Source organism: Paenibacillus sp. JNUCC 34 (assembly GCF_058269055.1).
This window is the reverse complement of sequence record NZ_CM177770.1, coordinates 887,501-1,118,186: the sequence shown is the minus strand read 5'-3', so window position 1 is coordinate 1,118,186 and position 230,686 is coordinate 887,501. Positions and strand designations below refer to the sequence as shown.

Below are 230,686 nucleotides of genomic sequence, written 5' to 3'. Positions count from 1 at the left end.
GGATCTGTTCCTCATTCACTTCCACGACAGCTTCTAATTCAGACAATGTTTATCCCTCTCTCTTCAAAAAAACTATACAACCATTATCCCAAATCTTCGCCTGCATTTCCAGCTTACCCAATTTGCCCCCTCTTTTAAGTAAACCTTAATCTGCTTTTCATCTGTTTTTAAGATTCTATATATACAATTATTAAACAAGCATTAAATTAGATTATTCTGTCATACCATTATTTTGGAGGTAATACGGATGAACAACAAGAAGGCATGGGCGTGGTCGGTAGTTTGTTTTGCTACTTTTATTGCAATCACAACTACTGCCTACGTCTTAATACCCGATGGCAGTACCCTTCAACATACAGATTCTAGCAATCCCCCATATCACATGTCCGTAACTGACGATCAATAACCCACCGGGATACTACCCGGCGGGTTATTGTGCCCTATAGGGCTACTATGTTTAAACGTTAACACACTAGAAATCAATCAAACCCAAACTGATCTGCAGGGAATCATCCACCTTGCTCATCGTTTCCTCGTCCAGATGGGTGATCTTATCGGTTAACCGCTGCTTATCAATCGTTCGGATCTGCTCCAGCAAAATTACGGAATCTCGGTCAAATCCATGGGCCGCCGCGTCTATTTCAACGTGGGTCGGAAGTTTGGCTTTCTGAATTTGTGCGGTGATAGCCGCAACAATTACCGTAGGACTGAACCGGTTGCCGATATCGTTCTGAATGACGAGGACCGGTCTTACACCGCCCTGCTCGGAACCGACAACGGGTGAAAGATCCGCAAAAAATACGTCGCCGCGTTTTACGATCACTGTCTACACCCCGCTTACTAAGCGGTCCAGAGTGCTGTCTGCATCTTCCTCCGCGTGAAACGCTTCAGATGCCATAGTCAGGTTGATCTTAGCCATCTCCATGTAACCCCGCTGCATGGATTCACGAATGTAACGCTTCTTGCGTTCATTCAAATACAGCTTCATGGCCTGCCTGATAAGCTCACTACGGTTGGAATTTTCCAGCTGAGCAATCCCGTCCACTTCCTGCAAAAGATGATCCGGTAAACTGATCATGATTCGTTTGGTGTTCTGCATGTTGGCCACCTTCTATTCCACCCCCACAACCTTCTTGCCCTGTGCACCAGTATTACGTTATTCAAGGAAATTTATACAAAAGAATATATATGCCGAAGGTATATCAAGTATGCTGCATCTCATTATAAACTACAATCGGCACTTTCGTACAGACTAACTGTATATTCATAGTTCGTGAAAGTCTGTACTTATTCCTTCTTCCCCGAATAAAATAATGAATAATGCTATCAAAAAAGAAGTGCTACCAAAGGGGGTTCACCCTTTTAACGGATATGCCTCCGCGTATATACGCACGCGGCACCCGACGGGCGATCATGCAGACCAATTCATAGTGGATGGTACCCAGCGTAGACGCCAGCTCATCTGCCGTTATACACGATCCAGACTGCTGGCCGATGAGTACAACCTCTTCACCGACTTTGATTTGTTCCGCCTCCTCGGCGAAAGATTTCAACGATACCATACACTGGTCCATACAAATAGTACCGACAACAGGAACGCGGCGGCCGCGTATTAGCACTTCCGCTTTACCGCTCAGCATACGGGAATATCCGTCAGCATAACCGATGGGGAGAGTTCCTATCACTTCTTCCTCTTCGGTTACATACTTGCTGCCATAGCTGATACAATAGTTCTGCGGAAGCTTTTTGACATAGACGAGTTGCGTCTTTAACGTCATGACCGGGCTCAAGCTTACCGTTGTTCGATTCACCTCATCCGATGGGTACAATCCATACAAACTGATGCCTATCCGCACCATATTATAGGATAGATCAGGAGTATCAATGGCGGCGGCACTATTGCCCGTATGTATAATCGGGATCGTGTAACCCAAATCCCGCAGGGCGTCCGCCACGCTTTTGAATCGCCGGTACTGTTCCAGTGTATAGTCTTTATTTTCTTCATCTGCTCTTGCAAAATGGGTATACATACCTTCGACAATTACCTGCGGCAGCGAAAAAACCTCTTCCATAAAAGATATGGCGACTTCGCCCGGAAACAGACCCAGTCGGCCCATTCCACTGTCAATTTTGATATGCACTTTCAACCGACGCTCTCCCTCTTCAGGCAGGGCCTTGATCGCTTCAAGTACTTCTGGACTGAACAGAGTCACGGTAACATCATGCTTCCATGCTGTCTCGATCCCTTCTGGAGGCGTGTATCCCAGCACAAGAATCGGCATGTGTATCCCCGCCTGACGAAGCTCCAACGCTTCATCCAAAAAGGCGACACTTAAATAGTCCGCGCCCAGTTCCTCCATCTCTCGTGAAACCTCTACTGCCCCATGTCCGTATGCATTCGCTTTGACACAAGCCAGCAACTTCATTTGTTCTGGAAGAGATCTTCGGAAGCTGTTGTAATTGTCACGCAGATGGTCCAAATTGATTTCCGCTTGGGTAGGTCGATATATCACTTGCAATTTCAGTCACCTTCTTACCATTTTGAAAAACATCATGTTCTGCAATAGACTAATGGTAATGTTCCTTAAGGCAACTGTCAATTCAGCCGGTGCCGCCAGATTAGTTCAATAGCTTCCTCGGCCCCGCGGGCATACAGAAATGGATCGTTTCTGCTTGAAATATAAGGAAAGTTTGAAGAAAGAGGCGAATGGCCTTTATTGCAGAGATTTAACCCTTCTACAATACTCGGTATCCGCCTTCATCGTATTATTTACCCGATTGTTCCTTCATGGAAGCAGCGATTTCAACCATTTCAGAAGTTGGAAGGTTTGCACTCGTGATCCGGAATTCAATCCCTTCTGTCATCCAGGTCAGTGTTTTTTGCTCATCGCCTGTCAGCAGGCCCATAGTAAAGCCTAAATCTATTGCGCTGCCTGGTGCCAGGGACACAGCTCGATCCAGCGGGCGGGACTCCATAATCGTGTACTGGTATACACCATCATAACGGAGAACAACCGCATGGTCCTTGCTGTCCGGAATTTCCTGTGTATCTTTGATCATGACCCCGGCCGGAGTGTATTCAGGCTCAATGATTCCGAATGATCCGAGCTGCTGGGCTGCAGTAGGTTCTGCTTCAGGCCCTTGGGCTTCTCCCGTTTCGTCGATAGAGGCTACAGGCACTCCATTCTCATCCACTTCAGCCATCGTTTGTTTCTCAGGCTGATTCATCGTGCTGAGGTTACGATTCGTGTCGAATGATTCTTTTGTCAGATTCGTATCAAAAGTAAAGGAGTTGAATTTTACATCCACAACCACTTTAGCCTCTGAGTCAGATACTTGCACTTGCTTTGGGGTGTAGTTGTCCTTGGCAAGCCAAATCTTTTGACGTACGAGGGAATGGCTGTGATAATTGGCGGCAACATCAAATACGTAGCTGTCTTTATCCTCCGCGAACTGACGAGTGTTATCACTTAAAATGCTGCCAAGCATCGTCTGGTACAGGTACACCTGTCCTTGATTCTCTGGCCAGTCGCTCTTGAAGCGGAAGCTCTTGTTAAGACTTGGCGTCAATACAAACACCCCGTCATCATTGCGCAGTACAATTTGAGTAATGTCCTTCTGTCCGTTGGTCAAGCTGATCCGGTAATAGTTCGGGGATTGATACCACACCTCCACCTGATACTGCTGAGGAGTCGAACCTGTATGTATGGTCATCACTCCAGCACCCTGATAAGCTCCTTTAGCACTCTCCAGCTGATCAGCGACCTTGCCCAGATCCTTTATAACTCCGTCGGCATCCTTCTTCCCACATCCCGATAACACCAAGGTGAAGCTTAATACAGCAGCGAGCAGCACCCATGAAATCCGGCGCATGTCATCATCCCCTTCAGCACATGTTTTGAATTGATTGATACATGTCTATGAGGGACTTGGTCACATTATGCAGACGGGCATGACAAGCCGGGAGTTGTCTAACAAAAAAACGGCATCACATCAACGATGCAGGGCCGTTTTGTAAAAGAAGTTATTTTGTGAATCTGCCATTGATATGGCTTAATCTTAGCTGACTTCATGGACCGTTCCAGGCTTGGGCGGGTTGGCATCGCCATTGAAATAACTAAACAATGATCCGTGTATCTGCTCCGAAGCCGGAAGACGCCGGGTGACAGGGTCAAGCCTCCAGTACAGACTGACCATAAGAATCGCAATCCCGCACCACACGATTACGCCGCTTCCGCCTATCCATATGCCGAGCGTTCCGCCGATCAGACTGCCTACAGGCATAGCAATTCCGCTCATTCCCGAAGCAGATGCGAATACAGAACCTAGATTTTGGGGCGGTATCCCTTTTTGAATGACGGTGTTAATCAACACATTCGTCACTCCTCCCGGAACCCAAGCCAATCCGTAAACGATAACCGTAAGCCAAGTCCAAGGAATAAATATGCACAGGCTCCAGGCCAAACCGCAAATCATAAACGCACCCGAATACAAATTCCCCAAGGTGATCCGTTCCAGCTTCAAATATGGAGCAGCGATCGCACCGGCTAAACTGCCGAGCGCCTGGGCCATCAACAGCACGCCATATATTCCGGCCCCTCCGAGGCTGTCGCTAAATGCAGGCAATACAGTAAATGTCGCTCCCCCTGATCCATGTTTTCCCTTTTGTAAATAGACAGTATTAAATTGGCACAGTAAAACTTTATTTAAATGGCTCTTAATAACCCCTATTGATCATGTTAGGATAACAGCTAGATTGTATGTTCTGATATATGTTGAAGAAAGAAGATGAAACTAAGATGAAAATATTTGTGGCTGGGGCAACCGGAGTTATTGGACGTCTGCTGCTTCCTACATTGGTACAAGCAGGTCATGAGGTTATTGGAATGACACATAACAAAGATCGCATTGACTCGATTCAAAGCTTGGGGGCACAAGCTGTTATTGCGGATGCGTTAGATCGGGATTCAATCATTTCAACCGTAGCAAGTGTACAGCCCGAGGTGATCATACATCAATTGACTTCTTTGAATAATTGGAATGTATCAGACAATGCCAGAATAAGAGAACTTGGAACCCGAAATCTGGTTGATGCTGGTAAAGCGGCAAATGTTTCTCGTTTTATCGCACAAAGTATTTCGTGGGCTTATGAACCTGGTGAGGGTTACGCTTCAGAAGAGATTCCTTTAGATTTGAACGCTCCGTACCCGCGGAAAACAACCGTTGACGGAATAATATCGCTGGAACGTGCAGTTGCTGAGATATCTAATCATGTCATTCTCAGGTACGGTATGCTCTATGGTCGTGATACTTGGTACGACCATAAAGGAGTTATAGCTGAAAAAGTAATCACTAAACAAATGCAGGCAACCGAAGGGATCACTTCCTTCCTTCATGTGGAGGATGCGGCTAATACAGCCTTGCTCGCTCTGGATTGGCCATCAGGCCCGATTAACATTGTTGATGATGAACCCGCAGCCGGAACCGAATGGATTCCTTTATACGCAGAGGCATTAGGTGCGCCTAAGCCCATTCACAACGAGGGCAGCAACCGTGGCGAGCGCGGAGCATCGAATGCCAAAGCCCGAATCGAATACGGTTGGAAACCACTTTACCCAACATGGAGAACTGGGTTCCATCAAAGTTTGTCATCCGAATAGCAGAAAGCACAAAAAAGAAACCGGCCTGAAAAAAATCAGGTCGGCTTCTTGCTGTTTAATAAGCATGCGCTAGTGTCCCAGTTGGCAACCTCTTAGAGATGTTTAACCATATGGTAATAAACATGATGATTAATGATGATTTCTTTATCGACCTCATAGCCGCTTCTAAGATATAAGGAATACGCTCTTTTATTGTTCGTTACTACGGCTAGCGCGATCTTTTTATAACCTCGTTCCTTTGCCCGCTCCTCTGCCGCATGCATCAGAGCAGAACCTATACCCTTCCCTTTATACTGAGGGGAAACGGATAAAGTATCAATATAGAATTCATCTTCATCCGCTTCTTTATCGAGCGAAATGGATGGATCATTCTTCAGTTTCCGTAGCCGATCCACAATCGGACGGTCCAACCGTTCTGCTTCGTCACCGGCATAAGTGACAATAATTCCGGCTGTCTTGCCTTCGACCTCGCTTACTAATGACTGATGATAACTAAGACGCCCTTCCTCATCTTTCAAAAACTGCTCTAGAACTGTAACTGCGTCTTCTTCGCTTTCCTGCCCAGTTAACTGATGGGCAACATCATGCAACGCATCATAAAGCAGCCGAGCTGCCGCAACTGCATCTTCTTTTACTGCTGGTCTGATGTTCATATGTTCCTCCAAATTTCTTCATGATGGATTATGTTACACACTTAAGTATATGCCTAACATGCCGGAGGAACAAATCAGCAGTCAGTCTTCCCACGCCTGTACGCTATAATAAAGATCCAGGTCCTTAAGAGCCGTAAAAGATCTGCTTCTCATAGGACTGCCGTCTTTATTTTTTTCATGCTGACCGAAGCCTCTTGCGATTTTGAAAGTAAACGTAAGTCCCCGGGGAATCTGCGCACTGCCTTTATACGTATATTCACCTGTTCTAAGCAGTTCTATCCCGGCATAAATGCTCCGGTAAGAAGGCGTATCATCCGGCACATCCACTCGTATAGACACTTTTACGTACTCTTGTACCTTCTCCATAATGGTTATTTCTTTATGAGCCTTTACCCCGTTATACTCAAAAATAATCGTTGTTACCCCGGGTGCTTTAGCCTTCAACGTTCCATCCGGCAAAACGTCAAGCAGCTCGGGATGTTTCACCGTATACTCCCCTGTCATAGGGGTGTGTATATAACCGCTATCGTAATGAACGACCGGGTAAAGAGTAACGACTGGGCCCTGAATCCCTATCACCTCATCCCCATAAATGATAGCCGTCACAGCTTTTCCTAGTGTGCCAAAAAAATAAAGAAGCGGTGCATGAATTCTTGCGGCCCAATCCTCTTGACTATGACCCGCATCGTGATGTATCAGCAGCATCAGATCATCATCCGGGACAAAACCATCCTGAATTAGTGCCGAGGCTTCTTTTAAAGCATATTTGGGCATAAATAATCCTTCGGCATCCCCCATGTCGATCCATACCTTAAGATTTGGATGTGAGTCATATCGTTGATAAAATGGCTGTTCTTTTAAAGTCCCTTCCTCAAAAGCCGTATGTACAAAATAAGGTGATAACACGGCTATTTTCCCGAATATTTGCGGATTGCGAAACCCAATGTTATACGTAACAATTCCCCCGGCCGAAGACCCCATCATTGCTGTATGCTCTGGGCCGGTTAATGTCCGGAACTTTTCATTTATATACGGCACGATCTCTTGAATTACACATTTTTCATAAAGGCTACCTGAAAAGGGTGGATCAAAAACTTGGCGAATCCCCGGACCATCGTGGAAATATTCATTAAGCCTTTGATGCGGAGCAATTGCAATGCCGACTACAATAATCTCCTCCATCTTACCTTCCAGAGCAAGGCGATCGGTCGTTTGATGCATTTCCCAAGACGCTCCTGCCGCATCCGCCTGAAATACATGCTGTCCATCATGCATATACAGAACCGGATATCTTCGATCCTTGTTATGTCGATAACTTGGAGGCAGATAAATATACAGCTCCCTTTTATTATCCAGCCACGATGACTCAAAGTCAGTTACAACGACCAGCCGATCCAAAGATTTACCCATTTCGAAAACCTCCCCATTATTATTCAGACAACAAAAAAGGCACAACCTGCTATAACAGGTTGTACCTCTTAAGGTAAGCATTGCCTTTAATGTTAGTATAAGAAGTTACAATCTCATTTTCAATATGTTTATTCATTAGTTGGTGGCTCTTTAGGTACCAGATTGAAAATTTCCCCGCTAACAAACGTATCAATTAACCGGTCAAGCCATTTGTAGTATGCGACGGCTTCTTTCATCTTGGCTTGATCTTCCAGCAGCACGGCGGTTATGATTTCATCATCTTCATGCTGTTTCAGCAGCTTACTGGTTTCATCCAGTGCTTTTCGAAAAATCAAAATATTGCTCTCCACCGATTTTCTCCACTTAATATCAAAAAAATCAGCAAACGTCTGATACCAGTCATATTCGACCTCATACAGATCTTTTCGGGAACCTTTTTCCCATACCTTATTAACCATCTTGTAATCAAGCAAAGTCCGCACACCTGTACTCATGCTGGTCTTGCTCATTTTCATTTCCTGTCCCATCTCATCGAGGTTCATCGGCTTGTCCGCAAAAAATAACAGACCGTATAAATGTCCCGTCGATATCGAAATTCCATATAAATCCATATTGCGTCCGATATTTTCAATCACACGTTTACGGATTTTATGCACGGCGGCCTGCCGTTCTTCATCTAAATGGTACAAGCCCATGCTTGCAGCCTCCTCTTTCTGTGAACATCCCCGCTTTGTGCCAAGTTTACTCAAAACAAGCGGAAATAAATATCATGCTGCTTCAGGAAAAAAACCGCTTAGGTTAATCCTTCACACATTCTCTCGTCTATTGTAGGGAAAGCTATTTTAAAAGTAAAGAACCTCACTCCGAAGTATTATGGAGCATCTGGGAGCATACAGCAGAATAACTTTGTACAGTTTTTACTGTACGTTCTATACGTACGGATATAACGTTTGATACAATACGTATAATATTGTTACAATGTTACACATGGGTTTAAACATCTAACCACTGTGCGCTCGGCGAATTTATCTTCACTTCTACTATATAAGGAGGAATATCTTTGAGCATTATGCAAGTCAACAACGTAAGCAAATTGTTCGGTCCTTATGCTGAGCAAGGCATTGAGCTCCTTCAACAGGGATGGAGCAAAGAACGTATCGCCAAAGAAAAAAATACTACGGTTGGCGTCAACCGTGCCACCTTTGACATTCGCCAAGGCGAAATCTTTGTCATTATGGGGTTGTCAGGCAGCGGCAAGTCCACGCTTGTACGCTTGCTAAATCGGTTGATTGAGCCGACGTCGGGAGAAATTCTGATTCACGGTCAGGATTTAAGAAAAATGAATAAGGAGCAGCTTCGTAATGTGCGCCGTAAAACAATCAGCATGGTGTTCCAAAAGTTCGCACTATTCCCACACCGCACGGTTGTCGAGAATGCCGAATACGGTCTGGAAATCCAAAACGCTGATAAGAAAAAACGCCGGGAAGCTGCATTACAAGCTCTGGAGCTTGTTGGTTTAAAGGGCTGGGAAAACAAAATGCCAGACCAACTGAGCGGCGGTATGCAGCAGCGTGTCGGTCTGGCCCGTGCGCTCGCAAACGATCCCGAAATCCTGCTCATGGATGAAGCCTTCAGCGCACTTGATCCTCTGATTCGCCGTGATATGCAGGACGAATTGATTGAGCTGCAGGACAAAATGAAAAAAACGATCGTGTTTATTACTCACGATCTGGATGAAGCGCTCCGTATCGGGGACCGCATCGCACTAATGAAAGACGGCTCAATTGTGCAGATCGGCACACCGGAGGAAATTTTAACACAGCCTGCCAATGACTACGTTGAACGTTTCGTGGAGGATGTGGACTTGTCCAAGGTATTAACCGCTGCACATGTCATGCGTCGTCCCGAGGCCATTACAACAGACCGGGGACCACGGGTTGCGCTGGAACTTATGCGCGAACGCGGCATTTCCAATCTGTTTGTTATTGACCGTACCAAACGACTGCTTGGTGTCATAACGGCGGAGGATGCCATTAACGCCCTTCGCAATAACCAAAAATTGGAAGATATTATCATTGAGGATGGTCCTCGTGTAGGTCCTGATACACTTCTTAATGAGTTGTTTGAAATTACAAGTTTATCGAAGGTCCCGCTCGCCGTCGTTGATGATGCTGGTAAATTGCTCGGTGTAATCGTTCGTGGAGCAGTTTTGGGTGCACTCGCTGGAGAAAACAAAGGCGAGGGGGTGAAGACAGATGCCTAAAATCCCACTCGCCGAATGGATTGAATCTTTGGTTAGCTGGATGGAGGACTATTTGTCAGGCTTCTTTGATGTAATCGCAACCGTTATCGAAGGTATCGTAAATGCGTTTAGCGATCTGTTCATGTTGCCCCATCCACTCATTTTCATCGTTATTCTGGGAATACTCGCTTTCCTGGCAGGGCGTTTATCACTGACCCTGTTCACAGTTATCGGATTCCTCATTATCGATAATCTGGGCTACTGGGCACAAACGATGAACACATTGAGCCTCGTTCTAACTTCGGCGCTCATTTCTGTCTTGCTCGGTGTACCGATCGGTATATGGTGTGCATACAGCAAAACCGCTTCGCGGATTATTATTCCACTGCTCGACTTCATGCAGACGATGCCCGCGTTCGTTTACCTGCTTCCTGCCGTCACTTTCTTTAGTCTGGGTGTGGTTCCGGGCGTTATCGCATCGGTTATCTTTGCTATTCCGCCGACGATTCGCCTAACTCTGCTCGGCATCAAACAGGTGTCCGGTGAACTGACGGAAGCTGCAGATGCTTTCGGTTCTACCTCTGCTCAGAAGCTGATTAAAGTACAGCTTCCGCTCGCTATGCCTACATTGATGGCTGGTATAAACCAGACGATTATGCTGTCACTTTCCATGGTCGTCATCGCTTCCATGATCGGGGCTCAGGGCATCGGAGCTGAAGTGTACCGTGCAGTAACACAGCTGCAGATTGGTAAAGGGTTTGAAGCTGGTCTTGCTGTCGTCATCTTGGCGATTGTACTCGACCGCTTCACACAAAATATTTTCAAGTCGAAAAAAAGGGGTGCATAACATGAAGAAAACAAAACTATGGGCAACGCTTAGTTTGGCTACTGTACTTGTCTTGTCTGCCTGCGGTAACACTGGTGGAGACGGTAAGAATGGTGAGGCCGCAGCAAAAACGGTCGGTGAGCAAGTGAAGTATGAAATCATCGGTATCGATCCGGGTGCCGGAATTATGAAAGCTGCTGCGGCAGCTATTGAGGATTATGGCTTGACGGATTGGAAACTGGTTGAAGGTTCCGGTGCCGCTATGACCGCCACCTTGGCTAAAGCAATTAAGAAGGAAGAACCGATCATTATTACGGGCTGGACTCCGCACTGGATGTTCTCCAAATATGATCTTAAATATTTGGAAGACCCGAAAAAAACATTCGGTGAAGCAGAAGAAATTCATACAATAGCTAGAAAAGGCCTAAAAGACGATTACCCTGAGGCATATCAGTTCCTGCAAAATTTCAAATGGACCTCTGATGAGATGGGTGAAATCATGACGGCAATCCAGGATGGTAAATCACCTGTAGATGCGGCTAAAGAATGGGCTGACAGCCACCCTGACCGTGTCGATGAGTGGACAAAGGACATCGAACCAGTCAGCAGCAAAGACATTAAGCTGGGTTATGTAGCCTGGGATTCTGAAATCGCAAGTACTCACTTGGTGATGCACATTCTCGAGAGCAAACTCGGTTATAAAGTCACTGCGCTTCAAGTTGAGGCCGGTCCAATGTGGACAGGTGTTGCCAACGGTGATGTTGATGCTACGGTAGCCGCTTGGCTTCCACTGACTCATGCAGACTACTGGAATAAGTTCAAAGATCAGGTAGATGATCTGGGAGCGAACATGGAAGGTGTTAAAACCGGACTGGTCGTTCCATCTTATATGAACATTAATTCGATTGAGGATTTAAAGACTAAATAATGATCTACTATTCTATAGATGTGATGAAGCCGCCCATGTGGGCGGCTTTTTTGCGTAACATAAGTAAGTTGCATGGTTTCTGCATGTCGCTAAAAAAAACATATTGATCAAACGCGGCCCGCTTGAATTGTTGATGCGTAGATTGAGTTTAGTCATATACACAAAAAACCGCCTTTTCCTGACGTAGCTTAAACGTCTAAAAGGCGGTTTTATACATTGAATACAGGAACTCTATTCCTTAATTGTTACCGTCACCGGTGAATACTCCGCAATTACGGTCTGACCGTGAACAGACACGCTGCCTTCCGGTGTTAGGTCTTTCTCGGTCATGATGCCAAGAGCAATCGTGAACTGGTTGAATTTGATAGGAACGTTTTTCTCACGACGAATTTCTTCTCCATTTACATAGAAGATCGCTTCATCATTACCACGGTTGTACGTAATTTTGTAAGTGTTGAATTCACGCGGTTTGAAGTTCGTGTCTTCCTTGAAGATGCAGAAATAACGGGTCTTGTCCGACTCCGGAACCTCTACGCCCGGGAATGGAAGCACGGCATAAACACTTGCGTACTTGTCATTGGAAGCGAAGAAATCCAGTGCTGCGCCGGTAGAAAAATCAAGCAGGTTCAATGACACATAGCCGTCGTACAAGTCACCAGGCACCGTCCCCTGTGACCGTGCGCGGATTTGAAGCTCAAAGCTGACTTCACCCGCTTCCGGCACCTTCACATCTTCAACGGAGTAATACATATGTTTGGCATTATCAAGGATTTGCACCTGGTTGTTCTGACGGCTGAGCGGAGCGCGTACATACAGAATTCCGTTACGAACAATGACAACAGCATTCGGTTCACGATATTCCCAGAACGTGCCGTCCGGCAGCGGGAATCCTCCGATTTTCCAAACTTCGCCCTCCGATAAAATGGTATGAAAATCGCCAAAAATACGTTCCTGTTCCATACTAGTACCTTCTTTCTTACATAGTTTGAATTAAGCCCTGTATGATAAGGGATAAGATTAGAACTCCGCCGCAGCGCAAAGTTGTTTTCATGGAAGCCCCCATAAGTGGCAGATAAGCCTCGGAACGATTGCTGTCCTGCAAACGTCCATACACCATGTAGAGCGGAATAACCGTTATTACTGCTAGAAGTGCGTAAAGCGGCAACGCCCCTGCAGCCACACAAGCAATGAGAGACAAGCAAGCTAACAACAGCAGCACCCGCGAGAAGCGAAGCGCTCTTTTCTCCCCCCACACGACAACAAGTGTCTTTTTCCCGGCCAAACGGTCCGCCTGCCAGTGCAAAAAGTGATGGTTAAACAAAATTAATGTGGTCAAAAGACCGATAGGCAAGGATAACATCAATGCGCGAACGTCCATGTGAGAAGTCTGCACATAGTATGCACCCATGACCGGCAGAATACCGAAGGAGAGCAATATCGCCACTTCGCTGTACCCTTTGCCTCGGTATCCGAATCGGATCGGCGGAGCCACATAGAAATAAGCGATCAATCCACCCAGTGCGCCAAATATGAAAGCCCACCAGCCGCTGAACAGGCTGAGAACAACGCCGCACAGCGTAGCAATCGTGAATAGCAGCCAGGTGACGGTCTCAAATTTACGAATTGACCATTTTTCCTGGGTCAAAAAACCGGAGTTCGTGGATATGGCATCGATGTTATTTTTCGCCTCGTCATCGGTTCCATTTTTATAGTCCCACAGATCATTGACCATATTGGAAAATAAATGGGCCGCCCCTGCTCCGATCAATGTTAATATGAAAAGCCACGGATGAAATTCGCCAGTCCACACATATGCACCGACCGCACCAAGGACTACTGGAATCAACATAATCGGAATGACCTGCATTCGTGAAGCTTTTTTAAATTGTTTCCATAAACTCACCAAGCCTGCTCCTTTCCGTCATACTAAAGATAACGCCTGCAATAGCCATTGCAGACGTGAGTTGTGAAACAATGAACTTGTATATTAAGAATATCACACTTGTCGAAGTTTGTAATCCATTTGTTAAAGTTCCTCCACATAACTTCAAACCGATGATCGCTCGATCAGCTCAAAGCCAAGCTCCCTTTGAACAGACTCCTGATTGGGCTCTTGAATGTGGCTATATAGGATCCGGAACGCCTCCGCACCCATTTCGTACAGCCGGTTATCGATGGTTGTTAGCCCGAGCATTTTGCCGATCGGCTGGTTATCAAAACCGATAACTGCCAATTCCTCCGGAATAGAAACACCGCGTCTGCCTGCTTCCCATACTAATCCTGCTGCGACATGATCACCTGTAACAAGCATCCCGCTCGGTCTTTCGGGCATATCCCAAAGCCGTTGCATGATGGCTGCCCCCTCTTCCATACCTAGGCATCCGTCTAGTATCCACTCTTCCCGCAGTGGTTCACCCAGCTCAGTCAATATTTTTCGGTATACATCGATACGGGCTCTCGTACTTGGGCTATCCATTCGGCCTACCGTAAAGCCAATATGACGGTGACCTTTGGCAATAAGACACTCCATGGCAGAGCGGAACGCACGTGAATGATCTATATAAACGGATGAAAAAGCCCTCTTCCCCGCTTCCTGACAACAGACAATCGGTCCATAACTACAGTATTCCTCAATCTTTTCTACCGGTGTCGCCGTGGACAGGACGATAATACCGTCAATCTCCCTGTTTCGCAGCATTTCCAGCACTTCACGTTCCTTATCCGGCTCGTATCCGGTCTGACATAGAACCAGCCGGTAATGATTGGCAAGAGCTTCCCCACCGATTCCTTCCATCAAGAGAGAGAAATAGGCATGGTTTATAAAAGGCAGCATGATTGCAATGCTTTTGGTTTTACCTGTTATAAGATGAACGGCATTCATATTGCGGGCGTATTTCAACTGCTTCATCGTTTCGATTACTCTAGCTCTTTTATCCTCACTTACATAGGGATGATCGTTCAGTACACGGGATACCGTGGACACCGACACCCCAGCAAGCTTGGCTATTTCTTTAATGTTCGCCATGTTCCATGCTCCCCTATCTGAGATATTGTCCCTATGTTGAATAGTAGCATGTTTTGTGTCGGGAATCATCTTCAGTGACGGAATGAATCATATGTAAGAAAGAGCTTGCTCTGGTATGCTTTTCATACTTTATAATGATATTGGAAGAGCAGAACCAAGGCCGGCGTGACCGAAAGGGCGTGACGGGGTGTTCGGCTCTTTTGTTTCCCTCACGCATTAACTTCTGCCATCAGAGCTTTTAATTGCCCCGGGTGATCAGTAATAATGCCATCCACACCTGCTTCTATTGCAAATCGCATTTGCTCTTCGTTATTGATGGTCCATATATAAACAAGCAGATTGGCCGCCTGTATGCGGTGGATATCATGCGAATCCAGCTTTTCACCATTGGGATGAAGTGAGTATACGTTCGTTCCAGCGGCTTCCGGAAGTTTATCATGGTAATCCAAACACAGGTTATAAAGAAGGCCTACCTTTATTTGCGGCTCAAGTTCTTTAAGATAACACAGACTTTTCCAATCAAAAGAGGAGATGACAACGGTATCCATTCGATTTTTCTTTTTCAGCAATTCGATAAGGGCAGGCTCCAGCTGTTGGTTGTAAGAGTCTTTGACTTCAATATTGATCATGATATGAGCAGGGGTGTGATCAAGCACCTCTTCAAGAAGAGGGATCCGCTCTCCTGTATACTCCTTCTTAAACCATGAGCCAGCGTCAAATGATTTCAACTCATCTACCGTTAGCTCGTTAATGGCCCCACTTCCGTCCGTTGTACGGTCAATTGTCCCATCGTGAATGACAACAAGTTGGCCGTCTTTTGATAAATGAACGTCAAGCTCGAAAGCATCGCAACCCTGCTCCAATCCCAGCTTGAAAGCGGCCATAGTATTCTCAGGCGCTTCTCCAGAAGCACCGCGATGTGAAATAATAAGAGGCTGTTTGATTTGAGACATGACAATACACTCCTTAATGAGGTTTTTAGATGCCGCTTAAACTAGTAACCACTGAGCATGTGGAATGCGCCACGGCTTAAAGCCGTCAATCCAGAATTCCAGACTAACGGCTCCATCGAAACAAAATATATCATTACTTAAATGTCGAGTTGGACATAGCGGTAATGATATGTTTTTGGGCAAAGATGAAGACAAGAACAATCGGTAGAATGATCATAACACTCGCCGCCATAATCAGATGGAAATTAAGTGCTTCATCCCCTGCTACAGAGTCCCTCATCATGGCAATACCTACGGTAAGTACACGCATGTCATTCGAGTTGGTCATAATGAGCGGCCAGAAGTACGAGTTCCAGCTGCTGATAAAGCTTAGAATACCCATCGTTGCAATTGTAGGAAAAGCCATAGGAGTCAGAATACGGTACAACACCTGGAAGCGGTTTGCCCCATCGACTTTGCCGGCTTCAACGACATCATTGTTGATAGATTTAAATGTCTGGCGCAGCAGGAAAATGGTATAGGCTGATACCGCATGTGGAACGATCAAAGCGTAGAACGAGTCGATCCATCCCACACCCGACATCATTACATACACGGGCACGAATGTAACCTGGTCCGGCACGATCAGTGCAGCAAGGACCAGGAGGAAAAGCTTATCTCTCCCCGGAAAGTTCCCCTTGGCAAAAGCATAAGCCGCCATGATACCGAGGTTAATCTGAAGAAAGAGAATGCCGACAGTCTGAATGACAGTATTGATGGCATAACGCCCAAAGGGCGCAGCATTAAATGCCTCGATATAGTTACCCCACATAAATTTATCCGGCCAAAACGTTGGGATTGCAAGCCGCAACTCGTTCGACGTTTTCAACGATGTAATGAACATCCAGTACACCGGAAAAACCATGATGAGGGTTACTAGGATCGCAGCTATGAGTCTAATGGTTTTCCAAACCGGTTTTGACATCAAACGAACCTACCCTTCATAATGAACTTTCTTCTTGGATACCAGCATCTGTACTGCAGTCAGAATGATGATAATAAAGAAGAAGATAATAACTAGTGCGGAAGCACGGCCTGTCCTGAAGTTTACAAATGCCATTTCGTAAATCCAGTACACAATCGCTTTCGTTGAGTCGAGCGGGCCGCCGTTCGTCATAATATCAACGGATTGGAATACCTGCATCGAAGAAATAAAGTTGGTAATGACAAGAAACAATGTCGTTGGCGATAGCAGTGGAAGCGTAATATGTAGGAACTGCCAGAACTTGTTCGCCCCGTCAAGACTAGAAGCCTCGTAATATTCAAGTGGAATACCGCGCAGACCAGCCATGAAGATGAGCATCGTAAAGCCGACACCCTTCCAGATGGATACAGCCAGTAGCGTCCAAAGCGCTGTATCCGGATTCTGGAGCCAGTTTATAGGCTCCAAGCCAAATATCCCGATAATTTTGTTCAGTAAGCCATACTGATTGTTGAAAATCCACAAAAAAATCATGGATGCGATAACCATCGAAATGTAATACGGCATAAAGATGCCTGAACGCATAAAATTGTAGACTCTGTTAGATACATTCAACAGAAGAGCAAGTCCAAGTCCCAAAGCGAGCGTAAGTAAAACATCAAGAATCGTATAGGTGAACGTAATACGCAGCACCTTGTAGAATAAATCGTCGCTTAACAGCTTATCGTAGTTCTCCAAGCCGATGAATTTCTTCAACGGCTTGGTCATATTCCAATTCGTAAAACTAATATAGAAAGAAAAAAGAAGCGGATAGTAGATAAATATACCAAGAACCAGTAAGGCTGGGGCTGCGAATGCAAAATCCTTCAGACTTTCCATTCCGCGGCGCAGACCTTTATTCTTAGGCGTTTTAGGTTCTGAGACGACTATGGGTGCCTGATTCATTCTCGTTCCTCACTTCCGTTATCATTAATAATCAGACAGAATGTCGTTCATTTTCTGAATGTTCTCTTGGATCAGTGGAACCGGGTCTTTTCCATTCAGAGCCATTTCGCCGACAATATCTTTATACACGTTGCTCATTTCCGGATAAGCCGGGTGCTGCGGACGAGGTCCCACGTTATCGAAGTTATCAAATACAGCTTTATATTGAGGCCATTTCTCAAAATATTGTTTGCCTTCCTCCGTATCGGTCACGGATTTGTGTGTTGGCAGGTAGCCTGTTTCGTCTGCCCATCTGATATTGTTCTCCGCAGAGGTCATGAACTGAATGAATTTCCAAGCTGCTTCTTTCTGGTCATCCTTCGCGCCTTTCATCATGACGATACCTGCGCCGCCGATATGAGACTTACGCTCTTTATCACCAGGGATAAAAGATACACCGACTTCAAACTTAGCATTTTCAACATAGGTTTTTATAATTGCTGAGGAGTGCTGCACCATACCAATCTTTTCTTCTAAAAACATCTGACGCATCGTGTCGGAAGCACCTTTGCCAAAGCCGACCATTAATGAACCGTCATCGAACCATTTTTTGAAATTTTCTGCCCAACGCTGGCTTTCCGGCGTGTCCAATGAAGTTTTCGTTCCGTCTTCATTCAGGATCGATCCGCCACCGTTGGAAACCCATGGATCGTAGTACCACGTATCCCAGCCGGGAACAGAGAATGCGTAACGGCTCGTTTTACCACCTTCTTTAACCGTAACCTTTTTGTTAAACTCCTCAATTTCGTCCCACTTTTGCGGAGCCTGTACACCAAGTTTGTCAAACATCGTTTTGTTGTACACCATTACGCTTGTGCTAACGATCAGCGGAAATCCATACTGTTTATCTTTATATGCGTAAGCTTGAAGCATACCTTTAGAGAAGTCTTCCATGTCTACTTTATCGCGCTTGATATAAGGCGTCAGTTCTTCAAATAATCCGCCATCGGCAAAGTTTGCTACAACCGAAACTTCCACGTTAGTAACTGCAGGAACATCATTAGCTGCTACAGCCGCGCTAAGTTTCTTCTGAAGGTCTGTGTAACCGCCCTGGAAGACCGGCTCTACTGTAATGTGCGGATATTTCTTCTGGAATTCCGAAATCATGTAATTCACGCCGCCCATCTGAGCTTCAGCATGGGAATGCCAATACTGAATCGTAACCGGAGTGGTATCATTTGGATCACCTTTAGGCATTTCCTCAGATCCACCGCTTTTGGAGCAGCCGACAAGGGATGCAGCCGTAAATAAAGCGACCATTGCCGTGCTAAGCCATTTTTTCTTAATCATTAGTAATTCCCCTTTCATAATTGAAAAAGCATTTTTAGACAACAAAAAATGGAGACTGCGAGATACAGCATGTCCAATGTTTAATACATCGCATAGCGAAATAAACATAGTACATGGGTATTCTCGTCATCTCCACCCAATGTAAGCATTAAATTAAGCGCTTTCAGGTGTTTATTATGACATTCATCACATTCAGTGTCAACTACCGCTAACAATTAAAAAAAAGAGTTTTTTTTGAAAAAATTTAAAATGTGGATTATTCTGTGCACCCAAAGCCTTGATCAAGCTTCTTCAATTTAAACGATGAAGGATATAACCAATGGTTGTCGAAAATATGTAACATGATGACGAAAAGAAAAGTATTTATCACCTTAGCATTGTTTCTAGTATCTCTCACATTGTTGCGTATTGGTTGGCTTCACTTCTATAACGCGCCGGAACATCCGAAGGCGGTTCAGGGCAAGCTGGATTTACGAGACTGGGATATTTCGTCAAACCGTCCGATCTCATTGGATGGAGAGTGGGAGTTCTATCCGAATAGATTTCTCCTACATGAGGAGACAAACCACAACACATCCCATCAAGGTACAGATTTCATCCAGGTTCCAGGAAACTGGAGAACCGATCTTCCAACGGATCATACAACCGCCGAAGGTTATGGGTCATATCGTTTGCGTATTTTGGTTAATCCAGACAAGTACCAAACCTATAGTCTCCATCTGTCGAATATTCAAACCTCAAACGAACTGTTTGCAAACGGCCATTCATTACAAAAATCAGGTCATCCAGCTTCGATAAGAGAACAATACACAGCTAGGATTGCTCCATACACTGTAACATTCTCAACAGATCAGAGTGAAATCGAACTTGTTATACATGTGGCTAACTTTGATAATATCCTTGAAGGCGGTGTGCTTAATCCAATCCGATTCGGAACTGGATCATCCATAGGTAGTGAACAATCCTTTACGATAAGTCTGCAAATCATGATGGTGGTTATTCTTCTGTTACACGCCATTTATGCAGGTATTTTATATATCATTGGATACCGCCAGAAATCGTTGATCTTTTTGTCTCTCTCCCTGATATTTGGTGTTGTTTGTATACTCATCGACGACAGTCAACTGCTGCTTTCCTGGCTACCTTTGAACTACGAATGGAATTTAAAAATATTTTTACTCTCGTATATGGGTACCGCCCTATTTTTGCTTCATTGTGTTAGATTTACGTTGCATGAATTCACAGCTGTCAGATCTTTTCGTTGGCTCACCATATTGAACCTGATGTATATGATGTTCATTTTGCTGGCACCAGCGAAATATATACTGTTTTCGATACCGCTTTTTTATCTCTTATATTTTCCAAGCTATCTTGTTATGCCAGTACTCGCTGTGAGAATAGCTTTAAGATCCAGTAAAGACGCGTTGTTGTTAGTGCTGGTTGCCTCCGCACTCACCACCAATGTCTTATGGGGCATTGTTAAGAATCTCGGTTTTATTGATATGATGTATTATCCTTTTGATTTGATTATTACTTTAATTACGTTAGCTTCATTCTGGTTTAAACGTTTTATTCAAACTGCCAATCAAACCAAACAACTTGCGAAAAAACTCCAGATGGCTGACAAGCTAAAGGATGACTTCTTAGCAAATACCTCTCATGAATTGCGAACGCCTCTTCATGGAATGATTAATATTGCTCAACATGTATTAGATGAAGAAAAAGAATCTTTGAACAAACAAAACGCTCAAAATTTAGAATTGCTCCTAACGGTTGGTCAACGCATGTCGCACACGCTTAATGACTTGCTCGATTTATCACAGCTTAAAGAGGGCCGAATTCATCTGGAACTCGATAGCATTCGAGTACAATCGGCTGCTTCTGGCGTTGTTGATATGCTCAAATTTATGACCGAGGGCAAGATGATCACCTTGTCCATGGACATACCTGATTCCTTCCCTCGTGTCATTGCTGATGAGAAAAGACTCGTTCAGATTCTATACAATCTTGTTCATAACGCGATTAAATTTACGTACGAAGGAACGATATCCATTAACGCTGAATTACGTAATGGGCAGGCATTTATTCATGTTTCAGACACAGGAGTCGGAATGGATGAAGAATTAAAGAACAGGGCTTTTCAGGCGTATGAGCAAGGAGATACAGGCACTTCAACAACCATTGGTGGAATAGGACTCGGGCTCAGCATTTGCCAGCAGATCATCAAGCTACATGGCGGAACATTAACCGTAAGCTCTACACCCGGTCAGGGCTCCGTATTCACCTTCACGCTCCGACTGTCAGACCGTGAAGAGATGGATTCTAATGCGATGATAGAGACTTCAGCCCCGTATGTAGCAGCCAGCAACAACGACATAATGATACCGCCCGCAGAAAACACTTCAACGTCAGACAGACCCAAAATACTGGCAGTTGATGATGATACGGTGAACTTAAAAATCCTTGGAGACATTCTGTCAGCAGATCAATATGATGTTGTGAAAGTAACGAACGGCAAGGACGCCATTCTCAAACTTGATTCAGGTCAGTGGGATTTGATCATTGCCGACGTCATGATGCCGCAAATGTCAGGATATGAATTAACAAGGTATATTCGTGAGCGGTATACTATCTCTGAACTTCCGATTCTGCTACTGACCGCACGCAGTCAGCCGGAAGATATTAATTCCGGATTTTTATCAGGAGCGAATGATTATATAACAAAACCGATTAATACGTTTGAATTGAAGCCAAGAGTTAAAGCTTTAACCGATTTAAAACGTTCGATAGGCCAACGTATGCGTCTAGAGGCCGCTTACTTGCAAGCCCAAATAAAACCCCACTTCTTATTTAATACATTGAATTCCATCACTGCGTTAAGTGAATTTGACCTGCCAAAGATGAATGATCTGATTGATGCGTTTAGTTCTTACCTAAGAATTAGCTATGATTTCTGGAATTCTCAACAATTAGTCCCGATTAGGCATGAGCTTGAGCTCGTTCATTCCTATCTGTACATAGAGAAACAGCGTTTTGAGAACAGATTGAATTTCATATGGGATGTACAGCCCGATATCCATGTCATGTTACCGCCGCTAAGCATTCAGCCTCTTGTCGAAAATGCGGTAAGACACGGAGTTCTCAGTCTATCTAAAGGCGGAACTGTTCAACTTCGGGTGGAACGGCGAGATCATTGTATTGAAATATCAGTTGAGGATAATGGTGTGGGTATAAAAGAAGATAAGTTAACTCCACTGCTTCACTTCCAAGCTCAGGGAAAAAGTGGGATTGGATTGCTTAATACAGACAGACGCTTGAAACAATTGTATGGCGAGGGCCTCAAAATTTGGAGTCAACCGGGTCAGGGCACAAAGGTTTCTTTTAAAATTCCATTGGATTGATATGGGGTGTCACTAATCGAAATAAAAAAATGGCGGCGCAGTAATAACCTTGCGCCGCCATTTTTTAATGTTCTATATAATATTTTATTTATGAAGTACTTGTTTCTTTCTGAGAATCAGCAATGCAAGTCCTAACACGATGGAGCCGAACCCAGCCAATTGTAACGGAAGTGGGCTATCTTCTCCTGTCTTTGGCAGTAGATCGCCTGGTTTTTGCGGCTTTGTACTTTCAATCGGATTTTTTCCATTACCGCCGTTTGTCGGCTTGGTGCCTTGATTCGAGTTATTACCTGAATTGTCTGAACCACCCGAATCAGTCCCTCCATCGACAGGAGGATTTGTGTCTGTACCGTCACCTGGATCTGTTGGATCAGTTGGATTAGTAGGTTCAACCGGATCAACCGTTTCACCCGGTTCAGTTGGATCTACAGGTTTTTCAGGATCAGGTTTGACCGGCTTTTCCGGATCAGGATTAACGGGAGGATTTGGACCGACAGGAGGATTCGGGTTGTTTTCTCCGCCACCACCAGTAACCGGTATACGGGTATTTTCCACGGTTACTACTGTCTCTTTCCCGCCAATTACTTCGATCTCAGTCAGTTTGTCCTTTATGCTGTAACCGTATGGCGCTCTGGTCTCTTCAACATAATATTTACCTGGTCGGAGATCTGGAATCTGCAGTTCTCCTTTACTATCCGTAGTAAGGCCTGCAATTTCCTTTCCCTCATTGTTCTTGACTGGAACCTTATTGGCGTCCAGAATTCGGAACTCTGCGCCGGATAATTTGATTGCTGGTCGGCCTAGTTCGATTTTGGTCAGCTTCACCCAACCCGTCTCTAGCTTGTTCTTGAACACAACCTGAACTTTAGTATCATCAATAATTTCAAACTTTAATGATTCAAGATTCAGTACATAGCCTTCAGGAGCCTTCATTTCAACAAACTGATAGCTGCCTGCTTTCAGTTGGTCTATGAACAGTTTACCGTCTTGATCTGTAATCAAGGCGCTCTTCAAAACATGCCCTTCTGCATCCCGAAGTTCAAACTCAACACCTGCAAGAGTGCTTTTTGTGTCCGCATCCACTTTCAACAATTCAACAGAACCAACATAAATTTCATTCAGTACAACCAACACTTTAGGTGCTGTTTGGTTAGGCTCGATTGTAAAAGGAATCGGAGTTGCATTCAGCTTGTAGCCTTTTGGCGCTTTAATCTCAATGAACTGATAGCTGCCTGGATCCAGTTTGGTGAGTTGGATCTTTCCGTTTGCATCGGTCGTGAGTTCTGTTTTTCCAGGCACATCACTGTATTTTCCGCCTTCAAGAAACTGAAGTTTAAAGACAGCACCCTCTAATGATCTAGTCTCATCGTCTTTATCGACTTTCGTTAATTCTACAGACCAGTTGCCTTTTACATTTTCAACCGTATACTCCACCGTAGAATCTGGTTCGTCAGCTTTAAACTTAATAATGCTTCCATTCTTATACTCTTCTGCGATCAGATAACCGTGTGGGGCGGATAATTCTTTAAGCATGTAATCTTTATATTTGTAATCCTCGAATACCGCTTCCCCATTCTCATCTGTCACAAGCTCTTCCAGAAGATTGCTTCCTGATTTGTCATAGAGTCCGAACTTAGCTCCTGCTAACGGCGTCTTGCTATCCGCGTCTACCTTAATCACTTTCAAATTGCCTTTACCTGGGGAATTCGCTCCGCCCCCTGCTCCAGAAAACTTCACTATGACTTGATTTTCATTTTTCTCATCAACAGTACCAGAGGATTGTCCCTGAAAGTTAACGTTATTGGTTATGGTCTCACCATTATCAGCATTAATGAACGACTGATATTCTAACACGAACGAGGTCTCAATCTTATTTATAAACACGAGCTTGAAAGAATTGCCCTGAATATCCAAAGTATATTCTGACTCGTCTACCAGGCCACCCTTTCTCAAATTACCATTTGAATCAGTTATATTTTCATACAACTTAAAGGAATCCTTAACGAGTATCTGATTAGGGGACAATGTGTCCGTTAATGTAGCACCCTTATCGATATGAGACAAGCTGCGATTAATGTTTACTGCCCAGTAAGCAAAATCCTGCTCCGCCCCTGTTCCTTGTGTGCCTGTTTTGAATACATATTCTCCACCAAAATTAGGCTTAACCGAAGTCCCTTTTTCGAATATCACTTTATTTGGTGTTTGTGAGTCATACAATGTAGCATTGTTGCTGTATACAGCCGCTACAGGATGACCTTTCAGACTTGTTTTATATGTTATTCGATAAGCAGAGTCGATCTTGCCGAGCTTCAATTCAAAGCCGTTTTTGCCATTTTCCGTTTTCGTTTCAAAGCTATACTTGTCAGCCGGTACCTCTGCCCCAACATCTACTCCATTGGAGCCCCCGTTGAGGGTTAATTGATGTACGGTCAATGAATCCGAAAGGAAAGTCTGCTCACCTGTATAGAAATCGCGGACCACTGCATCTTCAATCTTGTGAAGATTGTAGTTTATATCGATGGTCCAGGTGATTTCCTTCGTTTCCGCGTTATAAATGCCCATTTTATTACCGTTATCTTTCGTGTAGTTATCCGGATCTACTGTGGCCCATTTGGTAATGGATGGCTGAGCTTTGCCGTTCTCCTCCCAATTCAGCACAGCCTCATTTTTATAGGGCTTAGCATTGACACGTGTAGAGTCAAAATAAGTACTATAAGTGATAACTTGCTTGGTCGTTATGGGCTTATTAAACGTCAGTACAAAACCCTCGAATGTCGGATCTGTCTCTATAGTGTAATCTCCAGCTTCTAAGCCGCTGATCTTCAATGTCTCCGGAAGAAATTTCAAGCCTTGATCAGCAAAGCTATCTCTGATGACAACTTCTTTCATTTCTTTTTCGTCCTCATTCAGAGTTAGTTTCCATTGAATCGTTTTTGCCGCGTAATTCACTCCATCTGCAGATTTCGCGAAGATTACTTGGTTAATGTCACGGCCAATCTCTTTAGACGTGCCATCTGCGATTTCAACTTTATTATTAACTTTAACGCTATCCTCATGGACACGATCAATAGCCTTGGTTTGGTACTTGATTTCATAGGCAGAGCTGATGTCTTTGGAGAAATTCAGCTTAAATCCATAATCAGTTTCTTCAACTGTGTAGTCCGTTCCATAAGTAAGCTCTGTTGCCGTTTTAGCAGCACCGTTATCGTCAATCGTCATTTCGTATACATTGAATGAATCTTTAACCAGTTCCTGGTGTTTTGTATCAAAAGTATCCTTAATCCATGCTTTCGATTGCTCGATCACCTGTTCATTATAATTGTACTGAATGGCCCAGGTAATCGTTTGAGTGGCGGAATCATAATGCGTCGATTTTTTATCCAGCGGTTTGCTGAATTTCACATTAACACTGGCTGATTCCTTCATGATTTCCCCGGTGCTTCCGGAAAGCGTCGCTTTGTTAGTGTATATTTCGTCGGAAGTACCAGTGATCTCAGTTATGTATTCCACTCGATAGGCGCTGTCTATATTCCCAAGCTTTAGCTCAAACCCGTTTCCATTGAGCTGGGGCGTAACAGTAGTAAGTTGTGAACCCGGAATTACACTTCCATTTAATTGGACCTCTAATGGATACACCTTAATGGAATCCTTAACGATTTTCAGCCCGTCTGGTAGTTCATCTTTAAAGACTGCTTCTTCAATCTTTTTCTCACCAATGTTGAAATCAACTACCCAGCTGATCTCACTAGGGTTCATACCTTTATTCGCTTTCCCACTCTTCATTATTTCACGGTCATTCTTACTTTTGAAATGGACAGGAATAGTTTCACTATCCTTTTCTGTGAACTCAAAGACAACCTCTTGTTGAGTTCCTCCCTCGAATTTGCTTTCTTCAAATTCTCTCCATACAAAAAAGTATCCTGTTAGCTCTTCATTATCCTCAATCGAATCATTAAATGTGAAAGTGACTTTGCCTTCCGGAGTCACTTCATACTCCCCTACTCCACCGTCCAGATTGCCAGTCAATACTCTGTCTACTTTAAATTTATCTGGCAGATTGAAAGTAAAGGTCGCACCGTCCTTATATCCGTGATTTTCAGGAAGCCTCCAGTCAAAATAAATCGTAACACGCGACCCTTGCTCTGGACGAATTTCCTCAATATTATTTGCGTTATCCCCTTCACCATCTTTCATTACCACTTTGGTAATAAGATTTTCGGTTATAATGATAGGGGTTTTCGTATCTTTCGCAGCTTTATAAACACTTTCTGTGACAGTCTTGTCTGTGGTACTCTCATCTGTCACATTCTCCTCAGTGACACTTTCGTCTGTGACAATCTCATCCGTGACAGTCTCGTCAGTAACAATCTGCCCTTCTTCACTAACTACCGGGTTTACTAATTCATCAGTCGCGTTGGCAAATGAAGTAGGGATCAAGAGATTGATCATTAAAGCTGCAATTAAGAATAAATAAATTGTTTTACTAAATTTCCTCATAACTACAAAACTTCACCTCGTATTTCATACAAATTTAATTAACTGCCCTAAGGTGCATAACATATTGACATTGGCCGACTTCAAACAATGTCTAGGCCTGTCACTGATCGCCTCCTTATGATTTTTCATTCCATTTTCAAATTCCTTCAACCACTGGCTTAAGCAGGATGTATAAAAAGCTAATTAATTGCTACCATTGATGTAGGCCAAGGCAATGACAATTTACATAGACTATACAGCATCATGTTGAATAATTTCTGAATATGATGAAAATTTGTGAAAAACCATGAAAAACTATGATAACACAAAAAATAAAACATCGCTCTCCTTAGAGAGACGATGTTGTCCGTTCATCCATCTATTTTTCCTTTAACAATAATGCGATGTGTAGGGTTAACCATAGGGTGACAAGTGATCAACGTTATTTCTTTATCTTCACCATTGGGATCCAGCACCCACACTTCCTCAGGCTTAACATATAACTTTTCCGTAACGGTATATTCAAATAATTTCTCTCCGTTGTTAACCTGAATTTTATCCCCTTTTTCGATTTCATCGAGCCTGTTGAAATTTCTTCCGTATGTACGATTCCTGTGACCTGCCACGGCATAGTTACCGATTTCGCCAGCTCTCCCCGTATTCTCAACACTTGCTACAGTCGTATTCAAATTCTTTTGTGTCGCCCCGTGAAGTATAGGCTGCTGCAAATCAATCTTTTCTATCATTAGAATACCTTCTGCATTGGGATAACTGCCTAATTTTGAACTTGCATTTTCTTTGGGCTCTGAATCATCCACCGAGCTTTCGCTCTCATCCGTCGTACTTGTGTTGTTAACGGAAATTCGTGAATGCTGACTCTCTCCTACAGCTTCATCACCATTACTAATGTTTTGCATACTGTTTTGCCATTCTCTCACAATCTTTTGCTGCTGATTATCATGATACTTTTCTGCAAGAGTTGGATAAAAAAGAATACCAATTCCAAATACAATAAGCAGAACAGCTATTATTTTTATTTTCATGTTACTTTCGTCCTATCTTCAGGTTTAATGTTTGCATGTTATTGTTCCAATGTTCGTACCAGTCCGTTAACTCTTTACTGGGAGGGACGTCAAATTCCTCTTTAAATTTGTTCGAGATGAGTTGGAATTGTTTCCGGACTTCGGCCTGATGGTTCAATGATGCATGTACCTTCATTAATCCAAAATAGCCCTCTTCCATATCAGGTACTTTTTCCTTCATTTCTTGATACAGCAGTATTGCTTCCGTATATTGACCTTGCGATGTGTAGCATTCTGCAATTTGCTTCACATGGTCCAGCCAAATCAAACGGATTCGGTCTTGCTCGTACTCCGCCCACAAATAGCGGTGCTCTTCCAGAAAATCTCCTGTGTAACGTGCTTTTATGGATAAGTGATTGTCAAGCGTAGCAGGAGTAACCTCAGCAGCTTGACGCACTTCGTTCTCCCAATCATCCACATCCAGCCTCAACGATCCCCAGACCATTCGGTAGCCTTCATCTTTATATTTAATCTCCAGATCAAGTCCGGCAGCCTTAATAATTTTCCGAATTTGGTAAATCGCTGTATACAACTGAGCTGTTGCTCTTTCAGCATCGTACCCTGGCCACAACAAATCAATCAGCATTTGCTTGCTCACCGTTTTATTTCGATAATACACAAGGTACGCAAATAATTCGGGGGCCTTTAATGTTTTCCAGGGAAAAAATCGGGCATTTCCTAATGTATCGATATAATGCAGGCTTTGCAAACAACAGAGTGTGAGCGGAGCTGCATCCTTCGGTATTGGCTTACTTGTCACGTTGGATTCAACAGCGCGCTTCAATGTCGTTGCCAGTCTGGTCTGGTGTACCGGTTTTAGCAAATAATCGAGTGCGTTCATCTCAAAAGCTTTTACAGCGTATTCTTGATAAGCCGTAACGAAAATAATCCGAATATGCGGTTGAATCTGCTGAAACCTTTCAGCCAGTTCAAATCCGTCAATCTCCGGCATCTGCACATCCAGAAATGCAATATCCACCTTTTCCTGCTGAGCCAATTCTAAAGCTTGGTATGGATCATTAAAAATCCCGACCAACTCAACCTTAACATCCAATTCGGATTGCTCTACTAACAGCTTTTCCATCTTTTTCAGAGCCAGCCACTCATCGTCTACAACGATCGCCTTCAGGTCCATTTTCCCTCGTTGGCCTCCGTTTCTTCTATGGTTTAATTCTATATTACCAAGAAAAGGGGCCCAAATGTTCCGAAGTTTGAACATAGGGATCATTGTTGTTTCACTTGCCCTCCTTACGGTTTCGAGTGTCATGACACTATCAATCCTTTATCAATGAGCAGCTATCAAAATTGTCCATAGTCATACAACCCCGGCGTACCAAAGCGAAGATCGTATTTGTTGTACAATACCATTCTGGGGTGACTTGCCCGTGCCAATTCTCTCCTATGGATGACGCCCCTTCAAATGTCCAAAGGCCACCCTTACATCTAATAAGCCGTCCACCATTATGTTCTGCATGCTCAAGAGCTTCCTGTTGTTTAATAGATAACTTCATATTCATATTGTAAGTCTCACCACTCAAATCTTTTGTAAAATGTCTATGCGAGAAAGCATATCATTTCAATTAAATCATACGCTTCTGAATATTTTTTGAATATTCTGAGATATTCATGGAAAACACACGAAACCCCTCCAACCGAAGTTAGAGGGGCTTCACTATATAAAGAAAATGTATAAGGGGTACTTTTATAATAAGTTGCGAATCTTAATGGAGGATTAAATTTATATTAAGGGCACATAAATCTTTTGCGTTATTGCGCAGCTGTCTTCATTGAAGGCTTTATGGTACCGTAGTAAAATAAGTATTTATAGAAATAGACTGTTTATTCATGATTACGAGGAATATTTATATAATCTGTAAGGTGGTTGAGTATGGAATATAAAACAAATGTAATGAGAATTTTAGATAAAATGATAGTGAAATACAAAAGTCATAGCTACGTAAATACAGATGCCATTAGCGGCATTGATGTGGCCGATGCTTTAAATCAGAATCCTGATCAGGTGTTTAAAACACTTGTAACGATAGGGAAATCTAAGAAATATTATGTTTTTCTTATTCCTGTTGCCAATGAACTGGATTTGAAAAGAGCGGCTAATAGTGTTAACGAAAAATCAATTGAAATGTTAAAAACGAAAGATCTATTAGCTATTACAGGATATATACACGGAGGATGTTCACCCATTGGCATGAAAAAAAATTTTATTACTACAATTGATGATTCAGCAACTAATTTTGAAACAATCATATTTAGTGCTGGAAAGATTGGATACCAGGTCGAGATGAATCTTGAAGAATTGAAAAAAGTTATCCCGTTTAATTTATCAAATATTGTTATTTAATCCGTTTTTAAAAGTTATAGGAATAAGTATGCTTCAAATTAAATAGGCGACAGTTCGTTCGATTTTGAACGAAAGGTCGCCTTCACTTGATACTTTTCACTTCGATTCTTTTATCACATATGATTGTGTAACAGCACTAGCATAAGCAAAGCTACCACTTCAAGTAACTCATTAAGAGCTCCGTAGGTATCCCCGGTTAATCCTCCTAATGTAGCATTCAATCTCCGTGCCAGCCACGTCCCTGCACCCCAAGCTGCCAGAGGAAGCGTAATGAAACCAAGCAGCGCTATCATCAACGAATGGTTGTCCATATAGATCAACGGTGCTATTAATGCGGCAACTCCTGACAACACGATCGCAATTAGTAACGCTGCCCTTATCTGCCCTTTATCTAAACCATGAAACTTCCCAGCCAATCCATCCTTACCACGAGCCATCGGCCATGTAGCCATCGCATGAACCATGAACCAGCGACTCCAAATCAAAGGAAGGAGTAAGAGACCTAAGTCGTTGAGGCCATTCATTAGCAGTGAATAGATTAAAGAGAGCTTCAACATAAGAAGCAGCGTGCTTGCTAACACACCCATAGCTCCTACGCGGCTATCCTTCATGATGTCTAACATCTGTTCACGTGAACGGTAGCTCAAAATGCCATCCGCCGTATCCATCCAACCATCCAAATGAAGTCCTCCTGTGAGCCCAACCCATAAGATGAGGGTCAACACTGCTGCTGGTAGTGGTGGTAGTAAATACGCAAATCCTGCAGCACCTCCCCATACAACCAGTCCAATAGCAGCTCCTACAAACGGATAAAACTTCACACTTTGACGAAACAGTGTTGGCGAGTAATCAATATTGGCATTCACAGGAAAGCGTGATAGAAATTGAAAAGCGGCCGCAGCCGCTTGTCCCCATTTCGTCATAGTTTGTACTCCATACTCTTCAACTCAACAGGAATGCCTGCGGTGACCAGGAAAACCTCAGAACTGCTTCTGGAGACTGCCTGATTCATATACCCAGCCAAATCGCGATACATTCTGCCAAGAGGATATTCTGGTACAATACCACTGCCAACCTCATTAGTTACCATGATTAAATATCCAGGGTATTGCTGTGCTTGCTCTACAAGACAAAGAATTTCAGCTTTTACCTTCTCTTGCATATCCTCCTGTCCTTCATAGGATAGAAGAATATTAGATAGCCATATCGTAAGGCAGTCCACTAGAACCGTAGGAGCATCATCACCCTGACTGTTCTCACGCATATCACTCAGGAGCTTCACGAGTTGAAACGGTTCTTCTACATTTCGCCAGGAATAGTTCGCTTGACTGCGCTGAAGCTTATGAAGAGCAATTCGCTCCTTCATCTCATCATCGAAAGCTTGAGCCGTAGCGACATATATGGCTTCCTGTGACTTCGACATACATAACCTCTCAGCAAAGCTGCTTTTCCCGCTTCTTGCCCCGCCTGTGACGAGTATGATCATTTCGTCTGCTCCTTGGTTTCACCTGAGACACCCGCACTTTCGAAGGTTGCCATTTCACTGACAATCCGACACGCTGCATCCACAAGATGTAGACACAATACCCCACCTGTACCTTCACCAATACGAAGGTCTAATTCCAATGCAGGACGAAGATTCAATTCTTGTAATAGCTGCCGATGTCCTTGTTCATGAGAAACATGCGACACAATCATGTAATCAGCAGATGTTGGACAGATCGCTTTGGCAAGCAACGCCGCTGCGCTAGAAATAAATCCATCGATTATAACCGGACAACCGTTTACTGCTGATCCAAGAATTACACCTACTAAACCACCAATTTCAAGACCGCCTACCTTAGCTAGTACATCTATAGGATCAAGCGCGTCAGGAGCATTGACCTTCAACGCTTGTTCAACAACGGCAATCTTATGCTGTAGACGAGAATCGTCAATTCCTGTCCCTCTTCCAACCGCATCGCTGACCTGAATATTAGAGAGTGCACAGGTCACCGCTGAGCTTGCCGTCGTGTTTCCAATCCCCATTTCGCCAGTTATAAATAGTTGAACGCCACGTTTGACAGCATCTTCAACTACCTTCACACCAACAAGAATGGACTGAATCGCTTCTTCATGAGTCATTGCAGGACCTTGTGCCATATTAGCTGTACCATACCGAATTTTACGCGATAGGAGATCGGGATGGGACAATTCACTATTCACTCCGATATCCACACATACAACTTCTGCACCTGCCTGTCTGGCAAGAACGTTAACAGCTGCACCACCCGCAAGAAAATTATGAATCATTTGAGGTGTAACTTCTTGTGGAAAAGCACTTACGCCCTCTTCACATACACCATGATCGCCTGCCATAACAATAACTTCTCTACGGTCAAAAGAAGGCTTTACTACTCCAGTAATCCCAGCAAGCTGTAGTGCCATTGCCTCCAATTTACCCAAGCTTCCCGGAGGGATAGTAAGGTTACTTATATGTGATTTTGCAGCCTGAATCGCAGCTTGATCAAGACCGCGAATTTCTCCGATACGTTCCATGATTCCTTGTTTCATACATCATTTCTCCTTTAGTTGCTCTTAGTTGTGACTACTTATGGCTTCAACAGCTCAGGATAGATCGCTTTTGCTATTTCTTTGAGACCTTCTGTCACACGTGGACCGGGACGACTAACCAGGTTATCGTCTAATCCATAGACAGCATCATTCTTAACAGCTGTTATTTGATCCCACCCACTACGTGCTTTAATCATTTGGTCTAACGTTTTCTGTGTTTTGTCATCAATAACATTCTTTGAGAACAGAATCACATCAGGATTATCTTTAATGATTTTCTCTTCACTGATTTCATACCATCCCGCTGTATCAGCAGCAACGTTAACTCCACCAGCTAGAGTGATTAATTCATCCATAAACTCACCACTACCTACCGTCCAACCAGGGGAAAACTCGATATATATTTTCTTTTTCTGTTCAGGTGTAAGTGATTTAACCGCTTCTGTTACTTCATTCTGCTCTTGTTTCATTTTGTCTATAACCGTTTTTGCTTCTTCTTGGTGATCCGTTATTTGTCCAAACAATTCAATATTTGCAATAACATCATTCACCGTTTTCGGATCTGTCTTGAAGATAGTGATACCTAGATCACGCAAATGCTGTGCAGCTTCTGCACTCATAGAGATACCTGTTACTACGAGGTCAGGTTGTGCTGCGATAATTGCTTCCTCGTTAGGATTGTACAAACCACCCATTTTCGGCTTGGTTGTTGCTGCTTCCGGATAATCATCATAGTCAGAAACACCGATAATCTGCTCATCTAACCCTAGCGAAAACAAGCTTTCTGTCTCTGCAGGCGAGATGGATATAATCTTCTTTGGCGCCTCTTTAAATGTAAGAGTCTCACCTGTAGCATCCTTTACAGTTAGAGGATACTCTGTTTTCAGTACACTTGTCTCTTCAGCGGGGGGATTCACTTGTTCTGTTGCTGCCGGTGCTGGTTCTGTCTCTTGTTTCGGTTCATTATTGCTTCCGCAAGCTGCGAGCGCTAGTACCAGAATGATCGTTATAGCACCCGTAGTCCAACTCTTCCACATTTGTTTCATTGTGATTTCTCTCCTCTATCTTCGTTTTCATGTTCTGCGAGATGCTCCCCTTGTTATTTCAATAAATGATCTCAACGATAGTCTGTGCAACAAAAAAAACCTGATCTTCTTTTACAAGAAAGAATCAGGGATTACGTCATACGGGGTTCATAGTAATTGCCATGAGTCCCGCGGCTATGTACCGGGTTAAAATCGCAGTACTTCCACAAGCCAAACGTAATCCTTTCCTCGAAGGACCGTCGTACTACTCATAAGGCAGGTCTCCTGACTCACAGGTTCGCTAATATTCTCACCTTCCCATTCTGCTTGTTGCAAAACAGTGGTAAATCGAGAACATCCCTGTTCACAGTGGCGGGACCGTGCCGGAATTGCACCGGCTTCCCCATTAACTAGGCAATAAAAGCACATATTTGTGCTTCTAATCTAGACCTCACAAGTTTTTATATTCATTTAGATACAAGTATTACCTCTCAATTTAAAATTATAAGTTAGATAAGGACACCTTACAACCCCTTAAAAACAGTGCTCTAATGGCTCACTCACAAGTGTCCAATCCATTTGCCCTTATCACATGTCAACTTCAACGTTAACAAGCTCCCCGGATCTGCAGAGAAATCCCAGAACGTCGAACCTGGAATGGTCATAGTCGCTAGTTGTCTTATCACTCCACCATGAGTCACCATTAGCACCTGGTTATCCTTACTTCCATCTTTCACCCAATAGGTCAGGCTGTTCATAAAGTCTGCCAGCCTCCCCTGAAAATGCTCCCAGGCTTCACCTCCTGGAGGAGTCACGGATTGAGGATTGTCCAGCCATTCCCGGTAGATCCTAGAATGCTTTAACTGATCGTATGTCTTCCCCTCCCAATCTCCAAAATCCATTTCTCGTAAACGGTTATCGAAGACTACGCTATCTGTTGAAGCAGAATAAATCCAATCGAGCGTTTCCCTGCATCTCTTTAAGTCACTACAGAATACCTTATGAAACGTTCTTCCTTCAAGGGCATTTTTCACAGGCAAAAGCTCCTTCAATGACTCTTGGAGAATTCCTATATCTGTATGACCTAAATATCGTTTATCCTTATTCCACTGCGTTTTCCCATGACGAATACATATGAGCTTTAACTCCATAATGTACCACCTATACTCCATATGGCAAGTATGCTCAGGAGCAGAAATAATAACGATGCAGCCAGCATTAATCTAATGGTTGACTGAATATCCCCCTTATCCATCGGACGGGAATATTCGCCCATATATGCACGAAAAGATACCACACCGTTATAGGCGTTCTCACCTCCGAGCCGAATTCCTAAAGCTCCAGCTACAGCTGATTCAGGAAATCCACTGTTGGGACTTGGATGGAGATGGGCATCGTGTCTTATGGTACGATAAGATTTTTTGTAATCCAGACGCATGATCCAACTGCTAACGATCAGTAATAGAGCTGTTATTCGTGCTGGAATGAAGTTAGCAATATCATCCAAACGGGCCGAAGCCCACCCCAGGTTAATATATTTATCATTCTTGTACCCAACCATAGAATCTAGGGTATTCACAGCCCGATAAGCCATTGCAAGTGGAGCTCCTCCAATAAGTGCGTAGAATAGCGGAGACACTATGGCATCAACAATATTTTCTGCGACCGTCTCAACCGTACCACGAACAACCTCAGGCTCGTCTAAGTGCGCTGTATCACGTCCAACAATCATTCCTAGTGCTTGCCGAGCAGCAGGTAAATCCCCACGGTTAAGATGATTGTACACTTCCATACCCGCATCCTTAAGCCCTTTCGTAGCAATGGTCGTAGCGATTAATATGACCTCCGCTCCCGTTGCAAGCCATGGATGAATCATATAAAGTCCTCTCAACAATACCCAGGTTATAAGCAGCGAACCTCCCACGATAATAACCGGGAGTAGAATTCCGGCCTTTTTCAGTTGGTCCGGTTGAATGACATGACTACGAATCCTCTTCTCTAACCGTTTGATCGAATTTCCCATACTTATCACAGGGTGAGGAAGCCAGCGCGGGTCTCCAATGATGAGATCCAATAGGTATGCAGCGCATATTATGAATATTGTTGCCCACTCCATCATGATGGATTCACTCCCGCAGCCTTCAAGCTTTCTTTTACCGTTCCATAAACCACCCGCCCAATCGCAGCTCCCAGATCCGTTGCCGTTCCACAATATCGATGTTCAGTAGAATAGGAAGCGGATTGACTGACTCCTAACACGATAGCATCCGTTGTGGTTCCTGTAGCGATCAATCCATTCTCTGCATCACGAATTCCCAGATCAGCCAGAGCAGCTACCTTCGCTTCTACAGCGGTTGTAACAGCATTCACCATCGCTGCTTGAGTCATTCTAGCATCAATGATGAGCATGATATTAATCGTACCCGGTTGATAAACTGGATATGTAGTCCGCTCAGATCCAGCACGTGCGCCGTTCGATACTCCCGCCGTAGTACAACAGAATAGGGAAGCGTCTTCCCCGGTTTCTTCAAGAACAGCAGCATGTTTGAGCCGAACAGCTGTCAATAATCCTGCCGTAGATTGCTGTGTATAGCCCCACTCTTGGAACAGCTTCTCCACATCTTTTTCCGGATGATTGCAATCATAGAACCGATCTACATAAATATTGGCTACCCGATCGATCCTCCCCATACCTCCGCCGTATATAGCGCTGCTAAGACAATCCATATGGACAGGGGATTGGAGCAGCAAATGACATTCATGCCGTGTAAGCGTTAGACCGGGCCAAGCCTTAGATTTATAAAGCGTACTGTCTCCATTTAAAAAAGGTGTTGTCATCTTTAAACTCCTATTCTCATCCTAAACTCTCTATCACACTCTGTATCTCCGTTAGAAATACTTGATTTGCTTCCGAGCCTTTAACTGCGATCCGAATATGTCCTTGTCCCAGTCCAGGATACATCGCACAACTTCGAATTAATATCCCCCGGATTCCAAGTTCCCGCTGCATATCTATCGCACGCCATGGATCAGGAAGTCTTACTAATAAGAAATTCGCTTCCCCCGGACTTACCTCACATCCTAATCTTCGAAGCCCTTGGACCAGCACTTCACGCTCCTTCGTTATTAGTTCCATGGTGTTTCGCTCGAATTCTTTATCACAATCAAGTGCCGCCTCACCCGCTAACAATGCCAATCCATTCACACTCCAAGTTACCTGCTTTCTTGTCATGGATTTGATGACATCTGGATGTGCCAAGGTGTAGCCCAATCGCAGACCTGGTATGGCATAAAACTTCGTCATAGACCGTACTAGCAGCGTACGGGGATACTTTTCGAGCTGCGTCAATAATGACGCTTGCTGTTGTTCTGGAATGAAATCAATAAAAGCTTCATCTACAACGAGATAGGTCTGCGATTGCTCAGCCAACTCAGCTAATATATGCAGCTCTTGAAGAGTATACTGTACACCATTCGGATTGTTCGGCTGTCCAATAAACACCAGGTTCACCTGTTGTATCAATTCGCCAATGTCCTCGATCGTTGCTTTCCAATCCTTGTTTTGTCTACCGCGTACCGAATGCACTTCTATATCAAATTGTTCTGATAACTGGCGGTACTCCGAGAAACAGGGTTCAATAATGCCTACCTTCTGTGGGTGAAGCCCGAGTAGAATAAGGGACATACACTCTGCCGCACCATTCCCTACACAGATGTTATCTTCGTTAACTCTCAGCTTACGACCAAGGATATGTTTAAATTGCCGATGGCCTGGATCAGGATAACGAATGATTGACGATAGAGCCAGCTCCAATTGCTTTAGTACTTGCCCAGGTGGACCAAGAGGATTTATGTTAGCACTGAAATCTAGAAATACACTCTCTTCAATTCCATATGCCTTTGCAGCACTTTCCAAATCTCCTCCATGTCCGTAACGCTCTAACATACCGATTACTCCTCTGCCTAAAATTATTCAATGGTTCCATTATTGCGTGGATTCTTCGAATGCGTCAATTCATAAGTATATTTTGTTGCATAAAAAAGGCTTCTAAATTGTCCATTTTAACGATCGCCCATAAGCGATGTTAAATCATCAAATGTCGATTTTGAATAATAACCCACGGAATGCTCTGTTAATCGCTTCATTGCCCCTATTTACAATACTTATTTTGGTAGCCCAATTTATCTAGGTCAAGTGTCACTAATCAATCGCAGACATAATATGAATTAGCTCAAGACGAAAGGAGAAAATCAATGAGTCAAGAAAACTATAGCGTTCAAGAAACTCAACAAAGGGATCCCCAATCCCATCAACATTACGGACATGAGGGTATGCATCATCATCATCCTCATCACCATCCCCATATTCATCCATATAGTCACCCACAAGGTGCCCATTATATCCATCATCATCACCACCATCATTATCACCACATGATGAGAGAACAATCACAATAATATTAGAATAGGATAACAAAAATGTAAGGCGAGAATGACACCCACAGTCATATGTTGCATGAATGCAGCCGTGGGTATCATTCTCGCCTTTTCTATGCTTACATCCTATCACAAATCACCTATAACAGAAGAAGCACCCGAATCTGAGACATTTGGTTGCTTTTTTCACGGATCTTTCCTAGTTACGCTTCTGCCTTGGTCTCCATATAAACTTTTAAGAAAACTTTAGATTTATTTTCGAAATACTTAAACACTATGTCCTATATTTACACTATCAGTTCAAAAGTCTAAATAAATTTATCGAAAGTTAGGAGAATCACCATGAAGTTCATTCTGAAATCGATCGTTAGTAAACGTAGCTGCGTTATACTGCTATCAGCTAGCCTAGCTCTGTCAGCTTCAACTTCTGCCTTGGCAGCAGTTAATGAAGGAGCACCAAATGCTGTTTCTGCGGCAGTAGCTCCATCTACTCCGACATTTGACCATACAATTGCAGGAATTAATGTAACCAAGTATGGCTTTACACTTGTGAAGAAACAGCAGCTAAGTGATAGACAGCAAACAGCGTATTTATTAAAGCATAGCTCAGGTGCACAGGTGCTTTATTTAGATAACAACAGCAAGGACATGTCCTTTGCCATCGGATTCAAAACACCGGCCAAGGATGACAAGGGAGCGAACCACGTACTAGAGCATGCGCTTCTTTGCGGCTCAGAGAAGTACCCATCGCGCAATATCCAGAACTACCTCCGTGGCAATTCAGTTGCCAGCTTGCTAAATGCCATTACGTCAGATGATTACACGATGTATCCTATAACGACGAGAAATCAGAAGGATTTTGAGAATCTGACCGATGTGTATTTGAATGCTGTAATGAAACCTATGCTTCTGCATGAGAAGAACATTTTTCTTCAGCAAGGCGTACGCAAAGAAATCAAGAATGGACAGGTTCAATATAACGGAATCGTTTACAACGAGATGAAAGGAAAAATCAATGGGGGTGGTGACACAGGCCAATTCCTGATGGAACAGCTTTATGACAGCCTTTATGGCGGAAACTCCCTCAACTTTACGAGCGGAGGAACGATTGAAGGATTAGAGCAGCTCACTTATAACGATGTGCTTGAGGTCTATCGCCAATACTATAAGCCTTCTAATTCGCTCATTTACCTTTCAGGCAACCAGGATCTGAATTGGTCACTTGGCACCATTCACTCTTATCTGTCCAAATATAAACCAGAGTCAGAGTTCAAAAAAGATATCCGCTCTAACGCCGTACCAAATACACCTTCAGGAACGGTCTATATAGCCCTGCCGGGAGAGAAGAAATCTGATACATACGGTGTCGGTCTGCTGTTTGCTGGACCTTCCATGAAAGATCCAAAGGAAGTCGCTGCAATGGATATTATATCAAGTTTAGCTAATAAGAAAGTATCGAAAGCCTATCCAAGCCTGCTAACCGTCAGTGGGAATGAGGGTGGAATATTTACACAGGGAATTCTTTTTCCAGATGTAGTGGCTGCTGAGAAGGAGCAAGTCATCACGAATTATATGCAGACGCTGAAAAGCTTCACTGAGCACGGCTTTAACCGTGAAGAGCTCAATGCGCAAATCGACCAAAGTATTGAATATTTAAGTTATAGCGGAGATTTAGGCAATATCAGCAATGCAATGGATGGCTTTACATATGCCGATAATCCATTACTTTATCTGGACAAAGCTGCTTACTATACCGAGCTTATGAAACCAGAGGCAGAAAGCTATCTGCAAAATATCGTCAAACGCTATTTCCTTGATAATCCGCATAAAAGTACAGTTATAGCCGGAGACAACAACCAGAACAAGCCTTCTGCTAAGAAGCCTGCCCCTGAGAAACAATACAGTAAAGCTGAGCTGGCAGCCATTCAGCAGCAATCGGAGGCTTTTGAGAAATGGTTGGCTACGCCTGAATCTACCGAAGTCTTACAAGCAAATCCCAAACTCGAGCTCGAGGATTTCAAGCAGTCTTCACTCGACTTCAATGTTACGAAAGAGGTCATCGATCAAATTGTTTATACACATACCAACTTGGATATGAATGGGGAGTTCACTATCTCCTTAGGATTTGATCAATCTATTCTGGATGCTTCACAGGCGATGGAAGCCAAATTGCTGACAGATGTCTATAATCAGGTTCTTCAGGAACGAAACATCAACGGAATCAGCTTCTTCACCATCACCTATGGCAAGTATAATGATAACTCACAGTATCATCCTACACTAAATGTCATGATTCATGGCAAGGAAGCTGAACTCGGAGCTCTATTGAAACAATTAGCAGCGGTCTTAAGCGATTCAAGCATTCTTGACTCGAGCAAGCTGGGAGATCACCTGACAGAAATTGAGCAAAATGTACACTACAATGTGGTAGATGAAGCCTTCATATATGATTACGCCATATCTGACCAATCTGCAGCCAATCGGTATAACACCTTGGCCAACGGTCCCACTGGCAATGGCTCCTTGTCTTATTTGCGCTATCTGCAAGAAATCAACTCAAGCAAAGACAAGCAAAAAGCAGCCATGAAGAAACTCTCTACAATCCGAGACATGGTATTCAATCGCAATGGTTTAGTAATGGATGTGAATGGCAGCAATGCCTTCTACAAGCAAGCGAAAGAAGCGATACTGCCCGTACTAACTGAGTTAAGCAACAAAATTTATCCTAAGCCAGCAATCAAGCTGCCTACGGCTAATAATTCAACAGCTCTTGTCGACTCAAGCCGTACAGAGAATGTGGCAACTGTGATGCAGGCAGGCAATCTCTCGAACTCCAAGATTCCTTACTCAGGCAAGCTGAGAGTTCTGGCCAAATACTTGGAAACGTATTATGTGATGCCAGCAATGCGTGATATAGGCGCATACGGTGGAACAATGCTAATCGGTCAAGATAAAAGTGTGACGCTCACTGCTGCCCGAACCCCGGATATCGCAGCATCCATCCAAGTGTTTAACGGGCTCGGTAAATTTCTGCGTGAATCGAATCTGACCCAGCAGGAGCTAGATAGCATCATCATCAACACTGTGAATGAATTCGATTTATACAATAGTACAGAAGATGGCGGTATGCAAGGAATCGGTGCACAAATGTATTACGAGCAGTTTTCTAAAGCAGATCTAGAGCGGGAACGTCAGGAAATCCTCTCAACGACGTTAGAGGATTTGAAGGCTTATGCTCAACCCCTTGAACAATTGATCTCTGAGAAGAAGATTTTTATTCAGGGAAATCAAACTATGGTCGATCAGTCAGGTATCAAGTTCGAGAGCATAATCGATTTGGATAAAATGAAATAAGACAATACCAGGCTACTAAAGAATCGCTTCTTTTGCGTCCCTCCTCATTTTAAGATGCAACATTCGTCAGTGGTTTCACTCCTATATGCACATAACAAAACCAATGAAAAAAGAAGCTTCTCATAAGTTCAATGAACTTATGAGAAGCTTCTTATTAATGTGAGCATTTCATGAGCATTCGTTTTGAATGGCCATAGATTCATAACTGAGGCCCTTCCCAGTTCCACAAACCTTGCATACCCTTTGCTGGGATCGGCTTCAGCAGTTCTTGAATGTCTGTAAGCTCCCACGCGAAACGCCCGTCACGATAATCACCAAAGTAATATTCATGATCTCGACTAGCCCACATTCTAAACGTTCCATTTGTAGCTTTCAGCTCTATAGTCCTGTAATCAGGATTGTTATTTACCTTGTAACACTCTTCCAAATAACCAACTGCCACCACCACCCCAGTAGGAAGGGTATCCGCTGAGTATCCGTGCTTAGCTAATATTGAGCGGATGGGTTCTTTCAAGCAGGCTTCTCGATCAACCTTCTTGCCAGCATGGATCGCGAGTTCCCCGCGGTATTTTGTAGCCCAGCTGCGAGTTTCGAATTTCTTTTCACCGAGTGCGATCAGAGTCGCCCAGGGCTGATGAATAGTAATGCAGCGCATGAATTTCTCCTCCTTGTGTACGATACAACAAATGGTGAGTTATAGTTATGATTCACCTCCCATATGTTGGAACTATTTATTAGGTCTCTCGAATTTATTGCTAAAGGAGTCGATACGAATGTTTACGATACTATTTGGTGTTCCATTGATTGCTCTCAGCCTACATGTTATCAAAAATCCAGATTCCGACTGGTTGAGAATGTTATTCAGAATACCTGATGATGTTGAACAAAGTGATATCGACTTATCATTAATGAAATTACGCGGATTAATAGTGTTAATTGGTGGTGTAATAATTACCATGTTGGGAGTACAACAACTTTTTATTTAATAATATTATATTTTCAGCAAGACTACGATTCTTAGGGCTGGCTGTCGGCCATGTTGCCCAATATTTAGATATGCTTATTTTTGATTACTGAAGTCATGAATTATTAGCTTTTGGACAAACTGAATGTTGGCAACGCTAAAATTGCCATTTGTGTTTTTTAACAAAAGGAGGAATCAACGATGTCTAGTGCTAATGATCTTTCTATACAAAAGAAGATGGAGAATATTTTTAATAACACTTGTGGAACTTGGCAAAACTGTACGGAGTCAAACATCCAATCATTCTTAGAACAGTGCCAAGAACATAGTATAGACTCGCAATATTGTATGAGCTGGGTGGAACAACATAAATCACAAATACCTGACTGGCAAGTTGTTTCAAAAGTCTCTCTTGACTGGGTTAATCAGCATACTTCAACTGGATCTCCCATTTCGTTTACTGAATAGTATCTTCCTATATCAGTGGAGAGAATTTCTAGCTCTCCACTTCCATTACATATTTGTATCTACTGGCGTTCCGTAAAATGCCTGTAGTTAGTCAACCCCGGTCTACGTCGACCGGGGTGACTGCTTTATTGTAGGGATAGCTTACGCTCTCCGTCACCTTTTATTTGCTACTCAGCCACTTCCTTACATTTGAAAATTTTGCTGCTGAGCTTGCCCGATGTCATGACGATGCTGTTTGCAATCTCACAGCAGGTCACATCCCTGATCACGTTTTCGTTTAAACAATTCTGGGAAGTCGAGAGGCAGGTCTAGGAAAGAAGGACGCTCTAAAATATTGTATTGTTCCAGCTTGTCCCTACTGAATTTCAGCTACGTCCTCACTAGCATGTGCAGAGCCCTTTATCGGCAAGCGTTCTTACAAGAAAATCACGAATCTTGATTTCTATATACCGTTGAACCAATTTTAATTTCTTCAGGTGAAATCGCCTTACCTACACATATTCCGATATTCTTTTTATCAGCCATTGAAGTTGAAATCTGTATTGAACTTACTTGGAGTGGAATTTCACGATTATCCGTTCGTTTAACAAGTATTTTCTCACCTATCATTTTTTTTATCTCTGGATGAGTTAGTTGATCTAGTTCTTTGTCTGTACCGACCATAACAGTACCTTCCTCTTTTGATTCAAATACTAAACTGATAGTCATAATCTTCTCCATTAATTATCCCCCACTATCTTTCGTTAATATATAGTTCATCTCTGACATCACGTATTCGTAAATCAGCATTTTTCAGCCTTGCAATAGCATCTCGTAATAACGTCATTCTCTCCGTTGTTGTTAGATCAGGAGCAAATCTCGCAGCTCTTATACTAGCTTGAGCTTCATCTAAAGCATAATTCTTTTTAAAGGTTTCTGCATTAACATCATATAATTCAAAAGCCCTTCCTGCCTTGTAGGCTTCATAATGGCCAACAATTTCATGGGCAATAGTAGCTTTTCCTGTAACACGAGAATTAGCAGTTAATGTACCAATTCCTGTTTGCTCTGCTGGGAGCACGTCCGTATTGATAATGAACCTGTCGTACATCATCCCTGTATTCCATTCATCATAAAAACCAGGCCTAGATACTATAATGTTCTCCTCTGGAAAATTCAACGATTTAGTGTAATCCACTATTTCAGCTTTCTGTGTATCAGTTAGAGGAAGTTCATTTCGTAATCCTCCAGAGGATATCTGTCTTAATTCACTTGCTCCTTCATATTTAACGGATGAGCTCAATACATTTTTCGGCTTAATGAGAGAACCTGTTACACCACCTGTAACAAGTCCTGCTGCTCCTATCATGCTAGCAACATGCTCTGTAGACCAAGCTTTTGTAGGAAGAACAGCTTCTCTGATTGTTCCGTGTACTCCAAAGGTCATTCCATTAGCAAAGTCATTTGGAGATTCAAATAGCTTATCAGCCCTCTCAACATACCCATGGTAAGCACCTTTGGGTATACCTGCTGTCCAGTAATCCAAAAAACTCCACACCGAACTATATCGGTTTTCATACCTCTCGTTAGAAGCATTCATTATTCCGCTACCTAGCTCTTTCAAACTGTCAACAGATTTCTCAAATCCATTACGCGAGTCAATAGGAGGGGCGGGACAAGTATCGGGTGGAGGAGGTAAACAACTAGGATCAATGTTTCCTGTATCCAAGTAGTCCGCTAGTTTGAACTTATTCGCAATTTGGCTTAATTCAAGAGAAATTGATGAAGACAACGATACAAAGAACTCCATATTTTTCTTTGCAGCATGAAAGTCATAATAGAACCGCTGTTTAGTTGTACCCTCCCATAAAGATTCCATAAGCAATATTTGCTTAACTAGTTGGTCATTCATTTGTTCAATAAACTTACTAGATTTATCAAATTGAGCTGAGACTGCAAAAACTTGTTCAGGAGTTATTTTAATTGTCGTCATAAGATACCTCATAAATAGTATTACATATTATTCTACTATTATTTACCATACCTGTAACTGTGTCTTTAACATAAAAAGAGTACTGTTTTTCATTTTTAGTAAATGAAATCTCCCCCAGAAGGATGAACAATGGAGGAAGATATTTTTCGATATATTCGACGCAACTTGCCCCCTATAAAAAAAAGGGGTGAAAAGATGCCTTGAAGAACGATTTACAAAAGTTTACTGAAATAAATCCTGATAAACAAATTTTAATAACGTAAAAAAGACTACCTCCTTGTTTTTAGGAAGTAGTCTTTTCTTTAGAAAAAAGTCATTTACGTGACCAGTTCTCAGTTTGGGCAAAAATGTACTTAACCATCTCTCAAGAATGAGTGATGATTTCCTTACATCATGCCGCCCATTCCACCCATGCCGCCCATATCAGGCATGCCTGGCTTTTCTGGTTCTGGCTTGTCAGCGATAACCGCTTCAGTTGTCAAGAACATAGCTGCAACGGAAGCTGCGTTTTGAAGAGCGGAACGTGTTACTTTCGCAGGGTCAACGATACCTGCTTCGAACATGTTCACCCACTGATCAGTAGCAGCATTGTAGCCGATGCCGATTTCTTCTTTTTTCAGACGCTCAACGATTACGGAACCTTCTTGGCCAGCGTTTGCTGCAATCGTGCGGATTGGCTCTTCCAGAGCGCGCAGAACGATGTTCACGCCTGTTTTCTCGTCGCCTTCTACTTTTACAGCAGAAACAGCGTTGTATACGTTAACGAGCGCAGTACCACCACCAGATACCATACCTTCTTCAACCGCAGCACGGGTTGCGTTCAGGGCATCTTCGATGCGCAGTTTGCGTTCTTTCAATTCAGTTTCAGTAGCCGCACCAACTTTGATTACTGCTACACCACCAGCCAGTTTAGCCAGACGCTCTTGCAGTTTCTCTTTGTCGAACTCGGAAGTAGTTTCTTCCAGTTGGTTACGGATTTGCTTAACGCGAGCTTCGATATCGTCTTTGTTGCCAGCGCCGTCAACGATGATTGTGTTTTCTTTAGTAACACGTACTTGACGAGCCGTGCCCAATTGATCGATGGAAGCGGATTTCAGGTCGAGACCAAGCTCTTCCGTAATCACTTGACCACCAGTCAATGCAGCGATATCTTGCAGCATTGCTTTACGACGATCACCAAAGCCTGGAGCTTTAACAGCAACTGCGTTAAATGTTCCACGCAACTTGTTCACGATCAGCATCGCTTGAGCTTCGCCTTCGATGTCTTCTGCGATCAGAACGAGCGGTTTGCCTTGTTGTACGATTTTCTCAAGGATTGGCAGGATTTCTTGAGTGTTAGTTACTTTTTTATCCGTGATCAGGATGTATGGATTTTCAAGAACAGCTTCCATTTTATCCGTATCAGTAATCATGTATGGGGAGATGTAGCCACGGTCAAACTGCATACCTTCTACAACTTCCAACTCAGTCAAGAAGCCACGGGATTCTTCAACGGTGATAACACCATCTTTACCCACTTTATCCATAGCTTCTGCAATCAGTTGACCTACTTCTTCATCGTCTGCGGATACGGAAGCAACCTGAGCGATTTCCTGATGGTTTTTAACTTCCTTCGCAATGTTTTGAAGCTCTTCTACAGCAGCTCTAACCGCTTTATCGATACCCTTGCGGATGATCATTGGGTTAGCGCCTGCAGTTACGTTTTTTAGACCTTCACGGATCATAGCTTGAGCAAGAACCGTTGCAGTTGTTGTACCGTCACCGGCAACATCGTTAGTTTTGGTAGCTACTTCTTTAACGAGCTGAGCACCCATGTTCTCGAATGCATCTTCCAACTCGATTTCTTTAGCAATCGTAACACCGTCATTTGTAATGAGCGGGCTTCCGAATTTCTTTTCCAAAACAACGTTACGGCCTTTCGGTCCGAGTGTTACTTTTACTGCGTTAGCCAATGCATCAACACCGCGGAGCATTGCGCGGCGGGCGTCTTCACTAAACTTAATATCTTTAGCCATGGTATTACATACCTCCCTAGTGGATTATGAATATTTCAGCACTCTTATATTCAGGTTGTGAATTAACCCAAGATCGCGTGGATGTCGCTTTCTTTCATAATCAAATATTCTTTACCTTCGTATTTGATTTCTGTTCCGGCATATTTGGAGAAAATGACACGGTCGCCTTCTTTAACTTCCAATGCTACACGAACACCATCTTTCAAAGAACCGCTTCCTACAGCGATAACTTTTCCTTCTTGCGGCTTTTCCTTGGCGGAGTCCGGAAGCACGATCCCGAATGCCGTGGTTTCTTCTTGTTCGATTGGTTCTACCAATACGCGTTCACCTAAAGGTCTGATCATGAAAAAATAGCCTCCTTTAAAAATATGTTGTGGTGCTCTGGTTCAAAACTTTATGTATTAGCACTCAACCATCGTCAGTGCTAACAACCAACTTTATGATACTTCAAGTTGCCTGAAGATTTCAAGTCCCTTGCGCTATTTTTTACTCACTTTTTACCTTTTAATGTCTTTCGCCGGGTTGTCCAATAAATCCCCTCTTCCATTCTATCCATGCCCCGCCAAAATATGCCTAGGTTTTTGGACGTCGGTCAACGATAACATGAAGCGAACATTTCAAATCACGGTAAGCAAAATAGCCCGAAAGACGGTCACTTTGATAACAAAGCGCCATGCTTTCGGGCTATTGACGAGAATCGCTGCAGGATCTAACCGCGCGTAGCTCCCAGAGCGCGGCGAGTCATCGCATGAGCGTCAGCCGACAATCAGATCATTTACACGACCGTTAGAGTCTAGGGTCGATTTCCTTTTCTTTTTCCATCTCAAAAAGAAGCTGCACCGCAATCTCTTTGTATTTCTCATTACTCGGGGAAATATCGTCATATTTTACACCAAGCATCTGGTTTCCAAGCTGATATTCAGTCATCGAAGTACGAAGCTTCTTATGAGTGTTTTTTTGCTTCAAAAGCTTAGCATATTTGTGTGGAAACCGGTAATCGTATCCGTAAATAATCGAGAGGTATTCCGGATTGCGCACCTTCAAATAAGGAGCCGCATGCCCCTGCACTTTTTCCGGTTTGATCACAATGCCTTCCATTCGATTCTGGGTCGTAAGTTTAGCAAAGAAAGCTGCTGCTTGTTCATAGCTGTCCTTTTCATTTAAATCAATCACCAAATATTCATCTTCATTCAATAAGTGGAACATCTCAGAGGTATTCATATCTGGAATTCGTTCCTCACCGTTCTCCCGAACCTCTTTCAGTATAGCGAACGGTTTGTAGCTCAGATCTGCATCGCCTGCATAAATATCCAGCTGCTTCTTGTACATTCGGTATGCTTCCTCGTGTTCTGCGAGTGGCACATAAGCTTTCTGAACATCCCGAATATTTTTATACGACTGATAATTACTCGAACCGTACTTATCCATTAGCGCAGATTTAGAAAGACGAAACTGCTCCTTTTCAAAGCCGCTCTCATCATAATCTGCTACCAGCTTAGCAAAAACCCCCTCAAATCCCGTCTCCCTCAAGAACTGTGTCTCGGTCTCAAGCGCACGGGCAATCGGCTGAAACTGTCTTTCGATCAAGCCTTCTCCAAGAGCCTTCCATGGCAGCAGCTCCCCATCAAGCAGCATCATTTCGAGCCCCTCGGTTTGCATGTAGGATTCAAACTTTAGCTGCAGCTGTTCGTAAACAGTCGACAAATCAATCCCGCTAATCTGGTAACCGTTACGACTGACCGCATAGCAGCGCCTTATGTCACGGTAAAGATATACACTGCATCTCGATCCCATGTATTTGGGCTCCAGCACAACGTTAAATATCCCTTGCTCCTTATAATAATCAAGCCCACGCGCCAGCGACTCTAGTTCTCCTGCTTCCATATCCTTATCCGCTGGTGACATCGTTCCCGAAATAAAGTTAATTTTATGATGAGAGCAATATTCAAGTCTTCTCAACGCTTCGCGGTCCAAATCCTGAAGGTGAACCTTGTTCTGTTCCGACCTCATAAACAGCTCAGGTAGCTCTTCTTGAAGGAGTTTCTGGTCAGCCCCCTGCAACGCCGATGGCGATTTATAACTTCTGTAAAACGGCTTATGCCCGATTACAACCGAGGTCAGCATATGCCCATGCACGCTTCCGGTATCGATATGAATTTTATTATTAATCCGAAACGGTCTCTTAGCAGCCACATGCCCAAACACATGATAAGGATGATTGCTAACGGCTTCCTCACTGAGAAAATAAAGCTGCTGCTCTGTCGTGACCTCAGGGTTGCTTCGATCCAGACGAAACGATCGCTGATGGCGGAGGGAATTGTTATCCAGTTTACCGATATATTTATTCCGGCAAGGAGCATGAGTAACATAATAAGATGGACCCCCTTGACCCATAAATCGATAGAATGGCTTAGCTTGACTCACCAGTTCATTAAACCTTTGGAGCAAACCTTCGTCCCTGCCGAGCGTTTCTGTAGAATCAAAATAACTACGCAGCAGCTCTGGATCAACGCCTTTGATCTCTCCTCTCATGTATTTGTAGACAAAATTCTCATGATTACCCATCAGGAGCAGGAAATGCTCACGATTATCATAAATAAAATCAATCATCGCCTTGGTCTGCTTGCCTTTATCGATCCAGTCCCCTGCCAAAATCACTCGGGTATTCTGCACCATATCCGTAACAACCAGCCTTCCTTCACTCAGCTCATACCCATAACTAAGCAAGAGACCTTGCAGCGCATCGATGCGCTCGTGTACGTCCCCTATTACAATGTATTTCTCATCTTGAAGAAGAATGGAGGATAGGTATTCCTCTTTGTTATCTACAACCACCTTATAAGCAGGCCTTGTACTCTCCCCCTCAGACGAGAGAAAATCCTTAGCACGCACCTTATGAACGGCATCGTAACCTTCGCGGGCGAGAACAGGAAGCACTTCCTTTTTCAATCGGCTAATATGTGTCGTTATCAGCTTTTTGGAACGATCCGAGGCGTAGTAATCTTCCCGCTTACGATAATCAAACAGGATCACTTCCACCCGGTAGTTATTATCATGTGCCACTGCAAGCACCTTGCTTCGAAAGTCTTCTGACAATGCGGTCGTATCAACCACAACAAAATCAGCCTGAATCGGAAAAGAAGTCGTTAGCTTAAGCCGCTCGAACAATAACTGAAACGCATGCGAGCTTGCCTCCAGCATTACCTGATCATATTTATCGTAACTAAACCCAAGCAGCTCCTGCCGGATTGCGTCTGAGGACAGGTACTGAACATTGCTTCTATAATGTCGTTCCGGGTATTCCCATTGCAGCGCCGGAATAAGGACTTCCTTCGCAAACGTCGTTTTGCCACATTCCGTTGGCCCTACCAGCAAAAAGATGGTATGCATCTTTGTATGAATTTCCATTCCTTATTCCCCCTTTCTCATCACGATCATGCCTTGTGTCGTATGCATGCCGTCCACGCCGTCGCCAATCATGACATACTCGTACCGAACTGCTAGATCCTGAACCATTTCGTTAAACCACGATTTAAACTCGTCCTGCCCCATTTCCCATTTATGATCCTCATGTCTAAACCCGGAAAGCTCATAATAACGGTTAAAATCTGCATTCGGTGTCGTAATGACCAGCTTATCGAACTGAACCGCCTGCATGATTTGGCGTATGAACTCCGCTGCTTCCTCCCTAGGCATATGCTCTATCACTTCTGTCAGGATGACATCCACCATCTCTTCATTGTAGGTTTCTAGAAAAGCTGACAGTGATGGAAAAGTCACCAGATTGTCCAGGCCCTTAGCTTCCGCTTTGCGCTCAACAGCTGCAAGTAAAGTTTCGTTAATATCTACTGCGTAGTAAGAATCCTCTATTTTTCCGGCAAAAGAAAAGGCATAAAACCCTTCTCCGCAGCCGATATCCAGTATCGGTTTATTAAATGAAAGGACGCTCGCAATATAGCTTCTACGCTGCATCGCCGTGTTTCCATAGGCAAACTCAATGCTGTACCTTTCGGTTTGCTCAAGCCCATGCTTATACTTTTTGAAACGTTCACGATTGTTAAGGAAATTACGTACAAAAAGACTGCGTATGTAATAAGGTGCATCCATAACGTTTAGACTCCGAATATACTTTTCAAGTACTGCATCCGAGGTATCGAGATACTCGCTGCCAAACATCGACAAGAACAGGCTTAGCACGCTTACCGTATGCAGGAGATGATACAGGCTTCTTCGTGTGGTCACCGTTAATGCATAGCTTTTATGAGCCTCATGCCGGAGAGTAAGAGAATATCCTTCAAGGTGTTTCTGGAAAAATTCGATATAATGGGCCTTCTCGATATGAATGAGGTTAAGATAAAAAGTATGTTCATAACCACTCATATCCCGGTCGTCCTGCTTCTTAAAGGGAGCCGAGAAAAATTCGCCGATAGCAGCCAGCGGAAATAATGGCGTGTTATACCTCGATACGTTTAAATATTCAAAACTTTCCCCTTGATGCTGTTTATAGGATATATCGTTATCCGCATCCTTAAAGTACACATTGAAAGCGGAAGGTTCAGAATACCAACCGTAGGCCATTCCTTGACGGAGACTCCGAATCTGCATCCCCGTTTCAGGATTCTTCTTTATTAAAAATGAAAATTGTGGATTTGTTGATGTTAACTGTACAATAGCCAAACCTCTCTCTCCCTTCTTATCCCTTGCGCGTTCATGGTCTTTCCATCCCCCATGCCTCTGCTAAAGCGTTGCGGAACAAATGATCCAAGCGTTCATCTAGCTGCGTATCCTGTCCCTTCATTTCGCTTGCCCATTGTTCGTAATCGGTTAACTTCTCCTCTATAAAATCATTGAGTATAGATAGCCTTGGCTCATAATCCATCTCCTGACCCGATTTTTTGCGAAGAAGCAATGTATCGATGATCCCCTTTAGCTCGCTGCCTTCCTCAAGAAGGCGATTCGTAAGCTGTTCAAATTCCACAGGAGGCATTTCGTTATATCTCTCAATCCATTCACATGCCAATATCGGACGCAGTACGTAAAAATACTTTTTGATCTTGACGAGTTCCCCTTGCAAATACTTGCGATAATTTCCTTTTGCCATATTGAGATAGTGATACATGCAAGATCTAGGCGAGAACACAAGAGATGAGATGCTCCGGATTTGCCCGGCAATGCTCAATCTCTCCATATACTTAATGGGGGACTCCAGCCACTCGAGCAGCGGAGGATTCGACTTGCGAAAAAGACCTAACGCTTTCTTCAAATCCCAACCGCTTATATCAAGAGAATCGTTAATTGGCCTTTCGATGACATCTCTTTTATCGTAAATGGACAAGTACCACTCCACAGGTCTGACATAGATGAACCTTACGTCATAGTCGCTATCCTTAGACGGGAAGCCCCAAGCCCTGCTGCCAGATTCGCATGCATAAAGGATTACGACCTGTTCGTCCCGCTCGATACGTTTAAGTTCTTCCTGTATGTATAACTTCATTTCCTCCGTTAAACTCATCTCGAAGTCTTCTCCTTTCCTATCTTGTCGTGCATTTATTCATTCGGAACATCCTCATTTTCTTCGATAAAGCAGTCTTTCAACAGGGTGAAAGTATGGCAATCAGAAAAAATATGTTAAATATTCCTTCCTCAAGCCAATTTCCATCCCACAACACTTATAATTAGGTTTAGTTAGATTGAAAATATGATTTTAAGGAGGTCTCCATGGCTCGGGAAAGCTTTGATAAAGAAATTCAGTTCCTTCGCATTCTCGCACTGGCAGGAGGGGCCTACAACCGACAACAACTTGCAGACCGCCTCGGCATATCGGTACATACCTACGATAAGACGCTCAAACATTTAAAAGTCATGGTTGAAACACTTCAGCCTCAGCTACCTACAGAGCAAAACACTGCTTTGTCCGAAGGGCTGCGCTACTCATACTACGAGTCCGCCGATCCGCTCCTTCTTTTTTTGTTCCGTGGAAAATCACTCAAAGCATCAGAAAGTGTGAGGCTTTCGCTGCTTCTGACTCACTTGCAGTATCAGAGCCTGACAGCTAAAGAACTGCTCGATCTGTTTAGCAGCCACCTTGCCTATGAGGATGAAACTCTGCCTGATGAGAAGACGATTCGAGGAGATCTCAAATATTTGGAGGAGGTTGGCGTCATCGTACGCATCGATGGAGAACGTCCTTACCGTTACCGTGGGGCCACTGATCTTATTGATCGATTGTCCGACGATGAACTTCTCGACCTCTACGACTATGTTGATGTCATGTCGAATACTCAGCTGCCGTCCGTTCAGGGGTATATACTCAGAGACAACTTAAAAAAAGCCTTACGGCAGCGTGATTTTTCCACCAATGCCATCCATACATATATTTATAAATACCATTATCACTCCCGGATTTTGGATGAAGCTCATCTGTATACGATTTTTCAGGCGATTCAAAAACGGGCAAAACTCAAGTTTCTATATTTGTCACCTAAAAGCACCTCACGGTATGCTTCTAAAAATACGAATCCACTGTTTCATAGGGAGTCCAAGGGAATACGAGAAATAGTGCTTCCACTTCGCATCATATACGACCACCAATATGGCAGATGGTACCTGATCGGTCATAATGCCAGACAGGGTCTGATGAAGTTTCGTATGGAAGGTTTGACGCAGATCGAAGAAGGGGAACAGGTGCAAGAGGAATTGTTCCAGAAAAAGCTTCATGAGGCGTTGGCTGAGCTGGAACATAGCTGGGTCACAGACACCGGCAATTCGGTTCGAGTCGTTGCGAGATTCTATAACCCCCATGACAGCAAGGTGAACTTCGTACTTGATCGAGTCCGAGCCCAGGGGCAATGGGGAACGATTACATTGGAATCAGAGAACTCTTTTTTATACGAGATTAAAGTAAACGGTACAACCGAAATCAAGCCATGGCTCCGCAGTTTCGGTTCCAGCTGCGAGGTGCTTGAGCCCCGCTCACTTCGCCAAGAGTTCATCAAGGAATGGAAGGAGATTGCGGCCTATTATGCGTTTGAATCTCTTTGAGAAGATATTTAATTACCAGATCATGACACGGCTTGACGAAACGGATTCGATCGCAATTACGACTCAAGAGCGTTCCTGGTTAAAAATAATGCTGGCCCATCCAGAAGCCGTACACGCCTTTACACCGGAAACACTGGAACGTCTCGAACAGATACTCTATTTAGAAAATACGGGACCAGATATACAGGAGATTATTCTTGAAAAAGCAAAGGGATACGAACGCAGCGTATACCATCCGCTTCTTCGAACGCTGCGCCGCCTGATCATACTGGAGCAAGGATTTCGGATGACCTACAAAACGAAACTCGGCGAGCTCCATAGCAATTATTCCGGATTCCCTTACAAGCTCGAATATTCGATGATCAAACGGGAATGGATGCTGCTCTGGTACAGTGCACACCATAAAAGGCTGATGTTTACTAAGCTCTGCAACATTTTATACGTTCAGGAGACGTCACTCCCGTCCTATCGAATTGAGCAGATCAAAGGACGGATAGGCAGGCTGATGGAAAATCGGAAAGACCACGCTGTCATTGAAATTAACCGAAAATATAACAGCGAGTTGTCGAGAATACTATATGCGTTCTCCTGCTTTGATAAAACGGTGAACTATGATGAAAACACAGAAGTATACCGTGTTGAAATCAAATATCCGGAGGATGAGCGTGATTTCCTCCTATCCCGTATCCGCTTCCTTGGACTACGAGTAAAAATTGTTGAAGGGACGGCATTACAAAAACGTATGCAGGAGTCGGCCATGATGGTGCTGGCGAGATATGATGCGAATTAACACCAAAATACAAATAACCCGCTTAACAGACACTGCAACAGAGTGACGGTTAAGCGGGTTATTCATTTTTATAGGCATACAATAGCATTCTGCGATTAATCCTGCTCTTCATCAACATGTATGTATTGGCTTTCCAGTTCCATATCCGCCTGCAATTGCTTGCGATACACAAAAGCCGAAAGAAATACGCTTATTTCGTATAGAAGCAGCAGCGGGATCGCCACCAGGAAATCGGAGATAATGTCTGGCGGCGTAATGACAACAGCCACAAACACAAGTCCGAAATAGGCTACACGGCGCATCTTCTTCAGCCGCAGCGGATTCAGAAGCCGAATTTTGGTTAAGAACATCACAATCAAGGGAAGTTCAAATAACAATGCCAGCGGCAGCACCAGATTGAACATAAAGTTAAAATAATTCGTGATACCGTATGTCTCCTGAAGCCCCATACTCTTCGTAATAGTAGTCGTAAAAGATAGCGTCATTGGAAATACGATGTAATATCCAAATGCAATACCCATAATTAACAGTAAAAAAGCATATGGAATATAACGAACTGTCGCCTTTTGCTCATTTTTCCGTAGTCCTGGCTTTACAAAAGCCCAAAGCTGATAAAATATAAACGGAACCGATATAACAAACGAGAAAAGGGCAGCAATTTTCATATAGATCCCGATACCATCCCAAAAAGAGAAGGCATTCAGTTCAAACGACTTGGCCTGCTCCGATCCCGTCAAATACCGGTAAATCGGCTCAGCGATAAATAGACCGGCAATCAATCCGCCCACAAATACGACAAGCACAATAATAATCCGCTTGCGAAGCTCACTAAGATGCTCTACAAGCGCCATCTCTTCCATTTTTTCCGACATGCTAGATATCACCTCATCTGTATCCCGGCAGCACAAGAAGAAACGGCTGAATCCTCGCGTAGGAAGGGGTCCGTTTCTCATAATAAGTGCGAAAAATCCCTCCCGTAGGAGGGGATTTCACCTTACGAAACCGTTCTTATTCCGGAAGACGTCTATCTTCAACGTTGGCCTGTGCTGCGGACGGCTGTGGTGCTTCTTCCTTCTTCTTCGAAGCCGGCTCATCGTCAATGATCTCACGTGCTCCTTCCTTAAACTCACGGAACGTTCTGCCTACAGCGCGCCCCAGTTCAGGAAGCTTGTTCGGTCCGAACAGCAACAGAGCTAAGATGACGAGTAGAATAATACCTGGTACCCCGATTTGACTCATACCTTTCTCCTCCTAATTTACACGAAATCAGCCTATATGATATTTATACCGCCATCATACCATAACAAAAATCACATAAACAATGAGGATTTATGATATTTTTTACATAATTCTTCCTAAATCCGTTGCAAAATCCTTTATTCGCGATACTGTCCCGTAACCATAAGCAGTGCCTCAGGCAGCTGATCCATGACGGCTGCAAGATTCTCATGCACACCTTTGGGTGACCCTGGCAAGTTGAGTACCAGCGTTCGGCCGCGAATACCGCACACCCCTCGGAACAGCATGGCACTTCGATTCTTCTGCATAACCGTAGCCCGCATCGCTTCGACAATACCCGGAACTTCCCGCTCGACGACCCGTTTGGTCGCTTCCGGCGTTACATCCCTCACTGCTAATTCCGTCCCCCCGGTTGTAAGCACCAGATCCACTTGAAAATAATCCGTCAGCTCAATCAACGCAGCAATAATTTCATCTTCTTCATCAGGAACAATACGATATTCGATAATTTCGCCGCCCAATTCCTCTTCAATCAGTTCCCGGATAACCTGGGCGCTCGTATCCTCGCGTTCCCCCCGTGAGCCTTTATCGCTCGCCGTCAGGATCGCCGTTTTCCACAACATGAGTACCCTCCCCTTCCCTCTCTGCCGAATCTTTCTTCTATATTCAATAATGAAATGAATCCCGTTTAATTACTTTCGTTCAGGTAATCTCCACTCTTGCCTCCGGTCTTGCTGAGCAGCTTTGTTGGACCAATCTCCATATCCTTTTGCATTGCTTTACACATATCATAAACGGTCAGAGCAGCGGCTGAAACGGCTGTTAGAGCCTCCATTTCAACCCCGGTCTTTCCTGTCGTCTTCACAGTTGCTTCTATATATAATTCATCCCGGCCATTATCGCTGAATTCCACATTAATACCCGTAAGCGGAAGCGGATGACACATCGGAATCCAATCCGATGTCTTCTTCGCAGCCATTATACCAGCCACCTGCGCTACCGCAAGCACGTCGCCTTTTTCAATACCGCCCTCTTGAATACGGCGGAGCGTATCTGGATGCATCTTCACGGTTGTTCGTGCAGCAGCTGTCCGGGATGTTACATTCTTATCACTCACATCCACCATCCTTGCTCTGCCCTGCTCATTAAAATGACTAAGTTCCATTCCATCACCTTCCGCTAGAATCCAGTCTTATGTATCCATTTTCAGTTATAAGCCCGTCCAGACACAAATCGTGACGTTCCATAGGCACCTGATTCGTAACCTGAACTTCATATCCAAGCCCGATCCATAAGGGTAGCCTCTTCCCACCCGTTGCAGCCGGTAACATACGGTCCCGAAGACGGTCATAATATCCGCCTCCATAACCAAGCCTTCCACCGTGCCGATCGAATGCTAGACCCGGAACCCATATGACATCTGGAACAACATCGTTTCGGCACTTCTCTGCACGCTTAGGATCCGGTTCAGGAATACCATAAGCGCCTTGAATCAGTTCATCCCAGCTGTGGAGCAGGTATAGCTCCATCATGCCGCTTCCCCGAAGGCTTCTCGGTACCATGACCTCAATCCCATTCTCCCATGCCCACGCTATCAATGGCCGGGTATCTAGCTCCGAACGAAATGGAACATACACTAGCATACTGACAGCGTGACTAGACATGAGCAGATCGGTCGCATGACGGCAGACCTGTCCGGATCGTTCTTCACGATCGCTATCCGAAATTGAATCTCTAAGGGAAACTTTAAGTGCCCGAAGTTCAGATTTAGAACCAGAAGTGTTCAAACTTGTCTTTCCCTTCATACTTATAATTATGATTAGTTTACCATTGTTCCTCCCTTTCGCCAAGAATGCCCGAAGTCACCATGAATCGGTCGCTTGTTTACCATTTTTCATGTAAACTTATCTTATAGCAAGTGTTCAAAAAGTCAGACTTTTAGCACCGAAGCATATGCTTCCGATGTGCGTTTTTTCAAAACGCTTGAGTTGGATGAAGCTAGGGACTGAGGAGCGGAGCGTAGGCAGACCCTACGTGAGCATGCTTTCGAAGTATGTTTCCTTCGGAAACATTTTAGCTGAATTCAAGATTCGACGTCGATTTCACTTCCTGATTCACTTCGTGATCAAAAGATGATTTTTTGAACAACCTCTTATATCATCATCTGAATTTTATCGATGAATCAGGAACTACTATATAGATGGAGGTTTTATCTCACATGCTGCTGCAAGCCAATGGCATTACGAAATTATTTGGGGTCACCCCGGTGCTTGAGGGCATCAACCTGCAAATTCTCGAACGGGAGCGAATCGGACTCGTTGGTGTAAACGGTGCCGGCAAATCGACGCTACTTCAGATATTATCTGGAGATATGTCATATGACGGGGGACAAATATTTAAAGCAAAAGAAACAACGATTGGTTATTTGGCGCAAAATAGCGGCCTGCAGTCGGACCGTACCATTTGGGAGGAAATGCTGGACGTATTTACACCGCTCATTGAAACGGAACGCGAGCTTCGCCAAATGGAGCAGCAGATCGCCGATCCCGCCTCCAGCGAAGATCCGAAACGTTATCAGGATTTGCTTGACCGGTATGCCGTCCGTTCCGACTGGTTCAAGGATCATGGCGGTTATGAAATGGAAACGCGCATCCGCAGCATTCTCCACGGAATGGGCTTCGGAAGCTTTTCCCCGGACACCTCTATCGCCACTTTAAGTGGTGGTCAGAAAACTCGTTTGGCGCTGGCACGCATACTTCTTCAAGCCCCTGATCTGCTCATGCTGGACGAACCTACGAACCACCTGGATATCGCAACGCTAACCTGGCTTGAGGATTACCTGCGCGGTTATTCAGGAGCACTGCTTGTTGTATCCCATGACCGATATTTTCTGGACCGTCTCGTAACAACCATCGTTGAAATTGAACGCCATCAATCGAAACGCTACACAGGCAATTACAGCAAATATATCGAACTGAAAGCAGCGGAATACGAAACGCAACTGAAGCAGTACGAGAAACAGCAGGATGAGATTGCTCGGATGGAAACCTTTATCCAGCGCAACCTCGTGCGTGCCTCTACTACGAAGCGTGCACAGAGCCGTCGCAAAGCTCTTGACCGAATGGATCGACTGGACAGGCCCATGGGCGATTTGAAAAAAGCTCACTTCTCCTTCGAGGTAGAGTACATGTCCGGTAAAGAGGTGCTTCAGGTGAAAGACCTGTCCGTCGCCTTTCAGCCTGAAGAGACATTGTTCCGAAATGTATCCTTCGATCTCCGGAGAGGAGAAACTGTCGCCCTGATCGGACCGAACGGGATCGGCAAGTCTACGCTGCTCAAGTGTCTCATTGACGATATGAAGCCAGCTTCCGGCTCCTTGCAGTGGGGAACCAAGGTCAAGATCGGTTACTATGATCAGGAACAATCTGAGCTCAATCCGAAAAACACCGTGCTGGAAGAGCTGTGGAGCACTTATCCCCATATGGAGGAAGCACGAATACGAACCGTTCTTGGCAATTTTTTGTTCAGTGGTGAAGACGTCCTGAAGAAGATCAGCTCTTTAAGTGGCGGCGAAAAAGCGCGTGTGTCTCTTGCGAAGCTGATGCTTCTGGAAGCCAATATGCTTATCCTGGATGAGCCGACTAACCATCTGGATTTGTTCAGCAAAGAAGTGCTGGAATCCGCACTGATTGATTATGAAGGCACCCTGTTCTTTATTTCTCACGACCGCTACTTCCTGAACAAAATGGCGGAACGCATCGTAGAGCTGCATCCGGACAGCGTTCAACATTTCCTGGGTAATTACGACGATTACACAGATAAAAAGCAAGAGATCGTTGAAATGAACAACGAGCCTTCGGAACCGTTCTCCCGTGCAAGCAGCAAGCAGGAGACCGTTACGGAAGCTCCGACTGACAAACCAGGCGCCTCTACCTTCGAAGCAGATAAGCAAGCGAAGCGTGAAGAAAGAAACCGACAGCGCAAACTTGCCAGCCTGGAAGAACAGATCCATTCATTAGAGACGGAAATTGCGCAGCTTGAAGCGGAAATGGCCCTCCCGGAAATATATCAAGACTATATGGCTCTGCAAGAACGCCAACAGGCCGCGGATACCAAAAAAGCTTTACTGGAAGAAATTTTTGCGGAATGGGAAAGCTTGCTGGAGGCTTAAACAGTCCGATTTTATAAAAAACAAAAAAAATTCACAAATATGCTTCAAAATCACTTTTTCACTTATGCACAGCCTTATCCCCAACTTCGGTGCATAAGTGTGACTTGAAAATGGCCTAAATGGCCATTTTTTTGCTTTTAAACAAGCTTTTTAGCGAGGGCACCCAAGATTATCCACTAAGTTATGCACATTATCCACAGTTTCAACAAGTATTTTTGAAAATAATGTCCCCTTTTTTCAGCCTCTTCCAAACCTTTAATTTATCGGTGTTTTCTGAATTTGCGCACATTTTCGAAGGGAAATGTGGATAACCTTGTCCACAACTTGACAGAACTATCGATTCATATATATGAATCCCGTTTTTGTATGTAGATTAGGCCCTCTCCTTCGAAACGAAGAAGAAGGCCTTTTTCTTATAGAGGTTGTTCAAAAAGTCCGCTTTTGATCACGAAGTGAATCAGGAAGTGGGCTCGGCATCGAATCTTGAATTCAGCCGGTCCTTCCGGTGCTCACGTACCCAAAACGTACGCTCCGCTCCTCAGTCCCTAGCTTTATCCAACCTTCTCGGTGCTAAAAACCGACCTTTTTGAACACGCACTTATATGGTAATCGTCGTTAAACAGACAAGAGCGCCGAGTTGCATGCTGCTACGTATGCAAGCCCTGCCGCCATGACTATATCCTGGTGAACTGCTGTTCCACGGAATACCTTCCTGTCTCTTTCAACGGTAACGGCTGCCTCTGCATGCGCATCTTCGCCGTTACTCAGAGAATGAAGCTCCAGATCAACGAAGGAAATGCTACCGCTGATTCCTTGGCTGATTGCGGATATTACAGCCTGCACTGGTCCATCGGCTACGCTCGAATAAGACACCTCACGCTCCTCGTGCAAGTGGCGAAGTCTGACGGCCGCCACCCGGCTTACTCCGCTGCCGGATATTACCTGAACCTCACCCAGCTCATACACCTGAGCCGGTTTACCAAGCGTGCTGCTCACCATTTGCAGCAGTTGGTCATCACTGACTACCTTTTGCCGGTCTGCGGTCTCTTTGAAGGTATTGTAGAGCTTCTCCACGTCTTGCTCCTGAATGGATACACCATACCGGGCAAGCCTGTCTTTCAATGCATGTCGTCCAGAATGCTTGCCTAGAATAATCATACTGCGCGGTATGCCGAGATCCTCAGGGTTCATAATCTCATAGGTGCTACGGTCTTTCAGAAGGCCATCCTGATGAATACCCGATTCATGTTGAAAAGCATTACGGCCAACAACCGGCTTATTGAATGCAATCGGAAAATGCATCGCACCGCTGATTAGTCGGGACGTTTCATACAGCTTCTCTGCTGAGATACCCGTCTCTGCTCTAAGCACATCTCCCCGAGTAGCCAGAGCCATCACAAGTTCTTCCAAGGCACAGTTTCCTGTACGTTCACCTACACCATTAACCGTCACCTCGATTTGGCTGGCTCCGTTTCGAATAGCTTCCAGACTGTTCGCCACAGCCAAACCCAAATCATTATGACAATGAGCGCTGTACTCTACACTTCTGCCTCCCCTTGCCCCTTCACGAACCCGGCGGAACATCTCGCCATATTCTTGTGGAAGAGCATATCCGACCGTGTCGGGCAGGTTGATAATATTTGCCCCTTCCTCAATCACAGCCTCCACCATCTCAATTAAATCATCTATGTTCGTACGTGATGCGTCCATCGCGGTAAACTCGACCCGGTCGCAAAACTGTTTGGCGTACGCCGTCATTTCCCGTGCAGTCGCAACGACCTCTTTCCGACTCTTGCGGAGCTGATGCTTGATATGGATGTCGGACGAAGAGATAAACAAATGGATGCGCCGATTGGCTGCATCTTGTGTCGCCCGGACTGCTGCGTCAATGTCACCTCTAACCGCTCTCGCAAATCCGCATATTTCCACATTTTGAAGCTGGCGGGATATCGTTTGAACGGCGGCAAACTCGCCTGGACTGGACACAGGGAAACCCGGTTCCAGCACATCTACACCCAACTCCGCCAGTTTGGCAGCAAGCATGACCTTCTGCTCAGGCTGCAGACTTGCTCCAGGAGCCTGTTCTCCGTCACGCAATGTTGTATCCATCAAATGAATTCTTCGAATTTCTTGTACCATCGTGGGTTCCTCCCTTGTTTTTACGAGATGCGCCAGATCTTACTTACTTAATTTTTGACAAGATTACACCTGCGTCCGCACGTCGACTTGCGTTCGCAATCCCACCCAACTGCTGCCGGCAGCAAGAAGAAATATAAGACAAGTATGCAATATGAAATTCATACTTTCTTAGATTTCAAAAAAAAGCCCGCCATCTCCTGTTATAAGAGACGACGGGCTTTAACCCCTCCGTGGTACCACTCTACTTGACGCATTGATTTCGGCATCATGCCGAAACGTACGTCCGCTTAGTGTCCGATAAAATTACGCCGGCCGGGCGAAATATTTATCGGACTCCTGTTCACGGGGGATCCCGTAAGAGAGTAGATATTAGGACTTTTACTGCCTGCAAATCTATACCGTATCTGCAGCAGCGCCATCCATATTTCCCCCTCTTCCGCTCCCGGGCGAGATTCAAAGGCTCCTGCCGCCGCGTCACACCAAAACCACGGCTCTCTGAAGACAGTACCCCTTTTACTTGCTCCCGTTCATTGCGTTTAGTATTATTCGGTTTGTTTCTGCGAGAAATATAAAAAAGCCCACCATCTCTTTATTCAAGAGACGACAGGCTTGCTATCGCGGTACCACTCTTGTTGACTTGCCAGATTTACCGATCATCTTATCGGTCCTAAGCAAGCCCCCTCCATCGCCACACGTCACATCCATATTTATGGACTGCATATGCCGAGCCTTCTGACGGTGGCTAACCGTAACGATGTAATGCCGGACAACATCCGGCCAGCGCATCATGCGCTGTGTTCCAACGTTCCGCTCCCAGGCGAGTTTCAGGTCTCTTTCCACTGCGTCGCACCGTCCCGCAGCTCTCTTGATTCCGGAGATCCTTACTGTTCCTGTTCTTCACGTTTCTTCATTCTGGAATTTGAGGATGATTATACGTTCTTTAATTTCACCTGTCAAGAGGGCATTTTCCTAGCATTTTCCTGCTCTTTACTTAGCCCATTCTTCCAGAGAAAACTGGGGATCTGCCTTCATATCGAGAGGCGTCAGGTCTCCACGTTTCCATTTCAAATGAGCGGCTGCAGCAATCATAGCTGCGTTGTCCGTACAGTAATGATGCGGTGGAATGGTTAGAGGAATTCCCTCTGTTTCACAGCGCTCAGAGAGAAGATGCCGCAATCCGCGGTTCGCAGCAACCCCTCCACAGAGCAGCAACTGCTTAGCTCCATATGCCTTCACGGCGCGTACCGCTTTTTCCACGAGTACCTCGGTAACCGACTCCTGAAAGCCCCGGGCAATCGCACCGGTTCGAATCTCTTCTCCACGCATTTTGCTCTGATTGACGACATTTAATACAGCCGATTTCAATCCGCTAAAGCTAAAGTCATAGGAATCCGGCTCCAGCCATACGCGGGGAAGCTGTACGGCATCCTCCGCTTCCAAGGCCAGCCGGTCCACATGCGGGCCGCCCGGATAAGGGAATCCGAGCGCTCGCGCCACTTTATCATAGGCCTCACCTACAGCATCATCACGTGTACGGCCGATAAGTTCAAAGCTGCCTTCGGACTTCATGTATACAAGTTCTGTGTGCCCACCCGAAACAACGAGCGACATGCACGGGTATTCTATCGGGCCAACGATACGGTTGGCATAGATATGACCTGCGATATGGTGTGTGCCAATCAGCGGTTTTCCGAGTGCGTACGCTAAGCTTTTGGCCGCCACAACACCAACTAATAATGCTCCGACCAGACCCGGTCCCTGCGTAACAGCGATAGCCGACAAATCCCGCATATCAATACCCGCTTCGTAGACAGCTTCCTCCAGAATCACCGTAATGCTCTCCACATGCTTGCGCGATGCCACCTCAGGTACCACACCCCCAAATGCTTTGTGGGTTTCAATCTGACTCGCAATAACGCTCGACAATACTTCATGCCCATCTCTAACCACGGCAACTGATGTTTCATCACAGCTTGTCTCAATGGCTAAGATCAGACTGTGCTTCTCTGTATTCTGTTCATTCATAACAAACCTTCGCTTCCTTCCTCGCCTCCGTGTTCACGGTAAGGGGGCAAATCCGCCCACATAATCAGTGCATCCTCTCCATTGTCGGAATAGTAGCCTCTACGGATGCCTGCAGGCTCAAATCCTTTTTTTATATACAAACGCTTAGCCACCTCATTGCTTACCCGGACCTCCAGCGTTATACGTTCCATCCCCAAAAAAGAGGCAGTCTTCATCAGCTCACTAAGAAGCCGTTCTCCCCATTTTCGCCCACGATATGTTCCGAGCAGTGCAATGTTAGTTATATGAGCCTCGTCGACAATCGTCCACATCCCTGCGTAACCGATCGTCCGTCCTTCATACTCCATCACCATATAATGTGCAAAATGATTCAGCTTAAGTTCATTGTGAAAGGCTTCCTCGGTCCAAGGGAGAGTAAACGCATCATGCTCTACGACCATGACGTTCGGTATGTCCTCCATTGTCATCAACCGGAAAGACAAACCTTCGTCATGAGCCGGTGCTTTATATTCCTGTTCCATGATCCAATCCTACGCTCCCTTCACCGCTTGCGCAGCAGGTTCGCTTCCGCTTCCGAAAGCTGTGTATAGTTAGGTACCAGTGCATGCATCTCGTCCGATTCCCCCTGAAGCAGCCGCATGGCCCCCAAGCGACCGACCCAGCGACCCTCCAGTTCATAAGGGAGAATGTTCAGTTGACCGCTGTACACCTCACGAAGACGTTCAGCTGCTTCTGCATGTACTGCAACGTCACCTGTAAAGCAAATCGATACAGGAAGTTCTTCTTCTTGAAGTGCATTTAGTCGATCCGCAAGGGTATCAATCCATGTCGCCATCAACCGGATGGCATCAGGCTCAAGCCGCTGTGGTGCAGTACCTGCTCCGCCAGCGAACAGTGCTGTATACGCCTGTCCCCGTCTTGCATCCAGCAGCGGGATCACCCAGTGCAGTTCATTCTCCATCGAATGATCCTTCAGACCAGACGAAAGCCCTCCCCACGCAATCGCATGGAGGCTAGACACTCCGGCAACGGGTATTTTTTTCGCCCAAGAAAGCGTCTTAGCCGCTGTGACAGCCATACGAACGCCTGTGTAAGAGCCCGGTCCCACACCAACGGCGACACCGTCAATTTCATCCATACTCAAGCCTGCTTCCTCCACGACCTGTGCTATGACCGGGTGCATGTGTACAGAGTGGTTACGTTCGCCGCTCGCATTGATTTCCTTCAGCAGTTCATTATTTTCCATCGCAGCCACTGCCAGCGAGGCCGTGGACGAATCCAGCGCCAAAAACCGCTGTCGCGGCTTTGTGTTATGATTATTCATCGATAATTACCCCATTTTCATTCAATTCCCGGCACCACTGGCCGTAAGGTTCACCCAAGCCTTTTATAGTAATTACTCGTTCCGATAAGTTTGTTGTTTCAATCGATATATGAAGATGTTGTTCAGGAAGAAGCTCGCTTATAAGACTGCTCCATTCCACGAGACAGACACCTTCTCCGAAAAAATACTCGTCTAATCCAAGCTCGTCCGCTTCATCCAAAGACAGACGATACACATCCATATGATAAAGAGGCAGACGCCCCTCATATTCTTTAATAATCGTAAATGTGGGACTGTTCACAACACCGCTGATACCTAAATGCTTCGCGAACCCTTGGGAAAATGCTGTCTTCCCCGCTCCCAAATCCCCATCAAGACCGATGACTGTTCCCGGTATTGAACGCCGGGCCAGCCAGGCGGCTAGCCGTTCCGTGTCGGCCGGACTATTGGAAATGTAACGGAACTGCTCTTTATAACCGCTTTCTATCAATTGTATACCCACCTTTTGACGTGACTACTGAGTGATTTAACTTGTCCTTAATTATATCGGTCTCTACAGCATGCCGCAAGGGAGCCAGATGAGCATGAAATATATCATATTTGGATCATCCACTTCCATATCTAACACATGCATAATCCATTAACCCGCTGCCTATGTTCTCAAAGAATGATTCAAAACCGAAAAAACACCTTCCCCCGGGTGATCCACTAAGGGCAATCATCCGAAAAAAGGTGTTTCTTACGCCACTCGAATGCACGTTATGGTTCCTATTACTCGCCTTCTTCCAAGCGCTCCACATTTACCGTCACGGTATCTGTCGGTCGTGAGCCGACTTGAACCGTCGCCATGCCGTTAGCCTGATCGATATGTTCAATCCATACCGGCTCACCTTCCAGCTTTACCTTAAATGTATCATCAGACTTAAAAATACTCCAAGCGCGATCCAGTTCCATCTCTATTCCCCTTTCTCTGTATTTCCCGGTGTTTCGTCCACCGTCTTCATCGTATCTGTTGTTGTAGAACCTATCATCCCGTTATCTTCTGTCACATTGCCGCCAGCAAGACCCTCATTGACCATCCGGTCGATATCAAGCATCGTGGACTCGCGAGTCATCTCACTATCACTTGAAGTCAAGCTATTCCAGTTCAGTATTTCACCGTCTACCGGTTCCACGGTAAAATGCGCCTCCGATTTATTGTAATCGTGTTCCGATTCTTTACTCTCACTGTGCTCCATGGTCATTCATACACCTCCTCACACAAAGGTAGAGCCCACTGTGTTTCCAACGTCAATATGCCTCAATGTTCACGCCTTTATACATCAACTTATATAGAGTCTTTTTTTGGGCAAACTAATCAAGTAGAAACGGCTTTGCCGTCCTTCAAAAAATGATAGGGAGGAATCATAGATGCATACCGTCTGGAAAGGCGCCATCAGCTTCGGACTTGTTCACGTTCCCGTCAAAATGTTCTCCGCCACCGAGGACAAAGATATCTCTATGAGATATGTCCATAAAGTTTGCGGAAGTCCACTCTCTTATGTCCGTAAATGTCCGGTCTGCGAGGAAGAAGTCGGCTGGAAGGAGATTAACAAGGGATACGAGTATGAAAAGGGGAAGTTTGTTCTTTTTGAAAAAGAAGAACTGGAGCAGCTTTCGGAACAGAACAGTAAAAATATTACGATTCTTGATTTTGTTGATTTAACGGAAATTGATCCGATCTATTTTCAGAAAACCTATTACTTGTCACCCGATCAAGCAGGAGCCAATGCGTATCGTCTGCTTCTGGAAGCGATGAGACAGTCCGGCAAAATCGGCATTGCCAAAATTGCGATCCGCTCCAAGAGCAGTATGGCTGCCATAAGAGTCATCGATGAATGTCTGGCGATAGAGACGATATTTTACCCCGATGAGATCCGTCCGATCTCCCAGGTGCCTAACCTGCCGGAAAACACAACTGTAAACGACAAAGAGCTGACGATGGCACGTATGCTGATTGAACAGCTCTCCTCCCCCTTTGATCCACAAAAATATAGTGATGATTACCGTGAGCGTCTGCAGGGCATGATCTCCAGTAAAGTTGCCGGTGAAGAAGTGAAGATCGCTCCTGCACGTCAGGAAACAAATGTGGTTGATCTGATGGCCGCGCTTCAGGCAAGCATTGAGGCCGTCAAGCCGCCGATTGCAACAGATCCGGGAACGACAGCGAAACCCCGGAAAACGACTCGCAAGACCGCTGCCAAGGAAGCGACAGCCAAAGTCAGCGGTGAAGGACCAGAACTCGAAGGGCCTAAACCGAAACGCCGTACAACGAAAGCCAAGAAGACCGATACAGGTTCCTGAGCATGAACGGTTTAAAGGATTATCTTCCTAAAGAGCCCATGGCGCCTATCGTGACGGAAACCATTCCATCAGGAAGCGAGTGGGGATATCAATTGAAATGGGACGGTGTTCGTATCCTGTCACTCCTTAATGGGGGTGAAGTATCACTGGTTTCCCGTAAACTGCTGAACAAGACAGCGCTGTACCCCGAAGTTGCCCGATCCCTATCAGAGCTGAAGGAGCACCGTCTGATTCTGGACGGCGAGGTTGTGTATTTCCATCCAGAGCTTGGCCGTCCGGTCTTCCAAAAAGTTCTGCAGAGGGAGCGCTCGCGTGCCATCAGCACGAACGCTCCCCTGTTTACGTATGTTCTGTTTGACATACTACTTGATGGTGACCGCGACATGCGGCAGTTGCCTTACATTGAACGCCATCAGCGGCTGCAGCAAATTGTCGCCAACAAGCCGGGACTTCTCGTCGCAGATCTGTTCAATGATGGTGAGAGTTTATGGAAGTGGGCTGAGGATCGGGACTGGGAGGGGATTGTGATCAAGCGTCTATCCTCCCCCTATCGTGAGGGAAAGAAACATCAAGACTGGTACAAGAAAAAAATTGCCGTACGATTGAAAACGGAGGCGATTGCGATGATTATCCGGGAAGGGCGTGTCGCCAGTCTCGTCTTGGCAGGCGATGACGGCTCCTACATCGGCAGAGCGTCACTAGGGCTGAACGAACAGACCAAGCGGCAGCTGCTACACTACGCCGGATTACATTCAGGCAGTGCACGCTGGAAGGAATTGCACACCGATTTAAAAAAAGAAACACTCGCTTGGCTCAGCAAACCGTTAACCGTTGAAGTAACGTTTCTGGAGTGGAGCCAGGACGGAATGATGCGTCATCCCAAGCTGCTTGGAATTCAAGGGCTAGGTTAACCATGAAAAAACAGATCAAAGGCACGCTAACCATCGAAGGCCAAGAAATCCAGATTACGAATCCCGACAAACCGCTGTGGCCCGAGGTTGGAATTACGAAGGCGATGTATTTGCAGAAGCTAGCCGCGCTGTCCCCATACTTGCTCCGCTACTGCCGCGGAAGGCTTCTCACAACGATCCGATATCCACACGGGGTGCCTGGTGAGTTCTTCTATCAAAAAAATGCTCCGGAGCCGACCCCTCCATTTGTCAAAACGGCCATACACGAAAATATCAATTATGTTCTGCTAGACGGGCTTCCCGAACTACTGTGGCTTGGCAATCTTGCCGCGCTTGAGTTTCATCCGTCTCTGCATTATGCCGATAGCACACTTCCATGCGAATGGATGATCGATCTCGATCCCTCGCAGCCGGAAGAGCCCAGAATCATGGAAGCCGCAGCTATCGTTGGCAGTGTACTCCGTTCACTTGGTATTTCATCCGTACCGAAGACATCAGGTGCTACGGGCGTGCAGATCATCGTACCGATCCCCGAAGGGATGACATTTGACCAGCTTCGCACTATTGGGCAATTCGTCGCCCAATATGTCACCGAGAAGCATCCGAAGCTGTTCACGATTGAAAGGCTGAAGAAAAATCGCGGCGACAATATCTATTTTGATTACCTTCAACATTACAGTGGAAGAACGCTAGCAGCACCCTATACACCGAGAGCCCGGCCATTGGCTACCGTCTCCACCCCGCTGACCTGGGAAGAGGTGTCTCAGAATGTTTCACTCTCAGACTTTCATCTTCTCAATATCGTGGAGCGGCTTCAAGAGAAAGGTGATTTGCTAGCGTTGCTACCTCCTCAGCCGCTCGAGCCCATACTGCGTCACTTGTCATCCAAACGAAAATAGTTCTACAGAGGATATCTAAAAAGGAAACGACAACTGCTCGATCTCCGGCATCAGCTCCTCTTGCTCTACCGGGCTCGACGGAGCCGGAAGTTTGCCCCTGCGCCTGCCTTCTGTCGGTGTTGGGGCAGCACCTCTTTTATCATTACGTTCTTCACGCAGAAACTCAAAGTCACCTGACTTCTCCAAGCTGGATAAGCTTTGGCCGGATAGCTGATCACCTCCGACCTTTATGGCCGATACCGCCCAAGGTGCCTCGTTCTCAGCAATGGAGCCAAACGGATTGGAAGCCCTGCCCCCATGTCCACTGGACATACCGGTCAGATCATACTTCAGCAGCAATTTTTGTGCCAGCTCTTTAAACGAAGAGACATAGCTATCTTCGGCGTAAGCCGATCCACTATACAACTTGGTGTACAACGAAACGACCTCTGGAAATTGATGTCTTAACGTCTGCATGTACCAGTCCTTCACATCGCGAGACAAACGCAATAAAGAAATCATCGCAAATTCCGCACCTGCCTCCTTAGCAGCATAGAGCAGTTGATTCATCTGCTCTTCACGATCCGTCAGAAACGGCAGCACCGGCGCAACGAAGATCCCTGTCCGAATCCCATGCTGTGATAAACGCTGCACGGTCTCCATTCGTTTAGCCGGATGAGGCGAAGCCGGCTCCAATTTACGAATTATATTATCATCCAATGTATTAATGCTGATATTGACCGAGACTTGATCCATTCGAGTCAAAATATCCAGATCCCGGAGCACAAGCGGCGACCGGGTCGTAATGCTCGTGGATATACGATATTTGGCTAACAGTTTAAGACACTCCCTCGTGATCTCGGTCTTGCTCTCAACAGGTTGATAAGGGTCTGTAGCTGTGCCAATTGTCACTTGACCGATATGTCGGCGGACCGCTTCAATATCGTGTCCGAATTTCCTCGCAATAACGGTCAGCTGTGTCTTCAGTGCCTCAGCAGCATTATTTTTTATGAAAATATGATGCTGAAACTCATCCTGAGCCCCCATTCCAATGAACGATTGAAACGCCCTGGCGTAACAAAAGCTGCAACCATGCGCGCACCCCCGGTAAGGATTGATCGACCAATCAAATGGCATCTTCTCCTCTTTCACCCGATTCAATGTCTGTTTGGCCGTTATTTCTTCATATATCGTTTTGGTCATGAGCTCATCCCTCCTATTTCACCCTCAACAATACCGTATCCCAAGTGTATTAGATTTCATTATAACAAACATACGTTCTTATAAACAACTCAATTTGGATGAAAGAGGATGTCTAGCGTGGGAATTTACGATCATTTTTTACATATATTTCAGGGTATTAACGACTAATAAACGACATTTCCTGCATGAAACTGACAATTTTCTATCATGTAAATGAAACACAAGACAAATTTACCACTCATATTGTCCTATCACAGCCGAAATGCAATGATATAAATTACCCTCTTATACGAGTAAATTAGTATATTTATGAAAAAATCCATCAAATAATCCTGATATAGTACATATTAGGAAGCTGTGATATGATGTTCAAAGTTTTGATTTGACATATTAAGAATATTGGAGGATGTAGTATTGAAACGAATTTTTAGCATTTTGATTGTAATGATGTTAGCACTCCCTACCGTTGCAGGAGCTACCGGAAGTAGTATTACCCCGGTCGAAGGCGGAAATGGAGTTAAGGTGGAGATTGGAACCGTAGGAACGCTTGATCTCGGTGAAGATTTCTTCTATCTGAATAAAGAAGACGTTAAAAAGTTCTCAACAATGCAAGGAAACATCCTGACAGGGGAAGAGGTTGCCGGTATAGGTCCGATCGAAGGTCAAGACTGGTTTGTGTATTTTGACTATGTTGATTCGGGTTATATCAAAAATGCAGAGAAGGAAAAGATCAAGCCAGACAAAATCCTCAAGCAGATTAAAGAGGGTACTGAGGCACAAAACGAAGAAAAGTCCGCCAGCGATCATATTTTTGTTACAGGGTGGGATGTTGAACCATTCTATGACCATAGCACAAAAAACTTAACCTGGTCGCTTATGTTGGAAGATTCCAACAAGGAACCATTTGTAAACTATCAGGTAAAGCTGCTTACCCGGGAAGGCTATCTTAGCATCATACTCGTCAGCGGCACCGAAAACCGCAAAGAAGCGGCAGCAATTTTGTCCAACGAGATTTTGCCTAAATTTTCAGCTGTTCAAGGGCAGCGTTATGAGGATTTCGATAAGTCCACCGATAAGGTTGCCGAGATGGGCTTAACCGGATTGATTCTCGGAGGTGCAGGTTTGGCTGTGGCCAAGAAGGTTGGCCTGCTGCTTCTGCTCAAAAAGTTCTGGTACATCATCGTTGCTGTCATTGTCGGAGTATTCAATTGGATACGTAAGAAGACACGCCGCAGCAAGGACGAAACTCAAGAGACTTCTTCTACAACGCAGGAAACGCAAGGTACTGATCAGCCACCAGTTTCATAATCTCATTCAACAACAAACCGCTCCGGTATTCCGGAGCGGTTTGTTTATTATACCCGTACTATAGATTGAACTAAAGATATCAAAGAGCTTCAACGGAGAAGGCGGAATTATTTTGGAGAAGCGTAGCGTTCGCCCGAAAGCTTTCCTTCGGAAAGCTCGCTTCGGAAGCATAAGCTGTCCCCGGATTTCAACGTTATATAAATACATAAAAGAAATCTGGGGGCAACAGCGATCGGAAGAATAATCCGCATTCGTAGTGATGCTCAAACAGAGATTTAGTGAATATCTTTCTTCTTGAAACGGCCGCCCTTCACATCGTGAATGTTACCAACCGCAAGAAACGCTTGGGAGTCCCAGTCTTCAACGATGGATTTCAGCTTCGCTTCCTCAAGCCGGGTAATGACTACAAAAATAACCTTCTTGCTGTCACCGGTATAAGCACCTTCCCCATCCAGATAAGTTACACCGCGACCCAGACGCTGAGTGAGCGCATCGCCAATTTCCTTATACTTCTCGCTTATAATCCATACCGATTTAGATTGATCAACACCTTCGATCGTAATATCAATCAATTTGAAAGCCAAGTAATACGCAATGAGAGAGTACATCGCATGATCCCAACCAAAGATGAAGCCTGCACTGCCGAGAATAAAGAAGTTAATGAACATGACGACTTCACCGACGGAGAACGGTGATTTTTTGTTAATCAGGATAGCTACGATCTCTGTGCCGTCAAGCGACCCGCCCGAGCGGATAACCAAACCAACGCCGACCCCGAGTATAACGCCACCAAAAACAGCAGCCAGAAGCGGATCAATGGTAAGCGGGGACACCGGATGAAGAAGGTAAGTCCCTACCGACATAACCAAAACGGCGAAAAGTGTGGACAACGCAAACGTTTTGCCGATTTGCTTATACCCCATAAATAAGAAAGGAAGATTGAAGAGTGTGAGGAAAACGCCAAGTGGTATCTGGGTGATATGCGAAACCATAATCGAGATTCCGGTAATACCACCGTCAATGATCCGATTCGGCACGAGAAATATCTCCAGACCGATAGCCATCAATGTTGCTCCAAGTGTCAAAAATATAAACCGGCGAAGAAGTCTTGCTTGGAGTGATCTCGAGGTTGGTTTTTTCGGCTGTTGCGTTGGTTGCATTTGCGGCTGAGACTGCGGCGGTTGCGTTAGAACATTTAATTCACTGGACATAAAATTCCCCCGATCATTTTGCAATAAAGCCAAGTGTATATTTATAAGCTTTATTTTATAAGTTTATTTTAACATAAAATGAAAGGGCGATATATGGAATTTAAATAGATCGTAACGCTTTATCATCCATTTTTTACTGTTTTAAACATCGTTTATAGCAGTGGAGACAGCATCCTGCATAATATTTCAGAAAACTTCTGTAGTCTGCCCCGTTCGTGGAACTTCTGTACATCGATTAAACCGCTGTTGAGCAGATCCTCCTTAAAGTCGGAGACTAAGCGGTTAATCGCTTCCTTATCGAAGAGGACGGCTGTCAGCTCGAAATTACAGAAAAAGCTCCGCATATCCATATTTGCCGTGCCAACAGAACCAATTAAATTATCAACGATCAGTACCTTTGCATGAATAAACCCTTTTTTGTATTCGTAAAATTTTACCCCTGCCGTCAGCAGATCCTCCACGTAAGACAGTGAAGCCAGCTTAACAAGACGGGAATCCGCCTTGTCCGGAATAATAATGCGCACATCCACACCGCTGACCGCCGCCGTCTTGATTGCCTCATATAATCCTTCGTCCGGAATAAAGTACGGTGTCGTAATCCAAATCCGTTCCTTGGCTACCGAGATGGAGCCGAAGCACATTTCCTGAATCGCGTTCCAAGTCATATCAGGTCCGCTGCTCAAAATCTGTACCTGTTCTTCACCCGTACAGTGGTGCTTGGGAAACAAACTCAGATCTACAATCTTCTCCCCTGCAGCAAGCTTCCAGTCCTGAAGAAAAACGTTCTGCAAAAAATAAACCGCATCCCCCTCCACTTCCAGATGTGTATCTCGCCAGTAGCCCATTTCCGGATATTTCCCTAAATAATCATCACCGACATTAATACCGCCGAGAAAGCCGACGGTTCCGTCAACAACTACGATTTTCCGATGGTTCCGGTAATTGATTCTACGATCTAACACCGAAATCATCGCTGGAAGGAAAAAATGAACCTCCACCCCCGACTCTTTAAACCGGCGTACAAATGAATTTTTTAGCTTGTAGCTGCCCAGTCCGTCGCAAATAAGGCGTACCTTGACGCCTTCCTTAGCTTTACGGGTCATCACATCCTGAAATTTCGACCCGATCGTGTCATTACGAAAAATATAAAACTCAACGTGGATATGATCTTTCGCCTTTTCCATGGCCTGTAGCATAGCCGCATATGTTTCCTCCCCATCGGTCAGAACCTTGCTTCGGTTACACCCCGTGATCGGACTTTCCGAGAGATGGTTCAGCAAATTGAAAAGGCGGAGATTATGATGGAATTCGTCATTATGCATGTCTGATGCTTGCTGGACCACGGCTGCTTTTTTCCACAACTGCTCCTTGATCTCCTGAAACAGACGCGTTCCCCGGTTACGAATCTTCAGACGATGCTGATAGTCTTGAGCCATGAAAAAATAGAGCCCAAAGCCGACCAGTGGTAAACAAAATAAAATAAACAACCACGCCACGGTCTTGGACGGATTTCTGAATTCCAGCAGCAGCACCGCAGCCATTTGGCATATGAATGCGATAAGTGCAAGCAGAAGCCACAGCATACCGGCAGCCCCCTAACTTGAAAAAATATGATAACTACATCATTGACCATTCAATTATGTATTTATTCAATACATACCCAATCAGCAACAAGAATGAACACTACCACCATCTTCTAATATTTTTGACATGTTTCTCGCAAAAGTAGAATACATAGAGAATAAGGATCCGTCCAACTCTTTATCGTTACCTTTGCTACTCACAGAAATAATGAAAGGGGATGCCATGAAGAACAAGCGCCGGAAACAACGTATGACCTTGCTGGTGCTCCGGGATGCCCAGCACTCGGTCAAACAGGTTCATTTGTCCAAGCCATTGATGATCGCTGTACCCGCCGCTGCAATCCTTTCTATATCCAGTCTGATTGTTTCCATGCAAATCAACTCTGCGCGTACGATTTCGGAGCTGGAACAGCAACTTACACTTAAAAGCCTGGAATCGCTCAGAATGGAAGTTACCGTTACCAACAAAGAAGAAGCGATTGAGCGACTGAATAAAGCGATTATCCAGCTCTCTAGTGAAGCAGAACAGACCAAGACACAGATGAAACGGGTAAAGGAACTGGAGCTTGAGCTGCAGCAGTTTATCCAAAAACACGGCTCCGCTGGAGAGGAGACGTCCTCTCTGTCTCTGGACAGCGGAAATGTCGGAGGAGAGTATATTGCCGTTCATGAGAACGAAATGCTCAATTTGGCTGAAGAAACGAAAGATGATTTTGAGGCCATTCAGGACCTGATCAAGACGATGGAGAGCCATATTCCCAAGACGCTGGATCAGGCCGTTGAGACTCAAAGTAAACGTGAAGGAAATCCAACGCAGTGGCCCACGCTCTCCAAGCGCCTTACCTCCAGTTTCGGTTATCGACACGACCCGTTTAACGGACGGTCCGCCTATCATGCCGGAATTGATATCGCAGGGGAGCGAGGTGATCCGGTATTTGCCGCCGGTTCAGGCACTGTAACTACCGCGGAACGAAGCGGTGTACGTGGATTGTACATCGTTGTTCGTCATCCGAACGGGCTCGAGACGTGGTATATGCACCTCGACAGTCTAGATGTTCAGGCCGGAGATCAGGTTAAGCAAGGCGAACGTATTGGCAAGCTTGGGAACACAGGACGCAGTACCGGTCCGCATCTTCACTTTCAGGTCGTCAAGAACAACCAGACCGTAAACCCGCTCCCGTACGTTCAATAAAAGTAATAAGGAGGTTTTTGGTGTGAAAAAGTCTAAAAGGAATAAGTTTTCATCTGCGGGCACTAGCACACTCATCAGTCAGGGCAGCCATATTGAGGGCGCTCTGAATTGCGACGCAGATCTGAGGATCGATGGGAAATTTAATGGCACCATTGAAAGCCAGGGTAATGTGACCATCGGTGAGAGCGCAGTTGCACGCTCCAACATTTCAGCCAAAGAAGTGATCATAGCGGGTAAGGTGTACGGTGATATCGCAGCCGAAGGTAAGCTGACCATCACCCCGACCGGACAAATGCATGGTGATGTCATTGCTTCATCTCTTATTATTATGGAGGGCGGCGTTCTTAATGGGGCGAGTCACATGGAGAGTCCGGCGGCCGACAGTGAGCCTGGCAAGTCTGCTCTTGAGACGATACCCATGCAAAGACCCGAAGCAGGGTAACGAAATATCAGTCCACTCTCCTCACGGTCTACCGGGGCCCTGCCAGGTCATTCACGGTACCATACACATTCAACCTAAAGAGCCCCTTCGACAGCAAATCTGCCGAAGGAGCTCTTTTTATCTTACCGGAATAGTAAGGACCTCAAAAATATCAAGCGGCAACATCTCTTTTGGAGAAAGCCCACCAAGATATAATCGCAAATATCAAACAATACCCGACTAACACAGCAATAGAGAATCCGATCCCGACCCCGCCGGGCCCAACGGACGAATGAATGTAATCACTGAGATCAATATGGAGAAACAAAATATATTTCGCCCACTCATATTTTTCGGGATTAAACAGTAAGCCGAACAAATCCTTCGTAAACAACATGAGCATCGATAATCCAATCGCAAGACTGCTAGAACGAAAAGCCGTGGAAATCATGAAAGCGATAAGCGCTATAACAAACAGCTCGATGTAATCGGTCAGTAGCAGGAGCAATGAAGCTTCCATACCTCCTTCCGAACTCAAGGAGATCGCTGACTGACCGGAGAATAACAACGCTGACGACAACATGCCAACAACCGCCACGATAATCGTCCCAAGCAGAGAGAATAGAATCATAGCCAGAAATTTGGACATTAAGATCTTTCCCCGGCTCCAAGGGCGAATTAACAGGAGCTTGATCGTTCCCCACGTAAACTCCCCCGCCACAATATCTGCGGCGATAACTACTGTAAATATCGTGTTCAGCATAAAGGTAAAACTCTCAGTCCACGTAAAGGATGTCCATAGATCCATTGGTGCTCCGGTTAAGTACATGAGAACGGGCATGAGCACATTAAAAGCGGCCAGAATCCCGAGCATCACCCATGTGCGGACTCGGCTGTATATCTTCATATTCTCATTGGCGATAAGCTTAAAAAAATCAGTCATGGCTTTCACTTCCCGTCATCTCCAAAAATTGATCCTCAAGCGATGTGGTGACTGGCTGTATTCCATACACCTGAACACCGCCACGCACGAAATCTGCATTAATCTCAGCGATCGTATTGCGGTCCCCACGGATAATAACCCGATTTCCTTGCACTCTGTGCTGAAAGGATGCTAGCAGCTGAACAGCTCGCGGAACATCGCTTACTTCGAAGGCTGTTTCCTCGAATGCCCGTTCTCCTTCTGAAGTACGCAGCTGCCGTATATCGATCAGCTTGCCGTTTTGAATGACGCCAACTGTGTCACACATGAGTTCCATTTCGGAGAGCAGGTGACTGGAAACGAATACCGTTGTTCCCTCTTCACGACTTAATTTACGCAAATAGTCACGAAGCTCCCTGATTCCCTGCGGGTCAAGTCCATTGGTTGGCTCGTCTAGTATGAGCAGCTTCGGCCGATGCAGCAGTGCTTGTGCTACACCTAATCTTTGCCGCATACCGAGGGAATAGGTTTTCACTTTATCGTGGATCCGGTCCGTAAGTCCGACCAGCTCAACCACCTCGTGAATACGCTGTTCTGAAATGCCGGGCATCATCCGTGCATAATGGACCAAATTTTTATAACCTGTCAAAAACTTATACATTTCCGGATTCTCAACAATTGCACCGATCTGGGAAGAGGCCTTTTCATAATTCTCACGGATACTATGCCCCCCGATGAGAATATCCCCTTTCGTAATCGACATCAAACCGACTATCATCCGGATCGTCGTTGTCTTCCCCGCACCATTCGGCCCCAAAAAGCCAAATACCTGACCTGCGGGAATATCCAGAGTAAGATCCTGGACCAATGCCTTGGATGCGATTATTTTCGTCACACCCATCAGCCTTACCAGCGGTTCCTGCATATGTTATTTACTCCTTTGCAACTGTCATGCCTATACCATAGCTTCAATTTAATCCCGTTTATAGTAACATACTTTCCTTCTTGAGTGGTGCCATTAGCGATGACTGAAGTGGAGGTATCCTTGAGCAGTCCTGACAGAGCCCCATAGGGATATCATATTTGAAAAAACCGGTTCGAAACAAATTTCCACCTTCCGCAAGAGACACAACTCGACAACAACGGACACAGTACATTCTCAATTCATTCATGCCTAACAACATCCTCTCCCATGGAGATACCTGATGGTGATACAGAACGTATCTATAATTGGAATGTATATAATATTGAAAAGTTTGTCAACAAAAAATAGATATTTTCTCATAATTTACTGGTTCTACTGTATCATACTAACACCAGATAGCACCCACATATTGACGTAATGTGAGAGCCTTTGTCGAAGTGCTTATGCGCAGCAGGATACATTTTGTATTATTTCGAAAATAGGATACAAGCTGTATTGACGAAAACGTTAATTTGCGATACATTTTGTATCATGTGAAGCATTAATTATGTTACTTCTTGAGATTTAACAATGATTTAAGGGAGGTGGAGATGAACGTTGTACGGACATCGAATCGCAGAACTGCGTGAGAACAATGGGTGGACTCAAGAAGAACTTTCAGAGGCGATTGGCATTAGCCGGGCATCATTATCACATTATGAGAAAAATCGCAGAAAACCGAATTTAGAAACCTTGACACGGCTCGCCGATAAATTCCACGTCTCCATTGACTACATTATCGGAAGAAGGAATCCGCCCCAGTCCAGATCCGTAAAGAAGGCTTTGGAACTAAAAGACTAATTAATCATTTGTCTTCCAGACTCACTCTAAAACAAAGTACCCCCTTTGCGATGCTAAAGGGGGTACTTTTGCGTGAATCCAAATAGGTAAATACACATAGGAGTATTACTGCATATGAGCTTTTAACAAGGTATTCATCCTGTTTCTTTCCTCATCATTGACCATATAGTACCAAATCCCATTAATCTTTTCTCCGTAACCTTTAACTTCAACCTGCTCAATCTTATCCAACTCATTGTGATAATCCTTCATGAATATTTTCATCTCTTCAAACGAAATATTGGTCTTTACACTTTCGCCTACTTCATTAAGGATATTTTGCAGCTTAAAAACCGTCGAGATCTTTAAAGATTTGTTGATTAGCTCTCTCATTATTTCTCTCTGTCGCACGTTACGTCCCAAATCTCCTCTGGGATCATCGTATCTCATACGTGAAAAGGCAAGAGCTTCTTCCCCGTTCAAGGTTATTTCCCCTTTTGCAAAATGATAACCTTCATAGTCAAATTGTAATGTATTCATAACATCAACTCCCCCCAAGGAATCGATGATTCGTGAAAATCCTTCCATATCGACTTTAATGTAATAATTTATTGGAAAATTCAAAAAATCCTCTACGGTGCGAATTGACATATCGACGCCGCCAAAAGCATATGCATGATTTATTTTGTCAGTTGTTCCATGACCTACGATAGTTGTACGGGTATCTCGCGGAATATTGAACATCAATATGGATTTCTTGGCCGGGCTCACTGCGAGTAATATCATAGCATCTGAACGTCCTCGATCATTGGGTCTTTGGTCGACTCCAAGAACAAGAACGGTAAATGGGTCAAGTCTATCAGGATTCACCGGTTCCCTTGCTTGAACCTGGGCCTTAACCTCAGCCGTGGCATTAACAGGAAGAGAAGGTGAGGGGTCCCTTTCTTCATAAATATGATCAGCCGTTGCCTTAACCAATTGATACATATATACACCGTACCCTGCAACAAGTATTAGAAGGAATGCTAGCAGCCAGACAGTATATTTCAACTTTTTGGACATCCAATTATCCTCCTGCAGTTCATGAACGCCTCTAATCCTCTAAATCCGGCATTCTTTCAACTGTCCATTTACAGTACAATATGTATCTCCCCGCATGGATATAAGGTAAAAGAACTAATGACCAAGCAACGTAAATATAGTAAAATGTTTGTAACCAAAATTATTGAATCATCGTATTCATCAGTCGACGGGACAGGTTGTCGTTTAATCCTGTTCCGATCTTATTGTAGAGAACAATCGGTGATTCACAGATGTAATGGCACATCATCCGGTTTAACATACCCGTGAGCCGAAGTTTCTCATTCTCGGAGGCCTGCAGTCTGGCTGTATACAGACTGTATTCTTTCCATAGCTCTTTCGTCAAGGAGCCTCCAGTAACCCGTAGGAGGTCATAGGAATCATCCAATTCATAGCAAAACTTTAGGTTCGGGGACAAAGGAATATCCCACGAACACAGGAAAAGAAGTTTTTCCGGGCTCAATTCAAGCGGAATCACCTGATGGCTTCGACCATGGATGTTTAACCTTCCGATAGCCGTAACAGATATCCCAACATTTATGGATCTCTGTCCATTATTTGACATGTAAATATTCATTTTACTCCTTCTTTTCCGTGATTTTCTGGTATGAGACATCTAGCTCATGGATAAAATGATACTAATCGTCACGCCGTGATACATATCGTATCGGTTTTCTTCTCCAATATTACGATACAATGTGTATCTCGTCAATATGAAATACGTTCGGATGAACCTTCTAATTTATCCATACGCTTCTATAGAGCATTCCCAAGCAATCTGAGGAGGACCCATACATGAATTACGGAAATCGAATAGCAGAATTACGAGAAAAGCGGGGCTGGACCCAGGAAGAATTAGCAACTACGGTGGGGATAACTCGTGCAGCATTATCTCACTATGAAAAAAACCGTCGCAAGCCTGATTTTGAAACACTCACCCGTCTTGCTGACCGTTTCGATGTTACCATCGACTATTTGATTGGACGGACTAAGCTAGAGAAAATGAACATGGACCCCGACGTCCGTGAATTTGTCGACGACTTAGAATTGTCTGATCACGATCTGCTGGAGCGCTTTAATCTGACCGTAGATGGGCGGAAGCTGACGGAAGAAGAAGCCAAGCGTTTTATAGCTTTTGTAAGAATGGAACGTATGATGAAATAAATATAATAAGAAGTTACAGAAAAACCCCCGGTAAGCTGATCACATACAGCCAGCCGGGGATTTTATCCTCAACTCCCAGATCGGGAATGATGAACATTCATAGTCTTTCTTTCTCTCTTTGAAACTGCAGCCATTTGTCGGGATGGATTCCCATTTGGTTCAGGAGCTTGTAGATGTCTAAGTCTGTCTTTGTATGCTGCACCTGCCCTTCTCTCTGCCCTTCCCTCTGCCCTGATCCGGCCTCTTTCTCTACATTCATCAATGTCCAACCTCACTTCTCATCTACTTTTGGCTCTCCATCCCTAATGTATTCTACTTCGTTGAATAATTTTTTTACTTACTTATCGATATTATACCTGACCCACGCCTATAGTACTGTCGTACGTTGGAACCATTGTCCTACCGTTTGGTTCTATTTTTGTCGAATACTAAAAAAACACGATGCGTTCTAAACAGATCGCATCGTGTTTCCTTGTAAAACGAGTTTGATAATTGGGTCTTTTAAATCAGATCAACTAGTTGCCGCCTGCGCGGGCCAACTCACGCATATTTGCTTCAAAGGCAGCAAGCAGCGCAGCTTCCCCCGTCAGCCCCTGTTCCTGAACTTTTTCGATCTGCAGCATCATCCGTTTGAAATCTTTCGGAATGACACGAACGAATTGTTGGAGCGCCTGGTCCCAGTCATCCACAATATTCTGTGCCAGACTGCTGTCCGTATAGATGGAATGGCGCTGGATCATACCGAATATAGCGGAAGCTTCTTTCGGGTCTTCCACGCGTTCCAGAAGGACCATCTCCAAATTACAGAGATTAACCAACATTCCCTTCGGATCATACACATAGGCAATTCCGCCCGACATTCCGGCTGCAAAGTTACGTCCTGTATCTCCAAGAACGACAACCCGTCCGCCTGTCATGTATTCACAGCCGTGGTCACCCACGCCCTCTACTACGATATGGGCGCCCGAGTTACGAACTGCAAAACGTTCACCTGCGATGCCACGCACATAGGCTTCTCCACCCGTTGCTCCGTAAAATGCGGTGTTACCAGCGATGATATTTTCCTCGGCTACGAAGGTCGCCTTTGGTGATGGTTTGACAATGATCTTGCCCCCGGAAAGTCCCTTTCCGATGTAATCATTGCTGTCCCCCTCCACGGTAAGCGTCATTCCTTTAGGTATAAACGCACCAAAGCTCTGTCCTGCCGAACCGTCAAAGGTGAACTGAATCGTATCCTCCGGCAGTCCGGCTGCTCCGTATTTACGTGTAACTTCACTACCTAGGATCGTACCTACCGCGCGATCCACATTCGTAATCGGGAATCGGCCTTGAACCGTAGCCCCTGATTCCAGCGCAGGAGCCGCACTGTCCATCAGGAAGCGCAGATCGAGCGTTTCCTCTAGACCGTGATTCTGACGTTTGGTGCGGAATCTGGAGCTGCCTTCCGGAAGCTCTGGAGAATACAGAAGAGCGGAAATGTCGATTCCTTTCTTCTTCCAGTGATCATCCGCCTTCACCGCGTCCAGACAATCGGTACGGCCCACCATCTCCTCAATCGTACGGAAACCGAGTGAAGCCATAAGCTCGCGTACATCTTGGGCAATAAAGGTCATAAAATTGACGACATGCGCCGGATCTCCGGTGAAGTTCTTCCGAAGCTCCGGATTTTGAGTTGCTACGCCAACCGGACAGGTGTCCATCTGGCACACACGCATCATAATACAACCGATCGCAACAAGCGGAGCTGTGGAGAAACCGTACTCCTCGGCACCCAGCATGGCAGCGACGATCAGGTCACGGCCACTCAGCATCTTTCCATCAGTCTCCAGCACGACACGGTCACGCAGGTTGTTCAGAATTAGCGTCTGATGAGTTTCAGCAAGTCCAAGCTCCCACGGCATGCCTGCATGGCGGATAGAACCTTGTGGAGATGCACCTGTTCCTCCGTCGTAGCCGCTCACCAAAATGATGTCTGCGCGTCCCTTAGCCACACCAGCCGCAATCGTACCGACTCCGACCTCAGACACGAGCTTGACGTTAATATCCGCACGCGGATTCGCATTTTTCAAATCATAGATCAGCTCTGCCAAATCCTCAATGGAGTAAATATCATGATGCGGAGGAGGCGAGATGAGTCCCACACCCGGTGTAGAGCCGCGGACTTCAGCTACCCAAGGGTATACCTTACGTCCAGGCAGCTGTCCGCCTTCACCCGGTTTAGCCCCCTGAGCCATTTTGATCTGGATCTCATCGGCATTCACCAAATAATTCGATGTTACGCCGAACCGGCCCGAAGCAACCTGCTTGATAGCGCTGCGACGCGAATCCCCATTGGCATCCTTAACGAATCGGTCTGGGTCTTCACCGCCCTCGCCCGTGTTACTCTTGCCTCCGATCCGGTTCATCGCAATCGCGAGACTTTCGTGAGCTTCCTTACTGATGGAGCCGAATGACATTGCCCCGGTTTTGAAACGGCGTAAAATATTCTCGATCGGCTCTACTTCCTCCAGCGGAACAGGCTCGCCAGCCGGTTTGATCTTAAGCAGCGCACGCAGGGTTAAGTGCTGTTCACTCTCACCTTGTACAAGCTTGGCGTACTTCTTATACAATTCATAGTCATTCGTGCGGACTGCCTGCTGAAGCAGATGAATCGTTCTCGGGTTAAACAAATGTTCTTCCCCGCCACTTCTCCACTGATATTCACCAGCTGAATCAAGCACCTTGTCATTGCCATCCTTATCGGTAAATGCACGCTCATGATGAGCCAGTGTCTCGGCAGCAACTTCATCCAATCCTATACCGCCGATCCGGGATGGTGTCCACGTAAAGTAGCTGTCTACAAACTCTGATTTGAGCCCCACAGCTTCAAAGATCTGTGCGCCACGGTATGATTGGATCGTGGAGATCCCCATCTTGGATAATACTTTTACCACGCCTTTACTTGCCGCTTTGATAAAATTCTTAACAGCCTTTTCATGGGAAATGCCACGCAGCATTTTCTCTTGAATCATATCGTCCAGTGTTTCAAATGCCAGATAAGGATTCACCGCACTAACACCATAACCGAGCAGGAGCGCAAAATGATGCACTTCACGAGGCTCGCCGGATTCCAGCAAGATACTAACCTTCGTCCGCGTGCCCTGACGGATAAGATGGTGATGAAGCGTTGATACAGCAAGCAGCGATGGAATCGCCGCATTTTCCTTATCTACGCCGCGGTCAGACAGGATCAGAATGTTATGCCCTTTAGCGATTACCCGGTCTGCCGCCTCGCACAATCCCGTCAAAGCTTGACGGAGCCCCTCGGCACCATCAGCTGCTGTAAAGAAAATAGGGATGGTCATGGACTTAAAGCCCGGACGATGCACATGGCGGATTTTTGCAAAATCCTCATTGGAGAGCACCGGGGAATCCAACCGGATATGACGGCAACTCTCAGGCTCAGGATTCAGTAGGTTCCGCTCAGGTCCTATCGTCGTAGCCGTCGATGTGATCAGTTCCTCGCGGATGGCATCGATCGGTGGATTCGTCACTTGAGCAAACATTTGCTTGAAATAATTAAACAGACGCTGCGGGCGATCCGATAGCACGGCAAGCGGAGCATCGTATCCCATGGAAGCGATCGCCTCGGCTCCCGTCAGAGCCATAGGCTCAATCACTTTACGCAGCTCTTCGAATGTGTAGCCAAATGACTGCTGCAGCTGACGCACATTTTCATGTTTCGGATTCGGCAGCTCCTTCGCTTCCGGAAGATCGTCCAAATTCACGAGATGCTCATCCAGCCAATTCCGGTAAGGCAGTTCCGCAGCAATACTCGCCTTGACCTCTTCGTCGGATATAATTCGCCCTTCCTTCGTGTCGACCAGCAGCATCCGTCCAGGACGAAGACGGTCTTTATACAGCACATTTTCCGCAGGGATATCGACTACACCCGCCTCAGAAGACAGAACAATCAAATCGTCCTTGGTGACATAGTAACGTGACGGACGAAGTCCATTGCGGTCCAATGTAGCACCGATCTGAATACCGTCAGTAAATGCCATCGCCGCCGGTCCGTCCCACGGTTCCATCAGCGTGCTGTGATATTCATAGAATGATTTTTTCGTTTCGTTCATGCTTTCGTGGTTGTTCCATGGTTCCGGCACCATCATCATCGCAACATGCGGCAGAGAGCGTCCGCTCAAGTACAGAAACTCAAACGTATTATCAAACATGCCCGTATCGGATCCGTCGGGATTGATGACCGGTTTGACTTTGTCCAGATCACTTCCGAACAGCTTATTCTCAAAGAGTGACTGACGGGCATGCATCCAGTTCACATTTCCGCGCAGGGTATTGATTTCACCATTATGAATCATGAAGCGGTACGGATGGGCACGTTCCCAGCTAGGGAATGTGTTCGTGCTGAAACGGGAGTGGACGAGCGCAATGGCCGATTCAACGCGTGAATCTTGCATATCCACAAAAAACTGTCCGACCTGGATGGTCGTCAACATGCCTTTGTATACAATTTTTCGGCAAGAAAGACTGGATACATAAAAAGTATCCCCTTCAGGCACATCACTGTAACGAATAGCAAGTTCAGCTCTTCTGCGGATCACATAAAGCTTCCGTTCGAAGCTGAGATCATCCTGAATATCCTCACTGCGTCCAATAAATACTTGGCGAACATAAGGCTTTGCTGCCTTTGCGGATTTACCCAACATTTCATCGTTCGTCGGCACGTCACGGAAGCCCAGCAGAGTCTGGCCTTCCTCTGCAATAATCGCTGCAAGCTGCTCCTCGTGATTAGCCCGTACGCTTGGATCATGAGACAAGAACAGCATCCCTGCTCCGTATTTGCCCTGCTCCGGCAGCGCAAATCCAAGGCGCTGAGCCTCTGCGACAAAAAAAGCATGCGGGATTTGCATCATAATTCCTGCGCCGTCACCCGAGTTCGGTTCGCTTCCTTGACCGCCGCGGTGCTCCATGTTGCCGAGCATCGTGAGTGCCTGACTTACGATATCATGGGATGGTCTTCCTTTAATATGAGCAACAAAACCCATTCCGCAGGCATCTTTCTCAAACTGCGGATCATAGAGTCCCTGTTTCTGGGGGAAATCGGTATGTTTCATAATATGCAACCTTTCTGTTACAAAAGTAATACTGCACTTTATCAGCTCAGTATGAAGGGCATGTAGGCTGTTTAGCCATCCGGTTGGGGGGGAATATGCAGAATTATGCAATTTTGTGCAAAAACAAATGGAGGACGATTAATGAATAACACGATAAGTTAGATTAGTGTTATTATTTTATCACCCCCTGTAATATCAGCGCAATTCAAACTTTTTATAAATACGATAAGATTTGTTTTTGTGATTTCACTCACAAAAAAAGGAATATATCCATGTATTTTAATGCAAAAAAAAGAACAAAAAAGACATTCCGAATCACTCGGAATGTCTTTTTAGTAATGTTATGCAGTAGCCGGAGCTTGAGTTTCCGACTTCACTTTTTTCAAATGACGGTTCGTTAAGAAATAAACGGCCGTCAAGACCAGGAATACACCACCGAAGATTCCCAACACTCCGGCGCTTCCCCACATATGCCCTGTATCTCCTGTCGATATAACAGCTTTAAATCCATCTACACTGTATGTCATCGGCAGCAGCGGGTTCAGAACCTTCATCCAGTCTGGAATTAATTCAAGAGGGAAGGTTCCTGCACTCGTCGTAAGTTGGAAAATGAGAATGACGATGACAACGAACCGTCCAGGCATATCAAGCCAGGTAACGAAGGCTTGAACGAGGAACATGTAAGACAAACTTGTAATGATAGCAAACAGATAGAACAGTGGTACATTTTGAACTTCCAGATTCAATCCGTACAGAACAAGTACGACAGCTAGCAGCGCCTGTATAATACCCATACCTGCAAATGACAGTGTACGGCTGATGAACCGGTTCATTCTGGTCGCATCTGCCACGGATGTTTCATAGATTGGCATAACGATTGACGAAATCAATGCTCCGACAAACAACCCAAGGGACAGGAAGTATGGAGAAAATCCCGTACCGTAGTTAGGTACTTCACTTACTTTATGCTCATCTACTTTTACTGGTTCTGCAAACATATTGACGGTTTCATCCGTTGTTTTCACTTCTCCGGTCTTGTCGGCTGCTTCATTCAGCTTGTCTGCAAGCTCTCCGGTACCTTCTTTCAGTGTACCCATACCATTTAGCAGTTCACCAGCACCAGCATCAAGCTGCTTAGAGCCGTCTGCCAGAGTAGTAACGCCGCTGCCCAGTTTGCCAGCACCTCCTGCAAGCTGCTCCGTACCTTTGTTCAGAGCAGACGCACCGCTTGCAAGCTCTTTGCTGCCCGCAGCCGCTTCTCCCAGCTTCGTGCCAAACAGCTTCATCCCATCAGACAACTTGCCTTGACCTGCGTTCAACTGCTTTACGCCTTCGAGAAGCTGCTGATTGCCTGCAGCCAGCTGCTTGCCACCCTGTGACAGCTGCTCTGCTCCTGCGCTGAGCTTGCCTGCGCCTGCACTGAGCTCGGTTGTTCCCTGTTGAAGCTGTGATGCTCCTGCAGCCAACTGCTTCTGCCCTGCATTCAGCTCAGCACTTCCCGCAGCCACTGCCTGGCTCGTTGCGAGCAACTTCTGAACCTCAGGAATAGCTGCGAGTTCAGGGTTGATCTCGGTCAGCATCTTGAGACCTTCAGCTACACCTTTAGAACCCTGCTCAATAGCAGCTGTTCCCTCTAGTGATTTCTTCAGTCCGGCTTCCAGCTGACTGCTGCCTTCAACCGTACGATCAGCACCTGCTTTCAGTGCTGCAACGCCACTCTGGTTAGCCTGCAAACCTTCGGACAGCGTATTACTTCCTGCCGCAGACGATTCAATTCCCGCCTGAAGCTTCGCTCCACCCTGGTGGGCATCTTTGGCTCCTGTTTCCAGCTGCTTATGCCCGGATTGCAGCTGAACTAAACCGGAGGACAAAGTTCCTGCACCTGAGTTCAGTGCACCAGCCCCTTCGTTTAACTCCTCAACGCCCTTCGTCAGAGGCTCGATTCCTGCTACCAGCTCTTCTGTGCCGTCGACCATTTTGGCTAGGTTCTCTTTAAGCTTCAATGTTCCTTCATCCAGCTCCTGAGCACCATCGGAAATTTTTGTAGCTCCGTCTCCAGCTTCCACAAGACCATCGGACACTTTTTCCACTTGCTCAAATAGTGTCTCCGTATAGGCTTCAGTTACTTTAGCGGATACCTTCGATTGAATTTCCTTTACTGCACTGCCGCCGATCTGGCCTGCCAAAAAGTTATAGCCCTCATTCGGTTCAAACAGTAATTTTGCAGGCTCCGGATGGTCATCCATTAGCGTTGTTGCCTGCTGTGAGAAATTGTCGGGGATCGTAATCGTCATATAATACTTATTGCTGCGCATCCCCTCTTCGGCTTCCCCACGATTTACGAACTCCCACTGAAAATCGTTGCCTTTCTTCAGTTCATCAACCAAATCCTTGCCTACCTCAAGCGTCTTCCCTTCATATACCGCACCCTGATCGTTATTGACCACAGCTACAGGCAGTTCATTCATTTTACCGTACGGATCCCAAAAGGCTCCGAGGAACATGCCGCTGTACATGACCGGGATGAACAAAACGGCGATAATCGGGATCAGAATTTTCGGATTCCGTGCCGCACTAGCAAGATCTTTAAAAAACACTGATAATGATTTCATCCAGTCTCTCTCCTTTTTTTATAGATACAGCAGCTTTGTGCCGACATCATTGTCCTCAAGGGACTCTTTTTATAGTATTGTTCTCTCCACCAATACCGATTGACCATTTACCCCATTCGGTCAGTTTGACCGAAAAAAAAACGCCTTGAAACACCGTCTGCCGTATAGCAGAATAAATTTCCTTACCATTCATAGAGAAAAGAAAATTTGTGTCGCATTTTCTTAGTCCCAGCATTCTCGTCTCTATGTACTGACGACTATTTAGCAGATTTGGCTCAGCCCGGAGACCTTAATCCTTCTGCCAAAAAAAGCAGCATGTACTCCTTGATTTGCTCTTTTGGAAGCGGTTCTCGCAGATTGTTGAAATCCGCCGTCAGTGCTGCATAGAGCCTCAACATTACAAAAGATACCACTTGGGGATCACAGGGCTTGATCTCTCCGTTTCGGATGGAGTTCTCCACCACACCCCGTAAATAATCCACAATCACGTTCTCCACCTTAGTCAAGCTGTCATTTGCCTTCGGTGTACCAAATTCCCGCTGTTCCTGTGATAGCTTGATAAACAGCGCGTGCTCATCCCGGAACTCGAGCAAAGCATCCAGTACACAGTACAAATTATCAAAGAAATCTCTGTCCTCACGCATTGTTCGTTCAGCTATGCGCTTCATTTCCAATATTGCCCCATGCAGGATCTCATCAAACAACTCTTCCTTATTCGTGAAAAACGTATAAATGGTTCCTTTACCTACGTTCGCAATCTTCGCCACCTGATCCATCGTCGTCGCCTTATACCCAAATAACGCAAACGATTTTGCGGCAGCTTCCAGCACCTGCTTACGACGATCAACCGCTGACAAGCTAACCCCTCCTTGATTCTCGTATTCCTACGAACTGACCGAAAAACATTTTCGGTCATCCGGTCAAAAACCACTTTATCAGAATCCTTTCTGTAATGCAATACTTTTTATGAAAAAAAATGAAATTTTTCATTTTTTCATTGCAGGGGTACTGAAAAGTTTTTGCGTCTAATAAATAGATGAAAGAATGAAATGCTTTGCGAATTTGTGCGTATATTACTTTACATGTATTTTTTTTAACGCCGCTCTTCAAAAAATGATTCCTATTTTGTAAGATAGAGGGAGAAAGAAGAAGGTGAAATTATGCGAAAAATTAGAGTGCTCCTGTTTTCGGAGGGATTCGGCACAGGTCATACACAAGCGGCGTACGCTTTAGCTGAAGGGCTAAAACGGAAAAATCCCAACATACAGTGCCGCGTCATTGAGCTCGGTAATTTTCTGAATCCAACCGTAGGTCCGCTAATCTTATCGGCGTACCGTAAAACAGTCAGCGTACGTCCGCGGCTTGTGGGCTTGCTCTATCGTTCCCAATATAAAAAATCTTTAAACCGGCTTACACGTCTCGCCCTGCATCGTATTTTTTACGCGCAGGCCGCACAGGTTATTAACCAGTTAAAGCCCGACGTAATCATCTGTACACATCCATTTCCGAACGCAGTCGTTTCCCGGTTAAAGCGCCAGGGACTCAACGTTCCACTGTATACACTCATAACTGATTACGATGCCCACGGTACTTGGGTCAATTCTGAAGTAGATGAATATCTTGTCTCCACTCCGCAGGTCAAGGAATTGTTGATCCAACGTGAAATATCGCCGGAGTACATACATGTAACCGGTATTCCTGTTCATCCAAAATTTTGGGATCAGGTGAACAAGGAACAGCTGCGGGCTGAACTGAAACTCAGCAACATGCCTACGGTTCTGATTATGGGCGGTGGCTGGGGTCTGGTGTTTAGTAAAGACTTGCTTCGCAAGCTTGCATCCAGAGCGAATGACATTCAGCTTGTGTTCTGTATGGGGCAAAACGAAAAATTGATATGCAGCATGCGCGAAAATCCACTATTCCGGCATCCGAACATTCATGTGCTGGGCTATCGTAAGGATATTCATAAGCTGATGGACGTTTCGGATCTCCTCATTACGAAGCCCGGCGGGATGACATGCACAGAAGGGGCCGCTAAAGCGATCCCTATGCTCTTCTACGAGCCCATTCCCGGACAGGAGGAAGAGAACTGCCTTTTCTTCGTAAACGAAGGCTTTGGGGAAGTCTTGGACTCTCCTGAAGTTGTAGACAAATGGCTCGACCTTCTGTCCCAGCGCTATGATACCGTTGTGGATTACCGCCGCGAATTACTTCGCCGCAGATTGCCTTACTTAGATCCGGACAACTGTGCGGTTCAAGTACTCGGTATGCTGTCTCATGTTGAGGAAGATGATTATTCTGACATTGTTCATCCTGTTGGCTGATTCGAACTAGTGCAGACACACTTCTCATTCATATACAACTAGCAAAAGGACTGTTCCGGCGGTAGATTAGCCTACCCATCAGAACAGTCCTTTTTTCTAGTTGTCGAAATATTGTTTCTATTATATATTAAAAATCAAATATTTATACTGTCTCCCGGCTTAAGTGGATAACCCTCTATGCCCGTTTGCCGGAGCCGATCACAGAACAACACAGGGTCCTGCTCAATTTGCGGGAACGTATTGTAATGGACTGGTATCACCTTCTTGGTACGGATCCATTGAGCAGCTAGTAAAGCATCATCAGGGCCCATCGTGAACGCATCGCCGATCGGCAGTGCCGCACACTCGATATTGTTCATTTCCCCAATGAGGCGCATGTCTCCAAACAGACTCGTGTCCCCGGCATGATAAAATGTCTTATCACCGATCGTCAGGAGAACACCAGCTGGCTGTCCGGCATAAATCCAAGTATCCCCTACAGAGATGGATGAAGAATGAAAAGCCTGCGTAAATTTCACCTTAAATCCGTTGAATGCAAAGCTTCCGCCAATGTTCATTCCGTGGGATTTTACACCTTGATTAGCACAATATCCTGCCAGCTCAAAAACAGCAATGATCGGACAATCGTTTCTCTTGGCGATCCCGATACTGTCACCAAAATGATCGGCGTGACCATGGGTAAGAACGACAGCATCTACCTGAATGTCGTCAGGCGATATCCCCGAATTAGCATTACCAGAAAGAAACGGATCGATAATGATACGTATTCCGTCTTCCTCCACCAACATGCACGAATGGCCATAATACGTAATTTTCATAGATCAAAACACACCTCCTGACTATAGTTTACCCAAATCAGGGGTCACTTGTAAAAGGAGTGGTTCCCAATCTTCTTCGCAAATGTTCTTGAATGATGCACCGTAAGATCCTGAGCAAGCTTTAAAGACAAAAAGAAATAAGTGTCATCGCTCACTGCTTTATGACCATGCAGCGCAGCAGTAACAGCTTTGATCGTTTCTTTGCTCGGATTGACACGATTAATACGCCCGTTTCCTACCGGACTAAATTGATATTTTTGATAAATAACTTTCTTAATGGTATCGGGAAAATTGGCTGACCGCAGCCGGTTTAAGACAACATTGGCAACTGCCACTTTGCCTTCGTACGGTTCGCCTTCCGCTTCTGCCATAACAATCTTCTGGAGCAGAAGCAGCTCTTCAGCCGACAAAGCATATTCCCAGGTCGCTTTCTCTTTTTCGTCCTGTGTTAATGTCTTTGTTCTCGTGAAGAATAAAGTTTTGGGGGGTTGTTGGCTCTTGGCCTGTGAATTTGCAGCAATTGTCCCCTCTTGTTTCTTAGGCTTGGTCTGGTTTGCAGGCTCTGACTTCGCCGCAGCCTTGGACTTACTCTTAGAAGTTCGGTTTGCGGTATCAATGGTGAACTTATTTCCCTTCAGCCTTGATTCCGGAAAGGACAATATTACGTCTTCTTTCGCTTTCCACTTCTGGAATTGATTTGAAGCATAAAAAGCTGGCAGTACCCTATCACCTTTTTCAGATAAAATTCGACCTGTCATATTCAATTCGGTCTCGGGGATCACCACAGCCGTGTCCTTTTGCGTTTTTTTCTCCCCTTGGCTTGCGTTTGTCTGCATCCCCAGCAGACTTATTAAAGACAAACTCACAAAAAGGGCTCCGACCAGCAGAGCCACCCAGCGGTTTTGCCGTAACATTTTGATACCCATAATTACCCTCCCATACATCGGCACATTCCTACTCTATGTAACCCGAAATTCAGAAGATGAAAACGAGGGTCTCGGTTGAATCTGTATAAAGGTTCAACTTCCAAACTCCATTCTCCCCATCACTTCGTACATAGGACTTGAATGCATATTCGTTCGGAACAGCACCAATCCATCGGCTTTCCAGCTTACTGGTTCTGGTCCTGCTCTTAACAGATCGGTGGTTATGTTCCCACCGGTAAATTTCCTTGCTATTGTGATATGCGGTCTGTACGGCCTGTCCTCCGCTATAAAACCCAAAGGTGCCATCGCAGAAGTTACCCGTTGCTGTAGATGCTCAAGCTTCTCCAGCTCCCCTGAAATGCCTGCCCATAGTATGCGTGGAGCAGATGCCGGTCCGAATACTCCGGACCCTTGAAGACTCAATTGAATAGGCTGTTGTTCAGCAGCGATCGTTCGCAGTGAAGATAATACAGATTCTACACTTCCGGCTTTCGTATCCCCAAGAAACTGCAACGTAATATGATAATCCTGCGGATGAACCCATTTACTAAAAGACAAATGTGTTCCAAGCTCTTTCGACCACCGTGTAATGCTGTCTGACACCACATCCGGTAAAGGAATAGCGATGAATAAACGCATGACCGGTTCCGTTTCGGCAGCATTCATAATACAACCTTCTTCCTGCTTCGCAATGGATTTGATACCTATAGTCTTCACAAAACCCGCACTAAGTTTAACATGATACCACAAAATCGCTAAAAGTGAATGCAAAAAAATGCCATTTGTGAATTATTTAGCTTATGTATTGATGATTAAATGTATTTTTCTGCAAACTTTTTCTGACCGAAAAATTGTAGCATATTACCTCTGTACAGCATGTCGTTCTAGACGTTTCAGTCGTTTCTGAACATGCGCAGCACGTTTAAATCTGATAAGATGATCATAAAACCTTGGCATTTTTTTCAATACATTCGTAGGAGGTTAGTTCCCATGCCAAATATTGTTGCCCTGCACGAACTCACGACCGAACAGAAGCAAAAAATAAGAGATATCGCCCCAGATTATGACCTTATTGCAGGCAAGTATAAGGAACTGCCTTCCGGCACGGTGGCTCAGGCGGATATTGTGCTTGGATGGACCAGCTCCGCCACTGAAGAAGCGCTTAGTGATCACAGCCGCATCCGCTGGATTCAGGTATGGTCAGCCGGTGTTGACAGGATGCCTCTTAAAGAGCTGGAGCAAAAAAATATTTTGCTGACCAATGCCAGCGGCGTACATGCTATACCGATTACGGAGCAAATATTTGCGATGCTGCTCGCTTATACCCGCAACCTGCATCATGCCGTCCGGCAGCAATCCCAGAGCAAATGGGATAAATCTGGAACATTCCGTGAACTTTCCGGCAAAACAGCTGTCATCGTCGGGGTGGGACAAATCGGCAGTGCAACGGCCAAGGTGGCCAAGGCCTTTGGAATGAGGACCGTTGGAGTCCGGAGATCCGGTAAACCCGACCCGAACGTCGATGTCATGTATACCGTGGATCAGCTGGACCAGGCTTTGGCTGAGGGTGATTTTATCATTAACATCCTCCCGCTCACCGATGAAACCAAAGGTTTGTATGATTCGGGTCGTTTTGAGGCGATGAAGGATGGTGCCTTTTTTGTCAATATGGGAAGAGGTCCAAGCGTGGATACAGAGGCGCTTATCGAAGCGCTGAAATCCGGCCATCTGGCTGGCGCGGGTCTGGACGTATTTGAACAGGAGCCTCTCCCAAGCGAACATCCGTTGTGGGGCATGGACAATGTGATTATCACTCCGCATACAGCAGGTGACACGGTTCATTACACCGAGCGTGTACTGGATATTTTTCTGGAAAACCTGAAGGCTTATCGTAAGGGCGATCCTCTGCCCCGCAATGTGATTGATTATGAAAAGGCGTATTGATGTAGAGTTAGCTGAAAGATGAATAAGTTGAATTCAGGATTCTTAGCCTAAGCATCACTACGAATTCGGATTATTCTTACGATCGCTGTTGCCCCCAGATTTCTTTGAATGTATTAATACAATTGTTGACATCTGGGGATAGCTTATGCTTCCGATGCGAGCTTTCCTGTGGAAAGCTATCGGGCGAACGCTTCGCTTCTCCCCTTACATTTCCTCTCACTTTACTTCCAATTACGAGTACATGAAATACACAGCCATACATCACGCACGAAGGTACCTTTAGTGACCTTTGCGTGTCCGAGCACCTGCCATCCTGTTTGATTCAGTATGTCTTTTAAAGGTTCGGTGCTTACAATAACCGCACGCTTAGTAAGCTTTCGCAGACTACCAAGCATCCGTAGCTTGTCTTCCAGCGGAAATACCGAGCAGACGTTATAAGGTAGATCCAGCAATGCGGTGGTGTAACTTCCCTGCAGATCATTCATATCTCCGAGCGTAACCAATGTATCGGAATACCCGTAATACCGCAGGTTCACCCTTGCGCCCCGAATGGCCAGCGGATTAATATCACAGCCCTCTATATTGATCCCCATCGATAAAGCCTCTATCAGTACGTTTCCCATTCCACAGCACGGGTCCAGCATCTGAACCCCTTCTGTGTCAGGAGCGGCGATATTTACAAGAGCACGTGCTACCCGCGAGCTGAGCCCGGTAGAGTAATTTTGCGGTTTCTGCTTATGAGACAGCCAAGCACGCTCAGGATAATGACATATGCCGAATAGCCAGCTACCGTATCGGTACAATAATCCAAAGGTAATATCTGGTGACTTCATATTAGCTTTTCCGCTAATCTTTCCCCCTACCAGACGTTCAACTCCGCGCTGCTCATCATAGCTGAGCTTGTCCCCTGCCTTTACATAGACCACTTTGAAGGTGGAATTTGTCAGCTGTATAAAGGAAGCTTGCTCGGCAATCTCTTCGATCGTGTCTCCAGTCAGCAGGACATCTATCCTTGCGGATAAAAATGGACTTCTGTCCGGATCGATCTTCCGCTCACTGTGAATCCATGAACTTCCGATTTCGGATTCCTGTCCCAGCAGCTCACGCAGCTCCAGCATGCACAGATCCTGTTCCGATTCATGGCACGCAAAGGTATAAATGTATCGGTAACGACCGTCAGTCGTAAAATTTGTTAAAAATTCGTAGTTTATCATGCCTGTCATCGTCCTAATCCAGATCATAAATGGAGCCTACCTTAAGGCCATATAACTCGTTATAGATCTTCTCTGCGTAAGCATCGGTCATCCCGGCAATATAATCGATAACCATGTGCTCCCAAGTCCAAATAGGATTGGGTCTTCTCTGGTCCGCTTCATACCGGTTAAGCCAATCGGATGGGATGATGGCCTTGGAGGCTACCGGATCAAGAAATGCGTCCCACAGACGCTTAATCACCCATTCACTGCGTTTTTGCAGGCGCTGGACCCGCAGATCGCTAATCATGGTGACCCAGGCAAAGCTTTTCAGCACACTTACAGTGCGCAGCATATCCTCATCCTCTACGCCATCCTTCACAAAGGTTACCTTCTTCCAGTCTCCGTCAGGGATGACGCCCAGGCTGCCCACAAACAGGCTGACCCAGTAGGCTTTCACCTCGCGCCGTGTACGGGAATAATCGTTCTCGCACACCGGCATTTTCTCTTTCCATATCCGCAAAAAGTAATCCAGCACTTGTACCACCTTGGGTTCCACTTGCTCCTTGGTCCAGCCCTTCCAGACTTCATCCTCCAAGGTCATAATTTTCTCTACAATGAGCCGGTTGAGATGGCTGTCGCGAAGAAAGTGCTCGTGAACCTCAATTTTTCCAGCTTTGATCCCGTCCTCCAGATCATGTGCCGAGTATGCAATATCGTCGCAAAGATCCATCAGCTGAGCTTCCAGTGTCTTTTTCTCATCCGGTATGCCCCATTCCTGACGGATTTGGGAGATATATTCCCATTCATGACGGTACATGCCCTTAGGATTCACAAGACCGGAAAACGGATATTTGTTAATTCCAAGTAGCACCGCGTCGGATAGGTTGAGACCGTTCACGTCTTCTCTTTTTTCCAAAAACATGATCAGGCGGAAGTTGTGCGCGTTACCTTCAAAATGCTCATATTTCTGGCGTATGGACTGCTGAATGCTCTCGGCCTGCTCCGGTGTAGGAATGACCGGCAATCGTGTTAGTTCCTCTTCCGTCTTTTGGTCGATCAACCGTTCCAAGATACCTTGCAGCACTTCCTCCCCCTTGTGGCCGAATGGAGGATGACCGAAATCATGCGCAATCGAAGCGCACTCTACGACCTCGGAATCAATAATAAGTCCGGCATTATCAGCAGCTTCCGGAAGCACTTCCGGATATGAGCGAGCAAGGCTTCGTGCCGCTTCGCGGGCGATCTGGGCTACTTCCAGAGAGTGAGTAAGGCGGGTACGGTAATAGTCTCCGGTTCCGGCCCCGAATACTTGGGATTTTCCTTGCAAGCGCCGAAATGTCGGGGAATGAATCAGCCGGGAATAATCCCGCTCATAAACTGCCCGGGAAGCATCCACCTTCGTCTGCTCCGGGTATTGACGATGTTCTCTAAGCTCCTTTAATTTGGTCGTTTCCATGCTGCTCCACTCCTATTTATCTGTTTCTTTCATTCAACTTCGCGTTTATTTCATACATTATAAGGCATCACAGCATGGAAACGAAAATAAGGAACTTTAATGGGAACGATTAACTTCATTTAGTGCCGTCCAACAGGCCGAGTCGGTAAAGAACGGTCATCGCCCGGTAGAAATCATAACTGCCCTCTGTCCCTTGGATCACACCGGCTTTTATGCCAGCTTGTACTGCAGGGTCAGCCCAGCTCGGTACAGACTCGGAAATATGGAGATTCTGTAATGACTTCACCGTGTTTTGCAGCTGATTGATTTGAGACTCCTGCTTCTTCGTTTGCGCAGCCTGGTTGTCCGTCAGAAGACGTACCTGATCTTTCAGTTTTTGTACTTCGGCAGTCAACGCTTCGATTTTCACAATATCCTCCTCCTTTACTTGTCCTTGCAGATCATATTGGTTAAGATCATACTTCTCTATAATAGAAATAAGTTTTTGCGGATAGCTTGGATCGGTTGCATACCCGCCCTTCCATATCGCTGTGGCAGCTGTTTTGTAGTCAGCCCATAGTACGCCGTGATATCGCTTCGGCTTGTCACGAGTTCCGTTCAAGATTAGACGGGTATGGTCTTCTACTGATTCATTCCAGGAATGGTATTTTCGGAATTTAGCGTTTGTTGTGTAGCGCGTCTGCCCCCTGTACTCAACCGTAGGCATCGTAACGCTGCCGGCAGGGCCTGTACCTTTGATACCAAACAGGTTGTTCGCTTTTTGCGTCAGACCGCTTCCCCCCCAATTTGACTCCAGAATAGCCTGGGCGATGGTCAAAGAGGCCGGAACGCCGTAGCGACGCATGTCCTCTACTGCAATAGGTGCAAGCTTGGCTATAAATTCATGAGACTTCATCTTTGTTTTCCTCCTTTCGTTCAATGTTGTTCTCTTCCTCTGATTTCGTTTGGAAGACTCCTACTACTTTACGCAACGATTGTGGGATAGGAACCCCCATTCGCCCGACGTTCTCAATAATAGACAAGAGTTCATTGGCCAAATAAAAGAATGTTACCGTATTTTGAAAATAGTTCATCTCTCCAAGCACCTGATCGATGAGGTGAGTAATCGCGATAATAAGAAAGATAGTCATCTTTCTGGCAATTCCGATATAGCCGATCCGGCTCCGGAGCTCTCCGTTCATCCAGGCCGCCGCCCATCCGGTCAGCCAGTCGATAATGACAAACCATGACAGCAAATGAAGCAACAGCGACCAACCGCCCCAGAAATACCCGGTCACGGCCCCCGTGCCCGCCATAACCATCTTAAATAACTGGCTGATGTGCTCATACATATACTTTCCTCCTTTGGGGGATTTGGCTGGAGATAAGGGACTAGATTTATGATAATGCATGAGAAATCAGAACCACCCGTCCAACTGGTGGTTTGCACTAGGGGTATAACCCCCTGTTACCAAACTGCGCCTAAAGACGCTAGCCTGACCACAATGCGTTCAGGCTCAATGTTGTTTGTCACTTCCGCTTACATCTCAGACAAACCGTCCATTCTCTTTCCGATTTAGCGGATATCAACCCGGATATCAACGATTCCGTTTTTGATGTAAGACACGTCAGTTTGCAGCGAAGCTTCAGCGGTAGCCTCTTTTGTTACCTCATCTTTAAAGGATTTTGTCTTACTAGCAACATGCAACTGATAGCAGCCAGCGCAGCGATAACAGTCGTAAGCACATTCCAGTCCACCCTTCTTCCCCCTGTCTCTCCCAAATAAAACAGCCCCCGGATAACCGAGAGCCTTGTTGCAAAAACACGCTCGTTAGAAAACGTGTCTACCAGACCGTTCCTCTTGTTTTTAGTGTTCATATGCTTCCCAATAAACTATTCCTTCAGGTACGATATCGAGAGTAACTTTAAAATAATTACTAAACAACAAATCATTACTATTTTTCTGTAAATATGCGTTGGTTCTAAGTGGCTCTCTGATTAAGTGACCTTCAATATAGCTCCCACCATTAAGCTTAGATTACCGTTTAGACCTAGTAACTTATCAATCTGATACAAAACGGCAATGACAGTGAACATAAGAACCTTTTTGAAAATTCCCCAAAATCCCTTGTTTGAATTCCATCCCTTGGTTTTGTCATTAGGATTTTTTCTGCCTTCATAGTAAGATGCAGCCAATCCAGTTATATAATCTAATACAACCAAACTAGCCAAAACAGTTAATGACTGACTCCATCCTCCAAAGAAGAATGTGAGAGCAGAGCCTCCAATTGAATAAACTAAAAAATTATATAGTGCTGATTCGTACACTAGATTTCCTCCACAGTCATAATAAAAAGGACTCCTCGATTAACAAGGAATCCACTGAGTTTCAAGGACTATACTATTTGTACACTTTTCCCGTAATTTGCTCGTATTGCTCAGGTGTGATCTTTTTTTTGATTACAAACATCGCCACATTCTCATTACTATAGTTGTTGGTGCGGTGATTTTCTGAAACAAATTTAAACCAATCCATTCATAAAACCTCCTTTACATTAGGTTATTGGAGACTAGGCTTAGAATGACTTGGGCATTCTGCTTCAAAATCTCCTCGTTCTGTTCTTCTAGTGTGAGCGGTCTACTATATTCCTCAAAAAACTGCTCTTTGGTCTGAGGATTTATGCACCATGTATAACCTTTCCCTGGTTTATAGGGTGGAGGTGTTGATTCATCCTCAACAACCACACCACTTTCTAAATCTACACCAACGTTTGATGGATGATCGAGATTAAAAATTGTCTCAACTAGCATTTTTGTTGGCGAAATAAGTGTGCCTACCATTAATTTCGACATGAGTTATATCACCTTTCATTTTTTTATTGTATTGTATAAGTATTACGCATAGTCAGTTTACGCATTACCTTGGTCGAATATATGTTTCTTCCCACTACCACAATATTTTTAAAGCGATCCACCGCTAAGCTCTGGGCTCTAGGATGTTCATTGCGTTCTTCCCACACCATTGTGCCATCTGGTGAATGTTTAATCATAATTTGTGGCTTGTTTGAATCTACATGCAAACTATAGATGTTACCGTCATCATCTAGCACAACATCATTTGTATACCCAAGTCTACTGTCTTGAGGTTTCGACCATATAGTAGTCCCATCAGACCTAAGTTTGCGGAGTGATATACTGGATGGTGAGTAACATCCGACCGTAATTTCCCCAGCTCGATCTACAACTACATGATCTGCTTCTGGTAGATCAGTCTTTGTCCATATCTTTGTTCCTGTCAATGCGTCGAGTTTGTGGAGGGCTCCTGAATTTCGTATGGTGACATAAAGTTCGTTAAATGGTGTTACATAAATGCTACCAGCACCAGCCAAATATGAATCTGTCTTAGACCATATCTCCTTACCCGAGCCACTGTATTTTCGAAGGTATTTTATACGACCATTTGAATGTTCAGCGACATACAAGTTATCAAAACGATCTACGAACATCCCATTTACAGTTCCATTTTCCTCCAGAGTCCATATCTTTACTCCAGCTGCTGACAATTTTGTTACAAGTTTTAGTTCGGTTGAAGAAAATGTTCCGATATACACACTATTATCTGGTCCAATAGCAAAATTTGGTATATAGTATGCCCCATGATCGTAGGTCCAAATTATTTCACCATTCGGGTTATACTTTATAAAACTTGGTGAATATGACTTTACAATATATATGTTGCCTGAATCATCCACTTCGACTAAGTCCCATCCTTCATCTTCGTCGGTGGGAGGCTTATTCCATTCCTCTTCCAAGAACTCATTTTTCTTAACACGACTTTCCGGAAGTTCACGTGGTATATTTCCAACGATTTTGACACCATTAACAATGGCTGTTTTACCTGCAATTAAGTCGTTCGCTGTCGCTGCCTGTGTAGTGACTACAGTCGTGTTAACCACCATCGGGTCACCAGCAACACCGAAGATATTAGTACCACCTCTGATGTTTGCTGTCTTTAGGTTCGCATCTCCCCGAATATAGCCTTTGCCATTATAATAACCTTCCTCTATAAGTACATTCTCAGATCCTGGAGAAATGTACTTATCCTTATGATTCTTCATAGTACCAGAAGTTAATCCTTCTTCCGTTACCACGGTGAACCCTTCCAGAACTTGAGGTGAACTAGCAGTACCTATTTCACCCCCTTCACCCTGTAAGATAAAAGCCGTTCCATCGAAGACCAACGTATAAACGCCGTCCTGCTTAAAGCTCGCAGCCGATCCCCCTGGTTTAAGAACATTCTTACCTCCTAACTCATTGACGTTTAAGGTTGGTGCTCCGGAACTTACAGCATTAATCTTAACCTTCACCGTCAATCCCGGGGCAAGATTTTTAGGTGCAGGTGTGAGGGTCACAGAGTAGGCATTGCCATTGTTGGCTGTTATCCCCCAGCTACCGGCACTGTTACGCACTGTCCCCACTGCCTCATCAATCTTATCCCAGTTGTCATTTAGCATCGTCTTGATGTTAAAAGTCTCATTGCCATCCACCATCGGATCTTTCTTTAATAGTCCTAAATTCGGTGTGTTACTAGACAACTCAAACACCTCCTGCAAATTTGTTTAATGGAATTTTGTCCATCTCATGTAAGGTCATCACGTCATGAATATCGCGAATGAGAAAATAATTGAATTCATATACCACTTCCAGATGCGCAGGCTTAATCTCCTCAATCGCTGCCTTCAAATCGTCCAGATTTGGTGGAATGCCAAGCGTATCTATGAACGTAATAGTAAAGGCCCACTCCTGCGGCTGAAAGGATACGTCGACGGTGCCGCCGTCATAGGCTTCAGCAACATTTTTCACTAGTCGACCCGTAAAAGTTCCCGCTCCCCTCAGCTTGGACTCAATCACGGCCCGCCGCTGCTCGATTGGCTTGGTGCGATCCGTGGGAATGGCTAGCTCGGTTTCCCAGCGATCTAACCCCCAGGTAGCTGTGCGGACAAAAAATTGGTCTACCGCAGAATTCAAAGCCTGATAGAAACTATCCATCTCACTACCCTTGGCATCCATATCCGATTGCATGACACGGGACGTTTCATAATAGGCCGGAAGATAAGAAAACAGCTCGCGACCACGCAAGCTGTTCATCTTGGTATTATTCACTAACGCTCACCGTCCCCAACACCGCGACTTGACCGAGGCCGATTTCGATATTTTGCTGCTCGGTGTTGCCGTTAATCGTCAGATCTGCGTAGTCTACAATAATCGGGATATCCAACAGAACGGCAGCAATCCTCGTGTAACGCACTAGGGGATCTTTCCGGTTAAAAGCGATCTGCTGCAAGTAGATACGAACGCCTTCCTCGATCAGCTTCCGGATTTCGTCCAATGTTGAAGGTTGTTCCAAAGTGCGCTGCACTTTAACTGAGATGTTAATCTCCATTTCCTTCGCAGGCATCACGGTGATCACCGGACCTGCCGGGGCAACGCCTTCACCCTGTCCATCTTGGGACGGATCGATATGCCGCTGGACGGCTTCCACGATATCCTTGCTCGCGGCACGCTTGTCCGTGTCTAACAAATACAACCCTACCGTGCCGGGTCCACCCCACAAAGGAACGACCTCGACTCCTCCAACACCAGCAATCTCATTAGCCCACTGCATGTACTGCGCTTTGTTGCCGCTTGTCCCCTGGCTACGGACCTTGGCGTAAAATCGTTCCAGCAAAGACTGATCCGCCTCGGTATCCGTCCCGCTCTTTGTTGGCTCAGGATTCGTAACCGACGTTACGCCACTTACCGATGTCGACATGAGTTGAATGACACCTGCGGGAACGTTGCCGTTTTTGCCGGGTGTAACAGCCTTGATCGGTGCTAAACCTGTGCCCGAGTCACTGAGCGTAACACCCATCGTTGTAACATACTCTACCGAGGACTCCCCGGAGCCTTCATCCGCAGGTGTAGCCACATAAGTCCCCACAGGCACCGTTGTGCCCGGTTTCCCCGTAAATACGACACTACCGGACGAGGCAACCGCCTCCCGCCTTGTAATGCCATGTTCGGCTGCCCTCAGGTCCAGCTCGGCGGAACGAAAATCTGGATTGTCGCTCGCCGCTGTACTCGCAAACCCCCGCCGCAGCAGCTCCTGCGCCCAGAGGGCCGCTTCGGACAGCATAAACGCCACTGGCGCCTGTGCATCCCAAATAAAAGAACCTTCAGATTTGTCGATATCCGAAGGCACTTTATCCAGCATGCGGTTCATAATGTTCTCTTCCGTCTGATCCTGCAAATATTGCGGCAAGTCTGCCATTAGATCACCACACTTTCTATAATTTCAGTCTCATCCCGGATGCTTGTAATTTGGCAGCTGAAGCGGCAGGCTTCCCCTTCCCATGTAAACAGAAATTGATCTACGCTCTCCGTGCGCGCATCTGCCAGCAACGTCTCGGTAACCATGCGCCGGATCTCACTTTCTTGCAAAGCATGGTCGTAGTCGCTACCGATCAGTTCCTCCAGCTCGCTGCCATAGTCTCGTGAATAGATAAGATGACGGTAACGCGGCGTACGAATGGCTTTTCCACACCAGATGACCCAGGCTTCCTTCTCATCCACAGGCGTCACTTTACGGGTAGGGGACATCACGAACTCACCGACTTCAAAATCATAACGCCAGCTCCGTCCAAAAACAGCCCCGCTTCCCTCCACCATCTCCGGCTCAGACACATCGGTCCAGATCATATCATCCGTCTCAGGAAATAAACTAGCCATGACCATTCACCACCTTGCAAACCACAACAACGTCATTGCCACCATTGACCCGAACCGCCAACACGCGATCCCCGGGCTTTAAGCCTTTTCCCAGCTCAAGACGCGTATCTTCTAATTCACTTTCCTCAAAATCAAACGACATATCCAGCTGCTTGCCTTCCCACATTGTGTTCCCCACAACTGTACGACGGGGCAGAGATAACAAGCCAGGTAGCTCAGCGACCATATAATCCTGGAACTCATGCTTGAAATCATCCAGCTTCAGTCCAGTCGATGTGACGGTGCCCAGCACAGCTCCCACTCCGCCCAATGCTTGACGCGTCTGCTTATTAAATGAAGCATAGAGGGAAGACGCCAATTGTCCATAGGGGTCTTTATTCAAGATAAAACCTCCTTTTTACATCGTCATATGTCCCCAGCTCCAGCGACATACTTCCCGGATTGCCCATCTCTCGGCTGACTGAAATCACGATAAGCTTCATCTTGCCCAGCATGACGGCATCTCCGGCACGAATAGTATTGATATCAGGAGCGTTTAGAGATATGGTCTCCTGAATGCCCCTGAGCTTGCTTTTTGCCAGCTGACGGGCTGCCGCACCTGATTTGACCTCATCGTCCTGAATAATCGCCTGCAGCCGCCCGTATTTCTCAATATCCTTCTTCTCAATGGCTAGCACTTTGGAAGGAACTTCTTTTCCGGTCTCGCTTGCCGCTGTTGCCAGCACCTTAACCATGGTAGCAGCACCCTCAAGTGTCCGCGATTGCGTTGTATCGGTTAGCGCCTCGAGGATATACACATCCTTATTACTTCCAAGCTCGTACAGCTCAAGTCCGGATGAGATCATCCGGGGATGGTACAGCTTTCCTCCGGCTTTAGCCGTCTCGCGCAGATCAGCAAACATGCTGGCATAAATCGATTGTGTCCGGTAAACGGAACGGCCAAGCTTCTTCTCCGTATCCGGCAAAATGGCAATTTTCAGCTCCCAGTCGGCTGCATATTTTTTAAAACGCTGTGTTGCGGTCTGCTTAGCCGGGAACAAATATTCATCCTCCGATTTATCCAGATACACCGTCCGGTCATACAGCGTTAAGGTCATCCGCTTCACCCCGTTATTCGAGGTGGACACTTCCCAGACGACGGCCGGATGAAGCAAAGGAACGTAATCCTTTTTACCGTAGGGAATACCGCTAATCCGAATCGCCATACCCGGCTCAATAGGGGGCATATCCGGCGTCACCACTAGGTTGACCGTCCCCTGATAGGCGATTTGCTCCAGCGAATCCCGCAGGTTGATAGATTCCACCAAGGGGGACAAATCGTACTTATCCTGCAAAATCACCTTGTAACTCATGACAGCACCAGTTTCTGCCCGGGCTTGATAGCGTTCGGATTGTTACCGATCACCTTCTGGTTCAGCTTGTAAATCTGATTCCATTTGGAACTGTCCCCCAGCTCCAGTTTGGCGATTTTGGAGAGCGAGTCACCCGGCTTCACGGTATAGGTTTTGTTCTTTTCTTTCATGTCTGTCCGGGGCTTTTTATTCGTTGCGGCTCCCTTGGTTCCACCTATTTTTGCAACCTTCAATTCACTCCAGGTACGGAGCGTAATGTCAAAATACACATCCCCCGGCTCACCGCCCCGAAAGATCGATTGATGGGAGGATACGAACACAGGTACATTGACCGCCGTCTCGGTGATGATAAAGCGCAGCGGGGTTTTCGACGCCAAAAAATCATTCAGCTTATTCATGGCTGTTTGCGGATTAAGCAGGTTTTTCTTGCCTCCCTTGCAGAAAGCTTCGTCGTATTCCTTAGGAAAAAAAGAGGAAAACGAAATTTCCTTAATCTTATTCCCTTGTGGAAAATCAAACTCTCCACGCGACAAAATTGTAGTCGTATCAAAGCCTTTTTGCCGTGAAATCGTGACCTCTTCTGGATTAACCGGGAAAGTAAACCGCTTGCCTTTTCCGTCAATCAATCTTAACTCCACGCCGCCTCCCTCCTTTCTATTTGGATGGTTATGCATATGCCTTAGGTGCCGGCTTCCGGTTCTGCGTTGCTTTGTTAAATTCGGCTCTCAGGCGCTGCCCGATTTGCAGAATCAGCCCTTCAACATCCACCGGATGCTCTTCATGCACAGTGACCTGCACCGCTCCCGGCGGCAGATTGTAGTTCATCGTCGTTTCTGTCTTAAAATCCTTCAAAAAGCCTGACAAGGCCGTCATTTGCTCTGGACTAATCTGAATCACTTGCGGCGTCATTTTGTTCCCTGTGGCATTCAGGTTACCGTTTGCTACCGGTCCCATTCTTGGCCCTCCACTTAGAGACGGAGCCATACTTGCAGGAGGGATCGGTCCGTATGGGTTAACTAGTCCTGGATAAGGTGCCGGGGCAAAGGCAGTTGGAAGAACGGGTCCCGGTATGAATGGACCAGGTGCAGAAGAAGGAGCGCTAGATCTCGCTAAAGCAAGTGCGTCTGATATTGCCTGAGAAGCTGCGGGTGTTGTCGGCCTTCTTATGCTAGACGGTATTTCGGCGATATCCTCGGCTGGATTCTTCTTTTTACCGAAAGAGAATTTACTGGAAAACCAATCCGAAACCTTAGAAGCACCCTCTTTGATTTTGCTGCCAGCACCCGAGATCAGGCCACCTGCTTTTTCACCAATCCAGCTGCCAGCATCTGAGATCAGACCACCTGCCTTTTCACCAAGCCAGCTACCGGCGGCACCTCCCAAAGCAGAACCAATGAAGGTCCCTGCCCCCGGAATAATCGACCCAATAAAGCCGCCGATCGCCGTCCCTGCTCCTCCTCCGACAGTGGATCCTATAGCTTTAGCTCGCTCCTTACCGGGCTCAGCTGAAGCAATGGAAGCGACATCAGCGGCAAAAGCTAACGGACCCAGCAGACGTTTCCCGAAACCTTTCAAAAAGCCTGAGCCCATACCGCTTTTGCCAACACTATTCGCCACATTTGAGGGCATACTTTTTTTTGCAACGCCACTGTCAATGCCGGATACGATGCCGCTGTTGCCACCAAACATATCTTTTCCGGATTTCCACAACTCACTTATTCCGCCAAAAATACCTTTACCAGCGGATCCCGCAGTTTCAATCAGATCGCCTACTGCAGTTGTAAGTCTCCCTTTATTTTTGAGTTTCACCTTCTTTGTCTTCTCAACTCTTGTTTCAGAAGGTGAAGTATCTTTATTTTTTTTCCTAGCTAAGATACCTTTGGTTTTCTCAGACTTCCCCTCCCATGCATCACGAACTTCTTTTCGTTTCTTTGGCAGCTTACCAAAGCTTTTCACACCGCCGCCAAATAGAGCGACCGCTCCAGAAAAGTTAGCCACTTTATCCAACCAGGAGCTCTCCTTTTCCGCAGCCCCTCCCCCAAGCTCCAGTGATTCGAGCGTACTTGTCAGATTAGTAACTGAGTCCGTATTTGCCTGAAGCGCCTGGATCATCGGAGAAAAGTCCATCTGTCCGGTTACCTGTGTTATGTTCGGGTTTACATTGGCGGCTGCCTGCTGTTTCACATTCAAGTTCACATTCGCAGACGCCTGAATGACCTGGGATTTCACCCGGTTGAATTTTTCATACAGACTATCCAGTCCTTTCGAGGCGCTGTCCTTCAGCACAATTTCAGGCACCATGCGGGTTCTCCCGATTTTTAAGACGCGCCCCTGAATCCGTTCAAAATAACGCTCCATCGCCCGCAGCTCACGGTTCGCCTTGATCACATTTTTCGGGTCAATGACCAGATTCATGCGGTAGTTTATGGCTTCAGCCATATGTATTCACCTCCTTTGTATCTAATTCTGGCCTGCTATGCTGTCCATTTCCATTTCTGAAAAAGCTAGCAACAGCAAGCGTTCACCTCGCGGAAGACGCCAAAAATCTCCGGGACGAAGGTGATGCCGTACCCATAGATGATATAGCATCGTCGTCATTCCCCCGGAGCTGATCAGTTTTTTAGGTCAGAAATTTCAACCCCAAAGCCGGACAGTTCCAGCACTTTATCACCAACGGCATCCAGTTCTCCGGCCAGCAACATTCGGCGAACGGCCTGCTCCCCGCCCGACAGCTTCAAGCGGCTCGTAATCCGCGGATCACCCCAACCGTTCAGCGTAAGACCCTTCACAGAAAGGTTGCCTGTCGCTTCCGAAATGAGGAGCGCGTTAAACGTCTCGGTATCCACCTTCTCATCGACTGCGCCCTTCACCGTCCGGCGGACCGTGCAGCGCTCGCGGATGCTATCAACTCTACTCGAAGTCAGTCCGTGCAGAACGATCTGCATGTCCAGACGCTTAATGCGTACGGTTTCCTCCGGCAGCTTCTCAGCTGCCTCAAACAGACTGTCCAAAATTTGCTCTTCGCTCATATTTTCGTGTAAGCTCATGCGTTTAATCTCCTTTGTTAATAAAATGAATAGAGTTTGTGAATCAAATCGGCAGCCGCAAAATCCCCACATCGTGGGGATTTTTCATAGCAGCTCCTTATGCCAATTTCGCTAGAACGAACCATGCAGCAGATGGCTGACCTTTACACAAAAGATCATCATCAGGCATCTATATGGACCGCCTTGTTATTTAATCCGCTGTAATCGGATCTAACAGCTCATAACCTTCAAAAGTAAATGCAGTTTCCTCCTGCACTTCCTCTCCGGCTGTCCAGTTGGCCAGTTGGATTTTGTCCGGCATGCAGCGGATCAGGCGAACACGCTCATGACCGTAAGATTCGGGATCATCCAGCTTGGAGATAATATCGAATTTCGTAAAGCCGCGTGAGATCATATCTGAAGTGACCTTATAACCGCTTATTGTGCCGGTCCCTTTTTTACTCCCGTTTTTGTGCACCGTCCAGTCGTTTCCGACCAGCTTCAATTCCCGTTTCTCCAACTCTACGCTGGCTTCCAGCTTGTTAATATGCGTCTGCCATACCCCGTCGATATACGCTTGACCAAACGTTCCTAGAATGACTCTTGAAGCATCCAACATGTTTTGTTCCTCCTCAAAGTTTTAATTATTTTTATTGCACGTAAAAAGTACCAAACAGCTGCTCCATCACATCGGTCAGCTTCACGTTCCACTGCAAGAAGACCTGATCCGGCTCCGGCTTATTGACGGCGGAGTTGCCATAATAGGCAGGATCGAGAATGACATCATAACCGTCAGGCTCAATAACATTGCTCAGCGACAGCTGGGCGAGATATTCCTTCACGGCCCCAATCAGAGCAAGTCGGCCTTCCTCCGTGTTGTTCACCTTACCGATGTACGTCTGTTCCGCAGCATTCTGAAGGTCCGCATTAATCGCATCCATGACACGGATAGAGCGGATCTTTTTCCATGCATTGTTTTGGCCTTCTGCCGGATTGACGAGTGTATTGATTCCACGCAGCGTCTTAACTTGGCGTCCATCGAAAAAGAGCAGAAAAACGCCACTACGCACAGCCTGTTCCTGCTCGGAGCGCGTCCAGCGACGGGTTACATCTTCAAAAGGAGTAACCGCGTAGGTAGCAGATTGGTTCAGCCGTTGTCCCGCGATAAGGCCAGCCACATAGGCAGCCGTTTGCGCGGAGCTGTATTCCACACCGGACAGACGCACGCCAGTACCGACGTTGATAATCCCTTCATGGTTTAGCGTCATTGAGCGGGCTGCCGCCAAATTGGCCGCTTCCTTGGACACATCATCAGCTGCGCTTCCTCCGAAGACAGCCATAACACCACGGCCTTCATTCCGGATGCGTTTCACCCAAGCAGCAAAGCTTTGCAGCAAAGCCATATCAGCAGCATAGTCCAAAGCCAACACGTCAAAGTCCTGACCTTCAACCGCATCCTGCATCGCAATGTAATCAGCATTGGTAAGATCGCTGTTACCGCTCTGTCCTCCGGACAGCGCTACGCCGCTGATATCAGCGGGAATACCGCCATCACCCAGTACCTTGGCCGTCACCCAACCATTCACACTGTCTTCATTAATCTGTGCAGCAATCGACGCCGCAGAACCGTCAGCTCCTGTGTATGTGCTCAGCAGCTTGGCTCCCTCGTAGAGGCGAAGCTCACGAGCAGCCGGATCGCCAAGCGACGGCTGGATGGTGACAGAGAAACCATTACCCCGGCTACCCGGATATTTGGCCTGCAACTGCAGCACATCGGAAGGCGTAGCTTCTGCGTTCTGAAGTGTAACAGATGCGGCCTCCGCCGTATTATCTGCCAAACGGTAAGCAAGCAGCTTCTTCGGACCGCCGAGCAAGGCCAGATACAGTGACTGATAGGCTGTTGCTCCATCCAAACTATCCGTGGAAAATAACTCGGCAATCGCATGCTCGCTTCCGATTTCCACAAACTCACGCACCGGACCCCAGTTGGCTTTGACCGGTACAACGACTGTGCCGCGGTTTCCCCCTTGAATCGCTGATGCGGCTGCCGCCTTAAAATTCATATACAACCCCGGCAATACCGGTTTATTCGTGCTTTCCCATGTTCCACCTGCCATGATTAGACCACCTTCGCTTTCATAAATTGTTCGATTTTTTGTTTAACCTCAGCTACCGTGAACAGCTCTTCGGCTGCTCCATACATGGCTCCCGCAAGCACTTCTGCTCGAACTTCAAACAGCTCCTTGGCATGTGCCGCAAGCTCTGCCAACTCATAACGCGGAGCATTGCTGACGCGGGCTTTCGTGTTGATTGTTTTTTTACCAGCCATTAGGACCACCTCACTTTAAAATAGGATGAATGTTAACATGGCGGATCAATGCTGCTTCTTCCGCTGGCCGCATCTTCCGCTGCATCAGGGTCAGCTTAAGCTGACCGTCAAGAATGGGATCGGCTTGTAAATCGCTAGATACATCCACCACCGATACATACCGGCGATCCTCAGAATCCAGCAGCAGCTGGACCTTAGATCCGAGCGCCTCAACGAGCTTCATACTTGCAAGCTGATCACTTCCCAAGACTGGGGAGGCAACATGCCCGATGAAGCTTTTTCTAACCTCAACCTTGGAGGCTCCCGCCGACTTCGTCTCGCAGCCTGTCATCCGCCATAAAATAGCGTAATCGTCGCGGCCCGCAGGCCATGCCGTATGATAGATCCTCCAGGGATTCCCCAGTAGGTCTCCTGTCCAAGCAGCCAGAGCACCAAGCCATTCATCTGGTTGTGCGATCGAACCTGCTCCTAGAGCCTCCGGCATATAGACGCCAAAACGCAGCAGCCTGAAGGTTTTACCTGATACAGGATCGAGCTTGTCCGCTTCTGGGACACCCAAATAATGAAGTATAAATGCTTCATCCTCTGTGTCAGTCACTCGCTTGCGCTGCAGCCCCTTGATTAAGTGTTTAGCCCACTCATCCATCTGCAACAAACCGGAACTCCCTGCATACAGCTTCAACCGCACCACCTGCCGGTACCCCGCCCATGAAGATTTCCATACATCTTCACCTAAAGCAATGACTGCGTAGGGATCATCGTTCGACCCATCCGGTGGGTGTACATCATACACCCGGCCTTCGAGCTCCGGGATGATGTCGGTGACGGCCTGCCGGACCGCCCCTCTCATTCCTCGGATTGCCGGACAGCTTCCTTCCTGTCATCCGATGCGCTGCATCTAACAAAGATTGCTTGCTTGCGCAACACGGCTCCTCCTTTCTGTCTTCTATATGGATCGGGAATGGCTCAAGGAAGCTTATCCGCAGCAAAAAACCGACCCCCTGGCCGGTTCACAATACACTGTGTGTGTGTTCGGTATGCCCTTTTGCTTCATTCCCGATAATACAATCTTACACCCCTGAAACGGATATGCTGACGGTGGAACGGACGGATAAAGAGGATCTTTAAGCGGATTGGGGGATGGAAAAAGCGCGAATGTACGTTCGCATATTTTAACTTGGACGGATTAGTACCCTTTTTGTTGGTACAGAAATTGCTTGTTTAATCTTCATTAGTTAAAGGTTATCACCAAACTTGCGGAGGGATCATGATGATAAGAATCGAACGAGACGAATTAGGGGCTGTAGAGGTACCTGCCTATGCTTACTATGGGATCCAAACACTGCGAGCTGCCCAGATTTACCCAAATGCCAGAACCCCCGTTCACCGTGCGTTTATTGTAGCTATGGCTTATGTTAAAATCGCGGCTGCGAAAACAAACCTTGAAATCGGAGCACTGCCTCAACGAATCGGCAACCTCATTGTGATGGCAGCGGAAGAGATATTGAGGGGTAAACATTTGAAGCACTTCATCGGCAATTATTCACAAAGCCCCTCCGGGGATATCCTGAATACCAATATGAATGAAGTACTGGCTAACCGTGCCCTGGAATTCATGCTTGAAGATAAAGGAAATTACGGCGCCGTCAATCCTGAGCTGCACGCGAATTTATCGCAGACGGCAAACGGGGTCATGTCGGCCACTCTGCGGATCGCAGCTTATCGGCTCACGCAGGACTTAATCAAGTCCTTGCATTTTTTGAAAACCGAATTATTGTACAAAAAGGAACAGATCGATCGGCTCCACACTCCGGAAATTTCTTCGCAGAATTCTGGTTCGCCAATATGGCTCGGTCGCCAATTCGGGGATTACGCGCAGCATATTCAAAGCGATGTAACGCGGCTTGACAAAGCCGCCTCACACATGAAGACGATACACTTGAGCTTAAGTGCCATTGGCAGTGAACCTGATAGTCACTGCGGGTTTAACGAAATAGCTGTCTCCCATTTACGGGAACTAACCCAAATCGAGCTTTTTACTTCCACAAGCGGAGAAGTATCTTATCATGTTTTTGCTGAACTTTCTTCCGCACTAAAAGGTTTGGCTGTTAACCTGTCTAGGTTATGCAGTGATATTCTCCTCGGTGCTTCCTTGGAGCAGGCCGATACCAATCTGGCAGATGGCACCATGCACGCAAAGGCTGCATCGCTTAGCCAATCCGCCTTCCAGGTCATCGGATTGACCCACAGCATCAGCCTCGCAGCCGAAGCCGGCATGCCGGATCGAAACGCAGTCCCGCCCATTATCACCTACAATGTAATGGAGTCCTTGAGCCTGCTCATCAACGGAATCGAATTATTTACGCTTGATACCAGCGGGAGCCCGAATCCTTCCAGCACGGTCTTCCGCTGAAAATCTCCTGATAAAGGTGAACCATAAGGTTAATGAAACCTGAAATAGCGGCGCAGGAGTATTCCCTACGTCGCCATTTCTTTTTTTATTCATTCGTGGTTCATAGCGAACTTTTCCTCATACGAGCGTCCCCCTTTTGGAAACCCTTTCAGTTCCATTCAAAATGGTTAGGGACAGCACTCTTCATAATCTCCGCCTACGGTATGTTGAGGACAAGATTTTCAATTCTTCACGATATTTGGTTACCGTTCTGCGCGATAGCTGTATCCCTTCTGCAAACAGTAGCTCAACGATTTTCTGATCGGAATACGGCTTACTCTTGTTCTCGGCGTCGACGAGTTCCTTGATTCTCAGCTTTACGCTACGCGAGGATGCCCCGCTTCCGTCCGCTGTGGATAAACTAGCCGCGAAAAAAAACTTTAAAGGAAACACGCCATGCGGGGTAAGCACGAACTTGTCGTGAATTGCCCGGCTGACTGTGGATTCATGCATCCCCAACATGCTGGAGATGTTAAATAAATTCATCGGACGAAGGCCTTTTACGCCTCTCGCCAGAAATTCCCGTTGTTCCTCCATCATAGCCGTTATTACTCTCACCAAGGTCAGCTTCCGCATCTCGATACAGCGTTCAATCCAATGCGCCGACTTAAAGCAATTGCTTAAATATGAGGACGCCTCGGCCGTTTGCCTGATTTTTATCCACTCTCGGTATTCCTTGTTCACGGATAGTCTGGGGTGGGCAGAAGGGTGCAGCGCAACCGTAAAATCATCCCCTATACACCGGACAACAGCATCAGGAACGATATAATGTGATTCTGGAATGTTCATCGATAGCCCCGGACGCGGATTCAAGCTGCGGATATACAGTGAAGCACTCCTCACTTGTTCCTTGTTAATTCGTAAAGCAAGAGCGATCTGATCGAAACTTCCATTGGCCAGTAGCGGTAAATACCTATCCACGATTTCTTCCGCATACGGAACAGGTTCCGGGTCCCGACTGATTTGCAGCAGCAGACATTCCCGCAAATCCCTGCAGGCTATTCCTGCCGGCTCTAAAGATTGCAGTTGGTGTAGTGCTGTACCCAGAAGATCTTCAGAAAACTTTAACACTCCTCTGAGGTCCGACAACTCCGCATCCAAATACCCGTCATCGTTAAGATTTCCCGCCAGAAATGCGGCGGCCCGATACACATCGGCTGGAAGGGAGAGGAGACGGAGCTGATTCTGCAACCTTATCTCCATTGAATCTTGCGCTGGCTTCACATTCCACAGCGGATCTTGTGCATACTTAATGCTGCTGGTGCTTGTTCCGCGTTTCTTGCCATATCGGTAGCCATCATATCCAGCTTCAATCTCAAGGACCGGATTCTCCATAGCCTGCTCTTGCAGATATTGCATAAGCTCATATCCTGACAATGATAAAATATGAATGGATTGCTTCAATTCAGGTGTTATGGTCAAAGTCGGACGTTGATCCTGCACCAAATGATAGCTTAACAACAGATTCCCCCCTTCTCCCGGGTCGGCTATAACTACATCCTACGATCTTTTTCTTCTACTATACTTAATATGATCTGCAATGAACATTGAATGTTACAAACAGCTCCATTAAAACCTGTCGCAAACCAGCTTGCCTTGAGTAAACAGTAGCAGATAATCCCGGCCGCCTGCCTTGGAGTCCGTACCCGACATATTGAATCCGCCGAACGGGTGAGTTCCAACCAAAGCGCCTGTGCACTTGCGGTTGAAGTATAAATTCCCAACGTGGAATTCACGTCTGGCTTTCTCCAGGTTAGCTCCGTTGCGTGAGATTACAGCCCCTGTTAAGCCATAATCGGTTCCGTTAGCAAATTGAAGTGCCTCGTCAAACGACGCCGCTTTCGTAAACGCTACGACAGGTCCGAATATTTCTTCCTGAGAAATCCGGGCATCTGCATCCACATCGGCGAAGATTGTAGGTTCGATAAAGTAACCGTTCGGATCACCCGTACTACCACCGAGCACCAAACGTCCTTCCTTCTTACCAATTTCAATATATTCCAAGATCTTATTATATGCTTTCTCATCTATAACCGGCCCCAGATTGGCATCTGCATCTGCTGGATTCATCATCTTCAGCTGTCCTGCGCGCTCTACCACCCGCTCCAGCACCGTGTCATAAACATCTTCGTGAATGATGGCGCGTGAACAGGCTGAACATTTTTGCCCGGAGAACCCGAATGCAGACAATGTGATCATATCAGCAGCCAGATCCAGATCAGCTTCACTATCAACAACGATTGCATCTTTACCGCCCATCTCAGCCACTACTCGCTTGATCCACTTTTGTCCCGGATTTGTCTTGGCAGCACGTTCATTAATTCGCAGACCGACATCGCGGGAACCGGTAAAGCTGATGAATCTTGTAAGCGGATGATCGACCAGGTAATCTCCTACTTTACCACCGGGACCCGGGAGGAAATTGACAACACCAGCCGGCAAACCCACCTCTTCAAGCAAGACCATAAATTTCGCGGCAATTACCGGCGTAGTGCTTGCCGGCTTTAGGACAACGGTATTGCCGGTAACGATGGCGGCTGCAGTCATACCTGCCATAATTGCTAGCGGAAAATTCCAAGGCGGAATGACGACACCAACTCCAAGCGGGATATAATACAGTTCATTCTCTTCCTCAGCACTTGCCGTTAACGGCTGAGGTAGACTGAGCCGCTGCATCTCACGTGCATAGAACTCCAGGAAATCAATGGCTTCCGCTGTTTCCACGTCAGCCTCCACTCTGGTCTTTCCGGCCTCGAACGTCATGATGGCAGAGAATTCATGTTTGCGCCGGCGCAAAATGGCTGCTGCCCGGTACAGGTACCTTGCGCGTTCATTCGGATCGGTATGTTTCCATGTCTCGAATGTCGCTGCCGCCACTTGAATCGCTTTCTCTGCAAGATGGGTATCCGCTTGCGAGACAATGCCAATCACCTGCGAATGATTGGCCGGATTTATGGAAACGGCTGTACGATCGGTTGTAATTCTTTCGCCGCCAATGATGAGTGGATACTCTTTGCCCAGTTCAGCCTCTGCTTTTTTCAGCGCCTGCTCAAATAATTCGTGGTTGCTTTCTTCCTTAAAATTTACAAATGCCTCATTCTTAAACTCGGTTCTCATATTCGAACAACCATCCTCTCACAATTTGTTTAGATATATCGTCTTCTCACACAAAGATACAAAGCAATTATCATACCAAGTCAAAATCAATGCTATTTGGCACATATTTTGCTTAAAAATATGTCGATTCAGTATCTTTATTACTACAAACCTCTTGAAAGGGGAAATAATCTTTGGATCACATTGAACTTTATCGCAAAACGCTGTTGTCGGTTTCCGGAAATCGTATGGTCGAGAAACTTGCCATGAAATACGGTCGGAAATTGGCCGGTAAATTCATTGCAGGCGACACACTCGCTGAAGCACTGGACGAAATTGAGCATCTGAATGACAAGGGAATAATGGTGACGCTGGATCATTTAGGAGAGGGCATTTCGCACCTAAACGAAGCTGCAGCATACAGGGAAGAATATATCAGGCTTGTGGAAGGCATTGCTGAGCGGAAAGTCAGCTCCAATGTATCGCTGAAGCCGACACAGATGGGATTGGCCCTCGACGAGCAAGTCTGTTACGATAACATCCGCTCGATCGTGCTCCAAGCTAAACAACATAACAATTTCGTCCGAATTGATATGGAGGATTCGCCTTTCACCCAAGCCACGATTGATATTGTACTCCGGCTGCATGCGGAGGGTCTGACCAATGTCGGCACCGTCATCCAAGCATACTTACTTCGCACGGAGAAAGATGTTAACCATTTGATCGACGCTAAAGTCAATCTCCGGCTTGTAAAAGGAGCCTATAAAGAACCTTCAACGGTTGCCTATCAGCAAATGAGTGAGGTGATTGACAATTACAAACGGATCATCAAGATGCATTTGGACAGTGGCGTATATACAGCGATCGCCTCACATGACGATCGGATCATAAACTGGGTCAAAACCTACACCAAGGAGAATGGCATCACCAAGGATGCGTTTGAGTTCCAGATGCTTTACGGCTTACGGATGAATGATCAGGCTGAATTAGCCAAAGAAGGTTACCGTATCCGCTGTTATATGCCTTATGGCACGATGTGGTATCCCTACTACACTCGCCGATTGGCCGAGAAACCAGCCAACCTGTGGATGGTTCTCAGCAATATGTTCAAATAATATTTACACTGAAAATCAGGCTAGGTATAATGGCCCTAATAATACAAACATGATAAAATGTTTATTTATCATATATAGGGGGCGCCGGAATGAAACATGTATTGCCTAGTCTGGAATGCCTTATCCGTACGGATTACAGTATGATTCATCTGTCTAACCTGTCAGAGCTTGAGGGCGTTCAACACGAGGCTGTTGGAGTTCCTATCTTCTTGGAGAACGATCAGGGCCGCTATGGTTTGCTGCAATTAGAAACCGCTCCCAAACTTCTTGACCAACCCTGTGTAATGGATGTTGCTGTTGTAAATATAGATGATTCTTTACAAAGCATCACTCAAGCATTCAAAGTGGCCCCTCTCGCGATTGTGGAACGCAACGGTACACCCGTTGGCTATATCTCATCAAGCGATGTGATCGAAGCCACGCTGCAAGCGTTTCGGCATCTGGAGGCTTATTTCTCCTCCACCTTAGAAACGCTTAATCCCGATGTCGCGATTACACTAATCAACGAGGAAGGCCATGTGGCCGTCTGGACATCCGGCGCGGAGCACATCTTCTCAATTCGCAGGGACGAGATTATTGGGAAGCCCGCTTCGGATTTTTTTCAAGTTGACCGTTTACAGTCGCTACGAACGCTCAAGACCGGCGAATCAGCCCATAAAATGCAGCACCGGCCTCGCCAAGATATGTTTGTCCTCATTAATTCCAATCCCATCACCCTAGATGATCAGATCATTGGCGCTGTAGCGGCAGAATCCGATCTGACCACACAAATGAGACTCCATCAGGAATTGCTCCAGATGACGACCAAGGTCCATCATTTACAGAAGGAAGTCGCCATGCTCAGCCCTTCAAGCGATCCTTTCCAACATATCAAAGGAACAAGCAGAACCATCAAGAATAGCATCGATACCATCCGAAAGATCAGTACAACCAAAGCGACGGTCCTCATTCAAGGAAAAAGCGGCACCGGGAAAGAGCTTTTCGCCAAAGCAATCCATGATTCCCGTGAAGGGAGCAGTGCTCCGTATATTGCCATCAACTGCGGAGCCATTCCAGCTGCCTTGTTCGAGAGTGAATTGTTTGGCTATGAGAGGGGAGCCTTCTCGGGAGCGGACCCTAAAGGCAAGAAGGGAAAAATAGAACTCGCGAGCGGCGGCACCCTATTCCTGGATGAGATCGGGGAAATGCCGCTGGAGATGCAGGTCAAGCTGCTTCGTGTGCTGCAAGAGCGAAGTTATTTTCCCGTTGGCGGCACACAGTTGAAGCAGACCGACTGCCGTATCATCGCAGCAACCAACCGCAATCTGGAACAGATGATTGCCGAGGGCAGCTTTCGTGAGGACCTGTACTATCGATTGAACGTGGTTTCCATTGAGATCCCTTCCTTGCGTGAACGCAAAGAAGATATTTACGAATTGGCGCAATCCTTCCTGCAAGAATTCTCGCTTATTTACGGCCGGCATATCCAGTCTATTGCTCCCGATGTGTTTGAAGATCTGCTCCTTTACGACTGGCCGGGCAATATCAGGGAATTGCGCAACACAATAGAGCGACTAGTGATTTTCTCCACCGATGGTGAGATTCGACGCGAATATTTACCTGACAATATCTATTCAGGGGATAAGGATATCGCAGTTTCGAATCCAATGTCCTATAACTTAGACATTATGGAGATGGACGGTGCAAAGTTTCAAGCGGAGCTCGATAAATTAGAGCGGAATTTATTATTGCAAGCGCTAGCATCAGCTAATGGAAATAAGCTGACCATTGCCAAACAACTTGGCATCTCAAGGGCAACACTATATAACAAGCTGAAGCGGTTGAATTTGTAACACTGCAGCGCAAGTCTAAGTATTTAGACACACTCTGTCCCACTGTCTAAATAGTTGTACAGCATAAATAGAGACATGCCGCTTCAATGATGTGAAACCGGAAGACCTGTTAGGTCCTCCGGTTTCTATTGATTAAGCCATAACAATCAACCTAATTTACATTTCGCAGCCTTCTCTAGCTCCGTCAGCTTTATCAGCCCCCTGTCCGCAAAGACAAGAGCCATTTTATAAAAGGCCTTGGTGCGGATCTTCGTATACGTATCCTTACTGACTGGCGGTTCAAGAATATGGTTGTACACCTTATAATCAAATACATCGTCTTGCTTCATATATCTCTCCCGTATCAGTAGCTGCTCACGCTCACTAAGCCGCCCCACGATCGATTCAATCATCTCACAATAATCCTTCCTTGCCGCAGGAACATCTACATTATATATGGCAATCTTCGCCGTTTGATCTGAGGTCACATTGGTCGGTCCGTGGAACCGCTCTGTATACGATGCAGTCATGCTCACCTCTCTTACTTCAAACGTAATCATTTTATAGATACGATACTTCTCAAATATCGCCTCAACAGCAATTTGGGTTTTTCTGCGATCCAATTCCGGTAAAATAGAGTTCATGCCAATTCGCTCCTCTTTAGAAAGTCGTATTAATGTAAAACAGCGCTGCTACGCTCAACCCCATATCCCACAACGATGGTTATTTTGCCATTTGGCATCAAAACATTCATTATTCACTGTTCGTATTTTCGTTCGTATTTAAATACAATATACCACTATTTGGACATTGTCGTAAAATACTAAAATTCCTAATCTATCGTCATGGACGTCTGCTTACCTCCGTTTACCTTGCCTTTTGGCAATGATATCTCTTTTTCTTTTACCTGTTGGCAAAAGCATTCGATCTGTTTATACTATAATTAATAAGAAGCTATATGGGCGAAGGTAAGGAGTGGCCGGAACGTGGAGCAATCATTTGGTTCATACTTAAAACAGTTAAGGGAAGAACGTGGATGGAGCATGAATCAGTTGGCTCAGGCCGCTGAGATCAGCGGTTCACAAATATCGCGTATTGAAAATGGTCTAAGGGGCGTCCCCAAGCCGCAAACGATCCGCAAAATTGCCGATGCATTGGACGGCTCCTATGAGGAGCTGATGAAGCGGGCGGGTTATTTGGAGAGTGAGCATACCGACCAGAAGTCTGGAGTAGACATGCCGGTTCCCGAATGGGCAACGTACAAGGATAAGAGGGATTTCAAAAAAATGCTGGAAGATGACGGAGATCTGATGTTCGACGGTATTCCACTGGATCAGGAAGACAAACAGCGAATCAAGGATGTGTTGACCGGGTTGTTTTGGGAGGCCAAACAGATGAATAAACGGAACAAGAAACGGTAGAGTAAAACTCTGATAATGGACAACCGGTATTGGCTTTTTATAAAGAACGAACACACTACAATAATGTTGCAGGTGAAACGGCATGGATGATCTGGTACAACCTTTAATTCGCAAGCTCATCAAAAAACATCATACCAACTGCCCCTTTCAATTGTCTGCGTCGCTTGGAATCCACATCCGGTACGCTGATCTTGGCAAAACAACCAAAGGGCTTTATTTCCGCAAGCTTAGAAGGCGGTTTATCGTCATCAATTCCCATCTGCCTGCCGAATGGCAGCGGTTTGTATGCGCTCATGAGCTAGGACACGACCGTCTTCATAAGGGGATAAGCCGTTTATTTCTGGAAGAGCATTCTTACTTCTGCCCCGGTAAACTCGAAAGACAGGCAAATCGTTTTGCCGTTGCTTTATTGACAGCTGATTTAGCGCCCATGCGTGAAGAAAGTAAGCGGGAATATTACCTGCGAGCCGGCATTCCACAGGAAATGCTATATTTTTTTGACACATAAACGAACATTAGTTCCTATAATGGGATTTATTTCGTACAAAAAAAGGACCGAACGTTCTTGCGTCCAGTCCTTATCCAAGTCATATAGTCCTTATATTCATTTACCCTTTTTGATATATCTTCTGCAAAATATAATAGACCGGCAGTCCGATCAGCGTCAGGCCGATCGCCCACAAGCTGTTCGCCGGTTGGTTCAGCAGCGTGCTGATCACCACAAACAGCGAGCCTGAAATCGCTACTAGCGGAACAAATGGATACAGAGGTACACTGTAATGCCGCTTCAGATCTGCACGACGCTTTCGCAGAATGAATACTGCGATAAACGCCATAATGTAAAACAGGTAAATAGCGAAAATCGCCATCTCCGACAGATAGTCCGGATTACTGAGCACCATCATAATGACAGCGAGGATCACCTGCATGACGATAGCAGCCACTGGTGTCCGCGATTTCGGATGAACCTTACTCAAAATTTTCGAAAAAGGAAGCTGGTGTCGTTCCGCCATAGCAAAAGGCACTCGGGGAAAAGTTAAGATTTTCCCGTTCATACAGCCGAATATAGAGATCAGAATACCGACGCTGATAATCTTGGCACCGATCCCTCCCATTAAAATTTCCGCCACTTTCCCCGCTGAAGCCGTCCCCAGGGAGACGATTTCGGATGCCGGAAGCACCTTCAACATTGCAAAGTTGATCACCAAGTATGCGATGGTTACTACGGTTAAGCCACCAACAATGGCGATTGGTAAATGTTTTGCGGGATTTTTCATCTCACCAGCCACGAATCCTAGCAGCATCCATCCATCATAAGCGAACAGCGTTGCCAGAATGGCCGCTCCCATCCCCAGCTGATCCATGACCGGACTCCCGCTGCTGAATACCTGCTCGTTACCTTTCCAGACGCCCAGCACAGCAATAAGCACAATCGGTACGAATTTGGCAAGCGTGGTTATCGTCTGAATCGATCCGCCATACCTGGTTCCTAGACTGTTAACAGTAGCCAAGAAAATAACAGCGCCGATGCCAAGCGGGAGATACCATGCTTCGGATAGGTAGAACAGATTGGCGAGCAGCAGTCCAAAATACAGCCCCAATGCACCGATAATCGCCGGTCCATAAATGATTGTCTGCATCCACCCGCACAAATAGCCCCAAATCTTGCCGTACACTTCCTCCATATAAACGTACAGTCCTCCGGTCTTCGGAATTTGCACTCCGACTTCCGCAATCGTAAGACCACCCGCAATCGTAATAATTCCACCTAGGAGCCATGCGACAAGAGCAAGCGTTGAACCACCCGCATATTGAATAACAACCCCTGGCTTCATAAAAATGCCTGAACCTATAACGGTACCGATAACAATGGACATGGCTACCGATAGCCCGATCTGTTTCTTTAACTGTCCTTCTGTTTCCACATCATTTCCTCCAGCTATAATCTTGTTGTCGAGAATACATTATATCACTTTTGCTTTTTCTTATACGGTGAATCTTACTTCCAATCTGCATTCCAATCTAAAAAACCAAGCGCTTTAAGCGCTTGGCTATTTAGTATCACATCAACTTAAAATGCTCTCTCCCCATCCCACTAGTGAGGTACTTGCGAGGAAAAATCTTTCTTACTGGACTGATCCGCATGATAAAACACCGTGTCACCATCGGTCAGTGCGAACCTGTTACCATACGGATCGGTATACGTGTTATTGAACCCTTCCAGCTTCCACTGATTCATCAGTGGAGCATGAATATACTGGAGATGCGGCCGATCTATGTTGCCATTTTGAATGGTCTCAATATTAAAGTTCACCACGATAAAACCTTTTTTCAGAAAAACGTCCGATTTCTCGTCGATCCCCTTTCCGCGGCCATAAGCGGCAAGATTGGTTCCTTTCTTGACGACATAAACGTCCGACGGAATACTGTATTCTCCATACCAGCGCTGAACAGCTGCATTGGCCCTTTCTGAATCCACCGAAGGAGGAAGTCCGATCTTCGGACCGATCAGGGTACGCACTCCGGAAGGCAACAGCATCCAATCATAACGCCCAACCCATGTCTTGCTCTTGGAGATTTTGTTCATATACTGCTTGGCGTAAGCCTGAGCCGACATCCCACCGGATGCTCCGCCGTGATTGTACAAATACGACGCCGTATCCTGCATTTCACTCTGGGGCACATTCCGGAGCCGTTCATTAAGAATCACATATCGCTTCTCTGTGTCCTGAGGCGATCCGATTCGGATAAAGTTCCGGCTGCTGCTGTGATAATAAAGATCTACTGGCTGCCGACCTGATCCATCTTTTTTCACAAAATCGAAGCTAGGTGTTATCGAGATGCCATCTCTTATGCTGAACATATTCCCTTTTGTTTTGAGATCAAATTTGTAATGGTAGCCTGTTTTCACAGAGATGTTCTTATATCCTTGCTGTGGATGTTTCCCTGGTGCGATAGGCAGTGTATACGGCAGCTGATTTCCTCTAGGATCTCCGTCTATATCCCGCTGACCAGTCCAATAAAATGTGCCGCGCGGCGTTGCGCTTCCCTTTTGCGTACGAAATACGGTTTCCCAGTTGTAATCGACGATATCCGTGATTCGAAAATCGTATACTCGTCCAATAACTTCCACTGGTTCAATATCCGTCGCCACATGGTGGCTCAAATCCTGGTTCGCGCTTGGCTGAGTTGAAAAATCCCCAGGTGCATTTTCAGCGATGTTCCTAAAGTCCACTTGGTAATCGCCTTCGTCTACCCACACGGGTAAGAAGAATTCTGTATCCAACTGGTTAACGGGTATATCGATCCAGGTACCTTTCGGGTAGAATATAGTTCGGCTACCGTTGTACGTATCAAAAGGGAATTTCACTTGTTTCGTTCGGAAGTACTTAGCATAATCCCTGTTCCCATAACCAGGATAATTCACATGCTGTCCATTCGTAGGAATTCGTACTTTAAATGGCCTCTCTAAGATGAATGCTGCCCGAGAATAATTCGGGTTAGTCTTTTGATTATGTGCCTGATCATCCGTCACCGAAGAGTAGTTAACTACCGGAGTATGTACAGTAACTGTATTAATTCCATGGATTGAAAACTTCTGGTCGCTACCACCGTTGATATTCCCGGGTATCAGACCGTAGAAAATCTCACCAGCGCTTGTTGTGTTAGCTCTATTGACCTTATCTTTGCTGATCATATGGTTAGGACTGTATAGTACATCCTGTCCTATCTGCGTTGGCGCCGGAATACTTCCCGGCTTAGGTCCTTTTTCTTCCACTCGCTCCCCATTGATGATGGTTTGATTGTTAAAGTCCAGCGAATCATTGGTAACTTGGACCTTGCCGACTGCATCTTCAGCGAAGCTCTTTAAGTCTTCGTTGTCTGGTGACGGTCTGCTCTTTCCTCCGTTCTTGCTTCCTCCTGGAGCCGTAATGGTTCCTGGATCTGGTGGAGGATAAAAATTCCCGGTTTGTTCTGCAGTAAACTCTGGCTCTTGGTATTCTTTCGGATCAATTGAAATCTCACCGCCTGGCAAGGCATAATTCCGAAGTATTCCCTGATCAATCTTGTAAACTTCCAAATTATCGATCGCCCAAAAAGAGTATGGCCGTTCGATGATATGTGTCTGTGTTACCGTTTCTTGATCAGACTGCGGATCCGGAACAGTAGTCGTTTTTCCATCGACAGTAATTGTCTTTCCAGGGTCCCAAGTCAATGTCCATGTTTTTTCAACATTCACCGTAAATGCACACGTGCCGGTCATATTAACGAACTTATTTTGATAAAGATAATTTCTTGCTAGAATATTCCCATATAAACTCTCAGATGTCGGTATTCCTTGCAGAACATCAAACTGTTCACTGCCTCGTTGATCCGCTTTTATAACCGCAGTAGCGACCGGATCCATGTATTTTCCGGGTATCACTGTTCCTGGTGTCGGTACTGTACACATAGGAGGTGGGGGTGGCTCTTCACATCCTGGCTCTCCTGGCTTACATGGTGGTTTATCGCCATCTACCGTGATGGTAATCGTGGCCGTCAATTCATAACCATCCTTTTTCCAGACAGCTGTTATCTTTGCGGACCCTTTTTTGACTCCTTTTATTTTTCCACTTTTCCCAACCGGTTCGACGGCACCTTTGTTATTAGAGTTCCATTCATGAATCCCCGTAGAAACATCCACCGGTGTACCATAATCAGTTTGACCAGCTGCCATTGTGGCTACGGCAGCTTTTAGATTCGTTTCTTCTCCAACTTTCAGTGATGTTTTACCGGTTAGAGTTATTTTCTTTTGTTCAACATAATCACCACGCCAAAAGATATTTATTGGTGTGTAATATGCTGCCGTATATTTATACCAAGGTAAGTAACCTCCAATAGCATCGCTCCATCTTTTATTTCCTGTGTTTTTGTAATCAAAATGATTGAATGATTTTCCTGTTTGAGATGTGATCATCACAGCAGTTTTTAAATCAGATATTTCAAGAGCCGTAATTTGTGAATCAAAACCCTGCCGTCCTTTTAGTGTATGGACTTCTGTTATGATTTGTTTTGTAACTTTGCTTGGATGATAACCATCCTTACCATTACTATCCACCCATATGTGAGGTTCATACAAGGGACTACTTTTCATTTCGATTTTATCAACAACCGTACCATCTTCCGGCCATGGATTTTCATTCGTTCCAGCCATAGGAACATCAATAGTTCCGCCAGGAGCACGGTAACTATTTGCCCGCCACTTTCCGTTATCAAGCTGGTACCAATATACCCCTGGTTCTGATTGACGTTCTCCCTTTACTCTTGTCACTTTTTTTTGATGTGCTGTTGGGGTCGATCCGTCAGGAATAAACTGTGGCGGTTTCAAAGGCTTAGTATCTTCTTCATCAGAACTTACTGTACCGACTGGATCTGTTGGAGCTGCATTAGCAATATCAATCTTTAAGGGCGAAAAAATGATACTAGTGATTAAAACACCTATAAGAAAGATAATATGGGCTTTCTTCATCTAGCGCTGTCCCCTTATTGTTTTTTTGGAATGAAAAAACTTACTGATGTATTCCCAGTGCCCATTGTTCCGCTATAATCTTCTACCCACTCTTTTGGCATATATCTAAGCATCCAGAAGCGTCTTGGCACATCCTTTTTAAAGAAACCAGATTCAAGATAGTCAGCTCTACTAGGCAATGCCTTTATCCCAAATTTATTTAGGGTACCACTGTAGAAGCTCGTAGCCTTAGTAAAGTTATAAACTGTAGAAGGAGAGAAAGCTGCATTAGTTAAAGATGTATTGTCATTAGGAACCACTGTTGCTTCAATGAAAACAGAATAATAGTCACTATTAAAAATCCTATCGAAATCCTTGTCCATGAACATTTTTCCGTATATATTTTTATGGCTAGTTAGTGTTTTGGCATCCACTACAATCATTCTATGAACCGTCATTTTTCCGCGATTATAAAGCATGTTGTAAGGCTTGTTTGCAAATCGATCAAAACTCGCTACTTTGTCCGAATTAATAAGTTCTCTATAAACATACGGTGTAGCAGATAACAGATTTGTCCCCGTCAACCCTACTTCACGGAATTCATTTAAGTCTCTAAAAGAGCTTGCTTGCTTCGTTTGTACTTGTTCTAACCTTGCAAGAATCACAGCTACCTCGGCTCTGGTTGTAGTTTTACCTGGTCCAAAGGTTCCATCAGGATATCCTGCCATAAGACCGGTTCCCAACACTACAGATACGTAAGGATAATCAGACTTATTCAAGCCACCTTTGTGATATTCGGCAACAGGAACCAATGTATCCTCTGTATCTGAGAGAGCCTGTTTAAAATCTTCATTCTTAGCAGCCAACCCAGAAGCCATCCACTTCGCCATTTCCGTTCTTGTCAGTGAAGTGCCTGGTTTAAAGCCGTTTGGGTAATCCTGTGTTGAAATAAAACCCATACCAATGGCTTTAGTAATACCCGCTTCAGCCCAATGTCCTTTAATATCTGAAAATGAACCAAGCTCATCTGCAACCATGTTATTGGACACTCTTGACATCAATGCTGCAAATTCCGCTCGGGTAATATTGGCGTTAGGACGAAACGTTCCATCCGAATACCCTTTAAAGTAACCTTTGTTTACTGCCGAATAAATAGCGTCCTTTGCCCAATGATTTCCCGGCACGTCCTTAAATTTCGTAGCTGCTAAAACCTCCCCAGTACCCGTAAATGGAAATACAGCACCTATAGCGATTAAACCGGCTAGCACACTCTTAAAGTACATTTTCATAATCACTCACTCTCCTTAATATATTTTTAATGCGTTTTCAAAACAGCGATCGTAAGAATAATCCGCATTCGTAGTGATGCTAAGGCTGGGAATTTTCAGTTCAGCTTATCTAGGATTGCTATAGTAAAATCGTTACTATATTATCATATTTTATATTAAATTGGTATTATATTCCTATAACTCCTTCTAGTAAAATAGGCACACTTCCTACTGTTTACGCAGAACTTCACGAAAAAAAACGGAGCCCACCGAGATCTCGGCAAGCTCCGCTTTATACGGTAGCAGGAAAGTATTTACATGTAGTTTAGCACTATATATTCCCAAAATCAATTAAATCGCACATCGCCGATCCCGAACCAAGGATAACGAATGGCAATGGCATAAGCCGTACAAGCAGCTCCTGCCAACAGTAGGACGATGAGCACATCATACACGGTGAACCGGGACACATAATAGTAGGTTCTATGTTTTCCGTTCTCCCCGTTAAACTTCTTTGCCTCCATCGCGGCCGCGACCCGATGGGCCCTTCGGATACTCTGGGCAAGCAGCGGAACAGCATACATTCCTGCTCTATGTACCACGCCCCTAACTCCCCGAATCGGCCGTAGACCACGAATCTGAAGTGCCTGACGGCGGGCTACATATTCCTCCCACACCATCGGCAGCAGTCGGATAGAAGCCATGAAGCTATAAGCATATTTGGGAGCAAGTCTCAGCTTCTGCATCAATCCGTAAAACAGATCTACTGAGGACGTTGTTGTTACGAATAGAAGACCCTCAGCCGCAAACGTGATTCCCTTAAACCCAAGATGTAGCCCCCGATAAAAGCTTTCTTCCGACACACGGAACAATCCCCACTCCCACCATATATTCTCGCCCCGACCAAACAGCATCATCGAGGAAGATGAAGATAGAAACGCGATCGCAAACGGAAGGAAGAACAGAAGCATTTTCCAAGGCTTTATGCCACTTAAGACCAACAGACATACGGTAAAAATAACAGCTTGATACATGACAAAATCAATATCATGTGTCAACACGGTCATTAAGAATAGTCCCATCAGCACCCCAAGCTTTATGACTGGATTCGCACGGTGCAGCCAGGTCAGCCGATCCGGCTTCCAGAAATTCATCGGCTCACCCCCGATAGCACCAAGCTGCGTTCTCCCGAACCCTCAGCAGCACCGTTTTCATCGAAAGGATCTCCCTTCAATCTGGAAGAAGCCTGCTGCGAAAAAATCTTCCCCTTCTGGACTTCCCATATATGAGTTGCCGCATTTTGGGCAATTTGCATCTCATGGGTTACCATCAGAATGGCTGTACCTGCTTGGCGCAGCTCTTCGCACATTTCCAGGATGGAGAACGTATTCCGTGCATCCTGTCCGAACGTTGGCTCATCCAGCAGCAGGATCTCTGGTTCTCGTGCCATTGCGGTCGCCACGCTTAGCCTTCGCTTTTGACCGGTCGACAGCTGATAAGGATGACGCTGCTCTAGCCCATTAAGCCCAAACCGCTTCAGGGTGTCACGCGCAGCCAGTACTGCCTCTTCGGACGGTATTCCGTCTACGAGAAGAGAATAGGCCACTTCATCCAGGACACGTTCTGTGACGAATTGAAGCTCTGGATTTTGGAAGACAAAGCCGATTCGCCGCAGCATTGCTTGACGGAGTTTGCGTTCCTTTCTCTTTTTCCCTGTCGGAACAAGATCTCCGCCAAGACGGTATTCCCCTTCCGCCCTAAGCAGTCCCATCAGACCGAGCAGAAGCGAGCTTTTGCCTGCTCCGTTCGGCCCGATAACGGCTGCGAATTCGCCCGGATAAACCGTAGCTTTATCAACTGCCACAACCGACTGCCCTTTGCGGAGCACCGTGAAATTGCTCAGTTCAAGTATCGGGTCCTGATTCACTACCCCCACATGGAATTGTTCCTGTTCTCCACCATGCCATCCCATCATTCGGCTTGTATTACCGCCACTCGCGTTTGGGGATAACTCTCCTAAATGGGCAGCACTGACATCACACAACATACCCTCTGCGTCTACACCTTTACGTAATTCCCCTGCTCTTACCCTATCCGAGGTTAACAGTCGGAAGGTTTCCGCCCCGGCTGGAGATCCAGCATAATCGTCCCATACCCCCGGATACCAGATGCCGTATTCCGTTATCTCCTTTTGAAACGCGGTAAACACAACTTCGGGACTTCCCTCGCCCAGAATTACTCCATCCGGGCCAAACAGCACCACCCGGTCCACATAAGCTGCCATTTCTTCAATCCGGTGTTCCACAATAATCAGCGTCCGTCCATCTGAGACGGACTTCACTGCCTCCCAAATCTGTTCTCGCCCCTCCGGATCCAGCAGCGCTGAAGGCTCATCCAGAAACAGTACCTCCGGCTGAAGGAGCAGTGCGGACGCGAGTGCAAGGCGCTGTTTCATCCCCTGAGAGAGATGGCTGATCGGTATATGTAAATTTTCTAATCGCAAGCCAACGGAACTTAACACTTCCTGCATCCGGCCTGTCATCTCTTCTTGTGGCACAGAAAGGTTTTCGAGCACAAAGGCCAGTTCTTCATCTACATACGGCATGCAAAACTGGGTGTCCGGATCTTGGAACACATACGCCCAAGAAGACGGAATCCGCTGATTCGAGCATTTCATTGGCACCTCTATCGCATGGGGTATCATCCCGCTGAGTACCTGAAGCAGTGTAGATTTACCGCATCCGCTCGGTCCGAGCAGAAGTACCTTTTCCCCTTTTTGGGCAGCAAAAGACAAATCTTTAAACAGCAGCCGGTCTTCACCCGGAAATTTCAGCCGCAACCCTTCCACATATAATGAATGGGATGGCACTATTCCTTCGCCAGCACTCGCTGAATGCTGATCACCTGGGTTCTCACACATGGCGCGGATCGTCCAAAGCTTCATAATCTTTGGCTGAAGCAGGCCGAAGCAGTGAGGTTACACCCGTCCGCTCTAATGCCTTGGCCAAAGCGAACATCAGAAGTCCTGCAATTAACGCACCGCTCGCAACACGCATGCTGTACTTGGCAACAAACATCCACCACACATAATTGTCTGTATAAGCTAAATAGAAATCCATCACCATCGATCCGATCGCAGACGCAGCACCGGCCAATGCAACAGTCCAGGCAGCATGTTTCCGGTAACGGAAGGCGGCAAACACCAGTTCCGCTCCCAGACCCTGTATGATACCGTACAGCAGCAGATTCAATCCCCAGCCGCTTCCGAACAGTACTTCAACATGCGAAGCTGCAAGCTCTGCAATTAATGCTACCCCTGGCTTGCGAATCAACAGAAAAGCAAGCGGAGCTGCTGCAAACCACATGCCATACATCATCTCATCCGCCTCAAAAAATAACGGCTTAAACAAGCTGTATACCGAACCCCAGAAGTGGTATATCACACCTAGAACAAGCGAGACCAGAACCGTAACGAGAATATCACTAAGCCGCAGTCCCCTTCTAACATTTCCATTCTTTTTTGCTTCAACACCAGATTGCATCACAGCTTCTCCTCCTACCCCAAATTAAATTAACAAACACGGCAAAAAACCGTCTGGAAAATATGCGCAGACGGAAAATAGGCCCTATCAGGGTCGGATATTCTCTACGCTGGCATTACCCAGTTCAGATTAACGGTCAGCAGCGGGATCAACATCTGCAGTCTCAGCCTGATTCACTCAAGCCCCCGTATTCCCTATTCGGTTTTAAGCTGACTTTAAAATACACCACTCCTTCCTGAATTTGCAAGCCCCTATTTTTCAAAATCCCCTTTTTATTGCTTTAGGCCCTATTCTATGTCAATATAATGCAGAGTGCGCATATATCCAAAAACGCTATTTGTTAATGCAAGCACAAAGGAGAATTACATGGCTAAACAATTACTGAAGCTGATGACAGAACTCTCCTCCCGAAAGTGGGTATCCCGCATCATGGGTAGCTTTTCCCACAGCAGATGGAGCCGTTATCTCATACCAACTTTTATTCGAATATACAAAATTCCCGCCCATGAGGCTGAAAAAGAAATACATGAATACCGTTCGCTAAACGAATTTTTTTCCCGCCGTTTAAAAATGGGCATGCGCGAAATCGATGAAACAGCGGGCGCAATGACCAGCCCAGTCGACGCCCTCATCACAGGCATGGGACCCATCAAAGCGGGAACCATTCTGAACGTAAAGGGCCAGGATTATACCGTCGACGAACTACTGAACCATTCTCCACGGATGGGGAACTATCTTAATGGCTATGTGTTCGTACTTTACTTAAGTCCTACTGACTACCACCGGATTCATTCTCCGGTAACAGGTAAGAAAGCGGAAAGCGAGCATCTCCGGGGCAAGGTGTATCCGGTAAACGATTTTGCGCTGACCAATATCCGAAATGTGCTCAGCCGCAACGAAAGACTCATAACATATATCAGACATGAACACGGTGAAGTGTCCGTTGTTAAGGTTGGCGCTATGAATGTCAGCAGTATTCGTTATACCGACGAGAAGGCGAATGAATGGCGCAACGGCGATGACCTTGCCTACTTTGAATTCGGCTCTACCGTCGTCCTGCTGACGGAGAACGGAACCTTCACACCTCGTGGTGATCTAAAGCTCGGGGATAAGGTCAAGATGGGAGAACTCCTCGGCCTACTTCACAAGCCGTCAGCCAAGAACTCCTGAATTTCAGCACTTCCTGCTCAGCGTCTTCAACACGATGCGCTGGAACATCCGGTAAGGCAGCAGCAGCTTGGCTGTAAATGTCATACGTGTGCCCTTCGGTAGCCGATATCTGAATCGGGGAGATTTCATCCGTGCGATTTCCCCCACCAGATGGGCCACCTCTCGAGGGTCGCCGCTGCTTTCGGCGGTTGCTTTTGAGAAATTCAGCACATCATCCAGCATAGCCCTATAAGGAGATCCCTCTTGTGCACTAATATCGCTAAAACCTTTACTCCATATGGGTGTACCATACGCACCAGGTTCGATCAGCACTACATCGATTCCTAGCGGCTGAAGCTCCAGCGAGAGGCATTCACCAAATCCTTCTACAGCGAACTTTGAGGAGGCATATGGTCCATAACCCGGAAATCCAACTACTCCGCTAATACTACTCATAAAAATGATTCTGCCTTTTCCTGTTTTGCGTATAAGCGGGAGAGCGGCTTGTGTCACAGATACGGTTCCGAAAAAATTCACATCCATCTGTTTCCTCCATGCTTCAAGCGGTACTTCTTCTACAAATCCGCCAACGGCCTCACCCGCATTGTTCACAAGTAGATCCAAACGCCCCCATAACTTCTCAATTTCAAGTACAGCGTTCTTTACCAATTCCGGCTCACATATATCCAGCGTGACCACATGAATCCGTGATTCCAATCCTGCTTCCCTTGCTAAACTAAGCAATCTGTCCGAGCCTTCAGGCCTTCGCATTCCTGCCGCCACATGATATCCCTGCGCCGCCAGCTCAAGACATATCAGAAGCCCAAAACCGCTAGAAGCCCCTGTGACGAATGCTGTTTTCCCTGTAAAATCCCCCATGCTTCCCATTCGTTCTCTCCTTCAGACCTTGATTGTTCCAATGCTAAGCTTCCCTACGTTCTATCTATCTTAGTATCCGCCATACGTAGATTCAATAGCATACTAACCAAGAATAAACGCCTTCGGCATCATACGTGAAACATATAAATCTAATATTTAAAAAAGCACCCCGCTATGTTCGCCGGGTAGGATCATTCCTCTCGGGAAATAACGAAGGTGCTGAAATGTATTATGAATGAATTAGAACCATAAATCCTGCTTAGGCTTCGTATTCTTAAACCGACGCAAGCGGTTTCTAAAAATACCACAGCCCCCGCAGTTGGAAATTAGGCTGCGCATCCGTCTTCTTTGGCTCATTGCCGGTACCCCCTCTCTGTCTTTTCAAGACCTTATTCAGAATATTCCCCTTACAATTTCCCCGTGAACCAGATCTATCCTCCTTTAGCGAACCTCAGAAGGACTTCTCCCTGTGTACTGTTTGAACTGGCGGCTGAAAAAGAAGATATCCCTATATCCGAGAGCATCCGCCACCTCTGTCACATTCATTCCCTGGTGGAGTAATAAATGCTGGGCCCGCTCTATTCTCATTTTGATAATATATGACTGTACCGGCGTGCCGATAAGCTCCTTGAACTTAATCGAAAAATAGCGTGGAGACAGCCCTGCTCGTGCAGCCAGATCTTCGACCCGGTGCGGTATACCTGGATGTAGTCTAACATAATTGGCAATCTCATGAATCGCTTCAGTAAGATGATTGCTCGCTTTTTTGATCACTGGTGTATCCCGGTCTTCCCTGAGCAGGTAGATCATCAGCTGTTTTAAAATGATTTTCCCTTCTTCTTCTGCCCCGTAAGGTTGATCAAGGTACAGCCGAACGTATCTGGCAAGCAAATATTCAAAATCCATCGTCTCGTTCAGCCTCCGATAAGGCGCCGGCACCTCGCTGACAGGATCGGTAATATCAAAATGTATATAGGTTAGAACTAACGGCTTCTGAGGGTTATGTGTGGCACTCGTATGATCACCAGGGTAGAACAGGAAGCAGCTTCCTTTCCCTACCTCAAATGGCTTATCATTAAGCACTACGGTCCCTTCCCCGCTCCACACGTAAAACAAGTCGTAATTTTGCATCGGCTTTTCGCGCTTTTGCCATTTCCACCCCGGTTCGCAGGCGATTTTGGCCAAGGCGGGCTTGATTACAAATGAAGACAGCGATGCGTTCAGCATCACGTCACTCCCCCTTGTCTCTCCAAAGTTATCTATCTCTCTATCACCATGATACTCCTTTTTTTTTACTTTTGCATGTCCTCCCATGCGAGAGCCATTCGGGATACACCTCTTTCGATTTGTTCTTCATTCAGATGGGAGAATCCGAAGCATGCCGCCGGGATCGCCGGGGAACTGGGGGAAAGCCGGTATACAGCCGCATCCCTGAATTCCACGCCTCTCTTGCGTGCGGCCTTCTTAAAAAGCTCATATCTCTCACCATCGTGAAGCCATTTTGCATAGACATGCAAACCTGCATCACCCGGTTCCAGTTGAAACAAATGTGTTGCCTTTTCTTTCATCTGACTGCAAAAAAACTGATGTCGCCCTCCATACAGCCGGGTCATCCGGCGCAGATGACGACTGTAGGCCCCCCTTGATATAAAAAGAGACAAGGCGCGCTGCTCCAACAGTGCCGATGACACCGGCTCATACAATGCCTTGGCGGCGATCACCGGCTTCACCAACGCTTTTGGAAGAACGGCGTATCCAAGACGCAAACCGAGGAACATTGTCTTGGAAAAAGATCCAATATAGATCACATGCCCTCCGTCATCCAGTGCTTTAAGCGGCTCCATTGGACGACCGCCCCAGCGAAATTCGCTATCGTAATCATCCTCAATAATAATCGCTTGATGAAGCCTTGCCCATTTCAACAGTTCCCTACGCCGTTCTAAAGACAGTACAGCTCCAGTTGGATATTGACGGCTCGGAGTAACGAATAATAGCCTTGCATTCCAGTCCTCCGGAATTAGGCCTGACCGATCCACCTCCGCTGGCACAATGATTCCGCCGCAAGATTGCACAGCATTTTTTATCCCGTGATATCCGGGATTTTCAAGGACGACGGGATCACCCGAATTGATCAATAATTGAGAAAGTAGGACAATGCCCTGCATCGATCCACTAAAAATAACGATATGATCAGCATCCGCCTGAATTCCTCGGGTAAATCTCAAATGTCCGGCAATCGCCCGACGGAGTTCCATATGGCCGGCAGAGAACGATTCCTGAGATATTCCCTCTTTTGCTTCATTGGCTGCGTGACCTAGAAAACGCTTCCACTCCGAATACGGAAAATTTCCGGAAGCCACCCGCTCTCCAGTAAATGTGATGAGTTCATCACAAGTGGCTGACTCTTCCACACTCGATTCAGTCTGACCACCTGAGGATGACATCATATAAAGCACACGCTGTCCCCAAGTGGATAACACCGGACCACTATTTATAGGATCGATCTCTTTGTTTGTAAGTGAGGCTCCCCTTGCCACGTAAGTACCACTGCCTGTCATGGCTTTCACGTAACCTTCGGCGAGCAGCATATCATAACTTTGAGCAGCCGACCCCCTCGACATTCCATATAAGCGGGCAAGCTCACGTGTGGCGGGAAGCCTTGTGCCTTCCGGCAGCATACCGCCTATAATCGCATCTCGTAAAGCATGATATAAGGCCAAATATTTATATCGATACTTCTCCAAATAGGAATCAATGGGTAGACCAAGCTCCATCTCTATCCTCTCCTGTCGTTAAATGGACTAATTTAATTAATCTATATTGGCTCTTTTTTCTTGTCAATCTTCCCCGTATGCTGGATGAAATCTAAAAAACGAGGGAGATTGATCATCATGCGAAGAAGTGAGTTTATGGTCGAGGATCCGAAGGAGATTGAACAATTTTTAGCGGAGATGAGTTTTGGATTTCTCGGTACCGTTGATGAATCCGGCTGCCCACGAGTCACTCCTCTTAATTTTGTGTTTGTGGAAGGTGCTTTTTATTTTCATGGAAGTCAGGCCGGTGAGAAGATGGATCACCTGTTTCGAAATCCCAAAGTCAGTTTCAGTGTAGCGGATGAATACGCGCTAATTCCGTCATATTTCACTAATCCCGACATGGCCTGCCCGGCCACCGCATTTTTCAAAAGTGTTACCGCCAGCGGGGATGCCATTGTTGTACAAGACCTTGAGGAAAAAGCAAAGGCTCTGAGCGCTTTTATGCTCAAGCTTCAGCCTGAAGGAGGGTATGATCCGATTAACGCCGAAGATCCTCGTTATGTTCCACAGTTGAAGGGTGTTGCGTTGATCAAGCTGGTTCCAGCCAAGATGTCGGCCAAGTTCAAATTCGGACAAAACTTAAAAAAACGCAGGATGGACAAAGTCCTGGACGGTCTGAAAAACCGTGATGAGAACCGAGATAACCTTACAGCTGAGCTGATATGCAAATACCATTCTTCCACGCCTGAAGCATGACCTTTTCCGTGACGCTTTCACAGTGAAGTGATATAATATTAGGCAATGAAATCGTAAATGAGAGATACTGCACCTTAACCAAAAGTATTCGGAAGGATGGAATCAACTCATGAACCCATTGGCTGGACAATTGAACGAAAGCATCAAAGCAGGAAGTCCTCATGTGTATGACATGCTGTCTAATCTTGGAAGAGAAATTTATTTTCCTAAAGAAGGCATTCTGAGTCAATCGGCGGAAGCGTCAAGTCATGCCAAAAAATATAACGCCACGATCGGTATTGCCACAGAAGGCGGAATCCCGATGCATTTGGGAGTCATTCAAGATAAACTATCGGCTTTTCAGCCGAAGGATCTTTACAGTTATGCCCCACCTGCCGGAAAGCCTGAACTGCGTTCCGTATGGCGAAACAAGATGATTCAGGAAAATCCGTCTCTTGAAGGTAAAAGCTTCAGTAACCCTGTTGTTACCAACGCTCTAACCCATGGACTGAGCATCGTTGCAGACTTGTTTGTGAATGAAGGCGATGCGGTCGTATATCCGGATAAGAACTGGGAGAACTATGAGCTCACCTTCGGCATCCGTCGTCATGGTGTTACCGTGAACTACCCTCTATTCACAGAAGACATGAAATTTAATGCTGCGGGCCTTCGCGAAGCGCTCCTGAGCCAGAAGGACAAAGGTAAAGCCATCGTACTACTGAACTTCCCGAACAATCCGACAGGATATACGCCAGGGGCTGAAGAAGGCGAAGCGATCATTGCCGCTATCCAGGAAGCTGCTGAAGCCGGTATCAACGTTGTTGCCGTAACAGATGATGCGTACTTTGGTCTGTTCTTCGAAGATTCACTTAAAGAATCTCTCTTTGGACGTCTCGCTGATCTTCATCCACGTGTGTTGGCAGTGAAGATCGACGGAGCAACTAAAGAAGAATTCGTATGGGGCTTCCGTGTTGGTTTTATAACTTACGCAGGAGAAAACAAAGACGTGTTGTCCGCCCTTGAACAGAAAACACTCGGAATCATTCGCGCAACAATCTCAAGCGGCTCCCATCCTTCCCAGACCTTCGTGCTTGATGCGCTGAAGTCGCCAGAGTTTGAACAACAGAAGCATGAGAAGTTTAATATTATGAAAGGCCGCGCGAACAAGGTTAAATCTCTTCTCGATAGCGGCAAATACGGCGATGTATGGGAATACTACCCGTTCAACTCCGGATATTTCATGTGTCTTAAGCTGAACAGCGTTTCAGCCGAAGAGCTTCGCACACATCTGATTCATGAATATGGCGTCGGAACCATCGCCTTGGGCGAACATGATCTGCGGATTGCCTTCTCCTGTATCGAAGAGGAACATCTGGAAGACCTGTTTGACCTCGTATACAAAGGCATTCAAGACCTGAAGCAAGCTTAAGAACTACCTCTATATATGAACAACGTAAGACCGGGATCTCCCGGTCTTATTTTTAATATACAGTTGCCCATAACCCCGGACATCAGACTACATACAATACCGTGTACCAACAACATAAAAAACTCATCATAATAGGGGCATCTCAAAAGGTACGTCGACCTGTGAGATGCCCCTTTGTTGTTAGACACTGCCTCTTTTAAATCTATAAATCGTCGTCTTCGTCTTCCTTGCGCCCCTTTCTCATGGCTGCGAAACGGAACAAGATAACGACCATAACCCCACAGGCGCCCGTACCAAGTACGAGCCCCGGCGCCGCTGGAAGTGAAGCAAGCAGGGGAAGCCACATAAGCACCGCCCATAACAGCTGTACCTGGAATACGAGCTTCACCTCATTAACCCGCCGAGTGCCTTCAGGCAGAGGATATACATATAACCAAAAGGATTCATGATGAAGCTTCCGCAGAGTTGAGAGCTGCAGACCGGCTATCATCAAGCTGACCAAATAAACGGCACTAGCGGCAAGGCTATCGCGTGTCCACCAGACAAGCAATCCTCCAAGAACACATACACGAATCAGAATGCCAAAGATATCACTGCGGACTAAGCTTTTGACCAGCAAGTACCGATATGCCGTATCCTTGCGCCAAGGAATTCCGCGTCCCCAGCGGGACAGCCATTTCCGGGCATACACCCGTTGTTCCCGCTGTGGAACATTAACAAACCAGCTCAGTATCATCATAACCCGGCCCGCTTGCCTTTTTTCCACTTGAATGAGCCGCTCCCAGGCAACCGAATGCTTCGCCGGGATCATTAAGGATGCAAAGTAAACAGCACTGATCAGAATGATAAATATTAGACTGCGTAGACTCGGATACCACAACCATGATGCTATGGTAAGCACAATAACAGCCCACCTCAGCGCTCGGTAAGCAGCAGCAGAACCCCGTGAGGTCATGCTCAGTTCCTTCCAGCTTCCATAACTGGATAGAAGTTTCAGACCGATGAGCACAAGGATGGTAACCATCAGCGGCTTATGAAACAGATCACTTCGTATGTAGAGCGGCCATAAGGTGAGCACCACAAGGATCAGTCCGGCTATTTTGTATATGCTACCTCCTACCCAGCCCTTGGAAAAATACTGATTCATTCTTGAATCCTGTGGCAATAGAAACACGGTATCCGCATGTTGAAGATAAGTCCGGACACTGCTATTTACCGTCAACGGGAACAGAACAGCAAGCATAATCCACCTTATTGGAAATTCCGGTGGGATATTCTGTACTAACGAAGTGTACCAAGCCGCAAAGGCAATGAGCACAAATAAAAAGACAACCGCTACACCACTTTGAATGACGTATCCGAGATAAGGCAGAACCTCACCCCAGAATTGACTTCGTCTTTTGGCATATAACTCCCGTAGGTTCATCCGCCATTCCCGCCTTGAATGAGAGCATAAAACAGCTCTTCGAGAGGAAGTCCGGGTTTCCCGGCCTGCTGGGCCACTTCCTGAAGCGTTCCCTGCGCTATGATTTTTCCTTGGTGCAAGACGATAAATCGGTCACAATAATTCTCAATGGTAGACAAAATATGTGAACTGAGCAGCACCGAAGAACCTGTTGCCTTAAGCTCAAGCATAAAGTCAAGCAGCGAGCGGATACCGAGCGGATCGAGTCCCAAAAATGGCTCATCTATAATGTATAGTGATGGTCTTGCGACAAAGGCACACATAATCATGACCTTTTGCCGCATCCCCTTAGAGAGATGGGCCGACAAGCTGTCCATCTTTTCCTCCATACGGAACATGCTGGACAGCTGTTCGGCACGCTGTTCGTACTCTTCACGGGAAACACCGTAGGACCTCGCAGTAAACTCAAGATGCTCTCTTACCGTCATTTCCTCATAGAGAAGCGGTGATTCCGGCACAAAGGCCAGCGCATCATGATAAGCCTCGGCGTTCTCTTCACGTGTTTGACCTTGGACCCGGATCTCACCTTTTTGCGATTTCATCAGCCCAAGTATATGTTTCATCGTCGTACTCTTGCCCGCCCCGTTCAGTCCAATCAGCCCCACCATTTCTCCTGGCTTGACGTTAAAAGAGATCTCATGAAGCACAGGACGGCTCAAGCTATAACCTCCGCTTAATCCTTGGACGGACAATACCGAATTCTCCTTCATTTCTCTTCACCCCATTTTAAGCAGCGCCTCTCTCAGACAAGGTCGATAAGCACTGGATAATGACATTCATTAAATTATATCGTTCACATACACGCTTAACTGGTATAAGGATTGGCTAATTCCTAATAACAGCCCTGCTTGTCATTCGAGAAGAGCCGTTATCCGCGTGGAGGCTTGTTCTTCAGCCATTTTGGAGCGCCCTTGTTCTTCCGGTCACGTTCCCGCTCACTCTGCCGTTCTTGTGAGACCTTACCCACTGAACTCCGGGTATCGGTCTTTCTAGAAGTAGTAGAGCCTTCGCGAGGAGAACGTCCGACACCCGAAGCAGATACCCTCGCAGACCGCACCTTACCGCCGAACATCGCCTTTTCCTCAATCGAAATACCCAACTCACGGTTAAATTTACGCATAATAAACGTTTGCCGATCGGTTACGATGGAGATGACCATACCGCTGCGCCCCATCCGTCCGGTCCGACCTGCACGGTGAGTGTAATGCTCTGAGTCTATCGGAGGATCATAATTAATGACCATTCCGAGACCCTCGATATCAAGTCCCCTTGCCGCCACATCACTCGCTACAAGCAGCTGTGTGCGGCCTTCGCGGAATGCGTTCAGCACCCGGCTGCGTGTCATTTTATCCGCATCACCATATAAAGCCGCAGCATTAAGACCCGAAAAATTCAGCTTGGCCTCAACTTCGCCAAGATCAGCCGTTGCGTTCACAAACACAATGGCCCGCTCTGGTTTATAATGGCGGACAACGCGCCGTACCATATCGATCCGGTCCCGGTCTTCGCTCACAAAATAGTAGTGTTCCAGTGCTGAAGGTGTCCGTAGTTCAGGATCGATACCGATCTCGATCGGTTGGTCCATTTCCCGCTTAACCAGTGCAGCCGTTTCAGGACTGACGGTAGCCGATAGAAAGACGAGCTGCCGGTCGCGCATTGCGCTACGCAAGATCCGTTCCACGTCGCCTGCCGCTCCGAGGTTAAATACCTGGTCCACTTCGTCTATGACGATGGTGGTGACGGCATGCATTTTGAGCTTTTTAATTTCAATCAGCTCGCGTACCCGGCCCGGCGTACCTACGATCAGCTGAGGATGCAGCTTCAGCTTTTCCAGCTGACGTTTTGCCGATGCTCCCCCAATAAGACCAAGCACACCAATGCCTCTCTGTTCCCCGTAACGCTCGCCCTCCCGCATAATCTGGATCGCAAGCTCCTGGGTCGGCGCCAGAATGACTTTCTGAAGGGCTTTGCTATCGGGATCAATGCTCTGCAGTACAGGCAGCAAATACGCTAAGGTCTTGCCGGTTCCTGTCTGGGAAGTTGCCAGAACGTCTTTTCCCTCCAGCACTTGTGGAATCGCCTCAGCCTGCACCGGAGAAGGCGTATGTATTCCAAACTCACCCAAGCGGGTGGCCAAATCCTCGGCAATGCCGAGTGTCATAAATGTAGTAGAAGTCATAGGTTCGTCCATCCTTTATCTTTGAGTCTTGTTCACTCATGTTTCATTATATGCTAAAACGGAAGTTCCCACCAAATGATGCTCAAACTTTATATTCCATCTCTCCATTAAATTTGAAAAAACCGACTCTCAAAGAGCCGGCCCCATCGCTAACAGAAGATTTTATCGTTATTTTTTGTTCATCCACCGGTAAGACAATCGATCCGCTAGGCGCGGAAACAGATGATAAAGTCTTATACCGACACCAGCCAGACGCGGAAGATCAACCTCTTCCTTGTCTTTATGTATCAGCTTGACAATGCGCCGGGAAACATATTCCGCCTTCATCATAAACCAGCCTACGTTTTTCACATAACCACCGCTCGGATCGGCGAGTGAAAAAAACGGTGTATCAATCGGCCCCGGGTTTACCGCTGAGACGGTAATTCCCGTACCCCGAAGCTCTTGGCGCAGTGAATTCGTTAAACCGAGAACCGCGTGCTTGGTTGCCGAGTAGGCTGTTGACTTAGCTGTACCGATCTTTCCGGCCATCGAAGCAACATTAACGATTTGTCCACTCTTTCGCTGCAGCATACCGGGCAGAACAGCCTGCGTACATCGAACAATTCCCATATAATTTACATTCATCATATCTTCAAACTGTTCCTGTGAGGTGTCCGTAAACGACTCAAAAATTCCGTAACCGGCATTATTCAGAAGAACATCCACTCTGCCGTGCTTTTGATGGATCTGATCAAATACAATCTTTACCTGTTCTGCATCCCGCACGTCGAGCAACACCAGCTCATAAGGACCTTTCATTCGGCTGCCGACCTCTTTCAAACGTTCTTCCGACCGGCCTGCAAGAACAACATAAGCCCCTTCATTTGACAACATCTCTGCAGTAATCGCACCAATGCCGCTGGATGCTCCCGTAACAACAATCACTTTGTTCTCAAGCATGATATCTTCCTCTCTACAGTCCGACGGGTGAACATTTGCAACTTCTTGGCCGTTTAGGAAGGACTGCTATGATTACTCTATTTTAAGAAATCATGACTTGAATATCCAGTTCGCCAATCCCGTCCATTATAAGTGGAATACTCAATGCTTTTTTTCGGGCAAACTGAGTTACATTCACCGATCTAATGACCTTTGGAGGAGTGATGTCCACATTTACCCCTTGATTGGATAAAATCGTGCTCGCATTGCCGCTGATCATGTTACCAAGTTCCGAAATCGCACTTTGCCCCATCTCGTCCATTTCCGTCAGTATATATCCGCCCATCATTACAGAAACCATACGCAGGGCAACTTGCTCCTGCAGTCCAAACACAATATCACCGCTCATTTGACCCGTCATGCCAATCTGAATCCATATATGATTATCGATTAACGAAATCTCCTTAACCCCGAGATTGCCCGTGGAAGGTGAAACCTGTATGACCTGCTCAATGACGTGACATGCGGATTCTAAAAAAGGATTGATGACTTCCGCTTTCATTCCCGATTTATCCCCTTTCACTGGGTTGATGGTCAGGGTCCCAAAGTCCCAAATATTAGTTAAAGTCATTATAATGGATACCCTGCAATAAATCATCATAAATTAACAATCAAGGACTGTGTAAATAACTAAAAATCCGGCACCTTGTAGATAAATACCGATAAAAAGTAAGGCCTTTAGTCGTAGTCCTAAAATATCAGTCTTTTATATTATCGGTTTTTATCCCTCACATTTTACAATTAAATATTAGAAAATATAATTAGAGCACCCCGTTGCCATAGAAACCGGAAGATTAGCGGCTTCACATTGCCCCAATATTCATAATCACCTATAATTTAAATTAATTAGTTTACACGCTTGGAAGGCACGGAATAATGAAATCAGGTCAGGAGGACGGTTATGAATATTAGCCAATTGGAAACACTCATCACCATCTCCAAAACAATGAGCTTTCGAAAAGCGGGGGAATTGCTTAATTTGACCCAGCCAGCCGTTTCGGCCCAAATCAAAAGCCTCGAAGATGAATTCAAAACCGTGCTTGTTGACCGCAGTCAGCCTGTAACGCTGACGGACCGGGGTCAGGTGTTCGTAGAACACGCAGAACATATCCTCAGAATCGTAGACGAACTGAAGCAAAGGTTGTCCGACTTGGACCAGACCCCTCAAGGGCATATCCGGCTCGGCACCACAACATCGATTGCGATTCAGATTTTGCCAAGAGTGCTGTCTTATTTTCAGGATCAGTTTCCACATATCAAAACAACGATTCAGTCTATGGCCTCTTCGCAAATTTATCACAGCGTTGAGAACAACCTGATCGACATCGGAATCGGATACCTTATCGAACGGAACCCTAACGTAAACTCTTCCATTCTGTTCTATGACTCCTTTGAATTGGTCGTATCTCCACAGCATCCACTGGCCAAATCAAGAAAAGCGGGTATCGAAGTGCTCGGTCAGACTCCTTTAATCCTGCTGACTCAGGATACTGTGGGTCGCAGATTTGCCGATGATGTCATGAAATCACATGGAGTCAATCCTCAAGTTGTCATGGAGCTGTCAAGCAGCGAGGAGATTAAGCGGATGGTCGAGATCAATCTCGGCGCGGCCATTATATCTAAGCAATCCGTGTCTCCAGAGCTTCGGAATGGAACGCTTCAAATCGTTCCACTTACGGAACTGGAAGTCAGCCATCCCGTTGGTCTCATTTATAAAAGCGGAAGATACGTCAGTTCGGCTATGCGTCAATTTATCAGTGATTTGAAGGGGATGCCGGAAACCCAATTCATCAGCAGCGAATGAGCATTTCAACTATCTCTTAAGGAGGACATCATGAAATTCGATCTGCACACTCACCATTTCCGCTGCGGACACGCAGACGGTAACATCAGAGAATACGTTGAGGCGGCAATTAGCGCCGGCCTTAAGGTCATTGGTATATCAGACCACACACCTTATTTCGGGAGCCCAGAAGAACAGCCCTTTCCTTTCATTGCCATGGGCAAAGCTGAGATCACCAATTATGTGAACGAAGTTCTTCAATTGAAGCAAGAGTACGAGGGGAAAATCGATGTGCTTCTGGGAATTGAATCGGATTTTTTCCCTGAACATGCAGAAACATACCTTCAGGCCCTTTCCCTCTACCCTTTCGATTACATCATCGGTTCTGTCCATCAGGTGAGCGGTGTCAGTATTTTCAACAAGAATCGTTGGAAAGGATTTACGCCAAAGCAAAAGATAGCCGAAAAAGAGGCGTATTTCTCACTCATTCGTCAATCGGCTCAGAGCGGCATGTTCCAGATTCTTGGACATATCGATGCTATGAAAGGTAACTATCCATCGTTTACGGACATTGTGACTGAAGATGCACTAGAAGAGACCCTTAAGGTGATTGCGGAATGTGGAGTCGCTATTGAGATCAACACCTCAGGCAAAACAAAAATGTGCGGTGGCTGGTATCCTTCCAATGAAATATTAGAACGGGCACATTACCATGGTGTCGAGGTTACATTTGGATCAGACGCCCATAAGCCTTCCAGGGTAGGGGAAGATTTCGAAGAAGTTGCTGCCGTACTGAAAGATATCGGTTTTACAGAGTGGGTATATTACAAGCAGAAGCGGAAGGTGACCGTGCCTCTTTAATTAGAGGCTCTGGTCGTCCTTCCGTTTTGTATAACACAAAAAAAAAAAAGAGGACCCGGAAATCCGGGTCCTAACAAGATATATATTCTCAAAAGGGGGTCATGTGATAAGTGTACCCTGCTGCTGTTAGAGTTTGATAACAGGTATATTTCAATTGTGTAACAAAAATTAGAACTTGCAAAATGCAACTCATATATTATCCTAATACTTCCTTCTTAGGTTATATCCTACCTTTTCTCAAAGTCAAGATTGTAAGCTCCGGCTTACACAGAAACCGGAAAGGCAGCCGGGTCGTTCCGATCCCTCTGTTTACATAGAGTGGCATATGTGAGTCTCCTGTCGTATACAATCCCATAACGTACTTTTTGGAGCCTGGGGGTGTAATAACCTCCCCGACCCATGGCAAACGGATCTGCCCACCATGACTGTGACCAGACAGCTGCAGATCAAAGCGATACTGGGCTACCCAATCGGCATAATCTGGCTCGTGCATCATGAGCAAGGTGTACATCTTCTCCGGGATTCCCTTTAGCGCCTTATCTGGATCAGGAGATCCTATCAACTGGTCATCCAACCCGGCGACAGCCATACGCCCTCCATTTCGTTTCAGTAGCACATGTTCGTTGCGCAGCACGGTAAACCCCGCTTTTTCCTGAAGCGAAATGAGCCGTCTCACATCGTCAAAATCATGGTTCCCCACAATGGACAGCACACCCAGAGGTGCCTTTAACGCAGAAAACGGATCGACAGCTTCTACCATGGCATCAACCGAACCGTCTACCATATCACCAGTAAAACAGATCAGATCAGGACGTTCCCGGTTGATGGCACTCACTATTTTTTTCACATCTTTGGCATCCGTCTGAAACCCTAGATGAAGGTCGCTGAAATGAGCAATTTTCATCCCGTCAAAAGCTTCTGGCAGCCGTTTCTGATGCAGCGTAATCCTATTGACCTCGAGCATTTTGGGCTCTAGCAGCGAAGCGTAGCCCCCAGCTGCAAGTCCCGCTCCAATCAGGACAGATGTACCCAGCTTTAGAAACTGCCGCCGGGTTAAGGTGTAAGGAGGCTTGTCTCCGACCTTTTGTTCCGAAACTTCCGTGAGGTCCGGATCATTTTTCATTTTGGAGCAGTCTCCTTTATAATCTATTAGAGAGCATCATTAACCATAGGTTTTACATATGGTAGAGAGAGGAGTTCGTTCACCTATGATCGTTAACGATTCTATTGAAGAATTAGTTCTAGACCATCGCCGTTTTTTCAAATCAGGAGCATCCAGGGATGTAAGTTTCCGCATCGAGCAGTTAAACAAACTGCGCAGTGCTTTAATTGCGAAGGAAGAAGAGGTTATAAGCGCGCTGCGTAAGGATTTAAATAAGAGTGAGCAGGAAGCATTCACAACTGAAATCGGTATTGTATATAAAGAGCTGTCCTACGTTATAAAAAATATCCGCAAATGGGCAAAACCCCGTCGGGTAAAAACCGCACTGACACACGTCGGAAGCCGGGGAAAAATTCACCCTGAGCCGTACGGTACCGTTCTTATAATCGCTCCATGGAATTATCCTTGGCAGCTCGCTATGGCTCCGCTGATCGGGGCATTGGCAGCAGGCAACACAGCCATTATTAAACCATCAGAGCTGACACCTACCGTTTCCGGTGTTATCACGTCTCTTATCAAGGAGACCTTCCCTGAGCAGTATGTAGCGGTTGTAGAAGGCGGCCCGGATACGAGTACCCGTTTGCTGGAACAACCGATGGATTATATTTTTTTCACAGGCAGTACCCAAGTCGGCAAAATCGTCATGCAGGCAGCCGCCAAAAATCTCATTCCTGTCACATTGGAGCTTGGCGGCAAAAGCCCTTGCATCGTTCATGAAGATGCCCCGCTGGAACTGACCGCAAAGCGTATCATATTCGGTAAATTTACCAACGCGGGACAGACCTGTATTGCTCCAGATTACCTGTTGGTGCATCACAGTGTAAAGGAACAGCTTTTGGGCCATATGAGGGAAGCGATCACCGATTTTTACGGCGATTCTCCCCTTTCTAATTCGGATTATGGCCAGATCGTATCAGAGAAGCATTTTCATCGTCTCTCTGATTTCCTGAATAACGGATCCATCCGTCATGGTGGCAAAAGTGATGCAGGCAAGCTGCTTATTGAACCTACCCTACTGGATGATATCACTTGGGACATGCCGGTCATGCAGGAAGAAATATTCGGCCCGATTTTCCCTATATTAACTTACGATCATCTGGATGAAGTGATTGCCGCGGTCAATGCTAGACCCAAGCCGCTTGCCCTTTATCTGTTTAGCAAGGACTCTGGTGTTCAGAACAAAATTCTGTCCAACATTTCCTTCGGCGGAGGATGTGTTAATGATACACTTATGCATCTGGCTACGCCTCACCTTCCATTCGGAGGCGTGGGTGAAAGTGGAATAGGCGCCTATCACGGCGAACACAGCTTTCAAACCTTCTCACATATGAAAAGTGTCCTGCGACAGACGAATATGTTCGACTTTTCTTTCCGCTATCCCGGCAAGAATGGGCTGAATCTGCTGCGTAAACTGATGAAGCCTTAAACGATTGGGTGTCCGAGCTGATCGCCAAGCAGATCATGATATATTGAATGGAGAAACCTTTTCCTTCGCAATGTGGTAGCTCGTTACTTCCATTTTGCCAAAGGAAGGGTTTCTTTTTTGCCTCGTCACCAAAGTTAGTGCTTGACGATTATTAAATTGATTAGGTTACAAGTACGCTTGATAAATTTATTGATATATCTAACGTCTCAATGGGTTGCTACTATGATCAAACATGATATAAGTGATTAGTAATTTTGTATGTTATACAACATTGGGCGAGCAAAATGCTCGAGCCCGCTGATATTGTTGTAGATTCTACAACAATCCCATTTGGGAAGAGGTAAATAACTGATTTTCTATCCCCTATTGTTGTATTGCATGCAACAATCTGTTCTTCATCGCTGGATCACGGAATAAAGTCGCACTTTATACAACTTTCACTGCTAGATTATATGAGTATTTATATCATGCCTTCCGATTCGCCTCTATCCACTTCACAGCATAATCAACCATGATGCGCTGCTGTGCAAGTACACAGGTGCTGTTATGCACGCTCCCCCGGGTATAGCCATCAGGACAATCGCGTTCAAAATCAGCCCCTGCTTGTTCAAAATCATCCGAATCAAAATTGATGTCGCTGAATTCCTCCCATACCGTTCTGCCGCCTTCTCTTCTTACCGGAGCATTTGCTGTTATTTTCTGCTTTCCTTGCCAAGTTCCCCGATACTCCGCCAGATGAAAGGATGTATTATTCTCATAGCTCGTTCCAAGCATTAACACATAAGCTCCCAGTTCATAAAGCTTAGCAAGAGGCGAATGTTCCCCCAAACTGTCAGACAGTGGATGTGATTGTGTGACAGCCTCCGCATTTTTACCTCTTGCCGCAAAAGATACATGTGGATGGGCGCTCCTAAGAACATCCGACTGTCTCCGGAACGTTTCTGGAATTTGACCCATACCTGTTGTGAGCGTGAAATTTTTATCATAGGGCGGCATGGAATCCCGAATCAGCTGCCACCACTTGGGGTCTGCGGGAGGATTCCTCCATGTAGATGGGTCGGTCAAGTTAGCGGACTGCGTTGGCATAACCAATGTTCCTTCATCCCCCAGCACCTCCTCCAAGGCCATAATGACTGCTTCTGCCCCACCAACAATCCATCCTCCCACACTCTTTAAAGAAGAGTGAACCAATAGCGTCATACCGGGTTTAACTCCAAGACTTCTTAGATCATTCGCGATTTCTTCAATAGTCACTGGTTTTTCAACAATCATGATTTTCTCTCCTCGTTCAAAACTTAATCGATAAAGTCCTAATATAACATTTCGTACGAAAAAAGAGCACTTGTCCTCTTTCCACCAGTGGACAAATGCTCTTCATAATCATCAGTGTTCCTATACACCCAACCAGCGTTTGAACAGATGTTTGGTCGTATCTTTATTCATCTCGGCAATGGATGTTGTCAATGGAATGCCTTTAGGACAGGAACGTACACAGTTTTGCGAGTTACCGCATCCTTCAATGCCTCCGTCCTCCATCAGTGCATCCAGGCGTTCTTCCTTGTTCATCTCGCCTGTTGGATGGGTGTTAAAGAGACGAACTTGCGAGATGGCTGCCGGACCGATAAAATCAGTCTTCTCGTTGACGTTCGGGCATGCCTCAAGGCATACACCGCATGTCATACATTTAGACAGCTCATAAGCCCACTGGCGTTTCTTCTCAGGCATCCGCGGTCCAGGACCGAGATCATAGGTGCCGTCAATCGGAATCCAGGCTTTGACCTTCTTAAGCGCCGTAAACATCCGGCTGCGGTCAATAATCAGATCGCGCACGACCGGAAAAGTCTTCATCGGTTGAATTCGAATCGGCTGTTCCAGCTTATCGATGAGCGCAGCACAAGCCTGACGCGGCTTGCCGTTAATTACCATGGAGCATGCACCGCAAACTTCCTCGAGGCAGTTGGAATCCCAACATACCGGAGTAGTCGACTGACCTTGAGCATTTTTCGGATTACGCTGAATTTCCATCAATGCACTAATTACGTTCATGCCGGGGCGGTACGGAAGTTCGAATTCCTCAGTGTAGGCTTTCGTCTCCGGGCTGTCCTGGCGGGTAATTAAAAATTTGACGTTCTTCGAGGCTGCTGTGGTTTGAGCCATTGTCAAATCCCCCTTCTTACTTTTCTTTCGAATAGTCGCGAATACGTGGTGGGATCAAGGAAACATCCACTTCTTCATACGAAATCTGTGGTCCGTCCGGTGTCCAGGTCGCTTTCGTTGTCTTCAAAAACTCCTCGTCATTACGATCTGGGAAGTCAGGCTTGTAGTGAGCTCCACGGCTCTCGTTACGCAGAAGCGCTCCAAGAGTCATCGCCTCAGCAAGCTCAAGCATGTTCCACAACTGCCGGGTAAACGCCGCCCCCTGGTTGTTCCAGCGGGAAGTATCCGTCATGTTGATTTTTTTATAACGCTGCTTCAGCTCTTTAATCTTGCCAATTGTCGCTTCCAGCTTGTCATTGTAGCGAACAACGGTCATATTGTTGGTCATCCATTCGCCCAGCTCTTTATGCAGTACATAAGCGTTCTCTGTTCCTTGCATTTTCAAGAGGCCATCGAATTTAGCTGATTGCTCTTTCGCAGCCCGATCAAAAATAGCGGACGAAACATCCTGAGACGATTTTTTCAATCCTTTAACATACTCAATTGCTTTCGGTCCGGCTACCATACCGCCATAGATGGCGGATACGAGAGAGTTAGCACCCAATCGATTGGCACCGTGATATTGGTACTCACATTCTCCGGCAGCAAACAAGCCAGGAATATTCGTCATCTGATTGTAATCAACCCACATACCGCCCATGGAGTAATGGACTCCCGGGAAGATTTTCATAGGAATCTTACGCGGGTCATCACCCATAAACTTCTCATAAATTTCGATAATGCCGCCGAGTTTTACGTCGAGTTCCTTAGGGTCTTTGTGGGAAAGATCCAGATACACCATGTTCTCTCCGTTAATTCCTAGTCCCTGATCGACGCAAACGTTAAATATTTCCCGTGTCGCAATATCCCGCGGCACCAGGTTACCATAAGCAGGATACTTCTCTTCAAGGAAGTACCAAGGTTTCCCGTCCTTATACGTCCAGATGCGGCCGCCTTCACCACGCGCGGATTCAGACATGAGGCGCAGCTTATCATCGCCCGGGATTGCTGTCGGATGGATCTGAATGAATTCTCCGTTCGCGTAATGCACACCTTGCTGATACACAGCGCTCGCTGCAGTACCGGTGTTAATAACGGAATTCGTCGTCTTACCAAAAACAATACCTGGGCCACCACTCGCCAGAATAACCGCGTCGCCCGGAAATGTACGGATTTCCATCGAACGCAGGTCTTGAGCTGAAATACCGCGGCATACGCCTTCATCATCAATAACAGCGTTCAGGAACTCCCAATTCTCGTACTTAGTTACTAGACCAGCTGTTTCCCAGCGTCGAACCTGCTCATCAAGCGCGTACAGAAGCTGCTGGCCTGTCGTAGCACCTGCATATGCTGTACGGTGATGTTTCGTACCACCAAATCGACGGAAATCGAGCAGCCCTTCCGGCGTCCGGTTAAACATAACCCCCATCCGGTCCATCAGATGAATAATGCCTGGTGCTGCATCACACATCGCTTTAACTGGTGGCTGGTTTGCCAAAAAGTCACCGCCGTATACGCTATCATCAAAATGTTCCCAAGGAGAGTCGCCTTCCCCTTTTGTGTTAACGGCTCCGTTAATACCGCCCTGTGCGCACACGGAGTGGGAACGTTTAACAGGTACCAGTGAGAATAAATGAACGTGAGCTCCAGCTTCAGCTGCCTTGATGGTCGCCATCAAACCAGCTAATCCACCGCCCACCACAATAATGTTAGATGCCATTTCTGTTCACTCCCCTTAGCTCAAAACTGTTTTAAACACATCAATAAAAGCTGTCGCCGCCTCGAACTCGGAGTTCTTGAATGCGGTCAAGGCAAGAATAAACAATACACTCATAAGAACGAACAAACCCATGCAGATGTATGAGGATACACGCTGCGCACGCGGACCAACCGTAATACCCCAGCTAACGAGGAATGCCCACAGTCCGTTCGCGAAGTGGAAAGTTGCCGAGATAACCCCGATCACATACAGTACAAACAGGATTGGAGTGTTAACAATACCATGCATAACTGCACCTAACTCATCGTGTGTGATCTTGCCAAGAGCGATCTGAAAACGTGTATCGTACATATGCCAGATGATAAATACAAACGTAATAACGCCGGTAATCCGCTGCAAAGTAAAGCGAATGTTCCGCTCAAAGTTGTAGTTGCCGATGTTGTTATTTGCTTGATAGGCGATGTACAAACCGTAAACGCCGTGATACAGAAGCGGCAGCCAAATCAGGAGCAGCTCCAGGAAAAATATGAGCGGTAGGCCGTTAATAAATTGGACACCTTTATCAAAGCCTTCCTTTCCACTATCAAAAGCCTTAAAGTTGGTGATCATATGAGTGAGCAAGAAGGCTCCAAGCGGTATGATACCAAGCAAAGAATGCAGCTTTCTGGAATAATACCCTTTCATAAGTTGACGTTCCCCTTTCCAATGTGTAGCGTTTTCATTAAGTCTCATCATAATTCATCAACCACATACTATCTACGCGTTAAACGCATTCAACGACAAAATGTCCCGCATTTCGTTTATTCTGTGAACATCTTGTGTCATATTTCATGTTACTCCTTTTTCTCTTATAATGGAATTGCAATATAATTATTAATCGTTATAATTTATACGCATAAGCTATTCATTTAGGATGTGAAAAATATTGTTCGAAGAATTGGACGTGTTCGCAGTCGTCGTTGAGCAGTCAAGCTTAAACAAAGCTTCCAAGCTGCTGAACCTTTCCCAGCCTGCCCTTTCCCGCAAAATCGCCAAACTCGAAGACGAACTTGGCGTTCAGCTCTTTAATCGGCGTGGAAAACGTCTGGAGCTTACTTCTATCGGTCAGCTTGCCTACACCTATGCTCTGGAACAACGCCAGCAGCAGTTGAAATTCATGCAGACACTCGCACATTATCGTGTGGAAGATCAGATTACAATCTCACTTGGAGCCAGCCTGACAACGCTTCAGACTACGCTGCCCCCGCTGATAAATGCCTTCATGGAACGTCATCCTACAGCCGAGATTAAACTAATCACAGGCAAGACACATGAAATCGTGTCATCCGTCCGTGACAAAAGAGTGGAAGTTGGCATCGTTGCTTCTTCCATTAATCAGCCTGGCCTTAACTGCATTCCGCTGTTCGACGATCATCTTGAACTCGTACTGCCGATTTCACATCCTTTGGCTGAGAGCCAAGAGGTCGGAATCGAACAGCTACAAGGCTTGCCGATGATCATCTTCTCAACAGGTACCTGGTACCGGAAGCTGACCGATGATCTGTTTCACCGCTGGGGGATCATGCCGGACATCCGCATGGAGATCGACTCTTTCGAAGCGATTGTGCGTCTCATTCCCACCTGTAAAGCGGCCGCACTCCTTCCCAAGTCCTATCTCCGACCTCAGCTGCTGTCGGATAACGGACTTGTTGACATCCACATTCCCGCTCTAATTGAGACCCGGCGAACGACCAGTCTCATTTATGGAAATCCCTCCGAGCTCAGCAATGCCGCCAGTCGTTGGATTGCCGAGACTGAAACATTGTTCCGCAAGCTTGAAGAGGACAAAAGCCAATAACCTGACCGAGAGAAATACGTCAGGTTATTGGCTTTATATGCCGATGATATACCGGCTATTGAATATAGATAGATAAATCCTTCGTTTCTACATATTTACGACTTCGCCCTCAAAGCGATCGATGTTCTCTTTTGCTCCTATAACAACCATAATATCGCCTGCACGCAAAATATCCATCGCCGTCGGGGCCACTATCACACCCGAACGTTGATTCAATGCCACAACACTGATCCCGTAACGGACACGGGTATTCAGTTCATTAAGTGTCTTGCCATCCATGCAGTCCGTCACCGTCATTTCCACGATCCGGTAGTCCTTGGACAGTTCGATGTAATCCAGAAGATTCGGCGTAACAAGTTGATGCGCAACTCGTATTCCCATATCTCTCTCCGGAAAAATAACCCGATCAACACCCAGTTTTTCCAACGCCCGGCCGTGCAATACGGATATTGCCTTGGCAACGACTGTGGCTACACCCAATTCCTTCAGAATAATTGCCGCCAAAATACTCGTCTGGATCTCGTCACCTATTGCTACAATGCCGCAATCAAAGTTCCGTATTCCGAGTGACTTGAGTACTTCTTCATCCGTCGCATCGGCAACTACGGTATGGGTGAGGAACTCACTCATGTCCTCGACCACTTCTTCATCCCGGTCGATTCCGAGTACCTCATAACCTAAATCCATCAGTTCAAGCGCCAGACTTGATCCGAATCGCCCTAGCCCTATTACCGCAAACTGCTTTGGTTTCATTTCTCTGCCAATCTCCTTATCCAATAATCATTTTTCCTTCTGGATGACGATACAATTCCTTACCCTTTTTAGGGCCTAAAGCATATGCAAGCGTTAGAGGCCCAAGACGCCCCGCAAACATCGTAATGCTGATCAGAAGCTTTCCGAATAATGACAAGTGGGGTGTTAATCCCATGGTCAGCCCCACGGTGCCGAATGCGGACGTTGCCTCGAACAGTATAGAGAGGAAACTACTGTCCTCTGTCGTTGACAGAATCATCGATACCGATATCACCAGTAGCAGTGCAAGCAGCGTAATGGTCAGCGCTTTAAGAACCCGTTCCTGAACCAGCCGGTACCGGAATAGCACAATCTCATCCCGCCCCCGCATCATTGCTATAACGGCAGCGATCATCATCGTGAATGTCGTCGTTTTAATCCCGCCCCCCGTTGATCCCGGGGAAGCTCCGATAAACATCAGAATAACCATGAAAAACTGTGTGGCCTGACGCAAACCGGTTATATCGAGCGTATTAGCTCCTGCCGTTCTCGGTGTGACCGATTGAAAGAAGGAGCCAAGAATTTTTCCACCCCAATTCAGCGATCCTAATGTTTTTGGATTCGTGAATTCAAATATGAATATGACAACTGCCCCTATCAAAATAAGCGCGCCTGTCATGGACAAAACCACCTTGGAATGCAATGACAGCCTGCGGTTTTTTTTATAATCAACCAGATCAGCCATGACAATAAATCCAATTCCTCCGGATACGATCAAGAACATAACTACAAAATTGACTAATGGATCATACACGTACCCGGTCAAGCTTCCAAAATGACCGAACAGATCAAATCCCGCATTATTAAACATCGTTACTGCATGAAATATTCCGTAGTACAAAGCTTTCCCGAAAGGCATATCAAATGCCCAGCGAAGGGTCAGTAGTAGTGCTCCACTAGCTTCAATCACCAAGGAATACAGCAGAACCCTGCGGATCAGTCGGACGATCCCCTCCATCGATGACTGATTCATCGCTTCCTGCAGGACAAGACGATCTTTTAATGAAATACGGCGCTTTAATGCAAGCGCAAATAGCGTGGCCATGGTCATGAAACCCAAACCGCCTATCTGTATCAGTAGCATGATGACTACCTGTCCGAATGAACTGAAGAATGTCCCCGTATCCACCACCACAAGACCGGTAACACAGGTCGCGGATGTCGCAGTGAATAAGGCATCCATAAAGTTCAGCGGTTCCCCTGTCGTGTTGGCAATCGGCAGCATTAGGAGCAAGGTTCCAATCGTGATAATTCCTCCGAACCCCATAACAAGAATCTGCGGCGGCGACAAGCGGAGCCAAAATAATTTGGAAGTCAACATATTCACCTCTTTAAAAAAAGTCAAAGAAAAAAAGACACTGGAAATCCAATGCCTTACGCGTTTGGGTTCCTGTGCTGCAGCCTACGAGGTTAGCTGACGGATTCGGGCATATCACAGGTCGCCCTATTCACTGCTATACAGCAGAGAAATTCACCCCAATTAAATGGTTCCCCCATTTTCGTTACGAAATTCGGCTGATCTATTAACATGATGTGATTATAACGCAATATCCTTAGGAACCCAAAGCCGATTTTAACGTAAATTAACTTAAAAAAGAGCGGAATTGGGCATATTCAAGAGTAGTAGCACATGGTTTTCTGAGGTTTTCGAAATCTTTCCTTCGTTTTCATCGTATCTTTCATAATTTTGAATGGGATAACCCGTTTGTTGCTTTCATATCTATGTTATATTGATTTATGTTTCCATGAAAGAAACGTTTCAAACGATTTCTAACCCCTATTACCAAGGAGGAATGACATGAATAAAGCAGGACAGCCCCTTAAACTTCAGTCGAACAAAAAACCTTTAATGGTGCTCGGGGCAATCGGCCTGATTCTGTTTCTAATTTTTCAGGTATTTCCGTCTACTGCCTCTGACACGCTAGAGGTAAAAACTCCCGAGTTAATCACCAAAAAGGCAGCGGCAGAAGCCGCCGAACGCTTCGTACAGGAACAGTTGCAGTACAACATCGCACCAGGTAAAGAACCTCTCGTTACATACCAATCCCGATCTGATGTATACGGATACCTATCCAAAGAAAAGTTGCTGACCGAATATAACAAAAAGTTCGAAAGCAAGTATCCTTATGATGTTTATCGCGTAAGGTTTGATCAAGGTGATGGGACAGCTTTAAATGTGGATGTACATATGCAGAACGCGGGTATCGCCGGTTTTTCCTTTGATATGGTCGGCTCTAGTTACAAAGGGGCCATGCTGCAGATGGGTGGCGTACGAAAGCAGATGCTCCTGATGATCGAAGGCGACATGTCACTAGCCGAGAAGGAGGCGCTTGCTGCACCTTGGCTTCACCGAGCGGGTTATGATACGTCCAAGCTTGAACGAATTACTGGCGAAGGGGAACCTGGTCTGAAATATGAGGACCCGGAAGCTAAGATCGGAGACTCTCGTCTTCAGCTGAACTTCTCCTTTGAAGACCGCCAACTACGTTCGTACGAGCCTGTATTTTCCGTTCCTAGTGCTCATACCGCCTATGTGGAGAAGCAGACGCTTAACGCTACCTTGCTTACAATGCTGGGCTACGGATTGTTTACACTCGTTTTGGGTATTCTGGCAATCGTCTACAGCGTAAAAACCAAAGCTCACACTTCATTTAAAAGAGGTATTTTCCTTGCTTTGCTATTGTTTGTTATTCAAATGCTGAACACTTATAACCTACTGCCGGTCTTTAAAGCAGACGGAATGAGCGATGCCAGCATTAAGGGTATCCTGATCTTTTATGCGGTCTACTCCATCGTATTCTCAGCCCTGCTCTACTTCTCACTCGTTGGAGGGAACGGATTATGGCGTAAGGAAGAGGGATTAAATCCATGGCCACGTGCCAAAGAACCCGGGTATGGCGTATACGTGCTGGAAAGCATGAAACTCGGGTATTTGTGGGCTTGCATTCTGCTTGGTGTACAGTCCCTGATCTTTATCGCGCTGGGTCTTACGCTCAACACCTGGTCTACAACAGATGCCTCACAATCACCTTTTAACATGTTGTACCCATGGCTGTTTCCGTTGATGGCCTGGTTTGCAGGTATATCGGAAGAGGCTGTCTACCGTCTGTTCGGTATTAAAATGGTTAAAAAAATCGTTCGTAACACGTTCGTGGCCAGCCTCATCACCTCGATCATCTGGGCTCTCGGTCACACCTTGTATCCGATCTATCCGGTCATATCAAGACCGATTGAGCTAGTCATCATCGGGCTTCTGTTCAGTTTCATCTTCTTGCGTTACGGATACATGGCCGCCGTATTCGCGCATGTGGTGTTCAACAGCATTCTAATGGGCTTCAGTCTCATGATGATGAACGATCCGGTTAACTTATGGATGGGGATCTTCTACATTATTTTGCCAGCCATCGTCGGTTACGTGATCTATAAATTCAATACACCCAAAATAAAAAAAGAAACGGCTTATCCGTCCACATAGGACGGAGGCCGTTTCTCTTTGTTCCAACAACATTACGACTCCTCATCACGCAGTGCGCTTAAAATCTCTTTGGCAAGTTTATCGCCTATAGACAGAGGCCGGAAGTCATCAATACTGGCCTCTTTAATCTTTTTGACAGATCCAAAATGCTTCAGGAGCATCTTACGCCGTTTCTCTCCGATTCCTGGAATTGAATCCAGCTTCGAGGTAACCATCGATTTCCCCCGCTGATCTCGGTGGAAAGATATCGCGAACCGGTGAACCTCATCCTGTATGCGCTGGAGCAAATAAAACTCCTGACTGTCACGAGGCAGCGACACAGGCTCCGGCGGATCACCCACCATCAGTTGAGCCGTCTTATGCTTAGCATCCTTAACAAGTCCGCAGACTGGAATGAACAGACCGAGCTCATTCTCCAGCACATCCACGGCTGCAGAAATTTGGCCTTTGCCTCCGTCCACTACGATCAAATCGGGCATAGGCAGATTTTCCTTAAGCACCCGCTCATACCGCCTCCGTATAACCTCTCGCATCGTCTCATAGTCGTCTGGCCCCTGCACGGATCGGATTTTATACTTCCGGTATTCCTTCTTGTCCGGCTTACCGTTAATAAACACAACCATGGCAGAGACCGGGTTCGTCCCCTGTATGTTCGAGTTATCAAACGCTTCGATCCGGTGCAGCGTGTCGAGACCGATTACCTCGCCTAAGTTAGCAGCAGCAATCGACGTCCGCTCTTCATCCCGTTCAATTAGCCGAAACTTCTCATCCAGCGATACTTTGGCATTTTGCGAGGCCATCCCGATCATTTGGCGCTTCAAGCCCCGTTGCGGCACGTGCACCTTCACACCGATCCACTCCTGCAGAGCTGCAGCACCACCGGCAGCGTCCACGCTTCCTGCTCCTTCACCGAGGTAATCGCCAGCTTTATCGGAAGCCTCAGTAGCCGGAACAGAATCTAGCTGCATAGCTTCGTCGTCCTGTGGATCCATCTCTTTCATTTCTGCTTCAGCCGAAGGGGCAACTGCCTCTGCAGAAGCCGCATCATCGACTGAAGGGCCTGGCAGAAGTATTTCCTGAGGCAGAGCCGGATTGTCACTGTAATACTGTGCCACAAATGACATGAAGTCACTGTACGCCTCTCCGTAGTAAGGGAACACGGATGCGTTTCGCTGAACCATTTTACCCTGGCGCATATATAGAATTTGCACACACATCCAGCCTTTATCGACTGAAAACCCAAATACATCCCGGTCCTTCGTATCGGCAGTAGTAATCTTCTGCTTCTCCATAATGGCATCGATATGCATGATTTGATCCCGAAGCTCTTTGGCACGCTCGAAGTACAGCTCTTCGGCTGCCTCCTGCATTTTTCGCTGCAGTTCTTTTTTCACTTCTTCATGTCCACCGCTTAGAAAAGAGCTGATTTCACGTGTAATTTCCTCGTAAGCCGATTGAGGCACCTCTTTCACACACGGAGCCATACACTGGCCCATGTGGTAGTACAGACACACCTCTTTCGGCATTACCCCACACTTTCGAAGCGGATACATACGGTCGAGGAGCTTTTTGGTCTGATGGGCTGCATAACCGTTCGGATAAGGTCCAAAATATTTTGCTTTATCTTTAAGCACCCGCCGCGTTACTTCTAGCCGGGGATGCGCTTCATTCGTAATCTTTAGGTATGGATACGTTTTGTCATCCTTGAGCAGCACATTATAACGCGGCTGGTGTGTCTTGATCAGGTTACATTCCAGAATCAAGGCTTCCATGTTACTGCCCGTAACGATGTATTCAAAATCGCGGATTTCAGAAACAAGCCGCTGGGTTTTCCCATCATGGCTGCCTGTAAAATAGGAACGCACCCGATTCTTGAGAACCTTGGCCTTACCTACATATATAATCGTGCCTTCCCCGTTCTTCATCAGGTAACAGCCCGGCAGATCGGGCAGAAGAGCCAGCTTATTACGGATATTCTCCATCGCCTTTTCCTGTTCCTGAAGCTTCTTCGCGAAATCTTCCATCCTTCTACTCCTCTCCAGGGAGATTATGATTCAAAACCACACAAAGCGCCTCCGGTCCGAAACCGAAGGCGCTGTATGGGTACACGTACATCCTATATAATAGATGCTTGCTTACTGATGTTTGGCAATAATGCCTTTCAAAGCTTCTTTGGAGTTCAGACCGACAACTTTATCAACAGGCTGGCCGTCTTTAAAGAAGATCAGTGTTGGGATACTCATCACGCCGAAACGGGAAGCAGATTCAGGATTTTCATCTACGTTCACCTTTGCGATTTTCACATCATCGCCGAGTTCTTGGGACAATTCGTCCAGAATCGGAGCAAGCATTTTACAAGGACCGCACCAAGGCGCCCAAAAATCAACTACAACCGTTCCTTGACCTTCTACTTCATTAGTAAAAGTCTGGTCGGATACATTGACGATAGCCATGAGTTTCTCCTCCTTATAGGAAAGTCACATTATGTGCTTAGAATATTATGTCTAAGCCGACCACTATAGTATACCACATCCATATAAACAAAGTGAAATAGACGTATCATGCAGAATGGAATGTCCAACCATTCTTTACAAATGATTTACCCATTGGGTATACTACAAATAATGAACCCGGTGATAATGTCAAGGAAATGAATCACACGGCAGTTCACCTTTAGAGGAGGCAGGCCCATGGATGTTAACGTGCGCGCAGTGGATCCTCGGGAGCATATCAACGAAGAACCTCGTAATGATTTTGGCGATTTGATGATGGGTTTCACGGGCATGTTTGGCTTTATGTTCGTCATCTTCTTCGCTATGGTTATTATCAAGTTCCTCGTTGGCTAAATGCTCTGCTGAGCACGTAATAAGAAACGGTGCGATCCTTTAATGGAACCCACCGTTTGCGCAAGTTGAAACGCCGTCGTCCTTCTCAAAGGACGACGGCGTTTCTGCGAGAAATATAACGGTGAAACCGTTTCTACTTACGTTCACCATGTGTTTCTCATATCATTTATACTTTTCCGCGATGATTCTCACCGAACAGCTGAACAGCATCCACAAAGGGTGAAATCCGATTCATCAAACGTTGACCCTTGTGGTTTTCCTCGCCATCTTTGCTTGTAAAGCTAAGATGTCTTTCCAATCCGTCAAGCGGGTAGTTCGAAGTGTAAAAGGTAGGTTTTCGATTCATCCGGAAATTTAAAATAGCGCCCAGTACGTGATCTCGTACCCATGGATTCAAGTTTTCCGCACCAATATCATCAAAAATGAGCAGATCACAATTTTTCATGGTTTCAACCGTTTCCTTGAGCTTGCTTCCGTCCTGCATCATCGATTTCAAATCTTCCACGAAATCCGGCATATATACAATAACACCGGTATAACCTTCCTTCGCCAGCTCATGCAGCATATAGCACATCAGATACGTCTTCCCTGTTCCGAACGTTCCAGTCAGATATAGTCCCCGCGGTGACAAAGCATTCTCCTTGGTATCTTGAATATATCGAAAGACCTGATGCACAGCCGGAGCCCGAAGACGGTCTTTGGCCATAATTTCCACTTCATCATAACCTTCATTCAAAGCCCGTTCATCCAAATAAAAGCTGCGAACCCGTTTTCGAATCTGATCTTCATTGTTCTTAGCAATTTGCAGTGAACAGGGAGCTTTCCGTTCATATATTTCCGGAGAGCCGTTCATAGGCTGAACATCCAGCTTGCTATAATGGCCTTGAAAATCATTAGGACACCGCTCCAGACCGGGGCACTGTTCACAGTTCTCATGATCACCAACATATTGATATAAACGGCTCAGATTGGTCTTCAGCACTTTTTCATCCAGCTCTGGATGTTCAGCCCGAAGACTAAGGATGAGCGGGTGCTTTAGTAGATGATCCGCAATCTGATCTGAACGGCGACGGAACGCTGGACTTTTCATACTTTCCAGCAATTCACCTAGAGACTCCACGTACACACCTTCCTTTCATAAGAGCGAAGCATAAATCTATCCGCCCCTCTTCTTGCTGGCCTGCATTTCTGCAGCAAGCTTCAGCATTTCCTCATATTCCTCTTCCGTCACGGCTTCACCTTGAGCAGACTCCAGCGCCACCGGGATCTCCGGTTTCACTTTTCCGCTCTTAGCATATGTACGCGTGCGCGAAGCGGCTGCGGCCTGTTTGCCTTTCATCTTGGCCTGATCACGTATATACTGGACAGCTTTCTCATAGCTGTTAACCTGCTTTAGCAGCATATTGGAAGCAATAGCCTCCACGAAATTCCGATTGATCCGTTGATCTCCACCTGCAGCAATCAAAGACATCAGATAATGTATCAACACATTGATAACTTCACCAGGCAGCTTGTAGCTTAGATCAATCTTTTCGAACATTTCCATAAAATGCGCCGGAACAGAGCCTGGGAAAAATGTTTGAAGCAGCTTGGTATACGGCTCGTTGCGAAGCATCATATTATATTGGTGAATATCGCATTTAGATTGAAATTGTGACGGAACTTCTACATAATATTCCATCTGTACGGCATGCTCTTCTACTGGCACATCTGGATCAGCATTCAGTTCCTGATGCAGCGCCACGACCTTCCCGGCAGTAATCTGCCGTTTCTCCTGCAGCTTCATCCCCTGCCTGAAATGAAGACTTGCCCTGTGCTGAAGCTCGTCCAGCATCACTTCCCCTTGACTGGAGAAGATCTCATCCTCATCGAGCAGCCGGCACAAGTCCTGTACACTCAAGTCGTATTTACGCACGACATAATTGACAATGCCCATCTGTTCATGGTCGTACCGAAGACGCTCTACAAACACACGGTTTTTGGATTCGCGCGGAAACCGCAATATAATATCAGAATAGTTCAAACCTTCACCTTGCGGCACGATATGTTGCACTGAAGGATTCCGCGGCGGTTCCACTTCGGTCAGAGCCTGCTCCAGCTCATAATCGATCACATGAGTGTTCAATTCAAAAATATCATAAAATGGAACGGAAATATTTTCTTTATTTAGCGAAATCCCCGACCATTCCTGAGGTTCCTTGCTCCACAGCTGTTCACGCAGCGACAGCACGGAAAATTTACCGACCTTGTCACGCAATAGCAGTGTCAGATGCTGTGTATTGAAAAAATCCGAAGGAGACAATGGCGCCTGTAGTTCATATTCATAAATATAGTCGTCCGTCTCCGGAACGAACATCCGGCTCGTTTGAAGCAATCCCACAGCTTCCAGCTTAGAGGTCTGCTCTATTAAATACTTGCGTCCCTTTTCGCTGGGCTCGAGGCCTAAAGTTAAAAACAGCCGGCGCTGCTGTTCGATCGCCGAATACCCTACCATTTCTAAAGGTACATGCATGAACATAAGGCGGTATAAACTGACAGCGAAAGCCCCTACCATCGGCTGATATATGGAACTGAGCATTTTGTCATCCAATCCGCTCAGACAGAAGTCGCGGTATACGCAGTAACGGTGGTTTTCAGTAAAATGCAAAAAGTTTGTCATACGCATCGTTATTGCTCCTCCCCTATCGCCCAAGAAGAAACGCCTTCGGCGTCCTTATTCAAATAAAAATAGACTGCCTCTATTCTATCATAAAAAGAGGTGGCGGAAATCTGTTTAAGAGGTCAAAATTTCTGGAATTAATGAGCACTCTTCTTAACAGCAACAAAAACGACCCACCCGATTCAGGAGAGTCGCCGATGCCGATTATAAGGCCAACAAAACATGTTTAAAACATTTTAAATCCTTTAACACGCAGTGTATTGATGGTCCAGCCACTCAAAAATGCTCCCGCCAATCCGGCTACCCCTGTCAAATAATCCACCAGCTGGAATGAGCTGATATGCGCCCAGAGCGTTGCTTCATCACGGTTCCACAAGCTGTACACCACAACCGGTAATATAACGATCACGAACAAATAGCAGGGAAACCATGTCGTTTTCATCAACATATTGAGGATAAAACCGATACCGAACATCATGACAAAAAATAAAATCATCAACACGAGCACAGGAATAAACTGCAGCATTGTCGCCAATTCACCTCTTCTTCGTCACCCTCAAAATCGTGGTATCCTCTATGACTATGAAAAATAGCACACAATAGGGCGGGCTAGTAGATAGTGTACTAAAAAAAATGTCACATATCAACGAACATTCCGTGAATAGATTGTGTCATCGTTTGCCCTTCTTCCTGCGGTTAGATACAATGGAAGAAGGTTTAAGCAAGCGGTTTACTCCGCTTGATCGCAAGCACATATAAGAATGTTTAGGAGTGATCATATGAACGAAGCCGCAATGACGCTTGATGGCTGGTATTCACTGCATGATTTCCGCTCGATCAATTGGCCAGCTTGGAAAGCTGCGGATGATGAGGAGCGCGCTGTTGCATTGGACGAGCTGCACGCTTTTCTGGACGAGTGGAATCAAATAGAAGAATCCAAGCAAGGAAGCACTGCAGTATACACCATCGTTGGGCAAAAAGCAGACTTTGTATTCATGCATTTGCGCGAAACGCTTGAAGAGCTAAATGCAATCGAGAACGCCTTTAACAAAACGACATTTGCGCAATATACAACTAAGGCCTACTCCTACGTCAGTATTGTAGAGCTCAGCAATTATTTGGCTGGCTCTTCGGAAGGCGATCCGATGCAGAACCCGCATGTTATTGCACGCTTGAAGCCGGCTCTTCCAAAATCCAAGCATATTTGCTTCTACCCAATGAACAAGAAGCGCGATTTGACGGACAACTGGTATATGCTCAGTATGGAAGACAGACGCTCCATGATGTACAGCCACGGCATGATCGGCCGCAGTTATGCAGGTAAGGTAAAACAGATCATTACCGGTTCCGTTGGATTGGATGATTGGGAATGGGGCGTCACATTATTTTCTGACGATGCTCTCCATTTCAAAAAGCTCGTATACGAAATGCGCTTTGATGAAGTCAGCGCCCGCTTCGGCGAGTTCGGTTCGTTCTATGTCGGCAACCTACTGGATCAAGAATCCTTTGTACAACTGATGAAGGTCTAACCATAAACTATTATTTCTTAAAAAAGGGGTGTCTCAAAAGGTCTATTGATCTGAGACACCCCTTCTATCTGTATACGACGCTGCAACCATCCACGTTTAAAAATAGAAAAAAGGGGACTGTCCCAAAGTAGAAAAAATCTACTTATGAGGCAACCCCTTCAAGGTCTATTAATCTATTAATCTATTAATCTTCTTCGTCTTCATCCTTACGCAAGGACTCTAAATACTCTGCAGTAGCCCGGTCACGTGCCCTGCTCTTATCCTTCAACCGCTCAATAGCGGGCAAAATCAATATATCAACTTCCTGCTGTATGGTATACGCCAGATCGTACTTTTCCTGAGATTCCAGATATGAGCCGACTTCCATTAAAGCATTATATCGATCCAGCTCATCGCGTGTAAGCAGACCCCGAACTTGAACACTGCAGTGTCTCATTTATAGAAACCTTCCCTTTTTCAGGACGAGCGGGATGCCCCCAATGATAAAGAGGTACCGCAGGTCAACCAGTTTTTTCAGCTGAGCCGCTTTCCAGCCCTGATATTTCTTATCGCCCACAACAGCGATTCCTTCACCCCGGCCAAGAGAGGCAACCGTACCTTTGTTATGAAACTCGAACTTCTTCAAGTCCTTGCCCCGAATTGCCGATACGATGTTTTGTGCACAGCAAACTCCCTGCTGCATGGCCATCTGAGCCGTAGGTGGATATGGACGCTCTTCGTTAAATATCAGTGAGTTGTCTCCAATAATATAAATGTTCTCATAGCCTGGAGCCCGCAAATATTCATCCACTTTTACGCGTCCGCGCATTGTTTCGAAGCCAGCTGCCTCGATCAGACGGTTCCCGCGGATTCCACCGGTCCAAACGACCGTTGCAGACCGGATTTCCTCACCCGTGCTTAAAACGACCCCATTCGGTGCACATTCCTTGATCGCCACGCCAAACTTGAAGGTTACGCCCTTCTTCTTCAACACTTCAATGGCATAATCGACCAGTTCAGGTGCGAATCCAGGAAGCGCTGATGGCGCAGCTTCAACATTATAAATGTTTACAAGGGCAGGATCGACGTCATACTCCTTACACAATTTAGGAATACGGTCCGCAAGCTCCGCCACAAATTCAATACCGCTGAAACCAGCACCACCAACGACAAAATTAATACGCTCCTGTGGTCTGCGTTCATTCTTATACAGAGCAAACTGATATTCAATATGCTCTCGTATCAAGCGGACCGAGTTAATGCTGCGGATGGACATCGCATATTCCGCCAGACCCGGGATACCGAAAGTTTCCGGCTCACCGCCCAATCCGATAATCAAATAATCATACGACAAAGTCCCGTCTTCCAGAATGACCTTTTTGTCATGAAGCCGAATTTCCTGTACGGATGATTTCACCAAATCGATTTTGAATTCGTCAATCAGCTTCGATATGGAAACCCGAGTATTCTCTATGCTATCCGTACCTGCTGCCGGCATATGCAAATGGGTCGTAATGTAGTGATAGTCATGTCTGTTCACCAGCGTTACGTCAGCTTCATTATAGTTGAGTTCTTTCTGCAGCCGCTGCGCTGTCAATATGCCACCATAACCCGCACCAAGGATTACGATCTTCGGTATGCTGCTCATTCTCCTGCTCCTCCCGGCTTACTTCTATATATAGTATGGTTTAAATGTTAACTTTTTGTGAATTTGCTTCTAAAAAAAGAGAAGAGCTCTTTATCAGAGCCCGTTAAAGTTTCGACCTGATGTTGCTTTTTTTCAGAAATACAGCTGTCAAAAGGGTTCGAATCGTTACGTTAATGTCTAAAAAATGTCGATATTATGCCTTTAAGCACAAGTTGTCACGTTAATCATATTCATAAATGCTTCAAAGATCAAGACATATTTTGACCGAAAAAAGGGATAAGTTTGTCGCATTACAGACCTGTACAATGAAGAAAGCGCAACCATATTAATAATAGGTATTTTGGCGGGAATCCCGGCTTTTCATGCTGGTTCCAGACGATTATAATAGAGGGGATTCAATGAATCAGAATTTACTTTGGACAATGTCTGTCTGATTCGAATATATCATTTCGGAGGTGCTTTCCCTTGACATCAACACCGCAAGAACATCATATGGCCGATCTTCTCATTATCGGTGGCGGCCCTACAGGCATGTTTGCTGCTTTTTACGGCGGTATGCGCCAAGCTTCGGTTAAACTCATCGAGAGCATGCCCCAACTCGGAGGACAACTGGCTGCACTGTATCCAGAAAAATATATTTACGATGTAGCCGGATTTCCGAAGGTTACTGCTCAAGAGCTGGTCGACAACCTCTCCAAGCAGATGGATCTATTTGACACAGACATCCGACTGGAAGAAAAAGTTCAATCGGTTGAGAAGCTGGACGAACGTCATTTTGTCGTAAAAACAGATAAAGATGAACATCACACTAAGGCCGTTATTATTACTGCCGGTGTAGGAGCTTTCGAACCCCGCCGTCTGGAAGTCGATAACGCGAATAAGTTTGAAGAAAGCAATCTTCATTACTTCGTCAGCGATCTTAGCCGCTTCCAAGGGAAGAAGGTGCTCATCAGCGGCGGAGGCGATTCCGCAGTTGATTGGGCTCTTATGCTCGAGCCGATTGCCGAACAAGTAAGTCTGGTTCATCGCCGTGATAAATTCCGTGCGCATGAACACAGTGTGGAGAAGCTGCTTGCTTCTAAAGTGAACATTATCACCCCGACTGAGATCACTGAACTTCACGGTGATGAGCGAATTACTAAGGTGACACTTTCCCATATCAAAACAAAAGAAACACAGGAGATCGAAGTCGACGATGTGATCGTCAATTTCGGATTCGTTTCTTCTCTTGGTCCCATCTCTGAGTGGGGTATTGCAATCGAGAACAACTCGATCGTAGTTGACTCCCGTATGGAGACAAGCATCCCAGGAATCTTCGCGGCCGGCGACATTACCACTTATCCAGGCAAAGTGAAACTGATTGCTGTCGGATTTGGCGAAGCACCAACGGCGGTCAACAATGCCAAGGTTTATTTTGACCCTGATGCCCGTCTTGCTCCTGGACACAGCAGCAATATGAAGCTATAAACAGCAAAAAATTCAACAAAAAAGGTATCTTCTATCCACTGACAAATCGATGGATACGAGATACCTTTTCTATTGGTTGTACGCCATACATATGTAGATTTCACTTCGAATGCATGACGACACGTCAAACATTTCTCTTATCTATAGGTGGTGGAACTAGTGAAGGATACTGATGGAATCGGTGTCCAAGTTCCGTTTATGAATTTCGGCCAACAGTAAAGTAATAAACTCCCGTTCTAATTTCAACTCAATAGCCATATGATAGGAGTCTAGTAACATCTCGTCCGTCAACATAGCCATCCCTCTCACACCCCTTTCCTCATTTTTCCTAAATCTATCATAACAAACATCATATAACAGAACAACTGTTCCCTTATCCACAAGCATCTGTGGAAATCCTGTGTATAATTTGTTGGTAAGTGTCATGATTGTTGTTCTATCAACGTGGATTATGGGGATAAATGTTATACACAGGATATTGGTCTCAAACAGGACTTAAAAAAATATTTAGTATATTTATCGGAAATTTCTAATTATTTTTTTAATACCCTATTAAAAGTTCATATAAATGTCTAATTGGTTTAATCTGGATTTAACTTGGACGAGTGTTAACTTCTAATATCCATATTGCTCCTATATCATCAAGTCCGTAATCAAAACCTAGTTCGCCTATCCCACGGAAACGTTTTTCCAAAACCGCGATACAATTCCGGGTCAATTGTCGCATCTCATTCCGCTTTTCATAGGCATTAATATCTGGAAGCGACTGCCTGATCGCAGGTCTGCACCTTAGCTGCGTACCACCTTTGCACAGATTGGTCACAAACAAGCCCGGCCTGGCAAGCCTTCCAACCATCGCTCTGAATTCCCATCTCCCTTTCTCCTTGACCACTTTAACCCGATAATCCAAAGGACGCCCTTTTATCATGGCTAAGTTAATACCCTGTTGGATCAAATATTTTCGTCTTAACTTCATACTGGACAGTATAGGAATTAGTTCGGGGAATGAACTGACAAACCTCGTGCGTCCCTTATGGCTAACGTTATAGCCTTCATCGTGATTCTGAATACGTATAACGCCGTTCCCACCCGTTCCCACAACTGGTTTAATCACAACCATGTCGTATTGTGAGAGCATCGACATCAGATCGTCCCTTCCGTAAGCTTTCGTTTCCGGGATATAAGGGATTATCCGAGGATCGGTCAGCAGCGCTTCCGTTTTAAGCCACTTACTGGCCAACTGTCTTCCCGCCATGCTGCCTACGCCTCCTTTTATCATGACATACCTTATATTACTCCATAGTTCGGGTTCCTTCTTGGATGATTGTCCGTGTAATTTCGCCTATTCCTAGGATCATTCAGTTAGAATCCGTCTAATGCAGGTTGTTCTTTCCAAAGCTTTTAAACTATCGTATATTAGGAACACAGATGTTTATCCGTCGTAGTGGTCGATTCCGTGTTTGAAATAAAGGAGGCTTTTAACCTTGGATGCTCTGTTTGAGGTGTTGTACTGGATAGCTATGATCGGAATGTCAATCTCTCTTGTTGCTATTACGATTGCAATTTTTGTTATCGGTTTCAAGTTTATTAAAGACAAGCGTAGGGGACTCGGCGCAGGGTGTATCGCTTTCTCTCTTGTAGCCGCCAGCATGATCGTGTTCATGCTTAATCAACAATTCTTTTTTGCCTGATGATAGCTAATAAACTTGATAGTAAAAAGCCCTATTCCATTGAGAATAGGGCTTTTTACTATACATATTACTTGGGGTAAGATGTATTCAAACACACGAGAATAAGGTTTAATGAAATTAGACGCTGACATTGGAGGGTGGCAATTATGAACATTGAGTTTGGTGAATTGGATCAACTTGAGAAAAAACTTAAAGGCATTCAAGAAAATGCAGAAAAACTCTCGAATATGGAACGCGAAGTACATACAGACGATTTGTTCACAGAATCGTTTGTTCAGATGTACTCCAACTTCTCTTCCTTCGATGAGTTATTAAATGCTGCCGGATATGAAGGCCAAAGCCAAGAGGAGTTTGAGGCTTTTGTGCAAAATGATTTTAACACTTTTTTGGCGGAAAACTCCAAGCTTAGCGGCTGGAAGGAATTTCAGGATAAAGCAGTCGCTGCTTATGTTGCTAAGCAATTAGGATTCTAAACATGAAAAACTTTATTATCTTCGGAGCGAGTAAAGAAGGTACGAATATATTTTTGCGATTTATGGGAACTTTAATAAAATCATGCGTATTAACTTCTACAACCATTTATCCTCTGGATATATTTTCTGGATCGGATTTCAAAGCAATAAAGAATAGGAGTGACTGAATTGGATAGCAAAAAACAATCAAGCGAAACATTTCACACTCTTTCCACTGATCAAACTTTATCGTCACTAAACAGTCATTACGATGGTTTATCTCAAGAAGAAGCCGCCGCAAGACTGCAGCAGTACGGCAAGAATGCACTCGAGGAACGTGAAGGAAAATCATTGCTTGCTAAACTGCTCGCACAGTTTAAAGATGTCATGATCATCATACTGCTCGTTGCAGCACTTATTTCTGGTTTGCTTGGAGAATGGACTGATTCCTTTATCATTCTATTCGTTGTTGTCCTGAATGCCGTTCTGGGAGTGATTCAAGAGAATAAAGCCGAACAGGCACTTGCAGCTCTTAAACAAATGTCTTCCCCCTACGCTCAAACAAAAAGAAATGGCGAGGTTGTCAATATCAAAGCAGAGGAGCTTGTTCCAGGTGATATTGTTCTTCTGGAAGCTGGCGATGTTATACCAGCCGATATGCGACTGATTGAATCTGCTTCACTCAAGATTGAAGAGGCTGCATTGACTGGAGAATCCGTCCCTGTTGAGAAGGTAGTTGACCCGCTGGAGAAAGCAGATCTCGTAATCGGTGATCGTAAGAATATGGCCTATATGACTAGCAATATCTCCTATGGCCGAGGCATTGGTGTTGTTACAGCAACCGGAAGTAGTACAGAGGTCGGTAAGATTGCCGGATTTATTTCCCATGATGAAGATGAAGTAACTCCGCTACAACGCAAGCTGAATGAGCTGGGGAAATATTTTACTATCATCACAATCGGTGTTGCTTTAGCCATCTTCATTATAGGTATGGTTCAAGGTCGAGAAATATTTGATATGCTTCTCACTTCCATCTCGCTGGCAGTAGCAGCTATACCGGAAGGGTTACCTGCGATCGTTACCATAATTCTAGCACTAGGCGTTCAGAAAATGGCGAAGCGTAATGCGATTATTCGTAAGCTTCCAGCAGTTGAAACGTTAGGGAGCACAGAAATTATTTGTTCAGATAAAACAGGCACATTAACACAGAACAAAATGACTGTACAACAAGCTTATATTGGACAAACCATGCAACAAGCCGATCAAACTCTTGAAACGATGCAAGACTATGAGATCTTTCTTCAAGTCATGGCGCTATGTAATGATACGAAAATCTCACACACGGCTGATTCAGAACAATTTACATTAATAGGTGATCCAACAGAGACTGCATTAGTTGATTACGGAATTAAGCATGGCTTTGATAAACGAGAAGGTGAAATCGAATTTCCGCGTAAGGCCGAAATTCCATTCGATTCTGATCGAAAGTTAATGACCACTGTCCATGAACTAAATGATGGTGGTACCGTTTATCGCATTATGACAAAGGGCGCACCTGATGTGCTGCTCGAAAGATGCAGCAGTATCCTGTTGAATGGAACTGTCATTGAGCTGACAGAAGAGCATCACGATCGAATTGTCAAAGCCAATAAATCCATGGCAGACAAGGCACTACGTGTATTGTCGCTTGCTTATCGTGAGGAGTCAGCTATTCCAAGCATCATGAAACCTGAAGCTGTGGAGCAGAATTTAACCTTCATCGGTCTTGTTGGAATGATCGATCCACCTCGTGAGGAAGTGAAGGAAGCTGTTCGCATCTGTAAGAACGCTGGCATACGTCCAGTCATGATTACAGGAGATCATCGTGATACAGCTACAGCAATTGCCAAGGAGCTTCATATTATTGAAGATGAGAGCGGCATTATTACGGGAAGTGAGTTAAATCAAATTAGTGATCAAGAATTCGAAGAGAAAGTCACACAGTATTCTGTATATGCCCGGGTATCACCTGAACATAAGGTACGTATCGTTCAAGCTTGGAAGAAGCGTGGTAAGATTGTTGCAATGACTGGAGACGGAGTTAACGATGCACCTGCACTCAAGGCATCCGACATTGGTGTCGGCATGGGGATTACAGGTACTGAGGTTTCCAAAGGTGTCTCCGATATGGTGCTTGCCGATGACAACTTTACGACGATTGTTGTTGCTGTAGAAGAAGGTCGCAAAGTATACAGCAATATTCGTAAGACGATCCATTTTCTCTTATCTGCCAATCTTGGTGAAGTGCTCACACTATTCATCGCTACTTTAATCGGTTGGAAGATTCTTTTTCCGATTCACATCTTATGGATCAATCTTGTCACAGACACATTACCAGCACTCGCTTTAGGCCTTGAAAAAGCGGAAAATGACATCATGAAGCGAAAGCCTCGTAAGGCCTCAGAGAGCGTATTTGCGGATGGTATTGGGGTTGGAATCGTCTATCAAGGTGTTTTGGAAGCTGCTTTAACCTTATTTGCTTACTACTACGGACATACGCACTATTCTGAGGCCGTTGCCGTAACCATGGCCTTTGCAACACTTGGAATGATTCAGCTAACACATGCATTCAACGTGCGTTCGACCACCAAATCGTTGTTTACGATCGGTGTATTCTCCAACAAATACTTGAATGGCGCTGCACTTGTATCAGGATTTCTCGTCCTGATCGTGATCTTAGTCCCATTCATGAATGATCTATTCAATGTAGTTCGATTGAATGGCGAACAGTGGCTAGTAGTCGTAATCTCTGCCTTCTCAATCATTCCGATTGTAGAAATTGTAAAGCTCTTCATGCGATTATTTAGCCGTAAGAAATAACATAAATGCCTCTCGTATAAAACCAGTTATACGAGAGGCATTTATTTGCGCTAATAACAAAATCAATCTATTGTTTCATATAACGCCGAAAGTCCATGATTAGCAAGGCTCCGCGCTCGGATTGCCCGCATCTGTTTTCGTCCGGAAGGAAGATCCGCAACCACAGGTTACCGTGGCATTTGGATTGTGGATGGTGAAACCACCCGTCATGCCGGATTCCTCAAAGTCAATTTCGAGACCGTTCAAATATTTCATACTATCCTTGTCAACCACAATTTTCATGTCGGCGACATTCATATATACATCATCTTCCGTTTCGTCGTCGTCAAAGCCCATTGCATAGGAAAAACCGCTGCACCCACCGGACGTGACACCCAAACGAAGGAACATATTTGGTGTTTCCTGTTCCGCAAGCATATCTTTCAGACGTTCTGCTGCAGTATCACTGATTGTAATCATAGGTCACCCTCCTTTTCGTTCACTTTTCAGTATACTCCACATCAAGCTAACCCTCAAGCGGCGTAATTACCTGACATTCTTCATATAGTCTCCTCTTTTCCTACGGTATGTATTGCTACCCTGAGAGGTCAGGTTTATAATAGGAAAGGAACTAAAGAGGTTAAGTGTTGGATTTCTGTCACATCCGGCGGCCCTTGCTGCCTATTCGATGTGTCCGTGTTCATAGTTGTATATTTTTTCACAAAATCCTTTAATTATACCTGCTTACCTCAACGATGTAATGATCCGTTAGCGAAACGATTCACCAGAAACGGACAATTGATACATCTCTGCACCTTTGGGTGCCATAATGCGTGAAGAGGAGGAAATTTATGCCCACCCTTGTAACCCCTTTAATGGACAAAAGAATGGCTGAGATTGTTGAGAAGGTTCAAAACGGTATTCGCTTGAACCTCGAAGACGGCGTCTATTTGTATCAAACCGATGACCTTCTGACCCTGGGGCAGCTCGCAAATGAAGCGAATCTGCGCAAAAACGGGAACAAGGTTTATTTTATTGAAAACATGAGTTTGTATTTCACCAATGTGTGTGAGTCCCGCTGTGCTTTTTGCAATTTCCGTAAAGACCAAGGCGAGGAAGGCTCCTATACTCTCTCCGGTCCGGAAATGATTAAGTATGTGGAAGAGCACTTCCACCCGGGTATTCGAGAGTTCCATATTGTTGGCGGACATAACAACCATGTACCGTTCCAATACTATGTAGATTCATTAAAAGCCCTCAATGAGCGGTTTCCAGACGTAACACTAAAGGCCTATACGGCAGCTGAAATTGAATTTTTCACACGGATCAGCGGTCTTAGCATAAAGGAAGTGCTGCAAGAGCTGCAGAAAGCCGGCCTGAAAACATTGACCGGAGGCGGAGCCGAAATACTGTCAGACCAATACCGCCAGAAGATGAAAGTGGACAAAGCCAATGTGGATCAGTACCTTGAGGTACACCGTACCGCACACCAGCTCGGCATGAGAACACATACTACAATGCTGTACGGTTCTATTGAAAGTCACGAGGACCGTATCCGCCATATGCTGCAGGTCCGAGATCTGCAGGATGAGACGAATGGATTTATGGTATTTATCCCACTCTCTATGCAACCAAAGAATAAGAATGCAGGCATCATGCGCCGAAACTCAGCTTATGAGGACTTGAAGACCATTGCGATTAGCCGCCTCATGCTCGATAATATCGACCATGTTAAAGCTTATTTCATCAATATCGGCGCTCAATTAACACAGGTGGCACTCAGCTTCGGAGCATCCGATGTTCACGGTACGATTCTAAAAGAGCGTATAAGCCACGCCGCTGGTGCATTGACACCTGAGGGTTTGACTCGCAAAGAGCTTGTCTGGCTAATTCAAGGAGCCGGCCGGATTCCCGTGGAGCGTGATACATTCTATAACGAAATCAAGGTATATGATTAATAAAATTTCAAATTTCGGATATCAGGTTAAAGAGATAATATAAAGGGCTCTGCTTTTCTTATCTCTTCAGAAAGGAAGACATATATGAAAAAGCTCGTCATTCTCGGCGGAGGCTACGGTGGTCTTGCCTTAATTCAGGAATTGTTCAGTAGTTATCTTCCTCACGATCTGGAAGTGGTGCTCATTGATCGTATGCCTTATCAGGGCCTCAAAACGGAATACTACGCTTTGGCCGCAGGTACCGTTGCAGATACAGAGCTGCGAGTAAAATTCCCAGAATACGATAAGCTGAGCATTCATTACGGGGAAGTTACCTCGGTCGATCTGGAATCAAAACTGGTGCATTTATTCAATGATGATCCTATTGAGTACGATCAGCTGGCTATCGCCTTGGGCTGTACAGATCAGTATCACGGTGTGCCGGGAGCTGAGGAATTTACATCCAGTCTGCAATCTTTTTCCGGGGCACGTGAAACCTATATACGTTTAAATAACCTTAAACCGTATGGCCAGGTTCATATTGTCGGAGGGGGCCTGAGCGGTATTGAGCTTGCTTCTGATTTGCGAGAAAGCCGGCCTGACCTTAACATAGCTATTCTTGACCGGGGTGTTCGTGTACTCTCTTCCTTTCCAAACCGTCTATCCGCCTACATTCAGCGCTGGTTTGCAGAAAACAATGTAGAAATTCATAGCGGGGTTTCCGTTTCCAGAGTAGAAAAGGATGTGGTCTACAATGTAGATCAACCAATACCTACGGATATAACCGTCTGGACCGCCGGTATTCAACCTGTTTCTGTCATACAAAATCTAGATCTGCCAAAAGACCGTAGTGGACGGATTTTACTTAATGATCTGTATCAAGTGCCTTCCCATCCGGAAGTATATGTCATCGGCGACTGCGCCAGTCTTCCGTTTGTGCCAAGCGCACAAGCTGCAGGAGCTCAGGCTGAGCAGATTGGACATGTACTGAAGGCTCTGTGGAGAGACGACACACCGAAGGTACACCCGCTTAAACTAAAGGGAACCCTCGGTTCACTCGGCAAGCGGGCCGGCTTTGGTTTGATGGGCAGTACCTCCGTTATGGGACGTGTGCCTAGACTGCTAAAAAGTGGTGTGCTCTGGAAGTCCAAGCGCCATTTCTGATGGTTAAGATCACAGTTGCTCGATTTCCTTTATTTTTCGGAGGATCACTAAATACAGCTCTTCGGCTGTAGCAGCTTCCACGATTTCGTCATTCACAAAAGCGAATGGTGCCAGATAGCATTGTCCACAGTTTGTAAGGCAGCCGTACTCGATGACCTCGCAATCCGGTCGTTCCTCGAGCGGTTTTAGAGCTTTATCTGTACCGAAATGTGCATTCCCAGCACAGAACTCAACAATGGGTCGCATCATGATTTACCTGCCTTTAGATTGGCATTTTAATTTGCCGGTTTATGTACTATAATATAGGGAGGAAAGGAGTTGAACAAGATGAGCGAAAACGCACAAAGCACAACATATGATGAAGTGGCTGAAGTGCTCGATAAGCTTCGTCCGTTCCTGCAGCGCGACGGCGGTGACGTGGAATTGGTCGACGTTGAAGACGGCATTGTTAAACTGAAACTTGTAGGTGCATGCGGCAGCTGCCCAAGCTCCACCATAACCTTAAAGGCCGGGATTGAACGTGCCCTGGTTGAAGAAGTTGAAGGCATCCAAGAAGTAGTACAAGTGTTTTAAAAACTATATACAAGTAGAACGACTCCGTTGTCCTTTTAGAAGGACGACGGAGTTTCTGCGAGAAATATAAGCCAAGTATAAATGAAATCTTATACTTTCTTATATTTGAACGAAAGAGTCCTGGTTCTCATGAACCAAGACTCTTTTTTTAGGTAATATATAAATGTCTATTGTTATTCTGTTGATTTACTCAGGGATGATGCGGGGGCGAATGGGATCCAGCCCGCCGGATATATCCATAATATTGCCTGTGATGAAATCCGATTTCTCCATACAGAGATACTCGATGACCCGGGCGATGTCTTCACCGCTTCCGGAACGTCCACGAGGAGTAAACTCATCCGTTATGCCGAACACCTCATCGATCGTCTTCTCTTTGTTGGCTCCCCGGATATCTCCGGGACAGACCATATTTACCGTAATACCGTAAGGGGCCTCTTCTACAGCCAATGTCTTGGTGAAGGATACAAGTCCCACTTTGGCAGCTGCGTAAACAGAACGGTGCGGCCAGGATCTTGCTTCACCCGCATGACCGAATCCAAAATGAATAATACGCCCCCATTTCTTTTCTCTCATGGAGGGCAGGACACGATGATCCAGCAGCATAACGCCAGTCAGGTTGCCATTAATCAGATGTACGATTTCATTACGATCATATTGTGAAAACAGACGTCGTTCCCGAATAAACGGACCCGCATTGTTCACCAGAATATCGACTTGTCCGAGCTGTTCCTCAGTCTGATCTACAAGACTGTACAATTCCTCTTCCACAGCGATGTCCGCTTTCACCGCAATTGCCCGAACACCCATCCCTTCGATCTCTTTCTTAAGAGTGTATGCCTGCTCTTTACTGTTAACGAAGTTCAGCGCAATATCGCAGCCCTGCCGTGCTAGTGTTAAGGCGGTCATTTTTCCCAATCCCGTCGCACTTCCGGTAATCAGCGCCACTTTCCCCTTCAAGGCATTCCCTCCTCCGGTCGTGATTCTCTTCTCTCAGTATAAAATATTTGCTTCCTCCCCACAACTTGACGCTTTTTTCACACTAGAAAGAGCTGTATTTCCGTTATTACGGAATTACAGAACGAGATCACTGGAATAATCCTGCCTCTGATAATCGTGTAGCCTTCACCACATAAGATGCCAAGCCCGGAAACATGCGCGCCATCCCCGGATATAAACGATTTGTCTTCGCAAAAGCTAACTTCTGAATGGTACGTGCTCTCCTGAGCAGCTTCGTAAACTCTTCGTTGGCTTCCTTAATATACTGGATTTTCCATTCGTTGTACGTTATCTCATCCCGTAAATACCGATCCGTCAGATTTGAACACAGCATCGAGGATCGTAGTGCTATGGACATTCCGTCTCCGCATAGAGGAGGGATCATTAACAGAGCATCCCCCACATGTGGAAATGTGGACCAAGGCTCAGGTATGTCAGACAGTCTGACGGGCGCGATCGATACCTGAGTTCCTTGGACGGGTACAGCCTGCTCCAATCTTGAAGCCAGCCTCGGATTGGTACGGGAGGCTGCTTGCAATATATCCTGTACGGATTTACCGTTCGACTGAACGATATCGAGTGTAAGTAAAGCCGCCACATTAACCATTCCATTTTGTATAGGAGAGATTCCTGTGTAACCACCTTCACAAAAATAAAGCTCAACCTGTGACTCTGCTTTAATCCCGGTGTAATGCGATTTTAGCCCAACATATATGGTTTCATCCCGATGTGCGTCATCTGTATTCGCAACACACTTGGGTTTGCGGGTTCCGTATGCGCCAATGACAGCTTTAGCATAATAGCAAATGTTGTCATTCCCTTGCCTTGTTTCAACCTTGTACCGGTTGTTATCCAGCTGGTCAATACCAGTAACGGTTGTTTTGGTTATAATTCCAGCACCAACAGATAACGCTTTCTGATGAAGCAGACGATCGAGCTCATACCGACTTATTCCCCAAGCACTCCCAGGAAGCGGTGCCTCTATTTCACCACCGTGAGGCATAAAGATGCGTGCCTTATTCATCGTGCTCGGCTTCACCTGATGCTGCAGCAGATCAACACCCAGAAATTCCAGCATTTCTTGAGTTTCCGGGGACATAAATTCACCGCATGTTTTATGCCTTGGAAACGGCTGGCGATCCAGCAATAGTGTGTCATGTCCCCGCTCTGCAAGCTGCACCGCTGTACTGCTGCCTGCAATCCCGGCTCCAATTACTATGACATCCACTTGCTTATCCATGGACAGCACCTTCCTTTTAGAGGTTGTTCAAGAAATCATCCTCATCATATTTGCTTATGAGGTATCACGACGGCATAACGAAACAATGGCTTCCAAGTGTAGGTCATCGATTCATGATTTAATTTTCTCTTCAGGTCTTTCCAATCCGCCCCGGTAAATCCTTTGGCAACAGACAATGGACCATCATGCCGAATATAACGATTACGAGATATGATGCGGGTAGTGAGCCATACGGCGGTATAAGAAACCGCATGACGGTGAATATCATTAATTACAACTCCATACCGGGAAGCTCTCAACATATGAGATACGATATCTATCAATTCTTCACCAGTAAAATGATGAACAAATTGCGAACCGGTTACAATATCAGCAAATGCCTCCGGCATTTCCCGAATATCCCCCTGCTTTACCTGAATACGCGGTTCATTTTGAAAAAGTGATCTGGCTTCCTCGCACGCTTCTTCCGTCAGATCAACCAACGTGATCCTGAGTTGTATTCCTTTATCGTCCGCCCATTGAAGCAGCTTGTGATTGACATCTCCCGAACCTGCACCCACATCCAAGATGCTTAGCGATTCAGGTCTTCCTATGTCATTCCACAGTTTCTCGATCCCGTATCTCGTCGGCCCAGGTGCAGCAAATATTTTGTTCAGACGTCTTAAATGTTTGAGCGCCTCAATCAGCTCTTCGCCTCCGGTCGAAAAATCATCCATTAATTCGTCTTCCTGTGCCCTTTTCGTTAGATTTCTAAAGATAGGCATGCTCATGTTCCGTAACTAAAGAGTCATAAGATGGGATATACCTGAATCGCATAAGTTCTGCCGTCAAACCCGGCCCAAAGGCCAACGCCACTCCTTCTTTGGACGTGCTGTCCACGGATTGGAGCTCACTGCGCATGGCACTCAGAACAAACATAATCGTTACAGAGGACAAATTCCCTGCATTTCTAAGAATATCCCTGCTGAATTTGGTCTGATCATCACGCAAGTTCAGCACATTTTGTACAGAATCGACAATTCCACGACCTCCAGGATGAATAGCCCAAAGTTCTGGTAAATCATCCCCTGCAAGCAATAACTCCATTTCTGGTACAAGATGTGACCCTAACAGCTTCGGTATTCGCGGGGAGAGATACAGATCAAACCCGGCATTCCCAACTTCCCATGTCATATCTTCCGTAGAATCAGGCAGTAGAACCGAGTATCCTGTTCCTAGCTGCAAATAATGAGTATGATGCTGCTCTGCATGGCCAATTACACACGACGAAGCCCCATCTCCAAAAAATGAAGCCGCAAATAATGCCTCTCTCTCCTTCGCAGGCTGAAAATGCAAAGTACACAGCTCAACGCATACGACAAGAACTTGTGAGCCTGGGGCACTTTGTACGATATCCCTAGCCATTTGAATGGCTTTTAATCCAGCTGCACAACCCTGAAAGATCAGCGGGAGACGGTTAACACGTGAAGAAAGCCCTAAATGTCTTATTAGCATAACATCAAGACCTGGGACATATTGGCCGGTACAGCTAACCGAGATGAGATGGGTAATATCCCTAGGCTGGATATTGGCGTCCTTTATTGCTTTTTCCGCAGCCTTTATTCCTAAAGGCAATGCTTCCTTTCTATATGTATTCATGCGTTCTTCAGTCGTAGGAATGCCTGCTCGATCACCGGAAGGTAAATATCGGCATTCTTCAATTGGACCTATATAGTTCGGTTCACATGTATAACGAGTCTCCACCCCACAGGATTTGAAAATCCTCCTGGCAAATCGGGCCAAGTCCGGTTGGTCATGCAAAGAAGAAGTCAAAAGCTCGGCTACAACGGACTGTGAAAAAGAATGGCTCGGCAAAGCAGTTCCGATGCCTAAAATTGAGACCTGGGACTTGTTAGAGACAGGGTTCATTTCAGTACCTCCTGATGGAAAAATATAATACACCATATGTTATGTCTCATACATTGCTATATTATTCCGTTATTTCACCTGATTGCCCTTAACATGCAATATGAAATCTTATATATAAAAATTAAAGCAGGCCACCCAAGAATGGATGGCCTGCGTTTGGAGCATATCTCGCTTTTACTTAGAAAGCAGGGATAACTGCCCCTTTATAATTTTCTTCGATAAATTTCTTCACATCATCGGAGGTCAGTGCTTCTGCCAGTTTCTTAATACCTTCGGAATCTTTATTGTCCGAGCGCGCTACAAGAATGTTCGCATAAGGATTATCCTTCTCCTCGATGAAGAGAGCATCCTTCGTAGGATCAAGATCTGCTTCGAGAGCATAGTTCGTGTTAATGATCGCCATGTCCATCTCGTCCAGCATACGTGGCAGCATAGCCGCTTCTACTTCTTGGATCTGCAGATTTTTAGGATTTTCTGTAATGTCTTTCGCTGTGGATTCCAGCTTATTCTCATCCTGCAGCTTGATCAGACCATTTTTGGCCAACAGCGTAAGTGCACGTCCGCCATTGGAAGGATCGTTCGGAATCGCAATCACAGCGCCATCCTTCAGTTCGTCTACAGACTTGATCTTTTTGGAGTAAGCACCCAAAGGTTCAACATGAACAGCCACTACGGACTCAAGATCCATACCACGTTTATTCACTTCACTGTCCAGGTAAGGCTTATGCTGGAAGAAGTTAGCATCAATTTGTTTTTGATCTACCTGCTGGTTTGGAAGCACATAATCCGTAAACTCCACAATTTCAAGCTTGACGCCTTCTTTCTCAAGTGCCGGCTTAATATGCTCCAGTATCTTGGAATGCGGCTCAGGTGATGCACCAACTTTAATCGTCAGACCTTCCTTGCCGCCATTATCTGCGGACTTATCCCCGCAAGCTACTAATACCACTACCAGTGACAGACTGAGAAATCCCAATAACAACTTTTTCTTCATCTTATTCTCCCTCCAAATCATGAATTAAAATTATATATATCTTGTCTTGCTATCTGCCATATCATTAGATTATTTCTTTATTTTCTTGTAAAATGCCGCACCAGACGATCGCCTGCCATCTGCAGCAGCTGTACGAGCAGTACCATCAAGACGACAGCCACAATCATAACTTCGGTTTCATACCGGTGGTAACCATATTTAATAGCCAGGTCACCTAGACCACCGCCGCCTACCTGTCCTGACATCGCCGTGTAGGAAACAAGCGTAACGATCGTAATTGTCATCGCCGCAAGCAGGCCTGGACGCGCTTCGGGAAGCAACACCCGCCAGATGACCTGACGTGTGGATGAACCCATCGCATGTGCCGCTTCGATCACACCTTTATCCACCTCATTCAGTGAGGTTTCCACAAGTCGTGCGAAGAACGGAGCCGCTCCAACGACGAGCGGCGGAATCGTTCCGAGAACCCCATAAGATACACCGACAACCGATTTCGTAATCGGTATCATGGCTACAATCAGAATAATAAATGGTACGGAACGAAGAACATTGACGATAAATGATAGGATGGAATATCCGAAACGAACCCATCCAGATGTTGAGCGTGCCGCCATGTATAGCAGTATGCCGAGTGGTAGACCGATCAGAAACGTAAACACAGCCGAGGAAGCCAGCATTCGGAGAGTATCCAGTGTTGCCGTGATGATCTCTTCCCAGTTCACCTCGGAAAAATCAAGTCCGAACATCAGTCCATCACCTCCACGTCAAGTCCTTGTTCCTGCAGCTTCTGTATGGTCAGATCAATAGCCGGCATATCCCCTTCAAACCGGACGATCAACTGACCATATGGCGTATGCTTGATCGTAGAAATGGTACCTTGCAAAATCGCAAAAGCTACCCCGGTTTCGCGCACCGTATGAGAAAGAGTGGATTCGTATGTTTTGGAACCCAAAAAAGTGATTTTTGCTGCGCGAGATGACTCGGTATGAGGAGCATGAATAGCGAGCCTCAATGCTTCTCCGCTATCCGTTTCATTTCGGATAAACTCTCTTGTCACTTCATGCTTCGGCTTCAGGAACACTTCCGTTACAGGCCCCTGTTCTACAATGCCACCCTGATGAATTACGGCAACCCGGTCACAAATATTCTGGATCACATGCATCTCATGAGTAATGAGAACAATCGTTAGATTAAAGTGCTGGTTAATGTCCAATAGCAATCTGAGAATGGAATCCGTAGTTTGCGGGTCCAGTGCAGAGGTTGCTTCATCACAGAGCAGCACCTCCGGATCACTTGCCAGCGCCCTTGCAATACCAACTCTTTGTTTCTGTCCCCCGGATAACTGCGAAGGGAATTTGTTCCGATGAGCCTCCAGCCCGACCAGAACCAGCAGTTCATTCACTTTCCGTTCAATCTCTGCCTTGGGTGTCTTTATTAAACGCAATGGAAACGCAATATTATCAAATACCGTTGCTGAAGAGAGCAGATTAAAATGCTGAAAAATCATCCCGATCTTGCGACGCTCTCCTTGAAGCTGCTTATTGCCAAGAGCCGTCAGGTTGACCCCGTTAACCCATACCTCACCGGAGGTTGGGCGTTCCAACAAGTTAATACAGCGTATCAGCGTGCTTTTGCCGGCACCAGAATGTCCGATCACTCCGAATATTTCACCTTTTTCAATCGACAGATTCAATTCGGACAAGGCTGTGGTCAACGTTCCGGCTTTTCCGTACTGCTTCGTCAATCTCTTAAGTTCGATCAATCCCGGTTCCTCCTATTCTTAATTCTTCTCATCTTTTATCGAAAAATAAAAGAGCCCTCTCTTTGCAGAATCAAAAAGGGCTCTCTTTACGTAAAGACGAATGCCTTTTCTCATCTGTCAAAACTGTCGTTGTCCGCAGTTTTGAAGGAATTAGCACCATGACATTCCTTGCGCTTCAGCCATGTTGGCTGTGCACTGGAATCGGTTGCTGGGCTTCATCGGGCCTGTCCCTCCGCCTCTCTCGATAAGAAAACATCGATATGAAATTATACATTGACTTACACTAAAAAACAGATCAAGGAATGCAATTGTTAGTATAGTTTCTTTTCACACGTTTGTCAAAAGGAATTTATAGGTTCATATGCTCAGGAACTAACGCCTTTTTTCGCCCAGAGATCGTTTGTGTAATGATATGAAGCGGCCAGCGTTTTGCATACCATATCAAGTCCTTGCTTCAAATCGTCCAGATGCTTATCCATATCTTCCAGCTCTACCTTATCGTGTAGTCCTTGGTGCCGCTGCCACAGATCATCCTGCATCTCAGAGTTCATGTAATGAATTTCCGCATTGCGCCGTTTGCGAAGCACACTTAGGAATGGCTTATAGTGGTTCTTAATACCTTCCAGCTTGTCCGCCAATTCATCATGATATTTTAAATACCTGAACTGGCGAAGCACAGTGAAATATGAAAAATGAACCTTAACCTTGGACGTATGAAGATCATACAATTCATTCAGCACAGTCCCGAGTTTATCAAGAACCGAGAACACCCGGATAAATCCATTCTTATAAAAATACACGTAACGTGCATACTCCTCTTGTTCCTGAATCGACATGTCATCAACATATCCAGCCTTTATCGATTTACGGAAATGGCATGCGGCGAACCAACTCTGCTCCAGCTCATCCAATGATCCAAGCAAGCCACGGGTCCATATCTCAAGCTTACGAAAGTCATGCGTTGGATCCTGATTTTTCTCTATCTCTCTTTGTAAAAGCTGGGTTGTCTTTAGCATCGTTTCAATGGCGTCTTTAAGCAGACCCTCATTTTTTCGGGGCGGTTCCCCGAGCAAAATTCGAAGCATGGCGTTACCCCCTAGGAGTCAAGTTCTGAAACTTTGAACAGCTTGCCCGTGGACTTTGTTGAAATGATTTATAATAAATCAACGATTTATACACTTTTGTTGAAAGGGATTGGCTCTTCACCAAGTGGTGCTTCAAGCTTGCTTAACTGCCATGCCCTCACACTTAAATAACATAAAACTCCAAACAATGCAGAAATAAGCAGTGTATGCCCCAAAGCTGCAAAAATATACAGTTCTTCATTATGCATCGTTGCCATCAGCAATGGACCGCTCAGAACTTGCAGTAAACAGAGCATCACCGCGGCGACTCCAAGCATTTGAATTTCACGGTTATCCCGGTTGCGCCAAAATGCAAAATGCCCCATGGTCGCGACCACGATAAGCAGAAGTGCAGCTGCAACTCTATGCATAAATGCAATACCTACTCCACCGGACAGTTCCGGTATAATCTCGCCGTTGCACAGCGGCCACCCCGAACACCCTTCCCTCGAATCGGTGTGACTGACAAACGCACCGATGTACACGACGATATAGGAATATATCGTTGTAGCCCAGACCAGATTACGGAATGACTTGCTCACCCGAGGTTGCTGTTCGAGCCTACCAGGTTCTTTGGCCTGCTCAATTCTACGCATACTTAATGCAAGCATGACAGAGCTTGCGAACGCAACAAGGGAGAATCCGAAATGCAGCGCCATTACAGCTGCGGATTGCGGCTTCATGACAGCCATTGCACCCATAATTGCTTGAAGAATGACGAATATGGAGGTCAGGACCGCATATGTAACGAGTTCACGACTCTCGCGCTTAAACTTCCAGAACGCAATCAAGGAAGCAAGAGCCGACAAGCCGGCCATTCCACTGACAGCACGGTGGGAGTACTCTATCATGGACGACAGTGTGTAAGCGGGAACAAACTTGCCGTTACACAAAGGCCACTCCTGTCCGCACCCCATGCCCGAACCGGTTTTGGTCACGACCATACCGCCAAAGGTTGCGAGAAACATGACTAGACATGTCAAGTAACTGAGCCATTTTAATTGTTTATTATTCACGATTTCCACCTGCTACCGTATTCATAATAATGATTAATCCAACATTGCTTACTGTCTCTCACAACCACTAAATGCAAGTCCAACATATATTATAACTGATACACTAGCTTCGATCATAGACTGTTTGTTACAAAATGTTCAAAAACAAAACACCGTCGCCCGTATAAACGGTCGGCGGTGTGATGTAATTACTTGTGGATTGTTCCGTATACCTCTAAAGCGCGATCTAGGAAAGTTTCAATTTCTTCCCGTGACTTGCGCAGCTTATTTACAAACCGGACTAGCTCACGACCATCTGTGTAGGCTACGAAGCTCGGGATGCCCATGATGTTTTGCTGCTGGCTTACGTCACCAACGGCTTCAACGTCAACTTCTACCAGTGTTAGCCGGTCGGAATATTTACTCTCTACTTCCGGCATAAATGGATCAATAAATTTACAATCAACGCACCAATCAGCTTTAAATACTGCAATCGTCAATTTCGGAGACTGAATTGATACCTGAAATTCAGCTTCTGATGTAATCTTTTCCATGGGAATCTCCCCTTTCCGTCTGAATTTGTTCTCCCTAAGTGAAGCAAAATGTTGAGTGGAAGTCAAATTTTAAAGCCATACTGACAATAAGTTCACTGACATTCAGGAAAGAAGGTGCCTTATGAGCCATTCCCAAGGTTTCAAGACCGGTCGCCAGTCCATCTGGTCACTGCTGTTTTCCGTCCCTCGAGCTGTTGCTGAGGCATTTGGCGGTTTAACCGCCGCTTGGATTGCGTCCAGTGAGCTTCGGCGCTGCCCTAAGGACTTAGCCTGGAATGAAGGCGCCGCCAGAAGTATCACATGTTTGCTGGATAAAACTGCTGAAGGCTGTCAGCGGGAACGTGCTGGTCAAACGATGAGGTTCGATCCCTTGCCCAGGGACTCAACGGCCGAAAATAACCTGAGTCAGCTTCCGGCACAAGATCATCTTCTCATCCAGCGTATTCATGAGGCTGTTATTGAAGCCAATAAAAGCAATATTACACGTACCCGGGCTTATCTCGAATTTTACGAGGACTATCCAGAGGTTCATTGGGCTCTTCTTGCCCACATGGTCTCCAGAAATGCCGGGTGGAATATGTCCGATCTGAAGAGCGGTCTCATGTCCGATTTAACTGACAACCGATTCAAGAACCATCTGTACCGGTTTCTCGAACGTTGTAATGCCTTGATATTCCAAGACGCCTATCCGCAACTTTTACTCTATAAATTCAGTAAACAGAAGGAACAAAGCTACTTTCATCTTCTCCCTTATTTTCACGTTTCGGCATTCATGACTCCATTTTGGGAGCGGTTTTGGATCGATCGGAACAGCAGCCTGCTGACAGTCGCCTTGATCATCAATGAGCAAAATTATATAGAAGGACGCGTCGTCAGTCATCCATATTTCCGAAAAAATGTATTAGAGGCCCCATCTTTCCGGTTGCATGAGCTTGTGCGGTTGAATCAAATCATTTTTCCATTGGGTGATACCTGTTGCAGACATGATTTTTTTAAAGAATCCATCCTGCCTCTTCGGCCTTTAGTCGGATTGATCATGAATCATTTTGACGATTCATCAAGCCGAATTAAAGCCGGGAAATCGCTATATGCCATGCTGTTTGGATATGAGGATATTTACCGTGGTGTACTCAAATATGTCCACTGCTCACCGCATTTGGGCTCACGCTCGGAATACTGGCCGGCCCTATTCACAACACAGTGCAATAAAGCCATGGACTCGCTTGTAGAAAGTAAAGAACTCCTTCAATCAGAGTGGCTGACAGACGGCCATCAGCTATACAGCCCGCTCCTTGAAGATGTGTGGCATGATACGGAATATGAGCCTATTCCCCGGTTTGATTGGTTTCAGGAACCTACCATGCTTCGTCATCTAAGTAAACCTGTCCGACCTTTTCTGGTTGATATGACCCATGCCCACCGCACAGCGCTGGAGAGAATGGCATTTACTCATGATCTGAGCGGGCACTTGAATTCATGACGTATTCAATCAATGAAGTGACATAAAAAACATAACAAGACTACTTCAAGAAAGGGGGTGTACCAAAAGATCAATTGACCTGGGACACCCTTCTTTGCCTGTTGTAAGGCGCTACGTGCTCACCCCACATGATGCAGTTCTATCTTTTTCTTTAGTTTTCTCTTCCGCTGGTAAGCACCATTTTATCTACTTTTTTGATTATTTCTTCCTTGGTAATATCCGGATGGTCAATCATAATGGAATAGCGTAATTTCCCTTCGTCCCAGGTAAGTATACGTAAGTCTTCCATATATTCACCCTTCATGCCTCGTACCGTCACATTTCCTTTATTCTTAGCCCCCTCTCCTTTAGGGATTTCAAAAATGCTCAGTGTCGATGAAGGGATGTCTTGCACGGTATAATAAACGGTTATTTCTGTTCTTTTCAGCTCGCCTTCATAGATGTTCCATTCCACTTTATCTATCTTCTCTTCGGAATCCTGGAATACTAGGAAAGAATGGCCTAGTGCTTCAGCAGCCTCCGCCAACGTTCCTGAATGGGTTGGGTATTCCGTATTCAATGCTTTGATTTCTACATCTTCAGGCAGGTCAAGCGTAAAGGTATTACTATCAAAACTTGGTGAGTCATCTAGTAATGTGTAAATCACTTCAGAACGGATATCGCCTGAGATGGAATTTGACTTAACCACAAACCATGTTTTTTGATCAACCCAAAACTCCATGTCACCTAAAAATGAATCCTTCGACTTGGCTTTTACCTTTAAATGATAAGTATTCTTACCAAGTAGTTTTTCCTCTCCCACCACTTCATACGTATGGGTGTCCTCCAGGTTTTCGAGCATCCTGGTCAGCTGCTCTTTTTGCGTCAGGCTGCTTGGCAAATCTATGCCTGCAAGGTCAATCGATTGAGCCTGGTTACTTCCTTCTTCATAAATTAGCACCTGTTTGCCTTCATTTAGTGTGTAAGACTTCTTATCACGCATTTTGTCAACTAAAACAGTCTTTCTTTTTCCATCACTTCCGGCATACTCCTTGAAGGACACATCCTCAGTCAACTCATCATTCGTAAATATCTTATATTCTCCTTCGCCTATATAAGTTTCCAGCTTATTATCCGTCTCCAATACATAAGACATAATCTCCTCCGAAGAAGCGGTGATATTCCCGGCACATCCTGATATCAAAAATATAGCTGCAACAGGTACGATTAACAGATTTCTTAACTTCAACTCTCTTCTCCTACCTTTCTTTTATCCAGCATGCCGCAATGGTTCCGTATCCAGCGCTGGACCACAATTTTATTTTTCCTTCATGTCTCTCGATTAGCATTTTGGCTATGCTCAGCCCTAGCCCCGAGCTTCCGCCTTGCCCTCTCGATCCGTCTCCTTGGACAAAAGGGAGAAATATTTTTTCCTGCATAGGATCCGGTATGCTGTTTCCTTCATTTTGAATCAATAGTATGGTTCCGCCTTTTCGCCATTCATCCAGTTCCTCTTTAAATAATGGGAAAACTTCTTGTGATAAATGCTCATCTGACGAAAGTGCAGCAAGCAGAATCTCTTTTCCCGTATCTGTATGGCGAATGGCATTGGCCACCAGATTATCAGCAAGCCGAACCATCTGCTTAACATTTACTCTGTAAGTACCGGTGATTTTTTGATCGATACTGAGCTTTATCCCTTTCTTCGAGCAAGGTTCTTCGTAGCCGGAAAGAAGCATATCAAAGAATTCCTCTCCTTCCACTTCAACCAGCTCTGTTTGGTGGTGTGAGGCTTGCAAAGTAGCATAAAGCGTCAAATCATCAATCAATTGCTTCATATATGCCAATTTTTCAAATAAAATAGTCTGATATTCTTTCTTTTCTTTTTCAGACAGCTGCCGGTTGCTCTGTAGTGCTTCCGAATAAGCCTGGATGACAGTCAAAGGCGTCTTCAGATCATGCGATAGAGCGGCAATAATAAACTCTTTTTCTTTTTGCTGTTGAACAACTTCCTGCTGCGACTTTTCGATCTGTTTTTTCATTCTATAAAAATGAGTCTGCAGCTCCCCAATTTCATCGTTGGAGGGAGGGTTTGAGGATAAGACTTTCCTGCCGTCCGCAAAAGCGGTCATTTGTCGTTGCAGCGACTGCAACGGCCGATTCAGCTTCCGGTTCAGCAAATATACAACTGTTAAGAAGACAATGATCATAAAGATAAACAGTCCGCCAAAAATTAAAATCGTGCGGTCCTGCACACCCCTCAGCCATTCATCCCTGCTGATGGTCACCTCATAAAACCCGACTAATTCACCTTCACTGCCAGTCACAGGCTTTTTTACAGAATATGTACGCAGATTTTTCTGGAGATGGTTTACATTTTTGTACAACTGATTCTTATCCAGCTTAGTAAGCCTGCTTACTAACGGCTCTTGCAAGGATGTATAGAGCAGAATGCCATCATAACGATACAGTGTAATTCTCATCGACTCATCTGCCTGATTGTCCACTTTCCTATAATGCTTCTGCGGCTGTATTTTGTAATAAACCGGATTTTCCAAAACAGGCTCAAGTTCAGATAGTGACTTAGTAAACTCCATATATTCGCGCATGTCTCGCTTTTGGTCATAACTGCTCACAGTGATATAAAAAAGATACAAAGCTATAATCGGCAACAGCATAACTATAATATAGCTTATCATCAGCCAATTTCTGATTTTCATAGAACCTCTCCAATAAAGCGGTAGCCGACGCCCCAGACAGTCTGAATAAAGGAAGATGAACGGGTATCATCCTTTAATTTTGTTCTTAAACTTTTAATATGGACTGTGACCGTATTATTCCCATTCACATCCTCCTGCTGCCAAACATGCTCATACAGAGCCGATTTGGAAAAAATCTCGAAAGGGTTCTTGGCCATGAGGCACAGCAATTCCCACTCTTTCGATGTCAGCATCAGAAGCTCTTTGTTCAGATAGACGCTTTTACTGGAAAAATCAATGCTCAGACCATGAGCATAGCTGACCGCCTTCTCCGTATCCTGCTGGTTTTGATACCGCCGGTACCGCCTTAAATGAGATCCGATCCGTGCACTTAATTCCTCCAGGCTGAAAGGTTTCGTCACATAATCATCTGCGCCGAGATCAAGACCGCGAATCTTACTTTCATCCTCAATCCTGGCACTGATAATTAGCATTGGCACTTCCGATTCTTTTCTAATGCTCCGACAAAGTGTGAACCCATCCACTTCAGGAAGCATAAGATCAACCAGCACTAAGTCATAATGCCCCAGCTTAAAATCTTCCCAGCCTTCCTTGCCTGTTGATGCCCAGGTTACACGGTATTCCTCCTTACGCAAATGATCACAAACAACCCTTGCAATCTCCCTGTCATCCTCCACCAGCAGCACCGCTGCTCTCTGTTTCATAGCTATATCCCTCTTTCAATATCTATTATAGTCTGAACATATAAAGCTCCCGGAACCTTTATAAACTCTTAATAATTAGGATGACAACAAGTGCTGATAGTGTAAAGGGTAAGTTCTCCAAGACTAACTCCTTTCGTTAGATAGCACCAAAAATCCGCGATATACGCAGCTCCTTAATGAACATATGTTTATTGTCCGCGTATCTTAAACAAAAAACGGTTCTCCGCATCGGAGAACCGTTTTTTATTGCTGTAAATCCCCTTCTAACCACGTTCCCGAAGCCGTGAGGGCTGAAGGCGCATGAGAGGACGGAATAACTTTTGCAGTAGACGAGGATAGCTCGAAAGCTCCGACTGCCGCAGTACACCAAAGACGATAAGTAAGACCAGATAAACAACCACAACGACCGCTCCGACCAACAAACATGTGATAAAGAAAGCAAGCCGGGCAGGCATAAAGTCGACCATTTGGATCCCCAGCTGGTTTACTCCATAACCTATACCTACAGCAGCCAGAGCTGTAATGATAAAGCCTGTCCAACGAGAGCCCAGAATAGAGAACGGGACAATGGCTTTAATTGAACGCAAGTTAAGCATCGTAATTACGAGGAAACATAGAGACGTCGCGCCAATGATTCCATAAATCCCAAACAACGGAGCGAGCAGAACACTTGTACCCAGCTTGATAACTATACCGATCATCACGTGAACCATTGAAACTTTGGCTTTCCCGATTCCAAGCAGGATGGAGCCTGAAGTCATCATCGTGATTTGGAATATCGTACCGAAGGTCAGCATGGCGATAATCCCACTGCCGTTCAATGAGCTGAAAAGTAAACCATTTACGGAATAAGATGCAGAAACGAGAGCAAGTACAATAGGCATTCCCGTCAGAATCGATATCTTTAAAGCGAGTGTAACTTGACGTTGCAGATGATCCTGATCTTTTCTGGCATAAGCAGCAGAGATAATCGGTATTAAGGATTGACTCAGTGCAATCGCAAGGATTGGTGGAATTCCCGCGATACTTTGCGCCCTCGTCCCTAATATCGCTAGAGCCGCCGTTGCCTCATCGGCACCGATTTCTCCGGTCAGCAATGGCTTGACAATGGAACCGTCTATGAAGTTGATCGCTGGAACCGCAAGTGACGACAGCACAATCGGAATGGATAAAGTAAAAATAGCTTTATAAATACCCCCAAGAGGAATGGATCTATCCGCTCGTGGCAGATTCAACTTCCGATCCTGACGGCGCAGCTTCATGGCAAAAAAGATCATGACGCCAAAAGCAGCAATACTTCCGAGCACACCACCAAAGGACGCTCCTGCCGCTACCCATTTGTCATCATAGCCGAGGCGGAGCAGAATATAAGCCAGACCAATACCGGTAACTACCCTGGCGATCTGTTCCACGATCTGGGATACCCCACCAGGTGTCATAAAGTTCCGACCCTGGAAGTACCCCCGCATCATCGCAATAGTCGGGAAGAGTAGCAGCGCTGGCGCCAGAGCCTGAATTGCAGCAGCAGATTCCGGTACCTCCGCCACATGAGTGGCGTAGTACGGCGCAACGAAATAGAGCATCAGCGTCATTACAACCCCGGCACCAGCCGAAAAGAAAAGCGCTGCCTGATAAATCCTTTTGGCCTCGGCCGGTTGGTTCAGCGCATAGCGCTGGGATACCATCTTGCTGAGTGTGCTCGGGATACCAGCCGTTGCCAAGGCCAGCAGCATTAAATACACATTGTTTGCAATCGTAAAGGATGCGTTCCCTACATCATTGAGCATGTGCTCCAGCGGTACCCGCTGGGCCAGACCCAATACCCGAGCCACTAATGCAGCTGCGGCCAGTATGATCGTACCTCTGATGAATGTATCTTTCTTTGACAAGTCCTTACCCTTCTTTCTCCCAAAAGGCACCTGCTAGTGCAGTTCCACCCTAAAAAATCCAAACAAAGAAAATAATAATCATAGCAAGCTGTAAAACGATCTTCACCACAATACTGCTAAATAGGCCTAGTAACGAACCGAGTCCTACCTTAACCGATTTTCCCGGTGCTGAACCTGCCAGCATCTCCCCGAGAAAGGCTCCGACAAACGGACCGATCACAAGACCAAAAGCTGGAATGATAAATGGACCGATAATTAAACCGATGGTGCTTCCCCAGATGGATGCCTTTGAGCCGCCCAGTTTTTTAACACCCCAAGCGTTAACCGCATAATCGGCAACAAACAGCATAACCAGAATCAAGGTCTGAATAATCCAGAATAACGCATTGTAATGCTCAAACGTAAAAAACCAGCCGTAAACAAACAGTGCGAAATAAATGGCGACCACGCCAGGCAGGATCGGGTAAATAGCCCCGGCCATACCAACCAGAAACAGGGCGATAACTATAATCCAACCCAATACATCCACCTATAAATCACTCCCCGCACAAAATATAATCACGGATCACTTCGACGATGCCGTCATCATTGTTACTGGCTACTACAACGTCCGCTTCGTCCTTGAGAGTCTGCTGTGCATTTCCCATAGCAACGCCCAGGCCAGCCTGTTGAATTGCTGCCAGATCGTTCAGACTGTCACCTACAGCGACCGCCTGTGATATATCAAGTCCAAGAAGCTCACACACCTGCTTAATGCCTTCAGCCTTGTTAATTCCCTTGGGATTAATCTCGAAGTTAGAGGGCGATGAATTCGTGATCTCTAGGCCATCCATTTCTTGAAGCCTCATAAGAATGTTGTGTCGTACATCATCGTCATCCGTATGATAACCGAATTTCAGCCATTCTTTAGTCTCAATGTCTCCGGCCCAGTTGTCCCGGTTGTATAGCTGATCTACGGTGTAGGCCCAGAACCAAGAGCCGGTCTCAACAGCGAGTTCATGCATTTTGCGAACAAGCTCAACGTCAAGCAGCGAACGGCGATACAAGTCATAGGGAGCCCGCCAAACCTCACTGCCATTCACGGTAATCATCGGGGTTGTAAGCTCCAACTGCTGTGCATAAGGATATGCATTGGAAAATGCCCGGCCTGTGGACAAGCATACATGAACCCCTTGCCGAACCGCCTCCTTAATCCATTTCACTGTTTCCGGTGAAACCTCATGATCATCCTGAAGCAGTGTGCCGTCCATATCCAATGCCAGCAGTTTGAACTTATGATTCATGACTTTATCCCCCTTAGTTGTTCTCTCTTGTATAAACATAACGACATTTTACCACAAATAAAAAAAGAAGCCCAAAGCTCGATTTGACAGACAACCTCGAACTTTAAAAAAAAGCAGACCAGGATAATATGATCCCGGCCTGCCCTTTCATATTGTCCATCCGTGGGAGCGGATTATTCCGTACTTTCAGTGTCTGACTCATCAGCACCTTCATCCGCAGTTTCTGCTTTCTTAGGATGCGGTGTGCCGTCTAATCCATATACCTCATCATATGCGTCAAAGATTTTACGAGCGATCGGCGCAGCACTATAAGCACCAAATCCGCCTTCCGGGACGATAACGGCTACTGCAAGTTTCGGGTTTTCCCTTGGAGCGAACCCTATGAACACACCGTTATCGGTTGAGACTCTCTTCCCGTTAATGTATACATCCTGCTGTGACGTACCTGTTTTACGTGCATAATCATAACCAAAACCTTCAAATGAAGGCAATCCTTGCGTATTCATCCCTTTGATGACTTCATCCCAATATTGATTAGGAAAATCCACTTTATTCAGGACTTCACGCTCGAATTTTTTGACAACATTTCCTTCTTGATCCTTGATCTCACTAACCAGCTGAGGTTTGATACGTTCTCCCCGATTAGCAAGTGCGGTGGCGTACTGCGCCAATTGCATCGTGGAATATTTACCGGATTGACCAAATGAAGCAAATACCAATGCGGCCAGTGGACTACCCGCTTGTTCGATATTGTAGTATTCAATCGTACCCTTGAACTCACCAGGCAACCCAACTTCCGTAGAAACACCAAGACCGAAATCCTTCATGTATTTATCCCATACGTCTATGCCCTTTATACCATATTTGTTGAACAGCTGCTTACCTACCATATCAATCATAAAGGCATTGGAGGAATTTTGAAGTGCCAACGCGGGATCAATGGATCCAAAAACCCTCGACTGTGAGTTACGGACTCTCGACTTATCTCCACCGAATTCCGCATATCCTTTGTCATAATAATAATCATTCACTCCGAAAAATCCTTCATTCAATCCGATCAGCACGCTTAATGGCTTAACCGTGGAACCGAGCAGAAGAACAGACTCCAAATTATTCGCAGAACGACCGGAGCTATAAGGGCTAATGGTACCATTCCCCATGAATGGAGTAACTGCATCCCAATCATCTGTGCCATCCTTCCATACATTTGGGTCATAATCAGGAATGCTCGCCATGGAAACAATGTTGCCGGTATCTACTTCTATCGCCACTGCGTACCCCGTCTTGGCATTGGGATGGAGTTTACCCGAAAACGGTACAGTATGCAGCCACTTCAGCTGATCCACGATCGCCTGCTCTGTTTTCATCTGAATCTCTTTATGAATTGTAGTGTGTACGTTGTTACCCTTCTCAGGCGCAACAAGTGTCGGCGTACCGTCAATCATATTTTGCGGATTGATCGGAATGCTCATATAACCATTTTTACCACGGAGTTCATCTTGGAACATCATTTCCATTCCATCTTTGCCAACCATCTCGGTTTCCGTATATTTCAGCCCCGGATCCTTCTGGTCCTTGTTCGCTTCATCAATCTCCTTATATTTCTCTATGGTTTTAACCCCTTTAAACTCTTTCAAATACCCTATGGTCTGTACCGCCACGGTATCCGTGTCATAATACCGGACATTCTCTTCAACGATCTCTACACCTGGAAATTCATCTTTATTTTCAATGAAATAAGCAACTTCCTTATCCGTAAGATCCCCTTTGATTCTTCTTGGCTCGTATCCGCCCTGTTTCTTCGAGTCGAGATCCAATTTATCCAGAATATCTTCAACCGTCATCTTCTCTGCATCCGCAGCCCCATGTTCCTCAAACACCTTGAACATCTTCTCTGCAAATGCTTCGATTTCTGGACGGTTTTCCTTCCCCTTATCCGTCTTACTGTTATAGTTCTTCAGCAACGTAACATAAAGCGCATTCGAGGGCTTAGAGAAAGCAATCGGTGTTCCCGACGCATCAATAATACTTCCCCGGATTGGCTGTAACGGAAAGTTTTTGGTTCGGCCACCCGTTTCCTGTTCCGTCAGCTCTGGTCCCTCTACAAATTGCAAAATAGCAAGTCGGACAATAATGACACAAAATATAATAAACGTACTGAAAAAGAACAAATTAATCCTTAGATTAAACTGACTTCCGGCATCTCCTTCATCCTGCTTTCGTTTGTCCGGCTTAAAAAAACTCACCTTAGGCTTCTCCCCTTTGTTCTCTTTCACATAAATTCATCTTACCATAAACCTTAACCACGGTTCATCTTTCAAGAATTTAACATATTGGTAACCCTGCAATACAAAATAGCCTTTCAGAAGAAAGGCTACTTTGTACTTTATGCAGTGTAGGCATTAGAACACCCGCTCTTTAATATGCGTCTCGCTAAATCGGGGAGGATTAAACCAATCTCCACTTTGGGCCCAAGTCGGATCCAATGGTATCCACTGCTGCTTCTCGCTAAGGTAAACCTCATTCCATGCATGGGGCCCGTAGCCACCTTGACCGTTGTAGCCGCGTCCTGTAACTACTCTTACCTTCATATCCTGGGAACGGGCCATCATGGAGTACAGACGTGCGTAATCGATGCATACCCCTGAACGGGTATCGTAAGTATCCTGAGGCGTTTGCTCACGCCAAATCCGCTGCTCCTCATAGACCTTTACTTTGTCATAATCGTACGATACTCGGGTTCCTACCCAATCGTAAAGTTTGCGGGCCTTTTCCTCGTCCGTCGCAGCCCCTTTTACAACATGTGCAGCCGTTTGTTCGATACCTTCCGGAATCGAATGATCAATGACCTCATACTTCTGCTGCATAATGCCGTTCAGCTCTTCCTGAACCGATTGGGTAAATACAGGGAGTTTGTCCCTGACCAGAGAACCCGACAATGGTTCCATGACCGCCTGTGCACCATCCTGGTATACAGGTGATGACTCAACATACCTGCTGAACGAATGATCCGGATAAAGACTAACCCATATGAACAGAATTGCAATGACGACAATCCCTCGAGCTACTCCCATAACGACACCGATTCCTGCTCCTGCCAGACGGCTAACAATCGTAGACGGTTTGTCTTTCTTTAGACCGAACAGCCCCAAACTGCCGCCGATCGTCAATGACACTAACAAACGAAGTATAAAGACAAACAGACAGTAGCTGATCATAAAGAGAACCGCAAATCGCAACAGTGGAAAATCAGCCATCGATTTGACAAAGGTATAATAGATCTGCTCCCACAGCTTAAGCTCTCGTTCAGGAATCTGGCTTCCCAGTGATTTCAGCCATACAGAAGCTTTGGGTGACAGCCATAGTGTAAATGGAACTGAGATACCTATACTAATTAGACGCAGAAGAGCGTCACCGAGAAAAAAAGCAAGCTTCCCTGCCGAACGGGAAGCTCCCCGACTCCAACCCTGTATTAAAGAAAAGGCTACAATAAACAGCAGCAGGATAGTAATACCATTACCCTCCCGCACGCTGTCACTCCATGCCGAAAACATGGAAACCCCTCCTTCCTATCGACTAGCTTCTTAGCTGCTTCAATTTTTTTTCGCTTGTCCTATAAATTCCTGAATCGTTTCGTTAATATCCCATGTTCCAACCGACACTCCACGGAAGCTCACTTCCACTTCCTTTGATTCGCTACTGCCTTTGAGTTCTAGGTTCGGTGCCTCTACCGTAAATGTCCCGTCACCGTTTGATGTATATTTGGCTTCCTTTGCTTCTTTCATCATCATGTTCATAGCTTCTGTTTTGACGGTGTCTACCGTTTCATTCTTCACTGTAGTCACAACTTCACTGATTTGGTCTAAGGATATCCCGCTGTAAATGAGTAGTCCTCCGATTATCAAAATAACCAAAGCCCATTTGATGACCGTCTTGACCAGGTTAATAACAATAAACAGCACAATCAAAGCGATAACGATTACTAACCAATTTTGCTTCAGAAATTCCAACCATACTTGTGTATCCATTCATGTTTCACTCCCATCACTTTACATCAACTGGGCAGCCTGCAGCCGTCCTTATAGATTATACATGATTCCCCACCTCAGTGTCAGTAAGACCCCTTAAATACAAATTAAGGTATAAGCTTGGCATCTTCAACGTACAAGTAGAACATAACCTGTCTAAATGCGGGTAGGAGGTGCTTTTATGAAAACAGCGATTTGGTTGTACATGTTTTTGTTTCTGGCATTCTTTGATCTGCATGCCCAGTATCCTGTCCTCACACCGTTTGCCATATCACTCGGTGCCGCCCCGACCTTCATCGGGTGGATGATGGGTATCTATGCCTTAACACATCTACCGGGTAATCTGATTGCCGGTGGATTGATCGACAAACACGGCAGCCGGAGGTACATTATTTTTAGCTTGACGGCAGCCGGTATCATACTGCTGCTGCAAGCTCATGTACAGCTGCCATGGCAGCTGCTTGCACTCCGCTCCATCAGCGGATTTGTACTCGCCTTTTTATCACCGGCATGCCTCGCCCTGTTGGCCTCATTATCACAGGATAAGGTAATTCAAGGGAAGTATATGTCCGGTCACGGCGTAGTTCATACACTCGCTTCCGTTCTATCACCTGCCGCAGGTGCTTTTATCGTGGCTAAAACCGGGTTTTCTGGTACATTCCAAACTCTGGGATGGGTGCTGATCTTTACAGGTATCATGGCTCTTCTCACTGTTCCTAAGCCTTCTGCTCTTGCAAATACAAACAATAACGAAAAATCGGAATCGGAAACGAGTAAAGCACTCCCTTTCAATCTACGTCTGTATCTGATCCCTTTTGCTATCGCTTGCTCGCAAGGGATTCTATTTTTCGAAATTCCACTTCGTGCTAACGGTCAGGCAAGCATTATGTCTACTGGGATTCTCTTCTCCTCCATCAGTCTGGGAGCCTTGGTCACACTAAGTATGCTCTTTTTAAACAATTATGGGCCAAGTAAAAGAGTGGCGATCGGCATCCTTGGACTCGCCTTGTGCTTCTATACTTTGGCTGCAGCTAATCATCTTCCGCTGATTGCTATTCTGTTCATGCTCGGCACGGCAAAGGGTCTTCTTTTCCCTGCCTTGTCCTCCCTGTTTATCGAACTTAGCGGTGGTGGAAGACTGGGCAGAGTATTCTCCTACCAATCCATTGCCATGTCCATAGGTTCTTTTGTCGGTCCTATTGCAGCAGGACAGTTTAGAGACATAATTTCTCCGTACTTCATTGCCTTTATTATGCTGATGATCGTCCTACTGCTTCTCCCACATCGGAAACAGATACCTTCTATCGATTTACCGGCAGGGGCGAACATTTAACATCATGAACGACTTCCCTGTCCTAAATTAGTTTTCAAGTTAGAAACTAGGGGATCTCTCAGAAAAAGCAGGACACCCGAGATTTTGAAGTGCTCAGGTGGCCTGCTTGGTTTTGTGGTCCCACAGTGTACTTCATTACATAACCGCTTTCGATTCTATTCTTACTCACGCTTACAAAAGTTAGCCTGTTGATATTTGGCAGATAGAGTTAGTCCATTGTATATTGAATGTACGGAAATCATAAATTAAACCAGTAACATTTCCCGGGGAATTTCGATGGGGTATGCCGTAATATGACAGAGGTGACTGACATGTCGATTTTCATTATCGTTGAAGGCAAAAATGACCGCAGCAGACTACGCCGATTGCTAACTTCCGACATTACGATACTTTGTACGTTTGGAACGTTGAATACCGCCAAGTCGGAGTCACTGCACAAGCGTGTAAAAGATCATGAAGTGTATCTGTTTATGGATAACGACAGCTCAGGCAAAAAAATTCGTGGACTCCTGCGGGACGTTTTTCCAGATGCCTCCCATATTTACACACGTCGTGGGTACGCCGGGGTTGAGGGTACGCCAGATGAATACCTCATCACCCAGCTTGAAAAGGCCGGGTTGGAGGAGTTTATAATTTACCCACCTCCGATATTAAATGGCCCTTATGAATAACGATGAGAATAAAAAGCGCCTGAACCATTCTACAGAATGATTCAGGCGCTTCTTCATTTATCATACCCTACTCTTTAGCTAATGTTTTGACATCCTTCACGACATCTTCGATCTGCACACTGTTAGGATCTGCAGCATTGTACATTTTTCGGATATTGTTGTCACGGTCAACCAAAGCTATGTAATTGCCGTGAGTATAGTTGCTTGAATCCTTACCAAGAAGCGGGATTTTAAACGAATTCTGCATCAGATCGCGTGTTTTTTCCTGATCACCGCGGAGAAAATACCAACCGCTATAATCAGCAAAGAAGCGATCACCGAATTCCTTAATTTTCTCCCGCGTATCCGTAACAGGATCAAAGGAGATCGAAACAAATGTAGCGTCTTTACCAAACGTTCCGTCTTTCTTTAGCTCATTCTGGATTTGGGACAGTAGAAATGTCGTTACAGGACAAACATCCGGGCAACTGGTGAAGTAAAAGTACATCAACCGAACCTGCCCCTTCGTATCGTCCCTGGACACTTTTTTACCATCCACATTTTCCATAGCAAAATCCCCAACCTGCCCCACGACCGGATATTTGCTTTGTCCAATACCGAGAGCATTGTAAACCAGAACCACGGCAGCAATCACACAAACGGCGAGCAGCAGCCAACTCCATTTATACCGCTTTAGCGAAATCATCTAATTCCGTTCTCCCTTCATCCACCTATGTTTATATATGGGAAACACACTCTACATTAATGGAGTGTGTTGAGAACAAGAAGAAATAAACTTATAGTCAGATAGTTAATGGAGAAGAAAAACATCGTTTTCGACCAGGCCTCATCATCTTTTGCCCGGAAGCCTTTAAAGGCAAGGTAGAGCCAAACCACGGATAGCAGCAGTGAGATGACAAGAAAAAAGATCCCCGCATATCCGTACACATACATCAAGATAGGCAGCGGAACCAACAGCGCAATGTATGGAATCATTTGAATCTTCGTCCGCTGAATGCCCTTCACGACCGGAAGAAGTGGGAAGCCTGCAGCGCGATATTCTTCGACACGGCGGATGCCCAATGCCCAAAAATGCGGCGGCTGCCATAGAAACAGCAAAGCAAACAATAGCCATGCGCCCATATCAACCGTTTGAGTCACGGCCACATAACCGATAACCGGCGGCATAGCACCCGGAATGGCGCCGATGGATGTACTCCAGGTCGAGCTGCGTTTAAGCCATAGCGTGTAAACAACTACGTACCCGAACATACCAACGAGTCCAAATATACCGGACAGCACACCGGAGAAAATAAATAGTACGGCTAGTCCAACGATGCCTAAAGTAATTGCATACCACAGCACTACTGTCGGCGTAAGACGTCCCGTTGGCAGTGAGCGATCGCTCGTGCGTGCCATCTTCATATCCAGATCCCGGTCAAAGTAATTGTTAAAGACACAGGAGGATGCCATAACCAAAACGGTTCCGAGAAGTGTCATGATCATTAAACCAAAATGTATGTCCCAACGGGATGCCATCCAAAATCCGGCAAATGCCGCTATTAGATTAGAGCGAAGTATCCCGGGTTTTGTCACAGCTATAAATTCTTTCCATGTACCCGCTTTTTCGGGAGGCTTGGGTCTTGCGGAAGCCAGTGTTGCGGAATCCGAAGAAGCCTGATAACTCATAGGATTTTCCACGTCTAAACATTCCTCCTTATTTCTGTCGTTATGGAGGAAGAACTGCCTCCGCTATAAAGTTTATCATATCATTAGCAAAAAGTGTTTATCAATCCTTCGGAATTCGTTTCATCTATATGACAATTCAGTGAAAATTGATATCGCTTTTTCGTCTTGACGTTACGCCTCTCATTAAGGCACAATTTGTCTAAGAAAGCGCTGCACTAAAAAGCCCGAAGCATAAGCTCCGGGCTTGGACTGCACATTATAAAAAGTGATTACGAGTTACGACCAGAAAGAGACTGTTCTGCGATTTGTACAAGACGCTTGGTAATATATCCACCCAGCGATCCGTTTTCACGGGAAGTATAATGACCCATATAACCGTCTTGAGGAATAGTGACACCCAGTTCTTGAGCTGCTTCCATTTTAAGCTGCTGCAGAGCTGCATTTGCCTGTGGTACAACCAGATTATTACTACGGGAACCTCTTTGTGCCATGTTATTCTAATCTCCCTTCACTGATTGAATATGTCTGTGTTCCAGTGCAAGCTTGCAAACTTATTATGTCTCCTTCTCGTAACCTTATACCGATATCTAAATTTTAAAAATTTGGAGGTGATTAACATGAGCAAGGGCCTATCCCTCTGGTTCGCGGTATCTTCCATCATCCTCATGACTGCTGCGTCCATAAGCATAAGTCATAACGTACTTGTAGCTATAGGACTTGGTATACTTACCGTTTTCAATATAGGTTGGGGTTTTATTATAAAAGCCAGAAGCAGACGTTCCTGATTTGTCATTTTGTAATCAATCGCATGGCAACTAAAGCCTTTTAAGATTTGGCTCACACATTTCTATCGCATGTATCTTTCCAAGCATTTTTTTTACGTCAGCTCGTAAAATCTGTTATGATGGGGTTAATCATCTACTATTGATTACTGTGGTAAAGGGGCATCGATATGAATCAAGTGACCAAAGGACAATGGAATGGTTACGACACCTATATCTTAAAAACCGGCCGGCTAGAAGTGACACTCCTTCCGCGTCTCGGCAACAATGTTATCTCAATTATGGACCAACAAGAACAGCGCCACGTACTTCGGAGGCCTGATGAAAGTGAATTGGCGTTCTATTTACAGAAACCCTACCACTTCGGTATGCCGATGCTTATCCCGCCTGGGCGAATTGCGAAAGGCCGTTTTGAATACGACGGCACCAGTTATCAGTTTGACCAAAACACAGCCAATGACAACCATATCCATGGACTGCACCGCACTCAAGCTTGGTGTGTAAGTGATATCGAAGAGGATGATGAAGGCTGTGCAGTTACAACGGAGCTCTTAACTTCTGACGATCCCCGTTGGACGGCACAAATGCCACAACCTCTTAAGCTGCAGATGAATTTTCGCCTGCAAGGATCGGAACTGCACCAGCGTTTGCGCGTTATCAACAACGGTTCCGAACCTGTTCCTTTTGGTATGGGGTACCACACCTGGTTCCTGTTAGATGGCCAACCTGATCAGTGGACATTAAAACTTCCGGTAGAGGGTATTTACACGTTGGATGCCCAGTTACTTCCAACTGGGCAACAAGTCCCTCTTGGTAAACTGGAAGGGTTAAATACAGGCTTGAATCTGAAAGACGCTGATCTGGATACCATTTTCAGTATTCCTGAGGGAGAGCCTGCAGAAGCAATTCTCGCCCGAAATGACGGATATGAAATTCATTATTGTGCGGACCGCTCCTATTTCAAACATTGGGTCTTGTACACCAAGGGTACAGCTGAAGAATTCCTCTGCATTGAACCTTATACTTGGCTTCCCAATGCACCGAATCTAGATTTACCGAATGACAAAACGGGGCTTATACACTTGGAACCCGGTCAGTCTGTTGAACTTCATACGAAATTACAGATACACTATCCGAATGACTAAGGATGGATTGAGTCTTAAATTGACAGTAGCCCTGAATTTCAGGGCTCTTTTTTATCCTAAAATTACCAGGGATGATGTTAGAACGACACGCATGAGATTCTCTTCTTTCAACCATAATAACTTCATACAACGCCGAAGGAGGTGACAAACATGGGTATGGGTCAAGCAGGTCAAGGCCGCAGAAGCGGAAGTCGTTCTAACAACCTGGTCGTTCCCCAAGCTAACGCAGCACTTCAACAATTGAAGTATGAAGCGGCACAGGAATTGGGCGTATCTATCCCACAAGACGGTTATATGGGCCACTACACTTCCCGTGAGACTGGTTCTTTGGGAGGATACATCACTAAACGTCTGGTACAAATGGCTGAGCAACAATTATCAGGTCGTTCGAACATGTAGTTGATTTTTGTTCCTCTAAATAAAGAAAGAGGCGATCTTCTCCCCAAAGATCGCCTCTTTTGTCATGTATTTTATGAAATTTATGGATATGAAATGATATGATATCAGGATTCCAAAGCGGCTTCAGAAGCACTTGTTCTAGGGTATCGAATCATCAAATTTGCCATGTTGTAGTTTGACTCAAGTACGGCATCTATAATAACTAGTCCCTGTCTTACAGTAAAATCATAACTTATTTCGCCATGAGTCCAGTGGCGTTTATGCTTCAAGCTTTCAAGCGCCATAGCACGGAAGGATAATTGCTGAGTTTGGTTCAACCCTTCTCCAGCGGAAGTAATTACACCGTTTCGACCGGTAATCGGATTATGACGAATCCCAAATTTACCGATGACATTATTTCGTATTTGCACAAAAACAGTGCCGGAAGATAGTCCTGACAGCTCTTCCTCTAACTCTCTAAAAACTAAATCTAACTGCCTTACCAGCGATAGTTGATCCAATTTAATCATTTCAAACCCCCTTAGCTTTTTCAAAAAATTCCCTTTTTAGGGCTTGTGACTCATTATAGGTCAAATGTTAGTATTCATCAACAACATTCAACATAATTGGGTATTTATCCCTATTATTTTTACATAATCTATGACACCGCCTGCTTTATTACGGCATTTTTCTATTTTTTGCGACAAAAAAAGAAGTCCTAAGCGGACTTCTTTTAATCTATGATATTTCAATCTTCTGCATTTTACGCCAAATGATCTGTCATACTCAAAAATTGTTGAATATCGGAAACACACATATCAGCTGCACTCTGCCAAAAATCCCGCTTTGTCAAATCGACATCCAGATGCTTTTTCGCAAGCTCTTCTACTGTCATAATCCCGGTATCCTGAAGAAGTGCATCGTATTTATCCGCAAATGTACTGCCTTCCTGCTGTGCCAGGACATAAAGCCCTGTACTAAACATATAGCCGAACGTATACGGGAAGTTATAGAACGGTACTCCGGTGCCATAGAAATGTAGCTTGGAAGCCCAGAAATGAGGATGGTAGGAAGAGAGCGCTTCACGATATGCTTCCTTCTGAGCTTCTTCCATTAACTCCGAAATCTCAGCGGCGTTCAGCAATCCTTCTTTCCGCTTGTTATAGAAGCGGGTTTCAAACAAGAATCGGGCATGGATATTCATAAAGAAAGTAACGCTATTCTGAATTTTCTCTTCCAGTAAAGCAAGCTTTTCTTCTTCGTCTTTAGCCGCTTTGACAAGAGCATCTGCCACAATCATTTCTGCAAAAGTGGAGGCCGTCTCGGCTACGTTCATAGCGTAACTTTGATTCAGAACTGGCAAGCCCTTCATCAGATGCTGATGGTAAGCATGGCCCAGTTCGTGAGCTAATGTGGATACATTCGATACAGTACCGCCAAAGGTCATAAAAATTCTCGTCTGATTGCTCACTTTGAAAGATGTGCAAAAACCACCAGGACGTTTGCCCGGGCGATCCTCTGCCTCAATCCAGCTCTTGTCAAAAGCCATCTGGGAGAACTCAGCCAGTTTCGGACTAAATTTGCTAAATTGCTCAACGATTGTTTCAGCCGCCTCATCATAGGTAATCTTGGAGACGGAAGTTCGTATCGGTGCCTCTACATCGGTCCAAGTTAATCCATCAAGTCCGAGGAGTTTAGCCTTTCGGTTTAGGTACTCCACAAGCACTGGCTTTGTGTCTTGAATAACAGCCCACATCGTATCCAAGGTTTCATGGGACATACGGTTAATAGCAAGCGGCTCTTTAAGAACATCGTCCCAACCGCGGTTAGCATAAAGCTTAAGCCGGAAGCCGGCGAGATGGTTCAGCGTATCCGCACAATAATCTTCTGAATCTGTCCAGGCTTGCTCCCATTTTTCGAACATTTCCTGTCTCACTTCACGATTGGGACTATGTAACTTGTTGAAAGCTTGACCTACCGAGAGAATTTCGGTCTTGCCATTCTCATCAAATGGAATTTGTATTTTGCTTACAATTGTGTCGTAAAAGTTTCCCCATCCGTGATACCCATCAATCGCAAGCTCAAGTGCCAGACTTTCTAGTTCCGGATTCATTTTCTCACGCGCCAGATCACGGCTCTCATTCAAGATAAACTTCAGCGGCGAGACTTTCTCTGTTGAAGTCCATGCTTCCCACAGCGTATCTTCAACTCCACGAAGAAGATTGTTGAATTTAGCAATAACCCCTTGAAGATTTGCCCTAATCGCAATAACCCGACCGGACAGCTGAATTGCTTTTTTATCATTTTGATCCTGAGCCGCCAGACAGCCGACAAATGCACCTGCTTCACTTGTCATAGCGGTACATTTCTCTAATAAAGAAATAATGTGCTCCAGACTTTCAGCTTCCTCCAGATTTGCTGGAACATTGGCGGCCTGAACGGCTGCACGAAGCTCACTAGCTTCCTTCTCAAGTGAATCTAGAAACGCTGCGAGCTCTGGAGAATTCGATCCCCCCGGAAAAATGGATTCCAAATCCCATGTTTGCTGTAGCCCTTTTTTCATGGTCATCACCTTTCTTTATACAAAATACTAAGTTTTAATTTGTGTGGTACCGTGTAAAAGTGTATAACTATAACTATATCCTATAAATTACTGCTGGAGGGCGACTTCTATGAGACCATTGCAAATATCGCCGGAGACGGCAATCATCCTCTCAAAACAGCTTGGCGTTCCATTGGAGCACCTTATGCATATGCCGCAGCATATTCTGATGCAAAAAATTGCAGAATTGGCTGGATCGGAGCAGAAGCCTTCGTCTGGGGAAGCGGATCCAAAAAACGGTTCCACGGAGAAACCATGATCCCCTTTTCAAACACTTGGCCTTATGACATCTTTTCCGGAGACGTGTATGTACAGAATTGCCCTTTTTGCGGCAGTGACAATGTTTTGCTTCCCATGAAGCCAAAAGAACTGGTCAGCGTGCGCGAAGGCAAGAAGAAACTCCTCATCTTTCCATGCTGCCATAATAAAGTTACCGTTCTCGACAGCGATGCCGATTATATTCTTACAGATCAGAAGCTGAGGTAACGCAAGGCTTATACCGCACTGCCAACAACATAATGTGGCGCTTCAGGCTCTTCTACAAGGGCCTCTTTAGCGTTATAGAGGTTGTTCAAAAAGTCCGCTTTTGATCACGAAGTGAATCAGGAAGTGGGCTCGGCATCGAATCTTGAATTCAGCCGTTCCTTCCGGTGCTCACGTACCCAAAACGTACGTTCCGCTCCTCAGTCCCTAGCTTCATCCAACCTTCTCGGTGCTGAAAACCGACCTTTTTGAACACGCACTTATAGGGAATTCATTTCTTCCGGGAGTGCTAATTTCTCAGCCATCATTTGTTCACGCAATACAGCCCACTGTTCTCGAGAAGCACGAATCATGGCTGAATCAACAATTTTCTTGTCTTGAATTACGCGAGAGAACCATTGAACGGCTTCGCTGTAACGGCCCACCCGGCGGTTAATTTCCCCGATCAGATACAGCAAACGAGCATCGTTAGCGCCAACCCCATCCATCTCATAGACTCGAATGTACGATTCAAGACTGTAAGTCAAAAAACGCTGTTCCTGCTCCTCATTCTCTTGATAGCGGTACAACCAGGAAATATGATGAAGAAGACTAGCGATAATCCGCTCCCTCTCTCCAATGCTCTGGGCACACAGGAGGGCCAACTTATATGCCTCCAATGCATCCTCCAGGCTGCGTGAACCCCCAAAATCACGTTTAATCCATCTACTCGCGATCTTCGACTGGAATTCTGATTTCTGGCGATCATTTAAGGTTTCAGCCGAATTCTCGGTTGAGGCAAATCCGCATTTTGGACAGACTCTGACCACATAATAGTCTGGATTCTCATTTTTGTAATACCCGCAAAAATCCGTGTCAGTCCTCACCGCTTTTTTAAAACTTGGCCGTACTCTTGAAGTAGTAAATGGATGATCACAGTTCCCACATGTAACTGTAATCGTGTACAAAGGTTCTAAAACCATACCGTTGACATCCCTTTCCCCATGATGTTGTCTTAACTAAAAGCAGCTTTAAGGTGTATTCACAAAATGTCGGGCAGGACCGGATAAGCGCTTAAGAACAAAATCCCGCAGTGTCTCTTCCACGCCAATCTCCTCCAAGGCGCCGGCCATACAACCAAGCCATTCGTCCGCATGCTGGTCCGTAATCGGGAAATGAAGATGTCTTGCTCTCATCATCGGGTGTCCGTAAGCTTCCGAGAACAGGGCAGGCCCTCCAAAAAACTGGCTCAGAAACATATATTGCTTCTCCATCACCGGCATAATATCCTCTGGAAAAAGAGGGCCAATCAGATGATTTTTCTGAACGCGCGGATAAAAAGCTTCCACTAATGAGCGGATTCCTTCTGCACCGCCAAGATTATCATAGATGCTCAAGCTCGGATTCATTTCCGTAATCCATCCCCCATCTTTAAAATAAGTAATCGTAAGTTAGTCTCATTATATCAGACATATCAAAAACGTCTATCGACGTAATCACATGAAGCCAGACCGCATTTAGCGGATGTTTTTATTGCGATATAAGGACGCCTTTTTACGTCAAAAACAAAAAAGGCGCTAAACGAAGTTTAGCACCCTGTACCTATTTAATAACTGCGCCAGTCCTCTTCACCCTGATGGACGAGAGAGGCACGTATTACATAAACGAAGGCGCAAACCAGAATACCTGCGACTATGCTCATGATCATCACTCCATCCAAACATAATTCGAAAGATGTGCTTTGATGCTTTAATTATAGCACAATGTCCTCAAAAATAAAGCACCTTTGTAACCGCTTTCCAACTCTTTTTGTACTGTTTGTCCTAATTTCCGCATAAACATGGAGCAGTAAGGATAAATTTCCCGCAGACATGATCTGTTCTACCCAGGGGGCGTTGTTAAATATATGACCATGAAAAGAATGGGTTGGATATTTCTCATGACCGGTTTATTCAGCATTGTCGTCCTTATGGCGGTTTTTCCTGGGGCTGCTCTGCAATCTGCGATCCGTGGTCTCTCCATTTGGTGGGACGTACTCTTCCCATCACTCTTTCCCTTTTTCGTTATTTCCGAAGTGCTGCTTGGATTTGGCGTCGTTCACCTTATCGGGACTCTGCTGGATCCCTTAATGAAACCTTTATTTCGTATTCCCGGAAGCGGAGGATTTGTCGCGGCTATGGGATATGTGTCTGGTTATCCAGTGGGAGCCAAACTGACGGCTAAGTTGTGGGAACAAAAAATGGTCAATCGGGATGAAGGGGAACGCCTGGTTGCTTTTACAACCTCTTCAGATCCTATTTTTCTCATTGGTGCCGTTTCAATCGGTTTTTTTCACAACCCGCAAATCGGTTTAATTCTTGCATTAGCGCATTACGGCGGTGGATTCCTAGTAGGACTTTTGATGCGGTTCCATGGCCGTAAACATAATACAGTTTCGGATCATTCTACAGATTTGGCAAAGGGCCGTCGTCTTAAAGCTGCGATTCATGCTATGCATCATGCGAGAGAAGCAGACGGTCGTGATTTTGGGACTCTTTTGAGACAGGCGGTCCAATCTTCTCTCCAGCTTATTATTGTCGTAGGCGGCCTGGTTGTATTCTTTTCCGTTTTTCTGGAGCTATGGACACGTGCGGGAGCCATTCCCGCCCTGAATCACATTATAAGTGCCCTACTATCCCTTGTCGGTGTTCCGGAACAATTGTCTACGGCACTGGTCGGAGGCCTGTTTGAAGTCACGCTGGGTGCCCGTTATGCGGGCGAAGCTGGGGACGTAATTCCTTTGGCTTATAAAGCAGCAGTTGCAGCCTTCATCTTGTCATGGGGCGGCTTGTCAGTACATGCCCAAATCGCAAGTATTTTGAATGCTACGGATCTTCGCTATTTACCGTTCATGATTGCCCGCTTGATCCATGGGGTCGTGGCTGCAACTGCAGTCCTGTTGTTCTGGAATCCGATTATGGGGGAGACGATAACAAATCAAGCCATCTCGGCCGTTTCTTATTTGTCTTCCAGCGGATATAACCATATTATGGCGGTATTTTGCATATTGCTCGGCAGCCTTATCAGTCTGGCTCTCTTGATGGAGATATTTATTCTACTGCGGCGAAAGTTCCGTAATTTCCCAAGGTGACATTGTTTTATTCTCCAAGATTGATTATCATCGATATATAACCTTACAAAAGGAGCTTATCAACTTGAGATACTATGTTCTGGACCGCGGAGACCCATTGTCTGCAGAATTGAGTCAACAATTTCACAAGCTGGCGGAACAGCGGGGCTTCGAACTGGATGCAGAATCTCCGGAGATCGTTGTCTCCATTGGCGGAGACGGCACGATGCTCCATGCTTTCCATACGTTTATCGACCGTATTCCAGACCTTGCTTTTGTCGGGGTTCATACCGGACATCTCGGCTTTTATGCCGACTGGAAAGCAGACGAACTGCCAAAACTGATTGATCTCATGTGCGGCATCGGCGATCCTAAAATTCTTAAACCCCGCATTGTTAAGTATCCGTTAGTTCAGCTCGAAATTCATAAAAAATCGGGGACGGCATCTTATATCGCCCTAAATGAATTCACACTGAAAGGTGTAGACGGCACTGTCGTTGCCCAAGTCGACATTAATGATGTAACCTTTGAAATGTTTCGGGGAGACGGTATTTGTATTTCAACACCTTCCGGCAGTACAGCTTACAACAAAAGTGTCGGGGGAGCTATGGTTCACCCTTCCATCGATGCACTTCAAATCGCGGAAATTGCCTCTATCAACAATCGGATCTTCCGAACGCTGGGGTCTCCGCTTCTTCTTCCGAAACATCATCATTGCGATATTTTTTCATGCAAAGACCAGCGTTTGCTCCTTACAGTCGATCATAACAATTTCATGATTGATGATCTTATTTCCGTTCGCTGTCAGGTCGCGGAACAGAAGGTAAGTTTTGCTCGCTATCGTCCGTTCCCCTTCTGGAATCGGGTACGGGACGCTTTCCTCGGATAATAATATCGATTCATACCAAAAACAGCAGCCCGCGCAGGAGCTGCTGTTTTTGGTGGTACATATAGAAATGTATCCTACTCAGCTTGATGCTGATTCTTTTGATTCGGACGATTGTCTCGATTGTCCCGGTTGTCTCGCTGCTTAGATTCCTTCCAGGATTTTGGCGATTTATTAGGTCGCGTCTCCTTGGATTCTTTTGCTTCTTTTACTGCCTCACGTTTGCTCCGGTAGTCCTGCGGCTCTTTACCTGTCCCCAGTTCACTCGAACGCCCGCCGGATTTGTTTTCCCTAAGATCTATTCTTTCCTGGCTTTCGGTTAACTCATCCGCTTCCTGGTCTGCGCGACTTTCCTGAGCTTCCCGTGCCTCCTTTAATTCCTGTTCCTTCAGTTCCTTGAGCTCTTTCGGGTCTTTGATTTCCTTGCTTTTCAGGAGCACGAAATAAGCACAACCAAAATTGCAGTACTCATTAATATAATCGGACATTGTTGAGAAGGTTACGTCTTTGGAGGCTTTGGGATGGTTATCTCGATAAAACCCCTTTAATCGCAACTGATTGTATCCCCAGTCTCCGACAATATAGTCATACCGCTCAAGCACTTCGCTGTACCTTTCGCGGAAAGCCTCAGCATTCCAACCGTTTCTATGATCCTCAAGTACTTCGTAACTTCTGTTGCCTATAACGATCAAACAAGCTTCCCCTGCCTTTCCCGGCTATGACCGTACTATCTCATCCTTATGGCGTTCAGCCGATTTTACCTGCTCATGCGCATGATAAGAACTCCGCACAAGCGGTCCAGATTCCACGTGGCTGAATCCTCTTTTTAGTCCTTCTTCCTTCAATAAAACGAATTCCTCAGGAGTATAATACTTCTCCACATTTAAATGTTTAGGTGAAGGCTGTAAATACTGACCAATTGTCATAATATCACAATCTACTGCTCTAAGGTCGTCCATCGCTTGCAAAATTTCATGCCATTCCTCACCTACGCCCAGCATGATGCTGGATTTGGTTGGGACGTCCTGTTGCATTTGCTTTGCATTTTTCAACAATTGCAGGGAACGCTCATATTTGGCTTTGGCACGAACACGGTCAGACATCCGTTCAACCGTTTCAATATTGTGATTCAGAATATCCGGCTTTACGTCCATAACGATTTGCAGCGATTCCGCACTTCCCATAAAGTCAGGAATCAGCACTTCAACACTGCATAACGGCAGGCGTTTGCGGATAGCCTTTACCGTTTCCGCGAATATGTAAGCTCCTCCATCTTTCAAATCATCACGGGCAACACTCGTCACAACACAGTGGCGCAAATTCATCTTCTCGGCTGCTTCAGCCACACGTTCAGGCTCCTGTAGATCCAATTCCGTAGGCAAACCTGTGTTGACTGCACAGAAGCGGCATGCCCGGGTGCATATATCTCCCAAAATCATAAACGTAGCAGTACGGTTAGCCCAGCATTCATAAATGTTCGGGCAGCGCGCCTCTTCACACACGGTGTGAAGTGTTTTGGAACGCATCATGCTTTTGATTTCGTTATAATTATCGCCCGTTGTGAGCTTGATCTTAATCCAGTCCGGCTTAGGTTGTTTGTTCAAAGTTTTGGACAAGAAGAAAACCTTCTTTCGTTCGATTTGAGTTGAATTAGATAGTCCATTTAACTGTTCCATATTATATCATGAAAATCTTATGATTACCTATCTTCATCGATATGGAATTCATCTTTGAGCGGCATGGATAAAAATCAGTCATTCGATTCACCCTACAGGTAGGCATCAATCTCCGTGTATTTTTGAAAACGAAGGTCAGGAGGATGGGACACCATGAAAAAACCACGACGAAAATCAGCTCAATTGAGTATGAAGCTCCGCTTTACTGCGGCTTTATTAACTGCCTTTACATCGGCAGCATACTTTTATGGACCGGGCTACGCTGCAGCAGAAGAAGCTATTCTAACTGATGCGCCAAAAGCTGCGCAGACGAAGGAAGTTGATGTCTTTGCATCCAGAAAAATGTTATATGACCGAATTTCAACCGTGACCCAAATACCCTGGTATCGTTTGGCAGCCATCGATCAATACGAGCGGACATTGACCCGCGTGCATCCTAAAGACCGCAAGCATCCTGAACGTCTTATAGGTATTTTTGTTCCAACTACAGCTTGGACAGGCCCGCTGAATCCGAACCAAGAGGATACTCATCCCCCAACGATCGAAATGTTCTCCGGTTTAGGTCAAGATGGAGACGGGGACGGAAAAGCGGATCCTAACAATAACGTTGACTTGTTATACAGCATTTCGGCCAAACTGAAGCCCTACGGCCACTCTAAGGATGATTTCGCAATCGGATTATGGTCGTATTATCAGAACGGAAGAGCCGTTCAGCGGGTCATGCAGTATTCCAAACTTTATGAAACATTCGGCAAACTCGATCTGTTCGGCCATGCCTTTCCACTCCCTGTGGGCAACGACTACTCCTACCGCAGCACCTATGGTATGGGACGAAGTTGGGGAGGCAGACGAATCCATGAGGGGACTGACCTGTTTGCCAGATACGGAGTACCTGTCCGCAGCACCTGCTATGGTGTAGTCGAACTCAAGGGTTGGAATAAATACGGCGGATGGCGGATTGGTATTCGAGATCTAAACAATCATTATCATTATTACGCACATCTTCAGGGGTTTGATAAAGGGATCAAGTCAGGCGATGTGGTGACCCCGGGGCAGACCATTGGCTGGGTCGGAAGCTCAGGATATGGAAAACCGGGAACACAAGGTAAATTCCCACCTCATTTACACTATGGAATTTACCGCGACACTGGTCTTTCAGAGTGGTCATTTGATCCTTACCCGCTTCTCAGGCATTGGGAGAATGCGGAGTACCAATCCTTGCGAAAAAATAAAAAAGCGCGTCCCTAAGTCACTAGGGCGCGCTTCTTCTTGATTTGAGCTACGGGCGGATACTTGTATCAGGGACACTCTCTGATTCATGAGGGGGTGCTTCCTTATGCCCTTCCGGAACTGGTACCGTGATTCCCGAATTCGGATCTGGCTTACTCATTGGAGGAATAGCGATGCTCGGCGCATTATTGCTATTTTCGCCGACCGGCCTGCCCTGATTATCGTAATAATACATGGGCACATCACCAACTACTAACATGTAGGAAATGGGGATATCCGTTTCAACAACCTGGGGCTCCATATCAAAAGGAACAACAACGGCAACCTCTGTTACAATATGAACGTATACCTCGACTAGAATCATATTGATCCCGGCTTCCTGCTGCCTGGTATCCAGCTGAACCTTCACAGCTCCTTGAGGCTCAATCTTGACAGGAATTTGCGGCCCAAAGGATGCTACGATTGGGCTTTTTAATACTTGGCCTAGAGGGATATGCTCTTTCCGTTTGTGAATATTCTCCAAAGTTTCCTGAACAAGTTGAGTCGTATAAGATGTGATCTTTAGGTGCTCTGCATAGTTCAGCATAAACGCGGTCACTTTACCTGTACTGTCGGTTTTCCAGTTCACCAAGTTATCAAACTGCTTACCTTCGGTTACCTGGCTTGTAATTGCTTTGTTAATGGCTTCCGTCGCAATTTGCTTAACACGGATTTGAGCCAAATGCATAATAGGCGATCTCAAATTTCTTTCCACATAAAGAAACAATTGAATGATACCGAACAATAAGATCAGTGACGCGATAATCCACCATTTTCTTCGGCTCCGCGGTTTCGATCCCTGAGGACGTACACTGTTCCATGATGCTTTTACAGGTGTAAAGTGATTTCTAGACCGCTTTTTATATACACGCCGAATTCTCGGCCTGGGCCATGACGGCAAGGATGGAAACGATATTCGCCGGCTCCCCCATTTTTTTCGCCTCACACGTTGCCCTCCCCTCATTTGCGATGGAGGCGTGCACCCCACTTCTTAGCAAGCTTCCATAGAAGATATGCGGACAAAGCGTAAAAAAGAAGAGCAAGGGTACTGTAGTTGTCCTTGTTCTTCTTCATTTTCCCAATCACATCTCTTTTTCCATAACGTAGCACTCTTCCCGAATGTCAAACGGACTCAATATCTTAATGACTTTAAACCCACATTTGTTGATATAAAAATGATGATTTCGTTTAGAATACCCTGGCGTTTCCGTTGTCCACTTTTTCGTGAGTGGGTACTCATCTTCTATTTTCTGCCATATCTTCAGACCTATCCCCTGGCTATGGAACTCTGGGTCTATAAACAAACAGCCCAGCCGATTTTCGTGATTTTCATGAATCCATACAATGACAGCACCGATGACATGATCGTCCTGCCATACTTTGAAAGATTCCGAAGGGGATTCAATCGCCCATTTCTGAATAAACTCTCCGGTATCATATCCTGGCGGCCCGCCTTTTTCATCCCCTAAAAATTGCTGCGTGTCCTGATCAAAGGCTCTCGTCATAATTTCGGTTAATATCGGAACGTCTTTTTCTTCGATTCGTTGGAAAATAATTGACTTGCTTGTGTCCATGCTTGTCTCTCCCTAAGTCAAATTTCTGGAACTCCGGAATAAAATGATCTATCATCGCGTCCCACACAAACAAAAAGGCAGAAAAAACCTCATATATCGAGGATTTTTGCTGCCGCATAGTTGTCTCATTTTGATGTTATCGTTGTAACTCACATTGGAACTATTGCTAATTTGAATACTCACGCTGTCGCAGCGCTTCAAACATCAGCACCGATGCAGCCATAGCCGCATTCAGTGATTCTGCCTTGCCGGGCATAGGAATGATGATTGCATCATCCACAAGTGCCGAAACCTCTGGCGATACACCACTGCCTTCACTGCCGATAACAATCCAGCAAGAACCGCCAAAATCATAGTGAAAGGCTGTAGTCTGTCCCTCTAGAGAAGTCGTAACTAATCGTGCTCCCATTTCTCTAGCTTGTGGGAGAATATTCGTTAAGTCCCCCTCTATAACAGGGAGATGAAACAGTGATCCCATCGTAGAACGCAGTGTCTTCGGGTTGTATAGGTCGGCACAGCCTTTGCCCAAAATTACGCCACCAGCACCCGATGCATCCGCGCTGCGGATGATCGTACCGACATTTCCGGGGTCCTGCAGGCCATCCAGGACGATGACTAGTTTATCCTTTTGGGCAAAAAGATCGTCCCATGTCATCTTCTCTTTACGAACAACCGCGAACACAGGCTGTGGGGTCGAAGTATGGCTGACTTTCGAAATAATCGCTTCCGTCACACCGATCCATTCGACACTTTGTCCATTGTCCGGTAATTCCTTAAGCTCATGAGGAATACCTTGTTCATAATCGTAGGCAATACATTCAATATCTGCTCCAGATATTAGCGCCTCCTGCACCAGATGAATGCCTTCCACCACAAATTTGTTCTGCTTGTCCCTATGCTTCTTCTCCTGCAGCTGGGTCCAGCTTTTTACTCTTGCATTTTGCAGCGATAAAATTTCCATATATGTTCCACCCATTCCTGGCGTATATCCATAATCAAATTACTTATTTCGGGTAAGCAAGCTCAAACTTCGTCAAATCATTCTTATGTCCAACCATAACCAGAATATCACCATCAGCAAGGCGATCTTCAGGGTGTGGTGAAATGTTCATCTTCCCGTTACTGCGGATACCCATAACATTACAGCCAAATCGAACCCGAATATTCAGCTCCTTCAAGTTTTGACCAACCATCTCCGCTGATACTCGCATTTCCATAATACTGTAATCATCCGATATTTCGATATAATCCAGAATGTTCGGCGAAATCAGATGATGCGCTACCCTTAAACCCATATCTCGTTCGGGGAATATCACTTTATCGGCGCCTATTTTTTGTAGCACCTTACCGTGAAGTTCGTTTTTTGCTTTGACAATAATAACAGGTACGCCTAAATCCTTTAGAATCAGTGTCGTTAAAATGCTTGACTGAATGTCCTCACCAATCGCAACAACGACCACGTCAAAATTACGGATTCCCAGAGCCCGAAGTGCCTCTTCATCCGTCGAATTCGATGACACGGCGTGTGTAACCATATTAGAGACTTCTTGTATACGGTGCTCGCTGGCATCAATGGCAAGCACATCAAAACCCATCCCGCTAAGTTCCTTGGCCACACTCGTACCGAAACGTCCCATACCGATGACCGCGTACTGTTTCTTAGCCATTTTCTTTCCTCCCCCGAACCCTAGGTTATCTGTGTTAGTATACCATATTGAACGTTAATCTTGAATTTATATGTCTTCCTGCGGGTACATTAAGCAATGACCCTTAAATAACAAGGAGGAACATTTCGATGTCCATATTGTTAGATCTAAGGCAGGCCGTCATTCACAAAGTCCATAATCAGGACGAAGAGCAGCTTCGCTCTATGATCGAGGGTTCCGTGGACGGGCCCGAAGCCGCCCTCCCTGGTCTCGGCGTCATGTTCGAGATGATGTGGAAAGACATGAATCCGTCGGCTCAAAACGATCTTGTCACTTCCCTTCATGATCACCTCAAGACCGTAACGCCCGGCAAGCTGGTCTAAGCTAGACGGGTAACGGGAATGAACAAACAATCCCCCTGCCAGAACATGGACAGGGGGATTGTTTATGTTTGAAATATTACAGCCACTCTACTTAAGGAGCAGTCTCCAAAAACTTCGCTGTCGGATTTTTATCCACGGCTGTTCTCATCGCATACTCATTCTCAAAGAGAACAACATAATTATCTTTCTTATCCTTAACTAGCGTTGAGTTAATCCGGAATTTAGACGGGTCAACCTTCTCATCAACAAGCCAACGTGCAAACTGATATGGCATACGTTGAAGCAGAACATCAACACCGTATTCACCCTTCATCCGGTACTGAAACACCTCAAACTGAAGCTGGCCTACGACACCGAGAATCATTTCATCAAAGCTGACTGTACGGAACACCTGAATTGTACCTTCCTCAGTCAACTGATCGATTCCCTTTTGGTACTGCTTATGTTTTAATGCATTTTTCACGGTAACCTTAGCGAACAATTCAGGTGAGAACGTTGGCATCTCATCAAACTGGATATCACCGCTCTGACTGAGAGAGTCACCGATCCGGAAAATTCCTGGATCAAATAAACCAATAATGTCTCCCGGGTATGCTTCCTGCACAATATCCCGGTCCTGCGCCAAAAACTGCTGAGGCTGCGAAAGCTTAATATCCTTGCCTACCCGGACATGCTTCACACTCATACCGCGTTCAAATTTACCAGACACGATACGGAGAAACGCAATGCGGTCCCGGTGTGCCGGGTTCATGTTGGCCTGAATCTTAAACACAAAGCCCGAGAATTTCTCATCCGTTGGCTGTATAGGACCTACTGTGCTCCGGCGGGGTTCAGGCTTCGGTGCGAGCTGAAGGAAATTTTCCAAAAATGTCTGTACACCGAAATTGTTAACCGCACTGCCGAAAAATACAGGGGTCAATTCACCCCTCAGCACTTTTTCGAAATCAAACGGGTCTCCAGCGACATCCAGCAGTTCGAGTTCTTGACACAATTGATCGTGCAAAAACTCCCCTGCCATTTCCCGGATCACAGGGTCATTGTAATCCTCAACCTTTTGAACCTTGATGGATGAGTGATCATCCCCTTGGAAGAGTTCAACCTGGTTTTTCATTCGGTCGTATACTCCACTGAGTTCACGTCCGGAACCGATAGGCCAGTTCATTGGGACGGAACGAATACCAAGTACTTGTTCAATCTCTTCCATCAGATCAAACGGACTTCTACCTTCACGGTCTAATTTATTGATAAAGGTGAAAATAGGAATGCCCCGCTTGGCACATACCTGGAACAGCTTAATCGTCTGAGCCTCGACACCCTTCGCCACGTCAATCAACATGACCGCGCTGTCTGCTGCAGTCAGTGTTCGGTAAGTATCCTCACTGAAATCCTGGTGACCGGGTGTATCCAGTATATTAATCCGGTGACCTTTGTAGTCAAATTGCATCACGGAAGAAGTTACCGATATCCCACGCTGCTTCTCGATTTCCATCCAGTCACTTGTCGCGTGTTTACTTGCCTTTCTCGCTTTAACCGAACCTGCCAAGCGAATGGCACCACCGAATAGCAGCAGCTTCTCCGTTAGTGTTGTTTTACCGGCGTCCGGGTGGGAAATAATCGCAAAAGTTCTGCGCTTATCCACTTCACTTTGCAGCTCATCTATTGTTTTGCCCATCTCACTGTTCCCTTCGTACTAAAGTCATGTACATTATTGTACCACAATCCATACGCAAACCAACCCCATACGCAGAGCGTATGAGGATGATTTTTGATGGTGCGATACAATATTTAATTCGAGCCCTTCAGCCATACTACATTATCTTCTTCTTGTCCATTTACAGGCCACCAGTGGAATCCATCCTTTTCAAGCAGTTCGTCCGCTTGCTTAGGACCCCACGATGCCGCAGGATAAGCTTCCAGCTCACCCTGATTTTCTCTCCAAGCTTCGGCGATGCGATCCACGAATGACCAGGCCGATGCAACCTCATCCCAACGTGTGAAGTAAGTTGAGTCACCACGGACCGCATCATGCAGCAGGCGCTCATAAGCTTCAGGTGAGTTAATACCAACCATGCAGCTCTGACAGAAGTCCATAGCAACCGGCTCGATTTCGGATTCCGAACCCGGTTTTTTCGCATTGATCTTCACGTACAGCCCTTCCATCGGGTTAACCCGAATTACGAGCAGGTTTGGTTCCAGCGTGTGCTTTTGCCCAAGATATACATTGCCCGGCATACGTTTGAATTCAACAACAACCTCCGTTGTTTTCACCGGCAGGCGTTTACCAGTGCGAATGTAGAATGGCACCCCCGCCCAGCGGAAATTGTCCACGAACACACGTGCAGCAAAATACGTCTCCGTATTCGATTCCGGATCAACCTTGTCCTCTTTACGATATGCAGGCAGCTCTTTACCTCCTGTGGAACCATTCGTATATTGACCGCGGACAACGTTCTCCTTCACTTCTTCATGTGTTGCATAAGGACGAAGAGAGCGAAGTACCTTCACCTTCTCATCACGAATATCTTCCGGAAGAAGACGGCTAGGCGGCTCCATAGCAATCATAGTAAGCATTTGAAGCATATGGTTCTGTCCCATATCACGAAGTGCGCCTGCATGATCGTAGTAGCCTCCACGTTCCTCTACACCGACGGTTTCCCCCAATGTAATTTGCACGTTAGCGATATGTTTGTTATTCCACAACGGCTCAAAGAATGCATTGGCAAAACGGATTACTTCGATGTTCTGCACCATTTCTTTGCCCAAGTAGTGGTCGATACGGTAGATTTCCTCTTCCTTAAACACCTGGCGGATTTCTTCATTCAGCTTTGCAGCCGACTCCAGGTCATAACCGAACGGCTTCTCAATGACAAGACGATTCCATCCTTCTCCATCCAGCATGCCGCCCTTCATCAGATTGAAGGAAACACTGCCGAATAATTCCGGAGCAAGCGCCAGGTAGAACAAGCGGTTGCCAGCTATATTAAATTTGGCTTCCAGCTGCTCGGTTTGCTCCCGTAACTCGCGGAATCCGTCAATATTGTTAATATCTAAAGATTTATATTCAAAATGCTGCGCGAAATTACGCCATTCCTCATCCTGTTCAGAACGATATCGACAAAATTCCTGAATCGAGCGATACACGTCCTCACGGAATTCATCCTGAGACCGCGGACGCCGTGCCACGCCGATTACCGCAAAATCCTCTGCCAACTTTCCTTCGCGATAGAGACTATAGATCGCCGGGAACAATTTGCGTCTTGCCAAATCGCCGGTCGCTCCAAAGATGAAAAATACCGCTCCCGGTGTCTTTAATGAATCTAGATTTTGATTTTCAGCCATGGCTCCTCATTCTTTCTCTATGTAATATAGTGTATTTTTATGCATCACGACATAACATGATGTGATGACATTTTAGCATATTCATATAAAGTATGCTATCTCATTTCATACATTTTCATCGTTATCTCAGAAAGCGAGTTTAGTATTCTATTGTAATAACGGGAAATCCGATTGTAATTCTATTATTTTCCTTCATCGAATCTTCATGCACTGCTATTTGCATATGAATAGGGCTCTCTCCACCCATAACATAGGTTTTCAGAGAGGGAACTTCATAGGAGCGGCTTTCGGTCGTGGTATCCTGATAGGAATCCACTGCATTAAGTGGCAGTTGTACGGCCAGCTCTTCCTCTAATCTTTGTACCGTTTCACCTGCTGTCATCCCATTGTATACAGTGCCCTGAATTGAAGCATTCCATGCGGGTTTAATTCCCGTTTTCATCATAGAAGCTTGAGCTTTCTCCTGTAAACTAATCAGGTGTTGAATACCATCCGGTCCTTGGGCATCCAGTTGTATTTTCACGTAGCTCCGTTCTCCAGCCTGAACCCAATCCATCCGTATATCGATATCAGAGATGACATCTCGAGCTCGATAGGCCTTTTCCCCGTGTTCTAGCTCAACAGACAGATCACTTATACCCATCTCTTCAGCAAGAATACTCGCAGCTTGTTCACTTTCCTTACCTGACAAAGACTTGCTCTCTCCTTGCAATTTTACAGTTACATGCAGCGATGAATCCATCTGTGCCGTTCCCAGTGCATACAGCAGTTCCAGTTCACTGCCGGAAGACTCCACCAAAAGCTCGGAACCTCTCTTATTCGTAGAATCCATCGTGAATCCGGCTAATATCCCTGTAATCCCGCACAATAACACCATAACCGCTATGAATTTCATTCCGAACCGCTGCATGTATAACCGCCCCTTTATACCGAAATCTATCAATCTAGTAAAAGGATTCCCGATTACAGCGAAAATATTCTGTTCATAACAAAAAAGACCCCACCGCTATCCGGCAGCCGGGATCTTTGTTACTACTGATGTTGGAACAGTTACTCTGCGAGCCCGTTTTTGTAGGCATAGATGGCCGCCTGTGTACGGTCCTCAACTCCAAGCTTCGCCAGTATGTTTGTCACATGAAACTTTACGGTTTTAATACCTATAATCAAATCATCTGCAATATCCTGATTCGACTTGCCCTGTGCGAGCAGGCGCAGCACTTCCATTTCCCGATCCGTCAGCTCACTGTGAGCAGGAGCTTCTGCTTGCGGGTGACGGAATCGGTTCATCATTTTCGATGCTACTTGAGATTCCAGTACCGACTGTCCACGTGCGGCTGCCCGGATGGCATCCGCAACCTCGGAAGCTCTGGACGTCTTCAGCAAATAGCTGAATGCCCCAGCTTCGATGACAGGATACATTTTTTCATCATCCAAATAGCTGGTAAGGACGATAACTTTACAGTCAGGATACAGCTTTAGCAGCTGCCGAGTGGTCTCTATCCCGTCCATTCCTTCCATCACGAGGTCCATCAGCACCACATCCGGATGGTATTCTTCTGCTAACCGTATGCCTTCTTCTCCACTGCCGGCTTCTCCGACCACTTCAATCCCGTCCTCCGTACCCAGCACGGCGGCAAGCCCAATTCGAACCATTTCATGATCATCAACAAGCAGCACTTTAATTGGCGTTTCCAACTCCATCTACTTCACCCCGGTTTCGTTCTTCGTCCATCAGAGGGACGGATATCTCGATGCGAGTTCCTTTACCGGGCGCAGTAATAAACTGTATGGAGCCGCCAAGCTCCGTCACCCGTTCCTGCATGGTAGAAAGACCATAAGAGGTTTGTTTTTTATCATCCACCTCAAACCCGACCCCATCATCCCGCAGCGTAACACGCACCGTGTTTTGCTTCCGCTGAATGCGGATGTCCATTCTGTCCGCTTTGGCATGTCTCAACGTATTGGACATCGCTTCTTGGATAATGCGGAATAGATGATTCTCAATCCCCTTCACAAGGGTTACTCCTTCATCCATTTCCAATGTAATCTCCATTGGGACTTTAATCTGCAGCTCCCGTATCAGTTCACGGAGCCCCTGCTCAAGTGCTTTACCCTCCAGGTATACCGGCCGCAAATGAAGCAGGAGTGCCCGCATTTCCGACTGAGCTACCGCTGACATTTCCTCAATCAGGGCTACCTGCCGCTGTGCTTTACCAAAATCCTTTTCCAGCGTACGACCAACGGCCGTGGCAGTCATCGATATAGCGAACAGCTGTTGAGATACCGAATCATGAAGCTCCCGTGCCAGACGCTGCCTCTCCTCCACAATGGCCGTTACACGGGCCTGTTCAGCCAGTTGTGCATTGTTCGTAGATAAACGCTGAAGTGAATTCACTTGCTCCTCCCAGCGTTTACTGATCCGTCCCAGCTGTTCTCCAAGGCGTCCTACTTCGTCTTCGCCCATGTCGGGCATGACAGCTGACGTTACGCCGCCTTTTTCCCAGGTTACTAAGGTTTCCCTAACCCCATCAAGCCTTCGTTTTATTCGGTAGCTCTGAAAAAAACCATACACAGCTCCCAAGCTAACCGGTAAAAGCACTAACGTTATCCCGGCTTGAATACCATTCCTCCAGGAATCAAAAGGCTTGAAATAGTCGTATGTATATAAAATGTACAGCGTAACCAGCATAACCACAAAGCCCAGAAGGGTGCCCTCACGGATACTTCGGGTAATGATATTAGCCTTTTTCTCCGATTTCATCGGGCAGCCCTCCTGCTTTCCTCACTTTGCGGTATCTTGGATCAAACCAGGCGTATGTTGAGATCACCACCAAGATATGAAACGATAAACTTCACTTTATATTCACTAGATTCATAATTCGGCGATTTCCAGTTCAGACGATTCATGATTCCGGTCTCCCGCTGCCTGCCGATGTCTATAGATCCAAAAAGAACAAAAGCTTCAATCTCTACACCATAATAGTCAGGTAGCGCTAAATCGATATCTCCAAGAATACCATGGAACATCATAACCGTACTACGTTCCTCCGGCAATGCAAGCGACAAATCCACATCAGCCTCACCAAGGACATGCCACACGCTCATACTCTTCATGACCCATGGAGCACTGTCCCAATCAAAGTTGGACATAATATTCTGCCTTTGAACGAATCGGTCATTTTCGTGAGCACGGCGTGCTTTCCCATAAAATATTCCGAGCGACAATAAGCCGATTCCGATAATGAGCATCAGGTGATCCAGAAGAAGCAGAACGGTTCCCACACCAAGTATAATATATCCCTTTCGGACAGAGCCGCTTCGAATCTGATGAATACCTGCAACCATCAGTAGAAGAGCGACGATGGTAAAGAAACCAAACCATCTGCCGAAAAGCATAAACACACCGATGCCAATCAATCCAAATGCAATCCAGCGATTTCTATCCATGCCGCACCTCCCCAAGATGATTATAAGCCATGAAAAGCCAAAACAGTGCGGGAATCCGCACCGTATGGCTTACCATTATATACTGAACGGTTTACCCCGAAATTATGAAGGATACCCAATATCCGTACATCAAGTTCATTCAGTAGTTTATCACATTTCCTAGTTTTACGAATACTTCTTTTATAAAATCCTGACTTGCGTCTTCCTATTTCCCTTCTTTTGCAGAGCCACCATTCATTTTGTTTCTGAGAGCGTTAAGCTGCTCATCCACTTTCATCTGCTTTTCAACGTCCACAGGACTAGTGTAAGCTACGTTGTTCGGACGGTATGGTGCACGCATTACATCCGCTTCTGCTTCCAACTGCATAATTTTTTCTTCCATGCGGTGGAAGCCCATCGAGGCGCTGCCGCTTTCGATCGAGTGCAGACTACTTACTTGCGACATTTGCTTCTTCGCTTTAGCCATTTGAGCACGAGCTACAAGCTCATTACGCTTGTTGCGCATTTTGTAGAACTCATCCTTCATTTCATGAAGCTGAGCAACCAATTCTTTGGCTTGGGTTTCAGACTGCAGGTGAAGCTCTGTGTATTCTGTTTCTTTTTGATCAAAATAGATTTTCTCTTCCAGAAGCTTACGTGCAACTTCCTCTTGACCGTTCTTCAAAGCCAGTTCTGCTTGAGCTTCACGCTGAGCAGCCATTTTCACAGCTTCTTCCACACGTTGTTTCATGCGGCGCTCATTAGCCATTTGCTTAGCAACCGTTACCTCTGCCTCGTGAATTTCTGCTTCCATGTCGCGCAGATATTGATTCAGCATAACAATTGGATCTTCAACCTTATCGAGCAACTCGTTCACCGATGCTTTTGTCATATCTTTAATTCTTTTAAATACTCCCATTTTATAAATCTCCCTTCTCATACCTCGATAGTTTTTTCTTAAGTTCTTCTATTTCTTTCTTCATAGCCTTCTTCTCTATGTCCTTCATCATGGAATCCAGATCAGCCTCTGACGCTTCGTCATGTCTAGAGGCATATCCTCTGTCATAAGATGACGGTCCTGCATTTCTCGGTCCAAAGTTGTCCCGGGCATCACGATAAGTTCCGCCAGGACGGTTGTTATATCCGCCATATGAGCCGTTCGGTCCATAATGGTAATTGTTCTGACCACGGCCTGGGCCGCCCGGGCCGTATGGATCGTGATAATATGGTTCCTTCGGAATGACCAATGACGCGATCAAATAAATAAATAATGTCGTACCGCCAGTAAAGAAGATACTGATGACAAATATAATACGGAGCAGGGTTGTTTCTACACCAAACGTTTCAGACAATCCGCCTATCAACCCGGTGAACATTTTATCTCTGGTAGAACGGTACAATCTTGTCATATTTACTCCTTTCCGCTGTTATTCAGCTTCTCCTTCAAACGGGCAAGCTCGCGATCCAGCACAGTTGAAACACTTTCACCAGTCTGAACCAGATACTCTTGACCCATTTTGCGAATATCGCGGAGACTCTTTGCTTCAAGCTCCCAATCGCTGAGACGGTCATCCAACCGGTTGAACATTTTCGGTACATCTTGGCCACCATAAGATCCTGTGCGCTCATTCATTTTTTGCTGAAGGCGCAATGTCTCCATCCGAGCAACATAGTACTGACGTTTACTGTACACCGACTGATATTCCATACGAAGCTCACCCAACTGTTCTTCTACTTCTCTGAGCGCTTCGCGGCTAGTAATTAACAGCCCCTCGTACTGTTCAATCTTTTCTTCATAGATCAGTTTTTCTTGAAGAGCCAGTTTTGCCAGATGATCTTCCCCAGCTTTCAGTGCCAGAAGTGCTTGTTCTTCCCGTTTATTCTTCATCGTCTCAGCTTGGCTTACCTGCAGCTTCAATTGTCGTGTATGAGACTCGCACTGTTGCAGCAGCTTCTCAGCCTCCGTAATGTCTTGCCGGGTAGAATGTAGAAACTGATCAATCAATCGAACTGGGTCCTGACTTTGTTCAAGCTTCTCATTTAGAGTGGCAGCCGTGATGTCCCTTATGCGTCGAAAAACACTCATAATTTCTTTATCCTCCTCTTCTATCAAGTTCATTGTGTTACAGGTTTATTAGTAGTAACGACGGCTATTTCCACCTTTAAATCGAGAAACTCCGTAGACGATCAAGACAATCCCAAGTATCGGGCCAAACAGCCAGGAAAGCTTACCGATCAGCGACAATACGCCGATACCTAGTATGATCCAGCCGAAAAACGTGTTACCGCGGCGGATTCCGTAATAGCCAAGTGCGATCATTGCCAGTGGTATCAGTAAGCTGAACAACCATCCAAGCACTGGACCGAATACCCCAAGTAATACTAACGCACCCAAACCAATAAGGAGGATTCCCATTCCATTATCTTTTGTACTTCTCATTTATACACCGCCTTTCCGTCTTATTTATCATTCATTTGTGACTTGTTCAACCTTATGATCTTATTTTAGGTTAATTCTATTCAATCTAAAACGGACCCTGGACGGTTTTTCATCCTCGACCTAAGTCGGGGAAGGGGTAAGACCTCAGTCCAACAAGACTACAACAAATAGCGAATAACAGGCACCATGCCATCATTCGCAGTTCTTGTTATTACTTATCCGTTTATTCTTCCGACTGCTCGTTGAATGACGGCGGTCAACCACAGAACACAAAAAAAGAACGTGGATAATATCCACGTTCTTTTTGATGATGCCGGTGAAGGGACTCGAACCCCCACGGTTTCCCTCACGATTTTGAGTCGCGCGCGTCTGCCAGTTCCGCCACACCGGCTTACCTAATGGCGTGCCCTAAGAGATTCGAACTCCTGACCTTTTGATTCGTAGTCAAACGCTCTATCCAGCTGAGCTAAGGGCACATAGTTTATAATGGAGGCGCCACCCAGATTCGAACTGGGGATAAAGCTTTTGCAGAGCTGTGCCTTACCACTTGGCTATGGCGCCAAAAACAAAAATGGAGCGGACGACGGGAATCGAACCCGCGACCCTCGCCTTGGCAAGGCGATGCTCTACCGCTGAGCCACGTCCGCATAAAAAAATTAATGGCTGGGGATATAGGATTCGAACCTATGCATGACGGAGTCAAAGTCCGTTGCCTTACCGCTTGGCTAATCCCCAATATGATTTTTGAAATATATGGGGCGATCGATGGGACTTGAACCCACGAATGCCGGAGCCACAGACCGGTGCGTTAACCCCTTCGCCACGACCGCCATATTCAAAATCATAATTCTATTGGCAGGGGCAGCAGGAATTGAACCCACACTAACGGTTTTGGAGACCGCTGTTCTACCTTTAAACTATGCCCCTATAAAACTGGTGGAGGATGATGGATTCGAACCACCGAACTCGTACGAGAACAGATTTACAGTCTGCTGCGTTTGGCCACTTCGCTAATCCTCCATGTGGTGCCGGCGAGAGGACTTGAACCCCCAACCTACTGATTACAAGTCAGTTGCTCTACCAGTTGAGCTACACCGGCGTATACAGTTGTTAAAACAAATGGTGGCTCGGGACGGAATCGAACCGCCGACACGAGGATTTTCAGTCCTCTGCTCTACCGACTGAGCTACCGAGCCATAAAAGCTCTTTCGGTTATAATGAAGAATGGCGGAACTGACGGGATTCGAACCCGCGATCTCCTGCGTGACAGGCAGGCATGTTAGGCCTCTACACCACAGTTCCACAAGGCATTACCGCTGTTATAGCGATATAATTGGTTGCGGGGGCAGGATTTGAACCTACGACCTTCGGGTTATGAGCCCGACGAGCTACCGAACTGCTCCACCCCGCGTCATTAAAAGGTGTATATATGGTGGAGGCTGAGGGGTTCGAACCCCCGACCCTCTGCTTGTAAGGCAGATGCTCTCCCAGCTGAGCTAAGCCTCCATAATTAAACCGACTTTCATCTTATCAAAATACTGCCCACTTATCAAGAGTTAAAATAATACTTATAATAAAGTGGTGACCCGTAGGGGATTCGAACCCCTGTTACCTCCGTGAAAGGGAGGTGTCTTAACCCCTTGACCAACGGGCCTTACTGAAATATATAGTGGCGGAGAGAGAGGGATTCGAACCCTCGAGACGCTTTTGGCGCCTACACGATTTCCAATCGTGCTCCTTCGGCCAACTCGGACACCTCTCCATAAATGGCTCCCCGAACAGGACTCGAACCTGTGACAACTCGATTAACAGTCGAGTGCTCTACCAACTGAGCTATCAGGGAACATTATTCAATTCAAGTGTTTGATCACTTGAAAACTAGATACGAAACATGAATTTGCGAATTATGCTTCCGAAGCACCTCACACCGTAGTTCAAAGCGTATGCTTTCGATGTAAGCTTCACTTCATGAAACTTGTAGGATAAGCCCTCGACCGATTAGTATTGGTCAGCTCCATGCATTGCTGCACTTCCACCTCCAACCTATCTACCTCGTCGTCTTCAAGGGGTCTTACTAATTGGGAAATCTCATCTTGAGGGGGGCTTCACGCTTAGATGCTTTCAGCGCTTATCCCTTCCGTACGTAGCTACCCAGCCATGCTCCTGGCGGAACAACTGGTGCACCAGCGGTACGTCCATCCCGGTCCTCTCGTACTAAGGACAGCTCCTCTCAAATTTCCTACGCCCACGACAGATAGGGACCGAACTGTCTCACGACGTTCTGAACCCAGCTCGCGTACCGCTTTAATGGGCGAACAGCCCAACCCTTGGGACCTACTTCAGCCCCAGGATGCGATGAGCCGACATCGAGGTGCCAAACCTCCCCGTCGATGTGGACTCTTGGGGGAGATAAGCCTGTTATCCCCAGGGTAGCTTTTATCCGTTGAGCGATGGCCCTTCCATGCGGTACCACCGGATCACTAAGCCCGACTTTCGTCCCTGCTCGACTTGTAGGTCTCGCAGTCAAGCTCCCTTATGCCTTTGCACTCTTCGAATGATTTCCAACCATTCTGAGGGAACCTTGGGGCGCCTCCGTTACTCTTTAGGAGGCGACCGCCCCAGTCAAACTGCCCACCAGACACTGTCCCCGCACCGGGTTACGGTACTAGGTTAGAACCTAGATACGATCAGGGTGGTATCCCAACGGCGCCTCCACAGAAGCTTGCGCTCCTGTTTCCTAGGCTCCCACCTATCCTGTACAGATCGTACCCAAATCCAATATCAAGCTGCAGTAAAGCTCCATGGGGTCTTTCCGTCTTGTCGCGGGTAACCTGCATCTTCACAGGTATTAAAATTTCACCGGATC

General features: G+C 45.8%; 213 protein-coding genes, 16 tRNA genes, 1 rRNA gene, 1 pseudogene, 4 riboswitches and 2 other annotated features (2 of these 237 cut by a window edge). Of the genes and pseudogenes, 55 read left to right on the top strand and 176 right to left on the bottom strand.

The features are described 5' to 3' along the window. The 6 genes from AC2TF5_RS05080 to AC2TF5_RS05055 all read right to left on the bottom strand — a co-directional run. Positions 1-46, bottom strand: partial view of a Tex family protein gene (locus tag AC2TF5_RS05080; protein ID WP_491301141.1) — the beginning only. 2,165 nt of this gene lie to the left of the window's left edge; 46 of the gene's 2,211 nt are visible here — the first part of the coding sequence; the start codon lies at positions 44-46; its stop codon lies off the left edge, out of view. Positions 47-472: 426 nt separating this feature from the next. After that, positions 473-823, bottom strand: a complete 351-nt coding sequence (locus tag AC2TF5_RS05075; RefSeq protein WP_208918011.1) for a type II toxin-antitoxin system PemK/MazF family toxin — start codon at positions 821-823, stop codon at positions 473-475. Between the two features lie 3 nt (positions 824-826). Further along, complete coding sequence (locus AC2TF5_RS05070) at positions 827-1,108, bottom strand: CopG family ribbon-helix-helix protein (protein ID WP_046681343.1); 282 nt, start codon at positions 1,106-1,108, stop codon at positions 827-829. A 232-nt stretch (positions 1,109-1,340) separates the two neighbouring features. Next, positions 1,341-2,519 (bottom strand): alanine racemase, encoded by a 1,179-nt coding sequence (gene alr, locus AC2TF5_RS05065; protein ID WP_491301140.1) that lies wholly within the window; start codon positions 2,517-2,519, stop codon positions 1,341-1,343. Positions 2,520-2,766: 247 nt separating this feature from the next. Then, the gene (locus AC2TF5_RS05060; protein ID WP_491301139.1) at positions 2,767-3,873 is read right to left on the bottom strand and encodes a LolA family protein; all 1,107 of its coding nucleotides are present in this window, start codon (positions 3,871-3,873) and stop codon (positions 2,767-2,769) included. Positions 3,874-4,059: 186 nt separating this feature from the next. Continuing rightward, positions 4,060-4,626: an MFS transporter gene (locus AC2TF5_RS05055; protein WP_491301138.1), complete on the bottom strand. Its 567-nt coding sequence runs from the start codon at positions 4,624-4,626 to the stop codon at positions 4,060-4,062. A gap of 173 nt (positions 4,627-4,799) precedes the next feature. On the opposite strand from AC2TF5_RS05055, the gene AC2TF5_RS05050 reads away from it, so the two are divergent. After that, positions 4,800-5,660, top strand: a complete 861-nt coding sequence (locus tag AC2TF5_RS05050; protein ID WP_491301137.1) for an NAD-dependent epimerase/dehydratase family protein — start codon at positions 4,800-4,802, stop codon at positions 5,658-5,660. Between the two features lie 92 nt (positions 5,661-5,752). Here the strand turns inward: AC2TF5_RS05050 and AC2TF5_RS05045 are convergent, their stop codons facing one another. The 3 genes from AC2TF5_RS05045 to AC2TF5_RS05035 form a co-directional block, all read right to left on the bottom strand. Next, positions 5,753-6,313, bottom strand: coding sequence for a GNAT family N-acetyltransferase (locus AC2TF5_RS05045; RefSeq protein WP_491301136.1), 561 nt, complete (start codon positions 6,311-6,313; stop codon positions 5,753-5,755). 81 nt (positions 6,314-6,394) lie between these two features. After that, positions 6,395-7,723 (bottom strand): alpha/beta hydrolase, encoded by a 1,329-nt coding sequence (locus tag AC2TF5_RS05040; RefSeq protein ID WP_491301135.1) that lies wholly within the window; start codon positions 7,721-7,723, stop codon positions 6,395-6,397. A gap of 128 nt (positions 7,724-7,851) precedes the next feature. Continuing rightward, positions 7,852-8,418, bottom strand: a complete 567-nt coding sequence (locus tag AC2TF5_RS05035) for a GbsR/MarR family transcriptional regulator (protein WP_491301134.1) — start codon at positions 8,416-8,418, stop codon at positions 7,852-7,854. A 374-nt stretch (positions 8,419-8,792) separates the two neighbouring features. On the opposite strand from AC2TF5_RS05035, the gene AC2TF5_RS05030 reads away from it, so the two are divergent. The 3 genes from AC2TF5_RS05030 to AC2TF5_RS05020 are packed head-to-tail and all read left to right on the top strand — an operon-like array spanning position 8,793 to position 11,719. Beyond that, complete coding sequence (locus tag AC2TF5_RS05030) at positions 8,793-9,986, top strand: quaternary amine ABC transporter ATP-binding protein (protein WP_491302811.1); 1,194 nt, start codon at positions 8,793-8,795, stop codon at positions 9,984-9,986. After that, a complete protein-coding gene (locus AC2TF5_RS05025; protein ID WP_491301133.1) occupies positions 9,979-10,812 on the top strand; it encodes an ABC transporter permease in 834 nt (277 codons plus the stop codon). The genes AC2TF5_RS05030 and AC2TF5_RS05025 overlap by 8 nt, the downstream gene beginning before the upstream one ends. A 1-nt stretch (position 10,813) precedes the next feature. Beyond that, on the top strand, positions 10,814-11,719 hold the full coding sequence (locus AC2TF5_RS05020; RefSeq protein ID WP_491301132.1) for a glycine betaine ABC transporter substrate-binding protein: 906 nt from the start codon (positions 10,814-10,816) through the stop codon (positions 11,717-11,719). Between the two features lie 231 nt (positions 11,720-11,950). On the opposite strand, the gene AC2TF5_RS05015 is transcribed toward AC2TF5_RS05020, so the two are convergent. The 7 genes from AC2TF5_RS05015 to AC2TF5_RS04985 form a co-directional block, all read right to left on the bottom strand. After that, positions 11,951-12,679 (bottom strand): DUF6081 family protein, encoded by a 729-nt coding sequence (locus AC2TF5_RS05015; RefSeq protein ID WP_491301131.1) that lies wholly within the window; start codon positions 12,677-12,679, stop codon positions 11,951-11,953. A 16-nt stretch (positions 12,680-12,695) separates the two neighbouring features. Next, positions 12,696-13,586, bottom strand: coding sequence for a prenyltransferase (locus AC2TF5_RS05010; RefSeq protein WP_491302810.1), 891 nt, complete (start codon positions 13,584-13,586; stop codon positions 12,696-12,698). Between the two features lie 180 nt (positions 13,587-13,766). Next, on the bottom strand, positions 13,767-14,744 hold the full coding sequence (locus tag AC2TF5_RS05005; RefSeq protein WP_491301130.1) for a LacI family DNA-binding transcriptional regulator: 978 nt from the start codon (positions 14,742-14,744) through the stop codon (positions 13,767-13,769). A 209-nt stretch (positions 14,745-14,953) separates the two neighbouring features. Then, complete coding sequence (locus AC2TF5_RS05000; RefSeq protein WP_491301129.1) at positions 14,954-15,697, bottom strand: glycerophosphodiester phosphodiesterase; 744 nt, start codon at positions 15,695-15,697, stop codon at positions 14,954-14,956. A gap of 133 nt (positions 15,698-15,830) precedes the next feature. Continuing rightward, positions 15,831-16,661, bottom strand: coding sequence for a carbohydrate ABC transporter permease (locus AC2TF5_RS04995; RefSeq protein WP_491301128.1), 831 nt, complete (start codon positions 16,659-16,661; stop codon positions 15,831-15,833). A gap of 9 nt (positions 16,662-16,670) precedes the next feature. Beyond that, the gene (locus tag AC2TF5_RS04990; protein ID WP_491301127.1) at positions 16,671-17,603 is read right to left on the bottom strand and encodes a carbohydrate ABC transporter permease; all 933 of its coding nucleotides are present in this window, start codon (positions 17,601-17,603) and stop codon (positions 16,671-16,673) included. Between the two features lie 24 nt (positions 17,604-17,627). Then, the gene (locus AC2TF5_RS04985; protein WP_491301126.1) at positions 17,628-18,932 is read right to left on the bottom strand and encodes an ABC transporter substrate-binding protein; all 1,305 of its coding nucleotides are present in this window, start codon (positions 18,930-18,932) and stop codon (positions 17,628-17,630) included. Between the two features lie 341 nt (positions 18,933-19,273). Between AC2TF5_RS04985 and AC2TF5_RS04980 the strand changes: the two genes are divergently transcribed. Further along, positions 19,274-22,333 carry a hybrid sensor histidine kinase/response regulator gene (locus AC2TF5_RS04980; protein ID WP_491301125.1) on the top strand — a complete coding sequence of 1,020 codons (3,060 nt, stop codon included), beginning with the start codon at positions 19,274-19,276 and terminating at the stop codon, positions 22,331-22,333. Positions 22,334-22,417: 84 nt separating this feature from the next. On the opposite strand, the gene AC2TF5_RS04975 is transcribed toward AC2TF5_RS04980, so the two are convergent. The 3 genes from AC2TF5_RS04975 to AC2TF5_RS04965 form a co-directional block, all read right to left on the bottom strand. Continuing rightward, complete coding sequence (locus AC2TF5_RS04975) at positions 22,418-26,830, bottom strand: collagen binding domain-containing protein (protein ID WP_491301124.1); 4,413 nt, start codon at positions 26,828-26,830, stop codon at positions 22,418-22,420. 350 nt (positions 26,831-27,180) lie between these two features. Beyond that, complete coding sequence (locus AC2TF5_RS04970) at positions 27,181-27,852, bottom strand: class D sortase (RefSeq protein ID WP_491301123.1); 672 nt, start codon at positions 27,850-27,852, stop codon at positions 27,181-27,183. Position 27,853: 1 nt separating this feature from the next. Next, complete coding sequence (locus AC2TF5_RS04965; protein WP_491301122.1) at positions 27,854-29,026, bottom strand: response regulator; 1,173 nt, start codon at positions 29,024-29,026, stop codon at positions 27,854-27,856. A gap of 753 nt (positions 29,027-29,779) precedes the next feature. On the opposite strand from AC2TF5_RS04965, the gene ybaK reads away from it, so the two are divergent. Beyond that, entirely contained in the window at positions 29,780-30,250 is a 471-nt protein-coding gene (ybaK, locus tag AC2TF5_RS04960; RefSeq protein ID WP_491301121.1) for a Cys-tRNA(Pro) deacylase, read from the top strand. Positions 30,251-30,363: 113 nt separating this feature from the next. Here the strand turns inward: ybaK and cobS are convergent, their stop codons facing one another. The 9 genes from cobS to AC2TF5_RS04915 all read right to left on the bottom strand — a co-directional run bounded on the left by cobS (position 30,364) and on the right by AC2TF5_RS04915 (position 38,398). Then, complete coding sequence (gene cobS / locus AC2TF5_RS04955) at positions 30,364-31,173, bottom strand: adenosylcobinamide-GDP ribazoletransferase (protein ID WP_491301120.1); 810 nt, start codon at positions 31,171-31,173, stop codon at positions 30,364-30,366. Continuing rightward, positions 31,170-31,736 (bottom strand): bifunctional adenosylcobinamide kinase/adenosylcobinamide-phosphate guanylyltransferase, encoded by a 567-nt coding sequence (cobU, locus tag AC2TF5_RS04950; RefSeq protein ID WP_491301119.1) that lies wholly within the window; start codon positions 31,734-31,736, stop codon positions 31,170-31,172. The genes cobS and cobU overlap by 4 nt, the downstream gene beginning before the upstream one ends. Continuing rightward, positions 31,733-32,803, bottom strand: coding sequence for a nicotinate-nucleotide--dimethylbenzimidazole phosphoribosyltransferase (gene cobT / locus AC2TF5_RS04945; protein ID WP_491301118.1), 1,071 nt, complete (start codon positions 32,801-32,803; stop codon positions 31,733-31,735). Before cobT ends, cobU begins: the two co-directional genes overlap by 4 nt. A 38-nt stretch (positions 32,804-32,841) precedes the next feature. Beyond that, the gene (locus tag AC2TF5_RS04940; protein WP_491301117.1) at positions 32,842-33,849 is read right to left on the bottom strand and encodes an ABC transporter substrate-binding protein; all 1,008 of its coding nucleotides are present in this window, start codon (positions 33,847-33,849) and stop codon (positions 32,842-32,844) included. 237 nt (positions 33,850-34,086) lie between these two features. Further along, positions 34,087-34,297, bottom strand: a riboswitch (cobalamin riboswitch). A 91-nt stretch (positions 34,298-34,388) separates the two neighbouring features. After that, positions 34,389-34,979 (bottom strand): histidine phosphatase family protein, encoded by a 591-nt coding sequence (locus AC2TF5_RS04935; protein ID WP_491301116.1) that lies wholly within the window; start codon positions 34,977-34,979, stop codon positions 34,389-34,391. Beyond that, positions 34,970-35,947: an adenosylcobinamide-phosphate synthase CbiB gene (gene cbiB / locus AC2TF5_RS04930; RefSeq protein ID WP_491301115.1), complete on the bottom strand. Its 978-nt coding sequence runs from the start codon at positions 35,945-35,947 to the stop codon at positions 34,970-34,972. The genes AC2TF5_RS04935 and cbiB overlap by 10 nt, the downstream gene beginning before the upstream one ends. Next, a complete protein-coding gene (locus AC2TF5_RS04925; protein WP_491301114.1) occupies positions 35,944-36,666 on the bottom strand; it encodes an adenosylcobinamide amidohydrolase in 723 nt (240 codons plus the stop codon). The genes cbiB and AC2TF5_RS04925 overlap by 4 nt, the downstream gene beginning before the upstream one ends. Before the next feature lie 16 nt (positions 36,667-36,682). Next, positions 36,683-37,774, bottom strand: a complete 1,092-nt coding sequence (gene cobD, locus AC2TF5_RS04920; protein WP_491301113.1) for a threonine-phosphate decarboxylase CobD — start codon at positions 37,772-37,774, stop codon at positions 36,683-36,685. A 255-nt stretch (positions 37,775-38,029) separates the two neighbouring features. After that, positions 38,030-38,398: a hypothetical protein gene (locus AC2TF5_RS04915; protein WP_491301112.1), complete on the bottom strand. Its 369-nt coding sequence runs from the start codon at positions 38,396-38,398 to the stop codon at positions 38,030-38,032. Positions 38,399-38,607: 209 nt separating this feature from the next. On the opposite strand from AC2TF5_RS04915, the gene AC2TF5_RS04910 reads away from it, so the two are divergent. Next, positions 38,608-41,619, top strand: coding sequence for an insulinase family protein (locus AC2TF5_RS04910; protein ID WP_491301111.1), 3,012 nt, complete (start codon positions 38,608-38,610; stop codon positions 41,617-41,619). Positions 41,620-41,818: 199 nt separating this feature from the next. Here AC2TF5_RS04910 and AC2TF5_RS04905 read toward each other — a convergent pair whose 3' ends face one another. Further along, positions 41,819-42,274 carry an ASCH domain-containing protein gene (locus AC2TF5_RS04905; protein ID WP_491301110.1) on the bottom strand — a complete coding sequence of 152 codons (456 nt, stop codon included), beginning with the start codon at positions 42,272-42,274 and terminating at the stop codon, positions 41,819-41,821. Positions 42,275-42,392: 118 nt separating this feature from the next. On the opposite strand from AC2TF5_RS04905, the gene AC2TF5_RS04900 reads away from it, so the two are divergent. Together AC2TF5_RS04900 and AC2TF5_RS04895 are read left to right on the top strand one after the other, a co-directional pair. Further along, positions 42,393-42,605, top strand: coding sequence for a hypothetical protein (locus AC2TF5_RS04900; protein ID WP_491301109.1), 213 nt, complete (start codon positions 42,393-42,395; stop codon positions 42,603-42,605). Positions 42,606-42,784: 179 nt separating this feature from the next. Further along, positions 42,785-43,051: a hypothetical protein gene (locus AC2TF5_RS04895; RefSeq protein WP_491301108.1), complete on the top strand. Its 267-nt coding sequence runs from the start codon at positions 42,785-42,787 to the stop codon at positions 43,049-43,051. 426 nt (positions 43,052-43,477) lie between these two features. Here AC2TF5_RS04895 and AC2TF5_RS04890 read toward each other — a convergent pair whose 3' ends face one another. The 7 genes from AC2TF5_RS04890 to AC2TF5_RS04860 form a co-directional block, all read right to left on the bottom strand. Beyond that, on the bottom strand, positions 43,478-43,771 hold the full coding sequence (locus tag AC2TF5_RS04890; protein ID WP_491301107.1) for a hypothetical protein: 294 nt from the start codon (positions 43,769-43,771) through the stop codon (positions 43,478-43,480). Between the two features lie 13 nt (positions 43,772-43,784). After that, on the bottom strand, positions 43,785-45,023 hold the full coding sequence (locus tag AC2TF5_RS04885) for a WXG100 family type VII secretion target (protein WP_491301106.1): 1,239 nt from the start codon (positions 45,021-45,023) through the stop codon (positions 43,785-43,787). A 386-nt stretch (positions 45,024-45,409) separates the two neighbouring features. After that, positions 45,410-47,038 carry a chaperonin GroEL gene (gene groL, locus AC2TF5_RS04880; RefSeq protein ID WP_491301105.1) on the bottom strand — a complete coding sequence of 543 codons (1,629 nt, stop codon included), beginning with the start codon at positions 47,036-47,038 and terminating at the stop codon, positions 45,410-45,412. A 62-nt stretch (positions 47,039-47,100) separates the two neighbouring features. Beyond that, entirely contained in the window at positions 47,101-47,382 is a 282-nt protein-coding gene (groES, locus tag AC2TF5_RS04875; RefSeq protein WP_054956559.1) for a co-chaperone GroES, read from the bottom strand. Positions 47,383-47,824: 442 nt separating this feature from the next. Then, on the bottom strand, positions 47,825-50,446 hold the full coding sequence (locus tag AC2TF5_RS04870; RefSeq protein WP_491301104.1) for a metallophosphoesterase: 2,622 nt from the start codon (positions 50,444-50,446) through the stop codon (positions 47,825-47,827). Between the two features lie 3 nt (positions 50,447-50,449). Then, positions 50,450-51,715, bottom strand: a complete 1,266-nt coding sequence (locus AC2TF5_RS04865; protein ID WP_491301103.1) for a class I SAM-dependent methyltransferase — start codon at positions 51,713-51,715, stop codon at positions 50,450-50,452. A gap of 31 nt (positions 51,716-51,746) precedes the next feature. Further along, positions 51,747-52,550, bottom strand: a complete 804-nt coding sequence (locus AC2TF5_RS04860) for a nucleotidyltransferase domain-containing protein (protein WP_491301102.1) — start codon at positions 52,548-52,550, stop codon at positions 51,747-51,749. A 206-nt stretch (positions 52,551-52,756) separates the two neighbouring features. On the opposite strand from AC2TF5_RS04860, the gene AC2TF5_RS04855 reads away from it, so the two are divergent. Beyond that, the gene (locus AC2TF5_RS04855; protein WP_491301101.1) at positions 52,757-54,079 is read left to right on the top strand and encodes a helix-turn-helix transcriptional regulator; all 1,323 of its coding nucleotides are present in this window, start codon (positions 52,757-52,759) and stop codon (positions 54,077-54,079) included. Then, positions 54,060-54,869 carry a WYL domain-containing protein gene (locus AC2TF5_RS04850; protein ID WP_491301100.1) on the top strand — a complete coding sequence of 270 codons (810 nt, stop codon included), beginning with the start codon at positions 54,060-54,062 and terminating at the stop codon, positions 54,867-54,869. Before AC2TF5_RS04855 ends, AC2TF5_RS04850 begins: the two co-directional genes overlap by 20 nt. 95 nt (positions 54,870-54,964) lie before the next feature. Here the strand turns inward: AC2TF5_RS04850 and tatC are convergent, their stop codons facing one another. From tatC to AC2TF5_RS04825, 5 genes are all read right to left on the bottom strand, one after another. Next, positions 54,965-55,741 carry a twin-arginine translocase subunit TatC gene (gene tatC / locus AC2TF5_RS04845; protein ID WP_491301099.1) on the bottom strand — a complete coding sequence of 259 codons (777 nt, stop codon included), beginning with the start codon at positions 55,739-55,741 and terminating at the stop codon, positions 54,965-54,967. Between the two features lie 136 nt (positions 55,742-55,877). Then, complete coding sequence (locus tag AC2TF5_RS04840) at positions 55,878-56,108, bottom strand: twin-arginine translocase TatA/TatE family subunit (protein ID WP_491301098.1); 231 nt, start codon at positions 56,106-56,108, stop codon at positions 55,878-55,880. A 137-nt stretch (positions 56,109-56,245) separates the two neighbouring features. Continuing rightward, positions 56,246-56,731 carry a MogA/MoaB family molybdenum cofactor biosynthesis protein gene (locus AC2TF5_RS04835; RefSeq protein WP_208917964.1) on the bottom strand — a complete coding sequence of 162 codons (486 nt, stop codon included), beginning with the start codon at positions 56,729-56,731 and terminating at the stop codon, positions 56,246-56,248. 65 nt (positions 56,732-56,796) lie between these two features. Next, the gene (gene moaC / locus AC2TF5_RS04830; RefSeq protein ID WP_491301097.1) at positions 56,797-57,273 is read right to left on the bottom strand and encodes a cyclic pyranopterin monophosphate synthase MoaC; all 477 of its coding nucleotides are present in this window, start codon (positions 57,271-57,273) and stop codon (positions 56,797-56,799) included. Between the two features lie 4 nt (positions 57,274-57,277). Further along, the gene (locus tag AC2TF5_RS04825) at positions 57,278-57,895 is read right to left on the bottom strand and encodes a 5-formyltetrahydrofolate cyclo-ligase (RefSeq protein WP_491301096.1); all 618 of its coding nucleotides are present in this window, start codon (positions 57,893-57,895) and stop codon (positions 57,278-57,280) included. Between the two features lie 431 nt (positions 57,896-58,326). Here AC2TF5_RS04825 and AC2TF5_RS04820 point away from each other — a divergent pair, with 431 nt between their 5' ends. Continuing rightward, entirely contained in the window at positions 58,327-60,279 is a 1,953-nt protein-coding gene (locus AC2TF5_RS04820; protein WP_491301095.1) for an ABC-F family ATP-binding cassette domain-containing protein, read from the top strand. A gap of 615 nt (positions 60,280-60,894) precedes the next feature. On the opposite strand, the gene AC2TF5_RS04815 is transcribed toward AC2TF5_RS04820, so the two are convergent. The 7 genes from AC2TF5_RS04815 to AC2TF5_RS04785 all read right to left on the bottom strand — a co-directional run bounded on the left by AC2TF5_RS04815 (position 60,895) and on the right by AC2TF5_RS04785 (position 67,011). Beyond that, positions 60,895-62,418: a 2-isopropylmalate synthase gene (locus AC2TF5_RS04815; RefSeq protein ID WP_491301094.1), complete on the bottom strand. Its 1,524-nt coding sequence runs from the start codon at positions 62,416-62,418 to the stop codon at positions 60,895-60,897. A gap of 202 nt (positions 62,419-62,620) precedes the next feature. Next, positions 62,621-62,958: a binding site (T-box leader), on the bottom strand. 53 nt (positions 62,959-63,011) lie between these two features. Further along, positions 63,012-63,325: a binding site (T-box leader), on the bottom strand. Between the two features lie 80 nt (positions 63,326-63,405). Beyond that, entirely contained in the window at positions 63,406-64,443 is a 1,038-nt protein-coding gene (gene tsaD, locus AC2TF5_RS04810; protein WP_491301093.1) for a tRNA (adenosine(37)-N6)-threonylcarbamoyltransferase complex transferase subunit TsaD, read from the bottom strand. Further along, positions 64,440-64,964, bottom strand: a complete 525-nt coding sequence (gene rimI, locus AC2TF5_RS04805; RefSeq protein ID WP_491301092.1) for a ribosomal protein S18-alanine N-acetyltransferase — start codon at positions 64,962-64,964, stop codon at positions 64,440-64,442. Before rimI ends, tsaD begins: the two co-directional genes overlap by 4 nt. Positions 64,965-64,984: 20 nt before the next feature. Continuing rightward, positions 64,985-65,767 (bottom strand): tRNA (adenosine(37)-N6)-threonylcarbamoyltransferase complex dimerization subunit type 1 TsaB, encoded by a 783-nt coding sequence (gene tsaB / locus AC2TF5_RS04800; RefSeq protein WP_491301091.1) that lies wholly within the window; start codon positions 65,765-65,767, stop codon positions 64,985-64,987. Further along, positions 65,760-66,254, bottom strand: a complete 495-nt coding sequence (tsaE, locus tag AC2TF5_RS04795) for a tRNA (adenosine(37)-N6)-threonylcarbamoyltransferase complex ATPase subunit type 1 TsaE (RefSeq protein WP_491302809.1) — start codon at positions 66,252-66,254, stop codon at positions 65,760-65,762. Before tsaE ends, tsaB begins: the two co-directional genes overlap by 8 nt. 284 nt (positions 66,255-66,538) lie before the next feature. Continuing rightward, entirely contained in the window at positions 66,539-66,721 is a 183-nt protein-coding gene (locus AC2TF5_RS04790) for an H-type small acid-soluble spore protein (protein WP_208917957.1), read from the bottom strand. A gap of 2 nt (positions 66,722-66,723) precedes the next feature. Next, entirely contained in the window at positions 66,724-67,011 is a 288-nt protein-coding gene (locus tag AC2TF5_RS04785; protein ID WP_491301090.1) for a hypothetical protein, read from the bottom strand. A gap of 166 nt (positions 67,012-67,177) precedes the next feature. Between AC2TF5_RS04785 and ku the strand changes: the two genes are divergently transcribed. From ku to ligD, 3 genes are read left to right on the top strand one after another with little or no spacing between them, the layout of a single operon-like run. Then, on the top strand, positions 67,178-68,110 hold the full coding sequence (gene ku, locus AC2TF5_RS04780; protein WP_491301089.1) for a non-homologous end joining protein Ku: 933 nt from the start codon (positions 67,178-67,180) through the stop codon (positions 68,108-68,110). A gap of 2 nt (positions 68,111-68,112) precedes the next feature. After that, positions 68,113-69,021, top strand: coding sequence for an ATP-dependent DNA ligase (locus tag AC2TF5_RS04775; RefSeq protein ID WP_491301088.1), 909 nt, complete (start codon positions 68,113-68,115; stop codon positions 69,019-69,021). 2 nt (positions 69,022-69,023) lie between these two features. Further along, positions 69,024-69,920: a non-homologous end-joining DNA ligase gene (gene ligD / locus AC2TF5_RS04770; protein WP_491301087.1), complete on the top strand. Its 897-nt coding sequence runs from the start codon at positions 69,024-69,026 to the stop codon at positions 69,918-69,920. 15 nt (positions 69,921-69,935) lie between these two features. Here the strand turns inward: ligD and AC2TF5_RS04765 are convergent, their stop codons facing one another. Continuing rightward, the gene (locus tag AC2TF5_RS04765; RefSeq protein ID WP_491301086.1) at positions 69,936-71,102 is read right to left on the bottom strand and encodes an SPL family radical SAM protein; all 1,167 of its coding nucleotides are present in this window, start codon (positions 71,100-71,102) and stop codon (positions 69,936-69,938) included. Between the two features lie 414 nt (positions 71,103-71,516). On the opposite strand from AC2TF5_RS04765, the gene AC2TF5_RS04760 reads away from it, so the two are divergent. Beyond that, positions 71,517-72,410: a DUF2167 domain-containing protein gene (locus AC2TF5_RS04760; RefSeq protein WP_491301085.1), complete on the top strand. Its 894-nt coding sequence runs from the start codon at positions 71,517-71,519 to the stop codon at positions 72,408-72,410. Between the two features lie 275 nt (positions 72,411-72,685). On the opposite strand, the gene AC2TF5_RS04755 is transcribed toward AC2TF5_RS04760, so the two are convergent. Both AC2TF5_RS04755 and cls read right to left on the bottom strand, forming a co-directional pair. Beyond that, complete coding sequence (locus AC2TF5_RS04755) at positions 72,686-73,621, bottom strand: YitT family protein (RefSeq protein ID WP_491301084.1); 936 nt, start codon at positions 73,619-73,621, stop codon at positions 72,686-72,688. 152 nt (positions 73,622-73,773) lie between these two features. Next, on the bottom strand, positions 73,774-75,204 hold the full coding sequence (cls, locus tag AC2TF5_RS04750; protein WP_491301083.1) for a cardiolipin synthase: 1,431 nt from the start codon (positions 75,202-75,204) through the stop codon (positions 73,774-73,776). 223 nt (positions 75,205-75,427) lie between these two features. Here cls and AC2TF5_RS04745 point away from each other — a divergent pair, with 223 nt between their 5' ends. Both AC2TF5_RS04745 and AC2TF5_RS04740 read left to right on the top strand, forming a co-directional pair. After that, the gene (locus AC2TF5_RS04745; protein ID WP_491301082.1) at positions 75,428-76,396 is read left to right on the top strand and encodes a M23 family metallopeptidase; all 969 of its coding nucleotides are present in this window, start codon (positions 75,428-75,430) and stop codon (positions 76,394-76,396) included. A 22-nt stretch (positions 76,397-76,418) separates the two neighbouring features. Then, entirely contained in the window at positions 76,419-76,838 is a 420-nt protein-coding gene (locus AC2TF5_RS04740) for a bactofilin family protein (protein WP_491301081.1), read from the top strand. Positions 76,839-76,989: 151 nt separating this feature from the next. Here AC2TF5_RS04740 and AC2TF5_RS04735 read toward each other — a convergent pair whose 3' ends face one another. Next, positions 76,990-77,760: an ABC transporter permease gene (locus tag AC2TF5_RS04735; protein ID WP_491301080.1), complete on the bottom strand. Its 771-nt coding sequence runs from the start codon at positions 77,758-77,760 to the stop codon at positions 76,990-76,992. Then, the gene (locus AC2TF5_RS04730; RefSeq protein ID WP_491301079.1) at positions 77,753-78,664 is read right to left on the bottom strand and encodes an ABC transporter ATP-binding protein; all 912 of its coding nucleotides are present in this window, start codon (positions 78,662-78,664) and stop codon (positions 77,753-77,755) included. Before AC2TF5_RS04730 ends, AC2TF5_RS04735 begins: the two co-directional genes overlap by 8 nt. A 597-nt stretch (positions 78,665-79,261) precedes the next feature. On the opposite strand from AC2TF5_RS04730, the pseudogene AC2TF5_RS04725 reads away from it, so the two are divergent. Then, positions 79,262-79,501: pseudogene (locus AC2TF5_RS04725) on the top strand (helix-turn-helix domain-containing protein); the annotation flags it as partial. Between the two features lie 108 nt (positions 79,502-79,609). Here AC2TF5_RS04725 and AC2TF5_RS04720 read toward each other — a convergent pair. Together AC2TF5_RS04720 and AC2TF5_RS04715 are read right to left on the bottom strand one after the other, a co-directional pair. After that, positions 79,610-80,545: an LCP family glycopolymer transferase gene (locus AC2TF5_RS04720; RefSeq protein WP_491301078.1), complete on the bottom strand. Its 936-nt coding sequence runs from the start codon at positions 80,543-80,545 to the stop codon at positions 79,610-79,612. A gap of 160 nt (positions 80,546-80,705) precedes the next feature. Continuing rightward, positions 80,706-81,140, bottom strand: a complete 435-nt coding sequence (locus AC2TF5_RS04715) for a hypothetical protein (RefSeq protein WP_491301077.1) — start codon at positions 81,138-81,140, stop codon at positions 80,706-80,708. Positions 81,141-81,358: 218 nt separating this feature from the next. On the opposite strand from AC2TF5_RS04715, the gene AC2TF5_RS04710 reads away from it, so the two are divergent. Further along, a complete protein-coding gene (locus AC2TF5_RS04710) occupies positions 81,359-81,727 on the top strand; it encodes a helix-turn-helix domain-containing protein (RefSeq protein WP_208917943.1) in 369 nt (122 codons plus the stop codon). 97 nt (positions 81,728-81,824) lie between these two features. On the opposite strand, the gene AC2TF5_RS04705 is transcribed toward AC2TF5_RS04710, so the two are convergent. The 4 genes from AC2TF5_RS04705 to AC2TF5_RS04690 form a co-directional block, all read right to left on the bottom strand. Next, the gene (locus tag AC2TF5_RS04705) at positions 81,825-81,986 is read right to left on the bottom strand and encodes a hypothetical protein (RefSeq protein WP_491301076.1); all 162 of its coding nucleotides are present in this window, start codon (positions 81,984-81,986) and stop codon (positions 81,825-81,827) included. Between the two features lie 256 nt (positions 81,987-82,242). Continuing rightward, on the bottom strand, positions 82,243-86,841 hold the full coding sequence (gene gltB, locus AC2TF5_RS04700) for a glutamate synthase large subunit (RefSeq protein WP_491301075.1): 4,599 nt from the start codon (positions 86,839-86,841) through the stop codon (positions 82,243-82,245). Between the two features lie 341 nt (positions 86,842-87,182). Next, positions 87,183-89,453 carry a YhgE/Pip family protein gene (locus tag AC2TF5_RS04695; RefSeq protein WP_491301074.1) on the bottom strand — a complete coding sequence of 757 codons (2,271 nt, stop codon included), beginning with the start codon at positions 89,451-89,453 and terminating at the stop codon, positions 87,183-87,185. 275 nt (positions 89,454-89,728) lie between these two features. Beyond that, the gene (locus AC2TF5_RS04690; RefSeq protein ID WP_491301073.1) at positions 89,729-90,310 is read right to left on the bottom strand and encodes a TetR/AcrR family transcriptional regulator; all 582 of its coding nucleotides are present in this window, start codon (positions 90,308-90,310) and stop codon (positions 89,729-89,731) included. Positions 90,311-90,613: 303 nt separating this feature from the next. Between AC2TF5_RS04690 and AC2TF5_RS04685 the strand changes: the two genes are divergently transcribed. Beyond that, complete coding sequence (locus AC2TF5_RS04685; protein WP_491301072.1) at positions 90,614-91,777, top strand: MGDG synthase family glycosyltransferase; 1,164 nt, start codon at positions 90,614-90,616, stop codon at positions 91,775-91,777. Positions 91,778-91,911: 134 nt separating this feature from the next. On the opposite strand, the gene AC2TF5_RS04680 is transcribed toward AC2TF5_RS04685, so the two are convergent. From AC2TF5_RS04680 to thpR, 3 genes are all read right to left on the bottom strand, one after another. Continuing rightward, positions 91,912-92,595: a metal-dependent hydrolase gene (locus AC2TF5_RS04680; RefSeq protein WP_491301071.1), complete on the bottom strand. Its 684-nt coding sequence runs from the start codon at positions 92,593-92,595 to the stop codon at positions 91,912-91,914. A gap of 44 nt (positions 92,596-92,639) precedes the next feature. Next, positions 92,640-93,521, bottom strand: coding sequence for a cell wall hydrolase (locus AC2TF5_RS04675; protein ID WP_491301070.1), 882 nt, complete (start codon positions 93,519-93,521; stop codon positions 92,640-92,642). Between the two features lie 93 nt (positions 93,522-93,614). After that, positions 93,615-94,187 carry an RNA 2',3'-cyclic phosphodiesterase gene (gene thpR / locus AC2TF5_RS04670; RefSeq protein ID WP_491301069.1) on the bottom strand — a complete coding sequence of 191 codons (573 nt, stop codon included), beginning with the start codon at positions 94,185-94,187 and terminating at the stop codon, positions 93,615-93,617. 324 nt (positions 94,188-94,511) lie between these two features. Between thpR and AC2TF5_RS04665 the strand changes: the two genes are divergently transcribed. After that, positions 94,512-95,465, top strand: coding sequence for a D-2-hydroxyacid dehydrogenase (locus AC2TF5_RS04665; protein ID WP_491301068.1), 954 nt, complete (start codon positions 94,512-94,514; stop codon positions 95,463-95,465). Positions 95,466-95,686: 221 nt separating this feature from the next. On the opposite strand, the gene AC2TF5_RS04660 is transcribed toward AC2TF5_RS04665, so the two are convergent. From AC2TF5_RS04660 to AC2TF5_RS04565, 20 genes are all read right to left on the bottom strand, one after another. After that, positions 95,687-96,706, bottom strand: a complete 1,020-nt coding sequence (locus tag AC2TF5_RS04660; protein WP_491301067.1) for a methyltransferase domain-containing protein — start codon at positions 96,704-96,706, stop codon at positions 95,687-95,689. Continuing rightward, a complete protein-coding gene (locus AC2TF5_RS04655; protein WP_491301066.1) occupies positions 96,693-98,117 on the bottom strand; it encodes a deoxyguanosinetriphosphate triphosphohydrolase family protein in 1,425 nt (474 codons plus the stop codon). The genes AC2TF5_RS04660 and AC2TF5_RS04655 overlap by 14 nt, the downstream gene beginning before the upstream one ends. A gap of 115 nt (positions 98,118-98,232) precedes the next feature. Beyond that, a complete protein-coding gene (locus tag AC2TF5_RS04650) occupies positions 98,233-99,012 on the bottom strand; it encodes a glycoside hydrolase family 73 protein (RefSeq protein WP_491301065.1) in 780 nt (259 codons plus the stop codon). Next, entirely contained in the window at positions 98,999-99,448 is a 450-nt protein-coding gene (locus AC2TF5_RS04645) for a phage holin family protein (RefSeq protein WP_491301064.1), read from the bottom strand. The genes AC2TF5_RS04650 and AC2TF5_RS04645 overlap by 14 nt, the downstream gene beginning before the upstream one ends. A 646-nt stretch (positions 99,449-100,094) precedes the next feature. Next, positions 100,095-100,424, bottom strand: a complete 330-nt coding sequence (locus AC2TF5_RS04640) for a phage holin family protein (RefSeq protein ID WP_491301063.1) — start codon at positions 100,422-100,424, stop codon at positions 100,095-100,097. Positions 100,425-100,497: 73 nt separating this feature from the next. After that, the gene (locus AC2TF5_RS04635) at positions 100,498-100,632 is read right to left on the bottom strand and encodes an XkdX family protein (RefSeq protein WP_491301062.1); all 135 of its coding nucleotides are present in this window, start codon (positions 100,630-100,632) and stop codon (positions 100,498-100,500) included. Positions 100,633-100,646: 14 nt separating this feature from the next. Further along, on the bottom strand, positions 100,647-100,949 hold the full coding sequence (locus AC2TF5_RS04630) for a hypothetical protein (protein WP_491301061.1): 303 nt from the start codon (positions 100,947-100,949) through the stop codon (positions 100,647-100,649). Between the two features lie 23 nt (positions 100,950-100,972). Next, positions 100,973-102,691: an NHL repeat-containing protein gene (locus AC2TF5_RS04625; RefSeq protein WP_491301060.1), complete on the bottom strand. Its 1,719-nt coding sequence runs from the start codon at positions 102,689-102,691 to the stop codon at positions 100,973-100,975. 1 nt (position 102,692) lies between these two features. Then, on the bottom strand, positions 102,693-103,244 hold the full coding sequence (locus AC2TF5_RS04620) for a YmfQ family protein (protein WP_491302808.1): 552 nt from the start codon (positions 103,242-103,244) through the stop codon (positions 102,693-102,695). Positions 103,245-103,251: 7 nt separating this feature from the next. Further along, a complete protein-coding gene (locus tag AC2TF5_RS04615; RefSeq protein ID WP_491301059.1) occupies positions 103,252-104,406 on the bottom strand; it encodes a baseplate J/gp47 family protein in 1,155 nt (384 codons plus the stop codon). Beyond that, a complete protein-coding gene (locus AC2TF5_RS04610) occupies positions 104,406-104,864 on the bottom strand; it encodes a DUF2634 domain-containing protein (protein ID WP_491301058.1) in 459 nt (152 codons plus the stop codon). Before AC2TF5_RS04610 ends, AC2TF5_RS04615 begins: the two co-directional genes overlap by 1 nt. After that, positions 104,857-105,246: a hypothetical protein gene (locus tag AC2TF5_RS04605; RefSeq protein WP_491301057.1), complete on the bottom strand. Its 390-nt coding sequence runs from the start codon at positions 105,244-105,246 to the stop codon at positions 104,857-104,859. The genes AC2TF5_RS04610 and AC2TF5_RS04605 overlap by 8 nt, the downstream gene beginning before the upstream one ends. Further along, positions 105,239-106,216 carry an XkdQ/YqbQ family protein gene (locus AC2TF5_RS04600; protein WP_491301056.1) on the bottom strand — a complete coding sequence of 326 codons (978 nt, stop codon included), beginning with the start codon at positions 106,214-106,216 and terminating at the stop codon, positions 105,239-105,241. The genes AC2TF5_RS04605 and AC2TF5_RS04600 overlap by 8 nt, the downstream gene beginning before the upstream one ends. Then, the gene (locus AC2TF5_RS04595) at positions 106,213-106,854 is read right to left on the bottom strand and encodes a LysM peptidoglycan-binding domain-containing protein (RefSeq protein ID WP_491301055.1); all 642 of its coding nucleotides are present in this window, start codon (positions 106,852-106,854) and stop codon (positions 106,213-106,215) included. The genes AC2TF5_RS04600 and AC2TF5_RS04595 overlap by 4 nt, the downstream gene beginning before the upstream one ends. Positions 106,855-106,882: 28 nt before the next feature. Then, positions 106,883-108,655, bottom strand: a complete 1,773-nt coding sequence (locus AC2TF5_RS04590; protein WP_491301054.1) for a hypothetical protein — start codon at positions 108,653-108,655, stop codon at positions 106,883-106,885. A 173-nt stretch (positions 108,656-108,828) separates the two neighbouring features. Beyond that, positions 108,829-109,263 (bottom strand): phage tail assembly chaperone, encoded by a 435-nt coding sequence (locus AC2TF5_RS04585; RefSeq protein WP_491301053.1) that lies wholly within the window; start codon positions 109,261-109,263, stop codon positions 108,829-108,831. A gap of 190 nt (positions 109,264-109,453) precedes the next feature. Beyond that, the gene (locus AC2TF5_RS04580; protein ID WP_491301052.1) at positions 109,454-109,861 is read right to left on the bottom strand and encodes a phage tail tube protein; all 408 of its coding nucleotides are present in this window, start codon (positions 109,859-109,861) and stop codon (positions 109,454-109,456) included. A 31-nt stretch (positions 109,862-109,892) separates the two neighbouring features. Next, complete coding sequence (locus AC2TF5_RS04575; RefSeq protein ID WP_491301051.1) at positions 109,893-111,359, bottom strand: phage tail sheath family protein; 1,467 nt, start codon at positions 111,357-111,359, stop codon at positions 109,893-109,895. A gap of 2 nt (positions 111,360-111,361) precedes the next feature. Beyond that, on the bottom strand, positions 111,362-111,571 hold the full coding sequence (locus AC2TF5_RS04570) for a YqzN/YkzM domain-containing protein (RefSeq protein ID WP_491301050.1): 210 nt from the start codon (positions 111,569-111,571) through the stop codon (positions 111,362-111,364). 10 nt (positions 111,572-111,581) lie between these two features. Beyond that, complete coding sequence (locus AC2TF5_RS04565; RefSeq protein WP_491301049.1) at positions 111,582-112,421, bottom strand: hypothetical protein; 840 nt, start codon at positions 112,419-112,421, stop codon at positions 111,582-111,584. A 417-nt stretch (positions 112,422-112,838) separates the two neighbouring features. Between AC2TF5_RS04565 and AC2TF5_RS04560 the strand changes: the two genes are divergently transcribed. Next, positions 112,839-113,984, top strand: coding sequence for a lyase family protein (locus tag AC2TF5_RS04560; protein WP_491301048.1), 1,146 nt, complete (start codon positions 112,839-112,841; stop codon positions 113,982-113,984). A gap of 183 nt (positions 113,985-114,167) precedes the next feature. Here AC2TF5_RS04560 and rpoN read toward each other — a convergent pair whose 3' ends face one another. Both rpoN and pruA read right to left on the bottom strand, forming a co-directional pair. Next, positions 114,168-115,484 (bottom strand): RNA polymerase factor sigma-54, encoded by a 1,317-nt coding sequence (rpoN, locus tag AC2TF5_RS04555; RefSeq protein ID WP_491301047.1) that lies wholly within the window; start codon positions 115,482-115,484, stop codon positions 114,168-114,170. Between the two features lie 108 nt (positions 115,485-115,592). Further along, complete coding sequence (gene pruA, locus AC2TF5_RS04550) at positions 115,593-117,140, bottom strand: L-glutamate gamma-semialdehyde dehydrogenase (protein WP_491301046.1); 1,548 nt, start codon at positions 117,138-117,140, stop codon at positions 115,593-115,595. Between the two features lie 173 nt (positions 117,141-117,313). Here pruA and AC2TF5_RS04545 point away from each other — a divergent pair, with 173 nt between their 5' ends. Both AC2TF5_RS04545 and AC2TF5_RS04540 read left to right on the top strand, forming a co-directional pair. Further along, entirely contained in the window at positions 117,314-118,234 is a 921-nt protein-coding gene (locus AC2TF5_RS04545) for a proline dehydrogenase family protein (protein ID WP_491301045.1), read from the top strand. Positions 118,235-118,323: 89 nt separating this feature from the next. Further along, positions 118,324-120,066, top strand: a complete 1,743-nt coding sequence (locus AC2TF5_RS04540; RefSeq protein ID WP_491301044.1) for a sigma-54 interaction domain-containing protein — start codon at positions 118,324-118,326, stop codon at positions 120,064-120,066. A 146-nt stretch (positions 120,067-120,212) separates the two neighbouring features. Here AC2TF5_RS04540 and AC2TF5_RS04535 read toward each other — a convergent pair whose 3' ends face one another. Then, a complete protein-coding gene (locus AC2TF5_RS04535; protein WP_491301043.1) occupies positions 120,213-120,689 on the bottom strand; it encodes an ArpU family phage packaging/lysis transcriptional regulator in 477 nt (158 codons plus the stop codon). Positions 120,690-121,031: 342 nt separating this feature from the next. Between AC2TF5_RS04535 and AC2TF5_RS04530 the strand changes: the two genes are divergently transcribed. Further along, on the top strand, positions 121,032-121,466 hold the full coding sequence (locus tag AC2TF5_RS04530; RefSeq protein WP_491301042.1) for a helix-turn-helix domain-containing protein: 435 nt from the start codon (positions 121,032-121,034) through the stop codon (positions 121,464-121,466). An 82-nt stretch (positions 121,467-121,548) separates the two neighbouring features. After that, positions 121,549-121,974 (top strand): ImmA/IrrE family metallo-endopeptidase, encoded by a 426-nt coding sequence (locus tag AC2TF5_RS04525; protein WP_491301041.1) that lies wholly within the window; start codon positions 121,549-121,551, stop codon positions 121,972-121,974. Between the two features lie 100 nt (positions 121,975-122,074). On the opposite strand, the gene AC2TF5_RS04520 is transcribed toward AC2TF5_RS04525, so the two are convergent. The 6 genes from AC2TF5_RS04520 to AC2TF5_RS04495 form a co-directional block, all read right to left on the bottom strand. Next, positions 122,075-123,343 (bottom strand): APC family permease, encoded by a 1,269-nt coding sequence (locus tag AC2TF5_RS04520; RefSeq protein ID WP_491302807.1) that lies wholly within the window; start codon positions 123,341-123,343, stop codon positions 122,075-122,077. 218 nt (positions 123,344-123,561) lie between these two features. After that, positions 123,562-126,975 carry a DUF5704 domain-containing protein gene (locus AC2TF5_RS04515; protein WP_491301040.1) on the bottom strand — a complete coding sequence of 1,138 codons (3,414 nt, stop codon included), beginning with the start codon at positions 126,973-126,975 and terminating at the stop codon, positions 123,562-123,564. A 14-nt stretch (positions 126,976-126,989) separates the two neighbouring features. Continuing rightward, positions 126,990-128,243, bottom strand: a complete 1,254-nt coding sequence (locus tag AC2TF5_RS04510) for an S-layer homology domain-containing protein (protein ID WP_491301039.1) — start codon at positions 128,241-128,243, stop codon at positions 126,990-126,992. A gap of 326 nt (positions 128,244-128,569) precedes the next feature. Further along, positions 128,570-129,376: an energy-coupling factor transporter transmembrane component T family protein gene (locus AC2TF5_RS04505; protein ID WP_491301038.1), complete on the bottom strand. Its 807-nt coding sequence runs from the start codon at positions 129,374-129,376 to the stop codon at positions 128,570-128,572. Continuing rightward, entirely contained in the window at positions 129,373-131,142 is a 1,770-nt protein-coding gene (locus AC2TF5_RS04500) for an ABC transporter ATP-binding protein (protein ID WP_491301037.1), read from the bottom strand. The genes AC2TF5_RS04505 and AC2TF5_RS04500 overlap by 4 nt, the downstream gene beginning before the upstream one ends. Then, positions 131,135-131,764 carry an ECF transporter S component gene (locus AC2TF5_RS04495; RefSeq protein ID WP_491302806.1) on the bottom strand — a complete coding sequence of 210 codons (630 nt, stop codon included), beginning with the start codon at positions 131,762-131,764 and terminating at the stop codon, positions 131,135-131,137. The genes AC2TF5_RS04500 and AC2TF5_RS04495 overlap by 8 nt, the downstream gene beginning before the upstream one ends. Before the next feature lie 84 nt (positions 131,765-131,848). After that, positions 131,849-131,963: riboswitch (TPP riboswitch) on the bottom strand. A gap of 167 nt (positions 131,964-132,130) precedes the next feature. Between AC2TF5_RS04495 and asd the strand changes: the two genes are divergently transcribed. After that, positions 132,131-132,934, top strand: a complete 804-nt coding sequence (gene asd, locus AC2TF5_RS04490; RefSeq protein ID WP_491301036.1) for an archaetidylserine decarboxylase — start codon at positions 132,131-132,133, stop codon at positions 132,932-132,934. Positions 132,935-132,937: 3 nt separating this feature from the next. On the opposite strand, the gene AC2TF5_RS04485 is transcribed toward asd, so the two are convergent. The 3 genes from AC2TF5_RS04485 to pdxR all read right to left on the bottom strand — a co-directional run bounded on the left by AC2TF5_RS04485 (position 132,938) and on the right by pdxR (position 136,566). Then, positions 132,938-133,801 (bottom strand): SDR family oxidoreductase, encoded by an 864-nt coding sequence (locus tag AC2TF5_RS04485; RefSeq protein ID WP_491301035.1) that lies wholly within the window; start codon positions 133,799-133,801, stop codon positions 132,938-132,940. Between the two features lie 432 nt (positions 133,802-134,233). Further along, positions 134,234-135,019 (bottom strand): helix-turn-helix domain-containing protein, encoded by a 786-nt coding sequence (locus AC2TF5_RS04480; protein WP_491301034.1) that lies wholly within the window; start codon positions 135,017-135,019, stop codon positions 134,234-134,236. A gap of 65 nt (positions 135,020-135,084) precedes the next feature. Continuing rightward, complete coding sequence (gene pdxR / locus AC2TF5_RS04475) at positions 135,085-136,566, bottom strand: MocR-like pyridoxine biosynthesis transcription factor PdxR (protein ID WP_491301033.1); 1,482 nt, start codon at positions 136,564-136,566, stop codon at positions 135,085-135,087. A 117-nt stretch (positions 136,567-136,683) separates the two neighbouring features. On the opposite strand from pdxR, the gene AC2TF5_RS04470 reads away from it, so the two are divergent. Beyond that, positions 136,684-137,304: a pyridoxamine 5'-phosphate oxidase family protein gene (locus AC2TF5_RS04470; protein ID WP_491301032.1), complete on the top strand. Its 621-nt coding sequence runs from the start codon at positions 136,684-136,686 to the stop codon at positions 137,302-137,304. A 109-nt stretch (positions 137,305-137,413) separates the two neighbouring features. After that, a complete protein-coding gene (locus AC2TF5_RS04465) occupies positions 137,414-138,712 on the top strand; it encodes an aminotransferase class I/II-fold pyridoxal phosphate-dependent enzyme (protein WP_491301031.1) in 1,299 nt (432 codons plus the stop codon). Positions 138,713-138,914: 202 nt separating this feature from the next. Here AC2TF5_RS04465 and AC2TF5_RS04460 read toward each other — a convergent pair whose 3' ends face one another. The 5 genes from AC2TF5_RS04460 to AC2TF5_RS04440 form a co-directional block, all read right to left on the bottom strand. Then, positions 138,915-140,138 (bottom strand): ABC transporter permease, encoded by a 1,224-nt coding sequence (locus tag AC2TF5_RS04460; RefSeq protein WP_491301030.1) that lies wholly within the window; start codon positions 140,136-140,138, stop codon positions 138,915-138,917. Continuing rightward, positions 140,135-140,887 (bottom strand): ABC transporter ATP-binding protein, encoded by a 753-nt coding sequence (locus tag AC2TF5_RS04455; RefSeq protein ID WP_491301029.1) that lies wholly within the window; start codon positions 140,885-140,887, stop codon positions 140,135-140,137. Before AC2TF5_RS04455 ends, AC2TF5_RS04460 begins: the two co-directional genes overlap by 4 nt. A gap of 158 nt (positions 140,888-141,045) precedes the next feature. Continuing rightward, entirely contained in the window at positions 141,046-142,356 is a 1,311-nt protein-coding gene (locus AC2TF5_RS04450; RefSeq protein WP_491301028.1) for a DEAD/DEAH box helicase, read from the bottom strand. Positions 142,357-142,524: 168 nt separating this feature from the next. After that, positions 142,525-143,298: an SDR family NAD(P)-dependent oxidoreductase gene (locus tag AC2TF5_RS04445; RefSeq protein WP_491301027.1), complete on the bottom strand. Its 774-nt coding sequence runs from the start codon at positions 143,296-143,298 to the stop codon at positions 142,525-142,527. 82 nt (positions 143,299-143,380) lie between these two features. Next, complete coding sequence (locus AC2TF5_RS04440; RefSeq protein ID WP_491302805.1) at positions 143,381-143,839, bottom strand: chemotaxis protein CheX; 459 nt, start codon at positions 143,837-143,839, stop codon at positions 143,381-143,383. Between the two features lie 399 nt (positions 143,840-144,238). Here AC2TF5_RS04440 and AC2TF5_RS04435 point away from each other — a divergent pair, with 399 nt between their 5' ends. Both AC2TF5_RS04435 and AC2TF5_RS04430 read left to right on the top strand, forming a co-directional pair. Next, the gene (locus AC2TF5_RS04435) at positions 144,239-145,141 is read left to right on the top strand and encodes a LysR family transcriptional regulator (protein WP_491301026.1); all 903 of its coding nucleotides are present in this window, start codon (positions 144,239-144,241) and stop codon (positions 145,139-145,141) included. 30 nt (positions 145,142-145,171) lie between these two features. Further along, complete coding sequence (locus AC2TF5_RS04430) at positions 145,172-145,981, top strand: histidinol-phosphatase (RefSeq protein WP_491301025.1); 810 nt, start codon at positions 145,172-145,174, stop codon at positions 145,979-145,981. Between the two features lie 220 nt (positions 145,982-146,201). Here AC2TF5_RS04430 and AC2TF5_RS04425 read toward each other — a convergent pair whose 3' ends face one another. Beyond that, on the bottom strand, positions 146,202-147,104 hold the full coding sequence (locus AC2TF5_RS04425) for a metallophosphoesterase (RefSeq protein WP_491301024.1): 903 nt from the start codon (positions 147,102-147,104) through the stop codon (positions 146,202-146,204). A gap of 85 nt (positions 147,105-147,189) precedes the next feature. On the opposite strand from AC2TF5_RS04425, the gene AC2TF5_RS04420 reads away from it, so the two are divergent. Continuing rightward, complete coding sequence (locus tag AC2TF5_RS04420) at positions 147,190-148,569, top strand: aldehyde dehydrogenase (protein WP_491301023.1); 1,380 nt, start codon at positions 147,190-147,192, stop codon at positions 148,567-148,569. 465 nt (positions 148,570-149,034) lie between these two features. Here AC2TF5_RS04420 and AC2TF5_RS04415 read toward each other — a convergent pair whose 3' ends face one another. The 4 genes from AC2TF5_RS04415 to AC2TF5_RS04400 all read right to left on the bottom strand — a co-directional run bounded on the left by AC2TF5_RS04415 (position 149,035) and on the right by AC2TF5_RS04400 (position 153,169). Further along, complete coding sequence (locus AC2TF5_RS04415; RefSeq protein WP_491301022.1) at positions 149,035-149,841, bottom strand: AAC(3) family N-acetyltransferase; 807 nt, start codon at positions 149,839-149,841, stop codon at positions 149,035-149,037. 120 nt (positions 149,842-149,961) lie between these two features. Beyond that, complete coding sequence (sdhB, locus tag AC2TF5_RS04410; protein ID WP_491301021.1) at positions 149,962-150,726, bottom strand: succinate dehydrogenase iron-sulfur subunit; 765 nt, start codon at positions 150,724-150,726, stop codon at positions 149,962-149,964. 16 nt (positions 150,727-150,742) lie between these two features. After that, positions 150,743-152,485 carry a succinate dehydrogenase flavoprotein subunit gene (gene sdhA, locus AC2TF5_RS04405; RefSeq protein ID WP_491301020.1) on the bottom strand — a complete coding sequence of 581 codons (1,743 nt, stop codon included), beginning with the start codon at positions 152,483-152,485 and terminating at the stop codon, positions 150,743-150,745. Between the two features lie 15 nt (positions 152,486-152,500). Beyond that, complete coding sequence (locus AC2TF5_RS04400; protein WP_491301019.1) at positions 152,501-153,169, bottom strand: succinate dehydrogenase cytochrome b558 subunit; 669 nt, start codon at positions 153,167-153,169, stop codon at positions 152,501-152,503. Positions 153,170-153,410: 241 nt separating this feature from the next. On the opposite strand from AC2TF5_RS04400, the gene AC2TF5_RS04395 reads away from it, so the two are divergent. Then, positions 153,411-154,322, top strand: a complete 912-nt coding sequence (locus tag AC2TF5_RS04395) for a LysR family transcriptional regulator (protein ID WP_491301018.1) — start codon at positions 153,411-153,413, stop codon at positions 154,320-154,322. An 87-nt stretch (positions 154,323-154,409) separates the two neighbouring features. Here AC2TF5_RS04395 and AC2TF5_RS04390 read toward each other — a convergent pair whose 3' ends face one another. Beyond that, positions 154,410-155,075 (bottom strand): potassium channel family protein, encoded by a 666-nt coding sequence (locus tag AC2TF5_RS04390; protein WP_491301017.1) that lies wholly within the window; start codon positions 155,073-155,075, stop codon positions 154,410-154,412. 16 nt (positions 155,076-155,091) lie between these two features. Beyond that, positions 155,092-156,435: a TrkH family potassium uptake protein gene (locus AC2TF5_RS04385; RefSeq protein WP_491301016.1), complete on the bottom strand. Its 1,344-nt coding sequence runs from the start codon at positions 156,433-156,435 to the stop codon at positions 155,092-155,094. Between the two features lie 63 nt (positions 156,436-156,498). Then, positions 156,499-156,641: riboswitch (cyclic di-AMP (ydaO/yuaA leader) on the bottom strand. Between the two features lie 271 nt (positions 156,642-156,912). On the opposite strand from AC2TF5_RS04385, the gene AC2TF5_RS04380 reads away from it, so the two are divergent. Next, a complete protein-coding gene (locus AC2TF5_RS04380) occupies positions 156,913-158,589 on the top strand; it encodes a CPBP family intramembrane glutamic endopeptidase (protein WP_491301015.1) in 1,677 nt (558 codons plus the stop codon). Positions 158,590-158,621: 32 nt separating this feature from the next. On the opposite strand, the gene uvrC is transcribed toward AC2TF5_RS04380, so the two are convergent. Further along, positions 158,622-160,613, bottom strand: coding sequence for an excinuclease ABC subunit UvrC (gene uvrC, locus AC2TF5_RS04375; RefSeq protein ID WP_491301014.1), 1,992 nt, complete (start codon positions 160,611-160,613; stop codon positions 158,622-158,624). Between the two features lie 111 nt (positions 160,614-160,724). Beyond that, on the bottom strand, positions 160,725-161,042 hold the full coding sequence (gene trxA / locus AC2TF5_RS04370) for a thioredoxin (protein WP_208917865.1): 318 nt from the start codon (positions 161,040-161,042) through the stop codon (positions 160,725-160,727). Between the two features lie 237 nt (positions 161,043-161,279). Between trxA and AC2TF5_RS04365 the strand changes: the two genes are divergently transcribed. Then, on the top strand, positions 161,280-161,435 hold the full coding sequence (locus AC2TF5_RS04365) for a YqzM family protein (protein WP_208917864.1): 156 nt from the start codon (positions 161,280-161,282) through the stop codon (positions 161,433-161,435). A 166-nt stretch (positions 161,436-161,601) separates the two neighbouring features. Here the strand turns inward: AC2TF5_RS04365 and dnaI are convergent, their stop codons facing one another. The 3 genes from dnaI to AC2TF5_RS04350 form a co-directional block, all read right to left on the bottom strand. Further along, positions 161,602-162,555 (bottom strand): primosomal protein DnaI, encoded by a 954-nt coding sequence (gene dnaI, locus AC2TF5_RS04360; RefSeq protein WP_491301013.1) that lies wholly within the window; start codon positions 162,553-162,555, stop codon positions 161,602-161,604. Between the two features lie 36 nt (positions 162,556-162,591). Next, positions 162,592-164,100: a replication initiation and membrane attachment family protein gene (locus AC2TF5_RS04355; protein WP_491301012.1), complete on the bottom strand. Its 1,509-nt coding sequence runs from the start codon at positions 164,098-164,100 to the stop codon at positions 162,592-162,594. A 220-nt stretch (positions 164,101-164,320) separates the two neighbouring features. After that, a complete protein-coding gene (locus AC2TF5_RS04350) occupies positions 164,321-164,620 on the bottom strand; it encodes a YuiB family protein (RefSeq protein ID WP_208917861.1) in 300 nt (99 codons plus the stop codon). Positions 164,621-164,873: 253 nt separating this feature from the next. Between AC2TF5_RS04350 and hemQ the strand changes: the two genes are divergently transcribed. Next, positions 164,874-165,623 carry a hydrogen peroxide-dependent heme synthase gene (gene hemQ / locus AC2TF5_RS04345; protein WP_491301011.1) on the top strand — a complete coding sequence of 250 codons (750 nt, stop codon included), beginning with the start codon at positions 164,874-164,876 and terminating at the stop codon, positions 165,621-165,623. Between the two features lie 184 nt (positions 165,624-165,807). Here hemQ and AC2TF5_RS04340 read toward each other — a convergent pair whose 3' ends face one another. Both AC2TF5_RS04340 and AC2TF5_RS04335 read right to left on the bottom strand, forming a co-directional pair. Continuing rightward, positions 165,808-166,059, bottom strand: a complete 252-nt coding sequence (locus tag AC2TF5_RS04340) for a hypothetical protein (protein WP_491301010.1) — start codon at positions 166,057-166,059, stop codon at positions 165,808-165,810. Next, entirely contained in the window at positions 166,060-167,250 is a 1,191-nt protein-coding gene (locus AC2TF5_RS04335; RefSeq protein ID WP_491301009.1) for an NAD(P)/FAD-dependent oxidoreductase, read from the bottom strand. A 492-nt stretch (positions 167,251-167,742) separates the two neighbouring features. Between AC2TF5_RS04335 and AC2TF5_RS04330 the strand changes: the two genes are divergently transcribed. Beyond that, positions 167,743-168,717: an NAD(P)/FAD-dependent oxidoreductase gene (locus tag AC2TF5_RS04330; RefSeq protein ID WP_491302804.1), complete on the top strand. Its 975-nt coding sequence runs from the start codon at positions 167,743-167,745 to the stop codon at positions 168,715-168,717. 156 nt (positions 168,718-168,873) lie between these two features. Here AC2TF5_RS04330 and AC2TF5_RS04325 read toward each other — a convergent pair whose 3' ends face one another. Further along, entirely contained in the window at positions 168,874-169,017 is a 144-nt protein-coding gene (locus AC2TF5_RS04325; RefSeq protein ID WP_106766872.1) for a sporulation histidine kinase inhibitor Sda, read from the bottom strand. Positions 169,018-169,309: 292 nt separating this feature from the next. Continuing rightward, positions 169,310-169,972 carry a YheC/YheD family protein gene (locus AC2TF5_RS04320; RefSeq protein ID WP_491301008.1) on the bottom strand — a complete coding sequence of 221 codons (663 nt, stop codon included), beginning with the start codon at positions 169,970-169,972 and terminating at the stop codon, positions 169,310-169,312. Between the two features lie 229 nt (positions 169,973-170,201). Here AC2TF5_RS04320 and AC2TF5_RS04315 point away from each other — a divergent pair, with 229 nt between their 5' ends. From AC2TF5_RS04315 to AC2TF5_RS04305, 3 genes are all read left to right on the top strand, one after another. Continuing rightward, on the top strand, positions 170,202-170,408 hold the full coding sequence (locus tag AC2TF5_RS04315; RefSeq protein WP_491301007.1) for a hypothetical protein: 207 nt from the start codon (positions 170,202-170,204) through the stop codon (positions 170,406-170,408). Between the two features lie 146 nt (positions 170,409-170,554). Next, positions 170,555-170,881: a hypothetical protein gene (locus AC2TF5_RS04310; protein ID WP_491301006.1), complete on the top strand. Its 327-nt coding sequence runs from the start codon at positions 170,555-170,557 to the stop codon at positions 170,879-170,881. A 168-nt stretch (positions 170,882-171,049) separates the two neighbouring features. Next, positions 171,050-173,719, top strand: coding sequence for a calcium-translocating P-type ATPase, SERCA-type (locus AC2TF5_RS04305; protein ID WP_491301005.1), 2,670 nt, complete (start codon positions 171,050-171,052; stop codon positions 173,717-173,719). Positions 173,720-173,818: 99 nt separating this feature from the next. On the opposite strand, the gene AC2TF5_RS04300 is transcribed toward AC2TF5_RS04305, so the two are convergent. Continuing rightward, entirely contained in the window at positions 173,819-174,178 is a 360-nt protein-coding gene (locus tag AC2TF5_RS04300) for a HesB/IscA family protein (protein WP_208917851.1), read from the bottom strand. A gap of 371 nt (positions 174,179-174,549) precedes the next feature. Here AC2TF5_RS04300 and mqnE point away from each other — a divergent pair, with 371 nt between their 5' ends. Next, on the top strand, positions 174,550-175,656 hold the full coding sequence (gene mqnE / locus AC2TF5_RS04295; RefSeq protein WP_491301004.1) for an aminofutalosine synthase MqnE: 1,107 nt from the start codon (positions 174,550-174,552) through the stop codon (positions 175,654-175,656). Positions 175,657-175,740: 84 nt separating this feature from the next. Further along, positions 175,741-176,799, top strand: coding sequence for an NAD(P)/FAD-dependent oxidoreductase (locus AC2TF5_RS04290; protein ID WP_491301003.1), 1,059 nt, complete (start codon positions 175,741-175,743; stop codon positions 176,797-176,799). 9 nt (positions 176,800-176,808) lie between these two features. Here the strand turns inward: AC2TF5_RS04290 and AC2TF5_RS04285 are convergent, their stop codons facing one another. Beyond that, positions 176,809-177,048 (bottom strand): YuzB family protein, encoded by a 240-nt coding sequence (locus tag AC2TF5_RS04285; protein ID WP_491301002.1) that lies wholly within the window; start codon positions 177,046-177,048, stop codon positions 176,809-176,811. 78 nt (positions 177,049-177,126) lie between these two features. Between AC2TF5_RS04285 and AC2TF5_RS04280 the strand changes: the two genes are divergently transcribed. After that, positions 177,127-177,372 (top strand): NifU family protein, encoded by a 246-nt coding sequence (locus AC2TF5_RS04280; RefSeq protein WP_208917847.1) that lies wholly within the window; start codon positions 177,127-177,129, stop codon positions 177,370-177,372. A 186-nt stretch (positions 177,373-177,558) separates the two neighbouring features. Here AC2TF5_RS04280 and AC2TF5_RS04275 read toward each other — a convergent pair whose 3' ends face one another. From AC2TF5_RS04275 to AC2TF5_RS04230, 10 genes are all read right to left on the bottom strand, one after another. Continuing rightward, on the bottom strand, positions 177,559-178,332 hold the full coding sequence (locus AC2TF5_RS04275; RefSeq protein WP_491301001.1) for an SDR family oxidoreductase: 774 nt from the start codon (positions 178,330-178,332) through the stop codon (positions 177,559-177,561). A gap of 127 nt (positions 178,333-178,459) precedes the next feature. After that, positions 178,460-179,611, bottom strand: coding sequence for an NAD(P)/FAD-dependent oxidoreductase (locus tag AC2TF5_RS04270; protein WP_491301000.1), 1,152 nt, complete (start codon positions 179,609-179,611; stop codon positions 178,460-178,462). Positions 179,612-179,655: 44 nt separating this feature from the next. After that, entirely contained in the window at positions 179,656-180,375 is a 720-nt protein-coding gene (locus AC2TF5_RS04265; protein ID WP_491300999.1) for a methyltransferase domain-containing protein, read from the bottom strand. Continuing rightward, positions 180,362-181,519 (bottom strand): type III polyketide synthase, encoded by a 1,158-nt coding sequence (locus AC2TF5_RS04260; RefSeq protein WP_491300998.1) that lies wholly within the window; start codon positions 181,517-181,519, stop codon positions 180,362-180,364. Before AC2TF5_RS04260 ends, AC2TF5_RS04265 begins: the two co-directional genes overlap by 14 nt. Before the next feature lie 178 nt (positions 181,520-181,697). Beyond that, the gene (locus tag AC2TF5_RS04255; protein ID WP_491300997.1) at positions 181,698-182,513 is read right to left on the bottom strand and encodes a MetQ/NlpA family ABC transporter substrate-binding protein; all 816 of its coding nucleotides are present in this window, start codon (positions 182,511-182,513) and stop codon (positions 181,698-181,700) included. A 77-nt stretch (positions 182,514-182,590) separates the two neighbouring features. After that, positions 182,591-183,259, bottom strand: coding sequence for a methionine ABC transporter permease (locus AC2TF5_RS04250; protein WP_491300996.1), 669 nt, complete (start codon positions 183,257-183,259; stop codon positions 182,591-182,593). Further along, complete coding sequence (locus AC2TF5_RS04245; protein WP_491300995.1) at positions 183,259-184,275, bottom strand: methionine ABC transporter ATP-binding protein; 1,017 nt, start codon at positions 184,273-184,275, stop codon at positions 183,259-183,261. Before AC2TF5_RS04245 ends, AC2TF5_RS04250 begins: the two co-directional genes overlap by 1 nt. 107 nt (positions 184,276-184,382) lie before the next feature. Next, positions 184,383-184,526: riboswitch (SAM riboswitch) on the bottom strand. Positions 184,527-184,640: 114 nt separating this feature from the next. Further along, positions 184,641-185,360 carry a Cthe_2314 family HEPN domain-containing protein gene (locus tag AC2TF5_RS04240; protein WP_491300994.1) on the bottom strand — a complete coding sequence of 240 codons (720 nt, stop codon included), beginning with the start codon at positions 185,358-185,360 and terminating at the stop codon, positions 184,641-184,643. 86 nt (positions 185,361-185,446) lie between these two features. Further along, complete coding sequence (locus tag AC2TF5_RS04235) at positions 185,447-186,415, bottom strand: COX15/CtaA family protein (protein WP_491300993.1); 969 nt, start codon at positions 186,413-186,415, stop codon at positions 185,447-185,449. Between the two features lie 188 nt (positions 186,416-186,603). Next, a complete protein-coding gene (locus tag AC2TF5_RS04230; protein WP_491300992.1) occupies positions 186,604-186,948 on the bottom strand; it encodes a thioredoxin family protein in 345 nt (114 codons plus the stop codon). A gap of 121 nt (positions 186,949-187,069) precedes the next feature. Here AC2TF5_RS04230 and AC2TF5_RS04225 point away from each other — a divergent pair, with 121 nt between their 5' ends. Continuing rightward, the gene (locus AC2TF5_RS04225; RefSeq protein WP_491300991.1) at positions 187,070-188,428 is read left to right on the top strand and encodes a DUF2515 family protein; all 1,359 of its coding nucleotides are present in this window, start codon (positions 187,070-187,072) and stop codon (positions 188,426-188,428) included. Between the two features lie 151 nt (positions 188,429-188,579). On the opposite strand, the gene AC2TF5_RS04220 is transcribed toward AC2TF5_RS04225, so the two are convergent. From AC2TF5_RS04220 to AC2TF5_RS04180, 9 genes are all read right to left on the bottom strand, one after another. After that, positions 188,580-189,656, bottom strand: a complete 1,077-nt coding sequence (locus tag AC2TF5_RS04220) for a LolA family protein (RefSeq protein ID WP_491300990.1) — start codon at positions 189,654-189,656, stop codon at positions 188,580-188,582. Positions 189,657-189,666: 10 nt separating this feature from the next. Further along, positions 189,667-191,127: a HAMP domain-containing sensor histidine kinase gene (locus tag AC2TF5_RS04215; RefSeq protein ID WP_491300989.1), complete on the bottom strand. Its 1,461-nt coding sequence runs from the start codon at positions 191,125-191,127 to the stop codon at positions 189,667-189,669. Continuing rightward, complete coding sequence (locus AC2TF5_RS04210) at positions 191,124-191,831, bottom strand: response regulator transcription factor (RefSeq protein WP_491300988.1); 708 nt, start codon at positions 191,829-191,831, stop codon at positions 191,124-191,126. The genes AC2TF5_RS04215 and AC2TF5_RS04210 overlap by 4 nt, the downstream gene beginning before the upstream one ends. A 263-nt stretch (positions 191,832-192,094) precedes the next feature. Beyond that, the gene (locus AC2TF5_RS04205; RefSeq protein ID WP_491300987.1) at positions 192,095-193,720 is read right to left on the bottom strand and encodes a putative polysaccharide biosynthesis protein; all 1,626 of its coding nucleotides are present in this window, start codon (positions 193,718-193,720) and stop codon (positions 192,095-192,097) included. A gap of 49 nt (positions 193,721-193,769) precedes the next feature. After that, positions 193,770-194,249: a DUF456 domain-containing protein gene (locus tag AC2TF5_RS04200; protein WP_491300986.1), complete on the bottom strand. Its 480-nt coding sequence runs from the start codon at positions 194,247-194,249 to the stop codon at positions 193,770-193,772. Positions 194,250-194,256: 7 nt separating this feature from the next. Next, positions 194,257-195,003, bottom strand: a complete 747-nt coding sequence (locus AC2TF5_RS04195; RefSeq protein WP_241930699.1) for a Cof-type HAD-IIB family hydrolase — start codon at positions 195,001-195,003, stop codon at positions 194,257-194,259. Positions 195,004-195,176: 173 nt separating this feature from the next. Next, positions 195,177-197,249 (bottom strand): peptidoglycan D,D-transpeptidase FtsI family protein, encoded by a 2,073-nt coding sequence (locus AC2TF5_RS04190; protein WP_491300985.1) that lies wholly within the window; start codon positions 197,247-197,249, stop codon positions 195,177-195,179. A gap of 156 nt (positions 197,250-197,405) precedes the next feature. Next, a complete protein-coding gene (locus AC2TF5_RS04185; protein ID WP_491300984.1) occupies positions 197,406-198,557 on the bottom strand; it encodes a transglutaminase domain-containing protein in 1,152 nt (383 codons plus the stop codon). Positions 198,558-198,596: 39 nt separating this feature from the next. After that, the gene (locus tag AC2TF5_RS04180; protein WP_491300983.1) at positions 198,597-199,031 is read right to left on the bottom strand and encodes a hypothetical protein; all 435 of its coding nucleotides are present in this window, start codon (positions 199,029-199,031) and stop codon (positions 198,597-198,599) included. A gap of 181 nt (positions 199,032-199,212) precedes the next feature. Here AC2TF5_RS04180 and AC2TF5_RS04175 point away from each other — a divergent pair, with 181 nt between their 5' ends. After that, positions 199,213-200,364, top strand: a complete 1,152-nt coding sequence (locus AC2TF5_RS04175; protein WP_491300982.1) for an MFS transporter — start codon at positions 199,213-199,215, stop codon at positions 200,362-200,364. Positions 200,365-200,675: 311 nt separating this feature from the next. Then, positions 200,676-201,035, top strand: a complete 360-nt coding sequence (locus AC2TF5_RS04170) for a toprim domain-containing protein (RefSeq protein ID WP_491302803.1) — start codon at positions 200,676-200,678, stop codon at positions 201,033-201,035. Positions 201,036-201,102: 67 nt separating this feature from the next. Here AC2TF5_RS04170 and AC2TF5_RS04165 read toward each other — a convergent pair whose 3' ends face one another. The 3 genes from AC2TF5_RS04165 to AC2TF5_RS04155 form a co-directional block, all read right to left on the bottom strand. Then, on the bottom strand, positions 201,103-201,720 hold the full coding sequence (locus tag AC2TF5_RS04165; RefSeq protein WP_491300981.1) for an SCO family protein: 618 nt from the start codon (positions 201,718-201,720) through the stop codon (positions 201,103-201,105). Positions 201,721-201,776: 56 nt separating this feature from the next. Beyond that, the gene (gene cyoE / locus AC2TF5_RS04160; RefSeq protein WP_491302802.1) at positions 201,777-202,703 is read right to left on the bottom strand and encodes a heme o synthase; all 927 of its coding nucleotides are present in this window, start codon (positions 202,701-202,703) and stop codon (positions 201,777-201,779) included. Between the two features lie 269 nt (positions 202,704-202,972). Continuing rightward, the gene (locus AC2TF5_RS04155; RefSeq protein WP_208917820.1) at positions 202,973-203,194 is read right to left on the bottom strand and encodes an alpha/beta-type small acid-soluble spore protein; all 222 of its coding nucleotides are present in this window, start codon (positions 203,192-203,194) and stop codon (positions 202,973-202,975) included. Between the two features lie 461 nt (positions 203,195-203,655). Between AC2TF5_RS04155 and AC2TF5_RS04150 the strand changes: the two genes are divergently transcribed. Next, positions 203,656-204,630: an aldose 1-epimerase gene (locus AC2TF5_RS04150; protein ID WP_491300980.1), complete on the top strand. Its 975-nt coding sequence runs from the start codon at positions 203,656-203,658 to the stop codon at positions 204,628-204,630. 156 nt (positions 204,631-204,786) lie between these two features. After that, positions 204,787-205,029 (top strand): alpha/beta-type small acid-soluble spore protein, encoded by a 243-nt coding sequence (locus AC2TF5_RS04145; protein WP_491302801.1) that lies wholly within the window; start codon positions 204,787-204,789, stop codon positions 205,027-205,029. 104 nt (positions 205,030-205,133) lie between these two features. Here the strand turns inward: AC2TF5_RS04145 and AC2TF5_RS04140 are convergent, their stop codons facing one another. Then, the gene (locus AC2TF5_RS04140) at positions 205,134-205,538 is read right to left on the bottom strand and encodes an O-methyltransferase (protein ID WP_491300979.1); all 405 of its coding nucleotides are present in this window, start codon (positions 205,536-205,538) and stop codon (positions 205,134-205,136) included. Positions 205,539-205,771: 233 nt separating this feature from the next. Continuing rightward, the gene (locus tag AC2TF5_RS04135; protein WP_491300978.1) at positions 205,772-207,571 is read right to left on the bottom strand and encodes a M3 family oligoendopeptidase; all 1,800 of its coding nucleotides are present in this window, start codon (positions 207,569-207,571) and stop codon (positions 205,772-205,774) included. A 109-nt stretch (positions 207,572-207,680) separates the two neighbouring features. On the opposite strand from AC2TF5_RS04135, the gene AC2TF5_RS04130 reads away from it, so the two are divergent. Next, positions 207,681-207,869: a YycC family protein gene (locus tag AC2TF5_RS04130; RefSeq protein WP_208917815.1), complete on the top strand. Its 189-nt coding sequence runs from the start codon at positions 207,681-207,683 to the stop codon at positions 207,867-207,869. After that, positions 207,866-208,096, top strand: a complete 231-nt coding sequence (locus AC2TF5_RS04125) for a hypothetical protein (RefSeq protein WP_491300977.1) — start codon at positions 207,866-207,868, stop codon at positions 208,094-208,096. The genes AC2TF5_RS04130 and AC2TF5_RS04125 overlap by 4 nt, the downstream gene beginning before the upstream one ends. 257 nt (positions 208,097-208,353) lie before the next feature. On the opposite strand, the gene AC2TF5_RS04120 is transcribed toward AC2TF5_RS04125, so the two are convergent. Together AC2TF5_RS04120 and AC2TF5_RS04115 are read right to left on the bottom strand one after the other, a co-directional pair. After that, positions 208,354-209,055: a DUF2225 domain-containing protein gene (locus AC2TF5_RS04120; RefSeq protein ID WP_491300976.1), complete on the bottom strand. Its 702-nt coding sequence runs from the start codon at positions 209,053-209,055 to the stop codon at positions 208,354-208,356. A gap of 48 nt (positions 209,056-209,103) precedes the next feature. Further along, complete coding sequence (locus AC2TF5_RS04115; protein WP_491300975.1) at positions 209,104-209,481, bottom strand: globin domain-containing protein; 378 nt, start codon at positions 209,479-209,481, stop codon at positions 209,104-209,106. A gap of 497 nt (positions 209,482-209,978) precedes the next feature. Between AC2TF5_RS04115 and ylbJ the strand changes: the two genes are divergently transcribed. Then, on the top strand, positions 209,979-211,202 hold the full coding sequence (ylbJ, locus tag AC2TF5_RS04110) for a sporulation integral membrane protein YlbJ (RefSeq protein WP_491300974.1): 1,224 nt from the start codon (positions 209,979-209,981) through the stop codon (positions 211,200-211,202). A gap of 64 nt (positions 211,203-211,266) precedes the next feature. Continuing rightward, positions 211,267-212,070: an NAD kinase gene (locus AC2TF5_RS04105; RefSeq protein ID WP_491300973.1), complete on the top strand. Its 804-nt coding sequence runs from the start codon at positions 211,267-211,269 to the stop codon at positions 212,068-212,070. A 74-nt stretch (positions 212,071-212,144) separates the two neighbouring features. Here the strand turns inward: AC2TF5_RS04105 and AC2TF5_RS04100 are convergent, their stop codons facing one another. Together AC2TF5_RS04100 and lipA are read right to left on the bottom strand one after the other, a co-directional pair. After that, positions 212,145-212,759: a YutD family protein gene (locus tag AC2TF5_RS04100; protein WP_491300972.1), complete on the bottom strand. Its 615-nt coding sequence runs from the start codon at positions 212,757-212,759 to the stop codon at positions 212,145-212,147. 24 nt (positions 212,760-212,783) lie between these two features. Then, entirely contained in the window at positions 212,784-213,683 is a 900-nt protein-coding gene (lipA, locus tag AC2TF5_RS04095; protein ID WP_491300971.1) for a lipoyl synthase, read from the bottom strand. 213 nt (positions 213,684-213,896) lie between these two features. Here lipA and AC2TF5_RS04090 point away from each other — a divergent pair, with 213 nt between their 5' ends. Beyond that, positions 213,897-214,991, top strand: coding sequence for a M23 family metallopeptidase (locus tag AC2TF5_RS04090; RefSeq protein WP_491300970.1), 1,095 nt, complete (start codon positions 213,897-213,899; stop codon positions 214,989-214,991). A 31-nt stretch (positions 214,992-215,022) separates the two neighbouring features. Here AC2TF5_RS04090 and yunB read toward each other — a convergent pair whose 3' ends face one another. From yunB to AC2TF5_RS04070, 4 genes are all read right to left on the bottom strand, one after another. Further along, complete coding sequence (gene yunB / locus AC2TF5_RS04085) at positions 215,023-215,958, bottom strand: sporulation protein YunB (RefSeq protein WP_491300969.1); 936 nt, start codon at positions 215,956-215,958, stop codon at positions 215,023-215,025. A 136-nt stretch (positions 215,959-216,094) separates the two neighbouring features. Beyond that, positions 216,095-216,586: a GNAT family N-acetyltransferase gene (locus tag AC2TF5_RS04080; protein ID WP_491300968.1), complete on the bottom strand. Its 492-nt coding sequence runs from the start codon at positions 216,584-216,586 to the stop codon at positions 216,095-216,097. Positions 216,587-216,752: 166 nt separating this feature from the next. Next, on the bottom strand, positions 216,753-217,547 hold the full coding sequence (locus tag AC2TF5_RS04075) for a TrmH family RNA methyltransferase (protein ID WP_491300967.1): 795 nt from the start codon (positions 217,545-217,547) through the stop codon (positions 216,753-216,755). A gap of 43 nt (positions 217,548-217,590) precedes the next feature. Continuing rightward, complete coding sequence (locus tag AC2TF5_RS04070; protein WP_491300966.1) at positions 217,591-218,253, bottom strand: potassium channel family protein; 663 nt, start codon at positions 218,251-218,253, stop codon at positions 217,591-217,593. A 128-nt stretch (positions 218,254-218,381) separates the two neighbouring features. On the opposite strand from AC2TF5_RS04070, the gene sspI reads away from it, so the two are divergent. Beyond that, on the top strand, positions 218,382-218,615 hold the full coding sequence (sspI, locus tag AC2TF5_RS04065) for a small acid-soluble spore protein SspI (protein ID WP_208917804.1): 234 nt from the start codon (positions 218,382-218,384) through the stop codon (positions 218,613-218,615). Between the two features lie 91 nt (positions 218,616-218,706). On the opposite strand, the gene AC2TF5_RS04060 is transcribed toward sspI, so the two are convergent. The 27 genes from AC2TF5_RS04060 to AC2TF5_RS03930 form a co-directional block, all read right to left on the bottom strand. Next, positions 218,707-220,287 (bottom strand): peptide chain release factor 3, encoded by a 1,581-nt coding sequence (locus AC2TF5_RS04060; RefSeq protein WP_491300965.1) that lies wholly within the window; start codon positions 220,285-220,287, stop codon positions 218,707-218,709. Positions 220,288-220,400: 113 nt separating this feature from the next. Continuing rightward, on the bottom strand, positions 220,401-221,954 hold the full coding sequence (gene zwf, locus AC2TF5_RS04055) for a glucose-6-phosphate dehydrogenase (RefSeq protein WP_491300964.1): 1,554 nt from the start codon (positions 221,952-221,954) through the stop codon (positions 220,401-220,403). 139 nt (positions 221,955-222,093) lie between these two features. Continuing rightward, on the bottom strand, positions 222,094-222,864 hold the full coding sequence (locus AC2TF5_RS04050; protein ID WP_491300963.1) for a YwmB family TATA-box binding protein: 771 nt from the start codon (positions 222,862-222,864) through the stop codon (positions 222,094-222,096). Positions 222,865-223,004: 140 nt separating this feature from the next. Further along, entirely contained in the window at positions 223,005-223,655 is a 651-nt protein-coding gene (locus AC2TF5_RS04045; RefSeq protein ID WP_491300962.1) for a response regulator, read from the bottom strand. Then, positions 223,633-224,715, bottom strand: coding sequence for a sensor histidine kinase (locus tag AC2TF5_RS04040; RefSeq protein WP_491300961.1), 1,083 nt, complete (start codon positions 224,713-224,715; stop codon positions 223,633-223,635). The genes AC2TF5_RS04045 and AC2TF5_RS04040 overlap by 23 nt, the downstream gene beginning before the upstream one ends. A 41-nt stretch (positions 224,716-224,756) precedes the next feature. Continuing rightward, on the bottom strand, positions 224,757-225,401 hold the full coding sequence (gene liaF / locus AC2TF5_RS04035; protein WP_491300960.1) for a cell wall-active antibiotics response protein LiaF: 645 nt from the start codon (positions 225,399-225,401) through the stop codon (positions 224,757-224,759). 205 nt (positions 225,402-225,606) lie between these two features. After that, positions 225,607-226,299: a PspA/IM30 family protein gene (locus AC2TF5_RS04030; protein WP_491300959.1), complete on the bottom strand. Its 693-nt coding sequence runs from the start codon at positions 226,297-226,299 to the stop codon at positions 225,607-225,609. Position 226,300: 1 nt separating this feature from the next. Further along, entirely contained in the window at positions 226,301-226,789 is a 489-nt protein-coding gene (locus AC2TF5_RS04025) for a PspC domain-containing protein (RefSeq protein WP_491300958.1), read from the bottom strand. A 2-nt stretch (positions 226,790-226,791) separates the two neighbouring features. Further along, complete coding sequence (locus tag AC2TF5_RS04020) at positions 226,792-227,466, bottom strand: PspA/IM30 family protein (protein ID WP_491300957.1); 675 nt, start codon at positions 227,464-227,466, stop codon at positions 226,792-226,794. A 48-nt stretch (positions 227,467-227,514) separates the two neighbouring features. After that, on the bottom strand, positions 227,515-227,820 hold the full coding sequence (locus AC2TF5_RS04015) for a hypothetical protein (protein WP_491300956.1): 306 nt from the start codon (positions 227,818-227,820) through the stop codon (positions 227,515-227,517). 311 nt (positions 227,821-228,131) lie between these two features. Next, a tRNA-Leu gene (locus AC2TF5_RS04010) sits at positions 228,132-228,211 on the bottom strand. A gap of 8 nt (positions 228,212-228,219) precedes the next feature. Continuing rightward, a tRNA-Arg gene (locus tag AC2TF5_RS04005) sits at positions 228,220-228,296 on the bottom strand. Positions 228,297-228,307: 11 nt separating this feature from the next. Beyond that, positions 228,308-228,381, bottom strand: a tRNA-Cys gene (locus AC2TF5_RS04000). Between the two features lie 11 nt (positions 228,382-228,392). Continuing rightward, positions 228,393-228,467, bottom strand: a tRNA-Gly gene (locus AC2TF5_RS03995). A gap of 13 nt (positions 228,468-228,480) precedes the next feature. After that, a tRNA-Gln gene (locus AC2TF5_RS03990) sits at positions 228,481-228,555 on the bottom strand. 19 nt (positions 228,556-228,574) lie between these two features. After that, a tRNA-His gene (locus AC2TF5_RS03985) sits at positions 228,575-228,650 on the bottom strand. A 23-nt stretch (positions 228,651-228,673) separates the two neighbouring features. Beyond that, a tRNA-Trp gene (locus AC2TF5_RS03980) sits at positions 228,674-228,747 on the bottom strand. Between the two features lie 7 nt (positions 228,748-228,754). Then, positions 228,755-228,840, bottom strand: a tRNA-Tyr gene (locus AC2TF5_RS03975). A 3-nt stretch (positions 228,841-228,843) separates the two neighbouring features. Continuing rightward, positions 228,844-228,919 (bottom strand) — tRNA-Thr (locus AC2TF5_RS03970). Positions 228,920-228,940: 21 nt separating this feature from the next. Then, positions 228,941-229,016, bottom strand: a tRNA-Phe gene (locus tag AC2TF5_RS03965). 29 nt (positions 229,017-229,045) lie between these two features. Then, positions 229,046-229,122: transfer RNA gene (locus AC2TF5_RS03960), tRNA-Asp, on the bottom strand. Positions 229,123-229,154: 32 nt separating this feature from the next. Continuing rightward, positions 229,155-229,231 (bottom strand) — tRNA-Met (locus tag AC2TF5_RS03955). Between the two features lie 19 nt (positions 229,232-229,250). Then, positions 229,251-229,326, bottom strand: a tRNA-Val gene (locus tag AC2TF5_RS03950). A 73-nt stretch (positions 229,327-229,399) separates the two neighbouring features. Then, a tRNA-Glu gene (locus AC2TF5_RS03945) sits at positions 229,400-229,474 on the bottom strand. Positions 229,475-229,490: 16 nt separating this feature from the next. Then, a tRNA-Ser gene (locus tag AC2TF5_RS03940) sits at positions 229,491-229,582 on the bottom strand. A 5-nt stretch (positions 229,583-229,587) separates the two neighbouring features. Next, a tRNA-Asn gene (locus AC2TF5_RS03935) sits at positions 229,588-229,663 on the bottom strand. Positions 229,664-229,798: 135 nt separating this feature from the next. Next, positions 229,799-230,686: ribosomal RNA gene (locus tag AC2TF5_RS03930) — 23S ribosomal RNA — on the bottom strand (it continues 2,040 nt past the right edge of the window).

What these genes read in the sequence shown, in the direction of transcription:
- AC2TF5_RS05060 (WP_491301139.1), bottom strand. Translation starts at nt 3,873, where the DNA reads ATGCGCCGGATTTCATGGGTGCTGCTCGCTGCTGTATTAAGCTTCACC.
- AC2TF5_RS05050 (WP_491301137.1), top strand. Translation starts at nt 4,800, where the DNA reads ATGAAAATATTTGTGGCTGGGGCAACCGGAGTTATTGGACGTCTGCTG.
- AC2TF5_RS05045 (WP_491301136.1), bottom strand. Translation starts at nt 6,313, where the DNA reads ATGAACATCAGACCAGCAGTAAAAGAAGATGCAGTTGCGGCAGCTCGG.
- AC2TF5_RS05040 (WP_491301135.1), bottom strand. Translation starts at nt 7,723, where the DNA reads ATGGGTAAATCTTTGGATCGGCTGGTCGTTGTAACTGACTTTGAGTCA.
- AC2TF5_RS05035 (WP_491301134.1), bottom strand. Translation starts at nt 8,418, where the DNA reads ATGGGCTTGTACCATTTAGATGAAGAACGGCAGGCCGCCGTGCATAAA.
- AC2TF5_RS05030 (WP_491302811.1), top strand. Translation starts at nt 8,793, where the DNA reads ATGCAAGTCAACAACGTAAGCAAATTGTTCGGTCCTTATGCTGAGCAA.
- AC2TF5_RS05025 (WP_491301133.1), top strand. Translation starts at nt 9,979, where the DNA reads ATGCCTAAAATCCCACTCGCCGAATGGATTGAATCTTTGGTTAGCTGG.
- AC2TF5_RS05020 (WP_491301132.1), top strand. Translation starts at nt 10,814, where the DNA reads ATGAAGAAAACAAAACTATGGGCAACGCTTAGTTTGGCTACTGTACTT.
- AC2TF5_RS05015 (WP_491301131.1), bottom strand. Translation starts at nt 12,679, where the DNA reads ATGGAACAGGAACGTATTTTTGGCGATTTTCATACCATTTTATCGGAG.
- AC2TF5_RS05010 (WP_491302810.1), bottom strand. Translation starts at nt 13,586, where the DNA reads ATGCAGGTCATTCCGATTATGTTGATTCCAGTAGTCCTTGGTGCGGTC.
- AC2TF5_RS05005 (WP_491301130.1), bottom strand. Translation starts at nt 14,744, where the DNA reads ATGGCGAACATTAAAGAAATAGCCAAGCTTGCTGGGGTGTCGGTGTCC.
- AC2TF5_RS05000 (WP_491301129.1), bottom strand. Translation starts at nt 15,697, where the DNA reads ATGTCTCAAATCAAACAGCCTCTTATTATTTCACATCGCGGTGCTTCT.
- AC2TF5_RS04995 (WP_491301128.1), bottom strand. Translation starts at nt 16,661, where the DNA reads ATGTCAAAACCGGTTTGGAAAACCATTAGACTCATAGCTGCGATCCTA.
- AC2TF5_RS04990 (WP_491301127.1), bottom strand. Translation starts at nt 17,603, where the DNA reads ATGAATCAGGCACCCATAGTCGTCTCAGAACCTAAAACGCCTAAGAAT.
- AC2TF5_RS04985 (WP_491301126.1), bottom strand. Translation starts at nt 18,932, where the DNA reads ATGATTAAGAAAAAATGGCTTAGCACGGCAATGGTCGCTTTATTTACG.
- AC2TF5_RS04980 (WP_491301125.1), top strand. Translation starts at nt 19,274, where the DNA reads ATGATGACGAAAAGAAAAGTATTTATCACCTTAGCATTGTTTCTAGTA.
- AC2TF5_RS04975 (WP_491301124.1), bottom strand. Translation starts at nt 26,830, where the DNA reads ATGAGGAAATTTAGTAAAACAATTTATTTATTCTTAATTGCAGCTTTA.
- AC2TF5_RS04970 (WP_491301123.1), bottom strand. Translation starts at nt 27,852, where the DNA reads ATGAAAATAAAAATAATAGCTGTTCTGCTTATTGTATTTGGAATTGGT.
- AC2TF5_RS04965 (WP_491301122.1), bottom strand. Translation starts at nt 29,026, where the DNA reads ATGGACCTGAAGGCGATCGTTGTAGACGATGAGTGGCTGGCTCTGAAA.
- ybaK (WP_491301121.1), top strand. Translation starts at nt 29,780, where the DNA reads ATGGAATATAAAACAAATGTAATGAGAATTTTAGATAAAATGATAGTG.
- cobS (WP_491301120.1), bottom strand. Translation starts at nt 31,173, where the DNA reads ATGACGAAATGGGGACAAGCGGCTGCGGCCGCTTTTCAATTTCTATCA.
- cobU (WP_491301119.1), bottom strand. Translation starts at nt 31,736, where the DNA reads ATGATCATACTCGTCACAGGCGGGGCAAGAAGCGGGAAAAGCAGCTTT.
- cobT (WP_491301118.1), bottom strand. Translation starts at nt 32,803, where the DNA reads ATGAAACAAGGAATCATGGAACGTATCGGAGAAATTCGCGGTCTTGAT.
- AC2TF5_RS04940 (WP_491301117.1), bottom strand. Translation starts at nt 33,849, where the DNA reads ATGAAACAAATGTGGAAGAGTTGGACTACGGGTGCTATAACGATCATT.
- AC2TF5_RS04935 (WP_491301116.1), bottom strand. Translation starts at nt 34,979, where the DNA reads ATGGAGTTAAAGCTCATATGTATTCGTCATGGGAAAACGCAGTGGAAT.
- cbiB (WP_491301115.1), bottom strand. Translation starts at nt 35,947, where the DNA reads ATGATGGAGTGGGCAACAATATTCATAATATGCGCTGCATACCTATTG.
- AC2TF5_RS04925 (WP_491301114.1), bottom strand. Translation starts at nt 36,666, where the DNA reads ATGACAACACCTTTTTTAAATGGAGACAGTACGCTTTATAAATCTAAG.
- cobD (WP_491301113.1), bottom strand. Translation starts at nt 37,774, where the DNA reads ATGTTAGAGCGTTACGGACATGGAGGAGATTTGGAAAGTGCTGCAAAG.
- AC2TF5_RS04910 (WP_491301111.1), top strand. Translation starts at nt 38,608, where the DNA reads ATGAAGTTCATTCTGAAATCGATCGTTAGTAAACGTAGCTGCGTTATA.
- AC2TF5_RS04905 (WP_491301110.1), bottom strand. Translation starts at nt 42,274, where the DNA reads ATGCGCTGCATTACTATTCATCAGCCCTGGGCGACTCTGATCGCACTC.
- AC2TF5_RS04900 (WP_491301109.1), top strand. Translation starts at nt 42,393, where the DNA reads ATGTTTACGATACTATTTGGTGTTCCATTGATTGCTCTCAGCCTACAT.
- AC2TF5_RS04895 (WP_491301108.1), top strand. Translation starts at nt 42,785, where the DNA reads ATGTCTAGTGCTAATGATCTTTCTATACAAAAGAAGATGGAGAATATT.
- AC2TF5_RS04890 (WP_491301107.1), bottom strand. Translation starts at nt 43,771, where the DNA reads ATGGAGAAGATTATGACTATCAGTTTAGTATTTGAATCAAAAGAGGAA.
- AC2TF5_RS04885 (WP_491301106.1), bottom strand. Translation starts at nt 45,023, where the DNA reads ATGACGACAATTAAAATAACTCCTGAACAAGTTTTTGCAGTCTCAGCT.
- groL (WP_491301105.1), bottom strand. Translation starts at nt 47,038, where the DNA reads ATGGCTAAAGATATTAAGTTTAGTGAAGACGCCCGCCGCGCAATGCTC.
- groES (WP_054956559.1), bottom strand. Translation starts at nt 47,382, where the DNA reads ATGATCAGACCTTTAGGTGAACGCGTATTGGTAGAACCAATCGAACAA.
- AC2TF5_RS04870 (WP_491301104.1), bottom strand. Translation starts at nt 50,446, where the DNA reads ATGGAAATTCATACAAAGATGCATACCATCTTTTTGCTGGTAGGGCCA.
- AC2TF5_RS04860 (WP_491301102.1), bottom strand. Translation starts at nt 52,550, where the DNA reads ATGAGTTTAACGGAGGAAATGAAGTTATACATACAGGAAGAACTTAAA.
- AC2TF5_RS04855 (WP_491301101.1), top strand. Translation starts at nt 52,757, where the DNA reads ATGGCTCGGGAAAGCTTTGATAAAGAAATTCAGTTCCTTCGCATTCTC.
- AC2TF5_RS04850 (WP_491301100.1), top strand. Translation starts at nt 54,060, where the DNA reads ATGCGTTTGAATCTCTTTGAGAAGATATTTAATTACCAGATCATGACA.
- tatC (WP_491301099.1), bottom strand. Translation starts at nt 55,741, where the DNA reads ATGTCGGAAAAAATGGAAGAGATGGCGCTTGTAGAGCATCTTAGTGAG.
- AC2TF5_RS04840 (WP_491301098.1), bottom strand. Translation starts at nt 56,108, where the DNA reads ATGAGTCAAATCGGGGTACCAGGTATTATTCTACTCGTCATCTTAGCT.
- AC2TF5_RS04835 (WP_208917964.1), bottom strand. Translation starts at nt 56,731, where the DNA reads ATGTTGTGGAAAACGGCGATCCTGACGGCGAGCGATAAAGGCTCACGG.
- moaC (WP_491301097.1), bottom strand. Translation starts at nt 57,273, where the DNA reads ATGGAACTTAGTCATTTTAATGAGCAGGGCAGAGCAAGGATGGTGGAT.
- AC2TF5_RS04820 (WP_491301095.1), top strand. Translation starts at nt 58,327, where the DNA reads ATGCTGCTGCAAGCCAATGGCATTACGAAATTATTTGGGGTCACCCCG.
- AC2TF5_RS04815 (WP_491301094.1), bottom strand. Translation starts at nt 62,418, where the DNA reads ATGGTACAAGAAATTCGAAGAATTCATTTGATGGATACAACATTGCGT.
- tsaD (WP_491301093.1), bottom strand. Translation starts at nt 64,443, where the DNA reads ATGAATGAACAGAATACAGAGAAGCACAGTCTGATCTTAGCCATTGAG.
- rimI (WP_491301092.1), bottom strand. Translation starts at nt 64,964, where the DNA reads ATGGAACAGGAATATAAAGCACCGGCTCATGACGAAGGTTTGTCTTTC.
- tsaB (WP_491301091.1), bottom strand. Translation starts at nt 65,767, where the DNA reads ATGAATAATCATAACACAAAGCCGCGACAGCGGTTTTTGGCGCTGGAT.
- AC2TF5_RS04790 (WP_208917957.1), bottom strand. Translation starts at nt 66,721, where the DNA reads ATGGAACTGGATCGCGCTTGGAGTATTTTTAAGTCTGATGATACATTT.
- AC2TF5_RS04785 (WP_491301090.1), bottom strand. Translation starts at nt 67,011, where the DNA reads ATGACCATGGAGCACAGTGAGAGTAAAGAATCGGAACACGATTACAAT.
- ku (WP_491301089.1), top strand. Translation starts at nt 67,178, where the DNA reads ATGCATACCGTCTGGAAAGGCGCCATCAGCTTCGGACTTGTTCACGTT.
- AC2TF5_RS04775 (WP_491301088.1), top strand. Translation starts at nt 68,113, where the DNA reads ATGAACGGTTTAAAGGATTATCTTCCTAAAGAGCCCATGGCGCCTATC.
- ligD (WP_491301087.1), top strand. Translation starts at nt 69,024, where the DNA reads ATGAAAAAACAGATCAAAGGCACGCTAACCATCGAAGGCCAAGAAATC.
- AC2TF5_RS04765 (WP_491301086.1), bottom strand. Translation starts at nt 71,102, where the DNA reads ATGACCAAAACGATATATGAAGAAATAACGGCCAAACAGACATTGAAT.
- AC2TF5_RS04755 (WP_491301084.1), bottom strand. Translation starts at nt 73,621, where the DNA reads ATGTCCAGTGAATTAAATGTTCTAACGCAACCGCCGCAGTCTCAGCCG.
- cls (WP_491301083.1), bottom strand. Translation starts at nt 75,204, where the DNA reads ATGCTGTGGCTTCTGCTTGCACTTATCGCATTCATATGCCAAATGGCT.
- AC2TF5_RS04745 (WP_491301082.1), top strand. Translation starts at nt 75,428, where the DNA reads ATGAAGAACAAGCGCCGGAAACAACGTATGACCTTGCTGGTGCTCCGG.
- AC2TF5_RS04735 (WP_491301080.1), bottom strand. Translation starts at nt 77,760, where the DNA reads ATGACTGATTTTTTTAAGCTTATCGCCAATGAGAATATGAAGATATAC.
- AC2TF5_RS04730 (WP_491301079.1), bottom strand. Translation starts at nt 78,664, where the DNA reads ATGCAGGAACCGCTGGTAAGGCTGATGGGTGTGACGAAAATAATCGCA.
- AC2TF5_RS04720 (WP_491301078.1), bottom strand. Translation starts at nt 80,545, where the DNA reads ATGTCCAAAAAGTTGAAATATACTGTCTGGCTGCTAGCATTCCTTCTA.
- AC2TF5_RS04715 (WP_491301077.1), bottom strand. Translation starts at nt 81,140, where the DNA reads ATGAATATTTACATGTCAAATAATGGACAGAGATCCATAAATGTTGGG.
- AC2TF5_RS04710 (WP_208917943.1), top strand. Translation starts at nt 81,359, where the DNA reads ATGAATTACGGAAATCGAATAGCAGAATTACGAGAAAAGCGGGGCTGG.
- AC2TF5_RS04705 (WP_491301076.1), bottom strand. Translation starts at nt 81,986, where the DNA reads ATGAATGTAGAGAAAGAGGCCGGATCAGGGCAGAGGGAAGGGCAGAGA.
- gltB (WP_491301075.1), bottom strand. Translation starts at nt 86,841, where the DNA reads ATGAAACATACCGATTTCCCCCAGAAACAGGGACTCTATGATCCGCAG.
- AC2TF5_RS04695 (WP_491301074.1), bottom strand. Translation starts at nt 89,453, where the DNA reads ATGAAATCATTATCAGTGTTTTTTAAAGATCTTGCTAGTGCGGCACGG.
- AC2TF5_RS04685 (WP_491301072.1), top strand. Translation starts at nt 90,614, where the DNA reads ATGCGAAAAATTAGAGTGCTCCTGTTTTCGGAGGGATTCGGCACAGGT.
- AC2TF5_RS04680 (WP_491301071.1), bottom strand. Translation starts at nt 92,595, where the DNA reads ATGAAAATTACGTATTATGGCCATTCGTGCATGTTGGTGGAGGAAGAC.
- AC2TF5_RS04675 (WP_491301070.1), bottom strand. Translation starts at nt 93,521, where the DNA reads ATGGGTATCAAAATGTTACGGCAAAACCGCTGGGTGGCTCTGCTGGTC.
- thpR (WP_491301069.1), bottom strand. Translation starts at nt 94,187, where the DNA reads ATGAATGCTGCCGAAACGGAACCGGTCATGCGTTTATTCATCGCTATT.
- AC2TF5_RS04665 (WP_491301068.1), top strand. Translation starts at nt 94,512, where the DNA reads ATGCCAAATATTGTTGCCCTGCACGAACTCACGACCGAACAGAAGCAA.
- AC2TF5_RS04660 (WP_491301067.1), bottom strand. Translation starts at nt 96,706, where the DNA reads ATGATCTGGATTAGGACGATGACAGGCATGATAAACTACGAATTTTTA.
- AC2TF5_RS04655 (WP_491301066.1), bottom strand. Translation starts at nt 98,117, where the DNA reads ATGGAAACGACCAAATTAAAGGAGCTTAGAGAACATCGTCAATACCCG.
- AC2TF5_RS04650 (WP_491301065.1), bottom strand. Translation starts at nt 99,012, where the DNA reads ATGAAGTCTCATGAATTTATAGCCAAGCTTGCACCTATTGCAGTAGAG.
- AC2TF5_RS04645 (WP_491301064.1), bottom strand. Translation starts at nt 99,448, where the DNA reads ATGTATGAGCACATCAGCCAGTTATTTAAGATGGTTATGGCGGGCACG.
- AC2TF5_RS04635 (WP_491301062.1), bottom strand. Translation starts at nt 100,632, where the DNA reads ATGGATTGGTTTAAATTTGTTTCAGAAAATCACCGCACCAACAACTAT.
- AC2TF5_RS04630 (WP_491301061.1), bottom strand. Translation starts at nt 100,949, where the DNA reads ATGTCGAAATTAATGGTAGGCACACTTATTTCGCCAACAAAAATGCTA.
- AC2TF5_RS04620 (WP_491302808.1), bottom strand. Translation starts at nt 103,244, where the DNA reads ATGAACAGCTTGCGTGGTCGCGAGCTGTTTTCTTATCTTCCGGCCTAT.
- AC2TF5_RS04615 (WP_491301059.1), bottom strand. Translation starts at nt 104,406, where the DNA reads ATGGCAGACTTGCCGCAATATTTGCAGGATCAGACGGAAGAGAACATT.
- AC2TF5_RS04610 (WP_491301058.1), bottom strand. Translation starts at nt 104,864, where the DNA reads ATGGCTAGTTTATTTCCTGAGACGGATGATATGATCTGGACCGATGTG.
- AC2TF5_RS04600 (WP_491301056.1), bottom strand. Translation starts at nt 106,216, where the DNA reads ATGAGTTACAAGGTGATTTTGCAGGATAAGTACGATTTGTCCCCCTTG.
- AC2TF5_RS04590 (WP_491301054.1), bottom strand. Translation starts at nt 108,655, where the DNA reads ATGGCTGAAGCCATAAACTACCGCATGAATCTGGTCATTGACCCGAAA.
- AC2TF5_RS04585 (WP_491301053.1), bottom strand. Translation starts at nt 109,263, where the DNA reads ATGAGCTTACACGAAAATATGAGCGAAGAGCAAATTTTGGACAGTCTG.
- AC2TF5_RS04580 (WP_491301052.1), bottom strand. Translation starts at nt 109,861, where the DNA reads ATGTTGGATGCTTCAAGAGTCATTCTAGGAACGTTTGGTCAAGCGTAT.
- AC2TF5_RS04575 (WP_491301051.1), bottom strand. Translation starts at nt 111,359, where the DNA reads ATGGCAGGTGGAACATGGGAAAGCACGAATAAACCGGTATTGCCGGGG.
- AC2TF5_RS04570 (WP_491301050.1), bottom strand. Translation starts at nt 111,571, where the DNA reads ATGGCTGGTAAAAAAACAATCAACACGAAAGCCCGCGTCAGCAATGCT.
- AC2TF5_RS04565 (WP_491301049.1), bottom strand. Translation starts at nt 112,421, where the DNA reads ATGAGAGGGGCGGTCCGGCAGGCCGTCACCGACATCATCCCGGAGCTC.
- AC2TF5_RS04560 (WP_491301048.1), top strand. Translation starts at nt 112,839, where the DNA reads ATGATGATAAGAATCGAACGAGACGAATTAGGGGCTGTAGAGGTACCT.
- pruA (WP_491301046.1), bottom strand. Translation starts at nt 117,140, where the DNA reads ATGAGAACCGAGTTTAAGAATGAGGCATTTGTAAATTTTAAGGAAGAA.
- AC2TF5_RS04540 (WP_491301044.1), top strand. Translation starts at nt 118,324, where the DNA reads ATGAAACATGTATTGCCTAGTCTGGAATGCCTTATCCGTACGGATTAC.
- AC2TF5_RS04535 (WP_491301043.1), bottom strand. Translation starts at nt 120,689, where the DNA reads ATGAACTCTATTTTACCGGAATTGGATCGCAGAAAAACCCAAATTGCT.
- AC2TF5_RS04525 (WP_491301041.1), top strand. Translation starts at nt 121,549, where the DNA reads ATGGATGATCTGGTACAACCTTTAATTCGCAAGCTCATCAAAAAACAT.
- AC2TF5_RS04520 (WP_491302807.1), bottom strand. Translation starts at nt 123,343, where the DNA reads ATGTCCATTGTTATCGGTACCGTTATAGGTTCAGGCATTTTTATGAAG.
- AC2TF5_RS04515 (WP_491301040.1), bottom strand. Translation starts at nt 126,975, where the DNA reads ATGAAGAAAGCCCATATTATCTTTCTTATAGGTGTTTTAATCACTAGT.
- AC2TF5_RS04510 (WP_491301039.1), bottom strand. Translation starts at nt 128,243, where the DNA reads ATGAAAATGTACTTTAAGAGTGTGCTAGCCGGTTTAATCGCTATAGGT.
- AC2TF5_RS04505 (WP_491301038.1), bottom strand. Translation starts at nt 129,376, where the DNA reads ATGAATTTCTGGAAGCCGGATCGGCTGACCTGGCTGCACCGTGCGAAT.
- AC2TF5_RS04500 (WP_491301037.1), bottom strand. Translation starts at nt 131,142, where the DNA reads ATGTGTGAGAACCCAGGTGATCAGCATTCAGCGAGTGCTGGCGAAGGA.
- AC2TF5_RS04495 (WP_491302806.1), bottom strand. Translation starts at nt 131,764, where the DNA reads ATGCAATCTGGTGTTGAAGCAAAAAAGAATGGAAATGTTAGAAGGGGA.
- asd (WP_491301036.1), top strand. Translation starts at nt 132,131, where the DNA reads ATGGCTAAACAATTACTGAAGCTGATGACAGAACTCTCCTCCCGAAAG.
- AC2TF5_RS04485 (WP_491301035.1), bottom strand. Translation starts at nt 133,801, where the DNA reads ATGGGAAGCATGGGGGATTTTACAGGGAAAACAGCATTCGTCACAGGG.
- AC2TF5_RS04480 (WP_491301034.1), bottom strand. Translation starts at nt 135,019, where the DNA reads ATGCTGAACGCATCGCTGTCTTCATTTGTAATCAAGCCCGCCTTGGCC.
- pdxR (WP_491301033.1), bottom strand. Translation starts at nt 136,566, where the DNA reads ATGGAGCTTGGTCTACCCATTGATTCCTATTTGGAGAAGTATCGATAT.
- AC2TF5_RS04470 (WP_491301032.1), top strand. Translation starts at nt 136,684, where the DNA reads ATGCGAAGAAGTGAGTTTATGGTCGAGGATCCGAAGGAGATTGAACAA.
- AC2TF5_RS04465 (WP_491301031.1), top strand. Translation starts at nt 137,414, where the DNA reads ATGAACCCATTGGCTGGACAATTGAACGAAAGCATCAAAGCAGGAAGT.
- AC2TF5_RS04460 (WP_491301030.1), bottom strand. Translation starts at nt 140,138, where the DNA reads ATGAACCTACGGGAGTTATATGCCAAAAGACGAAGTCAATTCTGGGGT.
- AC2TF5_RS04455 (WP_491301029.1), bottom strand. Translation starts at nt 140,887, where the DNA reads ATGAAGGAGAATTCGGTATTGTCCGTCCAAGGATTAAGCGGAGGTTAT.
- AC2TF5_RS04450 (WP_491301028.1), bottom strand. Translation starts at nt 142,356, where the DNA reads ATGACTTCTACTACATTTATGACACTCGGCATTGCCGAGGATTTGGCC.
- AC2TF5_RS04445 (WP_491301027.1), bottom strand. Translation starts at nt 143,298, where the DNA reads ATGCTTGAGAACAAAGTGATTGTTGTTACGGGAGCATCCAGCGGCATT.
- AC2TF5_RS04440 (WP_491302805.1), bottom strand. Translation starts at nt 143,839, where the DNA reads ATGAAAGCGGAAGTCATCAATCCTTTTTTAGAATCCGCATGTCACGTC.
- AC2TF5_RS04435 (WP_491301026.1), top strand. Translation starts at nt 144,239, where the DNA reads ATGAATATTAGCCAATTGGAAACACTCATCACCATCTCCAAAACAATG.
- AC2TF5_RS04430 (WP_491301025.1), top strand. Translation starts at nt 145,172, where the DNA reads ATGAAATTCGATCTGCACACTCACCATTTCCGCTGCGGACACGCAGAC.
- AC2TF5_RS04425 (WP_491301024.1), bottom strand. Translation starts at nt 147,104, where the DNA reads ATGAAAAATGATCCGGACCTCACGGAAGTTTCGGAACAAAAGGTCGGA.
- AC2TF5_RS04420 (WP_491301023.1), top strand. Translation starts at nt 147,190, where the DNA reads ATGATCGTTAACGATTCTATTGAAGAATTAGTTCTAGACCATCGCCGT.
- AC2TF5_RS04415 (WP_491301022.1), bottom strand. Translation starts at nt 149,841, where the DNA reads ATGATTGTTGAAAAACCAGTGACTATTGAAGAAATCGCGAATGATCTA.
- sdhB (WP_491301021.1), bottom strand. Translation starts at nt 150,726, where the DNA reads ATGGCTCAAACCACAGCAGCCTCGAAGAACGTCAAATTTTTAATTACC.
- sdhA (WP_491301020.1), bottom strand. Translation starts at nt 152,485, where the DNA reads ATGGCATCTAACATTATTGTGGTGGGCGGTGGATTAGCTGGTTTGATG.
- AC2TF5_RS04400 (WP_491301019.1), bottom strand. Translation starts at nt 153,169, where the DNA reads ATGAAAGGGTATTATTCCAGAAAGCTGCATTCTTTGCTTGGTATCATA.
- AC2TF5_RS04390 (WP_491301017.1), bottom strand. Translation starts at nt 155,075, where the DNA reads ATGAAACCAAAGCAGTTTGCGGTAATAGGGCTAGGGCGATTCGGATCA.
- AC2TF5_RS04385 (WP_491301016.1), bottom strand. Translation starts at nt 156,435, where the DNA reads ATGTTGACTTCCAAATTATTTTGGCTCCGCTTGTCGCCGCCGCAGATT.
- AC2TF5_RS04380 (WP_491301015.1), top strand. Translation starts at nt 156,913, where the DNA reads ATGAATAAAGCAGGACAGCCCCTTAAACTTCAGTCGAACAAAAAACCT.
- uvrC (WP_491301014.1), bottom strand. Translation starts at nt 160,613, where the DNA reads ATGGAAGATTTCGCGAAGAAGCTTCAGGAACAGGAAAAGGCGATGGAG.
- trxA (WP_208917865.1), bottom strand. Translation starts at nt 161,042, where the DNA reads ATGGCTATCGTCAATGTATCCGACCAGACTTTTACTAATGAAGTAGAA.
- AC2TF5_RS04365 (WP_208917864.1), top strand. Translation starts at nt 161,280, where the DNA reads ATGGATGTTAACGTGCGCGCAGTGGATCCTCGGGAGCATATCAACGAA.
- AC2TF5_RS04355 (WP_491301012.1), bottom strand. Translation starts at nt 164,100, where the DNA reads ATGCGTATGACAAACTTTTTGCATTTTACTGAAAACCACCGTTACTGC.
- AC2TF5_RS04350 (WP_208917861.1), bottom strand. Translation starts at nt 164,620, where the DNA reads ATGCTGCAGTTTATTCCTGTGCTCGTGTTGATGATTTTATTTTTTGTC.
- hemQ (WP_491301011.1), top strand. Translation starts at nt 164,874, where the DNA reads ATGAACGAAGCCGCAATGACGCTTGATGGCTGGTATTCACTGCATGAT.
- AC2TF5_RS04340 (WP_491301010.1), bottom strand. Translation starts at nt 166,059, where the DNA reads ATGAGACACTGCAGTGTTCAAGTTCGGGGTCTGCTTACACGCGATGAG.
- AC2TF5_RS04335 (WP_491301009.1), bottom strand. Translation starts at nt 167,250, where the DNA reads ATGAGCAGCATACCGAAGATCGTAATCCTTGGTGCGGGTTATGGTGGC.
- AC2TF5_RS04330 (WP_491302804.1), top strand. Translation starts at nt 167,743, where the DNA reads ATGGCCGATCTTCTCATTATCGGTGGCGGCCCTACAGGCATGTTTGCT.
- AC2TF5_RS04325 (WP_106766872.1), bottom strand. Translation starts at nt 169,017, where the DNA reads ATGGCTATGTTGACGGACGAGATGTTACTAGACTCCTATCATATGGCT.
- AC2TF5_RS04320 (WP_491301008.1), bottom strand. Translation starts at nt 169,972, where the DNA reads ATGGCGGGAAGACAGTTGGCCAGTAAGTGGCTTAAAACGGAAGCGCTG.
- AC2TF5_RS04310 (WP_491301006.1), top strand. Translation starts at nt 170,555, where the DNA reads ATGAACATTGAGTTTGGTGAATTGGATCAACTTGAGAAAAAACTTAAA.
- AC2TF5_RS04300 (WP_208917851.1), bottom strand. Translation starts at nt 174,178, where the DNA reads ATGATTACAATCAGTGATACTGCAGCAGAACGTCTGAAAGATATGCTT.
- mqnE (WP_491301004.1), top strand. Translation starts at nt 174,550, where the DNA reads ATGCCCACCCTTGTAACCCCTTTAATGGACAAAAGAATGGCTGAGATT.
- AC2TF5_RS04290 (WP_491301003.1), top strand. Translation starts at nt 175,741, where the DNA reads ATGAAAAAGCTCGTCATTCTCGGCGGAGGCTACGGTGGTCTTGCCTTA.
- AC2TF5_RS04285 (WP_491301002.1), bottom strand. Translation starts at nt 177,048, where the DNA reads ATGATGCGACCCATTGTTGAGTTCTGTGCTGGGAATGCACATTTCGGT.
- AC2TF5_RS04280 (WP_208917847.1), top strand. Translation starts at nt 177,127, where the DNA reads ATGAGCGAAAACGCACAAAGCACAACATATGATGAAGTGGCTGAAGTG.
- AC2TF5_RS04270 (WP_491301000.1), bottom strand. Translation starts at nt 179,611, where the DNA reads ATGGATAAGCAAGTGGATGTCATAGTAATTGGAGCCGGGATTGCAGGC.
- AC2TF5_RS04265 (WP_491300999.1), bottom strand. Translation starts at nt 180,375, where the DNA reads ATGCCTATCTTTAGAAATCTAACGAAAAGGGCACAGGAAGACGAATTA.
- AC2TF5_RS04260 (WP_491300998.1), bottom strand. Translation starts at nt 181,519, where the DNA reads ATGAACCCTGTCTCTAACAAGTCCCAGGTCTCAATTTTAGGCATCGGA.
- AC2TF5_RS04255 (WP_491300997.1), bottom strand. Translation starts at nt 182,513, where the DNA reads ATGAAGAAAAAGTTGTTATTGGGATTTCTCAGTCTGTCACTGGTAGTG.
- AC2TF5_RS04250 (WP_491300996.1), bottom strand. Translation starts at nt 183,259, where the DNA reads ATGTTCGGACTTGATTTTTCCGAGGTGAACTGGGAAGAGATCATCACG.
- AC2TF5_RS04240 (WP_491300994.1), bottom strand. Translation starts at nt 185,360, where the DNA reads ATGCTTCGAATTTTGCTCGGGGAACCGCCCCGAAAAAATGAGGGTCTG.
- AC2TF5_RS04230 (WP_491300992.1), bottom strand. Translation starts at nt 186,948, where the DNA reads ATGGAAAAGATTACATCAGAAGCTGAATTTCAGGTATCAATTCAGTCT.
- AC2TF5_RS04225 (WP_491300991.1), top strand. Translation starts at nt 187,070, where the DNA reads ATGAGCCATTCCCAAGGTTTCAAGACCGGTCGCCAGTCCATCTGGTCA.
- AC2TF5_RS04215 (WP_491300989.1), bottom strand. Translation starts at nt 191,127, where the DNA reads ATGAAAATCAGAAATTGGCTGATGATAAGCTATATTATAGTTATGCTG.
- AC2TF5_RS04210 (WP_491300988.1), bottom strand. Translation starts at nt 191,831, where the DNA reads ATGAAACAGAGAGCAGCGGTGCTGCTGGTGGAGGATGACAGGGAGATT.
- AC2TF5_RS04195 (WP_241930699.1), bottom strand. Translation starts at nt 195,003, where the DNA reads ATGAATCATAAGTTCAAACTGCTGGCATTGGATATGGACGGCACACTG.
- AC2TF5_RS04185 (WP_491300984.1), bottom strand. Translation starts at nt 198,557, where the DNA reads ATGTTTTCGGCATGGAGTGACAGCGTGCGGGAGGGTAATGGTATTACT.
- AC2TF5_RS04180 (WP_491300983.1), bottom strand. Translation starts at nt 199,031, where the DNA reads ATGGATACACAAGTATGGTTGGAATTTCTGAAGCAAAATTGGTTAGTA.
- AC2TF5_RS04175 (WP_491300982.1), top strand. Translation starts at nt 199,213, where the DNA reads ATGAAAACAGCGATTTGGTTGTACATGTTTTTGTTTCTGGCATTCTTT.
- AC2TF5_RS04170 (WP_491302803.1), top strand. Translation starts at nt 200,676, where the DNA reads ATGTCGATTTTCATTATCGTTGAAGGCAAAAATGACCGCAGCAGACTA.
- AC2TF5_RS04165 (WP_491300981.1), bottom strand. Translation starts at nt 201,720, where the DNA reads ATGATTTCGCTAAAGCGGTATAAATGGAGTTGGCTGCTGCTCGCCGTT.
- cyoE (WP_491302802.1), bottom strand. Translation starts at nt 202,703, where the DNA reads ATGAGTTATCAGGCTTCTTCGGATTCCGCAACACTGGCTTCCGCAAGA.
- AC2TF5_RS04155 (WP_208917820.1), bottom strand. Translation starts at nt 203,194, where the DNA reads ATGGCACAAAGAGGTTCCCGTAGTAATAATCTGGTTGTACCACAGGCA.
- AC2TF5_RS04150 (WP_491300980.1), top strand. Translation starts at nt 203,656, where the DNA reads ATGAATCAAGTGACCAAAGGACAATGGAATGGTTACGACACCTATATC.
- AC2TF5_RS04145 (WP_491302801.1), top strand. Translation starts at nt 204,787, where the DNA reads ATGGGTCAAGCAGGTCAAGGCCGCAGAAGCGGAAGTCGTTCTAACAAC.
- AC2TF5_RS04140 (WP_491300979.1), bottom strand. Translation starts at nt 205,538, where the DNA reads ATGATTAAATTGGATCAACTATCGCTGGTAAGGCAGTTAGATTTAGTT.
- AC2TF5_RS04135 (WP_491300978.1), bottom strand. Translation starts at nt 207,571, where the DNA reads ATGAAAAAAGGGCTACAGCAAACATGGGATTTGGAATCCATTTTTCCG.
- AC2TF5_RS04130 (WP_208917815.1), top strand. Translation starts at nt 207,681, where the DNA reads ATGAGACCATTGCAAATATCGCCGGAGACGGCAATCATCCTCTCAAAA.
- AC2TF5_RS04125 (WP_491300977.1), top strand. Translation starts at nt 207,866, where the DNA reads ATGATCCCCTTTTCAAACACTTGGCCTTATGACATCTTTTCCGGAGAC.
- AC2TF5_RS04120 (WP_491300976.1), bottom strand. Translation starts at nt 209,055, where the DNA reads ATGGTTTTAGAACCTTTGTACACGATTACAGTTACATGTGGGAACTGT.
- AC2TF5_RS04115 (WP_491300975.1), bottom strand. Translation starts at nt 209,481, where the DNA reads ATGAATCCGAGCTTGAGCATCTATGATAATCTTGGCGGTGCAGAAGGA.
- ylbJ (WP_491300974.1), top strand. Translation starts at nt 209,979, where the DNA reads ATGACCATGAAAAGAATGGGTTGGATATTTCTCATGACCGGTTTATTC.
- AC2TF5_RS04090 (WP_491300970.1), top strand. Translation starts at nt 213,897, where the DNA reads ATGAAAAAACCACGACGAAAATCAGCTCAATTGAGTATGAAGCTCCGC.
- AC2TF5_RS04080 (WP_491300968.1), bottom strand. Translation starts at nt 216,586, where the DNA reads ATGGACACAAGCAAGTCAATTATTTTCCAACGAATCGAAGAAAAAGAC.
- AC2TF5_RS04075 (WP_491300967.1), bottom strand. Translation starts at nt 217,547, where the DNA reads ATGGAAATTTTATCGCTGCAAAATGCAAGAGTAAAAAGCTGGACCCAG.
- AC2TF5_RS04070 (WP_491300966.1), bottom strand. Translation starts at nt 218,253, where the DNA reads ATGGCTAAGAAACAGTACGCGGTCATCGGTATGGGACGTTTCGGTACG.
- sspI (WP_208917804.1), top strand. Translation starts at nt 218,382, where the DNA reads ATGTCCATATTGTTAGATCTAAGGCAGGCCGTCATTCACAAAGTCCAT.
- AC2TF5_RS04060 (WP_491300965.1), bottom strand. Translation starts at nt 220,287, where the DNA reads ATGGGCAAAACAATAGATGAGCTGCAAAGTGAAGTGGATAAGCGCAGA.
- zwf (WP_491300964.1), bottom strand. Translation starts at nt 221,954, where the DNA reads ATGGCTGAAAATCAAAATCTAGATTCATTAAAGACACCGGGAGCGGTA.
- AC2TF5_RS04050 (WP_491300963.1), bottom strand. Translation starts at nt 222,864, where the DNA reads ATGCAGCGGTTCGGAATGAAATTCATAGCGGTTATGGTGTTATTGTGC.
- AC2TF5_RS04045 (WP_491300962.1), bottom strand. Translation starts at nt 223,655, where the DNA reads ATGGAGTTGGAAACGCCAATTAAAGTGCTGCTTGTTGATGATCATGAA.
- AC2TF5_RS04040 (WP_491300961.1), bottom strand. Translation starts at nt 224,715, where the DNA reads ATGAAATCGGAGAAAAAGGCTAATATCATTACCCGAAGTATCCGTGAG.
- liaF (WP_491300960.1), bottom strand. Translation starts at nt 225,401, where the DNA reads ATGGATAGAAATCGCTGGATTGCATTTGGATTGATTGGCATCGGTGTG.
- AC2TF5_RS04030 (WP_491300959.1), bottom strand. Translation starts at nt 226,299, where the DNA reads ATGGGAGTATTTAAAAGAATTAAAGATATGACAAAAGCATCGGTGAAC.
- AC2TF5_RS04025 (WP_491300958.1), bottom strand. Translation starts at nt 226,789, where the DNA reads ATGACAAGATTGTACCGTTCTACCAGAGATAAAATGTTCACCGGGTTG.
- AC2TF5_RS04020 (WP_491300957.1), bottom strand. Translation starts at nt 227,466, where the DNA reads ATGAGTGTTTTTCGACGCATAAGGGACATCACGGCTGCCACTCTAAAT.
- AC2TF5_RS04015 (WP_491300956.1), bottom strand. Translation starts at nt 227,820, where the DNA reads ATGAGAAGTACAAAAGATAATGGAATGGGAATCCTCCTTATTGGTTTG.